Source organism: Bradyrhizobium sp. USDA 3650 (assembly GCF_054057395.1).
The window spans coordinates 2038017-2263115 of record NZ_JBSRZG010000001.1 but is presented as its reverse complement, the minus strand read 5'-3'; the positions used below and the strand labels follow the sequence as shown (position 1 = coordinate 2263115).

The following is a 225099-nucleotide window of genomic DNA, read 5'->3' as shown; positions in this document are numbered from 1 at the left end:
CTGTTCGCGCAGCATCTCGTGGGCGCGAGCCGAGACGCGGTCGGTGTCGGCGACGAACAGGATCATCGGCGCGACGTGGCGGCGCGCCGCCTCTTTCCACAGGCCGATTTCCTCGGTCATCTTGAAGAACTCGTCGAAAGCGTGGAAGCCGAGGTCGATCACCTTGGCAACCCCGTCATCGACGATGACGCGATCCATCAGCTGCATCTTGCCATAGGTGTCGATCACGTCGGCGGTCTCCGTGATCTTCGGCAGATAGTCGAGCAGCGACGGCTCCTTCAAGTTGACGTCGAAGGCCACGACGTTGCCGTTCTTGAGCAGCAAAAATTCGCTCAAAAGCCGCGCCAGCAGGGTCTTGCCGACCTGCGGGCGGGGCGAGCAAATGATGTAGAGGGGCGTCGCGGGCATCGATAGCTATATCAGTCGAACTTGGCGACCAATCCAGCCGTATCCGCCCGGCTTGCGCAACTATTTTTCGCTGTTGCGGCTCCCGGATTTCGTCGAGCCGACGATATCGGTCAGCCGGATCCGGTCGAATTCGCTCCAGACGTTCGCAAGCCAATGCCGGACATAGCCGCGCAGCACGAACGAATAGTTCGCGGCCTCGTCGTTGATGCCCTTGTTGGCGACGAATTTCAGGAACGGGACGGAGGACACCTCGACCTGCTCATAGGCCATTTCGTTGAGCTTGGGGATGGTCAGCTCGGTCGCGTCCTTGATGCGGTTGAAATACGATTGGTAGGTCGCCTGATCCCACTGGAAGAACTGGGTATCGTTGATGAAGTTCTTCACCAGGAAGTATTTGGCACCCCCCATGAAGCCCGCGGTCTCGGCGATTTCGTCCAGAGAAGCGATCGAGGGTCCGAGGATGTGGAACACGGCAAAGGTGATCTGGCCGGCCTTGGCGGCGTCGAGGAAACCGATGTCGCGCAAGGAGGCGAGCGCCGGCGAGAGCAGGCCGGCGCGGACGTCGATCACGGTGACCGACGGGCTCGTCGCGTTGAGCGTGTCGAAGATCTTCATCTGATCCGACGTCGTCGTCATGTCGACGATCTCGGTGATGTCGGGGTGGAAGCGCTTCAGGGTTCCGCGCGGCGACTCGGTGTCGAAGGCGCGCGTCGGCACGTTGTTGGCGGAAAAATAATCGAGCAAGGTGCGCGACACAGTGGTCTTGCCGACCCCGCCCTTGTCTGCGCCCACCACAACCACTGCCGGCTTTGCCATTGCTGTCCCCTAACGCGCGCCCCCGATCGCGAAGTCGCAATCGGCCGGGCCCCAAATCGATGTCGCAAAGATGTCCCAAGTCTGCTGTTGGGCGCGAACATGGCAGAAACAAGGGATAATTCAATTCCGCAGGGCCCAGTTACGGCAATTCCCGAGGTTTTTCGCAATCGCGACGAAACCCGCCGCGCATGGCGTCAAATCACGCTCAATGGCGGCCCCAAGGACCCATAGGATTTCCTGTGGGATTGCCCAAGGAATTACCTATCGGGTTGCTGCTGGCGGTTCCAGCGGAGCTGGGTGCGGGCAACGGCGGCGGACTGGCTGCGCCGCCTGCGTCGTTCCAAGGACCTCGCCTGGGACCCTGGCGCAGCGGCGGTGGAGTGTCCTGCCGGTCGGCTTGCGCGTCTGGCTCCTCGGCCTCGTCGGCGGGAGGCGGCAGCGGGCCAGGATCATGGCCGCCGGCGAACTTGACCAGTGCGTCGACCCGGGACTGCACCGACGGGTGGGTCGCGAACAAATCGGCAAAACCCTCGCGTGGATTGTCCACACAGAGCTCCATCACTGCCGAGGTTGCGCCCGGTAGTTCGCCGCGGTTCTCGATCTTGCGCAGGGCCGAGATCATGGCGTCCGGGTTTTTCGTCAGCTCGACGGAGCCCGCGTCCGCGAGATATTCGCGCGAGCGCGACAGCGCGAGCTTCACCACCTGCGACAACAGCCAGGCCACCACGATCAGCACGACCGCGATGATGATGACGATCACCGCGCCGCCCCCCGAACTCTTGCTGTCGCTCGACGACGAGGACGATCGTGACGACGAGGAGGAGCCCGACGACCACGAGCCGCCGGAGCCCCAGCTGAAATTCGTGAACAGGCGGAAGAACAGTTCGCCGAAGAACCCGACCACACCCGCGATGATGACGGCGACCACCATGAGCTGCACGTCGCCGTTCTTGATGTGGGTCAGCTCATGGCCCAGCACCGCCTCGATCTCCTTGTCATCCAGCGCATCGAGGAGACCGGTGGTGACGGTGACCGAATATTGCCGTGGATTGAGGCCGGTCGCGAACGCGTTCAGCGCCGGGCTCTCCATGATCTTCAGCTTCGGCATCGTGATGCCGCGCGAGATGCAGAGATTTTCGAGCAGATTATAGAGCCGCGGCTCCTCTTGCCGGGTGACGTCGTGGCCGCCGGTCACCGCATCGATCATCGACTGGTGGAAGAAGTAGGCGATCACGACCCAGGCCGCTGCCACGACGGTCGCAACCGGTGCGGCGACTTTCAGATCATAGAAGGCGCGTCTCAGATAATGGACGACGGTCTCGTCGCCATTGATGACGACTTCGGCGATCAGCGCGCCGGCATAGACCAGCACATAGACCAGCGCGAACAGGCCGGCGAGCAGCAGCATCGAACGAAACTTGTTCGAGGCGATGTGCGTGTAGAGACCATACGCGGCCATGACGCGATGCCCTGCCGGCCTATCGGCTCAACTCAGAACTTCACCTGCGGCGTGGCCTCGACCTCGGTGCGGCTGGCACCGAGATCGAAGAAGTCCTTCTTGGTGAAGCCGAACATGCCGGCGAACAGAGCGGCGGGCATCTGCTGGATGCCGGTGTTGTATTCCTGGACCGCGTTGTTGAAGAAGCGGCGGCTGGCTGCGATCTTGTTCTCGAGATCGGACAGCTCGCTGGCGAGCTGCTGGAAATTGGCGTTGGCCTTCAGGTCGGGATAGGCCTCCGACAGCGCGATCAGCCGGCCGAGCGCGCCGGAGAGCTGGGTCTCGGCCGCGGACACTTGTGCCGGTCCCTGCGCCGACATCGCCGAATTGCGCGCCTTGACGACGTCGTCGAGCGTGCCGCGCTCATGCGAGGCATAGCCCTTCACCGTCTCGACCAGGTTCGGGATCAGATCGTGGCGCTGCTTGAGCTGCACGTCGACGTCGGCAAAGGCCTGGCCGACGCGTTGGCCCAGCGCCACCAGCCGGTTGTAGGCGGCGAAGGCAAAGAACACGAGGACGACGATAACGCCGAGGACGATCCAGCCGGTCGACATGGAGAACTCCTGAAGGGGGAAGGGCGGGCGCTAGGGTAGACCAAATTGGTGCGGAGCGAGAGCCCCGCGCAGAGGGGAGGTAGGATTTGGTCGGATGAGGGGCTATCCGAGTTCAAGGTGAAAGAGCCGGAGGAAGTTAACTTTCGGCAATGGCGGCATCGCCCCAGCGCCAGCGCCGAGCGCTGGCATAGGCGGCCTTGTCACGGCGCGGCACCTTCGTGATCGCGAGGCCTTCCCCGGTGCACACCTTGGCCGTGATCTCGGCCTTGCCGACATCCGGCGGCGCCAGCACGCGTGCGGCGCGGGTTGCCGGCGGCGTACGGGTCAGCGCCACGTAGATGAATCGCTCGTCCTCGAACGGCACCTCGGCGCCCTTGATCTGGCGATGAGCCTGCGAGCGCGGCAAGCGCTGGGAGAAATGGCACCAGTCGGGCGCCGCCAGCGGACACGGCTTTTCGTGCGGGCAGGGTGCGGCGACGTAGGCGCCCGCCGCGATCAGTTGCTGGCGCAAAGCGAGGATGCGGGCGTAGCCGGCGGGCGTGCCGGGCTCGATCACGACCAGCGCGTGGCGCGCTTTCGCCCACATCGCTTCCGCGAGCTTGCGTTGATCGCCCTCACTGAGCTCGCCGATGACATAGCTCGCGACGACGAGATCGGCTTGCGAGACCTCGGCGAGGTTCGCGCCGGCATCGCCCGGCAGATAGCGGCAATCCGCCAGACGCGTGCTGTCGCGCGCCAGTTCGAGCGCGAGACGGCTGAGCGTGGCGTTGGCGTCGAGCAGGGTGAAATCCTGCAGCGAGGAGAACGCCTCCGCGGCGGCCCAGCTCGCGGTGCCCGGACCGGCGCCGACGTCGAGCAATGTTTCCGGAGCGAAGTCCGGTGCGATCTCGGTCAGCGCATTCAGGCTCGCCGCCACCGCCGCGTAGGTCGCCGGCATGCGCGCGAGCGCATAGGCGAGCGCATCGGCCTCCGACTTGATCGTGCCGGAGCCGCCGCCTGTGCGATAGGTGGTCGAGATTTTCTGCGATCGTTGCGCAGCGTCGGTGCGGGAAAAGCCCTGCAGCTTGCCGTCGAGGGCCGCTTTCAGTTCGGCGGGGAGCGTCGGAGAGATCATGTTTGATCATCCGCTTTCGCGGATGACGACGTCAATGGGTGCGTGACGGGCGCGGGTTCACGCCACGTTCTGGTCGAGAATGTCCACCGCCTCTTGCAGGTTCACCGATACCAGTTGCGAGACGCCGCGTTCGGCCATGGTGACGCCGAACAGGCGGTTCATCCGCGCCATCGTGATCGGGTTGTGGGTGATGATGATGAAGCGCGTGTCCGTCGAAGCGGTCATCTCGTGCAACAGGTTGCAATAGCGCTCGACGTTGTGGTCGTCGAGCGGCGCGTCGACTTCGTCCAGCACGCAGATCGGCGAGGGATTGGTGAGGAACACCGCGAAGATCAGCGCCATCGCGGTCAACGCCTGCTCACCGCCCGAGAGCAGCGACAGCGTCTGCGGCTTCTTGCCCGGCGGCTTGGCGATGATCTCGAGGCCGGCTTCGAGCGGGTCATCGCTCTCGATCAAATGCAGCGCGGCTTCGCCGCCGCCGAACAGCTCGACGAACAGGCGCTTGAAGTGGTTGTTGACGACCTCGAACGAGGTCAGGAGCCGCTCGCGCGCCTCCTTGTTGAGGCTCTGGATGCCCTGGCGCAACCGCTTGATGGCCTCGACGAGGTCGTCGCGCTCGGTGACCAGACCGTTGTGCTGGGTCTCGACCTCGCGCAGCTCTTCCTCGGCGCGCAAATTGACAGCCCCCAGGCGCTCGCGATCGCGGCGCATTTTTTCGAGGTCTTCCTCGATATCGTGCAGCGGCGGCAGCTCCGTGCCGGATTCGATCTCTGCGAGGCCGGCAACGGCCTGCGGTTCGACCTCCAGCATGTCGCGGATCTCGCGCTCGATGTCCTCGAGCCGGCGCCGCGCGCCTTCCATGCGCTCCTCGGCGCGGGCGGTGGCCTCGCGCGAGCTCGACAGCGCCTCCAGCGTCAGCTTCGCGACGCGATCGGTCTCGGCCATCGCGTTTTCCGCGGTCGCCAGCGCGTCAGCGGCCATGCGGCGGTCGTTCTCGGCGTATTCGATCTCGGTGATCAGCGCGCTGCGCTTCTCCGCGAACACGGCCGGCGCGTTCTCGAGATCGCTGCGCTCGATCGTAAGCTCGGCAATGCGGGCCTGAATGGTGTCGATATGCGAGGCCGCGCTCTCCTTGCGGTTCTGCCACTCGGTGCGTTCGGCGAGGATCGCCTGCAGGCGGCGGTCGGCCAGCTCGGCTTCGCGCGCCAGCGCCTGTGCCTCGGCGCGGACCTGGGCGGCCATGCGGCGATGACCATCGATGTCGCTGCGGACGGCGGCGAGACGGGTTTCGGTGTCCTCGCTCGACGGCAGCTCGGAGATCCCGGCTTCGGCGTATTCATAGGCGGCTTCGGCCTCGGCACGGTCGGCGGCCAGGCGGCTGTGCGCTTCCGAGAGCGTCGCCTTGCGCGCGGCGTGGCGGCTGATTTCGCGCTCGACCGTGGCATGGCGCTCGCGCGCGACGTTGAGCTCGCGCTGCGCGGCGCGCCAGGCTTCGCGGCTCGCACCTTCGGTGCTGGCGGCCATCTGCAGCTCGGCCTCGGCGTTCTCCAGCGCCTGACGCTTGATCTGCGCGTCGATGCGGGCCTGCTCCAGGTCGTTCTCGATGTCGACGAGGCGGGCGCGCTCGGCAAGCCGCCGTGCTGCGCCGGTCGGCGCGTGGGCGGCTGCGACAAAACCGTCCCAGCGCCAGACGTCACCTTCGGGCGACACCAGCCGCTGGCCGGTCTTGAGCTGCGAGACCAGCTCGGCGCCGCGCTCGCGCGGCACCACGCCGATCTGCGCCAGGCGGCGGGTCAGCTCGGCCGGGGCCTGCACGTGGCTGGCGAGCGGCACGACGCCTTCGGGCAGTTCCGGATCGCCGTCGGTGACGCCGGCATTGGTCCAGCGCATCGGTGCGGACGGATCGACCGGCGCGTCGAGATCGTCGCCAAGCGCCGCGCCGATCGCCTTTTCGAATCCCTTGTCGACGGTGATGCCGTCGATGATCGGCGGCCACAGATTCTTGGTTTCGCCGTTGAGGATCTTGGAGATCGTGCGCGCCTCGGTATCGAGCCGCTGCACGCGCTTGTCGGCTTCGACCAGCGGCGAGCGCGAGGATTCCAGCGTCTGCCGGGCGGCGACGTGCGCGGCTTCGCTGGCTTGAGCCGCGGCTTCCGAGGCTGCCAGTGTCTGCTCGGCGTTCTCGACCGTCGCGGTCAGCTCGTCGAGATCGCCGAAGCCGCCGGTCGCCTCGGTGAGCTTCTGCTCTTCCGCCGCGACGTTCGAAATCTCCTGGTCGAGCCGGGCGAGCTTGTCGCGGTGGGTTCGAACGTTGGCTTCGAGCTGATTGCGCTTGGCGGTGAGGTCGGCGAGCGCGGTGGTGAGCTCGGCGAACTGCTGCTCGGTTTCGGTCAGCACCGCCTCGGCTTCGGCGACACGCTCATCGACGCCGGAGCGCTTCTCGACGCGCGACTTGATCTCTTCCTTCAGCTCGGCATCTTCAGCGTCGAGGCGCTGCAGCGCGACGTCGGCGTCCATGGTCTGCTGCTGGGCGCGCGAGATGTCGCCTTCGAACTGGGCGAGGCGCCGCTCGAGTTCCGCGACGCGTTCCTTGGCGCGCTCTTCCTCGCGATCGAGCAACTCGCGGGCGTTGGTCAGGCGCTGCAGCCCAGCCGCGGCGCGGGCTTCGGCGTCGCGCAGCGCCGGCATTTCGGCAGCGCGGATCGCCTGGATACGGGCGGCCTCGGCCTGGTGCTGGGTGCGCTCGGCCATCTCGCGGACGGCGAGATCGTGGGTGTGGCCGGATTCGTTGACGTCGGCATGGGCGCCGATCCAGCGCAGGTGGAACAGGGTGGCTTCCGCCTTGCGGACCTTGGCCGCGACCTCGCGATAGCGCACGGCCTGGCGCGCCTGCTTCTTCAGGCCTTCCATTTGCCCCGCGAGCTGGCCGATCACGTCCTCGACGCGGGTGAGGTTGGTTTCGGCCGCCTTGAGCCGCAGCTCGGCTTCGTGGCGGCGGGCGTGCAGGCCGGCGACGCCGGCGGCGTCTTCCAGCACACGGCGGCGCTGCTCGGGCTTGGCCTGAATGATCTCGCCGATCTTGCCCTGGTGGACGAGGGCCGGCGAGCGCGCGCCGGTGGCGGCGTCGGCGAACAGAATCTGCACGTCGCGGGCGCGCACGTCGCGGCCGTTGATGCGGTAGACCGAGCCGGCCTCGCGCTCGATGCGGCGGGAGATTTCCAGCAGCTGGCTGTCGTTCATCGCCGCCGGCGCGGTGCGATCGGAATTGTCGATCGTCATCGTCACTTCGGCGTGGTTGCGCGCGGGGCGATTGCCGGAGCCGGCGAAGATCACCGCGTCCATGTCGGCGGCGCGCAGCGACTTGTAGGAGGTCTCGCCCATCGCCCAGCGCAGCGCCTCGACGAGATTCGACTTGCCGCAGCCGTTGGGGCCGACCACGCCGGTCAGGCCGGGCTCGATGACGAAGTCGGTGGCCTCAACGAAGGACTTGAAGCCGTGAAGGCGCAGGCGGGTGATTTTCATAAGCACGCATCTCTGTTGGCAGGCGCGAATCCCCCTGCCGGGACAATACCATGGAAGGCAATGTCGCTATCCGGGCGAGTCGCGCGAGGCGCCTCATGCGGTCGGACAATGGCCGCGGTGCGCCGCGAGGGCAACCGGCGAAAGCCGCTTTTCCCAAGGGATTTATGCCGGGAAAGATACGGCTTTCGAGATGCGAATCAGAATCTTGACGAGCGAATCAGCTCTTGAGCAGCGGATTGATCTTCTTGGCGAATTCCTCGAACGAGGTCTCGCCCTTGATCTTCTCGCCGTTGACGAAGAACGTCGGCGTCGAATCGACCTTCAGAACGTCGCTGGCATATTTCTGGTCGGCGGCGATCTTGTCGAGCAGCGCCTGGTCCTTCAGGCAGGCCTCGACCTGCTGCTGGGTCAGACCGGCCTGCTTGCCGATCCGGGTCAGGGTCTCCGTGGTGTTCTTCATCACCCAGTCGTTCTGCTGGCGGAACAGCATGTCGGTGACGGCAAAGTATTTCGGCGCATCGCCATTGGCGATGCAGCGCGACAGCATCGAGCCGGCGGCGGCTTTGATGTCGAGCGGGAACTCGCGGAAGACGTAACGCACCTTGCCGGTGTCGATGTATTCCGACTTGATCTTGGGAAACACCTGCTCGTTGAAGGCCGCGCAATGCGGGCAGGTCATCGAGGCGTATTCGGTGATGGTGACGGCGGCGTCCTTCGGGCCCAGCGCCATGTCGGGCAGCGACACCGGCTTGGCCACGTCGCCGGCCGCCGCCTGCGCCATGGCTTCAGGGATCATGGCATCGGAGATGAACCGCAGCGGCGAGAACCCGGCGAGCGCGGCAAGCCCGGTCAGCGACAGCATCGACGTGAAGGCGCGGCGGGTGATGATCAAGGTCGGCTCCCGGATTGGCGTGGTCTCGCCCGAAATTCCCATTCAGACGGCCTGTCGCTAGCTTGAAACGTCGTTTGAGGCAATGGCGAGCGGCAAGGAGAGGTCCAGTTTGGCCGCAGAATAAGGCTCAATTTCGCTTGATGGCGGCCCCGAGGCGCGCCAGCGCCGACTTCAATTGTTCATCTTCGATGTCGCCCAGGCGCTCAGCCACCTCGGCCACCGATTTGGCGTCCGGCGGGCCGGGTCGGGTTGGCCGCCGGGCGCGCGACAGAGGGGCCTGGCGGAAGGCCAGCTTGCCGACCGCGCTCCAGCCGAAGAAGCGGTTGACCCGCTGCAGGATCACATCGGCGGAGTGCTGGATCTCCAGCGCCATCGGCCCCTCGACTCGCAGCACCAGCGTGGCCGGCTCCTGCGGCTGGCCCTCGACCGGCCGCGGCCATTGCATCTTGAGCGGCTCGGCATGGGCCGCGATCTCCGGCCCGGCAATCTGCGCCCATCGCGTCACCAGTTCGCGCGCGGCAAAACCCTGCTTGGCATAGGCCTCGGCGAAGACGTCGTTGAGCAGGAGCGACAACGGCTTGGCGCTGATAGGACCGGGTTTCATGGGGCGAAGTTTGGACATGGGACCTTATAGCACTCCGGCGCGTCGGCCACAGGCTCTTCGCCGCGAAGAAAAACGTGGATGCCCGCGACAAGCGTGGGCACGACGTGGAGAGATCGGTGCATTGCCGCTACAGTGCGAACATGAGCCCCAAATCCGCCCTCAAGGCGAAATCGGAACCAGTTCCGCCGGAGACCTCGTCGCGCCCGCTCGCGCTGCTCCAATGGTACGACCGCCACCGCCGCCGCTTGCCCTGGCGCGCTGCGCCCGGCGAGGCATCCGACCCTTACCGCGTCTGGCTGTCCGAGATCATGCTGCAGCAGACCACGGTGAAGGCGGTCGGGCCCTATTTCGAAAAATTCGTCGCGCGCTGGCCTGATGTCACCGCGCTCGGGCGGGCCTCGCAAGACGACGTGCTGCGAATGTGGGCCGGGCTCGGCTATTATTCTCGCGCCCGTAATCTCCATGCCTGCGCGGTCGTGGTGACGCGCGAGCATGGCGGCGCCTTTCCCGACACCGAAGTGGGCCTGCGTGCGCTGCCGGGCATCGGGCCCTATACGGCGGCAGCGATCGCGGCGATCGCGTTCGACCGCCGCACCATGCCGGTCGACGGCAATATCGAACGCGTGGTCTCGCGGCTCTTTGCAGTTGAAGAAGAGCTCCCGCAGGCCAAGCCGCTGATTCAGGAGTTGGCTGCGACGCTGCTTGCCGACTCTCGCGCCGGCGATAGCGCGCAGGCGCTGATGGATCTGGGGGCCTCGATCTGCACGCCGAAAAAGCCAGCCTGCTCGCTATGCCCGCTGAACGAGGACTGCACGGCGCGCGCGCTGGGAACGCAAGACACGTTTCCGCGCAAGGCACCGAAGAAGAGCGGCGCGCTACGGCGCGGCGCCGCCTTCGTTGTCACGTGCGGCGACGAGCTTCTCGTCCGCAGCCGTCCCGAAAAGGGTCTGCTCGGCGGCATGACCGAGGTACCGGGGTCGGATTGGCTGGCCGGGCAGGACGATGCCAAGGCAAAACAGCAGGCGCCCGAACTGAAGGGGCTGTCGCGCTGGCAGCGCAAGATCGGCGTGGTTACCCACGTCTTCACGCATTTTCCGCTGGAGCTGGTGGTCTACACGGCGAGGGTCGAAGCGCGGACGCGGGCACCCGCGGGCATGCGCTGGGTGCCCATCGCCACGCTCGCCGACGAAGCGTTGCCCAACGTCATGCGCAAGGTGATTGCGCATGGATTGGACCCCTAGCAGACCATCCTGCTGACAACATGCTGGCAGCAGGCCTGCGTTAGCTGTGGTCGGCAACGGAGGCTCGCATGATCAAGACCGCGCTGGACAACTTTCCCAGGCCGCCCTGTGCCGAGCTATTGGGGTGGCGCCTGCTCGATGCCCGTCCCGGGGAAGGCTGGATCAAGCTCGCCTTCGACGGCAAGCCGGAGTTCTGCAATCCGGCCGGCTTCATCCAGGGCGGCATGCTCTCGGCCATGCTCGACGACACGATGGGCCCCGCCGTGCTGGTGATGAGCGAGGGCCGGCTCTACACCACCACCATCAGCATGACCGTGAACTTCCTGGCGCCCGCGAAGCCCGGACCGATCATCGGCGAGGCCAAGGTGACGCAGCTCGGCAGGACGATTGCGTTCGTCGAGGCAAAGCTGATGGCGGAAGACGGTACGCTGCTGGCGACGGCGACCGCGAGCGAGCGGCTGCTGGAGGCGGCGAGGGTGGTGGGCAAATAGCTGCCGCGCACTCTTTTCTCCTTCTCCCCTTGCGGGAGAAGGTGGCGCGAAGCGCCGGATGAGGGGTTTGTCTCGGCGAGTTCAAATGAGAGTTAGACTCGCGGAGACAGACCCCTCACCCGAGTGAGCTTGCGTCTACCGGCGTCGCTGCCCTCTCCCGCAAGGGGCGAGGGCGCATCAACGTGCGTCTCGCTTCGTGCGAATACTCATTTCGTCGCGCGCGCACTCGCGCTCACGATCGGCGGCTTGGCATTCAGCGCTTCCACCTGGAAGCCGGCGACGCGCTTGTAGTTGGCGGCAACATCCTCCAGCTCCTGTTGCGACAGCACGTCGGTGACGACCTTGTAGCCGTCGGGCGCGCGCTCTTCGACGAGCTGCATCACCTGTTCGGGGCCGTTCTTGCGGTTGAGCAGGACGAGGCTGGTGGTTGCAGGCCGCCGCTCGGCCTCATAGGCGAGCAGGGCCGCTTGCGTCGGGCCGTGCGCCAGGATCTCGCGCGTGATGGTACGGGCATCGAGGATCGCCTGCGAGGCGCCGTTGGAGCCGATCGGATACATCGGGTGTGCGGCGTCGCCCATCAGCGTGACGCGGCCGAAAGTCCATTGTGACACCGGATCGCGGTCGACCAGCGGATATTCATAGGCGTGCGGGCAGTTCTTGATCAGGCCGGGCACGTCGAGCCAGTCGAACTGCCAGCTCTCGAACCAGGGCAAGAACTCCTCCAGCCGCGCGGTGCGGTTATAGTCCTCGCGGCGCCATTGATAGGTTGGCGGCATGTGGCGCTCGGCAACCCAGTTGATCAGATGGTTGCCCGCGGCGTCCGGTTCCTTCGAGATCGGATAGCAGACGAATTTCAGGATCTCGTGGCCGGCCATGATCATGGTGCGGCCGCTGAGGAAGGCTTTTGCAGGCGTGACACCGCGCCAGAGGATGCGGCCGTTCCAGATCGGCGGGCCTTCGTCGGGATAGAGTTTTTCTCGGGCGGCGGAATGGATGCCGTCGGCGGCGATCAGGATCGTGCCGTCGTAAGTCCCCGCGGTCTTGCCGGTGGCCTTGTCGATGAAATCGGCGCGGACGCCGTCTGCGGTTTCGCTCCAGCCGGTCAGATGATGGCTGGTGAGGATGTTGTCGCGACCGAGGCGCTCGACCACGGTGTCGAGCAGGAGCTGCTGGAGCGTGCCGCGATGGATCGAGAATTGCGGCCATTTATAGCCGGCCTCCAGTCCGCGCGGCTCGCTCCAGATCGGCTTGCCGTGCTTGGAGAAATAGGCGAGCTCGCGGGTGCGCACGCCGCTGGCATCGAGCTTGTCCATCAGCCCGAGCTCGATCAGCTCGCGCACCGCGTGCGGCAGCACGTTGATGCCGACACCGAGCGGCCGCAGCTCGGCGACGCTCTCGAACACTTTTACGGGAATGCCGATTCCGTGCAGGCTGAGCGCAAGCGTCAGCCCGCCGATGCCGCCGCCGGCGATGAGTACGGTCATGGGAGCCCCTCCAACTCGGGGCGTCTTGGCACAGCCGGGCGCCGGTGGGCAACTGCGAAGAGAAGTTCGTGCTATGGACCTCGGGGCCCGCAGCCGTTACCTTCCGGCTTTCCCATGAGGTCCGACATGCTCAAGCTCTACTACGCCACCGGCACCTGCGCGCTCGCCACCTACATCACCCTGGAAGAAGCCGGCGCCGACTACGCGGCGGAGCGGCTGAGCTTCAAGACCAACCAGCAGAACAGCGCGGAGTACCTCGCGATCAACCCGAAAGGCCGCGTGCCCGCGCTGGTGACCGATCGTGGCGTCCTGACCGAGACCCCGGCGATGCTCGCCTATCTCGCGCAGACCTTCCCCAAGGCCAAGCTCGCGCCGCTCGACGATCCCTTCGACTTCGCCCAGGTACAGTCGTTCAACTCCTACCTCTGCTCGACCGTGCACATCAACCATGCCCACAAGATGCGCGGCGCACGCTGGGCGAGCGAAGAAAGCTCGTTCGCCGACATGAAGGCGATGATCCCAAAGACCATGGGCGCCTGCTTCGCCCTGATCGAGCAGAAGATGTACAAGGGGCCCTGGGTGATGGGCGAGCAGTTCACGATCTGTGATCCTTATCTCTACACCCTGTCGACCTGGCTCGAAGGCGACAGCGTCGACATCAACGCGACGCCGAAGATCGCCGATCATTTCAAGCGCATGTCCGACCGCCCCGCCGTGCGCAAGGTGATGAACGCGCAGAAGGCGTAGGGCTCTTGCAGGGTGGGCAAAGGCGCGAAGTGCCGTGCCCACCATCTTTGCAAGCCATAAAGAAGTGGTGGGCACGCTTCCGCGTTCGCTCTTCGAGCTATGGCGGGCAAGTCGCTTTGCCCACCCTCGGCTTCTCCAATTCCCGTCCCGTCTCTAGCATCAGCCGCCGCAACCAGATTGAGCCCGGATCCATCTGCGCGCGGGTCGGGTAGAACATGAACTGCTCGTCGATGCCGGGGTCGAGCGGCGGCGTCACCGTGACGAGGCCGAGCTGCTTGGACAGCGCCCCGATCAGCCGGCGCGGCACGAAGGCGACGAGGTCGGTACGGGCGGCGACGTGCAGCGCTTCGAGATAACCCGGGACGACCAATGAAATGTGCCGGTCGATGCCCTTGGTGCGCAGCCAGGTGTCGATTAGGTCCTCCGGCTGGCCGCGGATAATTACGCCGACATGGCGTGCGGCCAGGAACGTCTCGCGCCGTTTCAGCTTCGCAGCCATGGGATGGCCGCGCCGCACTGCCAGCGCGTCGCTGTCGGTGTAGAGCAGCTGGCGGTGAAAGCCCTTGAAAGCGTTGCCGATCGAGATCACGAGGTCGATGGTGCGGGCGAACTCGGCGTGGAAAATCGCCGGTCCCCGCCACGGCACCACGTCGATTCGGACATTGGGGGCGGCCTGCGTCACTTTTTGCATCAGCGGCGGCATCAACAGCTCGACCGCGAGGTCCGGCATCATCAGTCGGAATTGCCGCTCGCTGCGCGCCGCATCGAATTCATCCGATACGAACAGCCCGCGCACTTGGTCGAGCGCCTGCGCCAGCGGCGCGCGCAAGGCTTGCGCCCGCGGCGTCAGCTCCATCCGCGCGCCCGCGCGGACCAGGAGCGGATCGCCAAAGATGTCGCGCAGGCGCTGCAGCGCATGACTCGCCGCCGGCTGCGACAGCCCGATCCGCAAAGCGGCGCGGCTGACGCTGGCCTCGCGCAGCAGCGCGTCGAGCGCGGTCAGGAGATTGAGGTCGAGCGAATTCAAATTCATGAGGTGAATAGATATCATATCCACTATCGATTTGAAGAATTTAGAGCCGGCGGCGATGATTTCAATGTTCTCACCAAGGGAGATGCCGCCATGAGCGCGAGCGCCAACAAGAAGCTGATGCAGGATATCTTTGCAGCCGCCGCCAGCCGCGATCCGGCTGCGCGCGACCGCGGCTTGTTCACCGAAAGTCTTGCCGACGACGCCAAATGGATCGTGACCGGCCAATACTCCTGGTCCCGCACGTTTTCGGGCAAAGAAGCGATCCTCAACGACCTGCACGGCTATGTGCGGACCCGCCTTGTCGACCGGACACGGACGGTCGCCCATCGCTTCATCGCCGACGGCGATGTCGTCGTCGTCGAAGCGAAGGGCGACAACGTCACGCCCGAGGGCGTGCGCTACGACAACGACTATTGTCTCGTGTTTCGTCTCGAGGACGGCAAGATCAAGGAGATCCGCGAATATTGCGACTCGGTACTGACCGAGAAGGCCCTCGGCCCGTTTCCGCAAACGGCCGTGAGGGCCGCGAGCTGAGCGGATCGAGCGGCGTCGCGTCCGCCGACCGGGGCCATCCGCCGCGGTCGGCGATGATCGTGTCGGTGGCGCAGGCGGACAGGCTGCAGCGGCATGCACGGCGCTGCGGACTTCGCGCCAATACCTTGCTCACCTGCCGATAAAATCAGCAGATGTTGTGCCGTCTGATGCATGCGCGCGCGAAAAATTTGAAGGTTCAATTAACGAGTGTCCCCCATTGTGTCGCAGTGCAGCGTGGTTCGCGAACAACGCGACCCGCGGCTGCCGGGGTGGCCTGACAAATCGCCGGAGTTGTTCGTCCGCCCGAATTGACATGCTTCTGAGTGGACAGTGGGAATGCCGAAGTTTCGTTTGCGGATCAGGGGACGCCTGTACGCAGGTTTCATGGCCTTGGTGGCGGTTGGTCTTGTGATGGCGGTGGTTGCCATCTGGAATTTGCGGTCCGTTCAGGATCAGGTCGCAAAACTCTCCGCGTTGTCGGACAGCACGGCGCGTATCCTGGAGATATCGACCCATCTTCAGGCCATCCAGCGGGCCAATCTGCGCTACATTTACGACGCCAACGAGCCTGCGATGCGGGAGGCTGCCGAGCGAGAGACTGCGGCGACCGGGCTGTTGCAGCTCGGAGCAAAGGGCACCCTCTCGGAGGAGCGGCGGAAGCTCTACAACGATCTGATCGCCGACATCGCGAAAATGAAAAGCCTGCGCGACAGTCTCGGCGACGCCGTCAACGAGGCGCGGACCGGCAAGGCGACGCTGTTACCGAGTGGCGAGGAGCTGACGGTCAAGATGGCCAAGCTGGTCGACGTGGCCCGCGCCGCCGCCGACGACGACACGGTGTCGCTCGTCGCGGACCTCGAGTCCCGGGTCCTGCTGGTTCGAATCGCGAACTGGCGCTTCCTCGCTCTGCGCGACACCAACGGGCCCACCGCCTTCAGAACCAATGTCGACAGGGCGGTGCAGCGGCTGGCAGCCGTCGAAAGGAGCCCGCAGGCGGCGGACCTTCGGTCGTCTCTGACGCCTGTGAAGACCGCGCTCGGTATCTATAAATCCGCGTTCGAAACGACCTCCGCCGCGATGCTGCGGTCCGATGAGATCTACCACAAGGATCTCGCACCGCTCATCTCCGCGAGCATCGCCAAGCTCAAGGTCGCGGAAACCACCTTGAAGACCGATTACAAGGATTCGCGCACCGCGGCCGATGCCGTCATCGACGGCACGACCTCGCTCCAGGGGATTGCGGGCGGCCTCGCCGTCCTGTTCGGGCTGATCGTCGCCTTCTTGACCGCCCGCAGCATCGTGGGGCCGCTGACCTCGATGACGCGCGCAATGGGGCTGCTTGCCGGGGGCAATCTCGCCGTCGAGATCCCCTCGCGCGGCAAGGCCGACGAGATCGGCGACATGGCCAAGGCGATCGACGTCTTCAAGACCAACATGATCGAGACCGAAAGGCTGCGCCATGAGCAGACCGCAACCGAGGCCCGGCAGGCCGAGGGCCGCAAGGCCGACATGGCCCGGCTCGCCAGCCAGTTCGAGCAGGCGGTGGGCGAGATCGTCGATACCGTATCCTCGGCATCGCACGAGCTCGAGGGCTCGGCCGGCACCCTGACCGCGACCGCGAGGCGCGCTCAGGATCTCTCCACCGAGGTGCAATCCGCCTCCCAGGAAGCCTCGGCCAATGTGCAGGCGGTCGCCTCCGCGACCGAGGAGCTGTCCTCCTCGGTGACGGAGATCGCGCGCCAGGTGCAGGAATCGGCGCGCATCGCGGGCGAAGCCGTCGGTCAGGTGAGCAAGACCAACGCGCGCGTCAGCGAGCTCTCCAAGGCTGCAGCCCGCATCGGCGACGTGGTCGAACTGATCAGCACCATCGCCGGCCAGACCAACCTCCTGGCGCTGAACGCCACCATCGAGGCGGCGCGCGCGGGTGAAGCCGGCCGCGGCTTTGCCGTGGTCGCCTCGGAGGTCAAGGCGCTTGCCGAGCAGACCGCGAGGGCCACCGGTGAGATCGCCCAGCAGGTCTCGGGCATCCAGGCCGCGACGGAGGAGTCAGTCGGCTCGATCAGGGAAATCAGCGGCACCATCGAGCGGCTGTCGGAGATCTCGTCGACGGTCGCCGCCGCCGTGGAGGAGCAGGGTGCGGCGACGCAGGAGATCTCCCGCAACGTCCAGCAGGCGGCCCAGGGCACGCAGCTCGTGTCGTCCAACATCGGCGACGTGCAGCGCGGGGCGTCCGAGACCGGCTCGGCTTCTTCGCAGGTGCTCTCGGCGGCACGCTCGCTGTCGGCCGACAGCAATCGCTTGAAGCAGGAAGTCGCCAACTTCCTGAACTCGGTCCACGCCGCCTGAGCCTCAAAAGCAAAAGGCCACGCGCATGCGCGTGGCCTCGCATTGTGACCTGACGCGGTCAGGCGACTTTCGTCGTCATGTGCTTGAACATGTTGCTGCGGGCCTCGTCGTCCATCTCCGCCTTGAAGGTGAACTTGTCCTTCAGCGCGATCGCGCGCGCCGCCGCGGGCCGCGCCGAGATCTCGTCCACCAGCCGCTTCACGTTCGGATATCGCGCGAAGGCGTCGTCGCCGAGCTTGAACGGCACCATCCGTGCCCAACCCCACAACGCCATGTCGACGATCGAATAGCCGTCGCCGACCATGTAGCGGCGGCCTTCGAGGTGACCGTCGAGAATCTTGTAGTGACGATCGGTCTCGAACTGGTAGCGGTTATGCGCGTAGTCGTGGTTCTGGTCCTTCGGCGCAAAATGCTTGAAGTGCACGGCCTGACCCGAATACGGCCCGACGCCGGTGGCGATGAACATCAGCCATGACAGCATCTCGCCGCGTACATTGGCGGCGGGCAGGAATTTACCGGACTTCTCGGCGAGATAGAGCAGGATGGCATTGGAATCGAACACGATGGTGCCGTTGTCGTCGATCGCCGGCACCTTGCCGTTCGGATTGATCTTCAGATAGTCCGGCGTGAACTGCTCGCCCTTGCGGGTGTCGATCTTCACCGGCTCGAAGGGCAGGCCGGACTCTTCGAGATAAAGCGCGACCTTGGTTGGGTTCGGCGAACCGTTGAAATAGAATTTGAGCATCGGGCATCTCCCCTGTGTTGTTGGCCGAGAGTGGAAGCAGCAACATGTCCGCAAGCGGCCTTGTCTTGCCTGAACCTTATCGGGGAGGGCAACCGGCGAGTTTGCCGGGCGGTATCTGCGCGCCACGCAGATCAGCCGGCGTAACAAAGGCCGATCGCCGCCGTAATGACCATGGCCGCGCCCACGACCTCCAGGCGCAGCCCGAGCCGGGTCGCGATATGCATGTCGGAGGCCCGCGCCGCGCGCTCCGATCCGCGCGCGTAGCCGTGAACGATGACGTCGTGATTGAAGCTGTCATGGGCCTCGTTGCTGCTGGCGAGCCCGACGCAGACCACGAGCACGCCGAACAAGGCGAGGCCGAAAAATCCCAGCAGCGCGATCAGGAACATCGGAAACATGCCGAGCAGGAAGATCGGCAGCAGCGGCACCAGCAGCAATGTCTCGGACTGTCGTCGCATGGCTCGACCGGTCAAGACGGGGCGTAGGCGGGTAATCTAGTCCCGGCGGCGGCCGTGTTCAACCAGTCTCGTCATTCCGCGCTCGCGCCAGGAGGCGCGCTCCGGGATGACGAAAGGAAGGCTAGCCCGCCGCCATTCCGGCGCGGATTTCGGCGCGGAGCTCGTCGATCAGCTTGAGACCCTTCTTGGTCTCGATGTGCCAGAAAGTCCAGCCGTTGCAGGCTTGCGCGCCTTGCGCCACCGCGCCCATGCGGTGGATGGAGCCGACCTTGTCGCCGAACATGATGGCGCCGTCGGCGCGGACCAGCGCGCCGAGCTTCTTCTTGGCGTCGAACAGCTTGGTACCGGGCATGATCATGCCACGCTCGATCAATTCCGAGAACGCAACCCGCGGCGCTTCGCGCGCCGTCATGAACGGGGCAAGGCTTGCCTCCGGCAGCGGCTCGACCGCGGCGATGCGCGCTTGTGCCGCTTTCGCATAGGTCTTGTCGCGCTCGAAGCCGATATAGGAGCGGCCGAGGCGCTTCGCGACCGCGCCGGTGGTGCCGGTGCCGTTGAAGGGATCGATCACGAGATCGCCGGGCTTGGAGGACGACAGCAGCACGCGTGCGAGCAGGCCTTCCGGCTTCTGCGTCGCGTGCACTTTCTTGCCGTCGGCGCCCTTGAGGCGCTCCTCGCCGGTGCAGAGCGGGATCAGCCAGTCGGACCGTGCCTGCACGTCCTCGTTGGCGGCCTTCAGCGCTTCGTAGTTGAAGGTGTAGCCCTTGGCCTTTTCGTCGCGCGCGGCCCAGATCATGGTCTCGTGCGCGTTGGTGAAACGGCGGCCGCGGAAATTCGGCATCGGATTGGTCTTGCGCCAGACGATGTCGTTCAGGAGCCAGAAGCCGAGGTCCTGCATGATCGCGCCGACGCGGAAGATGTTGTGATAGGAGCCGATCACCCAGATCGTCGCCGACGGCTTCATCGCGCGGCGGGCGGCGAGCAGCCAGGCGCGGGTGAAGTCGTCATAGGCGGAGAACGAATCGAACTTGTCCCAGTCGTCGTCGACCGCGTCGACATGGGATTCGTCGGGGCGCTTGAGATCGCCCTTGAGCTGGAGATTGTAGGGTGGATCGGCGAACACCAGGTCGACCGAACCAGCCTGAAGCTTCGACATCTCGGCGACGCAATCACCGAGAATGATGCGATGCGATGAAGACTCAAAATTTGTGCGGGGCGCCCTTGCAGACGCCCCGCGACGCGACTCTACCATGACTCAAGAACTCTGACTCAGGCGACGCTGTCGGCGACGCGGGACCAAACAACCGACTGACCGTTACATTGAAGCGGCAAAGTAAAAATCGACTTAACCCGGCGCTTTCGTGAATAGCTCTCACATCGCGCCTTGCACGCGGTTCGCTTCGCGCATTCGCCGTGTTTTGCAGTGTATTTCGCGTTTCTTCGCGTTGCGGCTGTGATCGGAGCGCAAAAAGACTCGAAATTCCTCTCGGAAAAAATTGCTCGATGCCCGGAAAAAATTTCTGGCATTGCCATGCTGTCGCACTAGGCAATAATTGCCGAGCGGGATATTGATTAACGCAATGGAAATTTTACGTGCATGGTGCGTTGAGCTTTGCCGCCTTTGCGCCCAATGATGCCAGCCAGGACCGAGGGAAGCCGCCATGCGCTACGATGATTTCCGCCGCAGCGACGACATCGAGGATCGTCGCGACGATGGTGGCGGCGGCGGTGGAGGAGGCGGGTTCGGCCTCCCCATGGGCGGCGGCGGGCTCGGCATCGGCACCATCATCGTGCTCGGCCTGGTCGGCTACGCCTTCGGCATCGATCCGCGCATCCTGATCGGCGGCGCCGAGATCCTCACCGGTGGCGGCCAGGCGCCGTCCTACCAGACCGATCGCCAGTCGTCGTCCAACGCCAAGCGCGGCGCGCCGACCGACGAGATGGGCAGCATGATCTCCGGCATCCTCGGCGAGATCGACGATCGCTGGAGCGAGATCTTCCAGGCCTCGGGCCAGTCCTTTACCGGTCCGAAGGTCGTGCTGTTCCGCAACGTCACCAATGGTGGGCGCTGCGGCCGGGCGGAGTCGGCGATGGGACCGTTCTATTGTCCGCCCGACAGGACCATCTTCCTCGACACCGGTTTCTTCCGCGAGGTCGAGACACGTTTTCGCGGCTGCTCCGGCAAGTCCGCCTGTAACTTCACCACCGCCTACATCATCGCCCATGAGGCCGGCCATCACATCCAGAACCTGCTCGGCATCATTCCGCGCGTGACGCGCCTGCAGCAGCAGGCCGGCAGCAAGGCGGAGTCGAATGCGCTCCAGGTCAAGGTCGAATTGCAGGCCGACTGCTTGTCCGGTGTCTGGGTCAATCGCGAGGCGAAGAAGCGGCCGAACTTCCTGGAGCCGGGCGACATCGACGCCGCACTCACCACGGCGAGCGCGATCGGCGACGACACGCTGCAGCGCCAGTCCACGGGCCGCGTCGTGCCCGATTCCTTCACCCACGGCTCGGCGGCGCAACGCAAACAGTGGTTCATGACCGGCTACCAGCAGGGCACCGTCCAGGCCTGCAACACGTTTGGGGGCGGACAGTAGGGGTTATCCGTCATCCTGAGGTGCTCGGCAATTGGCGAGCCTCGAAGGATGGCGAGCCCGTGGCCCATCCTTCGAGGCGCGCAAGAGCGCGCGCCTCAGGATGACGTCAGTGGTCTGTGAAGAAGGTGCGTTGCAATGACCTCCATCGACGAAACAAAACAGTTCGTCCCGCTCAACATCGCGGTGCTCACCGTGTCCGACACGCGCGCGCTGGCTGACGACAAGTCCGGCCAGACCCTCGCCGACCGTCTCCTTGCGGCCGGCCATCATCTCGCCGCGCGCGAGATCGTCACCGACGACGTCGAGGCGATCCGCGCCGTCATCCGCCGCTGGATTGCGGACGCAGGCGTCGACGTCGTCATCACCACCGGCGGCACCGGCTTCACCGGGCGCGACGTCACGCCGGAGGCGATCGAGCCCTTGTTCGAGAAGCGCATGGACGGTTTCTCGATCGCATTCCACATGCTGAGCCACGCCAAGATCGGCACGTCGACGATCCAGAGCCGCGCCACGGCCGGCGTCGCCGGCGCAACCTACATCTTCTGCCTCCCAGGTTCGCCCGGTGCCTGCCGCGACGGCTGGGACGGCATCCTCAAAGCCCAGCTCGACTACCGCACGCGTCCCTGCAATTTCGTGGAGATCATGCCGCGGCTGGACGAGCACCTGCGCCGGACGAAGGCCCAGGGCGCGACGGTGTGAGTGCTTGCCTCCCTTCCCCCCTTGTGGGGGAAGGTGGCGCGAAGCGCCGGATGAGGGGTTTTCTCCGCAGGCACGAACGCTCGCGGAGACATACCCCTCACCTTACTGAGCGCGCGTCCGCCAGTGCTGCTGCCCTCTCCCGCAAGGGGCGAGGGCACATTTACTTGCATCTCGCTCGTTGCGAGAGTGCTACAGATCCCGCTCCCAGGTCTCGCCGATCAGATCGACACCGAAGCTGTGGTGCTTCTCTTCCTTCACCAGCTTGAAGCCTGCACTTTGATAGATGCCACGCGCGGCGACCAGGATGCTTTGCGTCCACAGCGTCATCTTGCTGTAGCCCCTCTCGCGTGCGCCCTGGATGCATTGCTCGACCAGCGCGCGGCCGACACCGAGTCCCCGCGCTTTCTTCTCCACCTGCAACAGGCGCAGCTTGGCAATCTCATCCGTGGCCTTGACCAGGAAGATCGAGCCGACCGGCTCGCCATCCACTTCCGCAATCCAGCAGTGCTCGCGCGCGGCGTCATAGTTCTTGATGAACTGTGCGCAGATCTCGGCGACCAGGGCCTCGTAGCTCATATCCCAGTTGTAGTCGGCCGCATAGGCGGCGGCCTGCCGGGAGATGACCCACCCTATGTCGCCGACGCGATGGCTGCGCAGCATGAAAGCCGCGGGCTGGCTTCGATGCTCCAGCACAGCCTCGATGGTCGCCATAGCCTGCGTGAGCCGCGTGGCATCGCTGGCCGAAAGCTGAGCCAGCATTGCGGCGACCTCGTTTTGCGAGCCCAGGTTCAGCTTGGCAAAGCTCTGGCGCCCCTTGGCGGTGAGGCTGAGCTGGTATTGCCTGCGATCCGCGGGCAGGGGTCTGCGGGTGATCAGCCCCTTTTCGTCGAAGCTCTGCACGATGCGGCTGAGATAGCCGGGGTCGAGGCCAAGCTCGTTGCCGATCTCCTTTGCGGCAAGGTCGTCCCGTTGTGCGAGCTCGTAGAGCACGCGGGCCTCGCTGAGCGAGAACGGGCTCTTGCCAAGGTGCTGGTCGAGCACGCCAAGCTTGCGGGTATAGAAGCGGTTGAAGGCGCGAACCGCTGCGACGTGGTTCTCGGTACCGTCAAATGACATGGCTCACCTCGATACTTGCCATTGTCAAATAATTATTTGACTTTGGCAAGTATTGAAGTGCTTCAGCCGACCATGACAATCCGGCTGCGCAGCATGATCCGCGACGAGCGGCCGAGCCGCCGGAGCAACCGCGCCTCGGAGCGGCGGGCTTGGGGCGGGTAGCCGCCGATGCGGTCGTAGTGATCACGCGCGATCAAAAGTCCCTGATCGCCGAAGGGACCGACGAGCTTGCGCAGCAGGGCCCAGAGGATATCGCGGAAGCCGGCATCGGCGTAGGGTGAGCGGGCATAGCGGAAGACGGCCGCACGATCTCGGCCGCTGGTCGAGACGGACTGGATAAACTGAGCGGTTTCCTCGATCCAGCCGGTTTCCAGCACGGCGCCCGCGGGGAGGAACATCAGCCAGGACGAACGGGCCTGGAGTGCGCCGGCGGCGAGCGCGGCGCCCTGCGTGGATCCTTCGAAGCCGATGAAACGGCAGCCCGCGACGTCGGCAACGCGCTCGATGACGCCATTGCGGGTGCTATCGACGAGGAGCACTTCCCGGACGATGCCTGCGGCGGCACCGGGTACCAGCGCGGCCAGAGTTGCGACCGCGGTCTGCTCGACGCCTTCGGTCGGAATGATGACGCTCAGCATGATTGAGGCTTCAGTGTCCACACTTCGGGAGAAGCGTAGCTCATTGTCAGGGCGTCATAAAACATGTGGCGCTGCCGAGTGCAACTTTCCGGCCGTGCTTCGGTATACGATGGTAAACCGCTGCAGCCGTCGCATCCAAATTTGTCCCGTACGGGGCGGCGATATTGCCGAATGTGTCGGCGCCGCCCTTGCTTGACCGTATCAGTCCGGAGGTTGCCGCAACATTGCGCGACGCGCAGGCCGTTCGCAATCCTGCATGAAGAGGATGCGATAGCTGACTGACGAGCGCGGGAACGGGAAAAACGTGCAAGCACGCCGCTGACGAGGGCTTCGTATGAACGCTGATCAACTTGCTGTTAACACGCCGGCGACATCTCCCAGGCCGGACAGCGCGCCGATCTTGCGGATTCGGGCGGTGATGCTGGGTGAACGCATCAATCCCTCCGGCCTCGAGCTGGGTGCGACCGTCTCCTCGACCCCGGCCGCCTTCCGCGTCCATGCCGGCCTCGCGGTAATCTTCCGCTACGGCGTCGTGGTGCTGATCGGTCTCCTCCCTTCGGAGGAGAAGGTGCTGATCGACAGCCTGAAGCCCCGCGTGATCGGCGAATTCAGCCCCTACGAGGAGGAAATCGCGCAGGCGCAACTCTGCAAGGATGAAAGCGCCGAGGCGATCCTGCCGGGCGGCCCGATCTGCCTCGCCAAATTCTCCGACGACCGGCTGCTGCTGATCGCGGACGCGCTCGCCAAGAGCACTTCTCTTGCGCGCGACGAGCGGCGTGTCGCCGCGGTCTTCGACGTGATCGAGCCGTTTGCGCGCAAGCTCGCCGAGCAAGGCCGCACACCGCCCCGGCGGAAGGGCATCCTGCAATTGATCGGCAATGCGCTTCTCGTCCAGCAGCGCGTCGCCGGCCGTGTCGCTGTGGCCGAGAAGCCCGACGTGCTCTGGGAGAAACCCGAGCTCGACCGGCTCTATGCCCGCCTTGAAGACGAGTACGAACTGAAGGAGCGCCTCGACACGCTCGAACGCAAGCTCACAGCCGTGTCCGAGACCGCCAACGCGCTCACCGACATCATCGACACCCAGCGCTCGCTCCGCCTCGAGATCGCGGTGGTGGTGCTGATCGTGATCGAGGTCGCGATCGGATGTTTTCAGATCCTTGCCGGCATTCACTGAGCGCCTTGCAACAGCGCCGCGCAATTGCGCGCGATCGTCAGTTCTTCGTTGGTCGGGATGATGAAGACATCGACTGCGCTGTCGCCGCCGCTGATACGCTCGCATCCCTCATCATTCGCAGCCGCATCGATGCGCACACCGAGCCAGTCGAGACGCTCACCGATCGCGCTGCGGATTTCCCCGGCATGCTCGCCGATACCGCCGGTGAAGACCAGGCAGTCCAGCCCGGCAAGCGTTGTCGCCATCGCCGCCACCTCCTGCGCGGCGCGGAAGGTGAAGAGCTCGACCGCCTCCCGTGCCGCAGCTTCGCTGCTCGCAAGCAGCGTGCGCATGTCCGACGCGATGCAGGAGACGCCGAGCAGGCCCGATTCGTGGTAGAGCAGGTGCTGGACATCGTCGACCGACATCTTCTCGTGCTGTTGCAGATAGAGCAGCACGCCCGGGTCGATCCTGCCGCACCGCGTGCCCATCACCAGCCCGTCGAGCGGCGTCAGTCCCATCGTGGTGTCGATGCTGCGGCCGTCGCGCAAGCCGCACAGGCTCGCGCCATTGCCGAGATGCGCGATCACAGTGCGCTTCGCCACGAGCTGCGGCGCGATTCGGGCGAGCCGTCCCGCGACATATTCGAACGAGAGGCCATGAAATCCGTAGCGCCGGATGCCGCGCTCTTCATAACGTCGCGGAATGGCGAAGCGGCTGGCGGGCGGCGCAATGCCGTGGTGGAAAGCGGTGTCGAAGCAGGCGATCTGCGTCAGGTCGGGCCTGATCGCCCTGATGGCGCGGACCGGCGCCAGACACCGCGGCTGGTGCAGCGGCGCCAGCGGCGTCAACGCCTCCAGTTTTGCGGTGACATCGTCCGTCAGCTCGACCGGAGCGGAATAGTCCGGACCGCCATGGACGACGCGATGGCCGACGGCGCGCAAGCGATGGTCGCCGAAACGATCCTCGATGAAGCCGAGCACGTCGACGAACAGATGATCGCTGTCCGCATCCGATGCTTCCCTCCGTCTCTCGAACAGGTCTTCGCCCGCGGGGCTCTTCACGACGAGCCGCGGCTTCGTCTCGTGCTCGTCGAGCAGGCCCTTGCAGAGCAGGGTGGGCTCGGCCGCCGAGATCTCGAACAGGCCGAATTTGATGCTCGACGATCCCGAGTTGAGAACGAGAACGGTGTTCAACATGGCTGCTGTCAGTCGCCTGCCTCCGCCGGCGTGTTGCCGCCGGCGCTGTTCTGCCAGACCCACTCCTGGATTTCCGGCATGTCCTCGCCGTACTCGCGCACATAGCGCGAATGCTCGATCAGCTTGTCGCGGAATTGCTGCTTCACCTGCGCCGCCTTGGTCGCGAGCCCCGGCACGCGCTCGATCGCCTCGATGGCGAGGTGATAGCGGTCGAGCTCGTTGAGCACGACCATGTCGAACGGCGTCGTCGTGGTGCCTTCCTCGGCAAAGCCGCGGACGTGCATGCCGGCGTGGTTGGTGCGGTTATAGGTCAGCCGGTGGATCAGATAGGGATAGCCGTGATAGGCGAAGATCACCGGCTTGTCGCGGGTGAACAGGCCGTCGAAGTCGCGGTCGGACAAGCCGTGCGGGTGCTGCTCCCTGGGTTGCAGCGTCATGAGGTCGACGACGTTGACGACGCGGATCTTCAGCTCGGGCAGCGCCTTGCGCAGCAGGTCGACGGCGGCGAGCGTTTCCAGTGTCGGCACGTCGCCGGCGCAGGCCATCACGACATCGGGCTCGCCATTTGCGTCTTCCGTGCCGGCCCAGCTCCAGATGCCAATGCCGGCATCGCAGTGCGTGGCTGCCTCCTGCATCGACAGCCATTGCGGCGCCGGCTGCTTGCCGGCCACGATGACGTTGATGCGGTCATAGGTGCGCAGGCAGTGATCGGCGATCCACAGCAGCGTGTTGGCGTCCGGTGGGAAGTAAATGCGGACGACGTCGGCTTTCTTGTTGGCGACGAGATCGACGAATCCGGGGTCCTGATGGCTGAAGCCGTTGTGGTCCTGGCGCCAGACATGCGATGTCAGCAGATAGTTGAGCGAGGCGATCGGGCGTCGCCACGGCAGATGCCGGGTCACTTTCAGCCATTTGGCATGCTGGTTGAACATGGAATCCACGATGTGGATGAACGCCTCGTAGCAGGAGAAGAAGCCGTGCCGGCCCGTGAGCAGGTAGCCCTCCAACCAGCCCTGGCACAGATGTTCGCTCAGGACTTCCATCACGCGTCCGTCCTGGGCGAGATGCACGTCGTAAGGTTTTGTCGGCTCCATCCAGACGCGTTCGGTGGCCTCGAACACCGCATCGAGCCGGTTTGAGGCGGTTTCGTCCGGGCCCATGATGCGGAAGTTGCGGGCCTCGGCGTTGAGGCGGATGACGTCGCGCAGGAATTTGCCGAGCTCGCGGGTTGCCTCCGCCACGATGCCGCCCGGCTGAGGGACCTCGACGGCGAAGCTGCGGAAGTCCGGCAGCTTCAGCTCCTTCTTCAGAAGGCCGCCATTGGCGTGCGGATTGGCGCCCATGCGGCGATTGCCTTCGGGCGCGAGCGCCTGGAGCTCGGCAACGAGCGCGCCGTTCGAGTCGAATAGCTTTTCCGGCTCGTAGCTGCGCATCCAGTCTTCGAGAATCTTCAGATGCGCCGGGTTCTCGCGACAGTTTGCTACCGGCACCTGATGTGCACGCCAAAAACCCTCGACCTTCTTGCCGTCGACTTCCTTGGGGCCGGTCCAGCCCTTCGGGCTGCGTAGCACGATCATCGGCCAGCGCGGGCGTTCGACGCTCTCGCGGCCGTCGCGGGCGTGCTGCTGGATCGACCGGATGCTGGCGAACGCGACATCCAGCGCGTCCGCCATGGCCTGATGCATCGGCTTGGGATCGTCGCCCTCGACGAATAGCGGCTCGTGGCCGAGCCCGCGGAAGAGATCGCGGATCTCGTCGTCGCGCATCCGCCCGAGCACGGTTGGGTTGGCAATCTTGTAACCGTTGAGATGCAGGATCGGCAGCACCGCGCCGTCATGCGCAGGATTGAGGAACTTGTTGGAGTGCCAGGACGCCGCGAGCGGGCCGGTCTCGGCCTCGCCGTCTCCGACGACACAGGCGACGATCAGGTCGGGATTGTCGAATGCCGCGCCATAGGCATGCACCAGCGCGTAACCGAGCTCACCGCCTTCGTGGATCGAGCCGGGCGTTTCCGGTGCTGCGTGACTCGGGATGCCGCCGGGGAAGGAGAATTGCCTGAACAGCTTGCGCAACCCGTCGGTATCGCGCGCAATATCGGGATAGATCTCGCTGTAGCTGCCTTCGAGATAGGTGTTGGCGACCATGCCGGGGCCGCCGTGACCGGGACCGCAGACATAGATCACGCTCAGGTCCAGCGCGCCGATGACGCGGTTGAGATGGGCATAAATGAAGTTCAAACCGGGCGTCGTGCCCCAATGGCCGAGCAAACGCGGCTTGATGTGCTCGGGCCGTAACGGCTCGCGCAGCAGCGGATTGTCGAGCAGGTAAATCTGCCCGACGGAGAGATAGTTCGCGGCGCGCCAATAGCGGTCGAGCAGATCGAGGTCGCTGCTCGCTGCGGCCAATTGTTGTTGATTTGTCATGTTCCTGCCGACCTTCACCCGGGATCGTCACCAACCGAGTTCCGGCGAGATCGATCCTTCGGCTGCATCAAACGAGATCGCCGTGACGCCACTGTTGCGTGAGGTCAAAAGCGGGCGCGCGAAGTTTGGGCAGCTCTACTGTGCATGGGGTTGTTTTCACGTTTTTTGGTTTGTGTTCTTGATTTGTTCCATCGACGTGCTATCTTGGCTTCATGAGTCCAGCATCCTCTCATGCTCTCAAGCACCCGCCGGTCACGGCGCCCTCCGAGCCGGCGGGTGCGCCTTCTGACTTCCCTGAGCTGGCGGTCGCCATCGACCGCCAGCGCAGGCGAGGCCGGGGCGCGCAGTCCAACGCCAGCGGCCGCTTTGAGGCCGAGGCGCGCGTCGCATTCGACGATGGCTGGCAGAGCCTTGAAGAGCTGCCTCCGTTCAAGACCACGGTCGGGGTCGACACCTCGCGCAAGGTGATCACCCGCAACGAATCTCCCGACATCGGCTTCGACCGTTCGATCAATCCCTACCGCGGCTGCGAGCACGGCTGCGTCTATTGCTTCGCGCGGCCGACCCATGCCTATCTCGGCCTGTCGCCGGGGCTCGACTTCGAGTCGAAGCTGTTCGTGAAGCCCGAGGCGCCGGCGCTGCTCGAGAAAGAGCTTGCGGCGCCGGGCTACGAGCCGCGGATGATCGCGATCGGCACCAACACCGATCCCTATCAGCCGATCGAACGCGAGCGCAAAATCATGCGCGGCATTCTGGAGGTGCTGGAACGCGCCGGCCATCCCGTCGGGATCGTCACCAAGTCGGCACTGGTGACCCGCGACATCGACATTCTCGCGCGCATGGCCAAGCGCAACCTCGCCAAGGTCGGGATCTCCGTGACCTCGCTCGATCCCAAGCTGGCGCGCACCATGGAGCCGCGGGCGTCCACGCCGTCGAAGCGGCTGGAGGCGCTGAAGCAGCTTTCCGAGGCCGGCATTCCGACCACCGTCATGGTCGCGCCCGTGATCCCCGCGCTGAACGATTCCGAGATCGAGCGCATCCTGGATGCCGCCGCCCATGCCGGCGTCAAGGAGGCCTCCTACGTGCTGCTGCGGTTGCCGCTCGAGGTGCGCGATCTCTTCCGCGAATGGCTGATGGCGAATTATCCGGACCGCTATCGTCATGTCTTCACGCTGATCCGCGACATGCGCGGCGGCCGCGACTACGACGCGAAATGGGGCGAGCGCATGAAGGGCACCGGCCCGATGGCCTGGACCATCGGCCGCCGCTTCGAGATCGCCTGCGACAGGCTCGGGCTGAACAAGCGGCGCTCCAAGCTGACGACGGATCATTTTGCCAAGCCGAAGCGGAACGGCGATCAGCTCAGCCTGTTCTGAGGGACGAAGTGGGAGAGGCGTCGTATGAGCAAGGAACTGCCAGCTCCAATCCCGCGGCTCACCGTCATTACGCTAGGCGTGAATGACATCCGCGCCAGCATTGCCTTTTACGACGCGCTTGGTTTCTCGCGCCGGCTCAAGGCGACCGGCGAGGCCGTTGCGTTCTATGACACCGGCGGTCCGGTGCTCGCGCTGTTTCCCTGGGATCAGCTCGCGGTCGACGCCAAATTGCCGGATCATCCGAGGCCATCGACGTTTCGTGGCATGACGCTCGCGTGGAACTGCCGCGCGCCTGAGGAGGTGGACGCGGTGCTGGCCTTCGCCGTCAGCAAGGGCGCCGCGCTGCTGAAGGCCGCGCATGAGACCGACTATGGCGGTTATTCCGGCTATTTCGCCGATCCTGACGGCCATCCCTGGGAAGTCGTGGCCGCGCCCGGCATCGAAGTCGGCGAGGACCGGCGGGTGCATCTGGCGGAATAGGGCGGCTGACTTGAATAACGGGAATTGTTCGAGGTTCCCGGTTGCGCAGGCCATGCCGCTTGCGCACGATCCCGGCCATGATTCGGGATCAATCCGCCAAGAAGCCGGCCAAAGGCGCGTCCAAGAAGGTTGCGCCTGAGAACAAGAAGGCTGCGCCTAAGAACGAGAAGGTTGCGCCGAAAAAAATTGCCAAGGCGCTGGCCGGCACCAAGAGCGCCATCATCGTCGCCCCAAGCTTCCGCCGCGAGCGCGCGCTGATCAAGCGCGGCGTCTGGCCGGTGGCGGGCTGCGATGAGGCCGGCCGCGGGCCGCTGGCCGGTCCTGTGGTGGCGGCGGCGGTGATTCTCGATCCCGACCGCATCCCACGCGGCATCGACGATTCCAAGCGCCTGACCGCCGAGGAGCGCGAAAGGCTGTTCGACAAGATCTGCGCCACCGCCCAGGTCTCGGTGGCCGTCGCCTCGCGCGCCCGCATCGACCGCGACAACATCCTGCGCGCCTCGCTATGGGCGCTGAAGCGCGCCGTCGTGGCATTGCCCGAGCAGCCCCGGCACGTCTTCGTCGACGGCCGCGACCGGCTCGACACGGCATGCGATTGCGAGGCCGTGATCGGCGGTGACGGCATCGTCCTGTCGATCGCAGCGGCCTCGATCATCGCCAAGGTGACGCGGGACCGCCTGATGTGCGCGCTGGCTCAGGACTGTCCCGGCTACGGTTTCGAGCAGCATAAGGGCTACGCCGTGCCTGAGCACCTCGACGCGCTCAACCGCCTCGGCCCCACCGTCCACCACCGCAGCTTCTTTGCCCCCGTCGCCGCCGCCCGCGCCAAGCACATGCCCTGGACGGTCGAGCCGGCGCAGGATCTATTTGCGGTGACCGAGATCGAGCTGCAGGTGGACACGAGCCTGGAAGTCGACACGGCGGCAAATCTCTAGACGAGACTCGGTTGCCACGACGCGTCGCGCCCTCTATCAAAATAGTCGTGAGCGAATAGGGCCGGCTTCACGGGTTGGCTGCATCTTTCGGACGTTGCATGCGGTTTACCTCCCTGGTCATCGAGCTCATTCGCGCGCGGCCGCGGCTGATCGTCTGGATCGCCGTGCTGCTCCAGGCCGCGATGTGGCTGTTCGTGGCGCTGGTGTTTTATCGCAGCCCGCCCGGCAGCCTCGCGACGCTGCTGGCCTTCGGCCGCGAATACCAGGTCGGCACTGATTTAGGCCCGCCCTTGCCGGTCTGGCTCGCCGACATCGCCTATCGCGCTGCCGGCGGCCACGTGTTCGGCGTCTACATCCTGGCGGAGCTCTGTGGGGTCGCGACCTTCATCGCGCTCTATCATCTGTCCCGCGCGGTGGTCGGCCCCCAGCAGGCTGTGCTGGCCGTGCTGCTGACCATGACGCTGCTGGCCTTCTCCTCGCCCGTACTCGACTTCGGCCCGCTGGTGCTGGCGCGGCCGCTCTGGGCACTGCTGCTGCTGCATTCCTGGCAGATCATCGGACAGCGCCGCGGCAACGCCTGGTTTGCCTGGTCGATCGAGGCGGGCCTCCTGCTGCTGACGACGCCGGCTGCGATCTTCCTGCTGTTGCTGATTGTCGTCTTCGCACTCGCAACCGCGGACGGCCGCCGCACGCTGCGCGCATTCGACCCGCTGTTTGCGCTGGTGGTCGTCGCCGTGCTGGCATTGCCCTATGCCGTCTGGCTGATGCGCGCCGAGGTGCTCGTCCTGCCGGCCTTGCCTGCGGTCAGCGAGCTCAATGCCCGCGCGCTGCACGCGGCCTGGCTGCTCGGGGGGCTCCTGCTCGGCGCGGCGGCGATCCCGGCGCTGACCGTGCTCAACACCGGCCTGTTCGTTCCCAAGAGCGAGGAGGCGCCGATCATCTACCGCCCGCCGGTCGAGCCGCTTGCGCGCAATTTCGTCTATTTCTTCGCGCTGGCGCCGGCGCTCGGCGCGGTGCTGATCTCCGGCCTGCTGGGCCTCGACGCGGTCGTCGGCGGCGCCGGCGTCGTGCTAGTGTTGTCGGGGCTTGCCGTGGTCGTGGGGGCCGGCGATCTCATCGCGATGCGCCGCGCGAGGATGCTGCGGATGGTCTGGGCGGCCGCCGTCATCGCGCCCGCAATCGGCGTCGTGCTCGCCGTCCTGCTCCTGCCGTGGACCGGTGCCAACGAGATCGCGACCTCGATGCCGGCGCGCGCGATTTCGGACTTCTTCGACGAGAGCTTTGCTCGCCGCACCAATCATCGTCTGCGCGCGGTCGCCGGCGAGACCCAGCTTGCCAGCCTGATCACGCTGCATTCCGGCCGGCCCCATCTCTTCATCGATGCCCAGCCTTCACGCACGCCGTGGATCAATCAGGCCAAATTCAGCGAGACCGGCGGCGTCGTGGTCTGGCGCGCCTCCGATACCGCCGGCACCCCGCCGCCGGACATCCTCGCGCGCTTTCCCGGCATCGTCCCGGAAGTCCCGCGCGCCTTCGAATGGCTGGTGACCGGACGCCAGCAACTGCTGCGCATCGGCTGGGCCATCGTGCGGCCGAAGGGGACGTAGTCGCTCGCTCTTCGTCGTCATTGCGAGGAGCCCTTGCGACCAAGCAATCCAGTATCCCTCTGCGGAAAGATTCTGGATTTGCTTCGCTGCGCTCGCAATGACGGGGAGAGGTCGTACGCCTCCTCACGCGCCCGCCAGCACCTTCGCGATCGCGCGGAGATCCTGCCAGGCGAGCCGCTTGTACGACGGCGAGCGCAACAGATAGGCGGGATGGAAGGTCGGCAGCGCGCGGATGGTGCGCGCGCCCGTCTCGTAGTCGAACCAGCGGCCGCGGGTGCGCATGATGCCTTCGCGGGTCGACAGCAGCGTCTGCGTCGAGGGATTGCCGAGCGTCACCAGCACATCCGGATTCACCAGCTCGATCTGGCGCTGGATGAACGGCAGGCAGATTTGCGTCTCCTGCGGCGTCGGCGTGCGGTTGCCGGGCGGCCGCCAGGGAATCACGTTGGCGATGTAGGCCGTGGTGCGGTTGAGGCCTATGGCTCCGATCATCAAATCGAGCAGCTTGCCGCTGCGCCCGACGAAGGGCAGCCCCTCGATGTCCTCGTCGCGGCCCGGTGCCTCGCCGACGAACATGATGCGCGCCTGCGGATTACCGTCGGCGAAAACCAGCCGTGTCGCGGTGTGCTTCAGCGCGCAGCCGTCGAAGCTCTGCATCAACTCGCGCAGCGCCTCCAAGGTCGGCGCGGTGCGTGCGGCCTCGCGCGCCGACGCGATCGCGATGTCGGGCGCGGGGGCCGCCTCGCCGCGCAACACTGCCGGTGCGGCGGCCGGCCGTGGGGCTTCGACCGGAGGTGGCGCGCGCGGGGCCGGAGGTGGAACATCCAATTCCGCCAGGCGGTCGATCGGTTCCTCCGCGAGCGTGCAATCGACTCCGGCCTCCAAATAGAAGGCGAGAAGCTCTCGGACCGTGGGTGCGGGTTCTGGGATCATTGGAAAGTCTGACTATTAGTCCAGTTTGGGGCGCCTTGCACCCCGGCGAAACGCATTTCCGAGGTTGTCCTACCCGGAAAAATCGGAAACAAGAGGGCGCAATCGACCAAGGACCGTCTCAAGGGCTGAGATCAGATGAGCACCGAAGAACTTCCCCCGCGCGAATCCATGGAATTCGACGTCGTCATCGTCGGCGCCGGCCCCTCGGGTCTGGCTGCAGCGATCCGGCTGAAGCAGATCAATGCCGATCTCAACGTCGTCGTGGTGGAGAAGGGCTCCGAGGTCGGTGCGCATATTCTCTCCGGCGCCGTGATCGATCCGGCCGGGCTCGACAAGCTGATCCCGGACTGGCGCGAGGATTCCGATTGCCCTCTGAAGACCCAGGTGAAGGACGACCGCTTCTACTGGATGACGGGCGGTGGCGCGATCAGGCTGCCTAACTTCATCATGCCGCCGCTGATGGACAACCATCACTGCTATATCGGCTCGCTGGGGAATGTCTGCCGCTGGCTGGCGCGCAAGGCAGAGGCCCTCGGCGTCGAGATCTATCCGGGCTTTGCCGCCGCCGAAGTGCTCTATGACGAGCAGGGCGCGGTGAAGGGCATCGCCACCGGCGACATGGGCATCGGCCGGGACGGTAAGCCGAAGGACTCCTTTACCCGTGGCATGGAATTGCTCGGCAAGTACACGCTGTTCGCGGAAGGCGCGCGCGGCAGCCTGACTAAACAGCTCATCGCGAAGTTCGCGCTGGATACCAAGAGCGAGCCGGCGAAGTTCGGCATCGGGCTCAAGGAAGTCTGGCAGATCGATCCCGCCAAGCACCAGAAGGGCATGATCCAGCATTCGTTCGGCTGGCCGCTCGATCTGAAGACCGGCGGTGGCTCGTTCCTCTATCACTACGACGACAACCTCGTTGCCGTCGGCTTCGTCGTGCATCTCAACTACGATGACCCGTATCTGTCACCGTTCGACGAGTTCCAGCGTTTCAAGACGCATCCCTCGATTCGCAGCACCTTCGAAGGCGCCAAGCGGCTCGCCTATGGCGCGCGCGCCATCACCGAGGGCGGCTATCAGTCGGTCCCGAAACTCAGCTTCCCCGGCGGCGCCCTGATCGGCTGCGCGGCCGGCTTCGTCAACGTTCCCCGCATCAAGGGCGTGCACAACGCGATGGGCACGGGCATGCTCGCCGCCGAGCACGTTGCGTCCGCCATTGCCGCCGATCGCGCCAATGACGAGATCGTCGACTACGAGAACGCCTGGCGCTCCTCCTCGGTCGGCAAGGATTTGTTCCTGGTCCGCAACGTCAAGCCGTTGTGGTCGAAGTTCGGCACGGTGCTCGGCGTTGCGCTCGGCGGCTTCGACATGTGGTGCAACACGCTGTTCGGCGGTTCGCTGTTCGGCACCCAGTCGCACGCGAAGCCCGATCGTGCGACGCTCGATCCGGCCAAGACCCACGCGCCGAGAACCTACCCGAAGCCGGACGGCAAGATTTCCTTCGACAAGCTCTCGTCGGTGTTCCTGTCCAATACCAATCATGAGGAAGACCAGCCGGTCCATCTCAAGGTTACGGACATGAACCTCCAGAAGACCTCCGAGCATGACGTGTTTGCAGGTCCGTCGAATCGCTATTGCCCGGCCGGCGTCTATGAGTGGATAGAGGAAGGTTCGGGTCCGCGCTTCCAGATCAACGCTCAGAACTGCGTCCACTGCAAAACCTGCGACGTGAAAGACCCCAACGGCAACATCACCTGGGTTCCCCCGGAGGGCGGCGGCGGTCCGAACTACGAGGCGATGTAGGCGGGGTCAGCAAGCCACGATCCAGGTGACCAAGGCCCAAGGGCGACCAATATTGCGTGACCTTGGCCCTGCGACGCACGTTCGCGTGAGAACCCGGCCGCGGTCGCGGTCCGTGGTCACGATAAGGCCATACTGGCGGCGTCTTGGGGCGCTCTTGACCGGTCACTTGGTCGATTTGGGGCGTGCGGAGGGGATCGTCCGGCCCGAATCCTTGCGGTGAAGCGCCAAAAGCGGCATTGTCGGCCCGACGGTTCCGGGTCCCCATGCCACCGGCCGCGTTCGCATGCGATACGGCCTTCTTCAGACCCAGGCACTACCAACTCAAGGCGAGCCCTGATGTTTTCAAATCGTTTCAACCGCTGGACTGTTGCCGCCATCGCCCTCATGGGCACAGCGATCGCGACGGTCCCCGGCAGGGTCCTGGCGCAGACGCCGGATCATCCGTCCGACACGGCGGCGCAGTTTCCGACCCGAAACGATCTGAAGGCGCTGACCACTTCCGGCAGCTATCTCGCCGCCCGCCACGCCAGCGTCGAGCGCGATGCGGCCTCCGCCGCCGCGTTCTATCGCTCGGCCCTGCGCACCGATCCCAAGAACAACGAGCTGCTCGACCGCGCCTTCATCTCCTCGGTTGCCGACGGCGACATCGATGAGGCCGTCAAGCTCGCCGAGCGCATCCTGACCATCGACAAGACCAACCGCGTTGCGCGCCTCGTCGTCGGCGTGCACGATCTCAAGTTCAAGAAGTACGCGACCGCGCAGACCAACATCAACCAGTCGATCCGCGGTCCGATCACCGATCTCGTCGCCACTCTGCTGTCGGGCTGGGCCGCCTATGGTGCGGGCGATGCCAAGGGCGGTGTCGCCACGATCGACAAGCTGGCTGGTCCGGAATGGTATCCGCTGTTCAAGGATCTCCATGCCGGCATGATCCTCGAGCTCGCTGGCAAGGAGAAAGACGCCGGCGCCCGGTTCGAGCGCGCCTACAAGCTCGACGATTCCATGCTGCGCGTCACCGAGGCCTATGCGCGCTGGCTGTCGCGCAACAAGGACTCGGCCGCCGCGACCACGGTCTACCAGGCTTTCGACAAGAAGCTCGCCCGCCATCCGCTGATCGTGGAAGGGTTGCGCGACACCAAGGCCGGCAAGAAGATGCCGCCGCTGGTCGATAGCGCGCAAGCCGGCGCCGCAGAAGCGCTCTACGGCATCGGCGCCACACTGACCCGCCGCGGCGGCGAGGATCTGGCGCTGGTCTATCTCCAGCTCTCGCTCTACCTTCAGCCCACCCATCCCCTGGCGCTGCTCTCGCTCGCCGATCTCTATGAATCGGTGAAGCGGCCGCAGATGGCGATCAAGGTCTATGAGCGGGTGCCGGCGTCCTCGCCGCTCAAGCGCAACGCCCAGATCCAGCTCGCCATCGATCTGGATTCCGCCGACCGCACCGACGAGGCGATCAAGATCCTCAAGGGCGTCACCACTGAGGATTCCAAGGATCTCGAAGCCATCATGGCGCTCGGCAACATCGAGCGCGGCCGCAAGAAGTTCGGCGAATGCGGCGCGACCTATTCGCAAGGGGTCGACGTGCTGCCGGCCGGCAACGACAAGGCCAACAGCGTCTGGTATTATTATCGCGGCATCTGCGAGGAGCGCTCCAAGCAGTGGGGCAAGGCGGAAGCCGACATGAAGAAGGCGCTCGAGCTGCAGCCCGACCAGCCGCACGTCCTCAACTATCTCGGCTATTCCTGGATCGACCAGGGCATCAATCTCGACGAAGGCATGAAGATGATCAAGCGGGCGGTCGAGCAGCGCCCGGATGACGGCTACATCGTCGATTCCCTCGGCTGGGCCTATTACCGCATTGGCAATTACGAGGACGCGGTGAAGAACCTCGAGCGCGCCATTGACCTCAAGCCCGAGGATCCCACCATCAACGATCACCTTGGCGACGCCTATTGGCGCGTCGGCCGTACGCTGGAAGCCAAGTTCCAGTGGGCGCACGCCCGCGATCTCAAGCCCGAAGCGGATGAACTTCCGAAGATCGAGGCCAAGATTGCAAACGGTATGACCGACGACAATTCGAACTCCTCGGCTGCGCAGGCGGAGAAGGAGAAGAAGAAGGACGACGGCAAGGGCGGCTGAGTGAGTTGAAGTTGGGGGCGTGTCGTCTATGCCGGCGTTGATTGAAGAAGGGCGCGCGAAGGTCAATCTGAGCCTTCGCGTGGTCGGTCGTCGTGCAGACGGCTATCATGATCTCGAAAGCGTGGTCGCCTTTGCCGACTGCGCCGACCGGCTCACGCTGGAGGCCGGCGGCGAACTGAAGCTCACCACGACGGGGCCGCTCGCGGCGGCCTGCGGCGATATGGCCGACAACCTCGTGTTCAAGGCGGCCAAGCTCCTGGCCGAAGCCGTCCCGAACCTGAAGCTGGGCGCCTTCGCGCTCGACAAGGTGCTCCCGGTCGCCGCCGGCATCGGCGGCGGCTCGGCCGACGCCGCTGCGGCGCTGCGGTTGCTGGCGCGGCTCAACGATCTGTCGCTCGACGACGCCCGCCTCCAGAAGGTTGCGCTTGCGACCGGTGCCGACGTGCCGGTGTGTCTGTTCTCGCGTGCCTGTGACATGACCGGTGTCGGCGAGCAGCTGCTGCCGCTCGCGTTGCCGAGCATGCCCTGCGTGATGGTCAATCCGCGCGTGCCGGTCGCGACCAAGGATGTGTTTCAGGCGCTGGGCCTGCGCAACGGCGAACTCCTGGTCGGCGCCACGTCCGTCTTCGACGGACCGGCCTGGCCGGGCGAGGGCGCCTCCATTGCCGATTGGGTCGATACGCTCGAGACCGTCGCCAACGATCTCGAAGCGCCTGCGATGCGCATCGAGCCTGTCATCGGCGACGTGCTGGAAGCCTTGCGTGGCTCCGCCGGCGTCAAGCTCGCCCGCATGTCCGGCTCGGGTGCGACGTGCTTTGCGATCTATGGCGCATTTGCCGAGGCGCATGCCGCCGCCGAGAAGATCCGCAGGGATCATTCCGGTTGGTGGGTGCACGCGGGGACGCTGAGCTAGGTATTTCGCCGACGACGGTGCCGGTAGCCCCGGATGGAGCGAAGCGCAATCCGGGATGGTTCGGCTGCGGCGGTCCCGGATTGCGCTACGCTCCATCCGGGCTACGGCAGTTGAGCTAGCCGCCGCTTTCCTCCGCCAGTCCGAGAAACCGCCGGATTTCGCCCAACACCTCCTGCGGCTTGTCATGTTGCAGCCAGTGTCCGGCGCCGGCGATGGTCTCGACGCGCGCCTGCGGAAAGTAGCGCTCCAGGCCCGCGGCCCTCGCGCCAGCCAGAAAGCTTTCGCCGGCATTCAGGAGCAGCGTCGGACAGGTGATGCGCGACCACAGCGCGATGTGATCGTCCGGCCAGAGCCGGTGCGGCGCAGAGGCGCGCTGGTAGGGATCGAACTTCCAGCTATAGGTGCCGTCCTCGTTCTGCCGCGCGCCGTAGGTGGCGAGATGCAGCGCGAGGTCGCGGGACAGCCGCTTGTTGTGAAGGACCATCTGCGCCGCAGCGTCTTCGAGGGTCGAATAGCGGCGCGGTGCGCGGTCGTGCAGCTTGTCGAGCTGACCGACCCATTTGCCGATGCGCTCATGCACCGGCGGTTTTGGTGTATCCGGCAGCATCGTCACGCCGTCGAGCACGACCAGCTTCGCGACCTGTTCGGGGAATGCCCCCGTAAAGATCAGGCTGACCATGCCGCCCATGGAATGGCCGACGAGAGTGACTTGAGGCGCTGCGACGGCACGGACGAGCTGGGCGAGGTCGTACACATACTCCGTCAGTGCGTAGCTGCCGCCTTTGGTCCAATCGGAATCGCCGTGACCGCGCAGGTCGGGTGCGACCACGTGAAAATGTGGCTGTAGCGACCGGGCGATGACGTCCCAGCTCCGACAGTGATCGCGGCCGCCGTGAACCAGGACCGCTACGGGCGCGGCGTCGTTGCCCCAGTCGGCATAGTGCAGCCGCAGGCCGTGAGACTCGTAGATGCGGCTTTGCGGGGCGAGCATGGTGGCGCTATCCATTCGCGGGCCGCCGCGCCAGTGCGAGCGACAGGCCGAGCCCTGCGATGAAGACGCCGGAGCCCTGGGTGAGACGTCGCATCAAATGCGGCCTTCCGATCAACTGCGTGCGTGTCGCGGAGGCCATCAGCACCACAACGATATCGGCGAGCGTGTTCAGCGTCACCGAAATTGCACCCAGCATGATGAATTGCAGCGTCGGGTTCGATCCCGCCGGGTCGAGGAACTGCGGAATGAAGGCGAGGAAGAATGCGGCGGTCTTCGGGTTCAGCGCCTCGACCAGCACGCCGTCGCGAAAGGCTTGCTTGTCGCCGACTGGCTCGCTGTCGAATGACAGCGCACCGGCGTTGCGAAAAGTCCTGATGCCGAGCCAGACCAGATAGAGTGCGCCGACAAATTTCACGGCGGCAAACAGCTCGGCGCTGGCAAGGATGATCGCAGAGATGCCGAGGCTGCCTGCGACCACATGAACCAGCCCGCCGAGCGCGGTGCCCGCGGTGGATGCAAAACCGCTGCCGCGCCCTTCCGATAGGGTCCGTGCCGCGACGTAGAAAATGCCGGGGCCGGGAACGGCGGCGATGAGACAAGCGGCGGCCAGGAACAGCCAGAAATTCGTGTTGATCATCCTGTTTTGGTAGCGCAGCTTGCCGCGATTGCAAGCCCTCTTGCCTAGCCCATCCGGCGGAAGATCACGCTGGCATTCACCCCGCCGAAGCCGAACCCGTTCGAGATCGCGTGCTGCATCGGTAGCGGGCGCGCCGCACCGGCGACGATGTCGATGCCGTCAGCGGCGGGATCGGGGTTTTCGAGATTGAGCGTCGGCGGTGCGATCTGGTCGCGCAGGGCGAGCACGGTGAAGATTGCTTCCAGGCCGCCGGCGGCACCGAGCAGATGGCCGGTAGCCGATTTGGTTGCGCTCACGGCGATGCCGCGGTGACGGCCGAACAGCGCGGCAATCGCGCCAAGCTCGCTCTCGTCGCCGGCCGGCGTCGACGTCGCATGCGCGTTCAGGTGCTGCAAATCCGCAGGCGCAAGCTTGGCCTGCCGGAGCGCGATCTCCATGGCGCGCCGGGCGCCGTCGCCGTCAGGCGGCCCCGATGTCATGTGATAGGCGTCGGCGGTCGTGCCGTATCCGACGATCTCCGCGATCGGCGTCGCGCCGCGCGCCAACGCATGCTCCAGCTCCTCGATCACCAGGATGCCGGCGCCTTCGCCCATGACAAAACCGTCGCGATCGCGATCGAACGGGCGCGAGGCGCGCGCGTCATTGAACCCGCTCGACAGTGCGCGGGCCGCGGCGAAGCCGCCGAGGCTGACGATGTCGATGCAAGCTTCCGCGCCACCGCAGATCGCCACATCAGCCTCGCCCGCGCGGATCATGCGCGCGGCATCGCCGATCGCCTGAACGCCGGCGGCGCACGCCGTGACCGGTGTGCCCAGCGCTCCCTTGTAGCCGTATTTGATCGAGACGTGGCCGGCCGCGAGGTTGGCGAGGAAGGAGGGGATCGTGAACGGCGACAGCCGGCGCGGGCCGCGCTGTTCGGTGATGCGCACCGCCTCCGCCATCGCCGGAAAACCGCCGACGCCGGAGGCGATGATCGTCGCGGTTCGTTCCTGCGCTGCCGCGTCCTGCGGCTTCCAGCCGGCCTGCGCAACCGCTTCTGCGGTGGCGAGCAGCGCGAACAGGATGAAGCGGTCCATCTTGCGCTGGTCTTTCGGCGCGGCGGCCTGCGCGGGATCGAAGCCGCCGTCTGCGTCATCGGCCTTGTCGGGCACGAGGCCGGCAATGCGTGCGGGCAGCGCCTGCGACCATTCCGGCAGCGGGCGCAGCCCGCTTTGGCCGGCCAGCAGCCGGCGCCAGGACAGCTCGACACCGCAGCCAAGCGGCGATACCACGCCCATTCCCGTCACGACGATACGACGCATGTCAGTCTCCAGCCGGCGCGACGGCCGGGTTCATGGCTTTGAGCGAGGTCAGCCGTTTACGCATGAGGCGGCTCGCGCGGGGACCGGCGATGATGACCGCGTTGGTGAGCGTGATCGGCTGCATGTCGGCGGCATCGACCACGACCGGATTGAATGGACGACGATCGGAGCGGTTCGCGAGCAGGATGGCTTCGCCCTTCGGTGCGAGATGCTTGTTGCCCCAGGCGAGCAGGGTTGCGACCACGGGGAAGAAGTCCCGGGCCTTGTCCGTCAGCACATATTCGTAGCGCGGCGGCCGTTCGTGATAGCGGCGGCGGACGAACATGCCGCTTTCGGTGAGATGGGCCAACCGCCGCGACAGGATGTTCGGCGCGATCCCGAGGCTTTGCGAAAATTCGTCGAACTTCGTTGCGCCCTGGAACGCATCCCGCAGGATCAAGATGCTCCACCATTCGCCGACCGTCTCCACGGCGCGGCCGACCGGACATTCCTGGATGGAGGGGGATTTGGGCTGCATGGTTCGAAAGTAGGGAGGTAACTTTCAAAATGCAAGTGACAAGGGGCAACTTCCCCGCACGGGAGGACGAGGTGCGGGACTGCAAAACTGTCTCCGTGATCCGGATGCGAGTTGGCGAGCGAGCCTGCGCTCCTTGCTCCGTCATTGCGAGCGGAGCGAAGCAATCCAGAATCTTTCCAAGGGGGGACTCTGGATTGCTTCGCTTCGCTCGCAATGACGATGGCTATGCCGCAGCGGCAATACGATTTCAGTGGACGCCGTAGCGGCCGTCACCGAGACGGGTGCGGGTAGAACACCGAAGACGCGCGCCCTAATGCGACCGTGCCAGACAGAACGCCACGACCTGCTCCAGCGCGCTCTTCATCGGTGAGGACGGGAACAGCGCCAGCGCGTCCACCGCCATGGCGCCGTAGTGCTGGGCGCGGCTGCGCGTGTCTTCGAGCGCACGATGCTTGTTCATCAGCCCGATGGCGTGGTCGAGGTCAGTGTCGCCGATCTCGCCGCGCTCGAGCGCGCGGATCCAGAAGGCGCGCTCGGTGTCGTTGCCGCGGCGGAAGGCGAGCACGACGGGCAGCGTGATCTTGCCCTCGCGGAAATCGTCGCCGGTGTTCTTGCCGAGCTTGGCGCTCTTGCCGCCATAGTCGAGCACGTCGTCGACGAGCTGGAAGGCGATGCCGAGATTCATGCCGACCGAGCGGCAGGCGGTCTGCTCTGCTTTCGGGCGGTTGGCGATCACGGGGCCGACCTCGCAGGCGGCCGCGAACAACTCGGCGGTCTTGCCGCGGATCACGGCGAGATATTCGTCTTCGGTGGTCGCGGTGTTCTTGGCGGCGGCAAGCTGCATCACCTCGCCCTCGGCGATGGTGGCGGCGGCCGCTGAGAGAATGTCGAGCGCGCGGAGCGAGCCGACCTCGACCATCATGCGGAAGGCCTGGCCGAGCAGGAAGTCGCCGACCAGCACGCTCGCCTCATTGCCCCAGAGCATGCGCGCCGACAGCTTGCCGCGGCGCATCTCGCTCTCGTCGACGACGTCGTCATGGAGCAGGGTGGCGGTATGCATGAACTCAACGCTGGCAGCGAGCTTGATATGGCCGTCGCCGGTGTAGCCGGCGAGGTTGGCCATGGCCAGCGTCAGCATCGGCCGCAGGCGCTTGCCCCCGGAGGAGATCAAATGGTTGGCGACCTCCGGGATCATGGTCACGTCCGAACCGGTCCGCGACAGGATCGTGGCGTTGACGCGCTCCATGTCACCGGCGACAAGGGCAACCAGCTCTTCGATCGACGCGCCGGGAGTTTCGAAAGGTACGATGACGGCCACGCCGGTCTCCAATATTTGCCCCGGAAGGGCTATTCTGATGGAAAGACCATAGAAACTGGACGGGGATGCGGCAAGGGCCGTGGAACCATTGACATTTGGCGCTTAATCCCCGTCAGGCAGGAGGCCTGTGTTTTGCGAGAACTGGTTCGGACCAACGATATGGTGCTGGTGTCGGCGATCGGCGCGCTGCTCGACGGCGCCAACATCCATCATCTGGTGCTGGACCAGAACATGAGCATCATCGAGGGCTCGCTCGGCATTTTGCCGCGGCGGATCCTGGTCCACGAGGACGACGCCATCGAGGCCCGGCAGCTTCTGACCGAGGCCGGCCTCAGCCACGAACTGCGCGGCGATGAGTGAAGCCCCGGCAGACCTCACCGAGGACGCCTTTCTTGGCGGGCAATTGCGGCTGAAGCAGAAGCGGTCCGGCCATCGCGCCGGGCACGATGCCATTCTGCTCGCGGCGGCGACGGAGGCGAGGGCGGGCGACCGTGTCGTCGATCTCGGCGCCGGCATCGGCACGGCGGGTCTTGCATTGGCTCGGCGCGTTGCCGGGATCAGGCTCGGCCTGGTCGAGATCGATCCCGAGCTGGCGGAGCTTGCGCGCGCCAATGCGGCAGCGAATGCGATTGCCGCCGAGACGATCGTGCTCGACGTCACCGCGGACGCGCAGGCCTTTGCGGCGAGCGGGCTCGCGCCGGACAGCGTCGACGTGGTGCTGATGAACCCGCCCTTCAACGATCCCGCTCGCCATCGCGGTTCGCCCGATCAGGCGCGCCAGATCGCGCATGTGGCGACGGATGAGACGCTGAATGCCTGGGTGCATGCGGCGCGGCGCATCCTCCGATCGCACGGCGCGCTGACATTGATTTGGCGCGCAGATGGCATCGCGGAGGTTCTGGCGGCGCTGTCTCGCGGCTTCGGCAGTCTCGCGATTTTGCCGGTTCACGCTGAAGCCGGGCGGCTCGCGATCCGGGTGCTGGTGCGCGCAATCAAGGGCGGAAGGGCTCCGGCACGATTGTTGCCGGGCCTCGTCCTCAACGAGGAGTCACGCGTGCCCAAAAAAGAGGTGATGGATATTCTGGAGGGAAGGGCGGTTCTACCCCTGGTGGAACCGTGCTGAGCTATTGCGGAAGCGATTCCGACTGCTGCTCTTGCGGAGTCGTCAGGCGGATCGCCATGAACAGCGCACCGATCAGCAGCATCAGCAGATAGATTTTCATGGTGTTCTCCGCTGGCCCATTGCAGCCTCTCAACGGGGTTTCTGCAAAACACGTTCCGGGCCCTTCCAATGACAGTCGCGTGATAAGAAATAGTTAATCAGAGGTAACGGCATGGCCGAACAATTGAACGATCGTGAGAGTTCCGGCCTGGCCGACAAGCTCATGCAATATCTGCCGGCGCGCTTCCGTCCCGGCACGGCCGTGGTGCCGGTGGTGCGGCTGTCCGGTGTGATCGGGGCAGTGACGCCGCTGCGCCCGGGCATGACGCTCGCGACCGTTTCGCGGGTGCTGGAGCGGGCGTTTTCGACGCGTAACGCCAAGGCGGTGGCGCTGGTGATCAATTCGCCCGGCGGGTCGCCGGTGCAGTCGCGCCAGATCTACCTGCGCATCAAGCAACTCGCGGCGGAGAAGAAGCTGCCGGTGCTGGTGTTCGTCGAGGACGTCGCGGCCTCCGGCGGCTACATGATCGCCTGCGCCGGCGACGAGATCATCTGCGATCCGTCCTCGATCCTTGGTTCGATCGGCGTGGTCGGCGGCAGCTTTGGTTTCCAGGAGGCGATCAAGCGGCTCGGCATCGAGCGGCGTCTCTACACCGCCGGCGCGCACAAGGCGATGCTCGACCCATTTCTTCCTGAAAATCCTGACGACGTCGCCAAGCTGAAGGCGCTCCAGCGCGAGATCCACCAGATCTTCATCGCGCTGGTGAAGGAGAGCCGCGGCGCGCGGTTGAAGGGCTCCGACGACACGCTGTTCACGGGCGAATACTGGGCCGGCGGGAGTTCGATCGCGCTCGGGCTCGCCGACAGCATCGGCGATCTCCGCTCAACTCTTCGTGCCCGCTTTGGCGAGAAGGTTCTCACCCCCGTGATTGCCCAGCCGACCGGTCTGCTCTCCGGCCTTTTGGGCCGGAAATCGCCCGGCGCGGGGCAGCTTTCGGCCTTGGAATCAATGGCCGGCCTGCCGGACGACCTGATCTCGGCGGTGGAGACGCGCGCGATCTGGGCGAAATTCGGGTTCTAGGCGGAGCCCTGCCGCGCCATTTGGCCCCAAGGAGACTTGAAGCCGTGCCAATTGCGGCGCGGCCCGGTCTGCGCAAGAATGCGCGTGGGGGCTGAGCATTGTGAACAAGGAACGACCGATGCCGCCGTTCGTCGCATTCGCGGGCGTCCTGGGCGGGCTTGCCGTGGTCCGCTGGGCCTACAAGACCGCTGTCAGGATCAACCAGGAGCTGGAGGAGATGCGCCTCTCACGCGTCGCCGAGGCCGCCCATAGGGGGGCCGTCCAGACCCTGAAACAGGATCCGGTGACCGGAGCCTATCGGCCGGGTTAGCCGGCGTCTTTCTTCCGGGTTCGATGCTTCGCATCGCCCCGGAATGACGCCATTCAACCCCTTCACCTTGATTCCGACCCCTGCCGTCGATACGGTCCCGCGCGATTCAACCCCCCGCGAGAGCCCGATCTGACGATGGACGCCTCCTTGCCCGCCCATATGCGCCCGGAACGCTCGTTCCAGGGTTTCATCCTCGCGCTCCAGCGGTTCTGGGCCGAGCAGGGCTGCGTGATCCTGCAGCCCTACGACATGGAGATGGGTGCGGGTACCTTCCATCCGGCGACTACGCTGCGCGCGCTCGGGCCAAAGCCCTGGAACGCGGCCTATGTGCAGCCCTCGCGGCGGCCCAAGGACGGCCGCTACGGCGAGAATCCGAACCGGATGCAGCACTACTACCAGTTCCAGGTGATCATGAAGCCATCGCCGCCGAACCTTCAGGAGCTGTACCTGAAGTCGCTCGCCGCGATCGGCATTGATTCCGCCGTGCACGACATTCGCTTCGTCGAGGACGATTGGGAGAGCCCGACTCTGGGCGCCTGGGGCCTCGGTTGGGAGTGCTGGTGCGACGGCATGGAAGTCAGCCAGTTCACCTATTTCCAGCAGGTCGCGGGTGTCGAATGCGCGCCGGTCGCGGGCGAGCTCACCTACGGGCTCGAGCGCCTCGCGATGTACGTGCAGGGCGTCGATCGCGTCTACGACCTCAACTTCAACGGCCGCGACGGTGACGCCAAGGTCACCTATGGCGATGTCTTCCTGCAGGCCGAGCGGGAATATTCGAAGCACAATTTCGAAGTCGCCGACACCGCGATGCTGTTCGAGCAATTCAAGATGGCGGAATCTGCCTGCCGGAAATATCTCGAGGCCGGCTGGAAAGATGGCAAGCGCGAGGCCCATCTGATGTCGCTGCCGGCCTATGACCAGTGCATCAAGGCGAGCCACGTGTTCAACCTGCTCGACGCGCGCGGCGTGATCTCGGTGACGGAGCGGCAGAGCTACATTCTTCGCGTGCGCGAATTGGCAAAGGCTTGCGGCGAGGCCTGGATACATACTGAAGCGGGCGGAGCGGCCTGATGCCCGATCTTTTGCTTGAACTGTTCTCCGAAGAAATCCCCGCGCGCATGCAGGCCAAGGCGGCCGACGATCTGCGCCGCATGGTCACCGACAAGCTCGTCGCCGAAGGCCTCGTCTACGAGGGCGCGAAGGCTTTCGCGACCCCGCGCCGCCTTGCGCTGACCGTGCACGGCATCCCTGCGCGCCAGCCTGACCTGAAGACCGAACGCCGCGGACCGAAGATCGGCGCGGCCGACGCGGCCGTGCAGGGTTTTCTGAAAGCGACGGGTTTGACGTCGCTGGACGAGGCCAAGATCCAGCGCGACCCGAAGGGCGACTTCTACATCGCGCTGATCGAGAAGCCCGGCCGCGACGCGATCGACGTGCTCGCGGAAATCCTTCCCGTGATCATCCGCACCTTCCCCTGGCCGAAATCGATGCGCTGGGGCGCGCGCTCCGGCAAGCCGGGCTCGCTGAGCTGGGTGCGTCCGCTGCACGCGATCACCGCGACGTTCGGGCCCGAGACCGAAGAGCCCGATGTCGTCAAATTCTCGGTGGACGGCATCGAGGCCGGCCAGACCACCTACGGCCATCGTTTCATGGCGCCGGCTGCGATTTCCGTGCGCCGCTTCGAGGACTACGAAGCGAAGCTGAAGGCCGCAAAAGTCATCCTCGATCCGCAGGCGCGCAAGGACATCATCTTCGCCGACGCCAAGGAGCTGACCTTCGCGCAAGGGTTCGAACTGGTCGAGGACCAGGCGCTGCTGGACGAGGTGTCCGGCCTGGTCGAATGGCCCGTCGTCATGATGGGATCGTTCGAGCAAGAATATCTCGCGATCCCCGAAGAGGTGATCCGCGCCACCATCCGCAACAACCAGAAGTGCTTCGTCGTCAGGGATGCCAAGACGGGCAAGCTGACCAACAAGTTCGTTCTCACCGCCAACATCGAGGCGCCCGACGGCGGCAAGACCATCGTCGCCGGCAACGAACGCGTGATCCGTCCGCGCCTGTCGGACGCGAAGTTCTTCTATGAGACGGACTTGAAGACGAAGCTGGAAGATCGGCTGCCGAAGTTCGAGCAGATCGTGTTCCACGAGAAGCTCGGCACCCAGGCCGCGCGTATCAAGCGCATCGAACGCCTCGCCGCCGAGATCGCGCCGCTGGTCGGCGCCGATGTCGCCAAGGCGACGCGGGCCGCGCATCTGGCGAAGGCGGATTTGTTGACCGAGGTCGTCGGCGAATTCCCCGAGGTGCAGGGCCTGATGGGCAAGTACTACGCGCTGGCCCAGGGCGAGGACGCCTCTGTCGCCGCGGCTTGCGAGGAGCACTACAAGCCTCAAGGCCCTTCTGATCGTGTGCCGACTGATCCGGTCAGTATTGCTGTGGCGCTCGCGGACAAGCTCGACACGCTCGTCGGCTTTTGGGCGATTGACGAGAAGCCGACGGGCAGCAAGGACCCGTATGCGCTGCGTCGCGCGGCGCTGGGTGTGATCAGGCTGATTGTCGAAAATGAGCTCCGACTGCCTCTCTATCAGCTTGCCATATTCCACTCACTCTTTTTCGCAGAGCGCACGCTTTCCACATTCGAGCACATGGTCGCAAAGAAGGCGGCGTCGCTGGACTTTGTTGTTCCAGGACTGTCTGAAAAATTGGCACAGCGCGCACGCGAGATCGCTCGTTCGGATAGCGTGTTGGAGAGCGGCCTGGAGCATTTCCAGGCGGTGGTCCAAGATGTAATCACCTTCTTCGCCGACCGCCTGAAAGTCCAGCTCCGCGAGCAGGGCGCGCGGCACGATCTCGTCGATGCCGTGTTCGCGCTCGGCGGCCAGGATGACCTCCTGATGATCGTCCGCCGCGTCGAGGCGCTCGGCAAATTCCTCGAGACCGACGACGGCAAGAATTTGCTCGCCGGCATCAAGCGCGCGAGCAATATCCTCGGCATCGAGGAGAAAAAGGACAAGCGCAGCTTCGACGGGGCGCCCGATGCTGCACTCTACAGTCTCGGCGAGGAGAAGGCGCTGGCCAAGGCGATCGGCGAAGTGAAGGCGGAGGCAAGCGCTGCTGTCGCGAAGGAAGACTTCGCTGCTGCAATGAGTGCGATGGCCAAGCTGCGCCCGCCGGTCGATGCGTTCTTCGAGAAAGTTCGCGTCAACGACGAGGATGCGAAGGTGCGCGAGAACCGGTTGAAGCTGCTCAACGAGATCCGCAGCGCCACGCGTGCGGTGGCGGATTTCTCGAAGATCCAGGATTGATCGCGGTTTTGGCGCAACTGAACACCGTCATGCCCGGGCTTGTCCCGGGCATCCACGTCCTTCTTCGCTCGTGGAGACGCGTGGATGGCCGGGACAAGCCCGGCCATGAGGTCGGAGTTGGTGGCCGCAATCCCTATGCGCGAAGAGTGCCCACACAAAAAGCCCCGCCCGGCGGGGGGAGGACCGGGCGGGGCCTGATGTCCGACTCTACTGCTCGCGTCAGCCTGATTGATGTGACGCGCCGGACACCTAGTCGATCCCTGAAAGCGCTAGTCCATCACCTCGACGATGCGCCGCGAGCGCGGCTCGACCAATACGGTCTCGCCGTTCACGACGGTATAGCGATAGGTGGTGGCGCCGAAACGCTGCGGCACGTCATAATAGGTGACGCCGCTTTCAGGTAAGGTGGCACCGACCACCACGCGATCCGGGATGCGGAAAGCCGGCACACGTTGTTCGACGACATAGTCGCGGAAAGCCGGCCGCTGCTCGACTGCGATGGTCGGGCCGCTGTCGACGACGACGGGCGCGCGTCCCACGGTGACGCTGCTTTGCGCCTGCGCCGCAAGGGGCGAACCGATCGCGGCCGCGAGCGCTGCAAGAGCAAGAATCCTGTTCCGCATGGGCAACTCCTTCGAGAAGGTTTTCGGGAAGCGCCGATGGCGCGACCGGTTGCCAATGCATGCGTCTCCGCGATGTTCCGGAAAACGCCCGCCGCATTCGCGGCATTTTCGGGCTGTTTTCGCGGAGCCGGGAACTCGTGCGCGCCCAGTGCGTCTCTACCCGCGGAACTCAGTCCGCTATGATCCCGCCGCGATTCGCCCCCACCCCACGGAAAGAAAATTCATGCACATCACCGTCGCCCACATCTCGCCGATCTTGTCGCTGCTTGCGGGTGTGCTCATCCTGATCATGCCGCGCCTGCTGAACCTGATCGTCGCGATTTTTCTCATCATAAATGGTGCGATCGGGCTCGGATTGTTGAAGTGGCTCCATCTCTAGGCCTTCATTCTACGGAACTCTTCGACTTGCGCGGACCTGCCCAAAGTGGTGTAAGGCCCGCAATTACCCATTCCTCTCGCAGGTTGTGTGCAAGCTATGGCCAAAGCCGCCTCGAAAACTTCAGCGAAAATGCCAGCGAAATCAAAGTCCTCCGCCAAGGCGAAAGCCGCGCCGGCGGCCCGCAAGGCACTTGCCAAACGCGCCCCGAAGCCAGTGGCCAAGGCCGCTGTTAAGCCGGTTGCCAAGGCTGCTGCCAAGCCGGCTGTGAAGCCTGCCGCCAAGTCGGTTTCCAAGTCGATTTCCAAGGCTGTTGCTAAGGCACCGACGAAACCGGTTGCGCCGAAGGTTGCCGTGAAGCCGGCACCGAGCAAGGCTGCTTCAAGCAAGGCCGTGCCTGTTGCGGCCAAGGCCGGCAAGTGGGTGTTCACGTTCGGCGACGGCAAGGCCGAGGGCAAAGCGGAGATGCGCGACCTGCTCGGCGGCAAGGGCGCCAACCTGGCCGAGATGGCCAATCTCGGGCTGCCGGTGCCTCCTGGCTTCACCATCCCGACCTCGGTCTGCACCTACTTCTACGCGCACGACAAATCCTATCCGAAAGAATTGAAGTCGCAGGTTGAGAAGGCGCTCGACCATGTCGGCAAGTTGACCGGCAAGGTCTTCGGCGATTCCAGGAACCCGCTGCTCGTCTCCGTGCGTTCCGGCGGCCGCGCCTCGATGCCGGGCATGATGGACACGGTGCTCAATCTCGGCCTCAACGACGAGACCGTGGAAGCGCTGTCGGAACTGTCGGGCGATCGCCGCTTCGCCTATGACAGCTATCGCCGCTTCATCACCATGTATTCGGACGTGGTGCTCGGCTTCGAGCATCATCATTTCGAGGAAATCCTCGACACCTTCAAGGACAGCCAGGGCTACACGCTCGACACGGATCTCACCGCCGACGACTGGGTCGATCTGGTCGGCAAGTACAAGGACGCGGTCGCGCGCGAAACCGGCAAGGATTTTCCGCAGGATCCGCACGACCAGCTCTGGGGCGCGATTGGCGCGGTGTTTTCATCCTGGATGAACGCCCGCGCGGTGACCTATCGCAGGCTGCACGACATTCCGGAATCCTGGGGCACCGCGGTCAACGTGCAGGCCATGGTGTTCGGCAACATGGGCGAGACCTCGGCGACCGGCGTTGCCTTCACGCGCAATCCCTCGACCGGCGAGAGCAAGCTCTACGGCGAGTTCCTGATCAACGCGCAAGGCGAGGACGTGGTCGCGGGCATCCGCACGCCGCAGGACATCACCGAGGAAGCGCGCAAGGACTCGGGCTCCGACAAGGCGTCGATGGAATCGGCGATGCCGGAGGCCTTCAAGGAGCTGACGCGGATCTACACGCTGCTCGAGAAGCACTACCGCGACATGCAGGACATGGAGTTCACGGTCGAGCAGGGCAAGCTCTGGATGCTCCAGACCCGCGGCGGCAAGCGTACTGCCAAGGCGGCGCTGCGCATCGCGGTCGAGCTCGCCAATGAAGGCCTGATCACCAAGAAGGAAGCGGTGACGCGGATCGACCCGGCATCGCTCGACCAGCTGCTGCATCCGACCATCGACCCCAACGCCAAGCGCGACGTGATCGCGACCGGCCTGCCGGCTTCGCCGGGTGCGGCGTCCGGCGAGATCGTGTTCTCCTCGGACGAAGCGGCAAAGCTTCAGGCCGACGGTCGCAAGGTGATTCTGGTCCGGATCGAGACCAGCCCCGAAGACATCCACGGCATGCACGCCGCCGAAGGCATCTTGACCACCCGTGGCGGCATGACCTCGCATGCCGCGGTGGTCGCGCGTGGCATGGGCAAGCCCTGCGTCTCCGGCTGCGGCACCATCCGCGTCGATTACGGCCGCGGCACCATGAGCATCGGCTCGCGCACCTTCAAGACCGGCGACGTCATCACCATCGACGGCTCGCTCGGCCAGGTGCTCGCCGGCCGCATGCCGATGATCGAGCCCGAGCTGTCCGGCGAGTTCGGCACGCTGATGAAATGGGCCGACCAGGTCCGCAAGATCGGCGTGCGCGTCAACGCGGACACGCCGGAGGACGCGCACACCGCGATCAAGTTCGGTGCGGAAGGCATCGGCCTCTGCCGTACCGAGCACATGTTCTTCGAGGAGACGCGTATCCGCACGGTGCGCGAGATGATCCTCTCCGAGGACGAGCAGTCGCGCCGCGCTGCGCTGGCAAAGCTGCTCCCGATGCAGCGCGCCGACTTCGTCGAGCTGTTCGAGATCATGAAGGGCCTTCCCGTCACGATCCGTTTGCTTGATCCGCCGCTGCACGAGTTCCTGCCGCACACCCATGCCGAGGTCGAGGAAGTGGCCCGCGCCATGAACACCGACCCACGGCGCCTGGCCGATCGCGCGCGCGAGCTGTCGGAGTTCAATCCGATGCTCGGCTTCCGCGGCTGCCGCATCGCGATCGCCTATCCCGAGATCGCCGAGATGCAGGCGCGCGCGATCTTCGAAGCGGCGGTCGAGGCCGAGAAGCGCACCGGCAAGGCCGTTGGCCTCGAGGTGATGGTGCCGCTGATCGCCACCAAGATGGAGCTCGACCTCGTCAAGGCGCGCATCGATTCCACCGCGAAGGCGGTGATGCGCGACACCAACACCAAGCTGACCTATCAGGTCGGCACCATGATCGAGCTGCCGCGCGCTTGCCTGCTCGCGGCCGAGATCGCGGAGAGCGCCGAGTTCTTCTCGTTCGGCACCAACGACCTCACGCAGACCACCTACGGCATCAGCCGTGACGACGCTGCGAGCTTCCTCGGGACTTACGTGTCCAAGGGTATCCTGCCGATCGATCCCTTCGTCGCACTCGACCAGGAAGGCGTCGGCGAGCTCGTCAAGATCGGCGTCGCACGCGGCCGCAAGACGCGCGCCTCGCTCAAGGTCGGCATCTGCGGCGAGCACGGCGGCGATCCTGCCTCCGTCGCCTTCTGCCACGCGATCGGCCTCGACTACGTCTCCTGCTCGCCCTACCGCGTTCCGATCGCCCGCCTCGCCGCCGCGCAAGCTGCGCTCGGCAAGGCGGTGGCGAGCCAGGCGTAAGCTAAGCGGCGAGTTGAAATGTTGAGAGCGAAAGAGGCGGGGCAAACCCCGCCTCTTTCATTTTGCGCACCGCTCTTTCCACGCCGTCATTGCGAGCGCAGCGAAGCAACCCAGAATCTTACCCCGGCGGCAGTCTGGATTGCTTCGCTGCGCTCGCAATGACGCGTTTGCAACACCGGGAACTCATCGCGCGTCTCGTAATGACACGTGCGCGCAAGAGTTCCTTCACCATTCGCGTTGACCGATTGTTTACCTCGTCGCGTGAGAGCGCGTTTACCAACGTGCATCATCACCCCGTGAAAACACCTGCGATTGCTTGCGTGTGCCGCCTGCGCAACGCCGATTAACGCCCCGGCAACCTAAATTAGATACTCACGATAAAGATCGAATTGCACGGATGTACTGCGGCTCGATTTTTCTAGCGTAAGCGTAGCGTGAGCGTATCGATGTTTTTGTTGCGTACCCATCCGAAGGGCGCGCGGTTCGCGTCCTTCGGCATCGGTCTCTGCATCTTCGCATTGATGCCGAGAGAGACCGGCTATCAGGACATTGCCTCGCTGCTGGCGCGCCAACCCGGCGTCGCGGAGCGTTGGCAGAAGCAGGTGTTCTCTGCTGCGTCCTCCATACAGCTCGCCACTTACAGTTTTTCCCGGCCGATCGGCACTTCGGCTCCGCAGAGCGCGATGGTTCGCCTCGCGAGCCTCGACGGCCGCGACGTCACCGGCGCGATCAGCCGCAACCCGGCGCTTCAGGCGCCGCCGCGCTACCAGGCCGCCGATTTTCCCAAAGTCGATCGCTCCATGAAGGGTGATCGGCTCGCAACGGTCACACCGACGCAGGCTCCCGAAGCGGGCGCGCCAACGGCAGCGCCGACGCAGGAAGATCCCGCGACGTCGAACAGCTCGGTGTTCGGCGCCAAGACGGTCGCGCTGCCACCGGCGATGTCGCCGGAGTCCGCGGCCGCGCTCGATCCCGAACTCGCGGAAGCGCTGCGCGCACCGCCGCTGCCGCAATACACCAATGCGCCACAAGCCAGCGACGCTGCGCGTTCGCTCGCGCTCCAACCGCTCGAAGCCCTGAAGCAGGCCACCATTCCGGCCGCACCGCCGCGCGATCCGTTCCGCGTCAAGACCTCGAACCTGTTCTTCGGCAGTTCCTCACTCGGTGGCAATGTCGAGAGCATCGAGAGCTGGCAACCCGGCGCGGAGCCGCTGATTGTGATGCCCGACCCCGACATGAAGGTGACGGCCTCGCTGTCGCCGCCGTCGGAGGATATTGCGAAGGATATCGAAAGCGGCGAGAGCGTCGCGCCGAAGGGTGAGGTCAACGTCGACAACCAGCGCGCCAGATCGCCGGCGGAACGGCTCGCGCTCGACGACAAGTCGCGCGCGAAGTCCGAAAAATGCCTCGCGGAAGCCGTCTATTTCGAGTCCCGCGGCGAAGCCGTGCGCGGTCAGATGGCGGTTGCGCAGGTGGTGATGAACCGCGTGTTCTCCGGCAAATATCCGGACACGGTGTGCGGCGCCGTCTATCAGAACAAGCACCGCCATCTCGCCTGCCAGTTCACCTTCGCCTGCGACAACAATGCCGACGTGATCCGCGAGCCCGAGATGTGGGAGCGTGCGAAAAAGATCTCGAAGGCCATGCTCGACGGCCAGATCTGGCTACCCGAGGTCGGCAAGTCCACGCACTACCACGCCTATTGGGTACGCCCGTCCTGGGTCGCCGAGATGAAGAAGATGTACAAGACCGGCGTCCACACCTTCTATCGCCCGCGCGCCTGGGGCGACGGCAGCGAGGAACCGAGCTGGGGGACGCCAGCGCAGACCGCAGCGCTCTCCGCCGAGCTCACCCAGGAAGCCAAGAGCTCCGCCGAGATGGGCGCGACCGAGCGAAGGTAGGCGTTCTTCACCTCGCCCCGCTTGCGGGGAGAGGTCAGATTGCATCGAAGATGCAATCTGGGTGAGGGGGACTCTCCACGAGTCCAACTCTCACCTTCCCTGTGGAGGCTCCCCCTCACCCCAACCCTCTCCCCGCAAGCGGGGCGAGGGAGAAGACCGGCCTCACATCTCGATATCCAGCGCGCAGTCGAAATTCGGCGCCGAATGCGTCAGCGCGCCGGCTGAAGCGTAGTCGACGCCGGTCGCCGCGATGGCCGCGATCGAATCCAGGGTGACGCCGCCGGATGCCTCCAGCTTGAGACGTCCCTCGTTAAGCCTGACGGCTTCGCGCAGCGTCGCAATGTCCATGTTGTCGAGCAGCACGGCGTCGGCAAGGTCGGTGTCGAGCACCTCGCGCAACTGCGCCAGCGTGTCGACCTCGATCTCGATCTTGACGAGATGGCCGGCATGGGCGCGGGCGCGCTCCAGCACGGGCCGGATGCCGCCGGCGACCGCGATGTGGTTGTCCTTGATCAGAATCGCGTCATCGAGCCCGAAGCGGTGATTGAAGCCCCCGCCGCAACGTACCGCGTATTTCTCCAACGCCCGTAATCCCGGCGTGGTTTTTCGCGTGCAGCAGATCCGCATCCGGGTGCCCTCGGTGCGCGCAACATAGTCCGCCGTGAGCGTCGCAACGCCTGACAGGCGGCCGACGAAATTCAGCGCGGTCCGCTCCGCCGTGAGGATGGCGCGTGCCGGCCCCGAGATCGTCAGCACCTGCTGCCCGCGGGCGGCGCGCGCGGCGTCGCGAACATGTGCGCGTACCTCGATGTCGGGCGAAAGCCTTTGCAAGGTGGCGAGCGCCAGCGGCAAACCGGCGATCACGCCCGATTGTCGTGCGACCAGGATCGCTTGCGCCTTCGTTGCCTCGGGGATCGTCGCAAGCGAGGTGATGTCGCCGGCGCGGCCGAGATCCTCATCGAGCGCGCGCAGCACGGCCTCGTCGATCGCGAGCGGGGAGAGGAAGGCGTCGGGATAGAGCAGAGAAGTCGGGGTGATCATGGCAGACTCCATCAGGCGGTCATGGGTTGCGCGGTGCGCGGTGTCGGGCGTTCGGTCAGGCCATCTGCGATCTCGCGCACTGCTGCGAGAGTCGTCATCGTGCGTTGCGCGAGTGCGGGAAAGTCCGCGGAATGGTCGGAGCGGAAATGCGCGCCGCGGCTCTCGCACCGGTTCCAGGCCGACGCCGCCACGAGCAGGGCTGCCGTTGCCATGTTGCGGACGGCGATGCTCGCGGCTTCGCGTTCGAGCGCGGCGAAGCCGCGAACCGCGTCTGCAAGCCCGTCACCGTCGCGGATCACGCCGACATGCGCGCTCATCAGCGTTCGCAGCCGCTTCACGGCCGCAGCATCCGGCGCGCCGTTCCGCGGTGTCGTCAACTCCGCCAGTCGTGTGGGCGAGGGAATGGTGCGGCCGGCGATGTCGTCGGCGATGCGCGCGGCGTAGACCACGGCCTCCAGCAGCGAATTCGACGCAAGCCGGTTCGCGCCGTGCGCGCCGGTGGACGACACTTCGCCGCCGGCCCAGAGCCCTTCGATCGAGCTGCGGCCGCGATGGTCGACCGCGATGCCGCCCATGTGATAGTGCGCCGCCGGTGCGATCGGGATGACCTGCGCGGCGGGGTCGATCCCAGCGGCGATGCAGCTTGCATGGACGGTCGGGAATCTGTCGGCAAAACGTCCACCCAGCGCCTGCCGCGCATCGAGGAAGGCGCCGCGCCCGGCGGAGATCTCCGCGAACACGCCGCGGGCCACGATGTCGCGCGGTGCGAGCTCGGCGAGCGGATGGCGCGCCGCCATGAAGCGCTCGCCACGGCCGTTGATCAGCGCCGCGCCTTCGCCGCGCAAGGCTTCCGTGGCGAGCGGCGCGGGATCGCGGCCGACCATGATGGCGGTCGGGTGAAATTGCACGAACTCGGGATCTGCGATGAGCGCGCCCGCGCGTGCGGCAATCGCGAGGCCGGATCCGCTGGCCTCGCGCGGATTGGTGGTGACGGCATAGAGATGGCCGATGCCACCCGTGGCCAGCACCACCGTCCGCGCGGCGAGCAGGATCGGCCGTGCGGCGAAATTGTCGGCTTCGCGCAACTGAAGACCGGTGACAGCGCCGTCCTCGGTCAACAGCGCCTCGGCGACGAATCCTTCGATCAGTCGGATCGAAGGCGTGCGCCGCACGGCATCGCTCAGGGCCGCGATGATGGCGGCGCCCGCGCCGTCGCCACGCACATGCACGATACGCCGCGCCGAGTGTGCGGCTTCGCGCCCGACTGCGAGCCTGCCTTCGAGATCGCGGTCGAACGGCACGCCATAGGCGAGAAGGTCGTGAATCCGCGGTGCTGCCTCGCGCGCGATCCCGAGTGCGACCGCCTGATCGACGATGCCGCCGCCGACAGCGATCGTATCCGCGGCGTGCGCTTCCGGCGTATCGCCTTCAGCCATGGCCGCGGCAATGCCGCCTTGCGCCCATGCGGACGACGCGCCCTGTCCGAGCGGCGCGGCCGAGATCAATGTCACGGGCCGCGGCGCGAGCTTGAGCGCGCAGAACAATCCGGCAAGGCCGCCGCCGACGATGACGACGTCGTCGGAGCGGGTGAGCGTGTTGATGTTGTTTGTCATGGCTTTATCTCAATTCTTTAAATTGATCATCCGTTCGACCGAGCGCCTTGCGCGGTCCGCAAGTGCGGGATCGATCGTCACTTCCTCGCGAAGCTTCAGCAGGCTCTCCAGAATGTTGGCGAGTGTGATGCGCTTCATGTGCGGGCAGATATTGCAGGGACGCAGCATCTCGACATCGGGCAGCTCGGCGCGGACATTGTCGGCCATCGAGCATTCCGTGATCATCACCAGCCGACGCGGCCGCCGCTCGCGCACCCAGTTAATCATGTGCGCGGTCGAGCCGGTGAAGTCGGCCTCGGCCAGCACGTCCGGCGGGCATTCGGGATGGGCGATGATCTGTACGGAGGGATCGGCCTCGCGATAGCTGCGCAGCTCGGCACCAGTGAAGCGCTCGTGCACCTCGCAGGCGCCCTTCCAGGCAATGATCTTCACGTCGGTCTTCGAGGCCACGTAAGTGGCGAGATAGCGGTCGGGCAGGAAGATCACGCTGGGCGCTCTGAGGCTCTCGACCACCTGCACCGCGTTCGACGAGGTGCAGCAGATGTCGACCTCCGCCTTCACCTCCGCGGAGGTGTTGACATAGGCAACGACAGGCACGCCGGGAAATCTGTCGCGGAGCAGGCGGACGTCGGCGCCGGTGATGCTGGCAGCGAGCGAGCAGCCGGCGCGCGTATCAGGAATCAGCACCGTCTTGTCTGGATTGAGCAGTTTCGACGTTTCCGCCATGAAGTGCACGCCGCACTGGACGATGATGCCGGCCTTCACCCTGGTGGCTTCGACCGCGAGCTGGAGCGAATCACCGCCGATGTCGGCGACGCAGTGGAAGATCTCCGGCGCCTGGTAATTGTGCGCGAGGATCACCGCGCCCCGGGCCTGCTTCAGCTCGTTGATCGCCTTGATCGTCGGGGCCATCAGCGGCCATTCGATCGGCGGGATGACGTGTTTCACGCGCTCGTAAAGCGGTGCGGTGGCTCGCTCGACCTCCGGCGTCCATTCCAGCGAAGGCATCGGCAGCGCAGGTCCGGTTCGCGCCTGCTCGGTCCGTACCGGGATGATGAGCTGGCTTTGGGGCCGGCTGGCAAAGTCGTCGGGGCCGTAAATTCCAGTTAGCGGCATCGAAGCCTCCCGTGCATGTCATTTATACTCAGTTTGAGCATATAAAGGGCCTGAGAAATCCGGCCGACAGGCCGGGGATCCATCAGATATGCTCGATATGAGCAAATAAGAAATAGCACGTCCTGTTTGAAGCCGCCAGATCTCGCCGCACACATTTCCGTCAAGTCGGGCACTCGGCGCGTCGACCGAGGCCGCGAGGAAATGCAATGCTCTCGCGCCAGCTCTTCGCGAAACGCAATCGTTTTTGACTTGGGGTTTTCATGCAGATGCATTAAACGAGCTCGCTCGCGGCTGCCATTTGCGAATCCGCGACGACGCACGAGGAACAGCATGTCGACACAGATGGGCGAGCTCGGTTCGGTCTCCCGTTCCTCCTCCTGGCGCACGCCGGCGATCATCATTCTGTGCGGCTGCGCGATCGGGATGCTCGGCTTCGGCCCGCGCTCGGCGCTGGGCTTCTTCGTGCAGCCGATGAGTCGTGAATATGCCTGGGGCCGCGACGTGTTCGGCCTCGCGATCGCGTTTCAGAATTTGCTGTGGGGACTGGGCCAGCCGGTCGCCGGCGCGGTCGCCGATCGCTTCGGCCTGTTCCGGGTGATGTGCGTCGGCGCTCTGCTCTATGCCGGCGGCTTGCTCCTGATGCGCTATTCCTCGACGCCGTTGTCACTCAACATCGGCGCTGGCGTCATGGTCGGCTTCGGTCTCGCCGGCTGCTCGTTCAATCTGGTGCTGTCGGCCTTTACCAAGCTCTTGCCGGCCGAGAAGCGCGGCCTTGCGCTCGGCGCCGGCACTGCGGCGGGATCGTTCGGGCAGTTCCTGTTCGCACCCATCGGTGTGGCCCTGATCGACAATTTCGGCTGGCAACAGGCGCTCACCGTGTTCGGCTTCCTGATGCTGCTGATCGTGCCGCTGGCGCTGGCGCTCTCGACGCCGCCGGTCGCGAGCACGGCAAACGCGGCGCCTGCGGACCAGCAGACCTTCACTAAAGCGCTCGCGGAAGCCTTCGGCCATCGCTCCTACGTGCTGCTTGTCCTCGGCTTCTTCACCTGCGGCTTCCAGCTTGCCTTCATCACGGTGCATCTGCCGGCCTTCCTGGTCGACAGCGGCATCTCCACGCAAATCGGTGGCTGGGTGATCGCGGCGATCGGCCTGTTCAACATCATGGGATCGCTCAGCGTCGGTTATCTCCAGAACTCACTGCCCAAGCGCTACATACTCTCGACCATCTATTTCACCCGCGCGCTTGCGACGCTTGCCTTCATCTCGTTCCCGATCACGCCGTTCTCGGCGATTGCGTTCGGCGCGGTCTCCGGCCTGACCTGGCTGTCGACCGTGCCGCCGACCTCGGCGTTGGTCGCGATCATGTTCGGCACGCGCTGGTTCGCCACCCTCTATGGCTTCGCCTTCGTCAGCCATCAGGTCGGCGGCTTCCTCGGCGTCTGGCTCGGCGGCATCGTGTTCGAGCGGTTCGGTTCCTACACGCCGATCTGGTGGCTTTCGATCCTGTTCGGCGTGCTGTCGGCGCTGATCAATCTTCCGATCGTGGAGAAACCAGTCCAGCGGGCGGTTGCGCAGCCTGCCTGATCGGCTAAACATCCCCTGAAACAAGTCAGGGAGTTTTGCTGTGGCGACGTTCAAGGCGATCCGGATCGATAAGGCCGACAAGGGCACCACCGCGCAGCTCACGCAGTTCGACGAAGCCGAGCTGATGGAGGGCGACGTCACCGTCCGCGTGGAATGGTCGACCTTGAACTACAAGGACGGCCTCGCGCTCACCGGCAAGGCGCCGGTGGTGCGCCGTTTCCCGATGATTGCCGGCATCGATTTCGCCGGCACGGTCGAGCAGTCCTCGCATCCGCAATGGAAGGCGGGCGACAAGGTCGTCTGCACCGGCTGGGGCATGGGCGAGACCCATCTCGGCGCCTATGCCGAGAAGGCACGGGTGAAAGGCGACTGGCTGGTCGCTCTTCCGCAGGGCCTGTCGGCGCGCGACGCCATGGCGATCGGCACCGCCGGCTTCACCGCGATGCTGTCCGTGCTGGCGCTGGAGAAGCACGGAGTGTCGCCGAACAGCGGTCCGGTCGTGGTGACGGGCGCGGCGGGCGGTGTCGGCTCGGTTGCGACCGCCGTGCTCTCGAAGCTCGGCTATCACGTCATCGCCTCCACCGGCCGTGCGTCCGAAGCCGACTATCTGAAGGAGATCGGCGCGACCGAGGTGATTGACCGCAACGAATTGTCGGCGGCCGCCAAGCCGATTGCGAGGGAGCGCTGGGCGGGGGGCGTCGATAGTGTCGGCTCGACCACGCTCGCAAACCTGCTGTCGATGACGAAGTACGGCGGCGCGATCGCGGCGTGCGGCTTGGCCGCCGGCATGGACCTGCCGTCTTCCGTCGCACCCTTCATTTTGCGCGGGGTGTGCCTTCTCGGCATCGATTCCGTGATGTGTCCGATCGAGCCGCGGAAAGCCGCCTGGCAGCGCCTGGCGTCCGATCTGGATCGGACAAAACTAGCTGAAATCACTCACGAAATTTCGCTTTCCGAAGTTCCGGAGTGGGGCGCGAAAATCCTGGCCGGCCAGGTCCGCGGTCGCACCGTTGTAAAAATTGTCTAACGGCGTTCAGACTTTACCAACCATGCTGCTTCAATGTCGCCATGGTTAGTATGGTAAGCAGCGGGTAAAGAGATAAGGCATAGCCCGCTGCGGGGTTGGTTCGGAGTTGAGCATGCTTGCGCGTATTGTGTTGGGGGCGGTCACGGCGGTAGCGACGTTTGCGCCGGCCATTGCTGGAAGCATGAACGCCGATGAGGCGCGCCGCTTCGTCGCCGGGAAGGTGTTTGCTTTCACCTGCTTTGACGGCACCCGCGGGGCTGGCCGCATCATGGACGACCTCGGCGCCGCCGGCGCCGTGCAGTTCTCGGGTGCAGGTCCGGTGAAACATCTCCGCCTGCCCGGCAACACGCTTCAGATCCGCGGCCAGAACGTCTGCGCCTCCATCAAGGGCATTCCGTTCGAGCCCTGTTTCAACCTTGAAAAGACCGACGATCGCAGTTTCCGCGGCTCGGTATCGGGGATGGGCTTCGCCTATTGCGACTTCCATCACCAGGGCGGCAACCAGATGCTGATGGCGCGCGCCGTAGCGCGGCCGCGCTCGCTGCGCACCTCGGAACACACGGGTTCGGTCGGCACGCCCAACACCGAAGTCGCCGCGCGTGTCGAGAGCCCGCGCGTCGAGAGTAGCCGGCTCGAGCCGGTGAAGCCGCAAGTCAAATCGGAGCCCGCCAGGGACGACGCCCCGCTGGAGCTGCGCCGCTCCACCCAGTAATTGGTGCGCGGGACAGTCTGCGCACTTTGTCGTTGAGAGCTGCCATCAGACACGAAGCCGCCGCGCCGTAGTCATACGGACGGCGGCTTTCATGCGTTGGTAGCTGTTCGCACCCCAGTTTGCGTACGGCCGGGGGGCGCGGCCCGATAAAAGGGTTCAACGATGTCGCTGTACTTCTTCCGTATCAGCACGGGCCGCTATTCCGGTGCTGCCGACCAGCCATATGAGTTCGAGGACCGCGCCGCGGCCTGGACCGAGATGACCGAAGTCTGTGCCAATTTGCTCGGCGGCATCTCGCGCGGCCTGAAACAGAACGCCGAATGGCGCATGGAGCTGCTCGACGAGAACAAGGAGCCGGTGTTCCGGATCAGCTTGATCGGCGAGAGCCAGAAGGCCCTTGGTCGCACTGGTTAGAAATCGGGCATCCTACCGCCGCGTGTGGTTAACCTGTTAAGCGCGCGGACCGTGCCGTTTTTAAAGGGATTTTTGGCGAGTCCGGTAGTTGTCCGGGGGCTGTCGTTAACCGGATAACCACACCTGAAGCTCAGTTTTTAGGCAAGGGCGATCAACGCCGAGGGCGGCCGACAATGACTTGGCCGCGCAATCCCGGGAAACGCCCTCATGTCGAGACTCATCCAGAATCTGCAAATCGGTACCAAGCTCGCGCTCGCTTCGGTGTTCGGCGTTGTTCTCGTCGGCGCCATGATCGCGAGCCAGGTCATCGGCAACAACACCGTGCGTCATTCCAACCAAGGCGCGCTTGCGCAGCAGGAATTGGTGCGCGAGGCCACCGAAGCCAAGCTTGGGATACGCGGCATGCAGCTCGCCGTACGGGACATGCGTCTCGCCAACAATCAGGGTGACTTGCAAAAGGCGAGCGAGACTCTGCTGGAGCGGTCGAAAGCGCTGAACGGCGTCGTCGATTCCATGCTCAGATTGGCGCACTCACCGGAAAATCGCGCGCGGATGGAGAAGCTCAAGTCTACGTCCGCCGATTACCTGAAGGGCGCGCAGCAGAACGCCTCTGTTCGCAGCGAGGCCATTGCCGTTGCGGCCACGGACCCGGTCCGCGCCGCCAAGATTTCCGAGGAAGGCGCGCGCCACATCCGTGAGGTGACGCTGCCGCTCGCTACGCAGCTGGATAATTTGACCAGCGAGATTGCCGATTTCGCCAAGCACAAAGGCGACGAAGAAATCGCGGCCGCGGCACAGGAGATGGCCGCGAGCGAGCGTCTCGGCATGGTGGTCGGCGCGTGCGCCGTGCTCGTTCTCATTGGTTCGTGGCTGATGTCCTTCCTGACCATCGCGCGGCCGATCCGCGCGCTCACGGTTGCCATGGACAAGCTCGCTGGTGGTGACTTCTCTGTTGTCCTGCCGGGTCTCGGCCGCAAGGACGAGGTCGGCGGCGTCGCTGCGGCTGTCGAGAAATTCAAGGTCGTATCGGAGCAGAAGGCGCGCGGGGAAGCGGAAGCCAAGATGCGGCAGGACCAGGTGGCGGCCGAGCAGCGCAAGGCCGATATGCGCAGGCTTGCCGATAGTTTCGAAGGCGCCGTCGGCGAGATCGTCGATACCGTCTCCTCGGCCGCGACGGAGCTCGAGGCTTCGGCCTCGACGTTGACTTCGACGGCGGAGCGGGCACAGGAACTGACGATAGTTGTGGCTGCGGCCTCCGAGGAGGCGTCGACGAACGTGCAGTCGGTTGCCTCCGCGACCGAAGAGCTGTCGTCCTCGATCACCGAGATCAGCCGCCAGGTGCAGGAATCGGCGCGGGTCGCGAGCGAGGCGGTGACCCAGGCCCGAACCACGACCGACCGTGTCGGCGAATTGTCCAAGGCGGCGGCTCGCATTGGCGACGTGGTCGAGCTGATCAACACCATCGCCGGCCAGACCAACCTGCTGGCGCTCAATGCCACCATCGAGGCCGCGCGCGCCGGCGAGGCCGGCCGCGGCTTTGCCGTCGTCGCCTCCGAAGTCAAGGCGCTTGCCGAGCAGACTGCGAAGGCGACCGGCGAGATCGGCCAGCAGATTTCCGGCATTCAGGCCGCGACGCAGGACTCGGTCAGCGCGATCAGCGCCATCAGCAACACCATCGAAAAGCTGTCCGAGATATCATCCACGATCGCTGCGGCCGTCGAAGAGCAGGGCGCGGCGACGCAGGAGATCTCGCGCAACGTGCAGCAGGCGGCGGAAGGTACCCATCAAGTGTCGTCCAACATCACCGACGTGCAGCGCGGTGCGGGCGAAACTGGATCGGCATCCTCGCAAGTGCTGGCAGCCGCGCAGTCGCTGTCCGGCGACAGCAACCGCCTCAAGCTCGAGGTCGGCAAGTTCCTCGATTCCGTGCGCGCCGCCTAAGAACCTCGTTCCAGACAGTTCGGAAGACGCCCTGCCTCCTTAGGCGGGGCGTTTTTGCATCCGATCGTCGCCGCGAACGTCTCGCGCATGCCTTCGGCGAACGTCGGCTGCAAAAGTAAACAGTGGCGACCTCAAGCTGAAATTTACAACTTGCTCGCGAAATTATCTCTTCCATTTCAATTATTTGGGCTGAAATCCCAGTATTTCTCCGGGCCCTCCCGTTAACCAGAATGCGAAGCTCGAGGACTAGATTCTCCGGCAAGGGCGATCAACGTCCATGCAGCCGGCAAGGACTTGGCTGCGTGTTTCCTTTGGGGGAAACGTAGCATGTTGAGCCCTGCTCATTATCAGCAGGTCCGAACTCAGGCCGCCAGCGCGTGGAGTCGGCTTGGACATGTTCGGATCGGCACGATCTTGCCAATCATCATCTCTGTCTTGGTCTTGCTGGGGTTGGCCTCGGCTGGATTCATCGCCTATGAGGCCATCCTCAAGCGGCGAGAGTCCGAGGCATTCCTGAAGGTCAATGCAGTTGCCCATCTGCTGCTGCGCAGCGCAGGACATTGGGCGATCGAACGCGGGCTGACCAACGCCGTGCTGAAGTCTCCTGATGTCGTCAGCGCCGAGCGCCGCGCCGAAATCGCAAAGGCGCGCGCGACGGCCGACGAGGCCTATCGCCAAGCCATCCTCGATATCAGCGCGATTCCCGAAATGACAGCGGGGCAAAGACAAATTGCGGACGCCGCGGCGAAATTCGAGGCGCTGCGTCTCTTGCGTGAGAAGGCCGATGCGGGAATGTCGCGCCCGCGCGTCCAACGCGAGCCTGACCTCGTCGATGGCTTCGTTCCAACGATTACGGAGGTGATCGACGTCGCGAGCAACCGCTTGCGGCTGACGCTCGAAACGCTCACCAGCCCGCCCGTGGCAAGGCTGGCGCAGCTCATCGGCTTGCGACATCTGACAGCTCAGATGGCCGAGAATGCCGGAAGGGAGCGGGCCCTGCTGGCCGGGGTCGTCGGTGCGCGCGCGAAGCTCGGGATGGAGGGGTATGAGCGCCTTTCGGCGCTGCGAGCCAAGGTCGAACTCGCATGGGACACGGTATTGCCGGTGCGGCTGCGCTCCGACCTCGCCGCGCAGATCGGCGAGGCGATGACGGAGGTCGAAAAGTCCTATTTTGGAGCCTACGGCGAAACGCGGGCGCTTGTGCTCGCCGGTGGCGAAGGCGGGGACTACAAGATCACGGGACCTGAGTACTTCGCGCGGGCCACTGCCGGCATCAATGCGGTGCTGAAGCTCGGTGAAGCCATTGGCGCGGCCGCTGACCGCGAAGCCACGATGCAGGCAGAAGGCAGCACTCGTAATTTCGCTTTCACGGTCGTGTTGCTCTGCGCCTCGGTGATGCTCGCTGGCCTCAGTTTCTGGATCACCTTTGGCCGGATCCTCAAGCCGCTTTCAGCCATTTCGGTTGCGATGGGTGGGCTCGCCAATGGCGACTTCACGACGGTCGTGCCAGGCACCCGCCGAGGTGACGAGGTCGGCGAGATGGCGCGGACCGTTGAAGTCTTCAAGCAAAACGGCCTCGAAGTCGAACGCATGCGCGGCGATCACGCTGCGGCCGAGCGGCGGGCAGCCGAGCAGCGCAAGGCGGAGATGCGGAAGCTGGCCGACGGCTTCGAAGCCGCGATCGGGGAGATCGTCGATACCGTGTCCTCGGCAGCGACCGAGCTCGAAGCCTCGGCGTCGACGCTCACATCGACCGCCGAGCGCGGACAGCAGCTCACGACCATGGTTGCTGCGGCCTCCGAGGAGGCGTCCACCAACGTGCAGGCGGTGGCGTCGGCGACCGAGGAGCTGTCGTCTTCTATCACCGAGATCAGCAGGCAGGTGCAGGAATCGGCCCGCGTGGCCAACGAAGCTGTCGGCCAGGCGCGTGTCACCACCGAGCGTGTCAGCGAATTGTCCAGGGCGGCGACGCGGATCGGCGACGTGGTCGAGCTGATCAACACCATCGCAGGTCAGACCAATCTCCTGGCGCTCAACGCGACCATCGAGGCCGCGCGCGCCGGCGAAGCCGGTCGCGGCTTTGCGGTCGTCGCCTCCGAGGTCAAGGCACTCGCCGAACAGACCGCGAAGGCCACCGGCGAGATCGGGCAGCAGATCGCCAGCATCCAGACCGCGACCGAGCATTCGGTCGGCGCAATCAAGGACATCAGCGGCACTATCGAGAAGCTCTCGGAGATTTCCTCCACCATCGCGGCTGCCGTGGAAGAGCAGGGCGCGGCGACACAGGAAATCTCCCGCAACGTGCAGCAGGCGGCGGAAGGCACCCATCAGGTCTCGGCCAACATCACCGACGTGCAGCGCGGCGCGAGCGAGACCGGCTCGGCGTCGTCGCAGGTGCTGGCGGCGGCCCAGTCGCTCTCCGGAGACAGCAACCGCCTCAAGCTCGAGGTCGGCAACTTCCTCGATACCGTGCGCGCAGCGTGACGCGGCCGCCGTCATCAACGACTGCAACCGCCGCGCGAAGACGCGCGGTGGCTCGCATGCGTTCGCAGCTGGATGCCGCGGTGCGAAGAGCCGCACGGTTAACCTTCCGGAAAACCGATTCAGTCATGATCTCCGCAATATTCCGGGTGCCGAGTCGCCCTCCTTGCATTGCGTATCCATCGTATTGGAGCACATCCCATGAGTGGCCCTTCCATTCGCCTCACCCATAAGGTCATGGCGATCGGACTGTTCGGATTGTTGGGTCTCGTCGCCTTCGGCGCGATCTATGAGATCGGCAGTCTCTCCCAGGACGCCTCGCGCGACGTTGCCAACCGGGCTCGCGCGATTGCGGATCTCGACAAGCAGCTCTCGATCGAGATGCTGGAGGCGCGCCGCAACGAGAAGAATTTTCAGCAGCGCCGCAACGAGAGCTACGCCAAGGCCCACGCGGAGTTGATCGGGCCGATCAACCGCGATTTCGAAGAAATCGAGCGTCTGATGGCGGCCGGCGGCATGAGCGCGCTGTCCGACCGGATGAAGCAGGCCCAGGACGACTTCAAGCGATACGCCTCGGACTTCGGCAAATTGGTGGCCGCGGAGACCCGGCTCGGCCTGAACGAGACGCTGGGCCTATCCGGCTCGCTCCGCGCCGCGGTGCACGACATCGAAGCCAAGCTCAAGGAGATCGACGATCCCAGGTCCACGAGCTGGATGCTGATGATGCGCCGGCATGAGAAGGACTTCATGCTGCGGCGCGATCCAAAATACATCGCCGAGATGAAGAAGGCCGCAGCCGAATTCTCCAAGGCGATAGAGGTCGTCGCAGTCCCCACGGCCGTGATGAACGACATCACAGCCAAGCTGCAGAAATACCAGTCCGAGTTCGCGTCCTGGGTTGAGACCGCGCAGCAAACTGCGGCCCTCGACGCCAGCATGATGAAAACCTTCCGTGGGTTGGAACCGGGCATGATCGAGGTGCGCAACACAGTCGAAGACCTCTACAGGAAAGCCGAAGCTGCAGAGGCTGCGACCCGCGATTCCGTGCGGCTGTGGATGGCCGTCGCCTTCGGCGTCACCGTCCTCGTGCTCGCCGCGGTCGGATTCCTTCTGGGACGTTCGATTTCGAAAGCGCTTGCAGGCATGGTCGGCGCGATGACGCGGCTAGCGCGCGGCGAGCTTTCGATTTCCGTTCCCGGCGTCGGGCGCAGAGACGAGATCGGCGAGATGGCCGGCGCCGTCGAGGTGTTCAGGACCAATATGGCGGAAGCCGAGCGGCTGCGCACCGAGCAGATCGAAGCCGATGCGCGCGGGCGCCAGCAGCGCAAGGCCGACATGCACCGGCTCGCCGATAATTTCGAAGGCGCGGTCGGCGAGATCATCGATACTGTTTCGTCGGCTGCAACCGAGCTCGAGGCGTCCTCGAACACGCTGACGCAGGCGGCCGAGCGCGGCAACGGGCTTGCCACCGTCGTGGCGGCCGCCTCCGAAGAGGCCTCCGCGAACGTGCAGTCGGTGTCTTCAGCGAGCGAGGAAATGACCTCCTCGATCTCCGAGATCAGCCGTCAGGTGCAGGAATCGGCGCGTGTTGCCGATGTCGCCGTCGAGCAGGCCCAGCGCACCAATGCGCGCGTCGCCGAGCTGACCAAGGCCGCCTCCCGCATTGGCGACGTGGTCGAGCTGATCAACACCATCGCCAGCCAGACCAATTTGCTGGCGCTCAACGCGACGATCGAGGCGGCGCGGGCGGGCGAAGCCGGCAAGGGCTTTGCCGTGGTCGCGACCGAAGTGAAGGCGCTCGCCGAGCAGACTGCGAAAGCGACCGGCGAGATCAGCCAGCACATCGGTGCGATCCAGAACGCAACGCAAGACTCAGCCGGGGCGATCAAGGAGATCGGCGACACCATCGCGCGGATGTCGGAGATCTCGTCGACCATCGCGGCCGCGGTCGAGGAGCAGGGCGCCGCCACCCAGGAGATCTCCCGCAACATCCAGCACGCCGCGAATGGCACCTCCGAAGTCTCAGCGAATATCGGCCACGTCCAGCGCGGCGCAGGCGAAACCGGAGCTGCCTCGGCGCAGGTGCATTCGGCTGCGCAATCCCTTTCGCAGGAGAGCAACCGGCTGAAGAGCGAGGTCGCGCGCTTCCTGGAATCGGTCCGGGCGGCGTGACAGCCGCTGCCGCGTTGGTCGCATGTTGCGGCGCAAGCGGACAGGCTGCGCGTGGCAGCATGAGGTGGCTGCGAGCTGCAACAGATGGTTGCAGGAGAAATAGCGACTCTTGGAAGTGTCCCGTAATTTTACGTAGGTCCCTGTTAACGCCTGCTTGCGACTATGTGTGCAATCTCTCGGGATAAGAACCAGCCAGCATTGTTGAACTGACCTCCGTCTCGCCATCTTCGTGGCGATTTGCGGCGCAGGTGGTTTGCGCGTTGCCAGGTAACATCGGGATTTGTCGTGATGTCGAAATTGTCCATCGTCTTCAAGCTTCTGGCAGTGCTGTCGGTCCTCGTTCTTTCGCTCGCCGGAGTCGGCGTGACGGCGATCGGCACCATGCAGAACATCAATTCCCATACGGTCGAGATCGCGGAGAGCTGGCTGCCCAGCGTGCGCGCGCTCGGCTCGCTTCGCGCCGACATCAACGAGCTGCGCGTCGCGCTGCGCCTGCATCTGATGCAGGACACCGTCGAGGGCAAGGACGCCGCCGAGAAGCGCCTCGCCTCGCTCCGGGCGCGCATCGACCAGACGCGTAAGGTCTATGAGCCGCTGATCACCTCCGCCGAAGAGCGCTCGCTCTATGGGCAATGGAGCACGGCGTGGGCCGAGTATCTGAACGGCGTGCAGGACGTGATGGCCCTGTCGCGCAAGGGCGTGGGACGTTTCCCGGCCGACGCCAACGAGTTGTTGCAGACCAAGGTCGCAAAGATGGCCCAGGCCGCCGATCCCCTGCTCCAGAAGGGCATCGAGATGAACAACCGCGGCGCCGAGCTGGAGACCAAGCAGGCCGCCGACAGCTACGCCATGATCTTCCGCGTGCTGGTCGGCATCATCGTGTTCTCGGTCGTGATCGCGATCGGCGCCGCCTATTATCTCGTGCGCGACGTTTCCCGTGGCATTGCCTCGATCATCCGCCCGATGCAGTCGCTCGGCGAGGGCGACCTTTCGGCCGAGGTGCCGCATCGCGGCGAGAAGACCGAGATCGGCTCGATGGCGGATGCGCTGCAGATCTTCAAGGAGGCGCTGATCGCCAAGAAAGCCGCCGACGAGGCCGCTGCGCGCGATGCCGAAGCCAAGATCGAACGCGGCCGCCGCGTCGACGCCATCACCCGCAAGTTCGAAGCCATGATCGGCGAGGTGGTCGGGACCGTGTCCTCGGCCTCGACGGAGCTCGAGGCCTCCGCCTCGACGCTGACCAACACCGCGCAGCGCGGACAGGAACTCGCGACCGTCGTCGCAGCCGCCTCCGAGGAAGCCTCGACCAACGTCCAGGCGGTGGCATCCGCTTCCGAGGAGCTGTCGTCCTCCATCACCGAGATCAGCCGCCGCGTGCAGGATTCGGCGCGGATGGCGGCGGAGGCCGTCGAGCAGGCGGCGCGGACCAACGACCGCGTCAACGCACTGTCGCAGGCGGCGTCCCGCATCGGCGATGTCGTCGAGCTCATCAACACCATCGCAGGGCAGACCAATCTGCTGGCGCTGAACGCGACCATCGAGGCCGCGCGTGCCGGTGAAGCCGGCCGCGGATTCGCCGTCGTCGCCTCCGAGGTCAAGGCGCTGGCGGAGCAGACCGCGAAGGCGACCGGTGAGATCGGGGCGCAGGTCTCGGGCATCCAGGCAGCGACGCAGGAATCAGTCAGTGCCATCCAGGAGATCGGCGGCACCATCGAGCGGCTGTCCGAGGTGGCTGCGGCCATTGCCGCCGCCGTCGAGGAGCAGGGCGCGGCCACGCAGGAAATTTCGCGTAACGTGCAGCAGGCCTCGGTCGGCACGCAGGAGGTCTCGTCGAACATCACCGACGTGCAGCGCGGTGCGATCGAGACCGGCGAGGCTTCGAACGAGGTGCTGTCGGCGGCGAAATCGCTGGCGACGGACAGCACCCGTCTCAAGGTCGAGGTCGCGCAGTTCCTGGAATCGGTTCGCGCGGCCTGATCCTCACATGCTCGTCTGCGGAGCCGGCGGCGGTGCGACCTGCCGCCGGAACAGGATACGCTGGTAGAGCCAGCCGATCGCGACCAGCACGATGCCGAGGCACATGAAGGACAGCGCGCGGTAGACGCCCGTCAGCGTCGACATGTCGATGACGAAGGCCTTCAGGATCGTCAACGCGATCACGACGGCCGATGCCAGCCGCGCCCGCTCGGAATTGACGAGAATGCCGACGCCGAGCAGCACCACGCCGAAGCCGAGCCAGCCGATCGAATAGGTATATTGCTCGGCGCCCGTGGTCGTCCCGGCGGAGAGGATCGGGCCGTGATAGAAGCGGCGGATCTCCAGCGTGACATAGGTCAGCGCGAACAGCAGTGCGCCGCCCGCAATCGTGTTGGCGTAGGCCTTGCCGCGTTCGCCGGCCACGGCATAGGACAGCAGCAGCATCAGCACGGCCGGCAGCGCGTAGCCGAGCAGCAGCAGGTTGAACACGGCGCCGCCAACGTCGGTGCGCCACAGCAGCGGGTTCTCCAGGATCAGGAGGCCGAACACGCCGACGAGCCCGGCGATTGCCGTGAGCACGACTGCGCCGACATTGTGCACGATGCTGCGGCTGCGCTGCCGCAGACGCTCCAGCCCGATCGCCATGGCGAGCATGACGCAGACCTGCAGCGCGCATTCCAGCAGCGACGGTGCGTCCGTCATGTTGCCGCCGGTCGCAAAATGGCGGATCTCCATGAAAGCGAGGAGCGCGGTGAACAGGATCGCGGCGCTCTCGACCATGCGCAGAGGGGCGTCGTCGGCGCGTCGGCGCAGGAACAGGCTCGCCGCCCAGAACGATGCCGCCGGCAGTCCGTAGCCCCACAACAGCCAGTTGAAGATCGGCGTGGTGCCGACGGCGTCGCCGACGATGCGCGGATCATAGCCGATCCGGGCGGTGACGAGGCCTGCGAAGATCGCGGCCAGCCAGCGCAGGAACGGGATCGGCCGCTGCATCGAGATCCAGGCGGTGCCGAGCGACATCAGCGCCAGTGCGATCGTGAGCCAGCCCTTCTCCAGTGCAAACGTCAGCGCCAGCGCCAACGCACCGAGCGTGCCGGTCGCGAACAAGGCCGTGGAGATCATGGCGCCCGGCCGGGTCTCGCGGCGCGCAAGGGCCTCGGTGGCAGCGCCAAAGGCGGCGGCGAGCAGCACCGCGAGGATGGCGAACGGGATCGAGCGGTCGAGATGCGCGATGCGTGCGTAGAGCGCGACCAGGATCGCGATCGGCGTCGCGACACCGGCGACCGACCACACCACCGGAATGATCGCCGAGTTCGAACGGCCCTGCGCGAGGAAGCCCGCGATGCCGAAGCCGGCGGCGAAGATCGCCGCCATCACCAGATGCAGTGTCACCGCACTGTCGATCGCCGTCGGTGCGATGCCGGCGATGGGGCCGCCCGGCAGCACCAGCATGTCGGGATTGGCGCGCACCGCCCATTCGGCGAACACGACGAAGACGGTTGCGGCCGCCGCGCCGAGTGCGCCGGTGGCCGCCGGCGCGCGCCAGGCGACAAGCAGCGTCGCGCCGACCAGCAGCGCGAAAGCGATCAGCGCCAGGTCCGCATGCGCGCTCGACAGCACGATCAGCATCGCGCCGAACAGATAGGCACCGAGCGAGCCGGACGAGACCGGTTCGATCTCGCCGTCCTCGATCGTCGGGCCGAACATGAAGCCGCAGACCACGAGAAGAGCGGCAAGAACGAAGCCTGCGATCACATGGAAAGCGTGCGGTGCGACCTGCAAGTCGCTGGTATCTAGTCCCGGAAAGATCCAGAGCACGGCGAAGGCGATGGTGGTGACTGCAAGCCAGCGCCACAGCCGGATACGGGCGAGGCCGAAGCTCGCGGCGGTGACGATCGCGAGATAAATGTAGAGCGCCCAATAGTCCGGCTTGTCGCTGGAGACGAGGATCGGCGTCACGAACGCGCCGACCACGCCGAGGCCCGCGAGCGCGGGCCCGTGCAAGAGCGCCGCGGCCAGCGTGCCGAGCGCGACGAGGCCGAGCAGCACGAAGGCGGTCGCTGGCACGAGGAAGCCATAGAGCGCGTAAGCCGCGTAGATGGTCGCAAACGCCACCGCCGTGCCGGCCGCGGTGAGAATCGCGGGAATGTTGGCGATCGGCAACGCGGCGATATTGGAGATGCTCTCCTTGCGGCGTGACCATTCGCCGGCCCCCAGCAGCGCCAGCGCGAATACGCCGCCAAGGAACACGCGCACGCCGGGGCCGACGAGGCCGGCCTCGATCGAATAGCGCACCATGAAGAAGCCGCCGAGCGCGAGCGCAAGGCCGCCGATCCACACCACCCAGCGAGTGCCGAGCCGTTCCTCGAAGCCGGGCGCGGGTGCGGGCAGCGGCGGCGTCGCGTCGGCCCCGGTGTTCGCTGCGAGCGGTGGCGGTGAAACATCCTCGGTGATGAGCGGGGGCGGCGCTTCGGGCACCACTTCGGCTTGGGGCACAAGCGACGGCGGCGCTGCGGAAGTCGTCGCGGACGCTTCAGCCCACACATCTGCCGGGATCCGCGGCGGCTGCACGGGCCGTTGCGCGTGGAACGTCTCTTCGAGCGAGCTCAGCCGTCGTCGCAGCTCAGACGCCTGGCTGGAGGCCTTGATCGCGATGATGAAAGCGATGACCGCAATGATCAGCGCGAAGACGTCGAACGGACCGTCAGACATAAAGCCTCCAGGCAATCGGCGGGCAGGGGCCGATCACACATATATCGGGTTAGCGCCGGGAGCGTACGCGCAAGCCCGGCGCGGGCCGCTCCTGGAGCACCTCGCGACGGAAGCGGTAGAGCGCCGCCGGACGTCCGCCCGTCTGTGTCGACATCACCCCGGTCGGTTCGACCAGGGCTTCCATTTCGACCAGGCGGCGGAAATTTTGTTTGTGCAGGTGTCGGCCGGAGATCGCCTCCACCGTATACTGCAATTCGGTGAGTGTGAACTCGGCGGGCAAAAGTTCAAAGACCACAGGACGATACTTCAGTTTGGCACGCAGTCGCGCGACCGCTGTCGCAAGAATCCGGCGGTGGTCGAAGCGCATGGATGTGCCGAGCGCGGGCAGGGCCTTGCGCGCTAATGCCGCAGGACGGCCGTCGCGCCGCGCTTCCTCGACCAGCCCAGCCTCGTACAGGAGCTCGTAGCGGTCGAGCACGCGCTCCTCGTCCCAGGACGCGCCGTCCAGACCGAAATAGAACCGCACCCGATCCTTGCGGGGCAATGCGCGCGTCGTTTCGGGCGTCTCCTCTTCGGCCCACTCGGTCAATGCCGGGATGATGTCGCGCGCGACGATCGCGGGCGGGCCCTCGCGCCGGTCCTCCCAAGGCAGGAAGCGATACCATGGCGCGAAGCTCGCACTCGTGGCTGCCAGTTCGCCGCCGATGGCGCGCGTCAGTGCGAGATAGCCGATCGACACCATGTGCGCGCCGGTGTCGCCGGCCTCGGCATGCCGGCCGCGATCGCCGAACGTGTAGAGCTGTTCGACATAGCCGAGCCGCAGCCCCGTCTGTTCCTCGACCCAGGCCCGCAGGCCGATCTCGAAAGTGCGATGGCTCGGCGCATCGAACGGGCCGAACGGCAGGCCCGCCAGTCCGTCACTGTCGCGCGCGGTGAGGATCAGCGGCTCGTGATCCTCGATCGCGACGATCGCGGCAGTCAGGCCGATCTCGATCGGCGTCAGCAGCTTTTCGCTCATGCGACGGCGGTCGCGTGAGTGATGAGATAGGTATGCCAATTGATTGAGCCGGTCTCGCCGCGGGCTCGCTGTAATCTCTCCCGCTTGCGGGAGAGGTCGGCGCGCAGCGCCGGCGTGAGAGCTTTCTCCTCTAGGGGACTGTCCCGATGCGGAGATACCCTCTCCCCACCCCTCTCCCGCAAGCGGGAGAGGGAGCGCACCTGTGCTGTGGTGCGCAACTGTCATTCGAGCTCGATCACGAAGGGGCGGCCCTCGACCATCATCGCGCCCGGGCCCATCTCGTCGAGTGCGCGCAGCATGCGGCCGTTGCGCCCCAGCGCACGGTCGGCAAGACCGACGATGCGGCGGTTCGGCGAGGCGATCGGGGAAGCTGCCCGGATCTTCTTCGCGATCTCGGTCTCGTCGCGATCCGGATTGAGTGCGCACACGGCGGCAAAGGCGCTCGCGGTGGAGCGGCTGATGCCGGCATAGCAATGCACCACCAGCGGCGCGTCGCGGTCCCAGCCGCGCACGAAATTCAGCACCTGCTCGATATGCGTTTCCGATGGCGCGACGAAGCCGTCCATCTCCTCGGTGATGTCGTCCATCGACACCTTGAGATGGTTGGCCGGCAGCACCGACACCGGCCGCGCCACCTGCTCGACATTGGCCATCACGGTCAGCACGTGGCTGGCCTTGGTGAGGCGGACGGTTTCGGGAAGGGCGGCGAGGGAACAGACGTGGATCATGGCGGACCTTTTTCCGCACATTATAGCGAGCGTTGGCGGGGTGGGCAAAGCGAAGCGTACCCACCACTTTCGTCTCATTGCGCAAAATCAGTTGGGGGCGGCGCAAGGGCCCCAATGCCCGCCCTGCAGGACCTACGCAAACACGGCGCCAAACCGCTCCAGAAACTGCTTCTCGGCCCGGGCAGCCGTCCAGGGGGTGAGATAGTCGCGCCGGACGCTGTCGGAGAGGCCGGGATCCTTGCCGAACAGGCGCTTGGCCTCGCTCTCGCTGAAGCCGGCCAGCGTCGTCGCCTCCAGATAGGCCGCGCCGCGATCGGCGGCCTTGATCGCCAGCGTGATCTCCTCCGGCAGTACCGGCGGCAGGCCAAAGCGGATGTGGATGGCGCCGAGCAGGCGTTTCTCGACCGCCTTGTAATGACCATCGAGCACCGCCTTGAACGGCGAGATCATGTCGCCGATCACGTATTCGGGTGCGTCATGCAGCATCGCCGCAAGCCGCATGCGCTGATCCACGCGCGGGTTCTCGTGCCGCATCACGGTTTCGACCAGCAGCGTGTGCTGCGCGACCGAGAAGATGTGCGCGCCAATGGTCTGGCCGTTCCAGCGGGCGACACGCGCCAGCCCATGCGCGACGTCGGCGATCTCGATGTCGAGCGGGGAGGGATCGAGCAAATCGAGCCGCCGGCCCGACAGCATACGTTGCCAGGCGCGGGTGTCGGCGCCGCGTTCCGTCTTCTTCGCGCTCATTTGGCCTTGAGGCGCGGCTTGCGCTGCGACTTGCCGCAGCTCGCGTGACAATGGCAGTCGACGAGATGATCGTTGACCATGCCGGTCGCCTCCATGAAGGCATACACGATCGTCGGGCCGACGAATTTGAAGCCGCGCGCGGACAGCTCCTTGGAGATCTGCATGGAGAGCGGCGTCGAGGCCGGTACGCTCGCGGTGGTCTTGAAATGATTGACCTTGGGCCTTCCGTCCATGAAGTCCCACAGGAATTTCGAGAAGCCGGGGCCCTTCTCCATGATGTCGAGATAGGATTTCGCGCTCGATATCGCGCCGTCGATCTTGGCCTTGTTGCGGACGATGCCGGCATCGTTCATCAGCGCGTGAACTTTCTTCTCGCTGTAGCGCGCGATCTTGTCCGGCTGGAAATCGTCGAAGGCTTTGCGGAAATTGTCGCGCTTGCGCAGGATGGTGATCCAGGACAGGCCGGCTTGGAAACCGTCGAGGATCAGCTTCTCATAGAGCGCGCGGTCGTCGTATTCCGGCACGCCCCATTCCGTGTCGTGATAGGCGACGTAGAGCGGATCTTCGCCGGGCCAGGGGCAACGCGTCTTTCCGTCGGGATGCAGGCGGGGAGCACGGCTCATGCGGTGGGTTGCTTCGTTGGAATGCGCACGACGTCTGGTTCCGCAAGCCTCACAGCGAGGCCACCGGCAGTCAGCGCCTGTCCCGCGTCGAGCGCATCGGCGACGCGGTCGATGCGCACCAGCGCGATACCGTTGCCCTGCGCCGACGAGCCCATCGTGCCAACCGGCTTGTCGCCGGCGAGAATGCTGACGCCGGGCTCAGGCGAGGAGTTCTCGAGCAGCACCTTCACGCTGCGGGTGCGGGCGGTGCCGCGATGCTGCATGCGCGAGACGACCTCCTGGCCGACATAGCAGCCCTTGTCGAAATCGACACCGGCCAAACGGTCCATGTTGGTCTCGTGCGGGAACGCATCGCTGTACGTGAAATCGAGCCCGCCGCGCGGCACGCCGAGCGCGATGCGGTGGGCCTCGTATGCGGCGGCGTCGACGAGCTCGGCGCCGATCAGATCGGACAGCTTCTGTTTGAGATCTTCGGGGATCAGGATGCGGGTGCCGAGGTCTTCATTGCGCGGATCGGCGAAGGCGAGGTCGGGCTGGGCCGCGGGCTTGCCGTCCCAGGCCGCGAGCACGCCGAGATCCTCGGACAGGTTTTCCACCGTGACCTTGGCGCGCAGCTTGTAGAATTTCAGCTTGGTGGCGAGGCCATCGGCAAGCGGCTTCGGGCAATCGATCAGGAACCCGCCGCCATGGCCGTCAGGCGCTTCCGTGATCAGGAAATCCACGATGATCTTGCCCTGCGGCGTCAGCAGTGCGCCGAATCGGCCGAGGCCCGGCTTCAGCTTGTCGACATCGGTCGTGACGAGGCCATTGAGGAAGTTGCGCGCATCCTCGCCCGCGACCTTGATCACGCCCCGGTCCGGAAGAAACGCTGATTTCATACGAAAATCTCTTGCGACATGTTGCTCCGGAACGTAAGCCCGCAAGGCAAAAACGACAAGACCTCAAGCCCTGCGCTTGGGGACGAGAGAGGCCTTCAGCCATGACCCAGCGTTTCGACGTGATCCTCAAGGGCGGCACTGTCGTCAACCAGGACGGCGAGGGAGCCCGCGATATCGGCGTCGTCAACGGCCGCATTGCCGAGATTGGCGCGCTCTCGCAGGCTTCCGCCGCCGAAGTGATCGACTGCAAGGGCCTGCACATCCTGCCCGGCGTGATGGACACGCAGGTGCATTTCCGCGAGCCCGGGCTGGAGCAGAAGGAAGACCTCGAGACCGGCTCGCGCAGCGCCGTGATGGGCGGCGTCACCGCCGTGTTCGAGATGCCGAACACCTCGCCATTGACCGTGACCGAGGCCACCTTCACCGACAAGGTGAAGCGTGCCCATCACCGCATGCATTGCGACTTCGCCTTCTTCATCGGCGGCACCCGCGAGAACGTGCAGGACCTGCCGGTGCTGGAGCGAGCGCCCGGTTGCGCCGGCGTCAAGGTGTTCATCGGCTCCTCGACCGGCGCGCTCTTGGTGGAAGACGACGAAAGCCTGCGCCGCATCTTCCAGGTGATTCGCCGCCGCGCAGCCTTCCACGCTGAGGACGAATACCGCCTCAACGAGCGCAAATCGTTGCGCATCGAGGGCGACACGCGCTCGCACCCGGTGTGGCGCGACGAGACCGCGGCGCTGATGGCGACGCAGCGGCTGGTAAAGCTCGCGCACGAGACGGGCAAGCGCATCCATGTGCTGCACATCTCGACCAAGGAAGAGATCGAGTTCCTGCGCGACCACAAGGATGTCGCCTCCTGCGAGGCGACGCCGCATCATCTCACGCTGGTCGCGCCCGAATGCTACGAGCGGCTCGGCACGCTGGCGCAGATGAATCCGCCGGTGCGCGGCGCCGATCACCGCGCCGGCATCTGGCGCGGCATCGAGCAGGGCATCATCGACGTGCTCGGCTCGGACCACGCCCCGCATACGCTTGAAGAAAAACAGAAGACCTATCCGGCCTCGCCCTCCGGTATGACCGGTGTGCAGACGCTGGTGCCGCTCATGCTCGACCATGTCAATGCCGGCCGCCTGTCGCTCGCAAGGTTCGTCGATCTCACCAGCGCCGGCCCCGCGCGCCTCTACAATATGGCCTGCAAGGGCCGCATCGCCGCCGGCTACGACGCCGACTTCACCGTCGTCGATCTCAAGCGCAGCGAGACCATCACCAACAAATGGGTCGCGTCCAAGGCCGGCTGGACCCCCTATGACGGCGTCCGCGTCACCGGCTGGCCCGTCGGCACCTTCATCCGCGGCCGCCGCGTGATGTGGCAGGGCGAACTCGTGACGGCCGCGCAAGGTGAGCCGGTGCGGTTTCTGGAGACGTTGAAGGCGTAAGGATTGCAGGTAAGCGGCACAAACTTCCCACACATCCGGTGTCGTCCTGGCGAAAGCCAGGACCCATTACCCCGACTGCATTTTGTTGCGAAGATGGGTGGCTACGCTTGTGCGCCACAACTTGATCCTGTGGTAATGGGTCCTGGCTTTCGCCAGGACGACGCTGAGGGAGGAATGAATGTCCCAACCGACACCCCTCATCACCACCGAGCAACTCGCGGCCCAGCTCGGCGATCCCAACCTGCGCCTCTACGACTGCACGACCTACAACGAGCCGGTGCCGCCGGGCAGCGACGTGCCCTATCGCGCGGTACCCGGCGACAAGACATTCGAGGCAGGCCACATCCCGGGGGCCGATTTTCTCGACCTGCAAGGCGAGTTCTCCGACGCCTCTGCGCAGCAATTCTTCATGATGCCTGATGTGGCCCAGCTGGAGGCCGCGTTCGGCCGCCACGGCCTCGATGCATCGAAGTCCGTCGTGCTCTACAGCATCGGCACCATGATGTGGTCGACGCGGTTCTGGTGGATGCTGGGCTCGCTCGGCGTCGACGCGCGGGTGCTCGACGGTGGCCTCGACAAATGGAAGGAAGAGGGTCGGCCGGTCGTATCAGGAGGACCGAAGGGTTATCCGGCCACGACCTTCAAGGCCACACCGCGCGCAGATTCCTTCGTCGACAAGAATGCAGTGAAGGCACGGCTCGGCGATCCCGCGACTGTTATCGTCAACGCGCTCGGCCCGCAATTTCATCGCGGCCTCGAGCCGAGCCGCTACGGCCGGCCCGGCCGCGTTCCCGGCAGCGTCAATGTTCCCGCGGCAACCCTCACCAATGCCGACAAGACGCTGACGACGCTCGCCGATGCCGAAGCCAAATTCGTCGCGGCAGGCGTCACCCGCGATAAGAATGTGATCTGCTATTGCGGCGGCGGCATCTCGGCGACGATCGACCTGCTGCTGCTGACGCAGCTCGGCTACGACAAGCTGACGCTGTACGATGCCTCGATGGGCGAGTGGGCGAGGGATCCGGCGCTTCCGGTCGAGACGGATTAGGCCTCCGGGGGAGACCAGAAAGTTGGGAACCTTTCCCTTGGGGCGGCATCCAATGTCCGGACGAAGCCAAACGAGCAGGTGACCGCCATGCCACGGACCGCAGCCGACCTATCCGCCGGCGCCAAAACATCGGAAATCCGGACCTTGGAAGCCGAACTGGTCGAGCGGGCGCGGGGCCGTGACGAGGCCGCGTTGCGCGAGATCATGCAGGCCAATAACCGCAGGCTCTATCGTCTGGCGCGCGGAATCCTGCGCAGCGACAGCGAAGCCGAGGATGTCGTTCAGGAAACCTATGTCCGCGCCTTCACCCATCTCGACAGCTTCCGCGGCGAGTCCGGGCTGTCGACCTGGCTGTCGCGCATCGCCATCAACGAGGCGCTTGGCCGGGCGCGAAGCACCAGGCCGCATGTCGAGCTCGGCTCGGTGCCTGAAGCGATGCTCGAGGCGCAGATCATCAAATTTCCCGCTTCTCCCGCAGGCGATCCGGAAAGGACCATGGCCCAACGTGAAATCCAGCGCGTCGTCGAGCGCGCCATCGATGAATTACCGGATGTCTTCCGCATGGTCTTCGTCGCACGCGTCATGGAAGGCATGAACATCGAGGAGACTGCCGAGCTGCTCGGCGTCAAGCCCGAGACCGTGAAGACGCGGCTGCACCGTGCGCGGACCATGCTGCGCGAGAACGTCGAGAAGGAGATTGGTCCGGTGGTGATGGATGCGTTCCCGTTCGCCGGGTGGCGCTGCGAGCGGCTGACCGTGTCGGTGCTGAAGCGGCTCGGCATCGGCGGCTGAAGTTTTTCGGGAACGTTCGCGCCATAGTCCCATCCAACGCCTGTGAAGCAACGCGCCGGCAAAGCGTCCGGCACCACAGGAGTGTCAAACCATGTTCGTTCGTTGGAGCGCGGCGATTGCCGCTGCAGTCTTGTTGTCGAGCCCCGCGCTGCTGCAAGGCGCCCGTGCAGCCGACAAGCTGACCGATCCGCAGATCGCCCATATCGCCTACACCGCGGGCCTGATCGACATCAACGCAGCCAAGCAGGCGCAGAAGAAGACCAAGAACAAGGACGTGAAGGCGTTTGCCGACGACATGCTGCGCGACCACGAGGCCGTCAACAAGCAGGCGCTCGCGCTGGTCAAGAAGCTGAACGTCACGCCTGAAGACAACGACACCAGCAAGGCGCTGTCGAAGCAGGCGAGCGAGAAGGTCGCCGAACTGGACAAGCTGAGCGGTGCGGCCTTCGACAAGGCCTATGTCGCGAACGAGGTCGCCTATCACAAGACGGTCAACGGCGCGCTGGAAACCCAGCTCATTCCATCCGCCAGCAATGCTGAACTGAAGAGCCTGCTGCAGACCGGCCTGAAAATCTTCCAGGGGCATCAGCAGCATGCCGAGCATGTCGCGGCGGAGCTGAAATAGGGAGGCGATGATGCCGGGACGATTGTCTGCGATCGTGTCAGCGGTCCTGCTCGTGGCGTTGGCCGTCCCGGCGCACGCTGCGACCATCGAGATCACGATGGAGAATCTCGAAGTGTCGCCGAAAGACGCTTCGGCCAAGGTCGGCGACACCATTGAATGGATCAACAAGGACGTGTTCGCCCACACCGCGACTGCTGGGAACGGCGATTTCGACGTCAACCTGCCGGCGAAAAAATCAGGGACGTTGGTTCTCAAGAAGGCAGGCACGGTGGATTATTACTGCCGCTATCATCCCAACATGAAAGCGACGCTCAAGATCGAGCCGTAACGGGCTGGGGAGCGCATTCGCGGCGGCAGCGGAAACTGGCCCCGCCCGCGTGGCGGGGGCATTTTCGGCAAGGCTTACTGCCTGGAGAAAGACTTACTGTCTGGAAATGTCGACCGAGAATTCGCCGTTGCGGATGCGGCCGGGAAAGCCTTCGACGAACTTCGCCACCGCGTCCTCGCCATAGGTGCCGACGAGCTCGGCAAGGGCCGCGAACAGGCTCGCCTGCGCCAGGCAGTCGCCGTCGACGCCATCATGGCGCGCTTCGGCCCAGGCCTCGTTGAGATAGCTCAGTGCGGCCTGCTTCTGCTCGTGATCGGGCAGCGGCGCGCGTGCGGGGGCGTAGGACACTGGATGGCTCATGAAACTCGATCAGGGCTGGGGCGCGATCCACGGCGATGCGCTGTGCGAGAGGTGTAGCACGCGCGTTAACGCCCGCTAGGCCACATCTTTAGGAACGGTTAACGGCTGTGTACAAAGTCGATGACAGGGTTCCCCGCCGCGCGTCCGACAGCCCAATCCTCATGGTGAGGAGCGCGTTCTTCGCGCGCGTCTCGAACCATGCGGGCCCCGCTAAAGCCGGGCCTTTCATCCTTCGAGACGCCCGCTTTGGCGGGCTCCTCAGGATGAGGAATTTGCGTTGCAGGATGAAGCCGACAGGAATTCAGTTCGCGTAACGCGCCGTCAGATCGCGCGAGATCTTCGCGCCTTCCTCGATGTAGCGGCGGATCGCCACCGTCGCGGCTGGCGTGCAGCTCCGGTAGGTCTGCTGAAAACCGTTATAGCCGCGGTTGAAGCCGGCGATCATGCGAGTGCGGCGTTCGCCCGCGGGGGTTTCGGCATCGATCAGCGCCTGCATCTCGCTGCGCCATTTGTTGCCCTCGTTGGACCCGCAGATGCCGCGCAGATAGTGCAGCCCGCCGAGGATCTCCGCCAGCCGCTGCAAATCGCCGTCAAACGGCGCTGCCCCGTCCTGAGCCCTCGTGGGCACCGAGGCACAGGCGAGAATCAGGGCAAAAATGGCCAGAAATCGCGTCGACATCGGCGGGGTGTATGCCTCCTCGGGGCGGTGGACGCAAGGCGGGGGCGGTCAGGGGCCGATCAGCCGGTGGGCCGACTGGATGATCTCTTCCAGCCCGCCGGTCAGCTTGAGCTCGCCAAGGCACGCCAGGGCCTCCGGGGCGATCCAGCGGTAGTCGTCGAGCTCGTCGTTGAGAACCGGCTCCCGGGCCACCCAGCGGGCAGCAAAGGACATGATCAAATAGTGGCCGGCGCCGGCCGCGGCCGGGAGCACCTCGCGCCAGCCCGCGAGGCCGATGATGTCGATATCGAGCCCGGTCTCCTCGTCGATCTCGCGCGCTAGCGCCTGGTGCAGCGATTCGCCGAACTCGACCCGGCCGCCCGGCAGCGAATAGAACCCCTTTGCCGGCGAGCGTGCGCGACGGGTCAGAAGCACCTTGCCGTCACGAAAAATCGCGGCACTGACCGCGATCTGGGGACGGGTGGGCTGAACGATCGCAGCCATGACTTCACCTGCTCGGGCCTAGTTCGCCATGATGTTGTCGACGTCGGCTTCCGCGCCGCCATTGATGATGCCGCCGCAGGCCGCGATCAGCGGCTTGACCCACTGGGCGGCTTGCTCGGCGAGGCGCACGCGGGTCGTGTCCTTCTCGACCTCGCGCATGGCCGAACCGACCGCCGACAGGATCGAGGTCATGGTGTCGGTGAGATGGTCGAACTGGGCGCGCACGTTCGGCTCGGCCTTTTCATAGGCCTCGATCGCCAGATCCCGGGCCTTGAAATTCGAGGCCGTGAAATGCTCGGCATAGGACAGCGGCGACCAGGTCAGAAAATCTTCCGCGCATTCCGGCATGTCCGGCACCATTTCCAGCAGCATCACGGCTTCATTGAAATGGTTGAGATAGTCGGTGGCAAGCCCGGTCCGCGGGTTGATGTTGGCCACGCGCAGCCGCTCGGCCCAGGCCGCGGCCTCGGGCGCCGTCTGTCTATGCATTCGCGCCGGCTGGGAGACCGTTGAGCTCATCTGCCGCAGTGTTAACGTTCGGGGTTAAAAGGACCTGAACGGACCCTATATAGGCCCTCGAGGATGTGTGGACGCTTCGTCATAACTTCGACCCCCGCGGCTTTGCGGCAACTGTTCGGCTACATTGAGCAGCCGAACTTCCCGCCCCGGTTCAATGTGGCCCCGACACAACCGATTCCGGTCGTGCTGGCCGAGAACGGCGCGCGCCATTTTCGCCTGATGCGCTGGGGACTGCTGCCGGGCTGGGTCAAGGATCCCCGCGGGTTTACGCTCCTGATCAATGCGCGTTCCGAGACGGTGCTGGACAAGCCCGCCTTCAAACGCGCGATTCGCCGGCGCCGCGGCCTGATTCCGGCCGACGGCTATTACGAATGGAAGACGGAGGATGGCCGCAAGCAGCCCTTCTTCATCCATCGCGCCGACGGCGCGCCGCTCGGCTTTGCCGCATTGTTCGAGACCTGGGTCGGGCCGAACGGCGAGGAGCTCGACACGGTCGCGATCGTCACGGCGGCGGCGGGCGAGGATCTCGCCACGCTGCATGACCGCGTGCCCGTCACCATCAGCCCGCGCGATTTCGAGCGCTGGCTCGACAGCCGCAGCGATGACGTCGATGCCGTGTTGCCGCTGATGACCGCCCCGCGCATCGGCGAATTCGCCTGGCACCCGGTCTCCACCCGAGTCAACCGCGTCGTCAACGACGACGACCAGTTGCTGCTTCCGATCAGCGCGGAGGAGATGGAGGCGGAGGCGGTGAAGCCGAAGAAGGTGGTGCGGAAAGCGGCGGTTGGCTCGGCCGATGACGGGCAGGGGTCGTTGTTTTAGGCGGCTTCGCCCTTAAACGATCTCCCGCGCCCGCAGCGCCGCAATCTCGGCCGCGTCAAATCCCAGCTCGCCCAGTATCGCGTCCGTATCCGCACCGAGCTCCGGCGCCATGCGGTCGAGCCTGCCGCCGCCATGCGCGAGCTTGAAGCCGCTGCCGGCAAAGCGCAGGCGGCCATAGGGCGTATCGAGCTCCTGGATCGCGCCGCGCGCCTTGATCTGCGGATGGTCGATCACTTCCTCGACCTTCCAGATGCTGGCGCAGGGCGCGCCGGCATCTTCAAGGATGGTCTCCCATTCGCGCGCGGGCCTTGCCGCGAGCGCTTCCTCGATGATGGCGCGTAGCGCCGGCTCGTGCTCGTTGCGCGCGAACCAGTCGGCAAAGCGCGGATCGCTGAGCGTGTCCTCGCGGCCGAGCGCAGACATCAGCGCGCGATATTGCTTCTCGTTGTTGACGGCGAGCAGGATATGACCGTCGCCGCATTTGAACAAATTCGCCGTGGTCCTGCGGCTGACGGCCTGATTGCCCGACAGCTGCTGGCGATGGCCGGCAACCGACCAGTCCGCGATCTGTCCCGACAGGAACGCCATCGTCGCCTCCAGCATGGAGACGTCGATGAGCTGGCCCTTGCCGGTGCGATCGCGCTGGTACAGCGCGCTCGACACGCCAAAGGCAGCGGTCGCGCCCGACAGCACGTCGCACACGGCAAAGCCCGCACGCGTCGGGCCGGTTTCGGTATGACCCGTGATCGCCATGATGCCGGACAGCGCCTGCATCTTGCCGTCATAGCCGGGGCGCAGCCGGTCCGGACCGGTCTGGCCGAAACCGGACACCGCGCAGTAGATCAGCTTCGGATTGATCGCGGACAGCGCCTCGTAGCCGATGCCGAGCTTGTCCATCACGCCGGGGCGGAAATTTTCCATGACCACGTCGACCTGCGCGGCGAGCTTCTTCACGATCGCGATCGCATCGGGTTTTTGCAGATCGAGCGTCAGGCTGCGCTTGTTGCCGTTGATGGCCTGGAACGCTGGCGCCAGACCGCGGTCGGCCCATTCGCGCGAGAGCGGCGTGCGGCGCATGTCCTCGCCCTCGCGCCGCTCGACCTTGATGACGTCGGCGCCCAGGAGCGCGAGCTGGTAGCTCGCATAAGGCCCGGCCAGCACTTGCGTGAAGTCCAGGATCTTCACGCCCTCGAACGGTCGCGTCACGTCGCTCTCCCTTTTTGTTTTGGTTGTCGGAGGACGTCAGGCGGCGCGATTGCCGCGCGCGATCTCCTTCTGCTTGTCGAATTCGGCACGGCGGCGCGCCAGCTCTTCGGCTGAGAGCTGCGCGACGTTGTTGTAGTCGAGCTTCCAGGAGGCGTCCTCGCTCCAGCGCAGCGGCGACTGCATGGTGGTCTGCGGGCCGCTCGCGGTTTCCAGCAGTTTCAGCGCCAGCTCGAGCGTCTGCGCCTGCGAGGCGACGTCGTGCGGCTTGCCGGCGGAATTGCCGAGCGGGAAATCCGAGAACAGGAAGCGCGGCACGGCGGCGTGCTCGATGATGTCCTTGGCGCAACCCATGATCACGGTCGGAATGCCGTTCGCCTCGAGATGCCGCGCCACCAGCGCCGTGGTCTGGTGACAGACCGGGCAGTTCGGCACTAGTACCGCGACGTCGACCTTGTCGGCCAGACAGCGCGCCAGAATCTCCGGCGCGTCGGTGTCGAGAGTGACGCGATGGCTGCGGTTGGTCGGCGCGCCGAAGAAGCGCGGGGCCACCTCGCCGATGCGCTCCGCAGCGCTCGCCTTCAAAAGCTGCGGCAGCGGAAACCAGGTGCCGTTGTCGGTGGCCGTGGTGTGCTTGCGGTCGTAGCCGATATGCGAGATGCGAAGGTCGTGTGGCTTCGCCGTGTCGCCGTCATAGACCTGGTAGAATTTCGCGCCGCCATTATACGCCGCGCCCGGGCCCTGGTCGCCCTTGGTGGGGTCGTATGGTGCGGCCGTCGTGATGATGGTGACGCGCGACTGCGACAGCGGCTTCTTCAGCGGCTGGAACGGCGCCTCGGTGTAGTGCGCCCAGCGATACGCGGTGGTGTAGCCAATCGCGGCGTAATAGTCCCGCGTGCGCTGCATATAGGGCACGGGGGCGTCATAATCGGGCGCAAAACCGAATTCGTCGTCGCGCGAAGCGGACATGGGGCGCGTCTCCTGGTTCTTGTTGGCCACAGACTAGAGATAGTCGGGGGTGAGCTCAAGAGTAAGCAAGTTCACCGAAACACATGCAGCGCCACATGCTGCAGCAGCATGATGGCCTTGGCGTCGATGATGCGCCCGTCCGCGATCATCGCCAGCGCCTCGTCGATGCCGAGCTCCAGCACCTCGATGTCCTCGCCTTCATGTTCGAGGCCGCCGCCGTCGCTGACCCGCATCTCCGGCTCGTATTCGGCGACGAAGAAATGCAGCTTCTCGGTGATGGCGCCGGGGCTCATGAACGCCTCGAACACCTTGTGGACGTGGTGCAGGCGATAGCCGGTTTCCTCCTCGGCCTCGGCGCGGATGCGTATCTCGGGCGAGGCATCGTCCAGCACGCCGGCGGCCGCCTCGATCAGCAAATCGTCGTAGCCGCGAATGAACGCCGGCAGGCGGAATTGCTTCACCAGGATCACCGTACGGCGTGCCAGACTATACGGCAGCACGGCGGCGGCGTTATCGCGCTCATAGGTCTCGCGATGCTGCGTTTGCCATTCGCCATTGGCGCGCCGGTACTCGAACGTGGTGTTCTTCAGCGTGGTCCAGCCGTCCGAGAGCACGCGGACGTCCTTGATGCGGACGCGGTCGGAAATGGTCATGGCTCGATCTCAATTGCTTGGCGTTGTGGTGCGGCCGTCGAGCCACTTCTGGAACATCACCGAGGTCGATTCCTCGAAACCCAGCGACTGGTAGAACGCATTGGCTTGCTCATTACCGCGCCGGACCAGGAGCTGGAGTTTCAAAATTCCGGCTTGACGCAGCCAGTCTTCGGCCGCCGCCATGATGACGCGTCCGTAGCCACGCTTCTGGCTACCCGGATCGACGGCGACGTAATAGACCCAGCCGCGATGGCCGTCATGGCCGACCATCACGGTGGCGACGATGGCGCCGCCGTCGCGGCCGAGCAGGATCGTGGAATTGTCGCGTCGCCGCGCCAGCGCGATGTCGGCATGCGGATCGTTCCACGGCCGCGTCAGCCCGCAGCGCTGCCACAGCGCAACCACGGGCTCGACATCGGCCTCGGTGATCGTGTCGATCGAGAGCGCACTCACAGCACTTTGCCCGGGTTCATGATTCCAAGTGGATCGAGCATCGCCTTGAACTGTCGCATCAGCTCGATTGCAGTCTTGTCCTTCACATCGGGCAGCTCGTCGCGCTTGAGCACGCCGATACCGTGCTCCGCCGAGATCGAGCCGCCCATGCGCAGCACGATGGCGAACACGACCGCGTTCATCTCGTGCCAGCGCGCCAGATAATCCGCGGTGTTGGCGCCGATGGGCTGGCTGACATTGTAGTGCAGATTGCCGTCGCCGAGATGGCCGAACGGCACCGGCCGCGCGCCGGGGATCAGCTTGACCACGGCTTCATTGGCCTCGGCGATGAAGGCGGGCACGGTGGCCACCGGCACGGAAATATCGTGCTTGATCGAGCCGCCCTCCGGCTTCTGCGCCGACGACATCTCGTCGCGCAGCTTCCAGAATCCGGCGCGCTGCGTCAGATTGGCCGCGATCACCGCGTCGTCGACGATCTCGTCCTCCATGGCGCGGCCGAGGATGGTTTCCAGTGGCGTGCGGGCATCGTCGCCGGGTGACGATAATTCCATCAGCACGTACCAGGCATGCTTTTGCGCGAGCGGATCGCGCACATCGATGCCGTGGCGAATCGAGAAATCGACCGCCATCTCCGAGAGCAATTCAAAACTCGTGAGCGCATTGGCGGCCTCGCTTTGCGCGATCGCCAGCAGCTTCAGCGCGGCGTCCGGCGACTTCAACCCGACGAAGGCGGTCTCGATCGACCGCGGCTTCGGAAACAGCTTCAGCGTCGCCGCGGTGATGATGCCGAGCGTGCCTTCCGCGCCAATGAAAAGGTTGTGCAGATTGTAGCCGGTGTTGTCCTTCTTCAGCTTCGACAGCACGTTGAGCACGCGCCCGTCGGCCAGCACCACCTCAAGCCCCAGCGCCATCTCGCGCGCGACGCCATAGGCGAGCGCGGCCGTGCCGCCGGCATTGGTCGAGAGATTGCCGCCGATGGTGCAGCTCCCTTCCGCGCCGAGCGAGAGCGGAAACAGCCGGTCGAATTCCGCGGCCTTCTGCTGCGCGATCTGCAGCACGACGCCGGCCTCACAGGTCATGGTGTTCGACGCAGTATCGACCTCGCGGATCTTGTCCAGCCGCCGCAGCGACACCACCACCTCGCCATGGTGCGGGGTCTGGCCGCCGACGAGCCCGGTATTGCCGCCCTGCGGCACCAGTGCGATTTTGTGCTCGGAGGCGAGCTCGCAGATCGCGGCGACTTCGGCGGTCGAGCCCGGGCGCAGCACCAGCGGCGAGCGGCCGTGGAACAGATTGCGCTCCTCGGTGACATAGGCCTCGATGTCAGCCGCATCGGTGATGGCGTGCCTCTCGCCGACGATCTTGCGGAATTGTTCGATCAGCTCGGGCGCAAGCGGAGCGATGGCGGAATGATTGACGTTCATGGTGGTGTCTCTTCTCAAGCTTCTTACTCTTTGCGCATGATCTTGTCGGAAAACCGCGACACACTTTTCCGGATCATGCGCTATCTCGCGACCGCAGCCCGGCGCAGCCGGTCGTTGATCGCTTCGCCCAGATCTTGTTCAGGGATCGCCATCACCGCGATCGCCCGCGGCCCCCTGGCATCGAGGGCGCGAAGATAGCCGAACAGATTGGCGGCGGCTTCATCGAGATCGCCGCTGGGCGACAAATTCATGACCGCGGTGGCGGCCTCCAGACCAGACAGGCGCGCGGGGCCGAACGCCAGCAGCGCTTCGCCCGGCGCGACGTCCTGCGCATTGAGCCGCACATTGGCGCGCGGCGCATAATGCGAGGCCAGCATGCCCGGGGCCAGCGGCTGGCTGTCGTCGCTGTCGGGCTCCGCCGGCAGTCGCGCCAGCGGTGCGCCGAGCACGGCCTCGATCCGCTCGCGTGACAGCCCGCCGGGCCGCAGCAGCATCGGCGCCGCAAAGCAGCCGACGATGGTCGATTCGACGCCGACCGTAACGGGCCCGCCGTCGACGATCAGGTCGATCCGCCCTGCAAGGTCGCCCTCGACATGGGCTGCCAGCGTCGGCGAGACGTGGCCGGAAAGGTTGGCGGACGGCGCCACCACCGCCCCGCCGAAGGCGCGCAAGATCGCTTGCGCCACCGGATGGGCCGGAATGCGGATCGCGACCGTATCGAGGCCGGCGGTGGCAAGCTCGGCCACCGGGCAGTTTTCCGTCTTCGGCACTACCAGCGTCAGCGGCCCCGGCCAGAACGCCTCCGCGAGGCGCAAGGCGCAGGCGTCGAATCGCCCGATCCTTCGCGCGGCCACGAGGTCGGCGACATGCGCGATCAGCGGATTGAAGGCCGGCCGCCCCTTGGCGGCGTAAAGATGGGCGATCGCGCCGGCATTTCCGGCGTCCGCCCCGAGCCCGTAGACCGTCTCGGTCGGGAACGCGACCAGCCCGCCGGCGACCAATGTCCGGGCGGCAGCTTCCGCGCCGGCTTCGCCGGCCGGTAAAATCAGCGTTTCAAGACCCGTTTTCACAGAGATAAGATTCCTCAGCTCGGCCGCTTGCGGTGCGCCAAACCCGACGCTATAAGCCGGCCTCTTGTCGGAGTGTGGCTCAGCCCGGTAGAGCACTGCGTTCGGGACGCAGGGGTCGCAGGTTCGAATCCTGCCACTCCGACCATTCTTCCAAAAGTCGACGTTCTTCTAGAGGCTCGGCGGACCGGTCGCCGGGGCCTCGGAAGCGCCTTATTGCAACGATTTAGGGCGCGGGTCCACGGCCGATTTGGCCGGACAGAGGCGTGTGCCGCAGCGGCATGGCTTTCTTTTCGCCGGCATCCCTGATCCGGCGTTGCAGGGTAGGTCAGAGAATTACCGTCTCGCCGCGAGCGAGCCAATCAAAAGCATCGCCAGGCACGGCTCCCACGCGGCCCTCCTCTGACCCTTCCGCAATTGCCTCGAAACCGCCGGAGCTCATTAAGCGCTCGCGCTCGGGACGATCGGTTGCCATCCGGTCAGGCCGACGGTTAGATGAACCTGCACTCGATCGCAGCTTTCAAGCAGCGATCGGCCAATAACAAAAAACAGGGCAGGAAATCATGAACAAGAAAATCGTCGCGCTCGTTGCAGCTTTTACCTTCGCTGCTTGCGGATCGGCATGGGCCGCGTGGCCGGAAGACAAGCCAATCGAAGTCGTCGTCGGCTTTGCGCCCGGCGGCGGTACCGATGTGATGGCTCGCAAACTTCTTCCCTTTGTTGAGCGCGCGCTAGGCGGCAAGGCGAAGTTTGTCGTCCTGAACAAGCCTGGCGCTGGTGGAGAGATCGCGTTTGCAGCGATCGCGCGCGCGGCGCCCGACGCCTATTCGATCGGCGTCGTCAACGTGCCGGGCTACAACTTTCTGCCGATGACGCGCAAAACCCAATACACCACGGATGAAATCCGGCTGGTCGCACGGATCGTTGAAGATCCGAACGTGATGGTGGTTCCCGCGGACAGCAGATTCAAGAATCTGCCGGATGTCATTGCCGCACTTCGCAGCAAGCCGGGCTCGGTGACGTTCGGTCACAACGGTGCGGGCACGAACGGTCATTTGGCCATTCGGATGCTGGCAGCAGCCGCGAAGGTCGAGCCCAACGAAATCTCTTACAGAGGAACGGCCGCGCAGCGGACCGATCTATTGGGCGGGCATCTGGAAGTCGGGATGGTCACTCTCAGCGAGATTCCCGAATTGCATGGCACCAACAAGGGGCCACTTCGCGTCATCGCGATCCTGTCGAAGAAGCGCTTTCCGTCGCTGCCCGAAGTTCCGACAGCGGAGGAAGTGGGCTTTCCGATCACGACGACAGCAGAACGCGGCTTCGCGGTCCCGAAGGGCGTTCCGGACGACATCGTCAAGAAGCTGGAAGCCGGGATTGCCGAAGGCCTGCGCAATCCCGAATACCTGACGAATTCGCCCGGCGACGAGCCGGTGATCGCCTTCCTGACTGGCGCTGAGTGGCAGAAACGCCTCGACGGCATGTCTGAGGCGTTGCGTCCTTATGCTGAAGACATGCGCGCGAACGAGCAGAAGTAATCAACCCTGCTGTCGCCGGCGGTTGTCGCGGGCCTACCGCCGCGCCACCAGCACGCCAATCATAAACGCAATCATCAGCGCGGGCAGCGGCGCCTCGCGAACCATGCCGCGAACGACGTGTGTCCAATGTTGCTCCGGGACGAGGTTCGGAGACCTGATCTCCGGCGTTGGCGTGATGCCCCATTCCGACGCTAGCTCTGCGACCTCGCTCGATGCGAGCCGCACGCCATCGCGGACGCGGAAGATCGCTGCGTCGGATCGTTCGCCTGGTGCGAGCGCCATCAGCGTCGCGACGGCTGTGCGCAACGTCATCTCGCCGTAGCCTTGCAGCCTCACGGATTCCTCAGGATCGGACGTCATCGGAGATCCCTCACAGCGCCAAATGCCTTACAACGCGAAGTGGCGCGCGATGGTGAACGCCATCGTCGCGCACAGGACCAGCGTGGATACCGCGCCGGCCACGCCGCGCGCGAGATCGGCCCGCGTCAGGTGCCTGGTCATGATTTTGCTCCATGCTCGGCATGGCAATGGCGGGGAGGCGGCGTTGGTTCCTTGCGCGACGGGCGAACGCCGGCTATTTCCGCAGCAGCTCGCTCAGCGCCGCCGTCGCCTCGGCGCAGCGGATGTCGTCGATCTCGCGCGACAGGCTGAGCGCGCTCGATCTGAGCTCTTCGACTTTCCAGCTCTCCGGGTGCTGGGTCTCGAGTTGACCGAGCCGCTTGTTCAGATCGTCCAATCTGGTTTGCAATTGTTCGACGCTGGCGGCCCCATTCACCACCCAGACTCGTTGCGCACGCATCGTAGTTCCCCTGCTCGTCTCACGGCGTTGTGAGAGGGGTTCGTGGCCGCAATGGGAGTTTCTTTTGTCCGCCTTCAGACGGACGGGAACCGTTGCAGATCAGCAACGGGAGTTCCCTCGCGTCAGCGCGCGTCTGGAGCCCGGCCATCACCACATCAGGCGGCGCGCGGCCACTCGGTCGATTGCTTTTCAAGCCGGCTTTCGAGAATGGCGATGCTCACCCGGATATTGTCGCGCCGGGCCCGCAGGTTCTGCGCGAGCATGGGGTAGGCGACGTTCTGGGGATCGGAGATTCCGGCCTTCCGTTCTTCCTCCAGAATGTCGGCGTCGATCATTCGCATGCGCCAGCGCAGATCAGAGATCAATGCGTGGAGCTGTGTCGGCATGGTCGCTTCGAAACGGGACGTCGGGTGCATGATCGCCTCACGATGAGACAGACCCACTGCGGGTCTGAGGGATTTGACTCCCTCGCAGCAAGCGGAATGCCAGTGCACCGGCTGAGCGAGTTCCTCGCGCGATTGCTACGACGTTGCGCCGGAACGATTGCCACTCTTTCCCGTTGCTGCAGGGGCCTCGATGACGAGGCGATCGAGGGACCCATGCCGCTCATCCGCTATTTCGTATTCACCGGCGGCGCTCTGCTCGCCCTCTTGTACCTTGCTGATTACTACCTGGCCGGTCCCGTGAGCGCCGCCGCCGAAACCGGGCCGGACCTCTCGATCGCCCGAATTCACTCTGCACAGACATGGCCGGAGAAGATCGTCTTCGACACCAACGTCCGACAGATTCCGTTGACCAAAACCGTGGCGTCAACGTCAGATGCGGCGGCGCCAGTCGCGCCGGACGGTACGCGCCAGGCATTTGCCATGGCGGCGCAGCCCGCCGCAGAGCCCAGGCAGGCCAAGGCGGCCGCTCCGAACAAGCGCGTCGCGGAGCGGCATCGTCGCCGCCAGCCGTCGCGCATGGCGGCGCGCAGTCAGTTCTTCAACGAGCCCGTCGCCGCAGAATGGTGAGTGGCGCCCTGTGATGGTGTTTTCGCGCGACGTGGATGCGGTCGATCACCATTCATCCTCGGCGCTCCCCGCGTGACGGTCGAACTGCCTCACGGTTGGGCACCGTGCCGGACAGCGAGGCTGTGCGCGCGACGCATCGCACGATAGTCTCTGCCGCGACCTGACCCGGGAAGCGGACGAGGGAAAGATTCGTGACGAGATTTGTGACGATCGCGGCCGGCCAGCTTGGCCCTATCGCGCGAACCGAGACCAGAACCGCGGTCGTGGCGCGCCTGATGGCCTTGATGCGCCAGGCGCACGCCAACGGCTGCGACCTGATCGTCTATCCCGAGCTCGCACTGACCGCGTTCTTTCCGCGCTGGTATTTCGAGGATCAAGCCGAGATCGACAGCTTTTTCGAGCGCGAGATGCCGGGGCCGGAGACGAGAGGCCTGTTCGATCTCGCGCGCGAGATCGGCATCGGATTTTATCTTGGCTATGCCGAGCTGACGGTCGAGGCCGGAATTGTCAGGCGCTACAACACCTCCATCCTGGTCGAGAAGAGCGGCGCCATCGTCGCGAGATATCGCAAGGTTCATTTGCCCGGGCATGCCGAGCACGAGCCTTGGCGCGAATTCCAGCATCTGGAAAAGCGCTATTTCGAGCCCGGCGATGGTTTTGGCGTGACCGAGGCCTTTGGCGGCGTGATGGGGATGGCGATCTGCAACGATCGCCGCTGGAGCGAGACCTACCGGGTCATGGGGCTGCAGGGCGTCGAGATGGTGATGATCGGCTACAACACGCCGGTGCACAATCCGCCCGCGCCCGAGCATGACGATCTCTCGCTGTTCCACAATCATCTGGTGATGCAGGCCGGCGCCTATCAGAACGGCACCTTCGTGGTCGGCGTCGCCAAGGCCGGTGTCGAGGAGGGCGTCGACCACATCGGCGGAAGCTGCGTCATCGCGCCCTCCGGCGAGATCATCGCGCGATGCACGACCAAGGGCGACGAGATCGCACTGGCCCGCTGCGATCTCGATCTCTGCAACTCCTACAAGCGCACCACCTTCAATTTCGACGTTCACCGTCAGCCGCAGGCCTACCGGATGATCGTCGAACGGAAGGGCGTGACCCTGATGGCGGACGGAACGCCGGTGCGAACGACAGGGTGAGCTCCTGTAGCCCGGGTGAGCGAAGCGATACCCGGGACCGCTGCGAGAGTCCCGGATGTCGCTTCGCTCATCCGGGCTACAAGACCTTGCCGTCGGGCAAAACAGCCGGCGGCTGTCAATCCGTCGCCGCAAAAATATTCCGCTTTACCGAAATTCGGTTTTGGCGTATGTGTCGCCCATCCCGGCTCATCCTTGAGGGGCGATCTTGTGGTCGTCACGTTCGCGAGCCGGGCTTGCGGTGGACGCGGCAGCGTTCGGGTGCGAGGAGTCGGGCAGGGCGGATTGCTCTCCGTGAGCCCAAGGCTTCGTTCCGACGAGCGGCGCTGCTAGGCTTGTCTCGTCTGCAAGTTTCCGGCTCCGTCGACAGGGCTGGAAAAACTGCGGCGAAATGGCGGGCCGTGCGTACGGCAAAACCGTGTGGTCCTGGCCGTCGTTGCTACGGTCAAGCTGTCGCGGAGGTGTGTGCGAGCCCAACCGGGCGGACAGCATCGTTAATTCGCGGGGCGAGGGAGGCCAGAAGGAAAGTTCGGCTCCCGGGAGAGCACGGCATAAGCCGTCCAACCATCGCGCAGGGAAGGCCGAGTGATTGGCTACACCTGTATGCTGCTGTGCGGTTTTCCTGCGTGTGCTTTTCGCGCAGCGGACCGCGGGTGCCAGCCGGCACCCGGCCTTCCCTGCGCCCTCTTGGACAAGAGGGTGGAGTGACGAAGCAAAGCTCGGGCGAAACGCGCCGCGAGGATGTGAAACTGTGTCTTCAAATCAAAATGCGAGCTGGAAGAGTGGCACTGCCGCCCCATACTCCGTCATTGCGAGCGCAGCGAAGCAATCCAGTCTGCCGCCGCGGAGGGATTCTGGATTGCTTCCGCCTTCGCTAAAGCTTCGGCGGACAAGTCGCTACGCTCGCAATGACGATGTGGAGAGAGTGTGGGCCAAACTCCTCCCTGGGTAATGGGTCTTGGCCTTCGCCAGGACGACGCCGGAATTGGTGGTCATCAGTTTGACCCACACCCCATCACAACCAATTGTTTTTCGAGTGTCTTTATTCGGAAACAACCATTCCCTATTATCCCGCAATGCAAAAAGCCGCCCGCAAATCCCAGCCCATTGCCCGTCCGCCCGGCCGTCCCCGGGAGTTCGACATGGATACTGCGCTCGACAGGGCCGTCCGCGTGTTTTCCGAGCGCGGTTATCATGCCACCTCGATCGGCGATCTCACCGCGGCGATGCGGCTGGCGACCGGCAGCGTTTACAAGGCGTTTCGCGACAAGCATGCGGTGTTTCTCGCCGCCTTCGAGCGCTACGTCGCTCTGCGTCAGGAGCAGACCCGTAGCGCCGCGGCGAAAGGCGCCAACGGCCGCGAGCGGCTGCGCAACCTGCTATTGTCGTATGTAGAGCATTCCCAGGGCAGCGAGGGGCGGCGCGGCTGTCTCGTGGTCGGCAGCGCGGTCGAATTGTCCGCGGTCGATCCGGTGGTGGCCGCCCTCGTCAGCGCGCGGCTCGAGACCAACGAAGGCTTCATCGCCGGCCTCATTCGCGAGGGGCAGGCTGACGGCTCTATACCCCGCCATGTCGCCGCCGACGACACCGCGCGGCTGATGATCTGCATCACGCAGGGTCTGCGCGTCGTCGGCAAGGCGCGCCTTTCGCTCGACGGCAAGCGCCTGGTCGCCGTCGCGATGAAGCTGCTCGCCTGAATTTTTTGTCATATTAGGAAACAAGCGTTTCCTATATCTCGAGACTATGTGAATGACGATGAATGCGACGATCGAGACCGCCCCCGAGCCGGATGCGGTGTCGCAGCGACTGACCTTCGTGCTTGCCGCGGCCTGTGGCATGGTCGCCGCCAACATCTATTACGCCCAGCCGCTGATCGCCCCGATCAGCGCCGCGCTCGGCCTGTCGCATGAAGCGGCGGGACTGATCGTCACGATGACGCAGATCGGCTACGGCGTGGGGCTTCTCTTCATCGTGCCGCTCGGCGACCTCGTCGAGAACCGCACCCTGATCTGCTCCGTCATCACGCTCGGCGCGGCAGCCCTGCTTGCCGCGGGGGTCGCGTCCCACGCCCTGCCGTTCCTGATCGCCGCGCTGTTCATCGGGCTCGGCTCGGTCGCGGTGCAGATCATCATTCCCTATGCGGCGCATCTCGCGCCGGCGGCCATTCGCGGCCGCGTCGTCGGCAATGTCTCGACCGGCCTGATGCTCGGCATCATGCTGGCGCGGCCGGTGTCGAGCTTCGTCACGGCGATGCTGTCGTGGCACGCGGTGTTCTTCTGCTCGGCCGCACTGATGATCGTGCTCGCAGCCGTGCTCTGGATGACGCTACCGAAGCGCAAGCCGGTCGCGCGGATGCATTACGGCGAGTTGCTGCTGTCGATGCCGCATCTGGCGCGGACCACGCCACTGCTGCGCCGCCGCGCGCTGTACCAGGCCAGCCTGTTCGGCGCCTTCAGCCTGTTCTGGACCGTGACGCCGCTGCTGCTCGCGAGCGAGTTCGGCTTCACCCAGCGCGGCATCGCGCTGTTCGCGCTCGCCGGTGTCGCCGGCGTGTTCGCGGCGCCGATCGCGGGGCGGCTTGCCGATCGCGGCCACAGCCGCATGGCAACACTGGTCGCGCTGCTGCTCGCGGCCGTGGGCTTCCTGATCACGCATGTCGGCGCGCCCGGATCGGTGCTGAACCTCGCCTGCCTGGTCGTGGCCGCGATCGCGATCGACATCGGCGTGCAGGGCAACGTCGTGCTCGGCTTCCGCGCGATCTTCGCGCTGGGGCATGAGCACCGCAGCCGCCTCAACGGCCTCTACATGGCGACGTTCTTCACCGCGGGCGCGGCGGGCTCGGCGGTCGGCGCCTGGGCGTTCGCGCAAGGCGGCTGGACGCTGGCATCGGCCATTGGCCTCGCGCTGCCCGTCGCAGGCCTGGTCTATGCGGCCACCGAGTAGGGGCCACGGTCGCCTAAATTGTGCGATTCGGCCCGTTTACCAAGGCCGTCCGGCCGGCAATTTCCACCTCGCAGTTTCCCTGCCGCTGTAGTACTTTGGTCGCAAGCGAGCCTGGTTAACGGGCGGCAGGGGGAGGCTGATGAGGCGTGCGGGGCTGGTTGGCGTACCGCGGGTACGACCATGGTCGTGGCAGGCGTTTCTGCTTGGATTCGTCGTTGTCGCGATGTCGGCTGCGCTCCAGGGCGTCTGTGTCGCGCTCGGCGCAAAACTCTATTTCGCGGCGTTCCTGCCGAGCCTGTTCGTGCTCGGCATTGTCGCGGGCGCACCGACGGCGGCGTTGGCAGCGGTGCTCACCATTCCGCTGGTGTGGTGGGCGTTCATGCCGCCCTTCTTCGAGTTCAATTCACTGACCAGCGCGCATGCCGATTCCATCAAACTGTTCTGCCTGCTCGCCGTGCTGGTGATCGGCCTCGCCGATCTCTGCCGCGCGACGATGGCGATCATCAGCCGCGGCGGATTGAAGCCGCGCAGCGAGAGCGCGGCAACGAATTCGCAATAGATCGGCCTTGTACGGCCGCGCACGTTGCGCGCGGGCAACAGTCCGGAAACCATTCGCGCGCTTGCCGCGCGGCGCTAACTTTTCGAAAAAGATTTGGCCGCAATTTCTCCCCCGGGAATGACGAGGGAGTTTTCGGACATGAACGGCCCAATAACCGGTCACGCCATCTTGGAGAACGTGCGCCGCTACCGCGGTATCGCGTCGCTCTATCGCCAGACTGCTGCATTCCGTCCGGGCCAGAGCTGGTCGCTGCTCGAGCAGGCGAAGGATTGGGAAGCACGGGCGCTGCTGGAGCTGGAAGCCTATTTCGCCGCGCGCATGGATTACGCTGCGACCCGTGCGGCCTGATCGTTAACCATCGGCGCGGCCTTGGGCAGGCTCGCCGACGAGTCGGTCGTCGGGTCGTGCACGGAAAACACGGGTCGACTACGGAGTTATCTCGACGCCCGCCTATGCTAGCAACGTCCCGACAGAGACATCCCAATTCGGCCGGGGCAAGCGATGACCACCTTCAACCGCATCTTCACGACCGAGCGCCTGGTCCAGATCATCGTCATTCTCGCGGCCACGGTCGCGATGAAGCTGATGGGCTGAATTCCGGCAGGCTATCTCGCGCCGAATTCGGGCAATTCGGGCAGATAGTTCGACCCCTCCGATCCCAAGAAATCGAACATCGCCTGGGCCGGCGGCAACAGCACCTTGTCGCTGCGGCGGATCACGTACCATTGCCGCACGATCGGCAGGCCCGCGACGTCGAGCACGATCAGCCGGCCCTCGGTGAGCTCGTGCGCCACGGTGTGGGCCGAGATGAAGGCGATGCCGAGCCCGGCGATGACCGCCTGCTTGATGGTCTCGTTGCTGCTCATCTCCATGCCGATGATCGGCTCGAGATCCGACCTCTGGAACATGCCTTCCATCAGCGTCCGCGTGCCCGAGCCGGGCTCGCGGGTGAGGAAGGTCTCATGCACGAGGTCGGTGAGGTTGAGGCCGGAATCCTTCTCCAGCCAGTGCCCCTTGCGCGCGACGATGATGTGCGGATTGCGTCCGAGCTGCCGGACGTCGACGCTGACATCGGCCGGCGGCCGACCCATCACCGCGAAATCGAGATCGTAGCCGTGCATGGCCTCGCGGATCTCCTCGCGATTGCCGACAGTGAGCTTGAGCTCGATCTTCGGATACCGCTTCGAGAATGCCGCGATCGCGTGCGGCACAAAATATTTTGCGGTCGAGACAGCGCCGAGATGGACCGTGCCGCCGGTTCGCCCCGCAAGCAGGTCGAGCGAACCCTGGCAGTCGGTGATTGCGGCTTCGACGCGCTCGGCGAGGGTAAGCACCTCCTTGCCCGCTTCCGTCAGCAGCATGCCGTCGCCGGTCCGCTGCAGCAGCGGCAGGCCGGCGAGATCCTGAAGCTGGCGCAGTTGCTGGGTCACGGCCGGCTGCGTCAGGCCGAGCTGGCTGGAGGCTGCCGTGACGCTGCCCTTGGCCGCGAGCGCAGCGAGCGAGCGAAGCTGCCGGATCGTGAGATGCCGGAGCTGTGCCGCCGAGTGGGCATTATAAGATAATTCTTTGGCGGTCATTATGAATAGAAATTTTCCTTATTAAGCCGGCCCTGTCAATCTCATCGTTGTTGGCACTGACCGCACCGGACCTCCAGCGAGGAGGGAACTGGATACGGCACCAGCAAAGGGGATGGACGCAGATGACCGGGCAACTCAGGTTGGACGACCACCTTCAGCGGTATTCAGAAACGGCACCGCATGCGCTGGCCGTGGCAGCTGCGGTCGACGCCATCGCGGCAGCCGCGATCGAGATCGCCGATCTCATCGCCACGGGAGACCTTGCGGACGCCTCCGGCCTGACCACCGGCCGCAACAGCGACGGTGATGTCCAGCGCGATCTTGACGTGCAGGCGGATGCGATCCTGCGCCGCTGTCTCGCCAAGCTGCCGATCGCGGCACTGGCATCAGAGGAGATGCGCGAACCTCAGATCGGCGACCGCGCGGCCAAGATCTGCGTCGCGGTCGATCCGCTCGACGGCTCCTCCAACATCGACATCAACATGACCGTGGGCACGATCTTCTCGATCCTGCCGGCGCCCGATGATCTCGCGCTCGCCTTCCATCAGCGCGGCTCGGCGCAGCTCGCGGCGGGGTTCGTCACCTACGGCCCGCAGACCTCGCTGGTGCTGACGCTTGGCGAGGGCGTCGATATCTTCACGTTGGACCGCAAGTCCGGTTGCTTCCGTCTCGCGCGCAGCGCCGTGCAGATCTCCGAGACCTGCGAGGAGTTCGCGATCAACGCCTCGAACCGCCGGCATTGGGAACAGCCGGTGCGCGCCTTCGTCGACGAATGCCTCGCCGGTGTGGAAGGGCAGGCCAACCACAATTTCAACATGCGCTGGGTCGGCTCGTTGGTTGCCGAGGCCTATCGCATCCTCACCCGCGGCGGCGTGTTCCTCTATCCCTCCGATGCACGGCCGGGCTACGGCGACGGCCGCCTGCGCCTCGTCTACGAGGCGCACCCGATGGCTTACATCGTCGAGCAGGCCGGCGGCTCGGCGTCGACTGGGCGCGAACGCATCCTCGACCTCTCAGCGCAGAGCCTGCATCAGCGCGTGCCGCTGATCATGGGCTCGAGCAACGAGGTGCAGCGCGTCGAGGAACTCCATTGCGATCCCTTGCTGGTCGCCAGCGTCTCCGCACCGCTGTTCGCGCGGCGCGGCTTCTTCCGGCTGTAAGCGAGGCATCCCATGTCCAGGAAGCATCCGATCATCTCCATCACCGGCTCCTCCGGCGCCGGCACCACGTCGGTCAAGAAGACTTTCGAACAGATATTCTTCCGCGAGAAGGTCAACGCCGCCTACATCGAAGGCGACGCCTTCCATCGTTACGATCGCGTGGAAATGCGCACGCAGATGGCGAAGGAGGCCGATCGCGGCAACAGGCATTTCAGCCATTTCAGCCCCGAGACCAATCTGTTCGAGGAGCTGGAGCGGGCGTTCCGCGACTATGGCGAGACCGGTACGGCGACGACGCGGCACTATGTCCACGATGCCGAGGAATCCGCGCTGCATGGCGCCGCACCCGGCACCTTCACCGAATGGAAACGGCTGCCGGAGAGCTCCGACCTGCTGTTTTACGAGGGCCTGCACGGCGCGGTCGTCACCGACAAGGTCAACGTCGCGCGCTATGCCGACCTCAAGATCGGCGTCGTGCCCGTCATCAATCTCGAATGGATCCAGAAGCTGCACCGCGACCGCAGTGCGCGAGGCTATTCGACTGAGGCCGTCACCGACACCGTGCTGCGGCGGATGCCCGACTACATCCACTACATCTGTCCGCAATTCTCCGAGACCGACATCAACTTCCAGCGGGTGCCGACGGTGGACACCTCCAATCCATTCATCGCGCGCTGGATCCCGACGCCGGACGAATCGATGGTCGTGATCCGCTTCAAGAACCCGCGCGGCATCGACTTCCCCTACCTGCTCTCGATGCTGCCGCAAAGCTGGATGTCGCGTGCCAATTCGATCGTGTGCCCCGGCGCGAAGCTCGATCTTGCCATGCAGCTGATCCTGACGCCGCTGATCATGCAGCTCATCGAGCGCAAGCGAAACCTGAAGTGAACGAGGGGAGGATCCGATGAACATCTCCGTCCACGCCGACGCCGACCTCACGGCGGTCACGCACAACGATCTCGCCAACGCGGTCCGCTTCCTCGCGGTCGACGCCATCGAAGTCTCGCAATCCGGCCATCCTGGCCTGCCCATGGGCATGGCCGATGTCGCAACCGTGCTGTTCTCGCGCTTCCTGAAATTCGACTCGGCTCATCCCCATTGGCCGGACCGGGATCGCTTCGTGCTGTCGGCGGGCCACGGCTCGATGCTGCTCTATGCATTGCTCCATCTCACCGGCGGCGACGTCAGCCTCGACGACATCAAGGCCCTCAGGCAATGGGGCTCGAAGACGCCGGGCCATCCGGAATATGGCCATACGCCGGGCGTCGAGACGACGACTGGTCCGCTGGGGCAGGGGATTGCGACCGCGGTCGGCATGGCCCTCGCCGAGCGCATGGCCAATGCGCGGCATGGCGATGGCCTCGTCGACCACTTTACCTATGTGATCGCCGGCGACGGCTGCCTGATGGAAGGCATCAGCCAGGAAGCGATCTCGCTCGCCGGCCATCTCGGGCTCGGTCGCCTGATCGTGCTGTTCGACGACAATGGCATATCCATTGACGGCCCGACCTCGCTTGCGACCTCCGACGACCAGCTCGCGCGCTTCGCTGCCTCTGGCTGGTCGGTGCGCCGTGTCGACGGGCACGATCCCGAAGCAGTTGCGCAGGCGATCGCCGAGGAGCGTGAGAGCACAAGACCGTCGTTGATCGCTTGCCGCACCATCATCGGCTACGGCGCGCCGGATCGTCAGGGCACCGAGAAGGCGCATGGCGCGCCGCTCGGCACCGAGCAGACGGCCGCCGCGCGGCGAGCGCTCGGCTGGGACTATCAGCCCTTCGTGGTGCCTGTCACGATCCTGAAAGCATGGCGGATGATCGGGCAGCGCGGCCAGGTCGAGCGTCTCGCGTGGCTCGATCGCTATGAATGCGCGACGCCCGAGCAGCGCGACCTGTTTATCGAGGGCAAGGCGGTTGCCCTGCCGAACGCCTATGCCCAGGCCTCGGCGAAATTACGCGAACGCTTTGCCACCGAGCGTCCAAAGCTCGCGACGCGGCAGGCTTCGCAACAGGTGCTCGACGGCATCGCAGGGACGATCCCAGGATTTGTCGGTGGCTCGGCGGACCTGACGCACTCGAACCTGACGCATGCCAAGGCGCAGACCCCCGTCAAGCGCGGCGCGTTCGCCGGCGATTACATCCATTACGGCATCCGCGAGCATGGCATGGCCGCCGCGATAAACGGCCTCGCGCTGCACGGCGGCTTCATCCCCTATGGCGGCACCTTTCTCGCCTTCTCCGACTACAGCCGGCCAGCGATCCGCCTTGCGGCCTTGATGCGGATCCGCGTCATTCATGTGATGACCCACGACTCCATTGGCCTGGGTGAGGACGGCCCCACGCACCAGCCGGTCGAGCATCTCGCAGCGCTTCGCGTCATTCCGAACCTGCTTGTGTTCCGGCCGGCCGACGCGGTTGAGACGCTGGAAGCATGGGACTGCGCGCTCCAATCTGAAAATCGTCCCTCCGTGCTGTGCCTGTCCCGTCAGGCCCTGCCGACCTTCCGCAGCGATGTCCGCGGTAAGAACCGCGTCGCACGGGGCGCCTATCTCATCGTTTCGCCGGACGGCGGCCGCGACGTGACGCTCATCGCAACGGGTTCGGAAGTGTCTATTGCGCTGGAGGCGGCCCGCCTGCTCGCCACCGAGCACGTCCGCGCGGCCGTCGTCTCCGCGCCCTGCTTCGCGTTGTTCGAGGAGCAGCCGGAGGACTACCGCGCTGCCGTGCTCGGCACCGCGCCACGGATCGGCATCGAGGCGGCAGTTGCCGGCGATTGGCATCGCTGGATCGGCACTGACGGCGAATTCGTCGGCATGCGCGGCTTCGGTGCTTCGGCGCCCGCGCCAGTGCTCTACCGCGAATTCGGCATCACGCCGCAAAGCGTTGCGGAAGCCGCCCGGCGGGCGATGGCCCGCACAAGCAAGCAATAACAGGAGGAATTGTCGTGGCCCGTATCACCCTTCGTCAGCTACTCGACCACGCCGCCAGTCACGGTTACGCGGTGCCGGCGTTCAACATCAACAACATGGAGCAGGGCATCGCGATCATGCAGGCGGCGGCCGAGGTCGACGCGCCCGTCATCATCCAGGCTTCGCGCGGCGCACGCAGCTATGCCGGCGACCTCATGCTCTCGCACATGATCGACGCGCTGGAGCGGACCTATCCGGACATCCCGCTCTGCATGCACCAGGACCATGGCAATGACGAAGCGACCTGCGCCTCCGCAATTGCCCATGGCTTCACCTCGGTGATGATGGACGGCTCGCTCAAGGCCGACGCCAAGACCGCGGCTGATTACCACTACAACGTTGCGATCACTCGCCGCGTCGTCGATCTCGGCCATTGGGTCGGTGCCTCCGTCGAAGGCGAGCTCGGCGTGCTCGGCTCGCTCGAACATGGCGGCGGCGAACAGGAGGATGGTCACGGCGTCGAAGGCACGGTCAGCCACGACCAGCTGTTGACCGATCCAGACCAGGCGGTCGACTTCGTCCGCGCCACCAAGGTCGATGCGCTCGCGATCGCGATGGGCACTTCGCACGGCGCCTACAAGTTCAGCCGCAAGCCGGATGGTGACATTCTGGCGATGCGGGTGGTCGAGGAGATCCACCGCCGGCTGCCGAACACGCATCTCGTGATGCACGGCTCTTCCTCGGTGCCGCAGCCGCTCCAGGACATGTTCAACCAGTTCGGCGGCGAGATGCCGCAGACCTGGGGCGTGCCGGTCGAGGAGATCGTTCGCGGCATCAAGAGCGGCGTGCGCAAGGTCAACATCGACACCGACTGCCGATTGGCGATGACCGCGGTGTTCCGCAAAGTCGCGGCGCAAACGCGCTCCGAGTTCGATCCGCGCAAATTCCTCAAGCCCGCGATGGATGCGATGCGCGAGCTCTGCCGCGAGCGTTTCGAGCAGTTCGGGACCGCTGGCCACGCAAGCAAGATCAAGGTCATTCCCTTGAGCGAGATGGCGCGGCGCTACCGCGCCGGAGAACTCGATCCGCGCGTCGACGCTCGCGAGCCCGTCGCGGCCTAATCATTCAGAGAGAGAAGAGCAGGAGAGAGCCATGAATGCACATGCAGGAACCGTCCGCGGCAAGGAAAGATATCGATCGGGCGTCATGGAATACAAGCGCATGGGCTATTGGGAGCCTGACTACGTGCCAAAGGACACCGATGTCATCGCGCTGTTCCGCGTTACGCCGCAAGAGGGGGTCGACCCGATCGAGGCGTCGGCCGCAGTCGCCGGTGAATCCTCGACCGCGACCTGGACGGTGGTGTGGACCGATCGCCTGACCGCCGCCGAGAAGTATCGCGCCAAATGCTACCGCGTCGATCCGGTGCCGGGCACGCCGGGCTCGTATTTCGCCTACATCGCCTATGACCTCGACCTGTTCGAGCCTGGTTCGATCGCCAACCTCTCGGCCTCGATCATCGGCAACGTGTTCGGCTTCAAGCCGCTGAAAGCGCTGCGTCTGGAAGACATGCGCTTCCCGGTCGCTTATGTGAAGACGTTCCAGGGGCCGGCAACCGGCATCGTGGTCGAGCGCGAGCGGCTCGACAAGTTCGGCCGGCCGCTGCTCGGCGCGACCGTGAAGCCGAAGCTCGGCCTCTCGGGCCGCAATTACGGCCGCGTGGTCTACGAGGCGCTGAAGGGCGGGCTCGACTTCACCAAGGACGACGAGAACATCAACTCGCAGCCCTTCATGCACTGGCGCGACCGCTTCCTCTATTGCATGGAAGCGGTGAACCGCGCGCAGGCGGCCTCCGGCGAGGCCAAGGGCACCTACCTGAACATCACCGCGGGGACGATGGAGGACATGTATGAGCGCGCCGAGTTCGCGAAGGAGCTCGGATCGTGCATCGTCATGATCGATCTCGTGATCGGCTACACCGCAATCCAGTCGATGGCGAAATGGGCGCGGCGCAACGACATGATCCTGCATCTGCATCGCGCCGGTCACTCGACCTACACGCGGCAGAAGAGCCACGGCGTGTCGTTCCGCGTCATCGCCAAGTGGATGCGGCTTGCCGGCGTCGATCACATCCATGCCGGCACGGTGGTCGGCAAGCTCGAAGGCGATCCTAACACCACGCGCGGCTACTACGATGTCTGCCGCGAAGACTTCAACCCAACCAAGCTCGAACACGGCCTGTTCTTCGACCAGTCCTGGGCGAGCCTGAACAAGATGATGCCGGTGGCCTCCGGCGGCATCCACGCTGGCCAGATGCACCAGCTGCTCGACCTGCTCGGCGAGGACGTCGTGCTGCAGTTCGGCGGCGGTACCATCGGCCATCCCATGGGCATCGCGGCCGGCGCGATCGCCAACCGCGTGGCGCTGGAAGCGATGATCCTCGCCCGCAACGAGGGCCGCGACTATGTCCACGAAGGTCCGGAGATCCTGGCCAGGGCGGCCGAGACCTGCACGCCGCTGAAAGCTGCGCTCGAGGTCTGGAAGGACGTCTCCTTCAATTATGAATCCACCGACACGCCGGACTTCGTGCCGACCGCACTCGAAACCGTTTGAGGAGATTTGACATGAAGCTGACCCAAGGCTGCTTCTCGTTCCTGCCCGATCTGACCGACGACCAGATCACCAAGCAGGTGCAGTATTGCCTGACCAACGGTTGGGCCGTGAACATCGAGTTCACCGACGATCCGCATCCCCGCAACACCTATTGGGAGATGTGGGGCCTGCCGATGTTCGATCTCCAGGACGCCGCCGGCGTGATGATGGAGCTCGCCGAATGCCGCAGAGTGTATGGTGACCGCTACATCCGTCTCAGCGGCTTCGACTCCAGCCATGGCTGGGAGTCGGTGCGGATCTCGTTCATCGTCAACCGCCCGCCGCAGGAGGCCGAGTTCGAGCTTGTGCGGCAGGAGGTGGGCGGACGCGCGATCCGCTACACCACCGTGCGCCGGCAGCCCGCGCACGCGCCAACCTAACTCATTCTCCTCCGCGCGGAGCACTCCCTGCTCCGTTTCCTTGGCGGACCACTGCTTCGCCGCTCTCCCGCGGCGAAGCCCTTTTCTTCGAGGTGCCGATGCTGGATGTTTCCCATGCAATGACCACTGAGCCCGGCGAGACCAGTTTCGATCTCCGCAAGGAGGCCGAAGAGGCTGGAATCACCGGCACGCTGCAACAGCTCGAGCAGGAGCTGATCGGATTGAAGCCGGTGAAGAACCGCGTGCGCCAGATCGCGTCGCTCTTGCTGATCGAACGTATCCGGCAGCGCGCGGGACTGGCTTCGTCGCCGCCGACGCTGCACATGTCGTTCACCGGCAATCCCGGCACCGGCAAGACGACCGTCGCGCTGCGCATGGCAAAGATCCTGCACGGCCTCGGTTTCGTGCGGCGCGGGCAGGTGATCTCGGTGACGCGTGACGATCTCGTCGGCCAGTATATCGGCCACACCGCGCCCAAGACGAAGGAGATCCTGAAGAAGGCGATGGGCGGCGTGCTGTTCATCGATGAGGCCTATTATCTCCATCGGCCGGACAACGAGCGCGACTACGGCCAGGAGGCGATCGAGATTCTGCTCCAGGTGATGGAGAACCAGCGCGAGGACCTCGTTGTGATCCTTGCCGGCTATGGCGAGCGGATGACGAGCTTCTTCGCCTCCAATCCCGGCTTCCGTTCGCGCATCGCCCACCACATCGACTTTCCGGACTATGCGGAAGCCGAGCTGCTCGTCATCGCCGAGCTGATGCTGAAGGAACGGGGTTATCGCCTGTCGAAGGCGGCGCGTGAGGCGTTCGAGAAATACATCGCGCTGCGCCGGACGCAGCCGTTCTTCTCCAATGCGCGCTCGATCCGCAACGCCGTCGACCGCATCCGGCTGCGGCAGGCCGATCGCCTGGTGTCCGATCTCGACCGCATGCTCGAGATCGCCGACCTCGAAACCATCGATCCCATGGACGTCCTGGCGAGCCGCGTCTTCAGCGGCGGTGCGGACGCGCGGGGGAGTGCGAAGCCATGACCAGAGAAATCCTCATCGCGCCGTCGATCCTGGCTGCGGATTTCGCGCGCCTCGGCGAGGAGATCGTGGCGATCGACGCTGCGGGCGCCGACTGGATTCATTGCGACGTCATGGACGGGCATTTCGTCCCGAACATCAGTTATGGCGCGGACGTCATCAAGGCGATCCGGCCGCTGACGAAGAAAATCTTCGACGTGCATCTCATGATCGCGCCGGCCGATCCCTATCTCGAGGCGTTCGCGAAGGCCGGCGCGGATGTCATCACGGTGCATGCCGAAGCCGGTCCGCACCTCGATCGCTCGCTCCAGGCCATCCGCGCGCTCGGCAAGAAAGCCGGTGTCAGCCTGTGTCCGGCCACTCCCGAAAGCGCGATCGAGTATGTGCTCGATCGTCTCGATCTCGTCCTGGTGATGACGGTCAATCCGGGTTTTGGCGGCCAGTCCTTCCTCGGGTCCCAGCTCGAGAAGATCGCGCGCATTCGAAGCATGATCGGCGACCGGCCGATCCGGCTCGAGGTTGACGGCGGGATCACGCGCGACAATGCCGCGGCCGTGGCCGCTGCGGGCGCCGATACGCTTGTGGCGGGTTCCGCCGTGTTTCGCGGCAGGAGCAGCGCGGACTATGCCGGCAACATTGCGGCCATCCGCGCGGCTGCGGAAGCGGGCAGGGTTCCGAAGCTGCAACAGAGTTCGGTGCAGACGATCCGGGCCGGCGAGCCCGCGCTCATCCGGTAGGCTATGGGATACAGGCGGAGCGAGCCCGTACCCGAATGGCTGGGCCATGGCCTGCCACTTTCCACTGGACATATTGAGTCCGCGCTGATTGGAACTTTCGCCCGAACACGCGTTTGCCTAAAAACAAGCGCGTCTAGCGCGCGGCGGGCGCAGCAAATCTTTTGCACAACCGCCATCGGCCTGACGCAAATAAGGGCAATAAGCTCTGTGAATGCGAGGGAGGGTCTGATGGATAACGTACGTCGCTACCGCGCGCTAGCGTCCCTCTGTCGTCAGCAGGCCGCCTACCGGCCGCTCCAGAGCTGGGAACTGCTCGGCCAGGCCGAACATTTCGAATATCTCGCCGAAGTCGAACTCAAGGCGCATTTCGACGCGTGCAATGCGCCACACGACCAGGATGGCGTCGAGGCCACGGCGTGGGAGAGGCCCGCCGCGGCGTGACGGTCCAACTTGTTCGAACATGACCTGAACCTGCCGACGGCGGCACCGCTCAAGGACGCGGTTGTCAGCCCGAACGACAAGGCTTGTGACCGGCCCGACCTGGATCAGCCCTCGATTAATGCGACATCAGCGTCGGGACGGTCATGGCTTCCAGCATGGCGCGGGTGACGCCGCCGAGGAATCGCTCCTGCAATCGCGAATGGCCGTAGCCGCCCATGACCAGGAGATCGAGGTTCTCATCGGCTGCCAGCGACAGCATGGTCGGCTGAATGTCGGAGCGCGCCGCCGACAGGTTGACGGTACGGGTCGATAGTCCGCGCCGGCCGAGATGCCTTGCCAGATTACGGGTCGAGACTTCGTCGGGAACCATGTCTGTCTCATTGATCGCAATGATCACGATCTCCTCGGCGCGGGCCAGGAACGGTGCGGCGTCGCGCATGGCGCGGGCGGCGAGGCGGCTGCCATCCCAACAGATGCCGATCCGTTTCGCCTTGAACGCTCCACGGAAGGTGTACGGCAGGAAAAGCACCGGGCCGCCCGCCTGGAACAGGATCTCGCGGGGCACATCGTTGTCGAGTGAGCCTTGCGCCGGATCCGGCTGGAGCACGATGCTGAGATCGTGCAGCCGCGCCATCTCGCCGAGCAAGCCGACCGCATCCCCCGGCATCGCCCCGAGCGGTTGGCACGTGTAGGAAATGCCGGCGTTCATCGCTTCGCTCTTGAATACCGCGAGCGCCGCCTCGGCCCGCTCCACTGCGCTTTCGCGCTCCATCTCGAACACCGCCGCCACGGCAGCGCCGCCCTCCATGATATAGGCCGCGCTGGTTGCCACATAACCAACCGCGACTGCATCGAGATGGGCGTTGAGGCCCGCTGCGAGCGAGATCGAGCCGTCGATCACCGGGCGCATCGGCCTCTCGGTGGGGATGTGGACGAGAATGTCTTTGTACATGACGTGCCTCCGATGGACATCATCCGGTGGCCGCAGTCTTTCACGGTGCGCAGGGCCCGCGTTGAGCTGCATCAAACGTGCAGCCTCGAGTTTTGGACGTGTGCCGGCCCCGGCTACTTTGCCAAGATTTAATCGCGTGGACGGGACGCTGTAAGGTGGCGACCACCATGTTGGGTGCAAGGCGACTTACCCAACATGGACATATCGACATGAACGATCGCGTCAATTCCGACACCACAACGTCCCGCAAGGTCCTGAGGCCGCGCCGGCTTGCGCTGCTCGGCACCGTGGCCGCGCTTGGCCTGGCCGTGCTGGCGACTGCTCCCGGCTCTTCGCCGTTCAGCGCGAGCTCCTTCATTGCGCCCGCCCAGGCCGCGGAGAGCGCCGCGACACCGCCGGGCTTCGGCGACCTCGTCAGCAAGGTCAAACCCGCCGTCATCTCGGTGCGGGTCAGGATCGACCAGGACAACGACAAGAGCGCGATGCTGCAACAGAACCGGATGGATTCGGACGAGGCATCGCCGTTCGACCAGTTCTCGCGGCAATTCGGCTTCCGCGGCCCTGGCATGGAAGGGATGCCGCGCCAGCACCGCCAGATGATCACGGGTGAGGGCTCCGGCTTCTTCATCTCCGCCGACGGCTATGCCGTGACCAACAACCACGTCGTCGATCACGCCGAGTCGGTGCAAGTGACGATGGACGACGGCACGATCTACAGCGCGAAAGTGGTCGGCACCGATCCGAAGACGGATCTCGCGCTGATCAAGGTCCAAGGCAAGAAGGATTTTCCGTTCGTCAAATTCTCCGACCAGAAGCCGCGCATCGGCGACTGGGTGGTCGCCGTCGGCAATCCCTTCGGCCTCGGCGGCACCGTGACCGCCGGGATCGTCTCGGCCAGCGGCCGCGACATCGGCAACGGTCCCTATGACGACTTCATCCAGATCGACGCGCCGATCAACAAGGGCAATTCCGGAGGCCCGGCCTTCGACATGAACGGCAACGTGATCGGCGTGAACACTGCGATCTTCTCGCCCTCCGGCGGCTCGGTCGGCATCGGCTTCGACATTCCGGCCTCGACCGCAAAGCTCGTCATCGCACAGTTGAAGGACAAGGGCGCGGTCACACGCGGCTGGCTCGGCGTGCAGGTGCAGCCGGTGACGTCGGATATCGCCGACAGCCTCGGCCTCAAGGAGGCGCGCGGCGCGATCGTCGACAATCCGCAGGACGGCAGCCCGGCGGCGAAGGCGGGCATCGAGGCGGGCGACGTCATCACCGCCGTCAACGGCACCGCGATCAAGGATTCCCGCGATCTCGCCCGCACCATCGCCACCCTGGCGCCGGGCACGTCCGTGAAGCTCGACGTCGTCCACAAGGGCGACAGCAAGACGGTGACATTGGCGCTCGGCGAGTTGCCGAACGAGCGGCAGGCAAGAGCCGACGAGGGCAAGTCGCAGCCAGATGCCGGCATGCCGCCGCGTCTCGGGCTCAGCCTGGCTCCGGCCGGCGACGTGCAGGGCGCCGGCCAGAAGGGCGTCGTCGTCACCGAAGTCGATCCGCAAGGGCCGGCCGCGCAGCGCGGCATCCAGACCGGCGACGTCATCCTCAATGTCGGCGGCAAGGCCGTCGCCAATATCGGCGATGTCCGTTCGGAGCTGGCGCAGGCGAAATCGTCCGGCAAGCGCAGCGTGCTGCTGCAGGTCAGAAGCGCGCAGGCGACCCGGTTCGTGGCGGTGCCGCTCGCATAAGGCGAACGTCGATCGGCGCCAGTCCAAAAGGCGGCCCAAGGGCCGCCTTTCCTGTTCGCTTTCAGGATTCCGGATGCCCGCCGATAACATTCTCGTTAACGGCAGGGAGGATGACCCGGTTCGTCCGAAAAAGCCGTGTTCGCCCATCACAATTGCGGATCTCGTATGGACTCGGCGGCAATGAAGCCGCCGACGATTGCAAGCGTGGAACTTCGAACTTGCCGCCGCTGAGCCGGCCGGCAATTCGTATTTGATCGGTGCCGACATGGATCGATTGAAGCTCTCGCTGAGGACTGCGCTGCTCGTGGCGCCATTCGTGCTGTGGGGTGGAAACGCTCTCGGGCGTGACGACGGCCGTTACGCGGACTCTCCCCTCAAGCCATGGTTCGACGGCCTGCGCAGCCATCTCGGTCCGTGCTGCTCAGATGCGGATGGGTTTGCCGTCGCCGATCCCGATTGGGACTCGCACAATGGACATTATCGCGTGCGGCTCGACGGCGAGTGGGTCGACGTCCCGGACGAAGCCGTGATCACCGAGCCGAACCGGGCCGGCCGCACCATGGTGTGGCCGGTGAAGACCGCGTTCGGGGTTTCGATCCGCTGCTTCATGCCGGGCAGCATGATCTGACGGAAGTCAGCGCGACCGTTTGGAGGATTTGCGCTTCGACGTTTTCTTCGAACGCTTCTTGGTTTTCCTTGAGGTCTTCTTGGACGTTTTCTTTGACGTCTTCTTGGACGTCTTCCGCTTCGCGGCTTTCTTCGGGACCTTCTTGCCCTTCTTGCGCGCCTTCGACAGGCCGATCGCGATCGCCTGCTTTCGGCTCTTCACGCGTCCGCCTCGACCGCCAGGTCCGCTTTTCGCGGTACCCTTCTTGTAGCGCTTCATCTCGCCTTCGACATCGCTGCCGGAGCTGCGCGAGTAGCGGCGCTTCTTTGCCTTGCGTGCCATGCATGTTCTCCCTTGGCTTGGGAAAACAATCCGGGACAGGCATGGTTCCGAAAGCGCGCATGCACGTCCCGGATACGCGGCTTAGTCTAGAACGAATCCGCCAGCTCGATCTCGGCTTCCAGCACCTGAATGCGCCGCGCTGCCTCGCTGGAGGACAGATCCCGCGCATATTGCGCGGGTTGATACGCCTCTTCGCTCAGTCGCTTCAGCCGGAGGCCCTGCGCCCGCGTCATCTGCTCGGTGAGGAAAGTCTTGGCGTCGTATTTACCCTGAACCTGCATGTCGCTTCTCCCTTCTGAAATCGTGACTTGACTATATGTTCTTATTTTGTTCTAACAAGTCATGGACAACAGAATTAATGAAATTCGACGTAAAATCAGCGCCTTGAGGCTGGAAATGGCCGATATCGAGGTGTCCGTCCGCGAACTCGTCGACCGCGAGCACGATTGCACAGAGAAGGCCTTGGCGCAGATGGATCTGCGCCGGAAAATCAATCTGCTGATCGGCGAATGGAAGGCTGCAGGCGGCGGCGATGTCCTGCCGAATGTCCGCGACAGGATGAGCCTTCGTTCCGCGAAGGCATCAGGTCGTCCTCTGCGCGTGGTCGCGCGCCGCTGAAAGCTTTGGGAGCGCACGGTGGAGGAAGACCCGGATGCGTACCGGATTCTAAAACTGCGTGCCGAGATTCTCGAACTGGGCTCTGCGATCCGGCAGCTGCAACGCGAGGGGCTCGACGACGCCGCGGCCCAGCTCTTGATCGCGCGCAAGCGTGCACGACTCGATCATCTGGTGAACGCTGATCGCGCCGGCGTTCATCCTGACATCCTGGGAAGCCATCGTAGCTGAAGCGTGCGCGCAACGCGGCCCGAGAAAGTTCGTTGAAACACCAAAGCAAAAGGCCCCGCGATTGCGGGGCCTTCATGATGTCGGGGAACACCTACTTGGTGTTGCTCATGCCGCCCTTGTTGTTCGTCATGGTGCCGCCCTGGTCCGAGCCGGGGCCGGAGCCGCCCTGACCGGAGGGATCAGCACCCTTGGACGACTTGGTGTTGGCGCCTGTGGTGGTTTGCGACGATGACATCGAGGATCCGTGTTTTGCCTTGTGGGACTTGGCCTGCACGGCGAACGGTGCGGCGGCGAGGCCGGTGGCCAACATCACGGCAAGAGCGAGCTTAGTGGTCTTCATATGCGGGAACTCCCTGAGTTGAATTGACGCAGGCAGCCAACTGCCATTCGTCGCAGGAGTTCCGAACAAAGAAGTTCCGGTAAATCTCGCATCCTTCAAGATTGCTTGTCCTCTGCGAGCATGAATACGACGCCGGTCAGTGTCGCGCCGATCGCGAACGTCGTCACCAATGTGACGGCGCAAACGACAACGGCCTGCCTGCCGCCGTTGTTCAGCAAATTGGCGACGGCTGGATTGGACAGCACGAGCACGAGGCTGAAAGCGAGCCCGAGGGCTGCGCCCATCATGGCGTGCGTCATCAGCTTGACGAGCCCGCTCGGAGAGATCAGGTCCGACGACTTTTTCGCGCGCATGGAACTCTATCCCGATCTCGCAAGCAACGCCTGCGACACGCGCCGGTTCCACCCGCATGAAGGAATCGTTATCGCCCGCTTCATCCGACGTTCATGCCGGGTGGGCGAGAATGACCCTGCAACACGGGAACATTCGATATGGGTAAGGTGGTCTTTCTCTATCGCTCTCTGGCTTATCGTAACGCCGCCGCGGACATCCTCCGCAAAGCGCGCAAGCTGCCCCGCGGCGCGGAGCGAAGTGCTGCGTGCCGCTATGCCAAGGCTCTGCGCGATCTCGCCCAAACGGAAGCCTGGCTCGAAGGACGGGTCGCACGCGAGCCGCAAACGACGCAGCGCAGGAAGAGTGCGGCCTCCGGTTAGCCGGACGCGCGCTGCAATTCGGCGGAGCTGGCGGCTTCGAAGTTGCCGGGCGCCGTCGTCGCGGCAGTCTTGCGGACCAGCGGCACCTCGAGCCGACACAACAGACCCTCGGCGCGCCAATCGAATCGCGCCTGCCCGCCGAGCTGGGACTCGACGCTCGCAAGCAGGCTCCGCGTACCAAAGCCGCGGGATTTCGGCGTCATGACGAGCGGGCCGCCGGATTCCTCCCAGGTCAGCGTGAGCAGCTCATCCTCGACCTGCCAGCCGATCGCGAGCCGTCCCGTCCGCGTCGAGAGCGCGCCATACTTCGCCGAGTTGGTGAAAAGCTCATGCAGCGCCAGCGCCAGCGTCTGGGCGGTTGCCGGCAGCAACTGAACTTCGGACCCCGCCAATTTGATCTGGCCGCCGAGGGAATAGGGCGCGAGCTCCTCGTCGATCAACTTCGAGAGTTCGGCGCCCTGCCAGCTCGATAGCGACAGGATCGTATGCACGCGCGCCAGTGCATTGATGCGTCCCTCGACGGCGCTGACATAGGCTTTGACCTCGTCGGCGCGGGTGAGGCGCACGATCGATTGCGCCAGCGCCAGCGCATTCTTGGCGCGATGATCGACCTCCCGCGCCAGGAGAGTCTGCCGTTCCTCGGCGCGCTTGCGTTCGGTGATGTCCACCGTCACGCCGCTGACGCGCATGACCCGACCGCTATCGTCAACCGTGGCGGCGGCCGTGCCGACACACCAGCGCACATCGCCGTCGGGCCGCACGATGCGGAACTCCGTTTCATAGGAGCGTGTGCCCTTGTTGAATTCGGCGATCGCCTTGCGCAACTGATCGACGTCATCCGGATGCAACAGCGCCTGAACATTGGCCGGGTTCACTTCGAAGCTCTCCGGGCCAACACCAAAGATGCGGTATTGTCCCTCGTCCCACATCCAGTCGCCGGTGATCCAGTCCCAGTCCCACGAACCCATCTTGCCGGCGGCGATCGCCATGCTGCGCCGCTCTTCGCTCTCGCGGAGCTTTGCGGTGGAATTCTCCAGCTCGGCGGTGCGTGCACGCACGCGGTCCTCCAGATCCTGGTTCAGCCGTTCGAGTTCGCGCGTCTTGCGATAGAGCTCTGCAAACACTTTGACCTTGGCGCGCAGCACCTCCGGCACGACCGGGACCGGGACATAGTCGACGGCGCCCATCTCGTAACCGCGCAAGCGGTCGATGTCGCTGACTTGAATGGCCGAGATGAAAATCATCGCGGTCTTCTGGAAGCGCGGGTGCTCGCGGATCATCGCGGCGAGCTCGAAGCCGTCGAGCTCGGGCATGCAGACGTCGACCAGGATCACCGCGATCTCGGTCTTGAGCAGCACCTCCAGAGCCTCGCGACCGGACGAAGCGATCACGAGGTTCTGGCCGAGATCCTTCAGGATCACCTCATAGGCGAGCAGCTTGGCCGGCTGGTCGTCGACGAGGAGGATGTTGACCTTTTCGTGGTCCATACGGGCATCCAACTCAGCGGTGCAGCCACATGCGGATTGCAAGCAGCAATTGATCGGTGTTGACGGGTTTGGCGAGATAGTCGGACGCGCCGGCCTCGAGGCATTTCTCGCGGTCGCCCTTCATGGCCTTGGCCGTCAACGCGATGATCGGAAGACGGGCGAAGGTCGGATTTTCACGAATGACGCCGATGGTCTGGTAGCCATCCATCTGCGGCATCATGATGTCCATCAGCACGATGGCGATCTCCGGATTGGATTCAACCAAGGCCACCGCCTCGTTCCCGGTCGTGGCCGTCAGCACCTTCATGCCGCGCCGCTCCAGCACGCTCGACAGCGCGAAGATGTTGCGGGCGTCGTCGTCGACGAGCAGGGCGGTCTTGCCGATCAGGTCCTCGTCGGAACTGTTCAGCTTCTCGAGCATGCGCTGCTTCTCGACCGGCAATTCCGTGATGACGCGGTGCAGGAACAGCGCGGTCTCGTCAAGCAGTCGCTCCGGCGATTCCACGCCCTTGACCACGATGCTCCGCGCCATGGTGTGGAGCTCCGCATCTTCCTCGGCCGACAGCTCGCGGCCGGTGAAGACGACCACCGGAACGTTCGACAGTGCCTCGTCGTTGCGGATCTGGTCGAGCACCTCGAAGCCGGTCATGTCAGGCAGGCGCAAGTCGAGCACGACGCAATCACAGGGGGTCTCGCGCAGCATCGAGAGCGCGTCGGCACCGGTGCCGGTCGTCACGATCTCGATGTCGTCGTGGTGCAGGAGCTCGCGGATCGAGAGCTGCTCGGCCTCGTTGTCCTCGACGATCAGCAACCGCTTGCGCCGCGGTCGCGCATATTCCTTGATCTGGGTTAGCGCGGCCGAGACACCCTCGGTCGTCGTCGGCTTGTTGACGAAGGAGAAGGCGCCGCGCGCCAGCGCATGCTGGCGGTCCTCGTCGAGCGTGATGATCTGCACGGGGATGTGGCGGGTCAGCGGATTGTGCTTGAGCTGGCTCAGCACGGTCCAGCCGAGCATATCCGGCAGGAATACGTCGAGCGAGACGGCCCTCGGCTGGTACTGCTTTGCAAGTTCCAGCGCCTCCGCGCCGCGGGCGGCGACCAGCACCTTGAATCCCTTGTCGCGCGCGAGATCGACCAGCACGCGCGCGTAGTGCGGGTCGTCCTCGACGATCAGGAGGATGCTGTCGCCGGGTTCGAGGTTGAGCCGGTCGTCGGGAAGCTGCTCGATGACGCGCTGCGGTTCGGCTGTTGCGGGCTGCAGCGCCGGCGGCTGGCTCTGTTGAGGCGTCGCGCGGGGCGCGAGCGTCGGGCCGGAATATTTCAGCGGCAGGTAAAGCGTGAAGCACGACCCCTTGCCCGGCAAGCTGCGCAGGTGGATCTCGCCGCCGAGCAGGCTTGCGAGCTCGCGGCTGATCGCAAGGCCGAGCCCGGTGCCGCCATATTTGCGGCTAGTGCCGGCATCGGCTTGCTGGAACGCCTCGAAGATCAGCTTTTGCTTCTCCAGGGGGATGCCGATGCCGGTGTCGGACACTTCGAATGCGATCACGGCCGGCGCCGAATTCAGCACGGGATGATCCGTGCCCCAGCCGCCGACCGCGGCGGCGACCTTCAGGCGGACCTCGCCCTCGGCGGTAAACTTGAAGGCATTGGAGAGCAGGTTTTTCAAAACCTGCTGCAGGCGCTTGGAGTCGGTGACGAGGCTGCGCGCGAGGTTCGGATCGACGTCGATCTTGAACGACAGATTGCGGTTCTCCGCCTCGTGACGGAACGGCCGCCCGACCGTTTCGAGCAGGTTCGCAGTCAGGATTTCCTCGGCGTCGACCGTCACCGTACCGGACTCGATCTTGGAGAGATCGAGAATGTCGCTGATGAGATTGAGCAGGTCGGTGCCGGCGCCGTGGATGGTGCGGGCAAATTCGACCTGCTTGCCGGTAAGATTGCCGTCCGGATTGTCGGTGAGCTGCTGGCCGAGGATCAGGATCGAGTTCAGCGGCGTGCGCAGCTCGTGGCTCATATTGGCCAGGAATTCGGACTTGTACTTCGACGTCAGCGCGAGCTCGGTCGCCTTTTCCTCCAGTGCGCGGCGGGCCTGCTCGATTTCCTGGTTCTTGCGCTCGACTTCGACGTTGCGCTCGGCGAGCTGCTGCGCCTTCTGTTCGAGCTGGTCGTTGGTCTGCTGCAATTCGCGCTGCTGGGTCTGGAGCTCGCCGGCGAGCTGCTGCGACTGCTTGAGCAGGCCTTCGGTCTGCATCGTCGCCTCGATCGAGTTGAGCACGATGCCGATCGAGTCCGTGAGCTGCTCCAGGAAGGTCATCTGCGAGGTCGTGAAGGAGGTCAGCGAGGCGAGCTCGATGACCGCCTTGACCTGGCCTTCGAACAGCACCGGCAGCACCACGAGGTTCTTCGGCGCGACGCGAAGCAGCGCCGAATTGATCGGCACCACGTCGGGTGGAATGTCCGCAATCACGCGCGGGCGCCGGTCGAGCGCGCATTGGCCGATCAGGCCGTCGCCGAATGGCAGCACGCGCGGATACGGATAGACGCCGTCGCCGGCATAGGAGGCAAGCAGCAGGAGCCGCGGATTGTCTTCGTTCTCGACCTGATAGATCACGCCGGTATGCGCGTTCACCAGCGGCGACAATTCGGTCAGCAGCAGGCGACCGACGGTGGTGAGGTCGCGCTGGCCCTGAAGCATGTTGGTGAATTTCGCCAGATTGGTCTTCAGCCAGTCCTGCTCGGTGTTCACGTCCGTCGTGAGACGGAGATTGGTGATCATCGTGTTGATGTTATCTTTCAGCTCCGCGACTTCGCCGCGGGCGTCGACCTGGATCGACCGCGTCAGGTCGCCCTTAGTCACGGCGGTCGCCACTTCCGCGATCGCGCGCACCTGCGAGGTGAGGTTGGCCGCCAGCAAATTGACGTTGCCGGTGAGGTCCTTCCAGGTGCCCGCGGCGCCGGGCACGTCGGCCTGACCGCCGAGCCGGCCCTCGACGCCGACCTCGCGCGCCACCGACGTCACCTGGTCGGCGAAGGTCGCGAGCGTCTCGGTCATGTTGTTGATGGTGTCGGCGAGCGCCGCGACCTCGCCTTTCGATTTCACGGTGAGGTTCTGCTTGAGGTCGCCGTTGGCGACCGCGGTCACCACTTTGACGATGCCGCGGACCTGCTCGGTCAGGTTCGCCGCCATGAAGTTGACGGTGTCGGTGAGATCCTTCCAGGTGCCGGCGACGCCGGGCACCTGGGCCTGGCCGCCGAGTTCGCCTTCGGTGCCGACCTCGCGGGCAACGCGCGTCACTTCGCCGGCGAACGCGTTGAGCTGGTCCACCATGGTGTTGATGGTGTTTTTGAGCTCGAGGATTTCGCCCTTCACGTCGACGGTGATCTTGCGCGACAGGTCGCCGCGCGCGACGGCGGTGGTGACTTCGGCGATGTTGCGGACCTGGGTGGTGAGGTTCGCGGCCAGCAGGTTGACGTTGTCGGTGAGGTCCTTCCAGGTGCCGCCGACGCCGGGCACGACGGCCTGGCCGCCGAGCCGGCCCTCGGTGCCGACCTCGCGCGCGACGCGCGTCACTTCCGCGGCGAAGGAGCGGAGCTGCTCGACCATGGTGTTCAAGGTATCCTTGAGCAGCAGAATTTCGCCGCGCACGTCCACCGTGATCTTCTTCGACAGGTCGCCGCCGGCGATCGCGGTCGCGACCTCGGCGATGTTGCGGACCTGCGCGGTGAGGTTCGAGGCCATGAAGTTGACGTTGTCGGTGAGATCTTTCCAGGTGCCGGCAACGCCGGGCACCTCGGCCTGGCCGCCGAGCTTGCCTTCGGTGCCGACCTCGCGCGCGACGCGCGTCACTTCACCGGCGAAGCCGTTGAGCTGGTCCACCATGGTGTTGATGGTGTTCTTCAGCTCCAAAATCTCACCACGGACGTCGACGGTGATCTTGCGCGAGAGGTCGCCGCGCGCCACGGCAGTGGTCACTTCGGCGATGTTGCGGACCTGGGCGGTGAGGTTGCCCGCCATCGAGTTGACGCTGTCGGTGAGGTCTTTCCAGGTGCCGGCGACGCCGGGCACGTTGGCCTGACCGCCGAGCCGGCCTTCGGTGCCGACCTCGCGCGCGACGCGCGTCACCTCGCCCGCGAAGCGGTTGAGCTGGTCGACCATCGTGTTCAGCGTGTCCTTGAGCTGAAGGATCTCGCCGCGCACGTCCACGGTGATCTTGCGCGACAAGTCGCCGCCGGCGATCGCGGTCGCGACTTCGGCGATGTTGCGGACCTGGGCGGTGAGGTTGCCCGCCATCGAGTTGACGCTGTCGGTGAGGTCCTTCCAGGTGCCGGCGACGCCGGGGACTTCGGCCTGGCCGCCGAGCTTGCCTTCGGTACCGACTTCGCGCGCGACGCGCGTGACTTCGCCGGCGAAGGCGTTGAGCTGGTCCACCATGGTGTTGAGCGTTTCCTTCAGCTGAAGGATTTCGCCTGACACGTTGACGGTGATCTTCTTGGATAGATCGCCCTTGGCGACCGCGGTCGCGACTTCGGCGATGTTGCGGACCTGACCGGTCAGGTTCGAGGCCATCGAGTTGACGCTGTCGGTGAGATCCTTCCAGGTGCCGGCGACGCCGCGCACCTGGGCCTGGCCGCCGAGCTTGCCTTCGGTGCCGACCTCGCGGGCGACGCGGGTGACTTCGCCGGCAAAGGCGTTGAGCTGGTCCACCATGGTGTTGATGGTGTCTTTCAGCTCCAGGATCTCGCCGCGGACATCGACGGTGATCTTTTTCGACAAATCGCCGCCCGCGACCGCGGTCGTCACCTCGGCGATGTTGCGGACCTGCGCGGTGAGGTTCGAGGCCATCGAGTTGACGCTCTCGGTCAGGTCCTTCCAGGTGCCGGCGACGCCGAGCACGTTGGCCTGACCGCCGAGCCGGCCCTCGGTGCCGACCTCGCGCGCGACGCGCGTGACTTCGCCGGCGAAGGCGTTGAGCTGGTCGACCATGGTGTTGAGCGTTTCCTTCAATTGAAGGATTTCGCCCGAGACGTTCACCGTGATCTTCTTTGAGAGGTCGCCGCTCGCGATGGCGGTGGCAACATCGGCGATGTTGCGGACCTGCGCGGTGAGGTTCGACGCCATGAAGTTGACGTTGTCGGTGAGGTCCTTCCAGGTGCCGGCGACGCCCGGCACCTGGGCCTGGCCGCCGAGCTTGCCTTCGGTGCCGACCTCGCGCGCCACGCGCGTCACTTCCGAGGCGAACGAGTTGAGCTGGTCCACCATGGTGTTGATGGTGTCCTTCAGCTCCAGGATTTCGCCGCGCACGTCGACCGTGATCTTGCGCGACAAGTCGCCGCGCGCCACGGCTGTGGTGACGTTGGCGATGTTGCGCACCTGTGCGGTGAGGTTGCCGCACATCGCGTTGACGCTGTCGGTGAGATCCTTCCAGGTGCCGGCGACGCCTGGCACGATGGCTTGGCCGCCAAGCTTGCCGTCGGTGCCGACCTCGCGCGCCACGCGCGTCACTTCCGAGGCAAAGGAGCGGAGCTGGTCCACCATCGTGTTGATGGCTTCCTTGAGCTGAAGGATCTCGCCGCGGACGTCGACCGTGATCTTCTTCGAGAGGTCGCCGTTCGCCACCGCGATCGTCACCTCGGCGATGTTGCGAACCTGGTTGGTCAGGTTGTTCGCCATCGAGTTGACGCTCTCGGTCAGATCCTTCCAGACGCCGGTCACTTCCGGCACCTGGGCCTGGCCGCCAAGCTTGCCTTCGGTGCCGACCTCGCGCGCCACGCGCGTCACCTCCGAGGTGAACACGCCGAGCTGCTTGATCATGGTGTTGACGATGGTCGCCGACTGCAGGAATTCGCCGCGCAAGGGGCGTCCATCGACGTCGAGCTTGACGGTCTGGAGCAGGTCGCCCTGCGCCACGGCTGCGACCGCGCGCGTCACCTCGCGCGTCGGCCACAACAAATCGTCGATCAGCGTATTGACCGAGCCTTCCATGTCGGCCCACGACCCCGAGGCCAGGCCGAACTTCACGCGCTGGCGCGTCTTGCCCTCGCGGCCTACGACCTGGCCGACCAGCTCGAGCTGCTGCGCCATGCGCTGATTGGCGGCGATGATGTCATTGAAGGTGTCGGCGAGCTTGCCGTCGATGCCGAGATAGTCGCCGCTCATGCGCACGGAGAAATCGCCGTTGCGCATGGCCTGCAGGGCCAACAGCAATTCCGCCCGGGAATCAGGCTCGGACATGCCGTTGGTTTTTGGCTTTGGAACGCGACGACCGGAACGTGATGCAGATCCGGGATCGAGGTCGCTCATAATTTGTCCCCCGCAGGCGTCGGCCGATTCCCAGGCAAGACGCGGATTATCAAAATAGAGCGTCAGCCAAATTCGAAATCAAGCGCCAACGTCACGGCGCCCGGAAGTGGAACCTGCTTTGCTCAGCCCGATTAATCTAAGTGCCATCCCCCGGAATGGTTCCATCCGGTTCCAATATTTCCAGGTCGGCAGATCGGTTCGTTTCAGCGACTTGGTCATCTGCCTTCCGGAACGGAGCGCCGGGCGTGCCGTTAGCCCGCAGATGCAGGGAGAGCGCACATGAAAGCAGGATTTGCCGTCATCGGGACCGTGATGTTGTTGGCCGGATCGGCGTTCGCGCAGGGCGGGGCCCCGAGCGGGCGCGGGGCCGTGACCGGCGATCCCGCCGCAAGCTCCGCCACCCCACGCGCGGACACACCAACCACGGGTACGTCGGCCCGGTCTAATCCCAGCGGTAGCGGCACGTCGAGTTCGGGTGGCAAGGATGACAATGGGGACGCCGGCCGCGACAAGATGCTGGAGGGCAACCGCAGCGCGCAGCCGAAGAGCGGGCCAAAGTAAGGAGTTGCTTGGCAGCCCTACTTGTCCGCCATGGTGCGCTCGGCGTCCTTGACCTGCGAGCGCAACATCGGGAGCTGCTCGCGCGCGAAGGCTGCAAGCGCGGCATTATCAGGCGCCTTCAGATAGCGCTCGAGCAGATCGATCACCGATTCATACTCGGGAATCTGCGCGGCATAGAAGCTTCTGACGAAAGTCGGTCCGTCCGAAGTTTCGGGCTCGACCAGGCTCGCGCTCGCCGGGGTCGTCTTGGTGACGCGCGGTTCGGTGCCGATCGCCTCCTGAATCCCCTTCAGGGCCTTGTCGCGCCGGGCCGCTTCTTCGGCGCGCAGGGCGGCGAGGTTCTTGACCTCGGCATTGCCCTTCAGGTCGGTACTCTCCAGCAGGCCCTGCTGGAAGCGGCTGAAGCTGTAGAGGTCGCTGATGGTCTCCGTTGCAGTCGGCGTGCGGCCGGCCGGCCGCCGCTCTCCTGTGCTGTCGGCAAGCGCTGCCGTGCTGATGAACGCCAAAACTATCGCGAGAAGAATCCGCATGGATGTCCAATGGCGGACGGCAGTCGAAAGTTCCGCAGATGTTACCATCCGGTAAGGGCGGTTGCGACGCGACGGTTCCGTCCCCAATTCATCTTCATGAAACAGTCCGAGATCTTCAGGGATAACGCCGACAACTGCCTCCAGCTCGCTGAGCGCGCCGAAGGACAGCCGTCACACAATCGTTTTCTGCGCATGGCGAATGCGTGGACGGCACTTGCCGACGAGCAGGATTGGCTCGACGGCGAGGTCCCGCCCGTTCCAGCCCGCATCCGTCAAAAGCAGGATGCGTAACGCTCTCGTTTCGTGGATCTACGTGTGAGACTGCTCACGGACGGCAAGCAGGATCATTCGTAACAGTCGATCGCGTTGATTTCCTATTCCAGGAGGTTTTTGCAATGGCTCCACGTCTGGCTCTTCTTTCGCTCATCCTCGCCTTTGGGGTGTCGGTCGCGTTCGCCACGGTGACGACGGTGCGGCAGGTGCATCATGAAAATGCATCGGCCCCGGTGCACTCAGCGCACAGTTAGCGGTCTGATCTCGCGGGTCGGAACCTTCGACGCTCCGGCGCGTAAGCGCTTCGAGACAGCAACGAGGCGAGAGCTATCATGGCCCATTCCGACCAAGGCATCATCAGAGATCAGCGCGGTGAACAGCAGCCGCGGGACAAGCAGCGTGCGCAGACCGTGCACAAGTCGGAGCCAAAGGGCTCGCCCTCTCGCGAGGCCACGCGCGATCCCAAGCTGAATGACAACAGCAAGACGCCCGGCTCCGGCATGGCGCCGGATGATTCCGGCGACGCGCCGAGCGGCTAATTCCATCAGGAACGAATTCGCACGTAAAGAGTCGAGGGATTGCTTCCGGTTGTCATGCCCCCGGTGATCCGGAAGTAATCTCCAAGGACGGCCCCGGCACCCGTGCCGGGGCCGTTTGCTTGAGCATCAGGCTGGACTAATCCTCGGCATCGCCCTGCGGATGGGGTTGCGTGTGGCCGTCCGGGCCGCGGCCGAAAACTCCGAACCGGCTCGATTTGACATTAGGCCCTGCATCGACAGCGGCGGTGGCCAGTCCGAGCTTGAGGAGCTCGCGCACAGCCGCGGCTCGCGTCGGCATGCGATGTTTGAACCGAAAGTCGTCCACCGCGGCCAGTTCTTCCGGTGACAGCATGACCTGGAGCCGCTCGGCGCGAAGGTCGTTCATGATCAATCATCCAAATGAGCAAGTTGAGTAGTTTACTCAACGAACTCATTCCACCGCGGTTCCATAAGATGCTTCTATGACGCCAAGTTAGCCAAAAAATACAGCAAAATCAATAAGTTATATGATGCAAAGGCTCTTGGGCAGGTGTATGCTCCCGGCAAATGGGAGAGACGTCATGACGAACGAAGTCAGATTCCCGCGTAACCATATCGACGAGAGCGAGGCACCCAAGCCGGTGCGCCCGAGCCACCAGAAGGTCATCGAGCAGGTCGAGCGCTGGGCCAACAGTTCGGGCCTTCAACCGCCGAGTTTGCAGCCGTCGACGCATGCCAAAGCGGGCTAGCGCTTCGTAAGGGGAGAGCCCTTTGCTGATAGCGAATGGGCTGATTGGTGCGGTTTGCGGGAGACGATGCGCAGCTTGCGCCTGAGCCACCAGGCCAATACCGAAACGACGGCCCAGGCTATCAACGCGGCAGCGAAAGCGCCCGGAACGCTCGCGGCCACGGTGAAATGAAAGACGGCGGCGAATGCCAGGAGACCGATGCTTCCCCAGGCAGCGCCAGCCGCGTCGAGCGCGGCGGCCTCTTGCCCGCGGCGCGTGCCGCTGAGGCCGGCCTTCTCCTTGGTGCGGCGTTCATGGCTTTCGACCAGCGTTGCGCTGGCGCAGAAGATTGCGGGAAGCGCAAGGAAAAGTCCGCCGACGGACACACCGAAGCGCGCTCCCAGAACCCCCGTGAGCACGGTCGCCAGGCCACCGAGCAGGAAACGAATGCCGTATTCGTACCAGCGTGTCTGCTTCAGCGCGGAGAGCGACAGCTTGACCGGCATCAGGCCGCACCTCCGAAGCCGGCGAGCAGGCCGAAGGCGACTGCAAGCCACACGATAACAGCGAGGACGGTCGCGGGCAGCGCGGACAGACGGTATCTGATCAGCAGATGGCAGACGACGACGCTGTAGCAGCCGAGCGCGACCGCGCCGTAGATCATGGTCCAGCTTTCGGCCGCGGCATATTGCGGGCCGTGCTGGACGACGGCGATGCCGAGCGTGGCCAGCGCAACCGACGGCGCTGCGCCGAGCAACCCCGCAAAGCTCTTGGGTTTGAGCATATCGCCTAAGATCGCAAAAGCGGAGACGATGATGCCACCGGCGATGAAGCGCACGACATATTCGGTCACGGCCGTTTCCGCCAATTGATCTGCTTGCGAAACGATTGCGTCAGTGTCCATGGCCGCAAGAGTCTCTCGACGGCCGCGCCAAGCGCAAAGCCTGCGATCACGTCGCTTGCCCAGTGTGCGAGCACCGCAATCCGTGTCAGCGACAGCGCGATCGCGGCCGTGCGCAGCAATCGGCGCGGCGTCTTCGGCAGCAACCCCGCCGCCGAGGCAAGTGCGCCCATATGGACCGCGTGACCGGACGGGAAGGCGTCGCGCGCCCGTCCTGAAACGGGTACTCCATGCCCGTGCCCGCGTATGGTCAGCCGGTCTGGCCTGGTCTGATTGAACACGGATTTCAGGACATGCGGCAGGACGGCCGTCGCGAGCGACACGGCGAGGACGTGGTTTGCCACGGGCCGCTGTTGCGGCTGCCGAATCTGAGTATAGAGCCAGCCTAGTGCGGCCAGCGCGAGCAGCACGTGCTCGTCGGCGGCCCAGGTTAACGTCTGCGCCGTGTGCTCGACGCCTGAATTGGTGTGATCAGCGATCGTATCCGCGATCGCGGTGTCGATCCGGCTGGGTTTGACCTCTACCAATGCCATCGGTCTGCAAGCGTGATGTCCTTTATGACAGTTTTGTAAAGCCTGGACACAAAGAAGGTTCCTGGCTCTGCCTCGAGACATCAGCCTGCAGCCAAGACCAACTCGCGTGACTACGGCTGTCCCGACCCACCAGCGGACCCATAGACCTGGCCGGTCGCATAGCTCGCGTCGGCCGCGGCAAGCTGCACGTAAATCGAGGCCAGTTCGGCGGGCTGGCCGGGACGGCCGAGCGGCGTCATGCCGCCGAATTTTTCGAGCTTCTCCATGGTGGCGCCGCCGGAGACCTGGAGCGGAGTCCAGATCGGTCCCGGGGCGACGCCGTTGACGCGGATGCCCTTCGAGGCGAGCTGCTTCGCCAGCGACTTGACGTAATTCATCGTCGCCGCCTTGGTCTGCGCATAATCGTAGAGATCGGGGGAGGGATCGTACGCCTGCTCCGACGTCGTGCCGATGATGGACGAGCCGGGCTTCAAATGCGGCAGCGCCGCCTTGATGATCCAGAACGGCGCATAGATGTTGGTCTTCATGGTCGCATCGAAATCTTCCGAGGAGACGTCGAGAATGGACGCACGTGTCTGCTGCCGCGCCGCGTTGCAGACAACGATATCGAGTCCGCCGAGACCTTGGACGGCCTGCTCGACCAGCTTCTTGCAGAAAGCCTCATCCTTGAGGTCGCCAGGAATCGCAAGCCCGGTACGCCCTTCCTTCTTGATCAGCGCGATGACGTCCTGCGCATCGGGCTCTTCCGCCGGCAGATAGTTGATGGCGACGTCGGCGCCTTCGCGCGCGTAGGCTATCGCAGCGGCGCGGCCCATGCCGGAATCGCCACCGGTGATCAACGCCTTGCGTCCGGCGAGCCGGCCGGAGCCCTTGTAGCTGGTCTCGCCGTGATCCGGGGGCGGCTCCATCTTGCCGGCGAGGCCAGGCCAGGGCTGCGACTGCTTCTTGAACGGCGGCTTTGGAAAGCGGCTGACGGGATCGACGAGTTTCTGCTCAGCCATGGACGCGTCTCCTTTCGCTGTCGAAGAGGCCAGCGAAGCAGCAGCAAGCGTTGCGCTCGCCGCTTGGACGACGTGCCGGCGGGAAAGTGAAGTCTTGTCTTGATACGTCATGGGGGGCTCCGCGCTTTTGCGAACGCCAATGCGCGGCGCGAGGCATCGTTGCTAGACGAGAGGACGCCGGAAGGTCCGGCGTCCTCAAACAAAGTTTACTTGAAACAAGTTTACTTGGTCTGGCCGACGCTCGGTGCCTTGCCGAGCTCCTTGGCCATGTCGAGATGGTGTTTGAGCGCGGGCAGCGTCTTGCCGGCCCAATCCTTCAGGTCGGAATTGTCGCCGCCCTTGGCGTAACGCTCGAACAGCGAGACCGCGTCCTCATGGGCGCTGACCTGGTACGAATTGTAATCCGAGCTGAAGTCCTTGCCATTCGCGCTCTTGAGCTTGTCGAGCTTGCTCTGGTGCGAGCTGTCGAGCGCTGTCGGCAGGGTCGCCTGCACCTTGCCGCCGCTGACCAAGCCCTTCAGTTCGCTGCTGGTCTTGGTGTGGTCGGTCACCATCTGTTGCGCAAAAGTCTTTTCCTGCGCGTTGCCCTTCTGCTCGGCGAGCTTGCTCGACTCGATTTCGAACATATCGCTGATGGCGACTTCCTTGACGAAGTCGGCGGTGGCAGGCGCGACGCCGAGCGCCGAGTTGACGCCGGTTTTTTCCCCGAGCGACTGGGCGAGTGCGGGGCCTGCGAGAAGCACGCAGGCAGCTGCGATGATGGTACGTTTCATGGTCCGGTCCCTCCGGCTGTCGCGCGGCAGGGTGCCGCGCGAATGTTGCGCCGACTAACCCCCACCATAGGCCGAGGTTCCAAATGGTCAGTCCGTCGGTTTCCTGCCACTACGGGGATTGATTGGATCGGTCGCCTTGCGCCGCAGCCGTTCGGGCAGGAAGGGCTCGGCGGACGTTGCCGACGCCTCGGCGCGCACGTCGGCATGATGCTGCGCCCGTTCATGCGGCGTACGTTTGTCATCGACCTTCCGCTTCACGTCGAGGCCATCCACGGGATCGTTGACGCCGTGCTGGATATCGCGGAAATCGCTCATGCTTCACCTCATTCATTTCCAGGCAGGATCTTTTCGAGCACCTGTCGCGCCGCCCCCTTGATCATTCCGCTCTCGTTGGGATCGCCCTTCAGCAGCGCAAGAGAGAAGTTCTTCGCCTGCTGCAAGGTGATGTGCGGCGGCAGCGGCGGCACTTCGGGGTCGGTCTTCACCTCCAGCACCACCGGCATCTCGCTCGCCAGCGCCTGGTCCCAAGCCGAGCCTAGTAGCTGCGGGCTGTCCACATAGATGCCGGAGAGGCCGATCAGCTCGGCAAAGCGCGAATAGGACACGTTCGGGATGCGCTGCGATGCCTCGAATTTCGGATCGCCGTTGATGATGCGCTGCTCCCACGTCACCTGGTTGAGGTCTTCGTTGTTGAAGACGCAGACGATGAAGCGTGGATCCTTCCAGTTGCGCCAATATTTCGCGGCGGTGATCAGCTCGGCCATGTTGTTCATCTGCATCGCGCCGTCGCCGACGAGGGCAATCACCGGGCGATCGGAATGGGCGTATTTCGCGGCAAGCGCATAGGGCACCGCGGCACCCATCGAGGCGAGGCCGCCTGAGAGCGAGGCCGTCATGCCGCGGCGTATCTTCAGGTCGCGCGCGAACCAGTTGGCGCAGGAGCCGGAATCGCTGGTGATAATGGCACGGTCGGGCAGGCGGGGAGACAGCTCCCAGGCGACGAGCTGCGGATTGACCGGTGCGGCCGGTTGATGTGCCCGATCATCCAGCGTCTTCCACCATTTCGCGACGTCGTCCTGGATACCCTGGCGCCAGGCGCCGTCGGTCTTAGGTGCGAGCCGCGGCAGCAGGGCGCGCAGCGTCTCGGCGGCATCGCCGACCAGGCCGACCTCCATGGGAAAGCGGATCGACATCATGCTGGCGTCGATGTCGATCTGCACGCCGCGCGCCGCGCCTTCCTTCGGCAAGAACTCGGAATACGGAAACCCGGAGCCGACCATCAGCAGCGTGTCGCATTCCATCATCAGGTTGTAGCTGGGCTCGGTGCCGAGCAGGCCGATCGAGCCGGTGACCCAGGGGAGATCGTCAGGGAGCACCGCCTTGCCGAGCAGCGCCTTGGCGCAGCCGGCGGACAAGCGGTCGGCGACCGCGATCACCTCCTCGGTGGCGTGGAGCGCGCCGGCGCCGACGAGCATCGCGACCTTCTTTCCGGCGTTGAGTACCTCGGCGGCACGGTCGAGGTCAGCGTCACGAGGCTTGATGCTTGGCGCGCTATAGCCGATGCCGGAGTGCAGAGTGCCATGAGCGCGCGGCGGATCCTCGTAGGGCGCCTCCTGGATATCGTTGGGCAGGATGATCACCGTTGGCGTCCGCCGGGCCAGCGCGATCCGGATCGACCGATCGATCAGATGCCGGATCTGCGCCGGCGAGGATGCCTGCATGACATAGGCGCCAGCCACGTCCTTGAACATCGAGACCAGATCGAGTTCCTGCTGATAATGTCCGCCCAGTGCATTGCGTGCCTGCTGACCGACGATCGCGAGCACCGGCTGGTGATCGAGCAGGGCATCGTAGAGCCCGGTGATCAGATGCGAGGCGCCGGGGCCCGAAGTTGCGATGCAGACTCCGACCTGGCCAGAGAACTTCGCATAGGCCGACGCCATGAAAGCGGCCATCTCCTCATGCCGCGCCTGGACAAAGCCGATCTTGCCCTCAGCGCGCTGAAGGGCGCCGAATACGCCGTTGATGCCGTCGCCGGGATAGCCAAAGAGGTGGCGCACGCCCCATTGATGCAGGCGTTGAACGATGAAGTCGGAGACGGTCTGGGACATCGAGGGCGGCCCTTCGCTTTCCGGCATTTGGTTTCCGGGATTTGAAGTTGAGAGAACCGCCCGTTTCCGGCGATGTTCCTCAAGTCTGACGGAACATGCCGGAACGATCGCGCACGTCTTCGGGTTGTCTCCACACTGGCTGAGTGGAGAATTGAGATGTTGAATCAGGGCGAACTGGACCAGGACGAAATGGGTCGGTTGATCGGCAGCGACAAGGTCGAGGGAACATCGGTCTACGGCGCCGATCGCAACAAAATCGGCTCGATCGAACGCGTGATGATCGACAAGATCAGCGGCAAGGTGTCTTACGCCGTGCTCGGCTTCGGCGGATTTCTGGGCCTCGGCAACGACCACTATCCGCTGCCGTGGCAGTCGCTGAAATACGACACGGAGCTCGGCGGTTACGTCACGGGCATCACCACCAAGGAACTGGAAGGCGCGCCGAAATACGGCGAACGGAGTGATTGGAACTGGGGTGATGACGCCGCGGTTCGCGGCATCAACTCCTATTACGGCGTCCCCTTCGCGTAAGCGTTTCCACCGAAAGGAAGCTCGATGAGCGAGGAACCGCCTAACGACGATCCCAGGCAGCAGAGCGACTGGGGTTCGCACAAACAGACGGACAAGCCCTGGAAGGGCACTCCGGAAAAAGAGCAGGGATCGGACGAGGTGAAGCCCGATCTCGAGAAATGGCACGCGACGAAGACGCACTGAGACGAGGTGCCGTTCCCATGAGACGTCGAGGCGAGCGCGGCACCCACTGTGCCGCGCTTCTATTTTGGGCAGGGCGTTCACGAACGCGATGGTGCTCGCAACAAGCGGAACCATGATCAGGAGTTGCAGTTGGGCTCGCGGCGCGTGAGCGGCTTTTGGCGGCTCTGCCGTCAGTTTGATCCCCGAGAAAGGTGTTCACCGTGGATGCTCAGACCCGGGAGCGTGGGCCGTCCGCGGAGCAGCCGCAGAGGGCGAAGGAAGCTCCAAAGACCTCTCCCGATCAGCCCCGTGACGCCGAGGACCAGAAGCCGGCGAAGGCGCCGTCGCTGCGAGAGCGGATTCGCGAGCATTGGTTGCTGGCAACCGTTGCCACGATCGTCTTGCTCGCGGCCCTGATCGGCGGATTGCTCTACTGGCTCCAGGTACGCCACTATGAATCCACCGACGATGCCTTCGTCGCCGCGCGCAGCTTTTCCGTGGCCTCCAAGGTCGGGGGCTACGTGACCGACATCCCGGTCACGGACAACCAGCATGTCAACGCCGGGGACCTTCTCGCCAAGATCGACGAGCGCGACTATCGCATCGCCATCGATCAGGCCAATGCGCAGGTCGCAGTCGCCAGGGCGAACATCGCCAATGTCGAGGCGCAGATCGTTTCGCAGCAGGAGCAGATCAAGCAGGCGGAGGCGCAGCTCGAACAGGCCCAGGCCCAGCTCCAGTTCTCGCAGGAAGAATTCGCGCGCGCCCAGGATCTGGTCGAGAAGGGCGCCGGCACCGTGCAGCGCCAGCAGCAGACCCGCTCCGATCTTCAGGCGCAGCAGGCCAACACCGAGCGCGCGAAGACCGCGGTGACGGCCGCGCAAGTCGGCATCAAGACGCTGCAAGCGCAGCTCGAGGGCGCCCGGGCGCAGCTCGAGCAGTCGCAGGCGCAGCTCGATCAGGCCAAGCTGAACCTGCAATATACCAGCGTCGTTGCGGCGCAGTCCGGTCGCGTCGTCAAGCTCAGCGGCGCCAAGGGCACCTTCGTCAACGCGGGCCAGAGCCTGATGATGTTCGTGCCTGACGAGGTCTGGATCGTCGCCAACTACAAGGAGACGCAACTCAACGACATGCGGCCGGGCCAGCCGGTCGAAATCCGCATCGACGCCTATCCCGGGCGCAAGCTCACCGGCCATGTCGAGTCCGTGCAGCCGGGCTCCGGCACCGCGTTCAGCCTGCTGCCGGCAGAGAACGCCACTGGCAATTACGTCAAGGTAGTGCAGCGCGTGCCGGTGAAGATCGTGGTCGACAGCTGGCCGGCCGATCTGCCCGTCGGTCCCGGCATGTCGGTCGTGCCCTGGACCAGGGTGCGATGACGGACACGACGCAAGGCGGCGCGTCCGCGGGCGGCTGGTCGCCGGAGCGCTCGGCAGCGGGTTGGTCACAATCCCTATCTCATCGCGTTCGTCGTCTCGATCGCGACCTTCATGGAGGTGCTCGACACCACCATTGCCAACGTCGCCTTGCGTCACATCGCCGGTGGGCTTGCCGTCGGCATCGACGAGAGCACCTACGTCATCACCAGCTATCTCGTCGCCAACGCCATCGTGCTGTCGATCTCGGGCTGGCTGTCGACGGTGATCGGCCGCAAGCGCTTCTACATGATCTGCGTTGCGATCTTCACGGTCTCCTCGCTTTTGTGCGGCTTTGCCTGGAATTTGCAGGCGTTGGTGCTGTTCCGCATACTTCAGGGCCTTGGCGGCGGCGGCATGGCGACCAGCGAGCAGGCGATCCTCGCCGACTCCTTCCCGCCGCACAAGCGTGGCCAGGCTTTCGCGATCTATGGCGTTGCCGTCGTGGTCGCGCCCGTGGTCGGTCCGACGCTCGGCGGCTGGATCACCGACACCTATACCTGGCACTGGGTGTTCCTGATCAACGTCCCCATGGGAATGCTGTCGCTGTTCCTGGTCGGCACGCTGGTCAAGGAGCCGTCGGGCGCGGAGGAGGAGAGGGAGAAGCTGCTGAGCAAGGGCCTGCGGGTCGACTATGTCGGCTTCCTGCTGGTCGCGATCGGGCTCGGCTCGCTCGAATACGTGCTCGACGAGGGCCAGCGCAGCGACTGGTTCGGCTCGAACGTGATCGTGTTCTTTGCGGTGCTTTCGGCCGTGTCACTGCTTGCGCTGATCCCGTGGGAGCTGACGCGCGAGGATCCCATCGTCGATCTCCGCCTGCTCGGCCGCCGCCAGTTCGCCGCCTGCTTCCTGGTCATGCTGGCGACCGGCGCGGTGCTGATCTCGACGACGCAGCTTTTGCCGCAGCTGCTCCAGAGCGATTTGAACTACACCGCGATGCTGGCGGGTCTCGCACTGTCACCGGGCGGAATCGCGACCCTGGTGCTGATGCCGGTGGTGGGCCGTCTCGTCAGCAGCGTGCAGCCGAAATACCTCATCATGTTTGGTGCCACCATCGTCGCGTTCTCGATGTGGCATCTCACGGGCCTCACCGGCGACATCACCTACGGTTATGCCGCGATGTCGCGCATCTTCCTCGCGCTCGGTCTGCCTTTCCTGTTCCTGCCGGTCACGACCGCGTCCTATGACGGCGTGCCGCCGGACAAGACCAACCAGGCCTCGGCGCTAATCAACGTCGCCCGCAATATCGGCGGCTCCATGGGTGTCGCACTGGCGCAGACAATTCTGGCGCAGCGCCAGCAATTCCACCAGAGCCGCCTGATCGAGCACGCCGCGCCATCGGATATCGGCTACCAGCAGACCATCGAGACGATGACCCGCTTCTTCCAGGCCCAAGGCTCGAACGCGAGCGATGCGGCCTCGCAGGCGGTCGCCTGGGTCGGCCGCACCTTGCAGCACCAGGTCGATTTGCTCGCCTATATCGACGTGTTCTGGACGCTCGCGATTATCGCGGTGCTGATGATCCCGACTGCCGCGGTGCTGCGCCCGATCAAGCTGGGCGCCCCTGCGCGGGGGCATTGAGCCAACGACCGTTCGGAGAGAAAGGGTGACCGCGGCGCAAAAGTCCGGCTAGACTGGTCCGAACGTCAAGCAAAAGCCCGGGAGGTAATTTAAGTGAAGACCGCGATCACCGAACTGTTCGGCATCGAGCACCCCATCATCCAGGGCGGCATGCATTTCGTCGGCTTTGCCGAGCTGGCGGCTGCCGTCTCCAATGCCGGCGGGCTCGGCATCATCACCGGTCTCACGCAGAAGACGCCGGAGCTGCTGGCAAAAGAGATCGCACGCTGCCGCGATATGACCGACAAGCCGTTCGGCGTGAACCTCACCTTCCTGCCGACCTTCGCCGCGCCGCCTTATCCGGAATACATCGCCGCCATCGTCGAAGGCGGCATCAAGTCCGTGGAGACCGCGGGCCGCAGCCCGGAAGCCTACATGCCCGCGCTGAAGGCCGCCGGGATCAAGGTCATCCACAAATGCACCTCGGTGCGCCATTCCCTGAAAGCCGAGCGCATCGGATGCGACGCCGTCAGCGTCGATGGTTTTGAGTGCGGCGGCCATCCCGGCGAGGACGACATTCCCAACATGATTTTGCTGCCGCGCGCGGCGGAGGAATTGAAGATCCCGTTCGTCGCGTCCGGCGGCATGGCCGACGGCCGCAGCCTCGTCGCGGCGCTGTCGCTGGGGGCGGCCGGCATGAACATGGGCACGCGCTTCATCGCCACCAAGGAAGCCCCGGTGCATCAGAACGTCAAGAATGCGCTGGTCACGGCGACCGAGCTCGACACCCGCCTGATCATGCGGAGCCTGCGCAACACCGAGCGCGTGCTGAAGAACGCCAATGTCGACCGCCTGCTTGAGATCGAACGCGAGAAGGGCGACAAGCTGAAGATCGACGACATCCACGACCAGGTCGCGGGCGTCTATCCCAGGATCATGCTGGATGGGCAGATGGACGCGGGCGCCTGGAGCTGCGGCATGGTCGCAGGCCTCATCCACGACATCCCCACCTGCAAGGAACTTGTCGACAGGATCATGGCTGAGGCGGAAACCATCATCCGTACCCGTCTGATGGGGTTTCTTGAAGGGACGGGTGCACCGCGAAAGGTCGCCTGACACCGCCAAACTTCTTAACCACGGCGGCAGTTGACCGCTGGAATTGCGCGCGACGCCTCCTAGATAGAGGTAAATTACCTCTTAACAATCAATTTCAGGAGGCGTCCGTGATTCCAAAGAGCGCTCCTTTTGCAATTGCCGTTGCCCTCGTGCTCGCATGGGGCGGCGTCGCGCGCGCTGACGACTACAAGCCCGACGAATATCTCGGCCTCGATCTTTCGAAGGCGGTGTTGTCGCCGAAGCGGCTCGGGCCCGAAACTCAGTTCGCGCCGGTCGCGCTGGAGGCGCGCGGCGGCAACGAGGCGCAGGCGCGCGCCGAGCCGGTCGACGTGCCGAAGAAGGTCGCCGCCGAACGCGTGCGCGTGTCGGAGCCGAGGGTTGCGCACGCCAAGCCCACGCAGCCGCGCGGCGCGGCACGCACCAAGCTCGCGCATCGCCACGGCAATCCGCTCGACGCGCAGGCGATGGACACCCGCATCCAGACCTGGCCGTGCCGCAACGGCGGCATCTGCAACTGGAAGCATTAGGTCAGCTCCGAGCCGTCATCCGCACGTCGTAAAACCGTAGGCCCGCGGTCAAGAAACCGTAAGCCGGGGGTCAAACGACGCAGGCACCTTCCGTCGCTAGTCGACGAAGGTTTCCTGAATGGTAGCGCTCCGCGCCTCGCGCGCCTGGACCCGGCGGCAATTCCTGGTCCGTTCCACCTCGAGCCTCGCCGTTGCCGCGCTCGCAACGCCGCATCTCAGCCGCGCCGCGGATCGTCCGCAGATCGCAGGCGGCATCCAGTCCGGCGACATCTCGGATGGCTCCGCCGTGATCTGGGCGCGCGCCGATCGGGCCGCGCGGATGCAGGTGGATTATTCGACCATGGAAAGCTTCAAGACCGTCATCGCGTCGGCTTCGCGCGATGCGTCGCCCGATGCCGATTTCACCTCAAAGCTGCTACTGGACGATCTGCCTCCCGGGCAGGACATCTTCTATCGTGTGCGCTTCGACGACATCGCGACCGGCATCGCCGGCGAAAGCCGCATCGGCCATTTCCGCACTGCGCCGGCTGCCGGCCGGTCGATCTCGTTCCTGTGGTCCGGCGATACCGCCGGGCAGGGCTGGGGCATCGACACATCGCGGGGCGGCTACCGCAGCTATCGCACCATGCTCGACAATCGCCCCGACTTCTTCATCCACTCCGGCGATCACATTTACGCCGACTGCACGATTCCCTCCGAGCAGAAGCTGCCGAACGGCGAGATCTGGCGCAATGTCGTGACCGAGGAGAAATCCGAGGTCGCGCACACGCTGGCGCAGTTCCGCGGCAATTACAAATACAACCATCTCGACGAGCATTTCCGCGCCTTCCACGCCGAGGTGCCGATGTTCGCACAGTGGGACGACCACGAGGTCACCAACGATTGGTCGCCGACCGGCAGCTATGACGGAGCCGGCCATGGGGATGACGGCACCCCCCGCCTGGTCGCGCGCGCCCGCCGCGCCTTCTTCGACTTCATGCCGATCCGCGACATCGGCGCGCGAATGGGACGGGTCTATCGCAAGATCGCCTACGGTCCGCCGCTCGACGTCTTCATGATCGACATGCGCAGCTATCGCGACGATAGCTGGAACAAGGGCGACGATCACCGCGGTTGGATCTTGGGCACCGAACAGCTCGCCTGGCTGAAGCGTGAGCTCGCGGCCTCGCGCGCGACCTGGAAGGTGATTGCGGCCGATCTGCCGATCGGGCTGGTCAGTCTCGATGCGGTCGCGCTCGGCAATGGGCCGCCCGACCGGCGGGAGCACGAGATCGCCGATCTTCTCGCGTCGATCAAGCGCGCCGGAATCCGCAACATCGTCTGGCTCACCGCCGACATGCACTACACCGCCGCGCACCATTACGATCCGAACAGGGCGCAATTCCAGGAGTTCGAACCGTTCTGGGAATTCGTCTCGGGGCCCTTGCACGCCGGGACCTGGGGCCCGGGCGAGCTCGACAATACCTTTGGTCCGGCAGCGATGTACCAGAACGGGTGCAGCGAGGCGCAGGGCGAAAACCTCGCGCCCTGTTTCGGACTGCAGTTCTTCGGCAAGGTCGATATCGATGGCCGGACCGGCGTGATGACAGTGACGCTGAAGGACGTCGACAACCGGGACCTCTGGTCGGTCGATATCGAGCCGCAGCCGCAGGCGCGTCCAGCCGTGGTGGCGCAGCATTCCTAAGGGGGAGCTAACCCGATCTTGATTGGCCGCATTGCGCCCCCCGCGCTATGCTGTCTGCTCCCGCCACCTCTTTTCCATCCCCGAAGGGTCTGCTCACGCAGCATCGCTGCTGGCCTCCGGCGGGCCTAACGATGTCAGGAGCCTTTTCATGGATCACCTCAAGACACAGGGCATCAGCATGCCCAAGCTCGGCCTCGGGACCTTCCGCATGCACGGCGATGCCTGTCGCGCGGCGGTTGAGAGTGCGCTGTCGATCGGCTATCGCCATATCGATACGGCCGAGATGTACGGCAACGAAGAATCAATTGGTGCGGCGCTCGCCGCGGCCCGGCTGCCGCGGGGCGAGCTGCACGTCACGACAAAGGTCTGGCACGAGAACCTCAGCCCCGACGCCATCCGGCGCGCTTTCGACACCAGCTTGACCAAGCTCAGGCTCGACCATGTCGATCTCTATCTCGTGCACTGGCCCTCCAAGGCGGCGAACTGGGGCGCGGTGTTCGAGACCTTGATGAAGCTGAAGGAGGAGGGGCGCACGCGGGCGATCGGCGTCGCCAATTTCACCACGGCGCTGCTCAAAATCGCGGTCGAGGACATCAAGGCGCCGATCGCATGCAATCAGATCGAATACCACGCCATGCTCGATCAATCGAAGGTGCTGGCCTATCTGAACGCCAAGTCGATCCCGCTGGTCGCCTATTGCCCGCTGGCGCAGGGACGCATCGCGTCAGACGAGGTGCTGGCCGAGATCGGCGCCAAGCACAATGCAAGCGCCGCGCAGGTCGCGCTGAAATGGCTGCTCGACCAAGATGGTGTCGCCGCGATCCCGAAGGCCTCGCGGCGAGAGAGTCAGCAGGCCAATCTCGACGCGCTGAAGATCACGCTCGACGATGCCGACCGCAACAAGATCGCCGCGCTGCCGAAGGACAGGCGCTGCGTCAATCCCGGTTTCGCGCCGGCATGGGACTGACCTCGCGGAACGTATCGTACACGCAAAGAAATGGCCCCGTGAGGGGCCATTTCCATATTGCGTTGCGCATTAGTCCCAATGATGACGGTGACCACGCTTGATCACGACGACGCGGTCGCGATGGCGCCAGCCGCGATGCCAGCCGTGATCGCGATGCATGCCGTATTCGGCGCGGGCGCCATACATGCCGTGATGATGACCTCCGCGCTTGATCACCACCGTCTCCGCGCTGGCGAGCGTCGGCATTGCAACAGCGAGCGCGCCGACAGCGGCAAGCACATAACCAATCTTCTTCATGATGTCCTCCTCCAAAGGAATGCAAATCTAAACGGCGCATTCGCGGGAACGTTCCGGAGAAATCGCAGGAGAATTCTGAACGCCTGTTCAGGTCGGTTAATCGCAGCGCTGTTGTGCAGGTGTTGGCGCGCCGGTCGCGACGTATTTGCCGTCCCTGATCGTGTACTCGCCCCGCTCGCTGCGATTGTAGATTGCGCGCAAGCTGCCTTGCTTCGAAAGGAGCAGGCCAAACTCGCGCGTCTGCTGCAGCAAGGGGAAGTACACCATCACATTGAGCAGGCCGTCGGCGTTGACCATCGCCGATACCACTTCGTTTTCGTCCTTGGCCTCGCCGAAATTGCGCCGGTACATCACCCTTCCGTCCTTCCGGATCTCGTAGGTCAACAGCGCGCCCTTGTCGCGGTCGGGCCGGGCCGCGCAATCGACCGCCCATGAGCCGAGCAGGCCCCATTGCTCGACGGTCGCCGCAAGCGACTCGGCACCGGCCGCGGGCGCGAACGTAACCCACAGCACTGCTGCCGCGATCCAGCGGCTCAAACAACGCGTCATGTCCTGAACAGCCCCACCTCCGAAGAATTCCGAAGTGTAACATCCTGCGCGCGATCGTCCACGCTGACGGCCATTCGCGCGCGAATTTGATCCGCGTCAATGAGGCAGCCGGTTTCCCCGGTAGGATGGCGTTCCCGAAGGCGAAATTGGATAGACCGATGCTGAATCAAGTCAGGGATTTCGCAGGCGAGGTGCTGCCGGGGAGCTGTGCCGTGCCGCCTTATTCCGAGACCGCGTTTCTGGCCGAGCTGGGCGACCGCTTGAAGTCCTCACGCATGCGCTGCGTCCTGTCGCGGCGGGAGCTCGCCCGCCGCTCCGGGATTTCCGAGCGCTACATCGCCCAGATCGAGGCCGGCAAGGGCAACGTCTCGATCGTCCTGTTGCTGCGGCTGGCCTCCGCGATCCACGGCAGCCAGCCCCAGATCGTCTGAAGGCTCAGGCTCGTTTCTCCACATTGCCACTGCGGGCCGGCACGCCGAACTCCTTGCGGCAGATCTCGGCCAGCACGGCGACGCCCTCGCGGATCTGCTGATGCGAGGGGCTCGCAAAGCACAGCCTCAGTCGCGATCTGGCATGGGTCTTGTCGGTCGACCATTCCGGCCCCGGATTGATCGATACGCCGGCGGCAAGCGCGGCCTGATACAGCTTCAGCGTATCCACCTGATCGGGCAGCTTCACCCACAGGAAGATGCCGCCCTTCGGCTCCTCGAACTCGGCGGCCGTCCCGAACTGCTCGTTGACGGCCTCCATCAGCGTGTCGAGCTTGGTGCGTAGCGCCTTCGTCAGCGCCGGCACGTGGGTCGAGAAATGCGGCTTGCAATAGGCAGCGAGCACCATCTGCTCTAGCGCGCCGGAGCCGGCGTCCGTCTTCAGCGCCAGCATCCGCGACATCACATCCCAGGGCGCCACGATGAAGCCGACGCGCAGCGCGGGCGCGATCGACTTCGAGAACGAGCCGATATGGATCACGCCGCCGTTCGGGCTCATCGCATGGATCGCCGGCGGCCGCTGTCCTGACCAGACCAGATCGGCATAGCAATCGTCCTCGAATACAGGCACGCCGTAATCTGCCGACAGCCGCAACAGCTCGGTGCGGCGGCCCTCCGGCATGATGCTGCCGGTCGGGTTCTGCACGGTGGGAATGGTGTAGATGTATTTCGGCCGGATGCCGCGGCCCTTGAGGTCGGCCAGCGTCGTGGCCAGCGCGTCCATGCGCATGCCGTCCTTGTCGAGAGGGATGCCAACCACGTTGACTCCGAGCCGTGCCAGGCGGGTCAGCGAGCCCTGATAGCTATCCTGCTCGAAGATCACGGTATCGCCGCGCGTCAGCAGCGTGGCGTTGACGAGGTCGAGCGCCTGCAGCGAGCCGGAGACGATCAGGAGATCGTCGACCGTGCAGGTGACGCCGGCATCGCGCTTCAGTTTCGTCACCAGGAATTCGCGCAAGGGCAGATAGCCCTGGGGACCATGGGCCAGCCCGTAAGTGGCGAGCGAGCGGCCTTCGCGTTGCAGAGCGAGGTTAGCCGCTTCGATCAGATGATCGAGCGGCACCTGCTCGGAGTCGTTGTTGCCGCCGACAAAACTGTATTTAGCGAGGCCCGTCCAGCGCGCAGAGGGGGCCGGCAGCCCTGCGGGAAACAGGGGCGCAAAATCGAAGCTGGACGTCATGGGAGCGTTCCTCGTTCTGTTCTTGTCAGGCTGCCGGCTTTGCGCCGGTCAGTCGTGCTTCTTGCTTATTTCTTGCCGACCGTCCGGGTCGGACGGCCCTGGCTGATGAAAGCGTAATGCGCATTGGCGACGCCGCCAACCATCAAGGCCTCGACAGCAGGCTCGGCGATCTCGCTTGTTGCGGCCCAATCGACGAGGAAATTGGCTCCGGTCCCGCCGCGTACGTCGTCGGTCGGAATGAAGATCGAGATAGTGGCGAGGGGCTTCAACGCGACGGGCGCCTTCAAATAGCTCTCGACCTGCTTGCCCGCGGTATCGAAATAGCCGATGCGTTTGACCACCAGTGCTTGCGTCTCGGAGGCGTTGTGCACGCTCAGGGTCACCGAGAAGTCGACGCGCAGCTTGCCCTGGCTCATCGCGACGCTGGAATAGGCGGGCACGTAGAACCCGCCGGAGACGGCAAGTTCTTCCTTCGGCAGTGCGGTGAGCGAATCGGCAAAACTTTGTTCGATGTTGACCTTGGATTGGGCGGCTGCCGGTACTGAGGAGGCGAGGGGGCATAGCAGCATTGCAATGGCGAGCCCCATCCGCATGTGACGAATTGCTCGCTTGCCGCGCCGCACTCGATCACTAGGGTGCGGCAAAACGGACCAATCTGGCATGCACGAGCTCATTCGCGACATCACTCTCTGTATCCTGTTTGCCTGGATGCTGGGCCTGCTTGCCCACTTCTCCAGGCAACCGTTGATCCTGGCCTATCTTATCGCCGGCTTCTGCATTGGTCCATTTGGCGCCGGCTGGGTCAAGTCGCAGGAATCGATCAGCGTCATTTCCGAGCTCGGCCTGATCTTCATGCTGTTCATGATCGGCCTGGAGATCGACCTGAAGAAGATCGTGCGGGCCGGCAAGGTCATCCTGTTCGCCGCGGGGGGCCAGCTCCTCGGCGGCTGCCTGCTCGGGGTGCTGTTCTTCGCCGGCATCGGCCTGTCGCTCGGGGGCGGGCAGTTCGACGCGGTTTATCTCTGCGTCGCCTGCGCGCTGTCGAGCACCGTCATCATCGTCAAGGTGCTCTACGAGAAGCGCGAGCTCGACACGCTGCCGGGCCGCATCACCCTCGGCGTGCTGGTGCTCCAGGACATCTTCGCCATCCTGTTTCTGGCGGTGCAGCCGAGCCTCGCCAATCTGGAAATCAGCGTCATCCTGCTCTCGATCGGCCGGGTCGCGGTGCTGGTCGCCGCGGCACTGCTGGTGAGCCGCTACGTGCTGCCCCGCCTGTTTCACCAGATCGCCCGCCGCCCCGAGCTGATCCTGCTCGGCGCGCTCGCCTGGTGCTTCCTGGTCGCCGAGACCGCCGAGCGGCTGTCGCTCTCGCGCGAGATGGGCGCCCTGATCGCCGGCGTCTCGCTCTCGACCTTTCCCTACGCGCTCGACGTCACGGCCAAGGTCACCACGCTGCGCGATTTCTTCATCACGCTGTTCTTCGTCGCGCTCGGCATGACCATTCCCGTGCCCGGCCTCTCCGTGATCGGGCTTGCCCTGATGATCGCGGCGTTCACGGTGGTGAGCCGCCTCGTCACCACCTTCGCCCCGCTCTATCTGATGAAGCAGGGCCTGCGCGCCAGCCTGTTGCCGGCCCTGAATCTCGCACAGATCTCCGAGTTCTCGCTGGTGGTGATCCAGACCGGCGTCGCCGACCATCACATCGCGGCGGAGACTGCGAATGCGGCCTCTTTCGCCTTCGTGGTGCTGGCGGTGCTCTCGACCTTCGTAATGACCCGCAGCGACGAGATCACCCGCTGGGCGATCGGCCCCCTGAAGCGGATCGGCCTGCGCGATCTCGACCACGGCAATGGCCAAGGCGAGGAAGGGCACGAGGGTCATGGCGAGGCCCGCCGCATCGTCATCCTCGGCTTTTTCCGTGCGGCGAGCGCGCTGCTGGCCGAGATCGAACGGCAGGCCCCGGTGCTGCTCGAGCAGATCACCGTGATCGACTTCAACCCCAATGTGTACCAGACGCTGCTCTCGCGCGGCCTGCACGTGATCTATGGCGATATCAGCAGCGCCGACACGCTGCTCCATGCCGGCGTCGGCAAGTCCGAGATGATCATCCTCAGCGTCCCGGATGCGCTTCTGAAGGGTGCCAGCAACGAGAAGCTGGTCCGCCACGTCCGCACCCTCAACCCGACCGCCATGATCGTTGCCACGGCCGATCTGTTGTCGGATGTGGACGAACTCTACGCGGCCGGCGCCAGCTATGTCACCGTGACCCGGCTCAGCGACGCCCATGAGTTGTTCACGGTGATCGAGGCCGCCCAAGCCGGCCTGTTGGCCGACAAGCGTGCCGAGCTCGATCAGCGGCTCGGCGAGCGCCGCGAAGTGCTGCCCTGACCGAGCCCGGCTGGCTTCTCACCGGGGCTTTTCCGCGCCCATATGCCTGATCTCCCCGGTGCAAGCCGCCCGTCGGGCAGGGCTGCGGTCCGGCATATGTGGTTGCGCCGGGGACACTAGCGCCCCGGCCCAAGTCCGGCTAAGCCTCCGGGCCATAACCGATAGAGATTGGGAAATGCCGGATAACGTCCAGGAAGTCTTGCAGGCCTTTGCCCGGGGTGAGCTCGTGGTCGTCACCGACGACGATGACCGCGAGGGTGAGGGCGATCTGATCGTCGCCGCCTCGTTCTGCACCGCGGAGAAGATGGCATTCATCATCCGCCACACTTCCGGCATCGTTTGCGCGCCGATCACCACCGAAGACGCGCGCCGCCTGCGGCTCGATCCGATGGTGGCCCACAACGATTCCGCGCACACCACCGCATTCACGGTCTCGATCGATTATAAGCCCGACGGCGGCACCGGCATCTCGGCCGAGGAGCGCGCCTCGTGCTGCCGCGCGCTGTCCAATCCCAACGCCGGCGCCAACGACTTCGCCCGTCCCGGCCACATCTTCCCGCTGATCGCCAAGGACGGCGGCGTGCTGCTGCGCTCCGGCCATACCGAGGCCGCGGTCGATCTGTGCAAGCTCTCCGGCCTGCCGCCGGTCGGCGTCATCAGCGAGTTGATGAACGACGACGGCAGCGTGATGAAGGGCGAGCAGGTCGCCCGCTTCGCCGCCCAGCACAAGCTCAAGCACGTCACTATCGCCGACATGATCGCCTACCGCCAGGTGCGCGAGAAGCTGATCGAGCGGGTCTCGACCTTCGTCACCGAGAGCCCGATCGGGCCGCTGCAGGGCTATGCCTACCGCTCGCCGTTCGATTCCATCGCCCACGTCGCCTTCGTCTACAATGGCGTCGGCGACGGCAAGAACGTCCTGACACGCTTCCACAAGCCGAACATCGTCAAGGACATCTTCACCGGCCACAAGCGCATGGCGGCGGTGCTCGAGCATTTCAAGACATCGGGTCGTGGCGTTCTGGTCTATCTGCGCGACGGTGCTGCCGGTGTCCCCGTGGCGCCGCTGCCCGATGAGAGCGCGACCGAGGCTGACCGCAACCGCCAGTGGCGCGAAGTCGGCGTCGGTGCACAGATCCTGCGCGATCTCGGCGTCACCTCGATCCGGCATCTCACCTCCTCGGTGCACGACTACAAGGGCCTTTCGGGCTTCGGCATCGAGATCGTCGCCAACGAGCTGCTCGAAAGCTAGCGCTGTCATCTCAGGGTGCGCGAAGCGCATCCCTAGGGGCGCGAAGCGCATCCCCCGAGGCGCGCCTCGCAGGTCCCCGGGATTCACGCAGACCCGATCATCTGCAACGCAATTGCACTTGTTGCCGCGGCGCTTTACGTTGTCGGGCAAATTTTGACGGAACCAGACGAAAGGACGTTTCATGACCGCGCGCCCTCAGGCCAAGGACAAGCCGGCTTCGGCTTCTTTCCAATGGGACGATCCGTTCCTGCTCGACGAGCAGCTCACCGAAGACGAGCGCATGGTGCGCGACACCGCGCGCGCCTACGCCCAGGACAAGCTGCTGCCGCGCGTCGCCAAGGCCTATCTCGAAGAGAAGACGGATCGCGAGATCTTTAACGAGATGGGCGAGCTCGGGCTGATCGGCATCACGTTGCCGGAGGAATATGGCTGCGCCAACGCCGGCTATGTCGCCTATGGTCTCGTCGCGCGCGAGATCGAACGGGTCGATTCCGGCTATCGCTCGATGAACTCGGTGCAGTCCTCGCTGGTGATGTATCCGATCTACGCCTATGGCGACGAGAACCAGCGCAAGAAGTACCTGCCGAAGCTCGCCAGCGGCGAGTGGGTCGGCTGCTTCGGGCTGACCGAGCCTGACGCCGGCTCCGATCCGGCCGGCATGAAAACCCGCGCCGAGAAGGTGTCGGACGGCTATCGCCTGACCGGCAGCAAGATGTGGATCTCGAACGCGCCGATCGCCGACGTGTTCGTGGTCTGGGCCAAGTCGGCCGCGCACGACAACCAGATCCGCGGCTTCGTGCTGGAGAAGGGCATGAAGGGCCTGTCGGCACCGAAGATCGGCGGCAAGCTGTCGCTTCGCGCCTCCATCACCGGCGAGGTCGTGATGGACGGCGTCGTGGTTCCGGAAGACGCGCTGCTGCCCAACGTCTCCGGCCTGAAGGGCCCGTTCGGCTGCCTCAACCGCGCCCGCTACGGCATCTCCTGGGGCGTGCTCGGCGCGGCCGAGGACTGCATGCACCGCGCCCGCCAATACACGCTCGACCGCAAGCAGTTCGGCAAGCCGCTCGCTGCGACCCAGCTCGTGCAGAAGAAGCTCGCGGACATGCAGACCGAGATCGCGCTGGGTCTTCAGGGCTCGCTGCGCGTTGGTCGCCTGATGGACGAGGGTAAGTTCGCGCCCGAGATGATCTCGATCATGAAGCGCAACAATTGCGGCAAGGCGCTCGACATCGCCCGCGTCGCGCGCGACATGCATGGCGGCAACGGCATCTCGATCGAGTATCACGTGATGCGCCACGTCCATAACCTCGAGACCGTCAACACCTACGAAGGCACCCACGACGTCCACGCCCTGATCCTGGGCCGCGCGATCACGGGCATTCAGGCGTTTTTCTGAGCAAACCGCCCGAATGGGCGATGCGGCTGAACTCTCGAATTGCGTCATGGCCGGGCAGAAGCGCGAAGCGCGTCTTCGCGCTAGACGTCCCGGCCATCCACGTCTTAGACCACGCGAAGAACGTGGATGCCCGGCACAAGGCCGGGCATGACGAAGTCAGCAAGATATGAGCAAGCCATGTCCGACAATGACGACGTCCCGTTCAACCGCGACTTTCCGCTGAAGCCCGGCATCGTCGAGGAAGTCCGCCCCGGCGTGCGGCGGGTGCTCTGTAACAATCCGAGCCCGTTCACTTTCACCGGCACGGTCAGCTACATCGTGGGCCGGGGCAATGTCGCGATCATCGATCCCGGTCCGGACGACGAGGCGCATGCGGCGGCGCTGCTCGATGCTGTCAGCGGCGAGACGGTGAGCCATATCTTCGTCACCCACACCCACCGCGACCATTCGCCGAACACCGCGCGGATCAAGCGGGTAACAGGCGCGCCAGTTTACGCCGAAGGCCCGCACCGCGCCTCGCGCCCGCGTTTTGAGAGCGAGAAGCACAACCCGGAATCCGGCGCCGACCGCGACTTCGCGCCCGATATCAGGATCGCCCATGGCGACGTGGTCGAAGGCGACGGCTGGCGGCTCGAGGCCGTGGCGACACCCGGTCATACCGCCAATCACCTTGCGTTTGCCTGGCCCGAGCGGAAATTCAACTTCGTCGGCGATCACGTGATGGGGTGGTCGACCTCGATCGTGGCGCCGCCCGACGGCTCGATGATCGACTACATGGAATCGCTGGATCGTCTCGCCGCGCGCAAGGAGGACGTGTATTTCTCTGGCCACGGCCCCGAAATTCCGGACGGTCCGCGCTTCGTGCGTTTCCTGATCCGCCACCGCAAGGCGCGCGAGGCCTCCATCCTGCACCGCCTTGCCAAGGGCGAGACCGACATCCCGACCATGGTCCGGGCGATCTATATCGGCATCGATCCGAGGCTCACCACCGCGGCAGGCTATTCCGTGCTGGCGCATCTGGAAGATCTGGTCGCCCGCGGCGTGGTGGCGACGGATGGCGATCCCGTGATTGGCGGGACCTATCGGATGGCGAACGCCTAGCGTTCCGTTACTTCTTCACAGTTTTCGCCGGCGCCTTCGGCGGCGCCACCGGCGTCTTCTTCACCGGCTTGAGTGCGTCGGCATCGGCGGCGGTGTTGAGATCGTCGATGAATTTCTTCACGCGCGCGGCGTTGCTGCCGAGGTCGCTCTCGAAATAGCGCGAGGCGGAGCGGATATCGACGCGGGAATCCTCGCCGTCGGGCACGACGCGGATCGCGATGTCCTCGCGGAACCCCATGATCGGCGAGCGCGCCACCGCCTCGATGCGGCCGATGCGGCGCGGCGGCTGCGGCGCGCGCTCGTCGATGACAAGCCATTTGCGCTTGTTGACGAGCTGAAGCGCGATCGCATAGGCGCGGTCGACCGAAATCTCGAGCTCGATCGGCTCGATATCAGGGTAGAACTGACGCTGCTGCTCGGCCGAATAGAGGCCGGCATACACCGCGGTATTGGCACCATCGCCGGTGCGCAGGCGGGCCAGCGCGTCGAAGCGCGGCGGGTCGATTGGGTCGGTGGTAATGTCGTGGATCGCCGGCAGCTTGCGGTATTGCAGGCCGAGATAGGCGGGATAGGCGAGGATCGCGCCGTCGATCAGGAAGGCAAGCAGGATGCGCGCCATGCCGCGCGAGCCGTTCTGCCAGATCGCGGCAAAGCCGGCGAGCCCGAACAGGATCGAGAGCGCCGCAATCCCGAGCCCGCCGAAGAATGTCGCGAGTGCCGGCTTCATCTCCAGGAAGCCGAACCGGACGATAATGATCGAGACCACCACCGCCACCACCGCAAACACAGCCAGATTGCGCGCCCAACTCGCGAGACTGGACACGGGCTCCGACTGATAGGGAGCGGAAAACCTGCGGGCCATCGGGTGAGCTCTGCCGGGGTCTTGAGGGCGATGCCGGCCGATCGGGCACGACGATGGGCCGTTGAGACCACGGCCCCGAGGCAAATTCAAGGGTTCCCGGGATGTTACGGCCTGTCATCCCGGTTCGATGCCGTTGGCATCGCCCGGAATGACGGTGTTTGGTTTGGCCGGCTACGCCGCCGCGTTCGGGAAGCGGTATTCTTTGAACCGATCGCGCAGCGCGGTCTTCAGGATCTTGCCCGTCGCGGTGTGGGGTATGCCGTCGACGAAGGCAACGTCGTCGGGCATCCACCATTTGGCGATCTTGCCGTCCATGAACTTCAGGATGTCCTCGCGGCTGGCCTGCTGGCCCTGCTTGAGCTGCACGATCAGCAGCGGACGCTCGTCCCATTTGGGGTGGAACACGCCGATCACGGCGGCTTCCGCCACGGCGGGATGACCGACGGCGAGGTTTTCCAGCTCGATCGAGGAGATCCACTCGCCGCCCGACTTGATCACGTCCTTGGAGCGGTCGGTGATCCGCATATAGCCGGCTTCGTCGATGGTCGCGACGTCGCCGGTGTCGAAGAAGCCGTCCTCGTCGAGAATGTCAGTGTCGACCCGGTAATAGGCCTTGGCGACGGCCGGGCCGGCGACCTTGAGGCGGCCGAAGGTCGTGCCGTCCCACGGCAGCTCCTTGCCGGCATCGTCGGTGATCTTCATCTCGACGGCAAACGGCGCGTAGCCCTGCATCTGGAGCACGTCGAGCCGCGCCTCGCCGATCGCATTCTGGAACGGCGGCTTCAGCGCCGCGACGCTGCCGATTGGGCTCATCTCGGTCATGCCCCAGGCGTGGCGGACGTTCGAGCCCATGTCGAGGAAGGCCTTGATCATCGAGCGCGGCATCGCCGAGCCGCCGCAGATCACCATCTTCAGGTCCGGCAGCTTCAGATTGTTGGCGGTCATGTGCTGGAGCAGCATCAGCCACACCGTGGGCACGCCGGCGGTATGCGTCACCCTCTCGGTCGAGAGCAGCTCATAGACCGAGGCGCCGTCGAGCTTGGCGCCGGGCATGACGAGCTTGGTGCCCTGCGAGGGCGCGGAGAAGGCGATGCCCCAGCTGTTGGCGTGGAAGAGCGGCACAACGGGAAGCATGGTCTCGGAGGCGCTGGTGCCGAGCGCGTCGACATTGTTGGCCATCAGCGCGTGCAGCACGTTGGAGCGATGCGAATACAGCACGCCCTTGGGGTCGCCGGTGGTGCCTGATGTGTAGCACATCGCGGCCGCCGTGTTCTCGTCAAAGTCCTTCCATTTAAACTTGCCGTCGGCCTCCGCAATCCAGTCCTCGTAGGCGACCACGTTCTTCAGCGTCGTCTGCGGCATGTGCGCCTTATCGGTGAGCACGACGTAGCGTTCCACGCTCGTCAGCTTGTCGGCGATCTTCTCCAGGACCGGAATGAACGTGATGTCGGTCATCACGATGCGGTCCTGCGCATGGTTGATGATCCAGGCAATCTGCTCGGGGAAAAGGCGGGGATTGACGGTATGGCAGATGGCGCCGATCCCCATGATGCCGTACCAGACCTCGAGATGGCGCCAGGTGTTCCAGGCGATCGTTGCGACACGGTCGCCGAGCTTGATGCCGTCGCGCTCCAGCATCTGCGAAACCTTGAGCGCCCGCTTGTGGATATCGGCATAGGTGGTGCGATGGATCGGTCCCTCGACCGATCGCGTCACGACCTCCTGCTTGCCATGAATCTTGGCGGCGTGTTCGATGATCCGGTGGCAGAGCAGGGGCCAGTCTTGCATCAAACCAAGCATTCCGTCGTTCCTCCGAGAAGCCGCTGGGCGGATTGTCGCTCTCAGCGTTGGGCCAAAGAATTGTCATGAGTCTTAGCCTGCCCGCCTTTCGCCGCAAATGGTCTTGTCGCGGCTATATGTCCATCGGCGCGGCAATGGTTACCGTCGCGCTCGGGCTCGGAGACCCGGCAGAGGCGCGCAAATATGGGTCCCCGCTGGATATCTTTGGTATTGCCGCACCACGGTCGCGCGCGGCGGTTCATTCCGGCAATATCTCTGGCAAGATCCCGCTCCCGAGGCCTCGCCCCGAGGAGGCGCCCAAGGCCTCAGCAAAGGCATCGGACGAGGCTCCTGCGAAGACCGAGGGCAAGCCTTCTGCGGACAAACCTGGCGCCGCCAAGCCCGCCGAGGCCGCGCCGCCGCCCGAGAAGCAGGCCTCGGCGTGCCGCCTCGCGCTGACCGAGGAGATTGCGATCGCGCCCTCGATCCCGGATATCCGCGGCCCCGGCGCCTGCGGCGGTGAGGATCTGGTGCGGCTCGAAGCCATCGTGCTGCCGGACAAGCGCAGGGTGGCGGTCAAGCCGGCGGCGATCCTCCGCTGCACCATGGCGTCCGCAATCGCCGACTGGGTGCGCAAGGACGTGGTGCCGCTGGCCGCGAGCCTCGGCTCGACCATCAGCGATCTCGACAATTTCGACAGCTTCGAGTGCCGCGGCCGCAACCGCGTTGTCGGCGCCATGCTGTCCGAGCACGGCAAGGCCAATGCGATCGATGTCCGCGCCATCAAGCTCGCTAACGGGCAGTCGATCGGCCTGACCGATCGCACCATGTCGCGCGAGGTGCGCGAGCGCGTGCTGCATTCGGTCTGCTCGCGCTTTTCGACCGTGCTCGGCCCCGGCTCGGACTGGTACCACGAGGACCATATCCATCTCGACCTCGCGCAGCGGCGCAACGACTACCGGATATGTCAGTGGAACGTCTGGGATCCCCTGCCGCAGGTTGCCCCGCTGCTGCCGGCGGAACGGCCCGAGGAGGCGCCGCCACGTGAGGTCGCGGCCAAACCTGAAGCGAAGCCCGAGGCCAAGCAAGGAATGGACGACGAGGCGGCGGAGACATCTCCTGCGCCCGCGAACAAGCCTGCGGCCGACGGCAACAAAACCCAGCCACACAGGCCGGCAACAAAAAAGCGCCGGTGAAACCGGCGCTTTTGAATGTCTGAGATCAGGAACCTGATCAGTAGCTGCCCGCTTGGCCGGTTTGGCTGCTGCCGAGCGCAAGCCGTGAATTGTAGGGCGAGTCGCCGTGCTTGGGCTCGAGCACCACAACGAGGGTGCCGACCTTGACGCGATCATAGAGATCGATCGCGTCCTCGTTGGTCAGGCGGATGCAGCCCGACGAGATCGAGGCACCGATATATTCCGGCTGGTTGGTGCCGTGAATGCGGAACAATGTGTCCTTGCCGCCGGAGTAGAGATACATCGCGCGGGAGCCCATCGGATTGTCCGGACCGGGGGCGACGAAGGTGGGCACGCCCAGGCGCGAAATTTCGCCGGGGGTGGGGTGCCAGGCCGGCCACTCGGTCTTGCTGCCCACCTTGGCGATGCCCGACCAAGCCATCGCTTCTTCACCGACGGTGATGCCGTAGCGGATCGCCTTGCCGCCATCCATGACGTAGTAGAGGTAATGGTTGTCGGAATCGACCACGATCGAGCCCGGCGATTCCTTGCGGTGGTAATCGACGATAGCGCGGCGGAACGGCTCTGCGACCGCAGTTTTCTCATACCTGACCTTGGCGAGGAGTTCCTTGTCTTTCGGCTTGAACGCCTTGGTGTCGGTCGCCTCGTAATGTGTGGCCTGCATGCAGCCCGACAGCATCAGGCCAGCGGCCAAAATACCCAGCGTAACTTTCAGCGACGACATGATTTGGTTCCAATCAACAACAGCAAGCTTTCGCAGGGCTTGAGCAAGCCCAATTCCACGATTCCGTTGGCCCTATTATCGTTGAAATCTGCCACAATTCCAGCCTTACGAAGCTTCTCCCGCGCTGCAAGACCTTACCTGTGGCTTTTCTGCCGCAAGTTTTGCGGGCCAGAGTCGGTTTCTGGGCAAAACGGGCGCATGTGTCGATTCTGTGCCACAGTTGGGCCACGGCGTCGCCACAAATGCAAACGCCCCGTTAATGTGCTTGTCATCATCAACTTGTCAGAATCGCGCTAAGGGCTGTCAGTCTGTCGCAGGCCCCTCCTGGAGTTGTGCATGTTTTCTGTGTTTGTTCCCTCCGAGTCCTCCCTCAAGAAGGCCATCGTCGAGGATCTCGCGGCAGTCCCGGAGCATGCGGTCTGGATCGACCTGGTCAACCCGACTGCGGCCGAGGACAAAGCCGTCGAGAAGCTGTCGGGGATCGCGATCCCGACCCGGGAGGACATGCAGGAGATCGAGATCTCCAGCCGCCTCTATATGGAGAACGGCGCGCGCTACATGACCGCGACGCTGATGTGCCACTCCGATACCGATATGCCCCGGACCACGGCGGTGACCTTCATTCTCGGCGACCACCGCTTGGTAACGGTGCGCTATGACCAGCCCAAGCCCTTTGCGCTGGTCGAGGCCAAGCTGGCCCGTTCCTGCACGCCGGCCATCACCGGCGAGATGGTGCTGATGGAACTGCTCGATGCCGTGATCGACCGCTGCGCCGACATCCTGGAGCGCTGCGGCGCCGAGATCGATCAGGTCTCGCATGACATCTTCGAGCCGGAGAGCGAGCGCCACGGTCACGCCAAGCAATATTCGCAAATCCTGATCTCGATCGGCCGCAAGGGCGACCTGACCTCCAAGGTTCGCGAGAGCCTGGTCTCGATCGGCCGCGTCGTCGCCTTCCTCTCGGCGGTGGTGGAGGGCGTGAAATGGTCGAAGGACATGCGTGAGCAGCTCAAGACCATGCAGCGAGACGTCGTCTCGCTGACCGACCACGCCTCCTACCTCTCCAGCAAGATCACCTTCGTGCTCGACGCCATGCTCGGCGTCGTCAATCTCGAGCAGAACAACATCATCAAGCTGTTTTCGGTCATGGCGGTTGTCCTGATGCCGCCGACGCTGATCGCCTCGATCTACGGCATGAATTTCAAAGCGATGCCGGAACTCGAATGGGCGCACGGCTATCCGTACGCGCTGGTCTTGATGTTGATCGCGGCGATCGTTCCCTATTGGATCTTCAAGTGGAAGAAGTGGCTGTAATAGCTACCGAGACCTTACGCGGGACGCAGAGACACAGTGTCTGGTGTCGCAGAATAGAGCGGGATTGCGGCCGCACGGCGATGTGTGCTCGCCGCCCCAATTCCTCCGGTAAAATTTGAGCGGTGGGCTGAACGTTTGCGCGAAACTTGTCTGCGATAAGGAGCAGGTAAGCCGCGAGGAACAGCCATGGTTGAAAAACACATAACGACGCCCCCCAACGTCATCGATCTGGCGAGCTATCGCCACGTCGCGACGAGCGGCAAGGCGTCGTCGATGTCGGCACGCATGTGCCGGCACTGTGGTGCTCCGCTGCTCGATGGCGAGAACGACGACGACTGCTCGACTGCAATCAGCACGGCCGCTCCGCAGCCACGCGAGAGGTCACGTCGGATTCGACTCGATTGAGGAACGGAAGCCAAGGGCGATCCAGGTCTTGCGGCGGCGTTGTCTGGATCGCCTTGCTTCCGCCCTTCGGCAAATCAGCTAGCGCTTCACGATCTGCGCCGTCGAGACGATGGTCTCGGCCACGACCCCGTTGCGGCTGAAAGCAGCCAGCTGCTCCCTGACGTCGCGTAGGATCGCCTCGACATTGTCGCCCAATGCATCTGGTGATGACGACGAATAGGTCAGCGTGCGCCGCGTCAGGTCCTCCACGCCAACTACGTGGCTGGTCTCGACCGTAACGAGTTCGGTGGGCTGAAAGGCGCTGCCGCGAAAGAACGCTGGCAAATCGCGATGGGTGCGCGTGCCCCTGCCTGCCTCCTCCCAGAGCTTGGCCGGCGACCAGCGGCGGCGTACGTCGTTGTAGCTATCGAGCCACGGGTTTCTGCCGTCGGTGGCCGAGAACGAGGCGCAGATCAGAATTGCGCCACCGCGCGCAACCAGCCGATCGAGCCGAGCAAGCGTCGGCTCACGATCCATCCAATGCAGCGCGCGCCCGATCGTCACGATGTCGAAGCTGATGTCGGGGCTGAGCATCTCGACCTTGCCTTCGATCAGCGTGAGTGCGTGGCCTGCGCTCGCAGCCGCGCGTCGCGCCGCATCGAGCATGGCAGGTTCTGGATCGACGCCGACGATGCGGCCGACATAGGGCGCAAAGCCGAGCGCCAGCAGCCCAGGTCCGGTGCCGAGGTCGATCAAGCTGCTTTGCGTGGAGAGGCCCAGCTTTTCCGCGACGCTGCGAAAGAACTCGCTCGGGTAGGGCGGCCGCAAATGCTCGTAGAGTGCGGCAGTGCTTGCGAACCGGCCCATGCTTGGCGCGCCTTGCCTACACGTGCTGGCCGCCGTTGATGTGGATCTCGGCGCCGTTGACGTAAGAACTGGTGTCCGTGCACAGCACGTAGATGATCTTGGCGACCTCGTCGGGCGTGCCGAGCCGGTGCATCGGGATCTGCTGGTCGACGATCTTCTCGGTGCCCGGCGATAGGATCGAGGTGTCGATCTCGCCCGGCGCGATCGCGTTGACGCGCACGCCGACGCGGCCGAAGTCGGAGGCCATCTCGCGCGTCAGGGACGCAAGCGCGGCCTTCGAGGTGGCGTAGGCCGCGCCCGCGAAGGGATGCACGCGCGAGCCCGCAATTGAGGTGACGTTCACGACAGAGCCCTTGGCCGTCTTCAGTTCCTCGATCAGCCCGCGCGCCATCATGATCGGCGCGAAGAAATTGACATTGAACACGTGCGTCCAGGTGTCGAGGTCGGTGTCGATCGAGCCGAGCCTTGAGCCGCCGGCGCCCTTCGGTGAGATCGCGGCGTTGTTGACCAGCGCATGCAGCATGCCGCCTTCGAGACGGTCGCGGATGTCGGAGATCGCGCGGGTGGTATCAGCGGGGGTGGCGAGGTCGACCTGGATGTGGTCCTCAGGGCCCGCGTCCCACGGACAATCCTCCGGGAACGGATGCCGCGAGCAGGTGATCACGCGCCATCCGGCCGAGGAGAAACGGATCACGGTGGCATGGCCGATGCCGCGGCTAGCCCCGGTCAGGAGCAGCGTGCGGCGCGGCGCATTGGAAGGCTGCGGCATGAAGGTCTTTCAGGTTGGAGCATGATCCGGACCCGGAGGGGCTTTCCGAAAAGATCATGCTCGAACAAAACACTAGGGATACATCCGCGTCTTGGACCATTTCTGGCCGGCCGCGTCACGGCGAAATTCGATGCGGTCGTGCAGGCGGAATGGGCGGTCGTGCCAGAACTCGATACGCGACGGCGTGATACGCCAGCCGCTCCAGCCCGGCGGCCGTGGCACCTCGCCGATGATGTGCTTGGCGGCGACCTTGGCGATCGCCTGCTCGAAGGCGAAGCGGCTCTCCAGCTCCTGCGACTGCTTGCTCGCCCAGGCGCCGATCTGCGCCTGCTTCGGCCGGGTCGCGAAATAGGCGTCGGCCTCGGCCTCGGTCACCGGCGTCACGTTGCCGCGGATGCGGACCTGACGGCGCAGCGACTTCCAGTGAAAAAGTAACGCCGCCTTAGGATTTGCGGCGAGTTCGCGGCCCTTCTGGCTGGCGATGTGGCTGTAGAAGACGAAACCATCAGTATCGAAGCCCTTCATCAGCACCATGCGCACGTCCGGCAGGCCATCGGGATCGACGGTCGCGAGCGCCATGGCGTTCGGATCGTTCGGCTCGCTCTTGATGGCTTCGTTCAGCCAGGCCTCGAACAGCGCAAAGGGCTCCTCGGCGGCGGTGAAATCACCGGATGTTAAGGGTGTCTGGTGTTTCATCGAGCTCGTGTCGGTCATGTCTGGGGTCCGAGTTGCGTCCTGCGGTCCAAAACGCGTCGTTGTCTGCTACCGCCCTATATAGGGTATGGGGACGCGTTGGCCTATTGGCGATCCGGCCGTCCGGCTTCGTCATGACGATCATTCTGATCGGGCTCGGCGCCGGCGGCTGCAGCTTTTCCCGCAATGACAAGAGTGCCTACGCCAAGGCCGACGACAGCGACCTCACCGGCTCGATCGCGATGCCGGCCAAGGCGCCGACCGACACCGATCTGGCCTTCGCCCGCAACGCTGCCTCCGACGTCCTCAGCAAGAACGACAAGGATTCCAGCCAGCATTGGGAGAATCCCGAAACCGGGGCGCGCGGTTCGGTCACGCCGATCGCGCAATCCTATGCCGCTGAAGACGGCCGCAAGTGCCGCGACTTCCTGGCGAGCTACGTCAACGGCAGCACCGAAAGCTGGCTCCAGGGTGCGGGCTGCCAAAGCAGCCGTGGCAGTTGGGAGATTCATACGCTAAAGCCGTGGCGGAGCTAGGAATCGCTTCACCAGGCTAGTTGCAAAAATACCACTCGCCCCCCACATGAGGCTCAAGTGGGGCGGGGAGCCCTTTGAACAATTCGATTTCTTGAAGGAGACGTGACGGATGCGCGACCCCTATGAGGTCTTGGGGGTGCCGCGGAGCGCCAACGCTGCCGCGATCAAGAGCGCCTATCGCAAGCTTGCCAAGAAGCACCATCCCGACAGCAACAAGAACGACCCGAAGGCGGCCGAGCGCTTCGCTGAGCTCAATACGGCCAACGAGATCCTCGGCGACGAGGACAAGCGCAAGCAATTCGACCGCGGCGAGATCGACGCCGACGGCAAGCCGCGCTTCCAGGGTTTTCCGGGCGGCGGCGGTGGACCGCGCGGGCGTGCGGGTCCCGGCGGGTTCGAGAGCTATACTTTCCGCGGCGGCGGCGCGGGCCCTGGTCCGGGCGGCGGCGCGTTCGAGGACATCCTCAACAGCATGTTCGGCGGTGGGCCGCGTCCGCGCCCCGGGGCCGGCGGCGGTGCCCAGTTCGAATTCGACACCGGCGGGATCGGGCTCGATCTCGACGTCAATGTCGCCATGACCGTCTCGCTGGAGGAGGCGGTGAAGGGCGGCGAGAAGCGCGTCCGGCTGCCGAATGGCAAGGAACTCAACGTCAAGATTCCGGCCGGCGTCACCGAGGGCCAGCAGATCCGGTTGCGGGGGCAGGGCGAGAGCGCTCAGGGCCATCCGCCCGGCGATCTCCTGATCACGATCAGCATCGCGCCGCATCCGTTCTTCAAGATCGAGGGCGCCGATCTCAGGATCGACCTGCCGGTCACGCTTTACGAGGCGGTGCTTGGCGGCAAGGTCCGCGTGCCCACCCTCGGCAATGCCGTGGAACTGTCGGTCCCGCAAAACACCTCCAGCGGTCGGACCTTCCGCCTTAAGGGCAAGGGACTGCCAAAAGCTGGTGGAACCGGGGATCTCTTCGTCACCATCAGGATTATGCTACCGGACGGGAACGACGCCGAGCTTGAAGCATTGATGGAGAAGTGGCGGGACCAGCACCCCTACAATCCACGTAGCGGGCTTGGTTAAGCGTGATCCGGAAAATGTGAAGGGGTTCTCCTAAAGACTGAGAGCGTCGTCCGTCGAGATGATGCTCATCATATGCCCGAGGCGTGGTAGCCCTTCTTGGTCCACGTGCTCGACGTGTCGGCTGTCCGGCGGGGTAGCCGATAAAAAGGTGCGGCCTCGAGAGGGGGACCAGCGCGGTACCAAAAACCCCAATCGAGGCCGCCCGCGTCGATCGGCGGATCGAACGCTGCTCATTTTCGCGTGATCATCCGGTGCGATAATGAGACGCGCCGATGTCTTGATTCCAAATTTTCAATGTCGGAATCGAGGCACCGCGTTTGCGTGGTTGTCTAGGTGCCGCTTTTCTCTGCCTGGTCGTAGACCGCCTGCGCCACTTTGGTCAGCCGATCCCGGTCGCCGCCACCGCTGACGACGTAGCCGACGCCGCGCTCCGACCAGAACAGCGCCCCGTCCTTGTCCGTTCTGGCGTAGCGCATCTGCGTCGCGCCATTCTCGGTCTTGGCGGTGTAGATCGTGTACCGCTCGCCCGAGGCGCCCTCATACATCAGGAACGACGCCGGCCCGTTCGGCCCCGGCAAAAGCCGGCCACCGACGAGCTTCAGTCCACTCGCCTCCAGGTTCGGTGCAAACACGGTCCAGCCGCAGCGTCTGGTCAGCCAAGCCTGGAGGTGGTCGCGCTCGTTGCCGCCGACCTCGACGGGATGGCGAACCTCGACGACATAGAGGCGGTGGGCGTCGAGCGCGTCAGTCGTAAAACTCTGGAAGGTCGAGGGCGCGTTGGCGGCGCCATGCCCCAGCCAGCCGGCGGTGCCGCCGGCGACGAAGGCCACCAGCACGGCCGCGGCGGCGCCATAGAGCCAGTGCCGCGGGCGGCGCTCCAGCCGTTCGAGCTCGAGCCGCGCCGGCACCGGCTCCTGGGCGACGGAATCGTAGCGGGCGTGCAGCATCTCGGCCATGGCGCGCCAGGACTGCACGCGCTCGCCATCCTCAGGCTGCGCGGCAAGCCAGGCCTCGACGTCGGCGCGGCGCTCGGCCGGCAGCTCGCCGTCGACATAGGCGTGCAGTTCGTCCTCGGTCACTGGGATCTTGCGGTCGTTCATATCGATCGTCTCTGGCTCTGCGGCCCAAAATGTTCTTCGTGGTTCAACTGCGCCGCTTCCCATGCCATGCAGGAGAAACGACCGGCGCGATGCATCAATCCTGCCATCATTTCACCCGCCTGAGCGCCGGGCGCTCACCCTCCAGCGAGGCTTTGACGTGGGCGCGGGCGCGTGCCAGGCGCGACATCACGGTGCCGATCGGCACGCCCTGGATGTCGGCGACCTCGCGGTAGCTCATGCCCTCCAGCATCACCAGGAGCAGCACCGAGCGTTGCTCCTCGACGAGCGTCGCCAGCGCCCTCTCGATATCGCGCCCTTCGGCTTCGGTCCCGCTGGCATCCGGGTTGTTCTCCGTCAGCTGCGTGAATTGCGGCCGCCGTGCCAGCGAGCGCCGCCGGTTCTTGTTGAGGTTGGTCAGGATCGTATAAAGCCAGCTCCTGACATCGCCCCCGAGGAACAGGCGCTCCGAACGCAGCGCCCGCACCAGCGTATCCTGCACAAGATCGTCGGCCGCATCCGCCTCGCGCGTGAGCGCGCGGGCGTAGCGGCGCAACGCCGGGATCATGGCTTCAACGCTTTGGCGAAACGCACTCATTGCGGTCTTGACGTCCTGATGTTCGGCGCGAGCGCCACAACGATCATAACACCCGAGCGGAACGGCTATTCCGGCGCTTGAAACAGCGTTAACGCCGCGTATTAGGACTGTACCGCAACGGAGGGCTGGTGTACCTCCAAACCTCACCGGGAGCTCGACGGGACGTTAGCAAAATGGCGCAGAATTCAGGTCTGATGCAGGGCAAGCGGGGCGTGGTCCTCGGCGTTGCCAACAACCGCTCGATCGCCTGGGGCATTGCCAAGGCATGCCACGCGGCCGGCGCCGAGCTTGCCTTCACCTATCAGGGCGATGCGCTGAAGAAGCGCGTCGAGCCGCTCGCCGCCGAGATCGGCGGGCTCGTGCTGGGCCATTGCGACGTCACCGATGCCGCGACCATCGATGCAGCGTTCGCGGTGCTGAAGGAGAAGTGGGGCAAGATCGACTTCCTGGTGCATGCGATCGCCTATGGCGAGCAGCTCGACGGCCGCTACGTCGACACCACGCAGGAGAATTTTTCGAAGTCCATGCTGATCTCCTGCTACTCGTTCACGGCGGTGGCGCAGCGCGCCGAGAAGTTGATGACCGACGGTGGCTCCCTCATCACGCTCAGCTATTACGGCGCCGAGAAGTGGATGCCGCATTACAACGTCATGGGCGTCGCGAAAGCGGCGCTCGAAGCGAGCGTGCGTTACCTCGCCGCCGATCTCGGCGAGAAGAACATCCGCGTCAACGCGATCTCGGCGGGGCCGATCAAGACGCTCGCTGCGTCCGGCATCGGCGATTTCAGATATATCCTGAAGTGGAACGAGGCCAACGCACCGCTGCGGCGCAACGTCTCCACGGAAGACGTCGGCGGCAGCGCGCTGTATTTCCTCTCCGACCTTTCGCGCGGCGTCACCGGCGAGGTGCACCACGTCGATTCCGGCTATCACGTACTCGGCATGAAGCGCCCGGACGCGCCGGACATTTCGTTCGGCGGGAAGGACTAACTTTTCACCCAGCAATGCCCGTGCCCACGATCTATTACCTTCGCCACGGCGAGACCGAGTGGAATGCGCTCGGGAGGCTTCAGGGCATCAAGGACATTCCGCTGAACGCGCGCGGTCGCGGTCAGGCCGTGCAGGCCGGCGGTATTCTCGCCGATCTGTTCAAGCGCGAGGGCCGCGACAAGGCTGCATTACCCTACGTGTCGAGTCCGCTTGGCCGCGCGCGAGAGACCATGGAACTGGCGCGGAGCAAGCTCGAACTGCCGACTGCGGACTATGCGCTCGACGATCGCCTGCGCGAGATCGGCTACGGCACCTGGGAGGGACTGACGCTGGCCGAGAGCGAGGCCTCCGATCCCGAGATCTACGCCCGGCGCCTCGCCGACAAATGGACGGTCGGCCCCGCGGGCGGGGAGACCTACGCCGATGTCCAGGTCCGCGTGCGCGCCTGGTACGACCAGCTGCGGACCGACACCGTCGCGGTCGCCCATGGCGGGACCTGCCGGGCCCTGATGGTTTCACTCGGCCTGGAGACGCCGGCGAGCGCCGCCGAACTCTATATCGAGCAGGGCGCCGTCTACGTGTTCCGCGACGGGCGGCTGGAGAAGTTTAGTTAAGCCGGCTCGCCGTCTCCGTGGCGGCTGCGGGTTTGACCACCGGCGCCCCGCGCGTTACCACACGCGGGAACCGAGCCTGCGAGCAGCGATGTCCTTCAACACCTTCGGCCACATGTTCCGCGTCACGACCTTCGGCGAGAGCCATGGGGTGGCGATCGGCTGCGTGGTCGACGGCTGCCCGCCCATGATCCCGCTCGTCGAGGCCGACATCCAGGGTGATCTTGATCGCCGCCGGCCCGGCCAGTCGCGCTTCACGACCCAGCGTCAGGAGCCGGACCAGGTCAAGATCCTCTCGGGCGTGATGGCGCATCCGGAGACCGGCGTGCAGGTGACGACGGGCACGCCGATCGGGCTCCTGATCGAGAACACCGACCAGCGCTCGAAGGACTATTCCGAGATCAAGGACAAGTTTCGCCCTGGTCATGCCGACTTCACCTATGAAGCGAAGTACGGTCTGCGCGACTATCGCGGCGGCGGCCGCTCGTCGGCGCGCGAGACCGCGACGCGCGTTGCCGCCGGCGCGATCGCGCGAAAGGTGCTGCCCGACGTGAAAGTGCGCGGCGCGCTGGTGCAGATGGGGCCGCACAAGATCGACCGCGCGAAGTGGGACTGGGACGAGATTGCGAAAAACCCGTTCTTCTGTCCGGACAAGGACAAGGCCGCGTTCTTCGAGACCTATCTCGACGGCATCCGCAAGAGCGGCTCCTCGATCGGCGCGGTGATCGAGGTCGTCGCCGAAGGTGTGCCGGCCGGCCTTGGCGCGCCGATCTACGCCAAGCTCGATGCCGAGCTCGCCGCCGCAATGATGAGCATCAATGCGGTGAAGGGCGTCGAGATCGGCGCCGGCTTTGCCGCGGCCGAGCTCACCGGCGAAGAGAACGCCGACGAGATGCGCACCGGCAATGACGGCACGCGTTTTCTGTCCAATCACGCCGGCGGCGTGCTGGGCGGCATCTCCACGGGGCAGCCGGTGGTGGTGCGTTTCGCGGTCAAGCCGACCTCGTCGATCCTGCAGCCGCGTCTCACCGTCGATCGCAACGGCGCCGACACCGAGATCATGACCAAGGGCCGCCACGATCCCTGCGTCGGCATCCGCGCCGTCCCCGTCGGCGAAGCCATGATGGCCTGCGTGCTGGCGGATCATTTCCTGCGCGACCGCGGCCAGGTCGGGCGGTAGCGTTGCGCGAGGCGCTTGTACCGCGCCACTAGCCCGCCGCGCAGCTTGACGATCCCACAACTTCGTCCGCAAATGCGCGCATGGAAAGCTCCGAGCTCCAACGTATCACCAGCTGGCTGATCGACGGCACCTGGTCGTCGAAGACCCCGGCCGAGATGACGGCGGAAGCCTGCGAACGGATGGTCGCAGCCGGTCTGCCGCTATGGCGGTTCGGCATCTTCATCCGCACGCTGCATCCCGAAATTTTCGGTCGCAACTTCATCTGGCGGGAGGGCGAGGAGGTCGAGATCGGCACGGTCGATTTCGAGATCCTGCAGACGCCGGAATTCGCCAGAAGTCCGCTGCGGGTCGTGTTCGAGCAGGGACTTGAGGTGCGGGGACGCATGGACGATCCCGGCAGCAAGCATTTCCCTTTTTTCGACGATATGCGTGCCGAAGGCGTCACCGACTACGTCGCGACGCCAATGCAGTTTCTCGACGGCTCGGTCCACGCGACGAGCTGGACCACGCGCCATCCAGGCGGATTCACCGAGAAACACATCGCGGCGATCCACGCCATCATCAAACCGCTCGCGCGCATCACCGAGATCATCAGCCTGCGCCGCACCGCCGAGATGCTGCTCGACACCTATGTCGGCAATCGTGCCGGCGCGCGCATCCTTGGCGGTCAGATCCGCCGCGGCCACAACGACACCATGCAGGCTGCGATCTGGCTCTCCGATCTGCGCGGCTTCACCGCACTGTCGGACCGGCTGCCGGCCGAGACCGTGGTCGAGATCCTCAATCACTATTTCGATTGTCAGGTCGCCGCGATCCGGGGCCATGGCGGCGAGGTGCTGAAATTCATGGGCGACGGCCTGCTCGCGGTGTTCCCGATCGACGAATATGTCGGCGATGCCGCGCATGTCTGCACGCGGGTGCTGGAGGCGGCGCGCGAATCCCGCGCCAGCGTCGAGGCGCTCGCGTATCCTGTCGGCGACGCCGTCGAGCGCTTCCGCTTCGGTGTCGCGCTCCACGTCGGCAATATCCTCTACGGCAATATCGGCGGCGGCAACCGCCTCGACTTCACCTGCATCGGTCCCGCGGTGAACCTCGCCGCCAGGCTCGAGAAGATCACGGGTCGCCTGGGGCGGACCGTCGTGGCCTCGGAAATGTTCGCCAATGTCTGCCGCCACGACTGGCACGAGCTCGGCGAATTCCCGATCGCGGGCTTTTCAAAGGCGCAGCGCGTGTACGGGCTGACGGAGGAGAGGCCGGGGATGATGGCCTGAGGTCGTCCTCGGATGTCCGCCGCCGTCAACCTGGCGAGCAGAATTCAGGCGTTCGACGCCATCACCGACTTCAGCGGTACATCCAGCTGATAGACAAATCCGGATGGTTCGTAGGCCAGCCGCACCTGTCCGTTCAGTTGCTGGCCGAGCGACTCGATCATCCGGGTGCCGTAGCTCCGTCGCGTCGGCGGCGCCACCACGGGGCCGCCGCTTTCGCTCCACTTCAGGCGCAGCCTTTGCTCGATCTCGTCCACCGTCCATGCGATCTCGACATGGCCGGAGGAACTGGACAGCGCGCCGAATTTCGTCGTGTTGGTGCAGAGCTCATTGAACGTCATCGCGAGCGCTATCACGGCACCGGATGTGATCCTGAGGTCCGGGCCGTTGAAATGGAATCGTCGGCCCCCCTGACTGTCAAAGGGATCGGTGGCGCCGCTCAAGGTGTGAGTGAGGCTCGCATTTGACCAGCTGACCTGTATCAACAGGTCGTGGGCACGCCCCAACGCCAGCAAGCGGCCATCCATGGCTTTTTGGCCTTGCTCGAGATTGATCGCGGCCCGGAAACTCTGGGCTGCGATTGCGCTCACCGTCGCAAGCGTATTCTTGATGCGATGATGCAACTCTCCGAGGATGAGCTTTTGCAACTTGTCGGCCGCCTCGCGTTCGTGGGCTTCGATGCCGGCTTGAGCGAGCAGGACCTTGGCGTCGGTGTCGGCCTGTTCCAGCAACAGGCGCAGATTGTCGTTCTCGGCTACGAGAACCGATTCCTGTGGCGATCGAGCAAGGTTGTCCCCAGGATCCGTCGTTGTGGTCGGAAGGATTTTTAGCGCGCCCGCTCCGATCATCGTCTGCAATTGCGAGATCATTTCGTCGACGGCGAGCGGCTTGCGAAAGAAGCGGCTGTCCGCCGGCGTTTCGTTTTCAGACGGCTTTACCTGACCGGAAACCAGCACGATCTTGATGGCAGGCCAGCGATCGTGCACCGCGTGGGCCAGCTTCAAGCCGTCCATGGTCCCGGGCATCTGGATGTCGCTGAACAGAAGCGAGATGTCCGACCGCGACTCGAGGATTGCGATAGCTTCGTCGGCATTGACGGCCTGCACAGGGCAGAAGCCTGCATCCTCCACGATATCGACTGCGCGCATGCGCAAGATCATCTCGTCTTCGACGACGAGAACGTTCGGCAAGGAGGTTGGAGGTGTAGACATCTGTGCACGACACTTTCCTGGATCATCCGACAAGGCCGGTCGGCGCTTTGCGATTGTTGGTCTAGCGGCGCGCCGTCACCAAGCGAGCTTCATGAACCCTGGCATCGGATTCACCTCGGCGCAGACACGATGCTTCGAAGTCCGGCCAGACTTGGCTACCGCAATTCGTGGCCACCGGATGGCTCGCCAGCCGGTCCGCCTTCGCCAAAGCAACTGTCTCGCGCGCTTTCACTTGCGGAGCAAAACCGGGCAACACCATTACGGACACTCCGAGGAGCGCGAATATCGCGAACGCGATAAGAGATTTCATCATTTGGGGCTGCTTTGGCTGTCGACCGCCCCCTTTTGTTTGGGGACGCTGTTACAACAACCAAAATGAAATATAGTTCATTTCATACAACTTATATTTGAGGTGTGATTTGTGGGCGGATGCCGCCCTCGGCCCGGATCGTCACTCGACGTGAACAGGCCGCCGACCAGGTTGGCTACCACTACCTCGGTGTCTTGGAGCCAGGCAGGCTTATCCAATCATGAATGTGCGAGGCCGTTTCGCTCAATCGCGCCGCTTTGAGCAGCGCTTCCCGCTGGACGCCGGGCGGAGCAATCTCTGCGCGACGGCGAGCCTCGGCTGCCAATTGGGCAAGGCGATTGCTCAGCGGGATGGTTCTCTTGGTGGTGTCTTGCATAGGGCGCGCCGCATTGGGCGGGAGCGCAAAGACTCTCTCAGTCACCGATAGATGCCGTGATGGGCCGGTGATGGCTCACCATGCGCCTGTTGGCGGCCAATAGATACATTATTCAGCAGGGCAGATTTGACGCCGAAATCGAAAGACGGCGCACCAAAGGCGGACCGGTGCAACTATTCCTCCGGCTCCGTGGTGAACAGCAGGGGATAGCCCTTGGTGCGGCCGGCGTCGGTGGCGCGGGTGGCCTTGGTCTCGGCGACGTCCTTGGTGAAAACCGCGACCACGCAGGCGCCGAGCTTGTGGGCGGTGATCATCACCTTGTAGGCCTGATCCTCCGTCATGCGGAACTCGGCCTTGAGGATCATCGTGACGAATTCGCGAGGCGTAAAGTCGTCGTTGATCAGGATGACCTTGTGCAGCTTCGGCCGCTCGACCTTGGTCTTCGTTCTGGTCTTCGGTTTTACAACAGTGTCGGCCATCGCTTCCGAAACGCCTTGGTGCAGTTGAGCTTCCAGCCGGCCGATCATATTGCAGGACGCTGCCCTTCTCCTAGATGGTAGGCGCGCTTGTCATATGCGGCTCCGGATGAGCAGGAATGCGCCGCTGCGCTCGCCTATCACGGAAGTGCGCGGACGAGTTGCATTGCGGCGATGAGGGCTGCAACCGACAACACTACCGATCCAATCATGTAGGCGGCCGAGGCCCATGTCTGTCCACGCTCGACCAGAGACCAGGCATCCAGCGAGAACGTCGAGAATGTGGTGTATCCGCCACAAATCCCGACCGTCAGGAATATCCGGACGGCTTGCGGCAGGTTCCACCTCGTCGCGAACATCGCGGTGAAAACCCCGATCAGGAACGATCCCGTCACGTTGATGATCAGGGTGCCCCAGGGGAAATCGGTGCCGAACGCTCGGCCTGAACCGATCGCAACGAGATAGCGCACGACTGCGCCAAGCGCTCCACCAGCGGCGACCGCCAGAATGAATTGGACGTTCAACGTCTCGTTCCCCCGTTTGCCATTTCCATCATGTATCCTCCCTTACCAGCCCCCCGCCGACGGCAAATAGTCCCATCAGCGCGACCAGCGCGAAGCCGAGCCCCGCCAGGAACGTGCCGGCCGGACCATAGGCATCCCACAGCGCACCGGCGATCACGCTTGCGGCCAGCAAGGCAAGGCCGGTGAACAGGTTGAAATAGCCGAACGCAGTGCCGCGCAAGCTTGGTGGCGCTGCGTCTGCGACGAGGGCCGAGAGCAGGCCTTGCGTCAACCCCATATGCAGTCCCCACAGCACGACGCCGAGCGCGAGGCCGCCAAGGTTTGGCAGCAGTGCGAGCGCGAGATCGGCGCCGGCGAGGAAGACGAGGCCGAGCGCGAGCAGGCCGGTGCGGTTGATCCGGTCCGAGAGCACGCCGGCTGGATAGGCCGACAACGCATAGACGATGTTCATCAGCACCAGCACGGCCGGCACCCACATCGCATTGAGCCCGATATTCTGCGCGCGCAGGATCAGAAAGGCCTCGCTGAAACGCGCCAGCGTGAACACGACGCCGACCGCGACGACACGCCAGTACACGGACCCGAGCTGGCGCATCGCGGCCATGTTCAGCGGATTCCTTGACGGCTCCCGGCCTGGGTCCGGCTCCGGCTCGCTCACCGCGAACGCGATCAGTCCGAACGACAGGAACGCCGGCAGCACCGCCACCCAGAACACCGCCGTAAAATTGTCCGCCGTCCACCACATCAGGCCGATCGCGATGAGCGGCCCGATGAACGCACCGATGGTGTCGAGCGACTGCCGCAGGCCGAAGCTCGCGCCGCGCAAACCGATGGGTGCGATATCGGCGATCAGTGCATCGCGCGGCGCGCCGCGAATGCCCTTGCCGACCCGGTCGATGAAGCGCGCGGCAACCAGCCATCCGACGCTGGGGGCAAGCGGGAACAGGGGTTTTGTCAGCGCGGCGAGCCCGTAGCCGAGCGCGGCGAGAAATTTGCGCCGGCCGAGCCAGTCGGACAACGCGCCGGAGAAGATTTTCGTGATCGAGGCGGTCGCCTCGGCAATGCCCTCGATGAAGCCGACGGTAAGCGTGGAGGCGCCGAGCACGGTGACGAGATAGACCGGCAGCAGCGCGTGGATCATCTCGGAAGAGACGTCCATCAGCATGGAGACGAAGCCGAGCACCCAGATCCCCCTGGGCAGCCCCGCACGTGCAGCATTCGGTGTTGTCGTCGTCACGTCCAGGACTTCTCCTCGGCTCTGCTTGACCTCTGCTTGATCTCTGCTTGGCCTCTCCTTGGCCTTCGCATCCAGGCAACAAAAAACCCGCCAGCGGCGGGTTTGTCCATGCTCCCGCCGAAGGCAGAGGCCTGAAAATTGCCCCTCCTCAAGCAGGAGTCATCAGCCCACTACGGTCCAAGATTCGGTTTCAAGGCCGCCGGGCGGTTGTCGGGGGACTCCATCCCCATCTGTCCGGCCAGCCTAACATGGAAATCGCGCCGGACAAGTGGGCGAGGGCGCGCTGTCCAGTGGACCGTTGTCCGGGAGCGCACCACGGCATGCCGGTGCTGGCGATCGCGCAGTCCAGCGGCGCGAGCGCGGCAACATCGCGGCAGCTTTACGTAATGCTTCGCAATTCCCGACCCGCAGATCCCAACGCGCAAATCCCTAACTGGAATGTGAAAAGCGCAAGCGATCTTCGGACTTTGCGGCAAGGCGATTGCATGTCACCATCACGTCATACGACGGGAGGCTGCGATGCGCTTGCTGTTCTCGATCGGGGCTGTGCTGGTGACCGGCATGTTCGCCGGAGGGGACGTCGCGGGCATCGCGGCACCAGGACCCAAATTTGAGTCGCCTAAAATTCAGCCGCAGCGGCAAGCAGCCGACAGGGACGCGCAGACGGTCGATGTCGAGCTGATTCTCGCTGTCGACGTCTCCTACTCCATGGACATGGACGAGCTCGCGATCCAGCGTGAAGGCTATGCGCAGGCGATCCAGTCGAAGGAATTCCTGCAAGCGCTGAAGCTGGGCCCGAACGGCCGGATCGCGGTGACCTATTTCGAGTGGGCCGCCTCGACCGACCAGAAGATCATCATCCCCTGGCGCCTGATCGACGGACCGGAGACCGCCGACGCCGTCGCCGCCGAAATCATGAAGACGCCGATCCGGCGCGCCTCGCGCACCTCGATCTCCGGCGCGATCAGTTTCGCGATGCCGCTGTTCGATGAGGATCCCTATCGGGGGCTGCGCCGCGTGATCGACATTTCCGGTGACGGTCCCAACAACAATGGCACTCCGGTCACGATTGCGCGCGACGCGGCGATCGAGAAGGGCATCGTCATCAACGGCCTGCCGATCATGGTCAAGGAGCCGTCCTATTCGACCATGGATATCGACAATCTCGATTTCTACTATGAGGATTGCGTCATCGGCGGTCCCGGTTCCTTCGTCATCACGATCAAGGACCGCGACAAGTTCAAGGAAGCCATCCGCACCAAGCTCCTGATGGAGGTTGCGGGCCGTATGCCGGAGCGCCCCGTGATGCGGGTTGCGGAGAAGGACAAGGAGCCGCGTGTGAACTGCATGATCGGCGAGAAGATCTGGTCGGACCGCTGGGGTCGCTGAGCGCTGCCACCGGACGAGACCTTTTGCCCTATTTGCCCGCGATGGAATGTTAACCATGCGTTAACTGTTGCGTGGCCCTAATCGGCTGCTTCCAATTGTTTCCGGATACTGTTCTGACGTTCCTGTCGGGGCGCAAACCAAGCGGGCCCGTCAGACAAATCCGCCGAGCAATCCAATGGCCATCGTCTCATCGAGCACCAGCCAGATTTCTCCCGCTCTCGAGCGGGTGTATCACCAGAGCTCCCTGCTCGGTGAGTGGAAAGGCAATTGGGCGGGCAACAACCAGCCCGTCAGCTTCAAGGTCGTGAACATCCGCGGTGCCCGGGCGCAGGTCGAGTACACCCATAACGGACGCACGGAGCGCGGTTTTGGCGAGGTCGCCGGTTCGCTTCTCACCTTCGGAACGGTCACGGTCGGCACCAAGGACGGCAAGAGTCTGGTGCTGTTGTCATCTGCAGGCGCGGGCAAGCAGACCGCGACTCTCGAGAAGCAGGCGCCGCCAGCCTCCGACAGCCGCCTGATGGGAAGCTGGGGCGGCTATTCCAGTGACAATGGCAAGAGCGCGAGCTTCAGGGTGCTCGCTGTCAACGGCAACGAAGCGCAGGTCAGCGTCACCACCGATGGCGTCACGCGTCAAGGCACCGGCACCGTCTACAAGAACGTCATCATGTTCGGGCAGGCGCAGATTGCGACCGACGACGGGCAGAACGGCAAGATCATCTACCAGGTCCGCAACAAGTCCTTCGTGGTGCCCGTGACGAAATATCCGCCGTCGGATACATCGTCCTCGGTGGACAGGACGGCATAACGCCCCGCCGTCGTTTGCCGCGGCTTGAGTCAGCGCCGCCACGGTACTGCAATCGAACGCTTTCGACCTATCTGGCAGCGAGCGGTCGCGGCGGCGGAACGCTTTCGACCTTCTTGTCACCGTGGGAACCGAGCAAGACCTCGGGAACGCATGCGGGAGTTGATTGAAACGACGCTTCCGGTCGGCTCCGCTGGCCTTCGGGGCATCCGTCGCGTATAATTTCCGCACTTCCTTGACGGTCATCTCAATGTCCAGCCTCACAGATTCCCGCGCCTTCGCAATTCTCTTCGCCGCGCTTTGCCTCGGCGGAGCATCGGCTCATGCGCAGGTGGCGCCCGTGAGGTATTGGATACCGGGTGGTCCTTTCGGCTGGGGTGGCAGTGTCGGCCAGAGTGCCGATGCCTACGGCAATTTTCCAAGCTTGAAGGCCGGCGATGCCGACGGAAGCTACAATTTTCGTCCCGGGTTCTTTGTCGGAAGCGAGCGCGGCAATCTCGGTTTGAACGGTTTCAGCCAGAGCGGGCCCGTCGGCAATTTCAGCGCGCTCTCCTACGATGGCACGCAATTTGGTTACAACACCAAGACCGCTGGCGGCATGCCCGTCACGTTCTTTGCCGGTTTCGACACGCTGAAATACGGGGGCGGCATTGGCAGCTCGCTTGCGCCGCTCACCTCCAGCGCCTCGCCCGGCTATGGCGCATTTGCGGGTGTCGAGTTCAAGCCGACCTCCAACCTCAGCCTGTCGTTCGGCGCCGGCTTCACCCAGCAGCAATCCGGGCGCATGGACAGCGACATCAACTCGTCGATATTGCCCGGCGAGTCGCCGGCCCTGGGCGGCCTTAGGCGCTAACTAGCGCGTGAACTTCCCCACCAGCTCGACATGCGGCGTATGCCGGAACTGGTCGACCGGCACCACCGGATCCATCTTGTAGCCGCCGTCGATCAGCAGCCGCGCGTCGCGGGCAAAGGTCGCGACATTGCAGGAGACCGCGACCACCACAGGCACCCTGCTCGCGGCGAGCTTCAAGGCCTGCGCCTGCGCGCCCTGGCGCGGCGGGTCGAACACGACGGCGTCGAAATCGCGCAGCTCCGGACCCACCAGAGGACGGCGAAACAGATCGCGCGGCTCGGCCTTGATCGGCTTGAGCCCCGGCGTCCGCGCGGCTTTTTCGAGCGCTGCAACGGCGCCGGCGTCGTTGTCATGGGCGGTGACGCGGGCCTTCTCGGCGAGCCGCAACGCGAACGGACCGACGCCGCAGAAGAGGTCGAGAACGTTCTTCGCCTTGCCGATGCGCTCGGCGACCAGCGACGCAAGCGTCTCTTCGCCGGCGACGGTCGCCTGCAGGAACGAGCCCGGCGGCAGCGTCACCTCGGCGCGGCCCATCCGCACGGTCGGTGGCAGGCGTTGCAGCACCAGTTCGCCGTGCCGTGTCAGCCGGGCCAGGCGATGTTGCTCGGCGACGCGCGACAGCGCCGTCACGAGCGGCGTTGGCAGCGGGCCGGAGCCGCGCACGTCGATGTCGAGACCGTTGGCGGTCGCGGTGACCTGGATGTCCAGCGGTTTCGTCACCGGCATTTTGGACGTCAGCAGCTCGGCGAGCGCCCAACCGGCATCGAGCGCGCCCTCGAGCCCGGGATCGAGGATCGGGCAACGATCAATCGGGATGACGTCGTGCGAGCTCGCCGCCGAGAAGCCGACCTTGAGGATGTCATGGGTGCCGAACCGGCCATGCAGCGTGATGCGCCTGCGTCCCGCACCGTGGGCATCGACCAGCGACGCCACCTCGCAGTCGATGCCGGCCTGGGCCAGGGTCTCGACCACGATGCCGCGCTTCCAGGCGTGATAAGGTTCAGCCGCCCAGTGCTGGATCGCGCAGCCGCCACAGACGCCGAAATGCGGACAGAACGGCGCGACGCGCTCGGGGCTGGCGACGTCCACCGCCAGCAGCTTGCGGCGGTCAGGATGATTGCCGACGACATGATCGACCTCGACGGTCTCACCGCCGAGCGTGTAGGGCACATAGATGGCATCGCCAGCGTCGAGCGAGACGCCGTCGCCGCGATGGCCGACGTGATCGATCGTCACGCGCTCAACCACGGCGCGCGCCCAGGAAGAATTCGATGTTGCCGTCGCCGCCGGTGATCGCCGACGGGAATACCTCGATATTGGTGCAGCCGAGCGAGGCCGCAAAGCCGGCGATGTCGTCGCAGATCTCGCGGTGCACGGCGGCGTCGCGGACGATGCCCTTCTTGTTGTGCTTCCGGTCCGCCTCGAATTGCGGCTTGATCAGCGCCAGCAGGCTCATCGGAGCGGCCGCCAGCGACAGCGCCACGGGCAGCACCGTCTTGAGCGAGATGAAGCTGACGTCGATCACGACGACATCGGGCCGCGCCGGCAGGCGCTTGCCGTCATAGGCGCGGATGTCGGTCTCTTCCATCGACACGATCTTGGAGTGGCCGCGCAGCGAGGGATGCAGCTGGCTGGTGCCGACGTCGACGGCAAAGACGAGACTCGCGCCGTTCGCCAGCAGCACCTCGGTGAATCCGCCGGTGGAAGCGCCGACGTCGAGGCAGACATGGTCCTCGATCTCGATCGGGTAGCGCTCCAGCGCGCCGGCGAGTTTGACGCCGCCGCGGGAGACGTAGGGGTGCGCGGGCTCGGCCTGGATCACGGCGTCCTCGGCGATAGTCTCCGACGGCTTTGCGACCTGCTTGTCGTCGGCGGTGACGAGCCCGGCCTCGATCGCCGCGCGCGCCCGCGCCCGGCTCTCGAACAGGCCGCGCTCGACCAGCAGAACATCCGCGCGCTTGCGGGCAGGGGACATCATCTCTCCGAAGACACCTGAGGCGCTTATGTAGCGATCAATCGCGCGGCCGCCATCTGGACGCAAGCCTCGAACGCGGCCAGATCGTGCCAGACGTCGATCGGCATCTGCGCCGGCGTCACCAACGGGCAGCCATGCAGCTCCAGCGCATGGATCATCATGAGATTGTCGACGAGGCCAAAATCCTCGACCGTCAGCCCCTGCGCATCGACCAGCCGTCCGTCCTTGGACGTCACGTCCATGAAACGGCCGAGGCGGTCGGCATAGTCGGCGCCGTCGTTGGAATAGGCGAGGCAAACCTTGCGGCGGCCGGCCATGTAGCCGAGCTCGTAGACGGTGCCGGGATCGGAGCCGGCGCCGCGGAACGGCGTGAGGTTGGCGATGATTGCATCGGCCGCGTCCATCATCGCCTCGTTACCGCAAAAGATCTGCCGCGAGGCGTCGGGAGCGGCGAGGTCGATCTCGTTGTCGAGGGGATAGAGGCCGGTGAGGCCGTGCGCAGCACAGATCGCGGCCTTCTGCCGGCCGATCTCGACCGCATCTGGCAGGAACACGTCGGGGCCTGCCAGATAGATTTTCATCGAGCTGCTTTACGGAAGGTCGAAGCTCGCTGTCAGGCGAGCTTGACCGTCTCGGCCTTGACGTCCTTGCCGAGCGCCTCGAACACCTTGGCGACGATGCCCTTGGCGTCGAGACCGGCACGACCGTACATCGCCGCCGGGGTGTCGTGGTCCTGGAACACGTCGGGCAGCACCATGGTGCGGAACCGCACCAGGCCGCTGTCGAGCGCGCCCTGGTCGCTCAGGTACTGCGCGACATGCGAGCCGAAACCGCCGACCGAGCCTTCCTCGATGGTGATGAGGATCTCGTGGTCGCGCGCGAGCTTGAGCACCAGCTCGGTGTCCAGCGGCTTCATGAAGCGCGCATCCGCGATCGTGGTCGAAAGGCCGTGGGCTGCGAGCTCGTCGGCGGCCTTCTCGCATTCGGCAAGGCGCGTGCCGAAGGAGAGCAGGGCGATCTTGCTGCCCTGGCGGACGATGCGGCCCTTGCCGATCTCGAGCGGAATGCCGACTTCGGGCATCTCGATGCCGCGGCCTTCGCCGCGCGGATAGCGCAGCGAGCTCGGACGATCGTTGATCGCGACCTGAGTTGCAACCATGTGCACCAGTTCGGCTTCGTCGGCCGCGGCCATGATCACCATGTTCGGCAGACAGCCGAGATAGGCGTTGTCGAACGAGCCGGCATGGGTGGCGCCGTCGGCGCCGACGAGGCCGGCGCGGTCGATGGCGAAGCGCACGGGCAGGCTCTGGATCGCGACGTCATGCACGATCTGGTCGTAGCCGCGCTGCAGGAAGGTCGAGTAGATCGCGCAGAACGGCTTGTAGCCTTCGGTGGCGAGACCGGCGGCGAACGTCACTGCGTGCTGCTCGGCAATGCCGACGTCGAAGGTGCGGTCCGGGAACGCCTTGTTGAAGATGTCGACGCCGGTGCCGGATGGCATCGCCGCGGTGATGGCGACGATCTTGTCGTCCTTCTCCGCTTCCTTGACGAGGCTCTGGCCGAACACGTTCTGATAGGCCGGTGCATTCGGCTTGGACTTGGCCTGGGTGCCGGTCGCAACGTCGAACTTGACCACGGCGTGGTACTTGTCGGCGGAGGCTTCCGCCGGGCCGTAGCCCTTGCCCTTCTGCGTCACGACGTGAACCAGGATCGGGCCGGTCTCCATGTCGCGCACGTTCTTCAACACGGGCAGGAGATGGTCGAGGTTATGGCCGTCGATCGGGCCGACGTAATAGAAGCCGAGCTCCTCGAACAGCGTGCCGCCGTCCATCATGAAGCCGCGGGAATATTCCTCGACGCGGTTGGCGCGGCTGGCGATGATCTTGGGCAAGCGCTTGTTGATCTGCTTGGCCGCATCGCGCAGCGTGCGGTAGGTCTTGCCCGAGTAGAGCCGCGACAGGTAGGCGCTCATCGCGCCGACCGGCGGTGCGATCGACATGTCGTTGTCGTTGAGGATGACGATCAGGCGCGAGTTCATCGCACCCGCATTGTTCATGGCCTCATAGGCCATGCCCGCCGACATCGCGCCGTCACCGATGACGGCGATAACGTTGTTCTTGCCGCCGGCGAGGTCGCGCGCGACCGCCATGCCGAGGCCGGCGGAGATCGAGGTCGAGGAATGCGCGGCGCCGAACGGATCGTAATCGCTCTCGCTGCGCTTGGTGAAGCCGGACAGCCCGCCGCCGGTGCGCAGCGTGCGGATGCGATCGCGCCGGCCGGTGAGGATCTTGTGCGGATAGGCCTGGTGGCCGACGTCCCAGATCAGCCGGTCGCGCGGGGTATCGAAGACGTAATGGATCGCAGTGGTGAGCTCGACCACGCCGAGGCCTGCGCCGAAGTGACCGCCGGTCACCGAGACGGCATCGATGGTCTCTTGACGCAGCTCGTCGGCGACCTGGCGAACCTGCTCGACCTTGAGCTTGCGCAGGTCGTCCGGCGTCCGGATGGTGTCGAGAAGCGGCGTTTTACTGTATGCGTTCACGGCGATTTCCAATTTGTCAGCGCCGGAAGATCGTTCCGGTGCGCGATGGGTTTGCTCAATATCGGCGCAGCGCGAGTCCTTAAACCGTCGGAGCCACCTGCATGGGGCAAAGCCCCGTCTTCAAGCTTAGGTGAGCTTAAGTGCTCTCCGGTTCAGTCTCTGTGATCCCTGTCACTTAGATCGGCTTCGTCCATCCCAGCCAATTCATCAGCAGTTTGAAGCGCTTGTCGTCGGTAATCAGTGCCTACGCAAGGCTTACAAAAAGCCACACTCCGCGCAGCTTTACACCAAAGCTTGGGCCAAAGCCAACCCGCTGGGCCGATTACGGGCATGCACTTGCAACCCCCGGGCCAGAGTGGTTAATCCCAGCGCCAGCTTAAGAGTTCCAAGCTGGCTCGGTTCCTCGGCAGTTTTTGGGGTGTGAGAAGCTGCTTTAGACGGGATTTTAGGAGAGATGGGCCCTCGTGAGGGAGTTCCATGATCTCCCCGCGACCCGGTTCCCTGAATCAAAGCAGCAGCAGCGGCCCCAAGAGGGCGTGCGATCATGAAAATTGCGGGTGGCCGATGCGTGGGATGGGCGGCTTTGAAGGCGGCCCTTACTGGACGTCGAGCGGCGCGGTGCCGGTGGCCTGGCCGCTGGCATCGGTGGTGATCTTGTCGACGCGCGCCTCAGCCTGGCGCAGCAGCTCCTCGCAGCGGCGCTTCAGGGCCTCGCCGCGCTCGTAGATCGTCACGGATTCCTCGAGCGGCACCTTGCCGTCCTCGAGCCGCTTCACGATTGTTTCGAGCTCCTCGATGGCGCGTTCGAAGGTCAGCCTGGAGACGTCGATTTGGGTATTTTCGGCCATATAAGTTTCCGATTGCCCGATTCGCTTCACGTCGGAGAAAGCAAAGTTTTGCGGGCGCAATGTGGCGGGTGCGTCAGGCGCCCATCAGGGCGCCGACATGCGCCGTAACAGATTCTTTCAGTCCTTGCAGGTCGTAGCCGCCTTCGAGCACAGAAACAACGCGCCCCCCTGCGGTCTTGTCGGCGAGGTCCATCAGCTTGCGCGTGACCCAGGCATAATCCTCCGCGCGCAAATTCAGCGACGCCAGCGGATCGCGATAATGCGCGTCGAAGCCGGCAGAGATGACGAGCAGCTCCGGGCTGAATTTTTCGAGCTGCGGCAGGATCAAATTCTCGAACGCGATGCGGAATTCCGGCCCGCCGTCCTCGGAGGCGAGCGGCGCGTTGACGATGGTGTCGTGGTCGCCGCGCTCGCTCTTGGCACCGGTGCCCGGAAACAGCGGCATCTGGTGCGTCGAGCAGTACATCACGGTCGGGTCCGACCAGAAGATGTCCTGCGTGCCGTTACCGTGATGCACGTCGAAATCGACGATGGCCGCGCGCGTGATGCCGTATTTGCGCTGCGCGTGGCGCGCGGCGATGGCGACGTTGTCGAAGAAGCAGAAGCCCATCGGCTTGCCGATCTCGGCGTGATGGCCGGGCGGGCGCACCGCGACGAAGGCGTTGCGATGCTCGCCCGCCATCACCGCTTCGGTCGCCGCGACCGCGCCACCGACGCCGCGCATCACCGCTTCCCACGTGCCTGGCGACATCGACGTGTCGCCATCGATATAGACCAGTCCGCTGGTCGGCGCGATGTGGCGCAGCTCCGTCACGTAGTGCTCGTTGTGGCAGAGCGTGACGAGATCGAGATCGCCCTCCGGCGCCTGGTCGCGCACCAGGAACTGGAAGCGCTCATGCGACAGCGCCTCCTCCACCGCGCGCAGGCGGTCCGGCCTTTCAGGGTGTCCCGGCGGCGTGACGTGGTCGAGGCAGGCCTTGTGGGAGAGGAGAAGCGTACTCATCAGTCGGCCTCATGGGATGCGGGCTCTCGACGTCGCTTGGCGCATCCGGCGCCAAAACGCAAATGCAAAACCCAATCTATGCGTTCCCCCGGGAATGGCAAAGGGTGGTCCCGGACCGGTCCGTTTGATCCGGATCAATTCATGCGCAGGATGCGGCTGAGCGGTAGCGGCCCGATCGGTCCGTGCGCCCTGAAGAACGCGAACAGCGCGTCGGCGTCGTAGCCGCCATATTGCAGCCCCGTGCCCTGTTTGACGACCGTGAAGCCGTCGCCACCGACTGCGAGGTAATCGTTGAGGGTGACGCGGTAGCCGCTTCCGGCTTCGATCGGTCTGCCGTTGAGCGTGATCTTCTCGTTGATCACGCGCTCGCCGTACGGCTTCGCCGCATCCCAGGCGTAACTGAACCCGTTGGAGACCTGGAGAATCCGCGGCCGCTTCGGATCGAGCCATTGCTGCTCCAGCATGTCCTTGAGCTGGCTGCCCGTGAGCGTCATGGTGACGAGCCGGTTGCGGAAAGGCTGGCTGGCGAAAACGTCGCCGAAGGTGATCGCGCCGTTCTCCTTTGGAACGATGTCGGTGCGGATGCCGCCGGGATTGGTGAGCGCGATAACGGCACCGCCGTCCTTGGCGTCCCGGGTCGCGGCGAGCTGCGCGTCCGCAATGACGTCGCCGAGCGCGCTTTCGCCGGCCTCGTTCGGCACGCGTGACAGCGTCTGCGTCACCGATCCAGCCGGGCGGTTGGCGATCGGCGCCGAAAGTCTGTCGTAGCCCTCGATCAGTGCGGTCTGCTCGGGATCCCTGGGCAGCGAGGCATTGGCGACGAGGACGTTCTCGGCCTTGGCGCTGACGACGTCGCGGGTTGCCGGATCGAGCTTGAGATCGATCGCGGTGACCAGCGTACCGTATTTGTCGCCGCTGGTGACGAGCCGCCCGTCGATTTGGCAAACATAAGCACGATGAGTGTGGCCACTGACCACGACGTCGACGGCGCGATCGAATTTTTTCACGATGTCGACGATCGGCCCGGTGATGGCGGGGCATTCATTGTAGTCACCGGCCGGCTCGCCGCCCTGGTGGATCAGCACCACGATCGCCTCGACCCCGCGCGCCTTCAGCTGCGGCACCAGCGCGTTCACCGTCTCGGCTTCGTCGCGGAATTCGAGCCCCGTGATGCCTGATGGCGAGACGATGCCCGCGGTCTCCTTCAAGGTCAGCCCGATGAAGGCGATGGGAATGCCCTCGAATTCCCTGATCTCGTAAGGCGGCAGCACGCTCCTGCCGGTCGCGGTCTCGATGGTAGATGCCGCGAGGTAGTGGAATTTGGCGCCCGTGAAGGGATGCGGCCCCTGACAGCCGTCGACCGGATGACAGCCCCCGTTCTGCATCCGCAGGAGCTCGGTCTTGCCCTCGTCGAATTCGTGATTGCCGACCGAACTGATCGCGAGCCCCATCATCGAGAGCGACTCGATCGAAGGTTCGTCGTGGAACATCGCCGACAGGAACGGGCTCGCGCCGATCAGGTCGCCGGCGGCGACGAAGATCGTGTTCTTGTGGCCCTCGCGCAGCTGCTTCACCAGCGTCGCCATGTATTCGGCGCCGCCCGCCGCCACCATCACCTTCCTGGACTTGTCCTCGGGATCGCTGATCCGGATGCCGCCCGGCGGCGGGCGTAGATTGCCGTGGAAATCGTTGATCGCGAGGATGCGCAGCTCGACCGGCGCGGCGGTTTGGGCGGACGCGGGCAGGGTGGCGAGCGCGAGAGAGAGGATCGTCAGGCGGAGAACATGTCGCATGGAACCAGACTAGTCGTTCCGCAAGAAGATTTCACGAAAGTTCTCGCCGTCATTCCGCGGCGATGCGCCGGACGGCACCCTATTTTTTCTTCTTCCTGTTCGCAAACGCGTTGAAGGCGGCGGTGGCTTCTTCCGACTTCAGCCGCTCACCGAACAAATGGGCCTCCTGATCGATGCGGCGGGTGAGCTCCTCGGACGCCACGCGCAGCAGTTTGCGCGAGGTCGCGACCGCTTCGGCGGGGAGCCGGCAGATATCGCGCGCCACCTTGCGCGCCTCGACCTCGGTATGCCCCGGCGAGACCACGGTGTTGACGAAGCCGGCGGCATGCGCTTCGGCGGCCGTAAAAGTCCGTCCCATCACCAGCATGGCGAAGGCGCGCTGGTAGCCCATCGTGTTCGGCATCAAGAGACTGGACGCGCCGACCGGCACCAATCCGAGATGGATGTAGGGCGCGGAGAAGGTCGCCGCGTTCGAGGCCAGCACATAGTCGCAATGGAACAGCATCACGGTGCCCATGCCGATCGACGCGCCGTCCACGGCCGCGATCACCGGCTTGGCGTTGAGTGCGAGCGAATAGAGAAACTTCGCGCCGTCGGACAGCGTCTCGGGGCGCGACGTGTCGGCGTGCATGAAATCGTCGATGTCGTCGCCGGCGGTGAACACGCCGGAGCCGCCGGTGATGATCATGCAGCGGATGTCGGGATTGTTCTGCGCGGTGTCGATCGCGCGGCTCATCTCCCGATACATGTCCTGCGTGATCGCGTTCTTCTTGCTCGGGCGACGCAGGGTGATCACGCGCGTTCCGCGCTCTTCGGTGACGATGATGTTGCCATTCGGCATGAAGGGGCCCCTGCGGTCGCCGCGACACTGACATTGGCTAGACTCGCGAAACGTCAGCCTACATCATCTTGCAGGCGTGCCAATGCGCTGGCTCGACCTTTTGGAGACCGAATTCGCGTGAGACGGGCGCATCACGCTCCTCGCCGTGCTGCGCGTTGCAACAATCAGCTACCTTTTTCATTTGAAAAACCCCTGGTTGTGGTGCACGATCGCCTCGCGCCGCTCCATTTGGCCGATTGCCCGATTGATGATTGCCGCCACGCGTGTTGACGAATCTTCGCTGCACTACCGCGGCTGGCGCGTCGTGCTGGCCTGCTTCCTGATGGCTTTCTTCATGTTCGGCTTCGGCCTGTACGGCCAGGGCGTCTATCTCGCCGAACTGCAGCGCGCCCATGGCTGGCCGGGCACGCTGGTCTCCGCGGCCAGCACCTTCTCCTTTCTCCTGACTGCCGTGCTCGTCATCTTCACCGACGATCTGCTCGCCCGCATCGGGCTGCGGTCGTTGATCCTGTGCGGCCTGTCGGCGCTCGGCGCTTCGACGGTGCTGCTGGCGCTGTTGCAGACGCCCTGGCAGCTCTATCTCGCCTATGCCCTGATGTCGGTCGGCTGGACCGGCATGGGCACGGTGGTGATCGCGACCGTGCTGAATTCCTGGTTCGAACGGCGCCGCGGGCTCGCGCTCAGCCTCGCCTACAACGGCGCGACCTGCGGCGGCATCGTGCTCGTGCCGCTGCTGCTGACGCTGAGCGGCAGCATCGGCTTCCGTTCCGCGATGCTGGCGGCCACCCTGGCGATGGTGGTGCTGGTGCTGCCGGTGGTGGTCATCTTCACCGGTTGGCGCACCGAAATGCCGCCGACGCCGGGCGGGGATTCATTCGATGGCGGCACCGCCTTGCCTGCGGTTCACTCGCGCAAGACGCTGCTCGCCAACGCGGCGTTCTGGACCATGGTGCTGCCGATCGCGATCGCGCTGCTGGCGCAGATGGGATTCATCATCCACCAGGTGACGTTCCTCGAACCGCTGATCGGCCGCGCCAGTGCGGGCCTTGCCGTCACCATCATGGCGGCGATGGCGGTGGTCGGGCGCCTGTCGCTCGGCCTGTTCGTGGATCGGCTCGATCCGCGGCTCGCCTGCGCGGCATCGATGACGAGCCAGGCGGCGGCTCTGTTCGTGCTTCTGCAAAGCACGAACCCGACCGTGCTGCTCGTGTGCTGCGCCGTCTACGGTTTCTCGATCGGCAACATGATCACGTTCCCGCCTTTGATCATCCAGCGCGAGATCGGCGCCAGCGCCTTCGCCGCCGCGATGGGACTGGGCACCTCGATCAGCGGCATCGTCAGCGCCTTCGGCCCCGGGATCGTCGGTCTCGTGCGCAGCGTAACCGGCGATTACACGAGCGCGTTTGCGATGTGCGTGGTGCTAGATCTGGTGGCGGCGGCCGTTGTGCTGTGGCGGCCGGGGAGACGTACGAAGCTCGCGGCTTCGTAGCCCGGATGGAGCGCAGCGCAATCCGGGATTCGTGTCACCAGCAATGACGGCTCCGGACTGCGCTGCGCTCCATCCAGGCTACGCGTCCCAGCTACCCCAACAGCACCGCATCCGCCGCCGCGACCGACTCCGCGCTCTCCGTCACGGTGCGCTCGAGCGCGCCGGCCTGCACGGCGATGTTCTCGGCGAAGAAGCGCGCCAGCGAGACGTAGCGCGCGGCGTCCGTGATGCCATCGGATTTCGCGGCGAGCGCTTCGGACGCCAGCATGCAGCCGCCCAGCGTGGCGCCGAACTGCTGCAGATACGGCGTCGCGCCGGCCAGCGCCTCGTTCGGCGCGGACGCAACCCGCTCCAGCAGCCATTTGCTGGTGCGCGTCAGCGCCTCCAGTGCCTCGCGCAATTTCACGCCCGTGGTGCCGAAGGCGGGATCGTTGGAGGCTTCGACCTGCTTCACGATGGCCGAGAGCTCGTCGAGCAGCGCCCACACCGCCGCGCCGCCATTGGCCGCGAGTTTTCGCGTGACGAGGTCGATGGCCTGGATGCCGTTGGTGCCCTCGTAGATCGCGGTGATGCGGGCATCGCGATAGTGCTGCGCCGCGCCGGTCTCCTCGATGAAGCCCATCCCACCATGCACCTGCACGCCGAGATAGGCGACCTCGTTGCCGATATCGGTGGAATAGCCCTTGGCCATCGGCGTCAGCAGCGCCGCGCGCGCGGCAGCGTCGGCGCGGACCTTCGGATCCCTGGCGCGTGTCGAGACGTCGATCGCGACCGCGGTCGCATAGCAGATGGTGCGCGCCGCCGCGGTCTGTGCCCGCATCCGCATCAGCATGCGCTTGACGTCGGGATGCACGAAGATCGGATCGGAGCCGTCACCCTTGTTGCCGAGGGCGCGGCCCTGCTTGCGCTCTTGTGCGTACGATAATGCCTGCTGATAGGCGCGATCGGCGACACCGACGCCTTCGAGGCCGACGCCGAGGCGGGCCTGGTTCATCATCGTGAACATGCAGCGCATGCCCTGGTTCTCTTCGCCGACCAGGAAGCCGATCGCGCCGCCATGATCGCCCATGGTCATGGTGCAGGTGGGGGAGGCATGCATGCCGAGCTTGTGCTCGACGCCAGAGGCAAAAATGTCGTTGCGCGCACCGAGCGAGCCGTCTTCGTTCACCATGAATTTGGGAACGAGGAACAGCGATATCCCCTTGGTGCCGGCGGGCGCGTCCGGCAGGCGCGCCAGCACGAAATGCACGATGTTGTCGGTCATGTCGTGCTCGCCATAGGTGATGAAGATCTTCGTCCCCTTGATGCGATAGGTGCCGTCGGCCTGCTTCTCGGCGCGGGTGCGCAGCGCGCCGACATCGGAGCCGGCCTGCGGCTCGGTCAGCTGCATCGTGCCGGTCCATTCGCCGGAGACGAGCTTCTCGAGATAGATCTTCTTCAATGCGTCGCTGCCGTGCGCGTCCAGCGCCTCCATCGCCGACGCGGTCAGCAGCGGGCAGAGGCCGAAGGCGACGTTGGCGGCACTCCAGATCTCGGTGCAGGCGGCGTTGATCGCGAGCGGTAGGCCCTGGCCGCCGAAATCCTCAGGGCCGGAGACCGCGTTCCAGCCGCCCTCGGTCCAGCGCTTGTAGGCATCCGGCCAGCCCGGCGCGGTCGTGACCTTGCCGTCGCTGAGCTTGATGCCGTGCTCGTCGCCGACCTTGTTCAGCGGCGCCAGCACGTCGGTTGCGAACTTGCCGGCTTCCTCCAGCACGGCGCTCACGATATCGCCGTCGAAATCGCCGTAATGGCCGGCCTCCATGGCAGCCTTCAGGCCGGCGCCGTGGTTGAGCGACAGCAGCATGTCAGAGATCGGCGCGCGGTAGGTCATGGCTCACTCCCGGAGAGACAGGTCTTGGCGTCGTATTCCCATGAAACGGCGGAGGTCTCAACTGTCAGGAGGGGTGGCGGAGCTGCTGTCGGGAGCGGGGGGCGTAGCGCCCATATCAGGCATGGCGCCGCGCCACCGGCGCCTGTGGTATTTTGCCCCTCCGGGCGGTTGAAATGCCGCGCCTCTCCCTATAGACCGGCACCACTCGAGGGAATCCGCGGACGCTCCTGTCGCCGCCGTTCCCCAGGGCCTGATGGGGCGTAGCCAAGTGGTAAGGCAGCGGATTTTGATTCCGCCATTCGGAGGTTCGATCCCTCCCGCCCCAGCCAGCGCTTAGCTCGCGGCGCTTACTCGGTCGCTTCCATGTGGTTTTGGTCCACGACCCGCAGCGTCCGTCGCACCATGCCCTCGACAATGACCGTCGACTCGCTTGGACGCAGATGGATCGCCGTGGACCTGAGCAGCCATGGCAACACCGACTGCTCGAGCCGCTCTTCATAGGCGTGGCGCATCATGTCGAATGCCATCAGGCCTGGACCCGCCAGGATGACATGGTGCGGCCGCAGCACCGATATCGTTGCGGCGACCGCCTCCGCCAGCGCGCGACCCGCCTGCAGGAATAGGTGCTCGAGACGTGGATCGCCGCCCAGCGCGCGCTCGCGCAACAGGGCCATCTGCCCCTCGGACGGCTGCTGCGAGTCCGCCGGCGGCAGATCGAGAAAAGTGCGGGCGTCGCGATAGAGCGCATAATCGGCGAGATAAGCCTCGATACAGCCGCGCTGGCCGCAGCGGCATTGCGGGCCGTCCGGCGCCAGCTTGACATGGCCGATCTCGCTGCCGGCGCCCCAACGTGCTTCACCGTCTGCAACGACGCCCATCCCGATGCCGTGACCGACCATGATCGTGGCCGAGAGGCCTTGCGCCAATGCCGGTTCGGCGGCCGTGAGGGCGAGCGCGACCGCGACAGCGTCGTTCGCCATCACGACATCGACGCCGAACGCCTGACGTATCGGCGTCGCCAGATCGACTTCGGTGATCGACAGCGCGGGGCTCCACAATGTCGTGCCGGTGTCGACGTTCACGATGCCTTGCAGCGCAATCCCGATTCCCAACAGCCGATGGCGCGGCGTCGCCGTCGCATCGAGCAGCGCATTGATCTGCGCGATCACGAGATCGCGCAGCGCGGCTGCATCGAGCGCGCGCGTCGACAGTGCAAGTCGCGACTGCGCCACGCCGGAGCCGCGGAAATCCGCGATCAGCGTCTCGATCAGGTTCATGCGGACCGAGATCGCGACGATGCGCCCGAACTCCGGGTTCAGGGTCAGCAGCACGGCCGGCCGGCCGCGGCGACGGCCATTCGGCCCGTCCGCATCCTCTTCCTCGCCATCCTCGGACCACGGCGTTGCCGCCGTCTCGGTCTCGCACAGCAGCTCTTCCGCGATCAGCCGCGACGTCAGGCCGGAAACGGCCGGGAAGCTCAGGCCTGTACTGCGGGCGAGCGCGACGCGTGGCAGCGGCCCCTGGCGTCGCAAGACGTCGACGAGCCGGCCGCGGTTGGATTCGCGGGCCGTGTTCGACATGCGTCTGGACGGCTCAATTTGGTCAACCATGCTGCCTATTTAATTCATCAGGTAAATTTAATGGAGGGGACGAGATGCCGGTGTAACCGGAAAAGCACAATCGGATTCGGTTTTCAGCAGCCATATTTACTATTATCGTACCATCTGTACTATTTAGACTTGAAGAAGGGGCAAGTACATCCTGATCCGGCTGTTTTGCCCTGCGGCATTTGTTCGCGACGTAAATAAAAGATGGCGCATAAGCGCTGTGAAACCCCCGAACGGGGGTGACCAAGGGAGGTGTACATGAACGGATCGATGAAGAAACTCATGGTGTCGCTGTTTGCGACCGCAGCTGCGCTCGCGGTCGCTACGGGGGCGGCGCAGGCCCAGCAGAAAAAGACCATCGCGCTGGTGACCAATGCCGCGGCCGATTTCTGGACCATCGCCGGCCGCGGGCTCGAGAAGGCTCAGAAGGAGCACCCGGAATACGACATCCAGTTGATCGTCACGAACGAGGCGACCGCGGCGGGCCAGCGGCGCGAGCTGGACGACCTGCTGGTGCGCGGCGTCGCCGGTATCTCGATCTCGGTCGACGATGCGCCGCACGCGACCGAAGAGCTCAACAAGGTTGCGGCCAAGACCGTGCTGATCACGACGGACAGCGACGCGCCGCAGAGCAATCGGCTCGCTTATATCGGCACCGACAACGTCGCGGCCGGACGGCAAGCGGGCGAGGAGATCAAGAAGGCGCTGCCGAACGGCGGCAAGATCGCGCTGTTCGTCGGCACGATGGACGCGGACAATGCCCGCGAGCGGGTGCAGGGCATCAAGGACGCGATCGCCGGCACCAAGGTCGAGCTGGTCGACGTGTTCACCGACCAGGTGGACTTCGCCAAGGCCAAGGCGAACATGGAGAACGTGCTGGTCAAATATCCCGACATCGCACTGTTGTCCGGGCTTTGGAGCTACGAGACACCGCTGATCTATGACGCGGTCAAGGCGGCGGGCAAGGCCGGCAAGGTGAAGATCGTCGGTTTCGACGAGGACCAGCGCACGCTGCGGGGTGTTTCCGACGGCACGATCGAATCGACCGTGGTGCAGCAGCCCTACGAGTTCGGCTATCTCTCCGCCACCAACATCATCAAGACGCTGAACGGCGACAAGTCCTGGATCCCGGCGGGCGGCAAGCTGATCGTGCCGACCAAGGTGATCAGCAAGGCCAACGTCGCGGCGTTCACCGCAGACATGAAGAACCTCCTCAAGAAGTGAGTTTCAGGCGCCCGGCGGCATGTCCGCCGGGCGTCGTGCGGGAGGAAATGAATGGCGGAAATCCTGTTCGAACTCGCCGGGATCAGCAAATCCTATCCCGGGGTCATGGCGCTCGATGACGTCAGTTTGCGCGTGGATCGCGGCGAGGTCGTGGGCCTGATCGGCGAGAACGGCGCCGGCAAGTCGACGCTGATGCGCGTGCTCGGCGGCGTGATCGCGCCGAGCGAGGGCGTGATCCGCATCGGCGGCACCGACCACGCACGTGTGACGGTGACCGAGGCGACGCAGGCCGGCATCGCCTTCGTGCACCAGGAACTGAACCTGTTCGAAAATCTCGACGTCGCAGCCAACGTGTTCATCGGCCGCGAGAAGCTGATGGGCGGGCCGCTGAAGCTGGTGGACAATGCCGAGATGCGTGATCGCGTGACGCCGCTGCTGGAGCGGCTCGGCGCCGATTTCACCCCGGACACGCTGGTCGAAGACCTCTCCATCGCCGAGCGTCAAATGGTGGAGATCGCCAAGGCACTCTCGATCGACGCCCGCGTGATTATCATGGACGAGCCGACCTCCAGCCTGACGATTTCGGAGACGGAACGGCTGCTGGAAGTGATTGTCGATCTGAAGGCGCACGGCATTTCGGTGATCTACATCTCTCACCGGCTCGGCGAGATCATGACCTGCGCTGACCGCGTCGTCGTGCTGCGCGACGGGCGCACTGTTGGCGAGTTGGCGCGGGACCAGCTGAGCCACGCCGCAATGATCCGGCTGATGATCGGCCGCGACCTGAAAGCGCTGCATACCCCGCCGAAACACGCGCCGCAGCCGGGCGGTTGCGATATCGTCGGCGTCGTGACATCAGCCTTCCCCGACCGGCAGGTTGATCTTTCCGTACGGCATGGCGAGATCCTGGGCCTGGCGGGGCTCGTGGGCGCCGGCCGCACTTCTCTCGCCCGCGCAGCGTTTGGCATTGACCCGCTGCTGGGCGGCGAGATCAGGATCGACAACGCACCGGTCGCTGTCGCATCGCCGCGCGACGCGATCAGCCAAGGCATCTATCTGGTGCCGGAGGACCGCAAGAAATCCGGGCTCGTGCTGGAATTGCCGATCCGCGAGAACATGACGCTGGCGAGCCTGTTGGATCATGCGCGGATGTGGCTGGTCAGCGGCGCAGCCGAGCGCAAGGTCGCGAAAGAGCAGGTCAGGCGTCTCTCCATCAAGGCGCCGAGCATCGACATGGAGGTGGTGACGCTCTCCGGCGGCAACCAGCAGAAGGTCGTGCTCGGCAAATGGCTGTCCATGCAGCCGCGCGTGATGTTCTTCGACGAGCCGACCCGCGGCATCGACGTCGGCGCCAAGGGCGAGATCTACGCGTTGATGCGCGAGCTTGCCGACCAGGGCGTCGCGATCGTGATGATCTCCTCGGACATGGAGGAAGTCATCGGCGTCTCCGACCGCGTGGCGGTCATGCATGAAGGCGGCGTCAGCGGCGTGCTCGAGCGGGAGCAGTTCAGCGAATACAACGTATTGCGACTGGCCATGGGCCAGGCGCTCGAAACCGCGGAAGCGGCCGCGCCATGATCAGGAAAGAGCTCGGTCTGGGATTGCTGCTGGTGGTGATCGCCGCCATCACGGGCGCGATCAATCCCGCCTTCCTGTCGCTGGTGAACCTCTTGAACATGGCCAATCTGATCGGCCTGTTCGGTGTGTTCGCGCTCGGCGAGGGGCTCGTGATCATCACCGGCGGCATCGACCTGTCGCTCGGCTCGATGTTTGCGCTGCTCGGCGTCGTGTTCGTCGACCTTCTGACGACCTACGAGGTGCCGTGGCCCCTGGCGCTCGCGGCCGTGCTGCTGGGCGGGCTGGTGCTTGGCGGCATCCAGGGGTTCCTGATCACCCGGCTGAAGATGCAGCCCTTCATCGTGACGCTGTGTGGCTTGCTGATCTATCGCGGCGCCGCCCGCTACTACACGAGCGATTCGACCCGCGGCTTCGGTTACGGCGACGAGGCGGCGACACTGAGCAACATCGCTTCGGGCAATGTGGCGGGAATCCCGAACACCTTCATCCTCCTGATCATGCTTGCGCTGATCCTCGGCGTGCTGCTGCACCGCTCGGTCTACGGGCGCTGGCTTTATGCCGTCGGCAAAAACGAGGAAGCCGCGCGCTTCTCGGGCATCAACACAAACTTCGTGATCGCAACCGCCTATATCATCAGCGGCGGGCTCGCCGGAGTTTCGACGGTCTTGTTCGTGTTCTACACGAACTCGGTCTCGCCGAGCTCCTTCGGCAATTTCTACGAGCTCTACGCGATCGCGGCCGCCGTCCTGGGCGGGTGCAGCCTGCGCGGCGGCGAGGGATCCATTCTCGGTATCGTGCTGGGCACGGCGCTGCTGCAGGTGTTGCAGAACCTGGTGAACATCCTGGGCATTCCCAACTCGCTGAACTTCGCGGTGATGGGCACGGTCATTCTGATCGGCGTGTTGGCGGATCAGCAATTGCAGGCGCGACGGCGGCGCAAGCTGGCGCTGGCCGGCGTCGCTCGCGCCACGCCGAAATCGACATTGGCGGAGCAAGTCCAAGGCGCGTCACCGCGCGCCACGGATGCATTGCCGGCGAGAGCGGGTGATCGGCCATGACGGATCCAGGCTCCAGTTAACACAAGGCTGCCTAGTCGGCGGCCGCTGGGGAGGGAGTGCGTTCCAGGCTCGAGGGCTTTGGGCAGGGACGTGAGGCGAAACAAGCAAAGCCTGAGACGGCGGGAGGACGAGTAAAATGTTGCGCAGGTTTATAAACACCGCAGGGGTGTGCGGTGTGGGGATTGCTTTCTCATCGCTGTTTTGCGGTGGAGTATATGCGGCCGATTTTTCGACGAAAGCTGCACCTGTTCCGTATGGTACGGCTGACGATTTCTGGACGCGGCCGTATCTGTTCGGCGATCTCGGCAGGACCAGGCTGAAGGAACAGGGCATCGAGCTGGGCCTGACGCTCGGCAACGAATCCGTCGGCAACCTCTCGGGTGGAAGCAGGAACACCGCAGCCAACGCCGGTCAATTGTGGTTCGGCGCGAAGCTGGATATGGGAAAACTCGCCGGCATCCCCGGCGGCACCGTCGGTCTCACGCTGGTCGACCGCTTCGGCAAGAACCTGAATACCGAAGCGGACATTCCCGCCCTGCAGCTGACCAACGAAGTGTTCGGCCGCGGCAATATTCTGCGCCTGACGCAGCTCTATTATTCGCAGAAGCTTTTCGATGACCGCCTTGAACTCAAGGGCGGCCGTCTTCCGGTCGGCTCCGATTTCTTCTTCGGTCTCTGCGAGTTCATCAACCTGACCTTCTGCGGCGGTCAGCCCGGCAACATCCAGGGTGGCTACATCTACAACTGGCCGGTGAGCCAGTGGGCCGGTGTCGTGCATTACAAGATCGCGCCGGAATTCACGGTGTCGGTCGGTGTCTACGATGCCAATCCGGGTTACCTGACGACGTCGGACCCGGGCGTCTACTTCCTGCCCGGCATTCCCGCCTCGAATCGCGCCAGCGGCGTGATGGTGCCGGTGGAGCTGGTCTGGGCGCCGAAGGGGCCCTTGACCGGGACCTGGAGACTTGGCGGCTGGTACGACAGCGCCTCCTCCATTGATGGCGGTCTTCCCGGTGTCATCAGCACCATCCCGGGCGTCGGTGGCGTCCCGGATCAAAATATCAGCGATCAACGCGGCCGCTTCGGTGTTTACGAGTCGATCCTGCAGCGGTTGACCGTCGAGGGTCCGGGCGCGCAGGGTTGGTATACCTTCCTCAACACCACCGTCGCCGATCACCGGACGTCGTATCAGGATTACCAGATCGCCCTCGGCTTCAGGCATACTGGAACGTTCTCCTGGCGCCCCCAGGACGAAGTCGGCTTCGCGGTCGGCACGACCCACGTGAACACGGCTGCCCTCAGTCCCAACGCCGGCGGCAACGAAGTGCCGCTCGAAGTCTGGTACGGATGGCAGGCGACCGGCTGGCTGAACCTCAAGTTCGACGCCCAGTATGTCATCAATCCCGGCGGGCGCGGCTATAACGCCGTGGGCGTGAAGACCGACAACGCCGTGGTTCTTGGCATGCGCACCGAGGTCCACTTCTGACGGGACGCTCACCCGTCTGATGCGAAAGGTGGGGCATGCCCGTCCCACCGGAGCGCACGCAACATGTGGCGGCTCCACTCAGCGGAGCCGCCCGGCCGCGACTTCGGTCATTCCGACGTTGCTGCGGCCAGGCCGGGACTTGGTTATCGCCTATCCCTCATACTGGTCCGGCCCCATCGCCCAAAGCGATTGATCGTGGCCGGATGCGTAGTTGCGATTGTTCAGCGCCGGATTGCGATTGACCATCGGCCGCATGAACATCGGATGGGTGGCGCTGCGCACCTCGTGCTCGACCGTGAACAGCGGTTTACCGCTGTCGAGATCGACGATGTCGCAGAAGCGGTACTGATATTGATTGTCCTCGCGCGAGATCAGATCGCGCGCCAGCAGCTTGCGATACGGGCCGGAAAAGTCGGTGATGTACATCTGCACATGGTGGCCGTCATAGTCACCTTGCGGCCGATCGGTCTCGCGAAACAACAGATGCTGGTCGCGGCCCGTCTTCACGGCGGCAACCGCGCCGTCGCCGTTCCGCAACTCGGATGGCATGCCCATGATCTCGGGGTAGAAGGCACAGATGCGCGCGGCGGATCCCACCGGTACGTCGAACTCGACATAGGGGATGCCGAGCGCGACGCGGCCGAAGCGCGCCGCGTCGGGCTCGTAGCAGCGCAAGCGGTTGCCCCACGGACAAATCGCTTCGACATGGTCGTTGTGCTCGGCGAAGGCGAACGCGGTACCCTCGAGCTTTTTGGCGACCGACGCCAATCGCGCCAGCAGCGCCTCGCGGCCCGCGATGACCAGCCCGACATGACCGCGCAGCACCTGCGGCCGGCCGCTCGGCAAATGAAACTGGCTCCGTCCGGCGTTGATCCACATATTGGTGTCGGACACCATCAGAAAGGGATCGCGGGTGAGCCCGAGGCCTGCGACATAGAACAGCGTGGCGAGGCGCTGGTCCGGGACCTGGATATTGACGTGCTCGAAATGGATCGCGTTGCCGAGATCTTCTTTGGATCGATCGAATTGTTGCGGCATGGACGGGGCTCTGATGGGGGAGGGACAGGTCCATACTAGAGCACAATTTCCGCCAGTCGAAATGATTCGCGGATCACATCTCGAGGGTAGCGGCATGGCGTCCGTTGCCACCTTGCCGCCAATGCCAATCCCTGTAAGCTGACAAAAAGCACGAAGGAAAGAGATCGATGGGAGGGGTTCTGGACGGCGTCCGGGTTCTCGATTTCGGGCGCTATATCGCGGGGCCCTATTGCGCGACCTTGCTGGCCGAATACGGCGCCGAGGTCATTCGCGTGGAGAAGCGCGACGGCAGCGAGGACCGCTTCGTGGCGCCGGTGGGCGAAAATGGCGAAGGCGCGCTGTTTCTTCAGGTCAACCGCAACAAGAAGTGCCTCACGCTCGATCCGATGAAGCCGGAAGGGCAGGAGGTGATGCGCCGGCTGATTGCGACCGCGGACGTGGTCGTCGCCAATTTGCCGCCGCAGACCTTGCGCGCGATGAAGCTCGACTACGATTCGCTCAAGGCGATCAAGCCGGACATCATCCTGACGACGGCCACCGCGTTCGGCGGGCCGGGGCCATGGTCCGACCGCGTCGGCTTCGACGGCGTCGGCCAGGTCATGTCAGGCTCGGTGTACATGACCGGCGCCGGCGATCCGCCCTACCGGGCCGCGGTCAACTGGGTCGATTTCGGGACGGCGCTGCATTGCGCGTTCGGCACGCTCGCCGCGCTGATCGAGCGCGGCAAATCCGGGCGTGGGCAGATCGTCGAGGGCGCATTGCTCGCAACCGCCTTGTCCTTCACCAATGCCACGCTGATCGAGCAGGCCGTCATCAACGTCAATCGGGTGCCGACAGGCAATCTCGGCCAGACCGCGGCGCCCGCCGACATCTACCGCACCAGGGACGGCTGGGTGCTGTGCCAGGTCACGGGGCATCCGCTGTTCAAGCGCTGGGCCAGGCTCATGGGCGAAGAGGAGGTCTGGCTGAACGATCCGCGCTTTGCCGACGACATCAGCCGCGGCAACAACGGCCCTGTGATCAGCGAGCGGATGGCGCGCTGGTGCGCCGAGCGCACCACGCAGGAGGCCGTCGACACCCTGGGCAAGGCCATGATTCCGACCGGCCCCGTGCTGAGCCCGCAGCAGGCGCTGGATCATCCGCACATCCGCGCCGCCGGCTTCATGCAGGACGTCGACTATCCCGGCCTGCCGAAGCCCGCACCGGTGGCACGCGCCGCCGTCCGCCTGTCGGAAACGCCCGGCGAAATCGCGACGCGCCCGCCCACGCTCGGCGAGCATACCGATCTTATCCTGACCGAGCTCGGCTACGACAAGGCCGCGATCGCGGCGCTCCGGCAAGGCGGCATCGTCTAGCGAGGAAGGGCACGGTATCTTTGCCGCGAAACACGACCTCATCCTGAGGGCCCGCCGCAGGCGGGCGTCTCGAAGGATGGCCGCAGGCGAGATTGCCGCATCGTGCACGCCATAGGCAATGTCCTGCGCTTGTGGGCGCTACAGCAATTGCTTCAACGCCTGTGCATCGGCCGGCGCCGCGCTCTTCTGGTCGTTGTCGAAATAGACGTAGACGTCGCAGCCCTGCCGCTTCCAGGACTTGATGCGCCGCGCCCATTGCGCCAGCGTGGGTTTCGTATAGTGCCCGTGATAGCGCCCGCTTGGTCCGTGTCCGCGCACATAGACGAAATCCGCCGTGCGCTTCCACGGCGCCGGCGCGTCGTGATGGTCGGACAGGCACAGCGAAATGTTCTCGTCGGCCAGCATCCGCAAGATGCGCGGCTGATACCAGCTCGGATGGCGGAATTCGAAACTGTAACGCCGCTTCCGCGACAGCAGCTTGAAGAAGCCGGCGAGACGGTCCGCGTCGGCCTCGAATTGCGGCGGCAGCTGGAACAGGATCGGGCCGGCCTTGCCGCCGAGCCGTGAGATGCGATCCTCGAGCAGCTCGAGGCTGTTCACCGAGCGGTCGGACAGGCGCTTCCAATGCGTGATGAATTTCGACGCTTTCCACGCGAAGACGAAATCGCGGCCGGTCTGCTCTCGCCACCCCTTGACGGCCTCCGGCGTCGGGGTGCGGTAGAACACTCCGTTCAGCTCGGTGGTGTCGAACTGTCCGGCGTAATAGCTCAGCTGCTGCTTCAGCGTCACGCCCTCGGGAAAGAACGGGCCTCGCCAGGAGGCGTAGTGCCAGCCGGAAGTTCCGATCAGAACGCGCGCCATGTTTGAGGTGTCCATCCGTTGCGATTTGCCGGATGGGAACGTCCGTGCGGCCGATACGTTGCTCGTGAGCTTGATCAACGCAGGACCGGAACCGATGTACGCGCTGTTCGAAGGCAACAAGCAGATCGGCGATCCCTTTCCCTCCGAGAAGGAGGTGTGGGAAGCCGCCTTGATCGAGGGGCTGGTGACCGACGTGCCGGTCGCGGACGAGGAGGGCGGCCGCCTTCTGCCCGCCGGCTATCACGTCGCGCAGGTCGAGGAAACGTTCGAGCCGAAGCCCGGCTGGAAGCTGCCGCGCGAGATCTCTTGAGCGGGGCCTAGTTCGAGGCCAGCGCCGCCTTGGCGACTTCCGCCATCCAGCTCGATGCCACCGGCAGGATCGCGTCGTTGAAATCATAGCGCGGGCCGTGCAGCTCGGCGCCGTCCCGCAATTCGCCGTTGCCGATCCAGACGAAGGCGCCGGGGCGCCGCGAGAGAAAATGGGCGAAATCCTCACCGGCCATGCTGGGCGCGAGGTCGCGCCGCAGCTCGGCCCGCACCTTGTCTGCGGCGAGGCGCGCGAGATCCGCCTCGGCCGGCGTGTTGATGACGACGCCGACGCCAATGACGATCTCCGGCGTCACCTTGACGCCGAAGCTCGTGGCAATCCCGGCGCAGATCTGTTCGATCCGCGCCACGACGGTGTCCTTCACCGCATCGCGATGGTAGCGCAGCGTGCCGCCGATCGAGACGCGTCCGGCGATTTGGTTGCGTGCCGTGCCGCCTTCGAGCGTGCAGAGCGAGAGCACGGCGGTGTCGAGCGGATCGACACTGCGCGACACGATCGATTGCAGCGCCACGATCAAATGGCCGGCCGCCATCACGGGATCGCGCGTCAGATGCGGCATGCCGGCGTGACCGGCATGGCCGTCGATGGTGATGGTGATGCGCCCGCCGGAGGCCATGACGACGCCGTCATGGACCGCGATGGTGCCGGCGGCGAGTCCCGGCCAGTTGTGAAAGCCGAACACCCGATCCATCGGAAAGCGCTCGAACAGCCCGGCCGCGACCATCGCGCGCGAGCCGCCAAAACCTTCCTCGGCCGGCTGGAAGATGAAAACGACCGTCCCGCTCCAGTCGGTGTCGGCGGCGAGCAGCGCGGCGGCGCCGAGCAGCGAAGCGGTATGCCCGTCATGGCCGCAGGCATGCATCACACCGGGATTTTGCGAAGCGTAGGCTAGCCCCGTATCTTCGGTGATCGGCAGCGCATCCATGTCGGCGCGCAGGCCGACGCGGCCCTGGGCGTGCCCGCGCGTCAAGGTCGCGACGATGCCGTGGCCGCCAACGCCTGACTCGAAGGAAATGCCGAGCTCGGTGAGCTTGTCCTGCACAAAGGCGGCGGTGGCTTTCTCCTGGAGGGACAGTTCGGGATGCGCATGCAAATGCCGGCGCCACGCGGTCAGTTTCTGGTGCAGCTCGGGGGTCAAGGCGGGAATCTCTCGGATTGTGTGTCGGCATCGACACCATAGCCGAATAACCGCAGCTTGCATCAAGCGCCAGCGAATGCCTCGGGTGCAGCAACGCGTTGATGCTTGCTGGTGCAAACCGACCGCGCCGCGCGCTCCACTTCACCTCTCCGGCTTGCGGGAGAGGGCTCGATCGTCATTGGGGATCTCACTGCGGAGACACCCTCTCCCCAACCCTCTCCCGCAAGCGGGAGAGGGGGCGCACCGGCGGCTGCGGATCCGCGCTACCCCGACAGCTTCGCCAGCCCGTCCCAGTCGAAGCTGATGCCGTGGCCGATACGGTCCGGCGCGAGCGCAAGCCCGTCCTGCAGCACCAGCGGATGCTCGATATATTTGTCGAGCCCAAAACCGTGCGCCTCCAGATACGACCGGTTCGGGCAGGCCGCGAGCAGATGCACGGTGATGTCGTGCGCGCCGTGGCTGGTGACGGGCAGGTTGAACGCTTCCGCCAGCCGCGCGACCTTTATGAAGGCGGAGACGCCGCCGCAATTGGTGACGTCAGGCTCGGGATAGGACACCGCGCCCGCGACGATGTAGTTCTTGAACTCCCACAGCGAGCGCAAATTCTCGCCCGCTGCGATCGGCACGCCGCCGGCCTGCATGATGCGGACATGGCCCGCGACGTCGTCGGGAATGATCGGCTCCTCGAGCCAGGTGAGGTCGTAGGGTTGGAACGCCCGGGCGGCGCGGATCGCCTCCTCGACCGTCCATTTCATGTTGGCATCCACCATCAGCGGAAAGCCGTCGCCGAGATGCTGTCGCATCGCGGAGACCTTCGCTACGTCGGTTTTGAGATCGGGCCGGCCGACCTTCATCTTGATGGCGCGAAAGCCCTTGGCGAGATTGCCGTCGGTCTGCTCCAGCAGCGCCTCGACCGAGAGATCGAGGTCGATGCCGCCGGCATAGCAGGGCACGCGCGCATCGAACCCGCCGAGCAATCGATACAACGGCAGGTTCGCCCGCCGCGCCTTCAAATCCCACAGCGCGATGTCGAGCGCCGAGAGCGCCAGCACCGCCGGCCCGCCGCGGCCGCCATAATGCAGGCCCCACCAGACGTGATGCCAGATCGCTTCGGTATCATCGGCCTCGCGGCCCTCGACCAGCGGCGGGATTTCGCGCTTGAGGATGTCGGCGACGGCGCCGCCATTGCGCCCGACCGTGTAGGTGTAGCCGACGCCTTCGGCGCCATCGGCATCGCGGATGCGGCAGGTGATCAGCTCGAACGCTGCGATGTCGCCGTGGGTCGAGTCGGAGAGCATGACGGGGAGGGGGATCCGGTAGAATCCGGTCTCGATGTTTGCAATGCGCGGCATGATTTTCTTCCTGCGTTTTCTTTGCAGGCTAGCCCGACGTTCGCGCCACGGCAATGCGGTCGTTGCGACATCGCGGCGCATCCTGGGCAAGATCGCGTTGAGCTATTGCGCCGGCGCGCCGGCGGCCGGTCGCCGTGAAACGTCCTCGGCAAGCTGCTGACCTTGAGCGAGCCTACGCTCGATCATGCCCATCACGGTGGTCACGTCTTCGAAGGCCCGCGAATGCGCTTGTCCCTGTAAGCGGGTGATGTCGAACACCAGAATATTGGCCCGCGCCAGCTCGTCCTTGTAAGGCTCTTCCTCCGCGTTGACATCGCCCAGCCGGGTGAGGCCGCCCGCGATCGACTTCGACAGCTTCAGCGCACCGTCATCCTGCGACAGGAACAGCGCGAAGCGCGGCCGCGACGATCCCATTTCCTGCATCTGTTCGCGAAACGCCGCGAAGTCGACATCGGGGGCCACCATGGCCACGTTCCTGATCTTGCCGCCGATCTTCCCAGTCCGGCGTGCCCTGGCCTGAAGGGCATTCAGCGTGATCAGGCAGCCCATGGAATGGCAGAGCACGGTGACCTCGCGGATTGCGGGGTTGATCGCCACCTGCTCGATCAGCCCGTCGAGCGATCCGACGGATTCACGGGCGACCTCGCCGTCGCGCTCATAGGCGCGCAATCCGACCAGGCCTTGCGAGGGCCAGGAGAACAGGATCGGAATCACCGGGGCTCTCGAGTCCTGGACGATTTGCGCGAAGCGATAGACCGCATCGTCGAAGCGGTTGTTGAAGCCGTGGACGAAGATCATCGCCTTGCTGCGGCGGGTCTTCTTGGCGACACTGTTGATGGCAGTATTGAAGGCGGATCTGTCGAGGTAGTCGGCCGACACGGTGACGAACTCGCGGCGCGGATCGCCGGGCGGCACCACCGGCCACTGGATCGCACCGACGACGCGGGCCTCGTCAGGCGGAATTGAGACAGAGACCATCGCATAGGACATCGCGGCGGCACGTTCGCGGCTGAACATGTCGCCAGTGTCGACGGCGGCGCGCTCGCGGGTCGTCGCAACAAGCACCGGAACACGCGACGTGCTCTCCGCGGCCTCGACCGGAACGAGCACGCCCTGCAAGGGGCGTCCTGCGCAGGATGCGCAAGCAAGAGACAGGATCAAGACGCCCGTCACGCGCCAGCAACTGCGGGAGGTGGCCTGGGAGCTCATGCTGCTAGGAGGAATGGCAATGGGTCCGTGCCCCGATCTTTCGCGACCTCCGGCCACTGCTGGACCTTCCACCTCTGTGTCACTTGATTTAGATCAAGCGCAGCGGGCCGGGGCCGCCTCGATTTTGCCGGCGCGCCTCACCGCATCGTTGCGAGCTGCACGGCCAGCGCGCAGGCGCGATCGTATTCGTCCAGATTGATCCACTCGTCGACGGTGTGCACCTCGTTCTGGCCGGCGCCGAAGGTCACGGTCGGAACGCCGTGGCGGACCATCCAGTTGGCATCGAGGCCGCCATTGGCGGTGCGCACGTTCGGGGTTCCGCCGACCGCGGACACCGCCTCCACCGCGCGTTTGACGACGGGAAGGTTGTCCTTCATGCGGAACGGGAAATAATCGGTCTCGGCCTTGAACTTGACCTTGCCGGACTTGCCTTGCGCGTTGGTGACTTTCCTGGCCGCCTTCTCGAACGCGGCCTTGTAGGCCTTGGTGATCTCCTTGAAGAACTTTCCGTCGTGGCTGCGGCTTTCGCCGCGCACATGCACGTAGTCGGTGACGACATTGGTGGCGTCGCCCGCAGGCCGTCCCTCGCCGCCGGTGACGGGGCCGACATTGCTGGTGCCCTGCCGCGCGCTTGCGCCCTTGCCCTTCACCACCTTGCCGAACCAGCCGCCGGCCTTCACGTCGGCAAGCGCCAGCGACATGATCATGGTCGAGGAGATGCCGCGCTCGGGCGCGACGCCGGCATGCGAGGCGCGGCCGAAGATCTCGACGGTCCAGCGGTCGGCACCGACGGCGCCGATGACGACGTTGGAGGCCGAGCCGCCGTCATAGTTGAACGCCATCACCGGCGCGCCGAGCTCGTCGAGCTTGACGTGGCGCGCGCCGTAGAGCCCGCTCTCCTCGCGCACGCAGAATAAAAGCGTGATCGGCGGATGATCGAGCTGCTGCTTTTCGAGCTCGGCCGCCAGCGTCACCAGCACGCCGCAGCCGCAGCGATTGTCGCCGCCGAGCGCGGTCTTCGCATCATTGACGATCTTGCGACCCGACTTCTTCGGCTTGGCGCCGGCGCATAGCGGCACGGTGTCCATGTGGGTCATGAACATGATGCGCGGCTGGTTGTGCAGCGCGCCGCGGCCGGGCAAGTCGACGATGAGATTGCCGGTCTCGGTCGGCACCGGAATGCGGGTATTGGCATCGTCAAGCCGGATCGCCTTCGCCGGCACGCCGCTCTCCTTCAGCGCAGCCGTGAGCTCACGCCCGATCGCAGCCTCCTGTCCCGTGACGCCCTCGACGGCGAGAAAGCGCATGAGGCGGTCGGTGGCGGCTTTGGTGTCGACAGGCATGGACTATTCCTTACGTCATCGCCAGCGATGCTGGGGGCTAGTGCTTCGCTGGCGGATCAAGCTTGGCGACCGCCGCTTCGATTGTCTTCGTGCACCGAACCAGGTCGGCGAGAAGCTTTTCGTCGATCTCCATCCGGCCCTGATATTCGGCAAGATTTCGTTCGTTGTGGGCCTTGAGGAAGACCTGTATCTCCGGTGCACTCGTTCCGATCGTATGCACCAGCGTCTGAAATACCGTGATACGGTCTTCCGAACGATAGCCCTCGCGCCGGAGTGCAGCCAGCGCAAGCCGGTGTGCTGCGCCATAGGCCAGGTCAAAACGGCTATCGGGATCCAGGTCTTCATTCTGAGCATCTTTCAACCGGCTGCCCGCGGCCGCAACCACCAAGATACTCGCTGCGTGTGGGCGGCTCGATCTTGAGCCGCTTGATCCTCACGAGATTGTCGAGCTCGGTCTTGCTCATGCGCGCAAATCGCGTTGAGTGCCAAGAATGAACGTCTTCGGGCCGAGAGCTAGCTTCCTGGCGAAGGAGCCGGCCCGCGAAGACCGCTGCCGCCATTCTTCCGATGTGAGAAAAGCCGGGCTGATCTTGCGAAGCAGGCGATCCTCGGCGTGTTGAAAGGCGGTGTAGAGGTCCGAGTAGTCCAAGTCGTCTCCGATCACCATGACGTCGATATCGCTTTGCGCGGTGTCCGTTCCCTTGGCGACCGAGCCAAAGATGAAAGCAGTCTTTATCTTACTCGCGAAGGGTTCAAGAGCTTTCTTCAAGAACTCGCTCAGCGCCACGGTCTTGAGGACGAGGCCCTGCAGCTCTTCGAAAATCGGCGAATGCCGGTTGGCGCGATAGTGCTTTTGATTGCCGATGTGCTCGACCGAGACAAGGCCACTACGCCGCAGGCGCGATAGCTCGCGTTCGACCGCCCCCGTGCCGGAGGCAACGGTCCGGATGATCTCCGACGTGTAGAAGCTGCGGTCGGGATGCGCGAAAATGAGACCAAGCACGCGCTGCTGCACCTTGGAGAATAGTGCATTTGACAGGTTTATGGTTTCTGCATTCGTACCCATATTGGGGATTATACTACCCAAATTGGGAATATCAAGCGACACTGCTGATAGTGGTGGAGCTCGTTCGAAGAGTTTCCCGACGCGGCGGTCCCCTCTACGAACGCGACGAGGTATAAGTCAAAAAGATCAGCGCGCCGATGCCAAGCATGGCAGCCATGAAAAGCAGCACCGCCGGCAGCCCCGCGAACGCCGCCACCGCGCCGGTGATCGACTGCATCAGCGCCGCGCCGAGGAAGAAGGCGAGGTTGATCGCCGCGAGCGCCTTGCCCGCGACCTGGGCGTCGACCAGCTGCCGCGACATGCCGAACAGCAGCGGCTGCGCCGAGGTCGCCAAGCCAATGAGCACGAACAGCACCAGGTCGTATTGCGGCGGCATCACGGGAAAGCCGAGCAGCATGGAGACAGCATAGTGCGGCGCCCCTAACGCCATCAGCGCCAGCAGCAATGCGCCGGCCAGGTGCGTTCCCGCCACCAGCGCGCGGCGGCGTCCGATCCTGCGGTCGATCATGCCGACGAGAAGCGGACCTGCGATCATCGCCAGCGTGAACGCGCCGAGCTGATTGCCGGCCTCGACCCGCGACAATCCCTTGACCTGCATCAGCCACGGCCCGCCCCACAGGCCGCGCAGCACCAGCGAGGTCGCAAGCGACACCAGCGCCAGCGCGATCAGGCCGCGCAAGGGCCGCGAAAGTCCGAGCCTGAGCACTTCGATCATCTGCGACAGCGGCGAGGACTCGTCCTTGTGCTCGGCGGGCTGGCTCGGCACCAGCAGGAACACCGCGAGCGCCACGGCAACGCCGCCGAGCGCCGAGATCCAGAACCCGGCGCGCCAGCCGTAAGTGTCGACCACGAAGGCGAGCGGGCTCGACGATAGCAGCATGCCGATATTGCCAATCGAGAGGATCGCGCCCGACCACAGCCCGAAGCGCGCGGCCGACAATTGCTTGGCCGCCAGTGTCATCGGGCACATCAGCATGCCGGAGGTGGCGACGCCCAGCAGCACCTGACCGACGGCGAAGCTTTCGGGTCCCGTCGCGAACCCCGACGCGATGGCGCCGACCACGGTTCCCGCGAGCAGGCTCAGCGACACCGGCCGAACGCCAAAGCGGTCCATCGCCGCACCGACCGGGATCTGCGCGGCCGCAAACGCGAACGGATAGACCGAGGTGAGGCTCGCCAGCGCCTGGGGTTCGATGCCGAAATCCGCCGCCATCAGGTCGAGGCTGACCGCCGGAATGGTGCGCAGCAAGGTCGAGAGCATGTGCCCGCAGGCCAGTGCGAGCAACGCAAGGATCAGCGCGCGGGTGGCTCCCGCGTCGTGGGTGGCGGCGGTGGTCATGGGCGTTGCGTCCCGGCAAGGTTTCGGGTGGGGTTACATGATTGACGGGTGCATGCCAACATCGGGACCGCCATGGCCGCAATGTCGTGGATGCACAAGGCAGTCGCATCATGTATCTCGGCATCGATCTCGGCACCTCTGCCGTCAAAACCGTTCTGGTCGACGACGCGCAGCGCGTGGTGGCAAGCCGCAGCCGGTCGCTGACGGTCTTCTCGCCGCGTCCCGGCCATTGCGAGCAGGACCCGGCACAGTGGATCGAAGCGACGTTCGCGACGCTGGATGCGCTGAAGGCGGACCACGCGCGCGAGCTGGCCGAGGTCGAGGGCATCGGCCTGTCCGGCCAGATGCACGGCGCGACGCTGCTCGACGCCGGTCTCGTGCCGTTGCGGCCCTGCATTCTCTGGAATGACGGGCGGTCCTTTGCGGAATGCGCCGAGCTGGAGCTGCGCTGGCCCGCCTTGCGGACGACGACAGGCAACAAGGCGATGCCGGGATTCACCGCGCCCAAACTGCTGTGGGTCGCCAGGCACGAGCCGGAGATCTTCGCGGCGACAAAACTCGTGCTGCAACCAAAGGCCTATCTGCGCCTGGTGCTGACGGGCGAGGCGATCGAGGATGTCTCGGACGCCTCGGGTTCGCTGTGGCTCGATGTTGTCAGCCGCGATTGGTCGGATGAGGGGCTCGCTGCGACCACTCTGTCGCGCCGGCAGATGCCGCGCCTGGTCGAGGGCTGCGCGCCGGCGGCACGGCTGCGGAGCGAGTTGGCGCAGCGCTGGGGCATGACCGGGCGGCCGATGCTAGCCGGCGGGGCCGGCGACAATCCGGCGGGAGCCGTCGGCATCGGCGCCGTCAATCCCGGCGCAGCCTTCATCTCGCTCGGAACCTCCGGTGCATTGCTGGTGCCGACCGAGACGATCGCGGCCAACCCGGAGCGGGTCGTGCACATTTTCTGTCACGCCGTCCCGGATAGATGGATTCAAGCCGGCGCGATCCTCTCGGCGGCCTCGTGCCTGTCGTGGATCGCGCGGCTGTTGGGGAGCTCCGAGGCCGACCTGCTGGCGCCGCTCAGGTTGCGCCCGAAGGCGCCGTCGCCGGTCAGCTTCCTGCCGTATCTCTCCGGCGAACGCACGCCGCACGACGATCCCGATGTACGCGGCATGCTCGATGGCCTCAGTCACGCCACCGATCGTGACGCGATCGTGCAAGCCGTGCTCGAAGGCGTGGCCTTCGCGCTTGCGGATTGCCGGGACGTGCTTGCCGAGACCGGGCTGGCGATCGCGGAGGCCGATGTCATCGGCGGCGGTTCGCGGTCGCGGTTCTGGCTTGCGGTGCTGGCCAATGTCCTGAACGTGCCGGTGCATCGCTTTGCCGACGGCGAGACCGGCGCGGCGTTTGGTGCGGCGCGGCTCGGCCGCCTCGCCGTGACGGGTGAGGCGATCGACGCCGTCTGCACCGCGCCACGGCGCGTCGAGACCTTCGAGCCCGAGCGCGCGCTTGCGCAGGCCTATGCCGAGCGGCTTCCGCAATGGCGCCGCCTGTACCGGCCGCCGCGCTGATCGCGATACGCGATGATGTGGCGAAGAAAAGGCATCACGCGCGAGATCGGTTCCGTCTGCAAAAGATAAAAGCAGCGCCGGACCGTTGGTCGGCATGCCGGAGGTATTGCCCTGCGCCACAACCTTTTGTTTAATGCTTGCACCCGCGCCAGGGACCAACGAGACGCGGGTGAGATTGCGATGCCGCCGTCGGCGCATCGGGGAGGTGTGATGAGCGAGCCCATCCTCGAGATGCGCCGGGTCTCTAAATCGTTCTTCAGCATCAAGGCGCTGCGCGACGTCGACCTCACCGTCTACGCGGGCGAGATCCACGCCTTGATGGGCGAGAACGGCGCCGGCAAATCCACCCTGATGAAGATCCTGTCGGGCGCCTACCGGCCGGATCCGGGCAGCGAAATCCGCATCGACGGCCAGCCCGTGCAGATCAGCGGCCCGCTCGGCGGCCGTGCTGCCGGCATCGCGATCATCTATCAGGAACTCTCGCTCGCCCCCAATCTGAGCGTTGCGGAGAACATTTATCTCGGTCGCGAGGTCTCCCGCGGCGGCTTGCTGGCGCGCGAGGCGATGCAGGCCGGCGTCGGTCCGATCCTGGCGCGGCTCGGCGCGGATTTCACGCCGCAGACGCAGGTCGCCAATCTCTCGATGGGCCAGCGCCAATTGGTCGAGATCGCGCGCGCGCTGCACGCCCGCTCCAGAATCCTGATCATGGACGAGCCGACCACCGCGCTGTCGGCCGGTGAGAGCGAAAGGCTGTTCGCGCTGATCCGCCAGCTGCGTGCCGAAGGTCTCGCCATCATCTATATCTCGCATCGCATGGACGAGGTCTATGCGCTCGGCGATCGCGTCACGGTGCTCCGCGACGGCACGCTGGTAGGTTCGCTCGACAAGGGCGACATCCGCGCCGACAACATCGTCCGGATGATGGTGGGACGCGACGTCTCGTCCTTCTACAAGAAGGAGCATGATCCCAGGAATGAGGCGCGGTCGGGCGCTCCCGTGCTTGCGGCCGTCGACATCGCCGACGGCAGGCGCGTCAAGGGATGTTCGCTGACGGTGCATGCGGGCGAGGTCGTCGGCCTTGCCGGCCTGGTCGGCGCCGGCCGCACCGAACTTGCGCACCTCATCATCGGCGCCGCGCCCATGGTCTCCGGCCATGTCGAGATCGAGGGGCGCGCGGTCTCGATCCGCACGCCGGGCGAGGCGCTGGATGCTGGCATTGCCTATCTCACCGAGGACAGGAAGGCGCTCGGCCTGTTCCTCGACATGTCCTGCCTCGACAACATCAATCTCGCGGTGCTCGGCCGCGATGCGAAATTCGGCGGCATCCTCGACCGCGACAAGGCCCGCGACCGCGCCAAGCGCGCGTTCGCGGGGCTCGGCATCCGCGCTGCGAATGTCGGTGTTCCCGCCGGCGGGCTCTCCGGCGGCAACCAGCAGAAAGTACTGCTGTCGCGGCTGCTCGCGATCGGCCCGAAAATCCTGATCCTCGACGAGCCGACCCGCGGCGTCGACGTCGGCGCCAAGTCCGAGATTTATTCGATCATCGACAATCTCGCGAAATCGGGCACCGCGGTTCTCGTCATCTCGTCCGACCTGCCCGAGATCATCGGCATCTGCGACCGGGTCATCGTGATGCGCGCGGGACATATCGCCGGGCAGATCCGGCGCAACGCGACATCGCCGCTCAGTCAGGAGGAGATCATGGCCCTCGCCACCGGAACGGAGCAGCTCGATGCCTGAGAACGGCGCTCCCGCGAAAGCGGCCCCCGTGGCGCCCGGTCTTGCCGCCGCGCAGGAGACCAAGCGGCAGCGGACGCGGATGATCATTCGCGCGGTTGGCATGCTGCCGGTGCTGCTGCTCTTGTGCATCGGCTTTCACGTGCTGTCGGACGGCCGCTTCTTCACCGGCCAGAACATCGGCATCGTGGTGCAGCAATCCGCAGTCAATACCGTGCTGGCCGCGGGCATGACCTTCGTCATCCTCACCGGCGGCATCGACCTGTCGGTCGGCTCCATCCTGGCGGCGTCGGCGATGGCCGGGCTGATCATCTCCAAATTCCCAGATCTCGGGGTGCTGTGGTTGCCGGCCGCGGTGCTCACCGGCGCCGTCTTCGGCATTCTCAATGGCGGCTTGATCGCGCTCTTGCGCCTGCCGCCCTTCATCGTCACGCTGGGATCGTTGACCGCCGTGCGCGGCGCCGCGCGCCTGCTCGGCGCCGACACCACGGTGTTCAATCCGTCGATCCCCTATGCCTTCATCGGCAACGGCGCCTTGACCCTCATCCCCGGCGTATTGTCGATTCCCTGGCTCTGGGTGATCGCGTTGCTGGTCATCCTGGTGTCGTGGCTGGTGCTCAAGCGCACCGTGCTCGGGGTGCACATCTACGCGGTCGGCGGCAACGAAAGCGCGGCGCGGCTCGCCGGCATCAAGGTCTGGGCCGTGCTGATCTTCGTCTACGGCGTGTCCGGCCTGCTCGCGGGCCTCGGCGGCGCAATGCAGGCGGCGCGGCTCTATGCCGCCAATGGCCTGCAGCTTGGCCAGTCTTACGAGCTCGACGCCATCACCGCCGTGATCCTGGGGGGCACCTCCTTTGTCGGCGGCATCGGCTCGATCTGGGGGACGCTGGTCGGCGCGCTGATCATTGCCGTGTTGTCGAACGGCCTGATCCTGATCGGCGTGTCCGACGTCTGGCAATATGTGATCAAGGGTCTGGTGATCATCGGCGCCGTGGCGCTGGACCGCTATCGGCTGCAGGGCTCGGCGCGGACTTGAGAGCATGATCCGAAAAAGTGCGAAGCGGTTTTTCGAAAAGATCATGCTCAAACAAGGAGCAAGAAATGCAGCGGGTGCTGCGCCGTCATGTTCATTCCGTCACGGCAACTGGTCGCCGTGCCGGAGCTTCAAACAGACCAGGGAGGAAGCCAATGTTGAAGTCGATCTCGTTTGCCGGCGCCGCGATGGCGCTCGTCCTGAGCTCCGCGCCGTCCTGCGCCAAGGAGCTCAAGTCGATCGGCGTTTCGCTGGGCTCGCTCGGCAATCCGTTCTTCGTCGCGTTGTCGAAGGGCGCCGAGTTCGAGGCCAAGAAGACCAACCCCAACGTCAAGATCACCACCGTCGGCTTCGAATATGATCTGGGCAAGCAGGTCACCCAGATCGACAATTTCATCGCGGCCGGCGTCGACCTGATCCTGCTCAATCCCGGCGATCCCAAGGCGGTCGGCCCGGCGATCAAGAAGGCGCAGGCCGCCGGCATCGTCGTCGTTGCCGTCGACACCGCGGCCGAAGGCGCCGACGCCACGGTGACCACCAACAACGTCCAGGCCGGCGAGATCTCCTGCCAGTACATCGTCGACAAGCTGGGAGGCAAAGGCGACGTCATCATCGAGAATGGCCCGCAGGTCTCCGCGGTGATCGATCGCGTCGTCGGCTGCAAGAACGTGCTCGGCAAGAACCCCGGCATCAAAGTCCTGTCCAACGACCAGGACGGCAAGGGCTCGCGCGAAGGCGGCCTCACGGTGGCGCAAGGCTATCTGACCCGCTTCGCCAAGATCGACGCCATCTTCGCCATCAACGATCCGCAGGCGATCGGCACCGACCTCGCGGCGCGCCAGCAGCAGCGCACCGGCATTATCATTACCGCGGTCGACGGCGCGCCCGACATCGAAGCCGCCCTCAAGGATCCGCAGGCGGCGCAGATCCAGGCCTCCGCCTCGCAGGACCCGTTCTTCATGGCCCGCCGCGCCGTGCAGGTCGGCGTCAACATTCTCAACGGCCAGAAGCCGGCGTCCACCGTCGAGTTGCTGCCGTCGAAACTCGTGACGCGCGACAATGTCAAAGACTACAAGGGCTGGACCTCGGACCGCTCGCAGTAGCGGCTTGCGTGGCGGTGTTAGCTGGGCACGCAGCGGTCGACCGCCACTAGGTCGGCCGCGCTCTCGTTAGGCTCATGATCTTGAGGTCGTAGGTTCAAATCCTGTCCCTAATCATACCCGCAGACTCGACCACCCGACGTCCGCTTTTCGACATGAAGCGGGCCCCTGGCTTTCAATGCACCAGTTCAGCTTGTGACCCGAAGCGGACATTTCCCTAGCCCTAAAGCAACCCTCTATGCTTTGATCTTCGCGGTCAGTTCGATGACGTTAGGGGTCGTTCGTTGACAGGCGAGAGGGTGGAACGGAAGCTGGCGGCTGTATTGGCGGCTGACGTCGCTGGGTACAGCCGTCTCATGGGTCTCGATGAGGAAAGAACGCTGACCAACCTTAAGGCGGTCAGGAAGACCGTCATTGACCCTACCATCGCCACTCACCGCGGTCGCATCGTTAAGGCCACCGGCGACGGCATGCTGGTCGAGTTTGCAAGCGCGGTAGACGCGGCCGGCAACGCGTTCGATATCCGGAAAGGCACAGCAGCGTTGAATGCTGACGTCGCGCCGGACGTCCGGATCGAATTTCGGATCGGTATCCACGTCGGAGACATCATAGTGGATGGCGCCGGCATCTTCGGCGACGGAGTTAACTTAGCTGCAAGACTGGAGGGTCTTGCCGAGCCCGGCGCAGTTTGCATGTCTGATGAACGCTTATCGGCAGGTCCGAGGCGAGGTCGACATTGCTTTCGACGACCTTGGGCTACAGGTGCTAAAAAATATTGCTGAGCTGATGCGTGTCTGGCGTTTCGCAGGCCAAAATGCTGCCAAGGAGGGGCCGGCCGCGGTCGGGACGCAGGCGCTGACCCTGCCAGACAAGCCTTCGATGGCAGCGCTGCCGTTCCAGAATATGAGTGCGTGGAGGGTGATTTTCTGGCCTAGGACGGACAAAGAATATGAATGATCGCGACAACTTACGATCTAAGGGTTTTCCTTCTTTTGGCCCGTTCAATCTGTTTGTGTCCGAAAGACGAATTGAGAAAGCTGGCAAAGCGATACCGCTTGGCGGCCGAGCGTTCGACATCCTGATCCAACTCGTGGAGCGGGCTGGGCAAGTGGTTACTCATCAGGAGCTACTAGCGAGCGTTTGGCCTGGTATCAATGTGGAGGCAGCCAATCTCCGCGTTCACGTCTCTGCTCTTCGCAAGGCGCTCGGCGACGGGCGAAACGGCGCGCGTTACATATCCAATGTCTCCGGCCGCGGCTATTGTTTAGTGGTGCCGGTCACACGCTCGATGGGGGCACCGATTTCGGTTGCCGGCAGTGCCAACACGGGACGCCGTCAAAAGCTGCCGCCGCGACTGATGGGAATGGTCGGCCGCGAAGACACCGTTCGAGTGTTGATGCGGCAACTTCAGATATCGCGTTTTGTCAGCATCGTCGGCCCTGGCGGGGTGGGAAAAACCACTGTGGCAATCTCTGTTGCCCATACGCTGACTGATGAATTTGATGACGGGGTCTTCTTCATCGACCTGGCCATGCTGACCGATCCCCAACTCGTATCGACAGCGGTCGCCTCCGCGTTCGGACTCTCGGTGGAGACCAATGACCCGCTTCCGAGTCTGCTGGCATTTATTGGCGACAGAAGGATACTACTCGTGCTCGACAATTGCGAGCACGTGGTCGACGTGACTGCAATGCTGGCCGAGCACATTATCAGCCGGGCACCGCAGGCGCACGTCCTAGCGACCAGCCGCGAAGCGCTCAATGTGGAAGGCGAGCATATCCACTTGTTGTACTCACTTGATTGTCCCCCAGAGGATGCCGTTCTGACCGCTGTGGAAGCGCTCCGGTATCCTGCCGCCCGGCTTTTCATGGATCGCGCGGCCGCGAGCGGTCTTGACGCGGAACTGAGCGATATCGATGCGCCGATCCTTTCTTGGATGTGCCATCGGCTCGACGGAATCGCACTTGCCATCGTGCTCGCGGCCAGCCGCGTCGGCACGCATGGCATTCGAGGAACTGCGGAATTGCTCGACCATCGCTTCAGCTCGCTCCGGCACGGCCGTCGCGCCGCGCAGCCTCGTCATGAAACGTTGAACGCGATGCTCGATTGGAGTTACCGCCTGCTTTCGGAGCGCGAGAAATTGGTCCTGTGCCGGCTAGCTGTCTTCGTCGGACACTTCACGCTTCAGGCCGCCGGCTCGGTTGCGTCAGCGATTGAGATAAACAAGGAGGGAGACGTTATCGACGCAGTGGCGAGCCTCGTTGCAAAATCCCTGATATTCACGACCGTCATCAACGAATCGACCTACTACCGCTTGCTCGACACTACGCGCGCCTACGCCTCGGCTAAACTTGCAGAGCGTAACGAAACCGAGCGCATCGCCCGATGCCATGCGATCTATTATTCCAAATTCCTCGAAAACGGTGAGATCATCCCATTGTCCGGCGAGCGTGATCTTTCGGGATACGCTCCGCATATTGGCAACGTGCGGGTGGCGCTCCGATGGGCGCTGTCGGGTCGTGGCGATGCCATGGTCGGGATTGACCTCGCTGCTTGGGCGGCGCCCCTGTTCATCGGACTGTCGTTACTCGCGGAATGCAGGGATTGGTGTGAACGGGCGCTGGCTGCGCCCGCCTCCGCCCCTGGTACGCGCCAGGAAATGATCCTTCAGGAAGCCTTAGCGCTGTCCTCGTTATACACCCGCGGACAAAGCGATCAGGTTCGTATCGCAATGGATCGGGGACTTTCGCTTGCCGAGACTTTCGAGGACAGTGCACGCCAATTACGCCTTCTCGCCGGTTTGCATCTCTTTCTCCTTCGACTTGGTGACATCCCAAGCGCATTGGCGGTCGCGGAACAGGGCGGCGTTATTGCGCTCGCTGCCAAACACTCGGTTGGTATCGTCTGGGCGGAGTGTTCGGCGGGCAACGCTCACCACTTTCTGGGTAACCTAGCCGCGGCACAACTCCATCTTGAGCGGGGCTTAGCACTCGCTGTCGAACTTGATACACTCAGCGTCAACTCCTTCGGTGGTCTTGCCCAGCGAATTACTGCGCTCGGCGCCCTTGCTCGCACTTTTTGGCTGCGAGGCTTCCCCGATCAAGCGCTTAGTACGGTCCAAAGAGCTATCATTGAAGCAGCAAGTCGGGATCACCCCGTTCCGATCTGTATCTCGCTGATTTTTGCCTCGACGCTGTTCCTGTTAACCGGTGACTCCGGAAGAGCCGGAGAACTGATCGAGCAACTGGTCGTACACGCCGAACGATACTCGCTTGCACCGTATCGCGCCCATGGGATCGCCCTGAAAGGCGAATTTGCCATCGCTTCCGAAGCCGGCCTCGACTCCCTACGTAGCGCACTGGAGACTCTACGCGCTCAGCAGTACAATATCCTGCTGCCGAACTTCATGGGAGCTTTGGCCGAAGGCCTGCACAAGGTCGGGCAATTCGATGAGGCGCTTCCCACGATCAACGAAGCAATCGCTGTCGCGAAGAATCGTGGAGTGAGCGGAATGCTACCTGATCTGCTCCGGATCAAATCGCAGGTTCTTCTGGCACGACAAGACCGTGAATCAGCTTTTGACTGCCTCGCCGAAGCGCTCACCGTTGCACGGGCGCAATCTGCGCTCGCTTGGGAGCTGAGGTCGACGATGGTTTTAGCCCGCATGCTCTCCGAAGATGGACAGCGCGACCGGGCCAGGCATACCCTGGCCCTCGTCTACGACCGCTTCATGGAAGGATTCGAAACCGCAGATCTCAAGCTAGCGCGCGCGCTGCTTGAAGAACTGCGATAGCCATTTAGCGTTCGCGCCGATCACGAGATGATGTCGGCCGGTCGGATGAAGTAATTTACAGTTTTTTGTGATTGTCGACAAAAATCGTAGGTCTCCTGTTTCTTCCTAAGAGGAAGACACCGTGTGATTGCGGCGCTCTGGGTCCGGCGTGTAGGATTCAGATTAGTTTTTCCAAGCGCGTAAGTCGCGTCGGCCCTGCGGGATTGGCTTGAGCGACTTGGGGCTCCGATAGCCCCCGAAGGAAAGGTTGCTGCCGCGAAACGTGACTTTGCCGCCCTCGGCGACGAAGGTGTCGCCGCTGCCAAGCCAACCGCACTATTGCGACCGGTAATCAATGCAATCTTGCTCTTGATTGAGCCTTACCCGCCGCTCGATGATGGTCAAGGTCTGGCTTTACGTTGCGCATCACGTATATTCAACGCGAGGGCTTTCACCGTGAAGCCTTCAGGCAAATGGTCGATCAGGATTAGATCCGATATCACGTTCATCGTACGTAGCGGACGGATTGCCTGATATTCGGCGGAGTTGTACCAAGCAGTCACCGCTGCCCGGTCGGGAAACACCATCAGCACGACGGAACCCGGCCAAGCGCCTTCCACGATCTTGTCCGGGGGGCCTTGTGCAAGCCACTTCCCTCCGTAGGGGGCGACCGTCGCCTCGACCCGCTCCAAGTATGTCAGACCTTCGTCGTTCGGGATATCGCCGGGAATGCGCAGATGATTGATCAGATAGGTCTTCATGAATGACGCCCTTTGTCTAGTGGTGTCCTGAGCAAGTGAGAGCCTACAAAAGCTCGATCTTCACGGATCATCCGCTGCGATCGGCGGCCGCCAGATCGTCGAGGATCATCATCAAGCATTGTCTTACGGGTAATGGTCGCTCGTTAACCAGTCTTTCTCGGTCTGCATTCGTATTGCTTAAACGCACGCCGTGCTATGCCGAGCTGAAAAGCGACGACAAGGGCCTCAGAGCATCAAAACAATCAAGGGCTGAGGATCTGGACTTGGACACTGTAATTAAATGTCCGCTCGTGGCCCATAGCTGACCTGCCCCGCGCAGCGATCCATGACTGCTTGCGACCCTTAGCGGACCTCGCGCCGCTTTGGCTCAGGTGCGGACATCAAGTTGCACCAGAATTGCGGTCGGACAATTCCACCGGATTGCGCAGCGGCATCGTGTGTTGGTGGGTTGCGCCGCCGCGTCAATGCGTTACCACGATGAAATCCGTGTCTTTTCCCGTCTCCTGGCTAATTCCGTTGTCGGAAACAATCAACGAAGAAGCCGGCGTCAGGAGTTCAGAGATCTTCTCAACCGTATCCTGGGGCATTTCGATACGGTCGAGCGCAGCGTTGGCGTTGTCGGGTAACGGTCCCGGCGCGGTTTGCTTCGCGGGCGCTTCTCGCCGTTTCGTGGCAGCTTCGGACATACGGGGCAATTCCTCTGGAATCGACACGACGCTCCAGCGAATAGCCGTTCCCTCGTTCTGGAATTCCATTGCGGTAAACACGTGCGTTCCCAGCGGCTCCTCCGGATTTTCGATCTTGACCGGGACATCAAACAACGGCGTGAAGCCCTGACGCACGAACAGCTTGCTCAACTTGCGACTGACGAAGATGGAGATCGGGATGATCTTTTTAGGCCCGCTTGCAGCGGGAGCCGAGCCCGGCTCCTGGAGACTGGCGGCTTCTGGAGGTTCGGCGTTTGACACCAGTGATCGCTGCGTTGCCGCGGCTGCCCCGATGCTCTTGGTTGCGACGGTGGCACTCTGGAATTCGGACGAACCGGACGCGGCTTTCGGTTGAAAAAGATGCGGATTGGTTATCTCGACCGGCTGGACATCACCATGCGCAATGATCACGCGCGTGCCGCGCTTCGTGAGATGCCAGAGTCGAACGGCAAAATCATTTTTTAAACGGATGCAGCCGTGTGACGCTGGATGCTCGGGCACGACACCGGCGTGCAACGCGATCCCTGACCAGGTGATGCGTTGCATGTAGGGCATGGGGGCGGCGCTATAAATATTTGAACGGTGCCATCGTTGTTTGCTGATGACGCTGAACACGCCGAGGGGCGTCGGATGCCCCGCCATTCCTGTGGACACCGAAGAGCGTGCAATCAGGGCCCCGTTGTCAAAAAGCGAGACCCGTTGGTCTGCTATCGAGATGATGATCTGGAGCGGGCCCTTCGGAACGGGCTCGGGCCGAACGCTCTTCGCCCTTTCAGAGCTTGTCTGCCGGTGGTGGTGCTTGTCTTTGTACGGAGCATATTGGCTTCGCCAGAACGTGTGTTGGGGTCCAAGCAGAAATTGAGCGTGTGCGATCCCCGCAGGGAGCATGAAAATGGCGAATACAGCGGTTGTTATCGCGCGCTGCATTGCTGGCAATTCCTTAAGAACATCGCCCGGTCCCATAGGCGCGGTTCCATCGTTTCGAGACGATGCGCGAAGCCGAAGCCTGATGCGTCATCCTGACAGCGCACCAAGCCTCTCCTCCAAATCTGGTCGCAGTGGGTCGAAAATTGGACCGTACTGACAATTAGCATGGGAGTTGCCGCTGGAGACGGGCGCGATGCTTGTGATCGACGCGTTGCAATGGGGCAACACGTTTAGAAAAATTGACGAGCGGCCGTTCGCGCCATTGCGCGGCCCACATTGATTCCAAGAATGAGCCTCTTCGCATGCTTGGCTTTTCTACACGGCTCCGGTGGAGCCTATGGGGGCGACGGCATCATGAACCCGCGGCGACTTACGATAGTGGCCCCGACGTTTTGCGGAACGGTCGTTCTCGCGGGGTGGATTGTTGGCTGGCTGGCCGGCTTGGGTCCGGCCGGCACCGAGAACGCCCGCGCAGTGACCATCCAGGACCGCGCAGCATCTCTCGCCGCCACCGCGAGGCTCCCGGATGAACCGCAGGCAATCGCAATGGGCAACACCGGACCCGCGAACGCCGCTGTCGCTAGCGCCGAAGTGGCGACGGCCGCTGAGCCCGCGGCGGTGACAGCCACCGACACGACGGCGGCCTCGGATAAATCGGAATCGATCGTCGTGGCCGCGTTGCCCGATCCGTCGCAAACGCTATCGGCCGATTTACCGCCTGTGAGGACTTACCGCCTGTGCAAGGCTCGGTGGACTTGGGCCACCATGATGCCGCCCAGCCGGCGCCGACCACGTGCGGTGCATCCGGCGGTGCCTCCAGCACGGGGCCGCAGGATTTCCGGTACCTCATTTGTTATGTCTGGTCCGAACTGCCGCCTGCCGAGAAGCCGGCGGCGATCGTCTTGCGTTCGTTCAAGGACATCCCGGTCGGAACGCCGGTGGAAGAGATCCAGCGCGCGTCCGACGCTTTCGGTCTGGATTCCACTTTCATGAAGGCCGTGGCCAAGGTCGAGTCCGGTTTCGACCCCAAGCAGCGCACCGGGTCGTATATCGGGCTGTTCCAGCTGAGCAAATACGAATTCAGAAAATTCGGCTCCGGAGACATTCTTAATCCCCGCGATAATGCCGTTGCGGCAGCCTACAAGGTCATCACGGAAGGCATTCTATTCCAGTGGGTGACGCGCAGGAAGCCGGACTTGAACGATCTTTACCTGATCCATCAGCAGGGCTGGGAAGGCGCCGCGGAGCACCTCAGCCAACCCAATCGCATCGCCTGGAAATCGATGTGCGCCACCGGCGAAGGCAGGGAGAAGGGCGAAAAATGGTGCAGGCGCGCGATCTGGGGCAATACGCTTCCGGCCGTCAAAGAGGCGTGGAAATCCGTGGAGAAGCTGACGTCGGAGGCGTTCGTCGGCATGTGGCGCGAGCGGGTTGCTCATTTCCAATCGAAATACATGGGCACCGCGACCGCCGACGCCGAGCGGGCGCCGGCACCAGTGAATGTCCGTTGAGTGGTTAGCAGGAGTTGCCGCACTCGCGGGCGAGCGGGGTTTCCGTCGCTGGTCGCGCGGATGCACTTTACATCGTCAACGACGCGCTCGGGTCGTTCCTGCTGCTAGCGAGGCGATCGATCAGGTGCCGATGTCTGCTTGTGGCCTGAAGGCGAAGTGTCCGGCACGCCGCCAGCTAGGGCCATAGCGGACATCGAGAATACGCGGCAAATCGACGCGAATGATCCGAAGCCGAGCACATTGAAAGTGAAGTCAAGTCATGATGCCAGGCATGAAGCATCGGACGCGCGGATGGCCGTCTATGTAATGCCTCCAGACCATTGTACGGCCGAAGAGGTTTGGTTCTGTGACAACCGCAGCGTCAGGTACGAGCACCCATTCGCCGTCGATGAGGACGCGGTAACGGCCCCGACTGGACTCCCAATCGGCATCGGACACGATGTATCCGTCGGCATCGGTACAGCACTTTCCAAATTCGCTCTGCAAGCTTTCAAACCACGACTTCAGCGGAGAGTGGTCGTATCGGCCATCGTCGCGTGCAAGGACCGGCGTCAGTAGCAACGCTGAACCCAGCAACGATGCCGCAAGTTTCGCTGGAAACATCTGTTTGCCTCCGCGATATTCGCCGGCCGATCCGCTGGCTTGGTGCGGCTTAGGCTGGCAACCCGGAAACCGAGTCCGTTGCAACTGCCGCTGACGAGTGACGATAGCTACAATCGCTCGAGGCTGTGATGGGGCAGTTCATTCCCATCGCCCACTGACGTGAGTCCGGCAATTCGAGCGAAGGTTCAAACACGACAACGCTTCAACTAAAGGTCAGTGCAGCTGCTTCTTTGCCTAGCTTGCCCCTTGGCCGACCTCCAGGCTGGCGCCGAGCTTGTCCGACCAAGGCGGCGCAGCCGACCAAAGCCATCACAGACTTATGGAAATGACCCGCGATGCAAGTCTGCAGAGCATCTGTTGCGGGTCTCAGCAACAGTATCGTCAACAACAATTGCGATCTACGCTGGTCGCCGCAACGTCTATTCGGCAACTCGCGACAGCTCCGCAAGGAGCTTCAACGCATCATCCAGCACGGCCTGGTCCTGCGTTCGTTCAGCGACCGCATCACGCGTGAAAGCGCCATGCGTTCGCGCATTCTGATTTCCTTTCGGCGCGCCCGATCTCCGTGCGCCGCCGTGCATGCGGCAGCGCGTCTTGCCGTGCAGCGCCGGCGCGCGGCAGGTCGTGCCGCTTCGCGTCTCGGCGCCACAGCGCGGGGTCGTCCACATCGCATGCGTGTTGCGGATGTGATCGCCGCTCATGCGCTGGCGCCTTGCCTCGATTCGGCCTGTTCGCATTCGCCGGTCTCGCGCGGCGGGACCGTTCCAGCGGCTGTCGCAACGTTCGGCTCCGACACGATCAAGCTTGCGTGTTGCGTGACGTTGCCCACGATTGCCCTGCCGCCATCCTGCACCGACAAATTCCGGACCGTGATCGCACGCTCCCCGTTGTTGCGGTGGCGGCTCAGTGCCTCGATCTGGCTTGCGAAGGTGCGGGCCAGCCGGGTCAGCGCGCGTGTGAGGCTCTCCTGCTGCGGAATGTCATCGGTGAGGGCGAGGCGGCAGGCAGCGCGCATCGCCGCCGCTTGAACGGACACCATCTGCACCGCGAGCATGGCCTCGATCGAATCCTTCGGCGCGATGCTCTTCACCAGCGAGATCATGAAGGCGAGATTGGCTTCATCGGGCTTGCGTCCGGTCATGCTGGCCTTCACCAATTGCTTGAGAAGACCATGCAGCGCGTCGCGGTCAGCGGCGCCGAGCGCCTCAGCCAGCAACCGTTCGCCGGCTTGCGGGTCGGCATGGAGGATCGCAATCCCCCGCTTGTAGAGCTTGATCCGCGGGCTCGCGGCGGGGCCGCTGCGATCGTTTGCCGCAACCGGCAGCGTGTTGTGGCGTTTGGCCGATGTTGTCATGTGCTGTGTCCTTTGCCCGCGCGGGCTCATTGCGCGCGAAATCAATCGCTCGGCTCGCGCGCCTGTGGGATTTTTGAGATGTCGATGAAGGGCTTACGCGCAATCACCGCGAGCCCCCCGTGGTCGGGTGGCGTGGACGCTGGCGATTGTTGCGATGATGGCATTCTGCCAGTGTTTTGCCCGACGAGTCAAACGGCATTACGAAGCGCGCAATCCTCGTTCGTGCCAATCCGCGTTCGTGCAAGTGCTTGATCTCGCAAGCGCCGGCTACTGTGCATGGGGTTGTTTTCGCATTTTTGTTTCGGAGCGGCCCTGACCTGCCGCGCGACGGAATGCCGGCGCGCAAACGCGATTGCGAAATCCGGCGCGCCCGCTCATCATGATCTGCGAATGGGCCGCGTCATGACAAAGCGGCGCGATTCGTCTGGGGAGAAAACGAATGCAACGAACGCTTCGCTTGCTGGCGATCCTCGCCGGATTGTGCGTGACGACGGAGGCCTTCGCGCAAAAATATCCGGTGCGGCCGGTCAAGATCATGGTCGGCTTCAGCGCGGGCGGCCCGGTCGACGTCGTCGCGCGCATCGTCGCCGATCGGCTGAGCAACAAGCTCGGACAAGCCTTCGTGGTCGAGAACCGCGCCGGCGCCAACGGCATGATCGCCGCCGAAGGCGTCGCGCATGCGGAAGGCGACGGCTACACGATGCTGGCCTGCAACTCCTCCACCATCACGCTCAACAAGACGCTGTTCAAAGATATCCGCTACGACCCGGAAAAAGACTTCGCGCCGCTCACCACCGTCGTGTCGGCGCCGCTCGTGCTCGTGGTCAACCCGGAGAATCCCAAGACGGCGAACATCAACACCGTCGCCGATCTCGTCGCCGCCGCAAAGGCTGCGCCCGGCGCGCTTGCCTACGGCTCGGGCGGCAACGGCAACCTCGCCCATCTCGCCATGGAGCTGCTCAGCCAGAAGGCCGGCGTCAAGATGATCCACGTGCCCTATCGCGGTGGTGCTGCGTCCGAGGTCGGCATCCTCGCGCAGGAGGTGCTGGCGGTGTTCGATCCGTTGTCCGCCGTGCCGCTCGTGAAGGCCGGCAAGCTGCGCGCGCTCGCGGTGTCCTCGGCCGAGCGGCTGCCAGCGCTGCCTGATGTGCCGACCGTCGCGGAAGCCGGCTATCCCGGCTTCGACATCTCGTTCTGGGTCGGCTTCTTCATGCCGAAGGCAACGCCCGCGCCGACGCTCGAGATGCTGCACCGGGAGATCATCGCGGCGGCGGCTGATCCGATGTTGAAAGAGCGGCTGGAGACGCAGGGCGTCGTCAGCGTGCTCAGTCCGGCCGAGTATGCTGCAAAGATCGCCAAGGAGACCAAGGAGCTCGCCGAAGTCGTGGCGGCCGCGAACATCAAGGCGGAGTAGGGCGTCTGCTTGCCGTGCTGCCGACCACCTGAGCCAGCCGCTCGAGCAGAGGGCGCTGTCCCGCGTTGATCTTCTCGTGCGCTTCTGCGAGCGTGAACCATTCCGCACGATCGACCTCCGGGAAGGTCTGGCGCTTGCCGCTGCGCGGCGGCCATTCCATCTCAAAAGTGTTGCTGCGAATGCTGCGTAGGTCGAGGTCGAACTCGGCCGCGAAGGCGGTGACGACCTTGCCCCCGCGCTGCTTGACCTGACCAAGCGAAGTCAGCGGCACGGACAGCTCAAATCCAAGCTCCTCGGCAAACTCCCGTCGCGCGGCGATGTCTGCGTCTTCTCCGTCCGCGTACTCGCCCTTCGGGATCGACCAGGCGCCGAGGTCCTTGTTGCGCCAGAACGGCCCTCCGGGATGAACGAGCAGGACCTCGATCTCCCCGCGCCTCCGATAGGCAATGATCCCGGCGCTTTTCGATGGCATCGCAGGTTCCGTGCAGGGGCGCATTCGCTCGGGAAAAAGTGGAACAGACGGTTTTAGCGCAGGTTAATAGCCAACGCTTTAACCGAACAAGGGAGTGACCCATGATCCGCCTGTTGGCAACGACCGCCTTGGGGCTGGTGCTGGCGAACGCCGCCTTTGCGCAATCGCCAAACACCAACACCAAGTCCGAGCAGACGCCGCAATCCCAGTCGAATTCCACAGCTCCGTCCAACACGTCGCCGTCTGGCGCGGCACAAACGCAGCAGTCGCCATCGCAGCCGCAGCAATCATCAACGCCGGGAGCATCGACACAGAATACCCAGACGACCACCCCGTCTTCCGGGTCCGCCAATTCCGGCTCCGGGACCAACGCCACCAACAGCGCGGACACGTCCTCCCGGCCGCCGAGCGGTACGGCCAACTCCAACACGGCCGGCAACCAGCCCGCCTCGCAGCAGAGCGCCAATCCGCCGGCGGCAAACTCGAACCAGGCGCAGGATCGCACCAATCCTACGTCGAACAACACCAATCAAGCGCAGCAGGCGCCTGGTGCGTCTGGCACCAACCAGGCCCAGCAATCGCCGAACGCGCCGAGCAGCAATCAGGCGCAGGACCAACGGACCGGCGCCAATTCACAGGCCGCGGCCCGCACGGACGTCAACCTCAACAAGCAGCAGGAGACCAGGATCAGCGCGTCCATCTCCCATCTCAACGTGCGGCCGCTGACCAGCGTCAATTTCTCGCTCAACGTCGGCACGGTGGTGCCGCGCGACGTCCAGCTGTCGACGCTGCCCCCCGATGTGGTCGAGATCGTGCCGCAATATCGCGGCTACAGCTTTGCGCTGGTGAAGGATGAGATCGTCGTGGTCGATCCGGCGACATACAAGATCGTAACCGTGCTGCCGTACTCGGGACAATCCACCGCGACAACGACCACGCGTGAGCGCAGCGCCAGCAAGTTTTCAGATCGCGATCGCGAAGTGATCCGCAAGCATGCGAAGACCCGCACGGAGGGACGGAGCGAACGACAGACCACCGGCAGCACCGCGCGGTCCGAGATTCACGTTGGTGACCGCGTTCCCGAGAGTGTCGAGGTGGAGGAATTCCCGAGCACCGTCTACCGGGACGCGCCCGACCTGCGCGAGTACCGCTACATTCACCGCGATACGCGGACCTATGTCGTCGAGCCCCGCGAACGCCGCATCATCGAGGAGATCGACTAGTCCACGGACCGTCGGAAGCCGCTCCATCGAGCGGCTTCCGGATTTGCGCATCAGCCTGAAGATCGTTCGCGCGCCGCAAAACGGATGGCGCGGGCCTTCGCGCTCTTTCCCGCCGCGCGCGCGGCGATCATGCTGCGTGCCTTGCCGTGGGTGCTGTTCCGAATCAGGGACGCGAGCCGCTTGCGTGCGCGGCTGGCGGTCAATCGCGCCGCCAGTTGTTCTGCCTTGCGAATGATGGTCGTGACCGAGGGCGTCAGGTTCACCGGAACCCAGGCGACATCTCTCGTCTTGGACAGGCTGCCGATGCCCTCGCATGGCGCCTCGCGCGGCAGGTCTATCCGGATCGCGAGGGCTTCCGCACGTTCGGTCCAGTCCTCGGCCTTGGTGCCGGTGATGATGCGGACATAGTCGCGTGTCTCACGCGGCAGCTCGCTCTCTTTGGCAAGCCATTTCTGGATCCGGCCGGGGCCTGCGTTGTAGGCGGCTGCAGCAAGTCCGAGATTGCCGAAATCGTCACGCAGCTTGCGCAGGAATTTGGCCGATGCCGGCAGCGCCTTCATCGCATCGAACGGATCATCCAGCCCGACCTCGGCTGCCGTTTCCGGCATGAACTGTGCGACGCCTTGCGCGCCGGCCTGGCTGACCTCGTTGGACTTGAAGCGGCTCTCCTGCCAGATCAAACGCGCGAAGAACGGCACGGGAATGCCGCTGGCTTCGGCAGCGCCACGAAGCGCGTGGCAGAAGCGCTCCGTCGGCGAAACCGGCGCCTGCGCGACGGCTTCGACCGCATCCGGCGGCTCGGGTGTCCCCTCATAGGCCGCACGCGCATTGGCAAGCTCGAGGGCCTGCACGCTTGCAAGGAACAGCTCCACCACCGGAACAAGTGGTGAGGCCTGGGTGTTTTGAAGAACGGTGTGATCGAAAGCTGATGTTTGGCGTGACGCCGACGGATCGAAGTCGCACATCAGAATCATGAACGCGGCGCAAGCCGCGACGACAAATCGCATTTGCTGGAGCAACCTCGAACTGTGGGTGAACGGCCAGCGGTGCGCCGGCGATAAGGAGTTATTAACCGAACGATTGCGGCAAAGCTGCGGTCTCGTCGGTTCCGCCGGTGTTACTACGGTGTTCCCGCCGGGAAACTCTCTTCTCCGCGATTTTGCGGGCATGGCGAATTGGGACGAGCGAGATGATGCGGTGGATGCTTGGTGCGATGATTTCGCTGTCGATGATCTCTCCGGCGCTTGCCGGCAATCTCGATGCAGCAGCGGTAAACGACGCTGCGCGTCCCGCAAAGAAAATTGCTGCCGATAAGCTCAACGCATCGATCGTGAAGCTTCAGATCTTGCTCGAGCGTGCGCGGTTCTCGCCCGGGGAGATCGACGGCAAGCTCGGCGAGAACGCGCAGAAGGCGCTGAAGGCATTCGCGGAGCAGAACGGCGTTGCATCCGACAAAGCGATCGCACCGGAGCTTTGGGATAAGTTGAATGCAGCGAACGAGGGCCCTGTCCTCGTCGAATACAAGATCACGGACGCGGATGTGAAGGGCCCGTTTCTGAAGGAGCTGCCCGGCAAGCTTGATGACATGAAGCAGCTGAAGGCGCTGAGCTACACCAGTCCGCTCGAAGGGCTTGCCGAGAAGTTCCACATGAGCGGAGACCTGCTTCGGACGCTCAATCCCGGCAAGTCCTTCGACAAGGCTGGAGAGACGATTATTGTTGCGAATGTCTCTGCACGAAGCGAGCTGCCAGCCGTTGCGCGGCTCGAGATCGACAAGAAGAACGGCACGCTGAAAGCATTCGACGGGGGCGGCACCCTGATCGCATTCTATCCCGCGTCAATCGGAAGTCCGGATCGTCCGACCCCGAGCGGTACGCTCAAGGTCACCAGCACCCGCGAGAATCCGGTCTATCACTACAACCCCGACTACAAGTTCAGAAGCGTCAAATCGAAAAAGCCGTTCGATGTTCAGCCGGGCCCGAACAATCCGGTCGGAGCATACTGGATCGGCTTGTCCGCCCAGGGTTACGGCATCCACGGAACGGCGGAGCCTGACAGGGTCAGCAAGTCGGCGTCGCATGGCTGCGTCAGGCTGACCAATTGGGACGTGCGCGCGCTCGGCGAGCACGTCAAGCGCGGCACACCGGTGGTCTTCCTGGATGCGCCGACGGACTCCTCGTCCTCGCAGCAGGTGAAGTCCGGCGGCAGGCGCGCCTCGAACTAATCTTTGGGAAAGTCCTTGCGCATCGCGATCTCGGCGGCATCGCCGGGCGATAGCACGGTCTGGTCGAACGCTGCTTGCGGCCTCGTCATGATATCGTAAAGCGAGATGCCTTTGATCGGCTTGCCCATGAGCTCGCGGACGCAGTCGGCGAGCGTGCCGTTGTAGACGAGATAGGGCGGACCGCGATCCTTCTGCCTCTCGCCTTTCAGCGACGGCCACTTTTTCAGTTCGGCCGGCGCGTCATAGGCGATCGGCGATTTCTCTTTGAACATGCGCTTGGCCCCTGAAGGCGCGGGTAGCCCAGAAGCCTAGGGCGGCCCGGTAAAACGCTTGTTAAAGAATTAGCTCAAATCAGCCGGCAACAAAGGCGAGCAGGGTGCCGTTGGCCTTGCCCGGCGGCACGCAGATCGCAGGCCCGCTGCGCACCGCTGCCGAACCAAGCGCCTTCTCGGTGGCCGCGAGATCGCCGCTCACGAGCACCAGGGCAGCGCCACCGCGTTCGGACAGGCCCGCGAGCGGCACGCCGGGATAGCGTTTGCCAAGCTGCTCCAGCGTCAAGTAAACGAAATCGGCACGATCGCCACCGGAGGCCACGGTCACCGCGCCATCGGTTTCACTCTTCGGCTCGCGGTCGATCAGCCGCCCCAGATGCGCGGCGTCCTTCGCGGGCTCGGGCGTCGCGATCAATGTCTGCTTGATCCGCCTGGCCGCATTAGCATGCTTCATCAGCTCGGGAATCCACACGGTGTCGCGCGTCTTGTGCTGGCAGGCGAAAATGCGCACGCCGCCGGGCGCTTCCGCGGTCGGCCACATGAAGGTGCGGAATTTCGCCGCCGAGATCGTGCCATCAGGCAGCGTCACGGGCCTTTCGAAATCGGTCGGGCCGATCGGCTCCAGGCCGCGTGCGCGGATTTCCTCCGCGCCGGCGGTGGAATCGACCGCGGTGAAGGCGATGCGCTCGATGCCTTCGCCGCGCTTGTCGAGGAACGCACGCGCCGGCGCGTTGTGCTCGGTCGCGGCGAGCACGCCGAGGAGCTCCATATAATCCGGGTCGAACATGATGGTGTAGTTGCCGGTGCCCATATGCGCGCTGTGCGTGCCGCGCGGCGAGATGGTGAAGCCGAGCTGCCGGTAATTATCGGCGGCTTTGTCGAGGTCCTGAACCATGACCACGGCGTGGTCGATACCGATAACGTTCTTGAGTGCCACTGTTCTTTCCCCGCATGCAAACTGACTGGACCGCCGCTGGCGGCCGCAAGTCCTGTCTACGCCGGATAGGCGGTCAAGTCATTTTCAAATCGGCAGGACATGCGGAAAATTCATTCCGCGAAACGCAATACCGACCCGCGATGGCGTCAGCGTGCCTGCTCGATATAGGCGGCGAGGATGGCGCGCTCCTCGCTGGTCATTTCGGTGATGTTGCCCGGCGGCATCGCATTGGACCAGGCGGCGACGCGGCCGATCAGGCGGATGTTGCGATGGATGTGCTCGGGCGCGTCGAGCAAGATGCCCTTCGGCGCGGTCACGATGCCGGCCCAGACCGGCTCGGCCGCATGGCACATGCTGCAACGGGACATCACGATCTCCTCGACATTGGCAAGCGTCGGCTGCGCCGACAGCGCGCTTGTCTTGACCTCGCGCGGACCGGCCGCCGAGAGGAACAGGATTGCGATCACGCCGACCGCTGCGACGCCCCACACCCACCACGGCGATTTGCGTCCGGCATGACCCTCGTTGAAGAAGTGCCGGATCACGGGGCCGAGCGCCAGGATGATGGCGACAATGATCCAGTTGAAGCGCGTGGCGTAGAGCAGGGGATAATGGTTGCTGATCATCAGCACGACGACAGGCAGCGTCAGATAGTTGTTGTGGACCGAGCGCTCCTTGCTGGCCTTGCCGAGCTTTGGATCGGGCGCCTGTCCGGCGATCAGGCTAGCTGCGATCTTCTTCTGGTTCGGGATGATCAGCGTGAAGACGTTGGCGACCATGATGGTGCCGATGATCGCCCCGATCTGGTTGAAGGCGCCGCGCCCGCTCAGCACGTGGGTGAAAGCGTAGGTGAGGGCGACCAGGAAAAGATAGCCGCCGATGGCGAAGGGCAGCTCGCGCTGCGCGAGCCCGCTGCGGCAGGCGGCTTCATAGAGCAGCCAGGCGAGTGCGAGGCTGCAGAGGCTGAACAGGCCGGCCTGGAATGGCGTGAGGTCGAGGATCGACTTGTCGACCAGGAACAGATCGGCCTCGAGATAATACACCACCACCATCAGCGCGAAGCCGGACAACCAGGTGGTGTAGGCCTCCCATTTGAACCAGGTCAGTTCGTCCGGCATCTGGGCGGGCGCGACCAGATATTTCATGATCCGGTAGAAGCCGCCGCCATGGACCTGCCAGGCCTCGCCCTGCACGCCGTCCGGCAGCTTGCTGTCAGGCCTGAGGCTGAGGTCGAGGGCGATGAAATAGAAGGAACTGCCGATCCATGCGATCGCGGCGACCACGTGCAGCCAGCGGAGCAGCAGGCTGGCCCATTCCGATATGATGGATCCCCACATGATCACCCCAACAGATGCAGCCCCAATGCCGCAGCCTTGATGACCGCGACCGGCGGTCCTGCCCTTACAATGTGTCGCACCGATCAGCCGCGTTTTCCAGTACGATGGGCTGCGGCTGATGCACATCGTGCGGGCATGAGCTGACGTGGGATTCGGCAGGCATTTGACCTTTAGCAGAACGTTTGCGCGTCGATCGGCGTTGATGCGCCAGACGTAACGGCCGGGAGGAAACGACGTGAGGAACAGGATTTCGTTCGTGGCGATATCCGCGGGGTGGCTGGTCGCGGTCGCGAGCTGCGCCCAGGCGGAGCCGGTGCTGCAAGGCAAGGATGCCTACGGCGATTGGCAAGCCGACAAGCCCGGCACAGTCAGGTTGATCCGGCCGCAGGATCTGGTCAGGCCCGGCGCCACCCGGTCGGTTGCGAGTTCGTCGCGCGTGGTGCCGCGCCCGCCGGAGGGGGCGCTTCAGGTCCCGGCCGGCTTCAAGATCGAGCTGTTCGCAGAGGGCCTGCGCGCCCCGCGCATCGTGCGCGTGGCGCCGAACGGCGATGTCTTCGTCGCGGAGACGCGCGCGGGCACCATCCGCGTGTTGCGCGCCGGCGACGGCGGCAAGGCCGCGACCAACGAGGTGTTCGCCAGCGGACTGCGGCAGCCGTTCGGCATCGCCTTCTTCCCGAACGGCGACAATCCGCAATGGGTCTATGTCGCCAACACCGACAGCGTCGTCCGCTTTCCCTATCAGGCCGGCGATCTCAAGGCGCGTGGCAAGGCGGAGACGATTGTCGCGAGCCTGCCGCATGACGGCGGTCATTCCACCCGCGACGTCGTCTTCACGCCCGACAACAGGCGCATGCTGGTGTCGGTCGGCTCGCTCAGCAACGTCGCCGAGGGCATGGGCACGCCGCCGGGTGGCGTGGAAGCCTGGTCGAAGGCGCAACCGCTCGGCGCAGCCTGGGCGAGCGAGACCGAGCGCGCCACGGTGCTCGCCTTTACCCCCGAGGGTAAGGAGCGGAAGATCTACGCCACCGGCATCCGCAACTGCGTCGGTCTTGCGATTCAGCCGCAGACCGGGCTGCCCTGGTGCTCGACCAACGAGCGCGACGGGCTCGGCGACGATCTCGTGCCTGACTATGTGACCAGCGTGAAGGATGGCGCGTTCTATGGCTGGCCATGGTTCTATATCGGCGGCAAC

215 protein-coding genes, 2 tRNA genes, 1 pseudogene and 1 riboswitch (2 of these 219 running past the window's edge) are annotated in these 225099 nt (G+C 64.6%); of the genes and pseudogenes, 109 read left to right on the top strand and 109 right to left on the bottom strand.

The window, feature by feature from the left end; all coding sequences use genetic code 11:
* The 8 genes from ACVIN2_RS10735 to ACVIN2_RS10700 all read right to left on the bottom strand — a co-directional run.
* Positions 1-408 carry the 5' portion of a hypothetical protein gene (locus tag ACVIN2_RS10735; RefSeq protein ID WP_456765597.1) on the bottom strand. It extends 261 nt beyond the left edge of the window, so the window shows 408 of its 669 coding nt (coding positions 1-408); its start codon is at positions 406-408; the stop codon falls past the left edge of the window.
* A gap of 60 nt (positions 409-468) precedes the next feature.
* Complete coding sequence (locus ACVIN2_RS10730) at positions 469-1224, bottom strand: P-loop NTPase family protein (protein WP_027516412.1); 756 nt, start codon at positions 1222-1224, stop codon at positions 469-471.
* A gap of 205 nt (positions 1225-1429) precedes the next feature.
* Positions 1430-2683: a M48 family metallopeptidase gene (locus ACVIN2_RS10725; RefSeq protein WP_456765596.1), complete on the bottom strand. Its 1254-nt coding sequence runs from the start codon at positions 2681-2683 to the stop codon at positions 1430-1432.
* A gap of 32 nt (positions 2684-2715) precedes the next feature.
* On the bottom strand, positions 2716-3276 hold the full coding sequence (locus tag ACVIN2_RS10720) for a LemA family protein (protein WP_456765595.1): 561 nt from the start codon (positions 3274-3276) through the stop codon (positions 2716-2718).
* A 136-nt stretch (positions 3277-3412) separates the two neighbouring features.
* Positions 3413-4390, bottom strand: coding sequence for a small ribosomal subunit Rsm22 family protein (locus ACVIN2_RS10715; protein WP_456765594.1), 978 nt, complete (start codon positions 4388-4390; stop codon positions 3413-3415).
* Positions 4391-4447: 57 nt separating this feature from the next.
* Complete coding sequence (smc, locus tag ACVIN2_RS10710; protein WP_456765593.1) at positions 4448-7912, bottom strand: chromosome segregation protein SMC; 3465 nt, start codon at positions 7910-7912, stop codon at positions 4448-4450.
* 217 nt (positions 7913-8129) lie between these two features.
* Entirely contained in the window at positions 8130-8804 is a 675-nt protein-coding gene (locus ACVIN2_RS10705; protein ID WP_456769691.1) for a DsbA family protein, read from the bottom strand.
* Between the two features lie 127 nt (positions 8805-8931).
* A complete protein-coding gene (locus ACVIN2_RS10700) occupies positions 8932-9426 on the bottom strand; it encodes a DUF721 domain-containing protein (RefSeq protein WP_106945134.1) in 495 nt (164 codons plus the stop codon).
* A gap of 122 nt (positions 9427-9548) precedes the next feature.
* Between ACVIN2_RS10700 and mutY the strand changes: the two genes are divergently transcribed.
* Together mutY and ACVIN2_RS10690 are read left to right on the top strand one after the other, a co-directional pair.
* Positions 9549-10649 carry an A/G-specific adenine glycosylase gene (gene mutY, locus ACVIN2_RS10695; protein WP_456765592.1) on the top strand — a complete coding sequence of 367 codons (1101 nt, stop codon included), beginning with the start codon at positions 9549-9551 and terminating at the stop codon, positions 10647-10649.
* Between the two features lie 68 nt (positions 10650-10717).
* Complete coding sequence (locus tag ACVIN2_RS10690) at positions 10718-11140, top strand: PaaI family thioesterase (RefSeq protein ID WP_456765591.1); 423 nt, start codon at positions 10718-10720, stop codon at positions 11138-11140.
* A 206-nt stretch (positions 11141-11346) separates the two neighbouring features.
* On the opposite strand, the gene ACVIN2_RS10685 is transcribed toward ACVIN2_RS10690, so the two are convergent.
* Complete coding sequence (locus ACVIN2_RS10685) at positions 11347-12624, bottom strand: flavin-dependent oxidoreductase (RefSeq protein ID WP_456765590.1); 1278 nt, start codon at positions 12622-12624, stop codon at positions 11347-11349.
* Positions 12625-12750: 126 nt separating this feature from the next.
* Between ACVIN2_RS10685 and ACVIN2_RS10680 the strand changes: the two genes are divergently transcribed.
* Positions 12751-13371, top strand: coding sequence for a glutathione S-transferase family protein (locus ACVIN2_RS10680; RefSeq protein ID WP_456765589.1), 621 nt, complete (start codon positions 12751-12753; stop codon positions 13369-13371).
* 97 nt (positions 13372-13468) lie between these two features.
* Here the strand turns inward: ACVIN2_RS10680 and ACVIN2_RS10675 are convergent, their stop codons facing one another.
* The gene (locus ACVIN2_RS10675) at positions 13469-14404 is read right to left on the bottom strand and encodes a LysR family transcriptional regulator (RefSeq protein ID WP_456765588.1); all 936 of its coding nucleotides are present in this window, start codon (positions 14402-14404) and stop codon (positions 13469-13471) included.
* 90 nt (positions 14405-14494) lie between these two features.
* Between ACVIN2_RS10675 and ACVIN2_RS10670 the strand changes: the two genes are divergently transcribed.
* Both ACVIN2_RS10670 and ACVIN2_RS10665 read left to right on the top strand, forming a co-directional pair.
* The gene (locus ACVIN2_RS10670) at positions 14495-14938 is read left to right on the top strand and encodes a nuclear transport factor 2 family protein (RefSeq protein ID WP_456765587.1); all 444 of its coding nucleotides are present in this window, start codon (positions 14495-14497) and stop codon (positions 14936-14938) included.
* Positions 14939-15274: 336 nt separating this feature from the next.
* On the top strand, positions 15275-17284 hold the full coding sequence (locus ACVIN2_RS10665; protein ID WP_456765586.1) for a HAMP domain-containing methyl-accepting chemotaxis protein: 2010 nt from the start codon (positions 15275-15277) through the stop codon (positions 17282-17284).
* 58 nt (positions 17285-17342) lie between these two features.
* Here the strand turns inward: ACVIN2_RS10665 and ACVIN2_RS10660 are convergent, their stop codons facing one another.
* The 3 genes from ACVIN2_RS10660 to ACVIN2_RS10650 form a co-directional block, all read right to left on the bottom strand.
* Positions 17343-18029 carry a glutathione S-transferase family protein gene (locus ACVIN2_RS10660; protein ID WP_456765585.1) on the bottom strand — a complete coding sequence of 229 codons (687 nt, stop codon included), beginning with the start codon at positions 18027-18029 and terminating at the stop codon, positions 17343-17345.
* Between the two features lie 131 nt (positions 18030-18160).
* Positions 18161-18487, bottom strand: a complete 327-nt coding sequence (locus ACVIN2_RS10655) for a hypothetical protein (RefSeq protein WP_456765584.1) — start codon at positions 18485-18487, stop codon at positions 18161-18163.
* A 121-nt stretch (positions 18488-18608) separates the two neighbouring features.
* Positions 18609-19739: a DNA methyltransferase gene (locus tag ACVIN2_RS10650; protein ID WP_456765583.1), complete on the bottom strand. Its 1131-nt coding sequence runs from the start codon at positions 19737-19739 to the stop codon at positions 18609-18611.
* Positions 19740-20148: 409 nt separating this feature from the next.
* Between ACVIN2_RS10650 and ypfJ the strand changes: the two genes are divergently transcribed.
* Together ypfJ and moaB are read left to right on the top strand one after the other, a co-directional pair.
* Positions 20149-21084: a KPN_02809 family neutral zinc metallopeptidase gene (gene ypfJ / locus ACVIN2_RS10645; protein ID WP_027516429.1), complete on the top strand. Its 936-nt coding sequence runs from the start codon at positions 20149-20151 to the stop codon at positions 21082-21084.
* A gap of 135 nt (positions 21085-21219) precedes the next feature.
* Positions 21220-21783, top strand: a complete 564-nt coding sequence (moaB, locus tag ACVIN2_RS10640; protein ID WP_456765582.1) for a molybdenum cofactor biosynthesis protein B — start codon at positions 21220-21222, stop codon at positions 21781-21783.
* 189 nt (positions 21784-21972) lie between these two features.
* Here the strand turns inward: moaB and ACVIN2_RS10635 are convergent, their stop codons facing one another.
* Positions 21973-22899 carry a bifunctional helix-turn-helix transcriptional regulator/GNAT family N-acetyltransferase gene (locus ACVIN2_RS10635; RefSeq protein WP_456765581.1) on the bottom strand — a complete coding sequence of 309 codons (927 nt, stop codon included), beginning with the start codon at positions 22897-22899 and terminating at the stop codon, positions 21973-21975.
* Positions 22900-22961: 62 nt separating this feature from the next.
* Positions 22962-23537: a glycosyl transferase gene (locus ACVIN2_RS10630; protein ID WP_456765580.1), complete on the bottom strand. Its 576-nt coding sequence runs from the start codon at positions 23535-23537 to the stop codon at positions 22962-22964.
* A gap of 334 nt (positions 23538-23871) precedes the next feature.
* On the opposite strand from ACVIN2_RS10630, the gene ACVIN2_RS10625 reads away from it, so the two are divergent.
* Positions 23872-24711 carry an RMD1 family protein gene (locus ACVIN2_RS10625; RefSeq protein WP_456765579.1) on the top strand — a complete coding sequence of 280 codons (840 nt, stop codon included), beginning with the start codon at positions 23872-23874 and terminating at the stop codon, positions 24709-24711.
* On the opposite strand, the gene ACVIN2_RS10620 is transcribed toward ACVIN2_RS10625, so the two are convergent.
* Both ACVIN2_RS10620 and ACVIN2_RS10615 read right to left on the bottom strand, forming a co-directional pair.
* The gene (locus ACVIN2_RS10620) at positions 24705-25889 is read right to left on the bottom strand and encodes an acetate/propionate family kinase (RefSeq protein WP_456765578.1); all 1185 of its coding nucleotides are present in this window, start codon (positions 25887-25889) and stop codon (positions 24705-24707) included. The two genes, ACVIN2_RS10625 and ACVIN2_RS10620, sit on opposite strands and share 7 nt — an antisense overlap.
* Positions 25890-25897: 8 nt before the next feature.
* Positions 25898-28312, bottom strand: a complete 2415-nt coding sequence (locus ACVIN2_RS10615; protein WP_456765577.1) for a phosphoketolase family protein — start codon at positions 28310-28312, stop codon at positions 25898-25900.
* A gap of 212 nt (positions 28313-28524) precedes the next feature.
* On the opposite strand from ACVIN2_RS10615, the gene ACVIN2_RS10610 reads away from it, so the two are divergent.
* From ACVIN2_RS10610 to ACVIN2_RS10595, 4 genes are all read left to right on the top strand, one after another.
* A complete protein-coding gene (locus ACVIN2_RS10610) occupies positions 28525-29688 on the top strand; it encodes a PA0069 family radical SAM protein (RefSeq protein ID WP_456765576.1) in 1164 nt (387 codons plus the stop codon).
* A gap of 24 nt (positions 29689-29712) precedes the next feature.
* A complete protein-coding gene (locus tag ACVIN2_RS10605) occupies positions 29713-30168 on the top strand; it encodes a VOC family protein (protein ID WP_456765575.1) in 456 nt (151 codons plus the stop codon).
* 77 nt (positions 30169-30245) lie between these two features.
* Positions 30246-31103: a ribonuclease HII gene (locus ACVIN2_RS10600; protein ID WP_456765574.1), complete on the top strand. Its 858-nt coding sequence runs from the start codon at positions 30246-30248 to the stop codon at positions 31101-31103.
* Between the two features lie 98 nt (positions 31104-31201).
* Positions 31202-32710 (top strand): glycosyltransferase family 39 protein, encoded by a 1509-nt coding sequence (locus ACVIN2_RS10595; RefSeq protein ID WP_456765573.1) that lies wholly within the window; start codon positions 31202-31204, stop codon positions 32708-32710.
* A gap of 123 nt (positions 32711-32833) precedes the next feature.
* Here ACVIN2_RS10595 and ACVIN2_RS10590 read toward each other — a convergent pair whose 3' ends face one another.
* The gene (locus ACVIN2_RS10590; protein WP_456765572.1) at positions 32834-33643 is read right to left on the bottom strand and encodes a uracil-DNA glycosylase; all 810 of its coding nucleotides are present in this window, start codon (positions 33641-33643) and stop codon (positions 32834-32836) included.
* Positions 33644-33778: 135 nt separating this feature from the next.
* Here ACVIN2_RS10590 and ACVIN2_RS10585 point away from each other — a divergent pair, with 135 nt between their 5' ends.
* The 3 genes from ACVIN2_RS10585 (at position 33779) to ACVIN2_RS10575 (ending at position 38492) form a co-directional block, all read left to right on the top strand.
* A complete protein-coding gene (locus ACVIN2_RS10585; RefSeq protein ID WP_456765571.1) occupies positions 33779-35440 on the top strand; it encodes an electron transfer flavoprotein-ubiquinone oxidoreductase in 1662 nt (553 codons plus the stop codon).
* Positions 35441-35776: 336 nt separating this feature from the next.
* Entirely contained in the window at positions 35777-37579 is a 1803-nt protein-coding gene (locus ACVIN2_RS10580) for a tetratricopeptide repeat protein (RefSeq protein WP_007594974.1), read from the top strand.
* A gap of 28 nt (positions 37580-37607) precedes the next feature.
* On the top strand, positions 37608-38492 hold the full coding sequence (locus tag ACVIN2_RS10575; protein WP_456765570.1) for a 4-(cytidine 5'-diphospho)-2-C-methyl-D-erythritol kinase: 885 nt from the start codon (positions 37608-37610) through the stop codon (positions 38490-38492).
* A gap of 115 nt (positions 38493-38607) precedes the next feature.
* Here ACVIN2_RS10575 and ACVIN2_RS10570 read toward each other — a convergent pair whose 3' ends face one another.
* The 5 genes from ACVIN2_RS10570 to ACVIN2_RS10550 form a co-directional block, all read right to left on the bottom strand.
* Positions 38608-39483: an alpha/beta fold hydrolase gene (locus ACVIN2_RS10570; protein WP_456769690.1), complete on the bottom strand. Its 876-nt coding sequence runs from the start codon at positions 39481-39483 to the stop codon at positions 38608-38610.
* Positions 39484-39490: 7 nt separating this feature from the next.
* Positions 39491-40120, bottom strand: a complete 630-nt coding sequence (locus tag ACVIN2_RS10565; protein ID WP_456765569.1) for a LysE family translocator — start codon at positions 40118-40120, stop codon at positions 39491-39493.
* A gap of 44 nt (positions 40121-40164) precedes the next feature.
* Positions 40165-41421: a beta-ketoacyl-ACP synthase II gene (gene fabF / locus ACVIN2_RS10560; RefSeq protein WP_456765568.1), complete on the bottom strand. Its 1257-nt coding sequence runs from the start codon at positions 41419-41421 to the stop codon at positions 40165-40167.
* Position 41422: 1 nt separating this feature from the next.
* A complete protein-coding gene (locus tag ACVIN2_RS10555; protein WP_456765567.1) occupies positions 41423-41938 on the bottom strand; it encodes a winged helix-turn-helix transcriptional regulator in 516 nt (171 codons plus the stop codon).
* A gap of 310 nt (positions 41939-42248) precedes the next feature.
* On the bottom strand, positions 42249-43256 hold the full coding sequence (locus ACVIN2_RS10550; protein WP_007594965.1) for a polyprenyl synthetase family protein: 1008 nt from the start codon (positions 43254-43256) through the stop codon (positions 42249-42251).
* 132 nt (positions 43257-43388) lie between these two features.
* On the opposite strand from ACVIN2_RS10550, the gene ACVIN2_RS10545 reads away from it, so the two are divergent.
* The 6 genes from ACVIN2_RS10545 to glyS all read left to right on the top strand — a co-directional run bounded on the left by ACVIN2_RS10545 (position 43389) and on the right by glyS (position 49111).
* On the top strand, positions 43389-43616 hold the full coding sequence (locus tag ACVIN2_RS10545) for a putative signal transducing protein (RefSeq protein WP_007607161.1): 228 nt from the start codon (positions 43389-43391) through the stop codon (positions 43614-43616).
* Positions 43609-44379: a tRNA1(Val) (adenine(37)-N6)-methyltransferase gene (locus ACVIN2_RS10540; protein WP_456765566.1), complete on the top strand. Its 771-nt coding sequence runs from the start codon at positions 43609-43611 to the stop codon at positions 44377-44379. The genes ACVIN2_RS10545 and ACVIN2_RS10540 overlap by 8 nt, the downstream gene beginning before the upstream one ends.
* 211 nt (positions 44380-44590) lie before the next feature.
* The gene (locus ACVIN2_RS10535; RefSeq protein WP_456765565.1) at positions 44591-45499 is read left to right on the top strand and encodes a S49 family peptidase; all 909 of its coding nucleotides are present in this window, start codon (positions 44591-44593) and stop codon (positions 45497-45499) included.
* A gap of 118 nt (positions 45500-45617) precedes the next feature.
* The gene (locus ACVIN2_RS10530; RefSeq protein WP_007607173.1) at positions 45618-45809 is read left to right on the top strand and encodes a hypothetical protein; all 192 of its coding nucleotides are present in this window, start codon (positions 45618-45620) and stop codon (positions 45807-45809) included.
* 135 nt (positions 45810-45944) lie between these two features.
* The gene (locus tag ACVIN2_RS10525) at positions 45945-46880 is read left to right on the top strand and encodes a glycine--tRNA ligase subunit alpha (RefSeq protein WP_456765564.1); all 936 of its coding nucleotides are present in this window, start codon (positions 45945-45947) and stop codon (positions 46878-46880) included.
* Complete coding sequence (glyS, locus tag ACVIN2_RS10520) at positions 46880-49111, top strand: glycine--tRNA ligase subunit beta (RefSeq protein ID WP_456765563.1); 2232 nt, start codon at positions 46880-46882, stop codon at positions 49109-49111. Before ACVIN2_RS10525 ends, glyS begins: the two co-directional genes overlap by 1 nt.
* A 269-nt stretch (positions 49112-49380) precedes the next feature.
* On the opposite strand, the gene ACVIN2_RS10515 is transcribed toward glyS, so the two are convergent.
* Entirely contained in the window at positions 49381-49734 is a 354-nt protein-coding gene (locus ACVIN2_RS10515; protein WP_007594952.1) for a DUF1236 domain-containing protein, read from the bottom strand.
* 223 nt (positions 49735-49957) lie between these two features.
* On the opposite strand from ACVIN2_RS10515, the gene ACVIN2_RS10510 reads away from it, so the two are divergent.
* The 3 genes from ACVIN2_RS10510 to ACVIN2_RS10500 all read left to right on the top strand — a co-directional run bounded on the left by ACVIN2_RS10510 (position 49958) and on the right by ACVIN2_RS10500 (position 55101).
* On the top strand, positions 49958-50113 hold the full coding sequence (locus ACVIN2_RS10510; protein WP_007594951.1) for a DUF3096 domain-containing protein: 156 nt from the start codon (positions 49958-49960) through the stop codon (positions 50111-50113).
* A gap of 96 nt (positions 50114-50209) precedes the next feature.
* Positions 50210-53200, top strand: coding sequence for a pyruvate, phosphate dikinase (gene ppdK, locus ACVIN2_RS10505; RefSeq protein ID WP_456765562.1), 2991 nt, complete (start codon positions 50210-50212; stop codon positions 53198-53200).
* 446 nt (positions 53201-53646) lie between these two features.
* Positions 53647-55101, top strand: a complete 1455-nt coding sequence (locus ACVIN2_RS10500; protein WP_456765561.1) for a cell wall hydrolase — start codon at positions 53647-53649, stop codon at positions 55099-55101.
* A gap of 162 nt (positions 55102-55263) precedes the next feature.
* Here the strand turns inward: ACVIN2_RS10500 and nadC are convergent, their stop codons facing one another.
* The 3 genes from nadC to nadA are packed head-to-tail and all read right to left on the bottom strand — an operon-like array spanning position 55264 to position 58871.
* Entirely contained in the window at positions 55264-56142 is an 879-nt protein-coding gene (gene nadC, locus ACVIN2_RS10495; protein ID WP_456765560.1) for a carboxylating nicotinate-nucleotide diphosphorylase, read from the bottom strand.
* An 11-nt stretch (positions 56143-56153) separates the two neighbouring features.
* The gene (locus ACVIN2_RS10490) at positions 56154-57755 is read right to left on the bottom strand and encodes an L-aspartate oxidase (protein WP_456765559.1); all 1602 of its coding nucleotides are present in this window, start codon (positions 57753-57755) and stop codon (positions 56154-56156) included.
* Positions 57756-57764: 9 nt separating this feature from the next.
* Entirely contained in the window at positions 57765-58871 is a 1107-nt protein-coding gene (nadA, locus tag ACVIN2_RS10485) for a quinolinate synthase NadA (protein WP_456765558.1), read from the bottom strand.
* Between the two features lie 330 nt (positions 58872-59201).
* Between nadA and ACVIN2_RS10480 the strand changes: the two genes are divergently transcribed.
* The 8 genes from ACVIN2_RS10480 (at position 59202) to ACVIN2_RS10445 (ending at position 71179) form a co-directional block, all read left to right on the top strand.
* Positions 59202-60455 (top strand): MFS transporter, encoded by a 1254-nt coding sequence (locus tag ACVIN2_RS10480; RefSeq protein WP_456765557.1) that lies wholly within the window; start codon positions 59202-59204, stop codon positions 60453-60455.
* Positions 60456-60495: 40 nt separating this feature from the next.
* Positions 60496-61482: an acrylyl-CoA reductase (NADPH) gene (acuI, locus tag ACVIN2_RS10475; RefSeq protein WP_456765556.1), complete on the top strand. Its 987-nt coding sequence runs from the start codon at positions 60496-60498 to the stop codon at positions 61480-61482.
* A 112-nt stretch (positions 61483-61594) separates the two neighbouring features.
* Positions 61595-62194: a hypothetical protein gene (locus ACVIN2_RS10470; RefSeq protein WP_456765555.1), complete on the top strand. Its 600-nt coding sequence runs from the start codon at positions 61595-61597 to the stop codon at positions 62192-62194.
* A gap of 162 nt (positions 62195-62356) precedes the next feature.
* Positions 62357-62608, top strand: a complete 252-nt coding sequence (locus ACVIN2_RS10465; RefSeq protein ID WP_247298960.1) for a DUF6894 family protein — start codon at positions 62357-62359, stop codon at positions 62606-62608.
* A gap of 207 nt (positions 62609-62815) precedes the next feature.
* A complete protein-coding gene (locus ACVIN2_RS10460; protein WP_456765554.1) occupies positions 62816-64549 on the top strand; it encodes a methyl-accepting chemotaxis protein in 1734 nt (577 codons plus the stop codon).
* Between the two features lie 327 nt (positions 64550-64876).
* Positions 64877-67033: a methyl-accepting chemotaxis protein gene (locus ACVIN2_RS10455; protein ID WP_456765553.1), complete on the top strand. Its 2157-nt coding sequence runs from the start codon at positions 64877-64879 to the stop codon at positions 67031-67033.
* A 198-nt stretch (positions 67034-67231) separates the two neighbouring features.
* Positions 67232-69202, top strand: coding sequence for a methyl-accepting chemotaxis protein (locus ACVIN2_RS10450; RefSeq protein ID WP_456765552.1), 1971 nt, complete (start codon positions 67232-67234; stop codon positions 69200-69202).
* A gap of 288 nt (positions 69203-69490) precedes the next feature.
* Positions 69491-71179: a methyl-accepting chemotaxis protein gene (locus ACVIN2_RS10445; protein ID WP_456765551.1), complete on the top strand. Its 1689-nt coding sequence runs from the start codon at positions 69491-69493 to the stop codon at positions 71177-71179.
* A 3-nt stretch (positions 71180-71182) separates the two neighbouring features.
* Here ACVIN2_RS10445 and ACVIN2_RS10440 read toward each other — a convergent pair whose 3' ends face one another.
* The 6 genes from ACVIN2_RS10440 to ygfZ form a co-directional block, all read right to left on the bottom strand.
* Positions 71183-73891 carry a DUF2339 domain-containing protein gene (locus tag ACVIN2_RS10440; protein ID WP_456765550.1) on the bottom strand — a complete coding sequence of 903 codons (2709 nt, stop codon included), beginning with the start codon at positions 73889-73891 and terminating at the stop codon, positions 71183-71185.
* A 49-nt stretch (positions 73892-73940) separates the two neighbouring features.
* Positions 73941-74909, bottom strand: coding sequence for an NUDIX hydrolase (locus ACVIN2_RS10435; RefSeq protein ID WP_456765549.1), 969 nt, complete (start codon positions 74907-74909; stop codon positions 73941-73943).
* A 221-nt stretch (positions 74910-75130) separates the two neighbouring features.
* Complete coding sequence (locus tag ACVIN2_RS10430; protein ID WP_027568633.1) at positions 75131-75637, bottom strand: tyrosine phosphatase family protein; 507 nt, start codon at positions 75635-75637, stop codon at positions 75131-75133.
* A gap of 132 nt (positions 75638-75769) precedes the next feature.
* The gene (locus ACVIN2_RS10425; RefSeq protein WP_456765548.1) at positions 75770-76384 is read right to left on the bottom strand and encodes a YfbR-like 5'-deoxynucleotidase; all 615 of its coding nucleotides are present in this window, start codon (positions 76382-76384) and stop codon (positions 75770-75772) included.
* Entirely contained in the window at positions 76381-77007 is a 627-nt protein-coding gene (locus ACVIN2_RS10420) for a DNA-3-methyladenine glycosylase I (protein WP_456765547.1), read from the bottom strand. The genes ACVIN2_RS10425 and ACVIN2_RS10420 overlap by 4 nt, the downstream gene beginning before the upstream one ends.
* Positions 77004-77885 (bottom strand): CAF17-like 4Fe-4S cluster assembly/insertion protein YgfZ, encoded by an 882-nt coding sequence (gene ygfZ, locus ACVIN2_RS10415; protein ID WP_456765546.1) that lies wholly within the window; start codon positions 77883-77885, stop codon positions 77004-77006. The genes ACVIN2_RS10420 and ygfZ overlap by 4 nt, the downstream gene beginning before the upstream one ends.
* 101 nt (positions 77886-77986) lie before the next feature.
* On the opposite strand from ygfZ, the gene ACVIN2_RS10410 reads away from it, so the two are divergent.
* The 5 genes from ACVIN2_RS10410 to ACVIN2_RS10390 all read left to right on the top strand — a co-directional run bounded on the left by ACVIN2_RS10410 (position 77987) and on the right by ACVIN2_RS10390 (position 82114).
* A complete protein-coding gene (locus ACVIN2_RS10410) occupies positions 77987-79321 on the top strand; it encodes a dihydroorotase (protein WP_456765545.1) in 1335 nt (444 codons plus the stop codon).
* 178 nt (positions 79322-79499) lie between these two features.
* Positions 79500-80369: a sulfurtransferase gene (locus tag ACVIN2_RS10405; RefSeq protein ID WP_456765544.1), complete on the top strand. Its 870-nt coding sequence runs from the start codon at positions 79500-79502 to the stop codon at positions 80367-80369.
* An 87-nt stretch (positions 80370-80456) separates the two neighbouring features.
* Positions 80457-81161: an RNA polymerase sigma factor gene (locus tag ACVIN2_RS10400; protein ID WP_456765543.1), complete on the top strand. Its 705-nt coding sequence runs from the start codon at positions 80457-80459 to the stop codon at positions 81159-81161.
* Positions 81162-81252: 91 nt separating this feature from the next.
* Positions 81253-81786, top strand: coding sequence for a DUF4142 domain-containing protein (locus ACVIN2_RS10395; protein WP_456765542.1), 534 nt, complete (start codon positions 81253-81255; stop codon positions 81784-81786).
* 10 nt (positions 81787-81796) lie between these two features.
* Positions 81797-82114 carry a cupredoxin domain-containing protein gene (locus tag ACVIN2_RS10390; RefSeq protein ID WP_027568641.1) on the top strand — a complete coding sequence of 106 codons (318 nt, stop codon included), beginning with the start codon at positions 81797-81799 and terminating at the stop codon, positions 82112-82114.
* 93 nt (positions 82115-82207) lie between these two features.
* On the opposite strand, the gene ACVIN2_RS10385 is transcribed toward ACVIN2_RS10390, so the two are convergent.
* From ACVIN2_RS10385 to ACVIN2_RS10370, 4 genes are all read right to left on the bottom strand, one after another.
* Complete coding sequence (locus ACVIN2_RS10385; RefSeq protein WP_007594892.1) at positions 82208-82474, bottom strand: hypothetical protein; 267 nt, start codon at positions 82472-82474, stop codon at positions 82208-82210.
* A gap of 301 nt (positions 82475-82775) precedes the next feature.
* Positions 82776-83153 (bottom strand): TIGR02301 family protein, encoded by a 378-nt coding sequence (locus ACVIN2_RS10380; RefSeq protein ID WP_007607220.1) that lies wholly within the window; start codon positions 83151-83153, stop codon positions 82776-82778.
* A gap of 48 nt (positions 83154-83201) precedes the next feature.
* Positions 83202-83636, bottom strand: coding sequence for an NUDIX hydrolase (locus ACVIN2_RS10375; RefSeq protein WP_456765541.1), 435 nt, complete (start codon positions 83634-83636; stop codon positions 83202-83204).
* Positions 83637-83654: 18 nt separating this feature from the next.
* Complete coding sequence (locus ACVIN2_RS10370) at positions 83655-84155, bottom strand: hypothetical protein (RefSeq protein WP_456765540.1); 501 nt, start codon at positions 84153-84155, stop codon at positions 83655-83657.
* A gap of 63 nt (positions 84156-84218) precedes the next feature.
* Here ACVIN2_RS10370 and ACVIN2_RS10365 point away from each other — a divergent pair, with 63 nt between their 5' ends.
* Positions 84219-84977: an SOS response-associated peptidase gene (locus ACVIN2_RS10365; protein WP_456765539.1), complete on the top strand. Its 759-nt coding sequence runs from the start codon at positions 84219-84221 to the stop codon at positions 84975-84977.
* Between the two features lie 12 nt (positions 84978-84989).
* Here the strand turns inward: ACVIN2_RS10365 and ACVIN2_RS10360 are convergent, their stop codons facing one another.
* The 6 genes from ACVIN2_RS10360 to ACVIN2_RS10335 all read right to left on the bottom strand — a co-directional run bounded on the left by ACVIN2_RS10360 (position 84990) and on the right by ACVIN2_RS10335 (position 90749).
* Entirely contained in the window at positions 84990-86183 is a 1194-nt protein-coding gene (locus ACVIN2_RS10360; protein WP_456765538.1) for a CaiB/BaiF CoA transferase family protein, read from the bottom strand.
* A 36-nt stretch (positions 86184-86219) separates the two neighbouring features.
* Entirely contained in the window at positions 86220-87149 is a 930-nt protein-coding gene (locus ACVIN2_RS10355; protein ID WP_456765537.1) for a glycine reductase, read from the bottom strand.
* A gap of 71 nt (positions 87150-87220) precedes the next feature.
* The gene (locus ACVIN2_RS10350) at positions 87221-87802 is read right to left on the bottom strand and encodes a GDP-mannose pyrophosphatase (RefSeq protein WP_456765536.1); all 582 of its coding nucleotides are present in this window, start codon (positions 87800-87802) and stop codon (positions 87221-87223) included.
* 9 nt (positions 87803-87811) lie between these two features.
* Positions 87812-88255 carry a GNAT family acetyltransferase gene (locus tag ACVIN2_RS10345; protein ID WP_456765535.1) on the bottom strand — a complete coding sequence of 148 codons (444 nt, stop codon included), beginning with the start codon at positions 88253-88255 and terminating at the stop codon, positions 87812-87814.
* Positions 88252-89679 carry an FAD-binding oxidoreductase gene (locus ACVIN2_RS10340; RefSeq protein ID WP_456765534.1) on the bottom strand — a complete coding sequence of 476 codons (1428 nt, stop codon included), beginning with the start codon at positions 89677-89679 and terminating at the stop codon, positions 88252-88254. The genes ACVIN2_RS10345 and ACVIN2_RS10340 overlap by 4 nt, the downstream gene beginning before the upstream one ends.
* A gap of 80 nt (positions 89680-89759) precedes the next feature.
* Entirely contained in the window at positions 89760-90749 is a 990-nt protein-coding gene (locus tag ACVIN2_RS10335; RefSeq protein WP_456765533.1) for an L-threonylcarbamoyladenylate synthase, read from the bottom strand.
* Between the two features lie 68 nt (positions 90750-90817).
* Here ACVIN2_RS10335 and ACVIN2_RS10330 point away from each other — a divergent pair.
* Positions 90818-90894, top strand: a tRNA-Pro gene (locus tag ACVIN2_RS10330).
* A 415-nt stretch (positions 90895-91309) separates the two neighbouring features.
* Complete coding sequence (locus ACVIN2_RS10325; RefSeq protein ID WP_247816830.1) at positions 91310-92284, top strand: tripartite tricarboxylate transporter substrate binding protein; 975 nt, start codon at positions 91310-91312, stop codon at positions 92282-92284.
* Between the two features lie 33 nt (positions 92285-92317).
* Here the strand turns inward: ACVIN2_RS10325 and ACVIN2_RS10320 are convergent, their stop codons facing one another.
* The 3 genes from ACVIN2_RS10320 to ACVIN2_RS10310 all read right to left on the bottom strand — a co-directional run bounded on the left by ACVIN2_RS10320 (position 92318) and on the right by ACVIN2_RS10310 (position 93499).
* Positions 92318-92644 carry a hypothetical protein gene (locus tag ACVIN2_RS10320; protein WP_456765532.1) on the bottom strand — a complete coding sequence of 109 codons (327 nt, stop codon included), beginning with the start codon at positions 92642-92644 and terminating at the stop codon, positions 92318-92320.
* A gap of 214 nt (positions 92645-92858) precedes the next feature.
* Entirely contained in the window at positions 92859-93083 is a 225-nt protein-coding gene (locus ACVIN2_RS10315) for a hypothetical protein (protein WP_007594875.1), read from the bottom strand.
* A 155-nt stretch (positions 93084-93238) separates the two neighbouring features.
* On the bottom strand, positions 93239-93499 hold the full coding sequence (locus ACVIN2_RS10310) for a hypothetical protein (RefSeq protein ID WP_027516488.1): 261 nt from the start codon (positions 93497-93499) through the stop codon (positions 93239-93241).
* 183 nt (positions 93500-93682) lie between these two features.
* Between ACVIN2_RS10310 and ACVIN2_RS10305 the strand changes: the two genes are divergently transcribed.
* The 6 genes from ACVIN2_RS10305 to ACVIN2_RS10280 all read left to right on the top strand — a co-directional run bounded on the left by ACVIN2_RS10305 (position 93683) and on the right by ACVIN2_RS10280 (position 99094).
* Entirely contained in the window at positions 93683-94096 is a 414-nt protein-coding gene (locus ACVIN2_RS10305) for a hypothetical protein (protein ID WP_456765531.1), read from the top strand.
* Between the two features lie 191 nt (positions 94097-94287).
* Positions 94288-95247 (top strand): N-carbamoyl-D-amino-acid hydrolase, encoded by a 960-nt coding sequence (locus tag ACVIN2_RS10300; protein ID WP_456765530.1) that lies wholly within the window; start codon positions 94288-94290, stop codon positions 95245-95247.
* Between the two features lie 1073 nt (positions 95248-96320).
* Entirely contained in the window at positions 96321-96941 is a 621-nt protein-coding gene (locus ACVIN2_RS10295; RefSeq protein WP_456765529.1) for a TetR/AcrR family transcriptional regulator, read from the top strand.
* 52 nt (positions 96942-96993) lie between these two features.
* Positions 96994-98187, top strand: a complete 1194-nt coding sequence (locus tag ACVIN2_RS10290; RefSeq protein ID WP_456765528.1) for an MFS transporter — start codon at positions 96994-96996, stop codon at positions 98185-98187.
* 139 nt (positions 98188-98326) lie between these two features.
* Positions 98327-98746 (top strand): DUF4118 domain-containing protein, encoded by a 420-nt coding sequence (locus tag ACVIN2_RS10285; protein ID WP_456765527.1) that lies wholly within the window; start codon positions 98327-98329, stop codon positions 98744-98746.
* A 138-nt stretch (positions 98747-98884) separates the two neighbouring features.
* Entirely contained in the window at positions 98885-99094 is a 210-nt protein-coding gene (locus ACVIN2_RS10280; protein WP_456765526.1) for a hypothetical protein, read from the top strand.
* 257 nt (positions 99095-99351) lie between these two features.
* Here ACVIN2_RS10280 and ACVIN2_RS10275 read toward each other — a convergent pair whose 3' ends face one another.
* Positions 99352-100323, bottom strand: a complete 972-nt coding sequence (locus tag ACVIN2_RS10275) for a LysR family transcriptional regulator (RefSeq protein ID WP_456765525.1) — start codon at positions 100321-100323, stop codon at positions 99352-99354.
* Positions 100324-100445: 122 nt separating this feature from the next.
* On the opposite strand from ACVIN2_RS10275, the gene ACVIN2_RS10270 reads away from it, so the two are divergent.
* The 9 genes from ACVIN2_RS10270 to ACVIN2_RS10230 all read left to right on the top strand — a co-directional run bounded on the left by ACVIN2_RS10270 (position 100446) and on the right by ACVIN2_RS10230 (position 109629).
* Positions 100446-101483 (top strand): class 1 fructose-bisphosphatase, encoded by a 1038-nt coding sequence (locus ACVIN2_RS10270; RefSeq protein ID WP_456765524.1) that lies wholly within the window; start codon positions 100446-100448, stop codon positions 101481-101483.
* A 12-nt stretch (positions 101484-101495) separates the two neighbouring features.
* Positions 101496-102371, top strand: coding sequence for a phosphoribulokinase (locus ACVIN2_RS10265; RefSeq protein ID WP_027516497.1), 876 nt, complete (start codon positions 101496-101498; stop codon positions 102369-102371).
* A gap of 16 nt (positions 102372-102387) precedes the next feature.
* A complete protein-coding gene (tkt, locus tag ACVIN2_RS10260; RefSeq protein ID WP_456765523.1) occupies positions 102388-104409 on the top strand; it encodes a transketolase in 2022 nt (673 codons plus the stop codon).
* Between the two features lie 14 nt (positions 104410-104423).
* Complete coding sequence (gene fba / locus ACVIN2_RS10255; RefSeq protein WP_456765522.1) at positions 104424-105509, top strand: class II fructose-bisphosphate aldolase; 1086 nt, start codon at positions 104424-104426, stop codon at positions 105507-105509.
* Positions 105510-105540: 31 nt separating this feature from the next.
* The gene (locus ACVIN2_RS10250) at positions 105541-107001 is read left to right on the top strand and encodes a form I ribulose bisphosphate carboxylase large subunit (protein ID WP_027516500.1); all 1461 of its coding nucleotides are present in this window, start codon (positions 105541-105543) and stop codon (positions 106999-107001) included.
* Positions 107002-107012: 11 nt separating this feature from the next.
* Complete coding sequence (locus ACVIN2_RS10245; protein ID WP_007594833.1) at positions 107013-107420, top strand: ribulose bisphosphate carboxylase small subunit; 408 nt, start codon at positions 107013-107015, stop codon at positions 107418-107420.
* A 98-nt stretch (positions 107421-107518) separates the two neighbouring features.
* Entirely contained in the window at positions 107519-108454 is a 936-nt protein-coding gene (cbbX, locus tag ACVIN2_RS10240) for a CbbX protein (RefSeq protein WP_456765521.1), read from the top strand.
* Complete coding sequence (rpe, locus tag ACVIN2_RS10235; protein ID WP_456765520.1) at positions 108451-109188, top strand: ribulose-phosphate 3-epimerase; 738 nt, start codon at positions 108451-108453, stop codon at positions 109186-109188. The genes cbbX and rpe overlap by 4 nt, the downstream gene beginning before the upstream one ends.
* A gap of 228 nt (positions 109189-109416) precedes the next feature.
* Positions 109417-109629 (top strand): hypothetical protein, encoded by a 213-nt coding sequence (locus ACVIN2_RS10230; protein ID WP_456765519.1) that lies wholly within the window; start codon positions 109417-109419, stop codon positions 109627-109629.
* Between the two features lie 115 nt (positions 109630-109744).
* On the opposite strand, the gene ACVIN2_RS10225 is transcribed toward ACVIN2_RS10230, so the two are convergent.
* Entirely contained in the window at positions 109745-110581 is an 837-nt protein-coding gene (locus tag ACVIN2_RS10225; protein WP_456765518.1) for a universal stress protein, read from the bottom strand.
* A 209-nt stretch (positions 110582-110790) separates the two neighbouring features.
* Between ACVIN2_RS10225 and ACVIN2_RS10220 the strand changes: the two genes are divergently transcribed.
* On the top strand, positions 110791-112326 hold the full coding sequence (locus ACVIN2_RS10220) for a Do family serine endopeptidase (RefSeq protein ID WP_456765517.1): 1536 nt from the start codon (positions 110791-110793) through the stop codon (positions 112324-112326).
* 265 nt (positions 112327-112591) lie between these two features.
* The gene (locus tag ACVIN2_RS10215; protein WP_456765516.1) at positions 112592-112954 is read left to right on the top strand and encodes a hypothetical protein; all 363 of its coding nucleotides are present in this window, start codon (positions 112592-112594) and stop codon (positions 112952-112954) included.
* 6 nt (positions 112955-112960) lie between these two features.
* Here ACVIN2_RS10215 and ACVIN2_RS10210 read toward each other — a convergent pair whose 3' ends face one another.
* A complete protein-coding gene (locus ACVIN2_RS10210) occupies positions 112961-113275 on the bottom strand; it encodes a DUF6496 domain-containing protein (protein ID WP_456765515.1) in 315 nt (104 codons plus the stop codon).
* 86 nt (positions 113276-113361) lie between these two features.
* Positions 113362-113556, bottom strand: a complete 195-nt coding sequence (locus ACVIN2_RS10205) for a DUF3072 domain-containing protein (RefSeq protein ID WP_456765514.1) — start codon at positions 113554-113556, stop codon at positions 113362-113364.
* 115 nt (positions 113557-113671) lie between these two features.
* On the opposite strand from ACVIN2_RS10205, the gene ACVIN2_RS10200 reads away from it, so the two are divergent.
* Together ACVIN2_RS10200 and ACVIN2_RS10195 are read left to right on the top strand one after the other, a co-directional pair.
* Entirely contained in the window at positions 113672-113893 is a 222-nt protein-coding gene (locus ACVIN2_RS10200; RefSeq protein WP_456765513.1) for a hypothetical protein, read from the top strand.
* Between the two features lie 18 nt (positions 113894-113911).
* Entirely contained in the window at positions 113912-114121 is a 210-nt protein-coding gene (locus tag ACVIN2_RS10195; RefSeq protein WP_456765512.1) for a hypothetical protein, read from the top strand.
* A gap of 91 nt (positions 114122-114212) precedes the next feature.
* Here ACVIN2_RS10195 and ACVIN2_RS10190 read toward each other — a convergent pair whose 3' ends face one another.
* Together ACVIN2_RS10190 and ACVIN2_RS10185 are read right to left on the bottom strand one after the other, a co-directional pair.
* Positions 114213-114461 (bottom strand): hypothetical protein, encoded by a 249-nt coding sequence (locus tag ACVIN2_RS10190; protein WP_007594791.1) that lies wholly within the window; start codon positions 114459-114461, stop codon positions 114213-114215.
* A 95-nt stretch (positions 114462-114556) separates the two neighbouring features.
* Positions 114557-114814 (bottom strand): hypothetical protein, encoded by a 258-nt coding sequence (locus ACVIN2_RS10185; RefSeq protein ID WP_456765511.1) that lies wholly within the window; start codon positions 114812-114814, stop codon positions 114557-114559.
* Positions 114815-114952: 138 nt separating this feature from the next.
* Between ACVIN2_RS10185 and ACVIN2_RS10180 the strand changes: the two genes are divergently transcribed.
* Positions 114953-115174 carry a hypothetical protein gene (locus ACVIN2_RS10180; protein ID WP_018456200.1) on the top strand — a complete coding sequence of 74 codons (222 nt, stop codon included), beginning with the start codon at positions 114953-114955 and terminating at the stop codon, positions 115172-115174.
* Here ACVIN2_RS10180 and ACVIN2_RS10175 read toward each other — a convergent pair.
* Together ACVIN2_RS10175 and ACVIN2_RS10170 are read right to left on the bottom strand one after the other, a co-directional pair.
* On the bottom strand, positions 115171-116661 hold the full coding sequence (locus tag ACVIN2_RS10175; protein WP_085352570.1) for an HWE histidine kinase domain-containing protein: 1491 nt from the start codon (positions 116659-116661) through the stop codon (positions 115171-115173). The genes ACVIN2_RS10180 and ACVIN2_RS10175 overlap by 4 nt on opposite strands.
* 13 nt (positions 116662-116674) lie before the next feature.
* On the bottom strand, positions 116675-122962 hold the full coding sequence (locus tag ACVIN2_RS10170) for a HAMP domain-containing protein (protein ID WP_456765510.1): 6288 nt from the start codon (positions 122960-122962) through the stop codon (positions 116675-116677).
* A 279-nt stretch (positions 122963-123241) separates the two neighbouring features.
* Between ACVIN2_RS10170 and ACVIN2_RS10165 the strand changes: the two genes are divergently transcribed.
* Complete coding sequence (locus ACVIN2_RS10165) at positions 123242-123523, top strand: hypothetical protein (RefSeq protein ID WP_456765509.1); 282 nt, start codon at positions 123242-123244, stop codon at positions 123521-123523.
* 17 nt (positions 123524-123540) lie between these two features.
* Here ACVIN2_RS10165 and ACVIN2_RS10160 read toward each other — a convergent pair whose 3' ends face one another.
* A complete protein-coding gene (locus ACVIN2_RS10160; protein ID WP_456765508.1) occupies positions 123541-124053 on the bottom strand; it encodes a DUF4142 domain-containing protein in 513 nt (170 codons plus the stop codon).
* Positions 124054-124149: 96 nt separating this feature from the next.
* Here ACVIN2_RS10160 and ACVIN2_RS10155 point away from each other — a divergent pair, with 96 nt between their 5' ends.
* Positions 124150-124344 carry a hypothetical protein gene (locus tag ACVIN2_RS10155; RefSeq protein ID WP_456765507.1) on the top strand — a complete coding sequence of 65 codons (195 nt, stop codon included), beginning with the start codon at positions 124150-124152 and terminating at the stop codon, positions 124342-124344.
* Positions 124345-124658: 314 nt separating this feature from the next.
* Positions 124659-124865 carry a hypothetical protein gene (locus ACVIN2_RS10150; RefSeq protein WP_007594775.1) on the top strand — a complete coding sequence of 69 codons (207 nt, stop codon included), beginning with the start codon at positions 124659-124661 and terminating at the stop codon, positions 124863-124865.
* A 136-nt stretch (positions 124866-125001) separates the two neighbouring features.
* Here ACVIN2_RS10150 and ACVIN2_RS10145 read toward each other — a convergent pair whose 3' ends face one another.
* Positions 125002-125250 (bottom strand): hypothetical protein, encoded by a 249-nt coding sequence (locus ACVIN2_RS10145; RefSeq protein ID WP_456765506.1) that lies wholly within the window; start codon positions 125248-125250, stop codon positions 125002-125004.
* 175 nt (positions 125251-125425) lie between these two features.
* On the opposite strand from ACVIN2_RS10145, the gene ACVIN2_RS10140 reads away from it, so the two are divergent.
* Positions 125426-125593, top strand: coding sequence for a hypothetical protein (locus tag ACVIN2_RS10140; RefSeq protein WP_456765505.1), 168 nt, complete (start codon positions 125426-125428; stop codon positions 125591-125593).
* Here the strand turns inward: ACVIN2_RS10140 and ACVIN2_RS10135 are convergent.
* The 7 genes from ACVIN2_RS10135 to ACVIN2_RS10105 form a co-directional block, all read right to left on the bottom strand.
* On the bottom strand, positions 125590-126078 hold the full coding sequence (locus ACVIN2_RS10135) for a DUF3147 family protein (protein WP_456765504.1): 489 nt from the start codon (positions 126076-126078) through the stop codon (positions 125590-125592). The genes ACVIN2_RS10140 and ACVIN2_RS10135 overlap by 4 nt on opposite strands.
* Positions 126078-126425 (bottom strand): DUF3147 family protein, encoded by a 348-nt coding sequence (locus ACVIN2_RS10130; RefSeq protein WP_456765503.1) that lies wholly within the window; start codon positions 126423-126425, stop codon positions 126078-126080. The genes ACVIN2_RS10135 and ACVIN2_RS10130 overlap by 1 nt, the downstream gene beginning before the upstream one ends.
* Positions 126422-127006 carry a phosphatase PAP2 family protein gene (locus ACVIN2_RS10125; protein ID WP_456765502.1) on the bottom strand — a complete coding sequence of 195 codons (585 nt, stop codon included), beginning with the start codon at positions 127004-127006 and terminating at the stop codon, positions 126422-126424. The genes ACVIN2_RS10130 and ACVIN2_RS10125 overlap by 4 nt, the downstream gene beginning before the upstream one ends.
* A 110-nt stretch (positions 127007-127116) precedes the next feature.
* Positions 127117-128007 (bottom strand): SDR family oxidoreductase, encoded by an 891-nt coding sequence (locus ACVIN2_RS10120; RefSeq protein ID WP_456765501.1) that lies wholly within the window; start codon positions 128005-128007, stop codon positions 127117-127119.
* A gap of 221 nt (positions 128008-128228) precedes the next feature.
* Complete coding sequence (locus ACVIN2_RS10115; RefSeq protein WP_027516522.1) at positions 128229-128780, bottom strand: DUF4142 domain-containing protein; 552 nt, start codon at positions 128778-128780, stop codon at positions 128229-128231.
* Positions 128781-128867: 87 nt separating this feature from the next.
* A complete protein-coding gene (locus tag ACVIN2_RS10110; RefSeq protein ID WP_456765500.1) occupies positions 128868-129095 on the bottom strand; it encodes a hypothetical protein in 228 nt (75 codons plus the stop codon).
* Between the two features lie 8 nt (positions 129096-129103).
* Positions 129104-130891 (bottom strand): thiamine pyrophosphate-requiring protein, encoded by a 1788-nt coding sequence (locus ACVIN2_RS10105; RefSeq protein WP_456769689.1) that lies wholly within the window; start codon positions 130889-130891, stop codon positions 129104-129106.
* A gap of 156 nt (positions 130892-131047) precedes the next feature.
* Between ACVIN2_RS10105 and ACVIN2_RS10100 the strand changes: the two genes are divergently transcribed.
* From ACVIN2_RS10100 to ACVIN2_RS10065, 8 genes and pseudogenes are all read left to right on the top strand, one after another.
* On the top strand, positions 131048-131422 hold the full coding sequence (locus ACVIN2_RS10100) for a PRC-barrel domain-containing protein (protein WP_456765499.1): 375 nt from the start codon (positions 131048-131050) through the stop codon (positions 131420-131422).
* Between the two features lie 24 nt (positions 131423-131446).
* Positions 131447-131605, top strand: a complete 159-nt coding sequence (locus ACVIN2_RS10095; RefSeq protein ID WP_456765498.1) for a hypothetical protein — start codon at positions 131447-131449, stop codon at positions 131603-131605.
* 200 nt (positions 131606-131805) lie between these two features.
* On the top strand, positions 131806-132960 hold the full coding sequence (locus tag ACVIN2_RS10090; RefSeq protein WP_456765497.1) for an HlyD family secretion protein: 1155 nt from the start codon (positions 131806-131808) through the stop codon (positions 132958-132960).
* A pseudogene (locus tag ACVIN2_RS10085) lies at positions 132957-134577 on the top strand (DHA2 family efflux MFS transporter permease subunit). Before ACVIN2_RS10090 ends, ACVIN2_RS10085 begins: the two are co-directional and overlap by 4 nt.
* A gap of 93 nt (positions 134578-134670) precedes the next feature.
* On the top strand, positions 134671-135672 hold the full coding sequence (locus ACVIN2_RS10080; RefSeq protein WP_456765496.1) for an NAD(P)H-dependent flavin oxidoreductase: 1002 nt from the start codon (positions 134671-134673) through the stop codon (positions 135670-135672).
* A gap of 107 nt (positions 135673-135779) precedes the next feature.
* The gene (locus ACVIN2_RS10075; RefSeq protein ID WP_456765495.1) at positions 135780-136199 is read left to right on the top strand and encodes a hypothetical protein; all 420 of its coding nucleotides are present in this window, start codon (positions 135780-135782) and stop codon (positions 136197-136199) included.
* Between the two features lie 118 nt (positions 136200-136317).
* A complete protein-coding gene (locus ACVIN2_RS10070) occupies positions 136318-137883 on the top strand; it encodes an alkaline phosphatase D family protein (protein WP_456765494.1) in 1566 nt (521 codons plus the stop codon).
* Positions 137884-138031: 148 nt separating this feature from the next.
* On the top strand, positions 138032-138850 hold the full coding sequence (locus ACVIN2_RS10065; protein WP_456765493.1) for an aldo/keto reductase: 819 nt from the start codon (positions 138032-138034) through the stop codon (positions 138848-138850).
* Positions 138851-138919: 69 nt separating this feature from the next.
* Here ACVIN2_RS10065 and ACVIN2_RS10060 read toward each other — a convergent pair whose 3' ends face one another.
* Both ACVIN2_RS10060 and ACVIN2_RS10055 read right to left on the bottom strand, forming a co-directional pair.
* Positions 138920-139147 (bottom strand): hypothetical protein, encoded by a 228-nt coding sequence (locus ACVIN2_RS10060; RefSeq protein WP_026233110.1) that lies wholly within the window; start codon positions 139145-139147, stop codon positions 138920-138922.
* 96 nt (positions 139148-139243) lie between these two features.
* On the bottom strand, positions 139244-139696 hold the full coding sequence (locus tag ACVIN2_RS10055; protein WP_456765492.1) for a hypothetical protein: 453 nt from the start codon (positions 139694-139696) through the stop codon (positions 139244-139246).
* Positions 139697-139854: 158 nt separating this feature from the next.
* Here ACVIN2_RS10055 and ACVIN2_RS10050 point away from each other — a divergent pair, with 158 nt between their 5' ends.
* The gene (locus ACVIN2_RS10050) at positions 139855-140127 is read left to right on the top strand and encodes a helix-turn-helix domain-containing protein (protein WP_219678604.1); all 273 of its coding nucleotides are present in this window, start codon (positions 139855-139857) and stop codon (positions 140125-140127) included.
* Between the two features lie 4 nt (positions 140128-140131).
* Here ACVIN2_RS10050 and ACVIN2_RS10045 read toward each other — a convergent pair whose 3' ends face one another.
* A complete protein-coding gene (locus tag ACVIN2_RS10045; protein ID WP_456765491.1) occupies positions 140132-141364 on the bottom strand; it encodes an aminotransferase-like domain-containing protein in 1233 nt (410 codons plus the stop codon).
* Between the two features lie 65 nt (positions 141365-141429).
* The gene (locus ACVIN2_RS10040; protein WP_456765490.1) at positions 141430-141957 is read right to left on the bottom strand and encodes a DUF3124 domain-containing protein; all 528 of its coding nucleotides are present in this window, start codon (positions 141955-141957) and stop codon (positions 141430-141432) included.
* Positions 141958-142024: 67 nt separating this feature from the next.
* On the opposite strand from ACVIN2_RS10040, the gene ACVIN2_RS10035 reads away from it, so the two are divergent.
* The 4 genes from ACVIN2_RS10035 to ACVIN2_RS10020 all read left to right on the top strand — a co-directional run bounded on the left by ACVIN2_RS10035 (position 142025) and on the right by ACVIN2_RS10020 (position 147501).
* Complete coding sequence (locus tag ACVIN2_RS10035) at positions 142025-143752, top strand: cation:proton antiporter domain-containing protein (RefSeq protein WP_456765489.1); 1728 nt, start codon at positions 142025-142027, stop codon at positions 143750-143752.
* Between the two features lie 175 nt (positions 143753-143927).
* Complete coding sequence (gene ribB / locus ACVIN2_RS10030; protein ID WP_027568700.1) at positions 143928-145004, top strand: 3,4-dihydroxy-2-butanone-4-phosphate synthase; 1077 nt, start codon at positions 143928-143930, stop codon at positions 145002-145004.
* A gap of 181 nt (positions 145005-145185) precedes the next feature.
* Positions 145186-146400 (top strand): acyl-CoA dehydrogenase, encoded by a 1215-nt coding sequence (locus ACVIN2_RS10025; RefSeq protein ID WP_007594720.1) that lies wholly within the window; start codon positions 145186-145188, stop codon positions 146398-146400.
* A 177-nt stretch (positions 146401-146577) separates the two neighbouring features.
* Positions 146578-147501 (top strand): MBL fold metallo-hydrolase, encoded by a 924-nt coding sequence (locus ACVIN2_RS10020; RefSeq protein WP_456765488.1) that lies wholly within the window; start codon positions 146578-146580, stop codon positions 147499-147501.
* A 7-nt stretch (positions 147502-147508) separates the two neighbouring features.
* Here ACVIN2_RS10020 and ACVIN2_RS10015 read toward each other — a convergent pair whose 3' ends face one another.
* Positions 147509-148363: a DUF1499 domain-containing protein gene (locus ACVIN2_RS10015; RefSeq protein WP_007594716.1), complete on the bottom strand. Its 855-nt coding sequence runs from the start codon at positions 148361-148363 to the stop codon at positions 147509-147511.
* A gap of 171 nt (positions 148364-148534) precedes the next feature.
* Positions 148535-150163, bottom strand: a complete 1629-nt coding sequence (locus ACVIN2_RS10010; RefSeq protein WP_456765487.1) for a fatty-acid--CoA ligase — start codon at positions 150161-150163, stop codon at positions 148535-148537.
* Positions 150164-150228: 65 nt separating this feature from the next.
* On the opposite strand from ACVIN2_RS10010, the gene ACVIN2_RS10005 reads away from it, so the two are divergent.
* Complete coding sequence (locus ACVIN2_RS10005; protein WP_456765486.1) at positions 150229-151338, top strand: extensin family protein; 1110 nt, start codon at positions 150229-150231, stop codon at positions 151336-151338.
* Between the two features lie 37 nt (positions 151339-151375).
* Here the strand turns inward: ACVIN2_RS10005 and ACVIN2_RS10000 are convergent, their stop codons facing one another.
* A complete protein-coding gene (locus ACVIN2_RS10000; protein ID WP_456765485.1) occupies positions 151376-152062 on the bottom strand; it encodes a L,D-transpeptidase in 687 nt (228 codons plus the stop codon).
* A 336-nt stretch (positions 152063-152398) separates the two neighbouring features.
* Between ACVIN2_RS10000 and ACVIN2_RS09995 the strand changes: the two genes are divergently transcribed.
* On the top strand, positions 152399-153376 hold the full coding sequence (locus ACVIN2_RS09995) for a magnesium transporter CorA family protein (RefSeq protein ID WP_275171750.1): 978 nt from the start codon (positions 152399-152401) through the stop codon (positions 153374-153376).
* A 186-nt stretch (positions 153377-153562) separates the two neighbouring features.
* Positions 153563-153781 carry a hypothetical protein gene (locus ACVIN2_RS09990; RefSeq protein ID WP_026233114.1) on the top strand — a complete coding sequence of 73 codons (219 nt, stop codon included), beginning with the start codon at positions 153563-153565 and terminating at the stop codon, positions 153779-153781.
* A gap of 78 nt (positions 153782-153859) precedes the next feature.
* On the opposite strand, the gene ACVIN2_RS09985 is transcribed toward ACVIN2_RS09990, so the two are convergent.
* The 3 genes from ACVIN2_RS09985 to pdxH form a co-directional block, all read right to left on the bottom strand.
* Positions 153860-154627 carry a class I SAM-dependent methyltransferase gene (locus tag ACVIN2_RS09985; RefSeq protein ID WP_456765484.1) on the bottom strand — a complete coding sequence of 256 codons (768 nt, stop codon included), beginning with the start codon at positions 154625-154627 and terminating at the stop codon, positions 153860-153862.
* A 16-nt stretch (positions 154628-154643) separates the two neighbouring features.
* A complete protein-coding gene (locus ACVIN2_RS09980) occupies positions 154644-155396 on the bottom strand; it encodes an SDR family NAD(P)-dependent oxidoreductase (protein ID WP_007607375.1) in 753 nt (250 codons plus the stop codon).
* A gap of 72 nt (positions 155397-155468) precedes the next feature.
* Positions 155469-156110: a pyridoxamine 5'-phosphate oxidase gene (pdxH, locus tag ACVIN2_RS09975; protein ID WP_456765483.1), complete on the bottom strand. Its 642-nt coding sequence runs from the start codon at positions 156108-156110 to the stop codon at positions 155469-155471.
* A gap of 113 nt (positions 156111-156223) precedes the next feature.
* On the opposite strand from pdxH, the gene ACVIN2_RS09970 reads away from it, so the two are divergent.
* Both ACVIN2_RS09970 and ACVIN2_RS09965 read left to right on the top strand, forming a co-directional pair.
* Entirely contained in the window at positions 156224-156625 is a 402-nt protein-coding gene (locus ACVIN2_RS09970) for an RT0821/Lpp0805 family surface protein (protein WP_247290981.1), read from the top strand.
* Between the two features lie 109 nt (positions 156626-156734).
* Positions 156735-157700: a DnaJ C-terminal domain-containing protein gene (locus ACVIN2_RS09965; protein WP_456765482.1), complete on the top strand. Its 966-nt coding sequence runs from the start codon at positions 156735-156737 to the stop codon at positions 157698-157700.
* Between the two features lie 329 nt (positions 157701-158029).
* On the opposite strand, the gene ACVIN2_RS09960 is transcribed toward ACVIN2_RS09965, so the two are convergent.
* Positions 158030-158800, bottom strand: a complete 771-nt coding sequence (locus tag ACVIN2_RS09960) for an anti-sigma factor family protein (protein WP_085361366.1) — start codon at positions 158798-158800, stop codon at positions 158030-158032.
* A 106-nt stretch (positions 158801-158906) separates the two neighbouring features.
* Positions 158907-159395: a sigma-70 family RNA polymerase sigma factor gene (locus ACVIN2_RS09955; protein ID WP_375310428.1), complete on the bottom strand. Its 489-nt coding sequence runs from the start codon at positions 159393-159395 to the stop codon at positions 158907-158909.
* Between the two features lie 173 nt (positions 159396-159568).
* Between ACVIN2_RS09955 and fabI the strand changes: the two genes are divergently transcribed.
* The 4 genes from fabI to ACVIN2_RS09935 all read left to right on the top strand — a co-directional run bounded on the left by fabI (position 159569) and on the right by ACVIN2_RS09935 (position 163446).
* Positions 159569-160384 (top strand): enoyl-ACP reductase FabI, encoded by an 816-nt coding sequence (gene fabI, locus ACVIN2_RS09950; RefSeq protein WP_007594677.1) that lies wholly within the window; start codon positions 159569-159571, stop codon positions 160382-160384.
* A gap of 14 nt (positions 160385-160398) precedes the next feature.
* Positions 160399-160998 carry a histidine phosphatase family protein gene (locus ACVIN2_RS09945; protein ID WP_456765481.1) on the top strand — a complete coding sequence of 200 codons (600 nt, stop codon included), beginning with the start codon at positions 160399-160401 and terminating at the stop codon, positions 160996-160998.
* Between the two features lie 88 nt (positions 160999-161086).
* Positions 161087-162175: a chorismate synthase gene (gene aroC / locus ACVIN2_RS09940; RefSeq protein WP_247290978.1), complete on the top strand. Its 1089-nt coding sequence runs from the start codon at positions 161087-161089 to the stop codon at positions 162173-162175.
* An 80-nt stretch (positions 162176-162255) separates the two neighbouring features.
* Positions 162256-163446 carry an adenylate/guanylate cyclase domain-containing protein gene (locus tag ACVIN2_RS09935; protein WP_456765480.1) on the top strand — a complete coding sequence of 397 codons (1191 nt, stop codon included), beginning with the start codon at positions 162256-162258 and terminating at the stop codon, positions 163444-163446.
* A gap of 44 nt (positions 163447-163490) precedes the next feature.
* On the opposite strand, the gene ACVIN2_RS09930 is transcribed toward ACVIN2_RS09935, so the two are convergent.
* The 5 genes from ACVIN2_RS09930 to ACVIN2_RS09910 all read right to left on the bottom strand — a co-directional run bounded on the left by ACVIN2_RS09930 (position 163491) and on the right by ACVIN2_RS09910 (position 167577).
* On the bottom strand, positions 163491-164654 hold the full coding sequence (locus tag ACVIN2_RS09930; protein WP_456769688.1) for an HWE histidine kinase domain-containing protein: 1164 nt from the start codon (positions 164652-164654) through the stop codon (positions 163491-163493).
* Between the two features lie 61 nt (positions 164655-164715).
* Positions 164716-164967, bottom strand: a complete 252-nt coding sequence (locus tag ACVIN2_RS09925; protein ID WP_084462249.1) for a hypothetical protein — start codon at positions 164965-164967, stop codon at positions 164716-164718.
* Positions 164968-165513: 546 nt separating this feature from the next.
* Positions 165514-165819, bottom strand: a complete 306-nt coding sequence (clpS, locus tag ACVIN2_RS09920) for an ATP-dependent Clp protease adapter ClpS (protein WP_456765479.1) — start codon at positions 165817-165819, stop codon at positions 165514-165516.
* A 137-nt stretch (positions 165820-165956) separates the two neighbouring features.
* Positions 165957-166340 (bottom strand): fluoride efflux transporter CrcB, encoded by a 384-nt coding sequence (gene crcB / locus ACVIN2_RS09915; RefSeq protein ID WP_247439028.1) that lies wholly within the window; start codon positions 166338-166340, stop codon positions 165957-165959.
* 28 nt (positions 166341-166368) lie between these two features.
* Positions 166369-167577, bottom strand: a complete 1209-nt coding sequence (locus ACVIN2_RS09910; RefSeq protein ID WP_456765478.1) for an MFS transporter — start codon at positions 167575-167577, stop codon at positions 166369-166371.
* A 146-nt stretch (positions 167578-167723) separates the two neighbouring features.
* A riboswitch (Fluoride riboswitch) is annotated at positions 167724-167814 on the bottom strand.
* Positions 167815-168096: 282 nt separating this feature from the next.
* On the opposite strand from ACVIN2_RS09910, the gene ACVIN2_RS09905 reads away from it, so the two are divergent.
* The 3 genes from ACVIN2_RS09905 to ACVIN2_RS09895 all read left to right on the top strand — a co-directional run bounded on the left by ACVIN2_RS09905 (position 168097) and on the right by ACVIN2_RS09895 (position 170624).
* The gene (locus tag ACVIN2_RS09905; protein ID WP_456765477.1) at positions 168097-168966 is read left to right on the top strand and encodes a DUF1194 domain-containing protein; all 870 of its coding nucleotides are present in this window, start codon (positions 168097-168099) and stop codon (positions 168964-168966) included.
* Between the two features lie 175 nt (positions 168967-169141).
* On the top strand, positions 169142-169774 hold the full coding sequence (locus ACVIN2_RS09900; protein WP_027568720.1) for a hypothetical protein: 633 nt from the start codon (positions 169142-169144) through the stop codon (positions 169772-169774).
* Between the two features lie 247 nt (positions 169775-170021).
* Complete coding sequence (locus ACVIN2_RS09895; protein WP_456765476.1) at positions 170022-170624, top strand: hypothetical protein; 603 nt, start codon at positions 170022-170024, stop codon at positions 170622-170624.
* On the opposite strand, the gene ACVIN2_RS09890 is transcribed toward ACVIN2_RS09895, so the two are convergent.
* The 8 genes from ACVIN2_RS09890 to ACVIN2_RS09855 form a co-directional block, all read right to left on the bottom strand.
* Positions 170625-171872: a class I SAM-dependent RNA methyltransferase gene (locus ACVIN2_RS09890; RefSeq protein WP_456765475.1), complete on the bottom strand. Its 1248-nt coding sequence runs from the start codon at positions 171870-171872 to the stop codon at positions 170625-170627.
* Positions 171865-172599: a TlyA family RNA methyltransferase gene (locus ACVIN2_RS09885; RefSeq protein WP_456769687.1), complete on the bottom strand. Its 735-nt coding sequence runs from the start codon at positions 172597-172599 to the stop codon at positions 171865-171867. The genes ACVIN2_RS09890 and ACVIN2_RS09885 overlap by 8 nt, the downstream gene beginning before the upstream one ends.
* A gap of 26 nt (positions 172600-172625) precedes the next feature.
* The gene (locus ACVIN2_RS09880) at positions 172626-173180 is read right to left on the bottom strand and encodes a nucleoside 2-deoxyribosyltransferase (RefSeq protein WP_456765474.1); all 555 of its coding nucleotides are present in this window, start codon (positions 173178-173180) and stop codon (positions 172626-172628) included.
* Positions 173181-173212: 32 nt separating this feature from the next.
* A complete protein-coding gene (dxs, locus tag ACVIN2_RS09875; protein WP_027568725.1) occupies positions 173213-175141 on the bottom strand; it encodes a 1-deoxy-D-xylulose-5-phosphate synthase in 1929 nt (642 codons plus the stop codon).
* Between the two features lie 596 nt (positions 175142-175737).
* Positions 175738-175989, bottom strand: coding sequence for an exodeoxyribonuclease VII small subunit (locus ACVIN2_RS09870; protein ID WP_027516568.1), 252 nt, complete (start codon positions 175987-175989; stop codon positions 175738-175740).
* A gap of 73 nt (positions 175990-176062) precedes the next feature.
* Positions 176063-176992, bottom strand: a complete 930-nt coding sequence (locus tag ACVIN2_RS09865) for a histone deacetylase family protein (RefSeq protein ID WP_456765473.1) — start codon at positions 176990-176992, stop codon at positions 176063-176065.
* A gap of 134 nt (positions 176993-177126) precedes the next feature.
* Positions 177127-178785: a bifunctional metallophosphatase/5'-nucleotidase gene (locus ACVIN2_RS09860; RefSeq protein WP_456765472.1), complete on the bottom strand. Its 1659-nt coding sequence runs from the start codon at positions 178783-178785 to the stop codon at positions 177127-177129.
* Positions 178786-178864: 79 nt separating this feature from the next.
* A complete protein-coding gene (locus ACVIN2_RS09855) occupies positions 178865-179626 on the bottom strand; it encodes an enoyl-CoA hydratase-related protein (RefSeq protein ID WP_027516571.1) in 762 nt (253 codons plus the stop codon).
* 247 nt (positions 179627-179873) lie between these two features.
* On the opposite strand from ACVIN2_RS09855, the gene ACVIN2_RS09850 reads away from it, so the two are divergent.
* On the top strand, positions 179874-181115 hold the full coding sequence (locus ACVIN2_RS09850) for an MFS transporter (protein WP_456765471.1): 1242 nt from the start codon (positions 179874-179876) through the stop codon (positions 181113-181115).
* A 91-nt stretch (positions 181116-181206) separates the two neighbouring features.
* Here the strand turns inward: ACVIN2_RS09850 and ACVIN2_RS09845 are convergent, their stop codons facing one another.
* Positions 181207-182985: an acyl-CoA dehydrogenase gene (locus ACVIN2_RS09845; protein ID WP_456765470.1), complete on the bottom strand. Its 1779-nt coding sequence runs from the start codon at positions 182983-182985 to the stop codon at positions 181207-181209.
* A gap of 254 nt (positions 182986-183239) precedes the next feature.
* Here ACVIN2_RS09845 and ACVIN2_RS09840 point away from each other — a divergent pair.
* A tRNA-Gln gene (locus tag ACVIN2_RS09840) sits at positions 183240-183314 on the top strand.
* A gap of 18 nt (positions 183315-183332) precedes the next feature.
* Here the strand turns inward: ACVIN2_RS09840 and ACVIN2_RS09835 are convergent.
* Positions 183333-184595 carry an ROK family protein gene (locus ACVIN2_RS09835; protein WP_456765469.1) on the bottom strand — a complete coding sequence of 421 codons (1263 nt, stop codon included), beginning with the start codon at positions 184593-184595 and terminating at the stop codon, positions 183333-183335.
* A gap of 255 nt (positions 184596-184850) precedes the next feature.
* Here ACVIN2_RS09835 and ACVIN2_RS09830 point away from each other — a divergent pair, with 255 nt between their 5' ends.
* The 4 genes from ACVIN2_RS09830 (at position 184851) to ACVIN2_RS09815 (ending at position 189938) form a co-directional block, all read left to right on the top strand.
* Positions 184851-185816 (top strand): sugar-binding protein, encoded by a 966-nt coding sequence (locus ACVIN2_RS09830; protein ID WP_247430774.1) that lies wholly within the window; start codon positions 184851-184853, stop codon positions 185814-185816.
* 51 nt (positions 185817-185867) lie between these two features.
* Positions 185868-187394, top strand: a complete 1527-nt coding sequence (locus ACVIN2_RS09825) for a sugar ABC transporter ATP-binding protein (protein WP_456765468.1) — start codon at positions 185868-185870, stop codon at positions 187392-187394.
* Entirely contained in the window at positions 187391-188452 is a 1062-nt protein-coding gene (locus ACVIN2_RS09820) for an ABC transporter permease (protein WP_456765467.1), read from the top strand. The genes ACVIN2_RS09825 and ACVIN2_RS09820 overlap by 4 nt, the downstream gene beginning before the upstream one ends.
* 136 nt (positions 188453-188588) lie before the next feature.
* Positions 188589-189938: a carbohydrate porin gene (locus tag ACVIN2_RS09815; protein WP_456765466.1), complete on the top strand. Its 1350-nt coding sequence runs from the start codon at positions 188589-188591 to the stop codon at positions 189936-189938.
* Positions 189939-190088: 150 nt separating this feature from the next.
* Here the strand turns inward: ACVIN2_RS09815 and ACVIN2_RS09810 are convergent, their stop codons facing one another.
* Positions 190089-190976 carry a VOC family protein gene (locus ACVIN2_RS09810; RefSeq protein ID WP_456765465.1) on the bottom strand — a complete coding sequence of 296 codons (888 nt, stop codon included), beginning with the start codon at positions 190974-190976 and terminating at the stop codon, positions 190089-190091.
* Between the two features lie 167 nt (positions 190977-191143).
* Here ACVIN2_RS09810 and ACVIN2_RS09805 point away from each other — a divergent pair, with 167 nt between their 5' ends.
* A complete protein-coding gene (locus ACVIN2_RS09805; RefSeq protein WP_456765464.1) occupies positions 191144-192331 on the top strand; it encodes a CaiB/BaiF CoA transferase family protein in 1188 nt (395 codons plus the stop codon).
* Positions 192332-192469: 138 nt separating this feature from the next.
* On the opposite strand, the gene ACVIN2_RS09800 is transcribed toward ACVIN2_RS09805, so the two are convergent.
* A complete protein-coding gene (locus tag ACVIN2_RS09800) occupies positions 192470-193192 on the bottom strand; it encodes a DUF72 domain-containing protein (protein WP_456765463.1) in 723 nt (240 codons plus the stop codon).
* A gap of 94 nt (positions 193193-193286) precedes the next feature.
* On the opposite strand from ACVIN2_RS09800, the gene ACVIN2_RS09795 reads away from it, so the two are divergent.
* Complete coding sequence (locus ACVIN2_RS09795; RefSeq protein WP_007607539.1) at positions 193287-193502, top strand: hypothetical protein; 216 nt, start codon at positions 193287-193289, stop codon at positions 193500-193502.
* A 7-nt stretch (positions 193503-193509) separates the two neighbouring features.
* Here ACVIN2_RS09795 and ACVIN2_RS09790 read toward each other — a convergent pair whose 3' ends face one another.
* From ACVIN2_RS09790 to ACVIN2_RS09760, 7 genes are all read right to left on the bottom strand, one after another.
* Positions 193510-194658, bottom strand: a complete 1149-nt coding sequence (locus ACVIN2_RS09790) for an amidohydrolase (RefSeq protein WP_456765462.1) — start codon at positions 194656-194658, stop codon at positions 193510-193512.
* 263 nt (positions 194659-194921) lie between these two features.
* On the bottom strand, positions 194922-196010 hold the full coding sequence (locus ACVIN2_RS09785; protein WP_456765461.1) for a mandelate racemase/muconate lactonizing enzyme family protein: 1089 nt from the start codon (positions 196008-196010) through the stop codon (positions 194922-194924).
* Between the two features lie 102 nt (positions 196011-196112).
* Positions 196113-197120 (bottom strand): alpha/beta hydrolase, encoded by a 1008-nt coding sequence (locus ACVIN2_RS09780; protein WP_456769686.1) that lies wholly within the window; start codon positions 197118-197120, stop codon positions 196113-196115.
* 236 nt (positions 197121-197356) lie between these two features.
* A complete protein-coding gene (locus ACVIN2_RS09775; protein WP_456765460.1) occupies positions 197357-198562 on the bottom strand; it encodes a M20/M25/M40 family metallo-hydrolase in 1206 nt (401 codons plus the stop codon).
* Positions 198563-198599: 37 nt separating this feature from the next.
* Entirely contained in the window at positions 198600-198947 is a 348-nt protein-coding gene (locus tag ACVIN2_RS09770; protein WP_456765459.1) for a hypothetical protein, read from the bottom strand.
* A gap of 75 nt (positions 198948-199022) precedes the next feature.
* Positions 199023-199628: a nucleotidyltransferase domain-containing protein gene (locus ACVIN2_RS09765; protein WP_456650873.1), complete on the bottom strand. Its 606-nt coding sequence runs from the start codon at positions 199626-199628 to the stop codon at positions 199023-199025.
* A 94-nt stretch (positions 199629-199722) separates the two neighbouring features.
* On the bottom strand, positions 199723-200967 hold the full coding sequence (locus ACVIN2_RS09760) for an MFS transporter (RefSeq protein WP_456765458.1): 1245 nt from the start codon (positions 200965-200967) through the stop codon (positions 199723-199725).
* A 110-nt stretch (positions 200968-201077) separates the two neighbouring features.
* On the opposite strand from ACVIN2_RS09760, the gene xylB reads away from it, so the two are divergent.
* The 7 genes from xylB to ACVIN2_RS09725 all read left to right on the top strand — a co-directional run bounded on the left by xylB (position 201078) and on the right by ACVIN2_RS09725 (position 210186).
* Positions 201078-202523, top strand: a complete 1446-nt coding sequence (gene xylB / locus ACVIN2_RS09755; protein WP_456765457.1) for a xylulokinase — start codon at positions 201078-201080, stop codon at positions 202521-202523.
* 210 nt (positions 202524-202733) lie between these two features.
* Positions 202734-204263, top strand: a complete 1530-nt coding sequence (locus ACVIN2_RS09750) for a sugar ABC transporter ATP-binding protein (RefSeq protein ID WP_456765456.1) — start codon at positions 202734-202736, stop codon at positions 204261-204263.
* The gene (locus ACVIN2_RS09745) at positions 204256-205296 is read left to right on the top strand and encodes an ABC transporter permease subunit (RefSeq protein WP_456765455.1); all 1041 of its coding nucleotides are present in this window, start codon (positions 204256-204258) and stop codon (positions 205294-205296) included. The genes ACVIN2_RS09750 and ACVIN2_RS09745 overlap by 8 nt, the downstream gene beginning before the upstream one ends.
* Positions 205297-205448: 152 nt before the next feature.
* Positions 205449-206396, top strand: a complete 948-nt coding sequence (locus ACVIN2_RS09740; protein WP_456765454.1) for an ABC transporter substrate-binding protein — start codon at positions 205449-205451, stop codon at positions 206394-206396.
* A 353-nt stretch (positions 206397-206749) separates the two neighbouring features.
* Positions 206750-207175, top strand: coding sequence for an adenylate/guanylate cyclase domain-containing protein (locus tag ACVIN2_RS09735; protein WP_456769685.1), 426 nt, complete (start codon positions 206750-206752; stop codon positions 207173-207175).
* Positions 207093-207350 carry a hypothetical protein gene (locus ACVIN2_RS09730; RefSeq protein ID WP_456769884.1) on the top strand — a complete coding sequence of 86 codons (258 nt, stop codon included), beginning with the start codon at positions 207093-207095 and terminating at the stop codon, positions 207348-207350. The genes ACVIN2_RS09735 and ACVIN2_RS09730 overlap by 83 nt, the downstream gene beginning before the upstream one ends.
* Entirely contained in the window at positions 207343-210186 is a 2844-nt protein-coding gene (locus ACVIN2_RS09725; protein WP_456765453.1) for an ATP-binding protein, read from the top strand. The genes ACVIN2_RS09730 and ACVIN2_RS09725 overlap by 8 nt, the downstream gene beginning before the upstream one ends.
* A 380-nt stretch (positions 210187-210566) precedes the next feature.
* Here the strand turns inward: ACVIN2_RS09725 and ACVIN2_RS09720 are convergent, their stop codons facing one another.
* A complete protein-coding gene (locus ACVIN2_RS09720) occupies positions 210567-210926 on the bottom strand; it encodes a DUF1330 domain-containing protein (protein WP_456765452.1) in 360 nt (119 codons plus the stop codon).
* A 461-nt stretch (positions 210927-211387) separates the two neighbouring features.
* Entirely contained in the window at positions 211388-212560 is a 1173-nt protein-coding gene (locus ACVIN2_RS09715; protein WP_456765451.1) for a L,D-transpeptidase, read from the bottom strand.
* Positions 212561-213549: 989 nt separating this feature from the next.
* Here ACVIN2_RS09715 and ACVIN2_RS09710 point away from each other — a divergent pair.
* A complete protein-coding gene (locus ACVIN2_RS09710; protein WP_456765450.1) occupies positions 213550-214071 on the top strand; it encodes a transglycosylase in 522 nt (173 codons plus the stop codon).
* Between the two features lie 252 nt (positions 214072-214323).
* Here ACVIN2_RS09710 and ACVIN2_RS09705 read toward each other — a convergent pair whose 3' ends face one another.
* From ACVIN2_RS09705 to ACVIN2_RS09695, 3 genes are all read right to left on the bottom strand, one after another.
* Entirely contained in the window at positions 214324-214674 is a 351-nt protein-coding gene (locus tag ACVIN2_RS09705; protein WP_456765449.1) for a hypothetical protein, read from the bottom strand.
* Between the two features lie 419 nt (positions 214675-215093).
* Entirely contained in the window at positions 215094-215375 is a 282-nt protein-coding gene (locus ACVIN2_RS09700; protein ID WP_456765448.1) for an HGGxSTG domain-containing protein, read from the bottom strand.
* Positions 215372-216028 (bottom strand): hypothetical protein, encoded by a 657-nt coding sequence (locus ACVIN2_RS09695; protein ID WP_456765447.1) that lies wholly within the window; start codon positions 216026-216028, stop codon positions 215372-215374. The genes ACVIN2_RS09700 and ACVIN2_RS09695 overlap by 4 nt, the downstream gene beginning before the upstream one ends.
* Before the next feature lie 439 nt (positions 216029-216467).
* On the opposite strand from ACVIN2_RS09695, the gene ACVIN2_RS09690 reads away from it, so the two are divergent.
* The gene (locus ACVIN2_RS09690; protein WP_456765446.1) at positions 216468-217442 is read left to right on the top strand and encodes a Bug family tripartite tricarboxylate transporter substrate binding protein; all 975 of its coding nucleotides are present in this window, start codon (positions 216468-216470) and stop codon (positions 217440-217442) included.
* Here ACVIN2_RS09690 and ACVIN2_RS09685 read toward each other — a convergent pair.
* Positions 217429-217914: an NUDIX domain-containing protein gene (locus tag ACVIN2_RS09685; RefSeq protein ID WP_456765445.1), complete on the bottom strand. Its 486-nt coding sequence runs from the start codon at positions 217912-217914 to the stop codon at positions 217429-217431. The genes ACVIN2_RS09690 and ACVIN2_RS09685 overlap by 14 nt on opposite strands.
* Before the next feature lie 101 nt (positions 217915-218015).
* Here ACVIN2_RS09685 and ACVIN2_RS09680 point away from each other — a divergent pair, with 101 nt between their 5' ends.
* Positions 218016-219137, top strand: coding sequence for a DUF1236 domain-containing protein (locus ACVIN2_RS09680; protein ID WP_456765444.1), 1122 nt, complete (start codon positions 218016-218018; stop codon positions 219135-219137).
* Positions 219138-219187: 50 nt separating this feature from the next.
* Here ACVIN2_RS09680 and ACVIN2_RS09675 read toward each other — a convergent pair whose 3' ends face one another.
* The gene (locus ACVIN2_RS09675; RefSeq protein ID WP_456765443.1) at positions 219188-220144 is read right to left on the bottom strand and encodes a lytic transglycosylase domain-containing protein; all 957 of its coding nucleotides are present in this window, start codon (positions 220142-220144) and stop codon (positions 219188-219190) included.
* Between the two features lie 182 nt (positions 220145-220326).
* Between ACVIN2_RS09675 and ACVIN2_RS09670 the strand changes: the two genes are divergently transcribed.
* Complete coding sequence (locus tag ACVIN2_RS09670; RefSeq protein WP_456765442.1) at positions 220327-221361, top strand: L,D-transpeptidase family protein; 1035 nt, start codon at positions 220327-220329, stop codon at positions 221359-221361.
* On the opposite strand, the gene ACVIN2_RS09665 is transcribed toward ACVIN2_RS09670, so the two are convergent.
* The 3 genes from ACVIN2_RS09665 to ACVIN2_RS09655 all read right to left on the bottom strand — a co-directional run bounded on the left by ACVIN2_RS09665 (position 221358) and on the right by ACVIN2_RS09655 (position 223907).
* Positions 221358-221633 carry a hypothetical protein gene (locus ACVIN2_RS09665; RefSeq protein ID WP_027516602.1) on the bottom strand — a complete coding sequence of 92 codons (276 nt, stop codon included), beginning with the start codon at positions 221631-221633 and terminating at the stop codon, positions 221358-221360. The genes ACVIN2_RS09670 and ACVIN2_RS09665 overlap by 4 nt on opposite strands.
* 79 nt (positions 221634-221712) lie before the next feature.
* Positions 221713-222570: a VOC family protein gene (locus ACVIN2_RS09660; RefSeq protein WP_456765441.1), complete on the bottom strand. Its 858-nt coding sequence runs from the start codon at positions 222568-222570 to the stop codon at positions 221713-221715.
* Between the two features lie 146 nt (positions 222571-222716).
* Positions 222717-223907: a urate hydroxylase PuuD gene (locus tag ACVIN2_RS09655; protein ID WP_456765440.1), complete on the bottom strand. Its 1191-nt coding sequence runs from the start codon at positions 223905-223907 to the stop codon at positions 222717-222719.
* A 235-nt stretch (positions 223908-224142) separates the two neighbouring features.
* Between ACVIN2_RS09655 and ACVIN2_RS09650 the strand changes: the two genes are divergently transcribed.
* On the top strand, positions 224143-225099 hold the 5' portion of the coding sequence (locus tag ACVIN2_RS09650; RefSeq protein WP_456765439.1) for a PQQ-dependent sugar dehydrogenase. The gene runs 375 nt beyond the window's last position; 957 of the gene's 1332 nt are visible here — the first part of the coding sequence; its start codon is at positions 224143-224145; the stop codon falls past the right edge of the window.

Coding starts and splice junctions, on each gene's coding strand:
- ACVIN2_RS10730 (WP_027516412.1), bottom strand. CDS start 1,224: ATGGCAAAGCCGGCAGTGGTTGTGGTGGGCGCAGACAAGGGCGGGGTC.
- ACVIN2_RS10725 (WP_456765596.1), bottom strand. CDS start 2,683: ATGGCCGCGTATGGTCTCTACACGCACATCGCCTCGAACAAGTTTCGT.
- ACVIN2_RS10720 (WP_456765595.1), bottom strand. CDS start 3,276: ATGTCGACCGGCTGGATCGTCCTCGGCGTTATCGTCGTCCTCGTGTTC.
- ACVIN2_RS10715 (WP_456765594.1), bottom strand. CDS start 4,390: ATGATCTCTCCGACGCTCCCCGCCGAACTGAAAGCGGCCCTCGACGGC.
- smc (WP_456765593.1), bottom strand. CDS start 7,912: ATGAAAATCACCCGCCTGCGCCTTCACGGCTTCAAGTCCTTCGTTGAG.
- ACVIN2_RS10700 (WP_106945134.1), bottom strand. CDS start 9,426: ATGTCCAAACTTCGCCCCATGAAACCCGGTCCTATCAGCGCCAAGCCG.
- mutY (WP_456765592.1), top strand. CDS start 9,549: ATGAGCCCCAAATCCGCCCTCAAGGCGAAATCGGAACCAGTTCCGCCG.
- ACVIN2_RS10690 (WP_456765591.1), top strand. CDS start 10,718: ATGATCAAGACCGCGCTGGACAACTTTCCCAGGCCGCCCTGTGCCGAG.
- ACVIN2_RS10685 (WP_456765590.1), bottom strand. CDS start 12,624: ATGACCGTACTCATCGCCGGCGGCGGCATCGGCGGGCTGACGCTTGCG.
- ACVIN2_RS10680 (WP_456765589.1), top strand. CDS start 12,751: ATGCTCAAGCTCTACTACGCCACCGGCACCTGCGCGCTCGCCACCTAC.
- ACVIN2_RS10675 (WP_456765588.1), bottom strand. CDS start 14,404: ATGAATTTGAATTCGCTCGACCTCAATCTCCTGACCGCGCTCGACGCG.
- ACVIN2_RS10670 (WP_456765587.1), top strand. CDS start 14,495: ATGAGCGCGAGCGCCAACAAGAAGCTGATGCAGGATATCTTTGCAGCC.
- ACVIN2_RS10665 (WP_456765586.1), top strand. CDS start 15,275: ATGCCGAAGTTTCGTTTGCGGATCAGGGGACGCCTGTACGCAGGTTTC.
- ACVIN2_RS10660 (WP_456765585.1), bottom strand. CDS start 18,029: ATGCTCAAATTCTATTTCAACGGTTCGCCGAACCCAACCAAGGTCGCG.
- ACVIN2_RS10655 (WP_456765584.1), bottom strand. CDS start 18,487: ATGCGACGACAGTCCGAGACATTGCTGCTGGTGCCGCTGCTGCCGATC.
- ACVIN2_RS10650 (WP_456765583.1), bottom strand. CDS start 19,739: ATGGTAGAGTCGCGTCGCGGGGCGTCTGCAAGGGCGCCCCGCACAAAT.
- ypfJ (WP_027516429.1), top strand. CDS start 20,149: ATGCGCTACGATGATTTCCGCCGCAGCGACGACATCGAGGATCGTCGC.
- moaB (WP_456765582.1), top strand. CDS start 21,220: ATGACCTCCATCGACGAAACAAAACAGTTCGTCCCGCTCAACATCGCG.
- ACVIN2_RS10635 (WP_456765581.1), bottom strand. CDS start 22,899: ATGTCATTTGACGGTACCGAGAACCACGTCGCAGCGGTTCGCGCCTTC.
- ACVIN2_RS10630 (WP_456765580.1), bottom strand. CDS start 23,537: ATGCTGAGCGTCATCATTCCGACCGAAGGCGTCGAGCAGACCGCGGTC.
- ACVIN2_RS10625 (WP_456765579.1), top strand. CDS start 23,872: ATGAACGCTGATCAACTTGCTGTTAACACGCCGGCGACATCTCCCAGG.
- ACVIN2_RS10620 (WP_456765578.1), bottom strand. CDS start 25,889: ATGTTGAACACCGTTCTCGTTCTCAACTCGGGATCGTCGAGCATCAAA.
- ACVIN2_RS10615 (WP_456765577.1), bottom strand. CDS start 28,312: ATGACAAATCAACAACAATTGGCCGCAGCGAGCAGCGACCTCGATCTG.
- ACVIN2_RS10610 (WP_456765576.1), top strand. CDS start 28,525: ATGAGTCCAGCATCCTCTCATGCTCTCAAGCACCCGCCGGTCACGGCG.
- ACVIN2_RS10605 (WP_456765575.1), top strand. CDS start 29,713: ATGAGCAAGGAACTGCCAGCTCCAATCCCGCGGCTCACCGTCATTACG.
- ACVIN2_RS10600 (WP_456765574.1), top strand. CDS start 30,246: ATGATTCGGGATCAATCCGCCAAGAAGCCGGCCAAAGGCGCGTCCAAG.
- ACVIN2_RS10595 (WP_456765573.1), top strand. CDS start 31,202: ATGCGGTTTACCTCCCTGGTCATCGAGCTCATTCGCGCGCGGCCGCGG.
- ACVIN2_RS10590 (WP_456765572.1), bottom strand. CDS start 33,643: ATGATCCCAGAACCCGCACCCACGGTCCGAGAGCTTCTCGCCTTCTAT.
- ACVIN2_RS10585 (WP_456765571.1), top strand. CDS start 33,779: ATGAGCACCGAAGAACTTCCCCCGCGCGAATCCATGGAATTCGACGTC.
- ACVIN2_RS10580 (WP_007594974.1), top strand. CDS start 35,777: ATGTTTTCAAATCGTTTCAACCGCTGGACTGTTGCCGCCATCGCCCTC.
- ACVIN2_RS10575 (WP_456765570.1), top strand. CDS start 37,608: ATGCCGGCGTTGATTGAAGAAGGGCGCGCGAAGGTCAATCTGAGCCTT.
- ACVIN2_RS10570 (WP_456769690.1), bottom strand. CDS start 39,483: ATGCTCGCCCCGCAAAGCCGCATCTACGAGTCTCACGGCCTGCGGCTG.
- ACVIN2_RS10565 (WP_456765569.1), bottom strand. CDS start 40,120: ATGATCAACACGAATTTCTGGCTGTTCCTGGCCGCCGCTTGTCTCATC.
- fabF (WP_456765568.1), bottom strand. CDS start 41,421: ATGCGTCGTATCGTCGTGACGGGAATGGGCGTGGTATCGCCGCTTGGC.
- ACVIN2_RS10555 (WP_456765567.1), bottom strand. CDS start 41,938: ATGCAGCCCAAATCCCCCTCCATCCAGGAATGTCCGGTCGGCCGCGCC.
- ACVIN2_RS10540 (WP_456765566.1), top strand. CDS start 43,609: ATGAGTGAAGCCCCGGCAGACCTCACCGAGGACGCCTTTCTTGGCGGG.
- ACVIN2_RS10535 (WP_456765565.1), top strand. CDS start 44,591: ATGGCCGAACAATTGAACGATCGTGAGAGTTCCGGCCTGGCCGACAAG.
- ACVIN2_RS10530 (WP_007607173.1), top strand. CDS start 45,618: ATGCCGCCGTTCGTCGCATTCGCGGGCGTCCTGGGCGGGCTTGCCGTG.
- ACVIN2_RS10525 (WP_456765564.1), top strand. CDS start 45,945: ATGGACGCCTCCTTGCCCGCCCATATGCGCCCGGAACGCTCGTTCCAG.
- glyS (WP_456765563.1), top strand. CDS start 46,880: ATGCCCGATCTTTTGCTTGAACTGTTCTCCGAAGAAATCCCCGCGCGC.
- ACVIN2_RS10515 (WP_007594952.1), bottom strand. CDS start 49,734: ATGCGGAACAGGATTCTTGCTCTTGCAGCGCTCGCGGCCGCGATCGGT.
- ACVIN2_RS10510 (WP_007594951.1), top strand. CDS start 49,958: ATGCACATCACCGTCGCCCACATCTCGCCGATCTTGTCGCTGCTTGCG.
- ppdK (WP_456765562.1), top strand. CDS start 50,210: ATGGCCAAAGCCGCCTCGAAAACTTCAGCGAAAATGCCAGCGAAATCA.
- ACVIN2_RS10500 (WP_456765561.1), top strand. CDS start 53,647: ATGTTTTTGTTGCGTACCCATCCGAAGGGCGCGCGGTTCGCGTCCTTC.
- nadC (WP_456765560.1), bottom strand. CDS start 56,142: ATGATCACCCCGACTTCTCTGCTCTATCCCGACGCCTTCCTCTCCCCG.
- ACVIN2_RS10490 (WP_456765559.1), bottom strand. CDS start 57,755: ATGACAAACAACATCAACACGCTCACCCGCTCCGACGACGTCGTCATC.
- nadA (WP_456765558.1), bottom strand. CDS start 58,871: ATGCCGCTAACTGGAATTTACGGCCCCGACGACTTTGCCAGCCGGCCC.
- ACVIN2_RS10480 (WP_456765557.1), top strand. CDS start 59,202: ATGTCGACACAGATGGGCGAGCTCGGTTCGGTCTCCCGTTCCTCCTCC.
- ACVIN2_RS10470 (WP_456765555.1), top strand. CDS start 61,595: ATGCTTGCGCGTATTGTGTTGGGGGCGGTCACGGCGGTAGCGACGTTT.
- ACVIN2_RS10465 (WP_247298960.1), top strand. CDS start 62,357: ATGTCGCTGTACTTCTTCCGTATCAGCACGGGCCGCTATTCCGGTGCT.
- ACVIN2_RS10460 (WP_456765554.1), top strand. CDS start 62,816: ATGTCGAGACTCATCCAGAATCTGCAAATCGGTACCAAGCTCGCGCTC.
- ACVIN2_RS10455 (WP_456765553.1), top strand. CDS start 64,877: ATGTTGAGCCCTGCTCATTATCAGCAGGTCCGAACTCAGGCCGCCAGC.
- ACVIN2_RS10450 (WP_456765552.1), top strand. CDS start 67,232: ATGAGTGGCCCTTCCATTCGCCTCACCCATAAGGTCATGGCGATCGGA.
- ACVIN2_RS10445 (WP_456765551.1), top strand. CDS start 69,491: ATGTCGAAATTGTCCATCGTCTTCAAGCTTCTGGCAGTGCTGTCGGTC.
- ACVIN2_RS10440 (WP_456765550.1), bottom strand. CDS start 73,891: ATGTCTGACGGTCCGTTCGACGTCTTCGCGCTGATCATTGCGGTCATC.
- ACVIN2_RS10435 (WP_456765549.1), bottom strand. CDS start 74,909: ATGAGCGAAAAGCTGCTGACGCCGATCGAGATCGGCCTGACTGCCGCG.
- ACVIN2_RS10430 (WP_027568633.1), bottom strand. CDS start 75,637: ATGATCCACGTCTGTTCCCTCGCCGCCCTTCCCGAAACCGTCCGCCTC.
- ACVIN2_RS10425 (WP_456765548.1), bottom strand. CDS start 76,384: ATGAGCGCGAAGAAGACGGAACGCGGCGCCGACACCCGCGCCTGGCAA.
- ACVIN2_RS10420 (WP_456765547.1), bottom strand. CDS start 77,007: ATGAGCCGTGCTCCCCGCCTGCATCCCGACGGAAAGACGCGTTGCCCC.
- ygfZ (WP_456765546.1), bottom strand. CDS start 77,885: ATGAAATCAGCGTTTCTTCCGGACCGGGGCGTGATCAAGGTCGCGGGC.
- ACVIN2_RS10410 (WP_456765545.1), top strand. CDS start 77,987: ATGACCCAGCGTTTCGACGTGATCCTCAAGGGCGGCACTGTCGTCAAC.
- ACVIN2_RS10405 (WP_456765544.1), top strand. CDS start 79,500: ATGTCCCAACCGACACCCCTCATCACCACCGAGCAACTCGCGGCCCAG.
- ACVIN2_RS10400 (WP_456765543.1), top strand. CDS start 80,457: ATGCCACGGACCGCAGCCGACCTATCCGCCGGCGCCAAAACATCGGAA.
- ACVIN2_RS10395 (WP_456765542.1), top strand. CDS start 81,253: ATGTTCGTTCGTTGGAGCGCGGCGATTGCCGCTGCAGTCTTGTTGTCG.
- ACVIN2_RS10390 (WP_027568641.1), top strand. CDS start 81,797: ATGCCGGGACGATTGTCTGCGATCGTGTCAGCGGTCCTGCTCGTGGCG.
- ACVIN2_RS10385 (WP_007594892.1), bottom strand. CDS start 82,474: ATGAGCCATCCAGTGTCCTACGCCCCCGCACGCGCGCCGCTGCCCGAT.
- ACVIN2_RS10380 (WP_007607220.1), bottom strand. CDS start 83,153: ATGTCGACGCGATTTCTGGCCATTTTTGCCCTGATTCTCGCCTGTGCC.
- ACVIN2_RS10375 (WP_456765541.1), bottom strand. CDS start 83,636: ATGGCTGCGATCGTTCAGCCCACCCGTCCCCAGATCGCGGTCAGTGCC.
- ACVIN2_RS10370 (WP_456765540.1), bottom strand. CDS start 84,155: ATGAGCTCAACGGTCTCCCAGCCGGCGCGAATGCATAGACAGACGGCG.
- ACVIN2_RS10365 (WP_456765539.1), top strand. CDS start 84,219: ATGTGTGGACGCTTCGTCATAACTTCGACCCCCGCGGCTTTGCGGCAA.
- ACVIN2_RS10355 (WP_456765537.1), bottom strand. CDS start 87,149: ATGTCCGCTTCGCGCGACGACGAATTCGGTTTTGCGCCCGATTATGAC.
- ACVIN2_RS10350 (WP_456765536.1), bottom strand. CDS start 87,802: ATGACCATTTCCGACCGCGTCCGCATCAAGGACGTCCGCGTGCTCTCG.
- ACVIN2_RS10340 (WP_456765534.1), bottom strand. CDS start 89,679: ATGAACGTCAATCATTCCGCCATCGCTCCGCTTGCGCCCGAGCTGATC.
- ACVIN2_RS10325 (WP_247816830.1), top strand. CDS start 91,310: ATGAACAAGAAAATCGTCGCGCTCGTTGCAGCTTTTACCTTCGCTGCT.
- ACVIN2_RS10320 (WP_456765532.1), bottom strand. CDS start 92,644: ATGACGTCCGATCCTGAGGAATCCGTGAGGCTGCAAGGCTACGGCGAG.
- ACVIN2_RS10315 (WP_007594875.1), bottom strand. CDS start 93,083: ATGCGTGCGCAACGAGTCTGGGTGGTGAATGGGGCCGCCAGCGTCGAA.
- ACVIN2_RS10310 (WP_027516488.1), bottom strand. CDS start 93,499: ATGCACCCGACGTCCCGTTTCGAAGCGACCATGCCGACACAGCTCCAC.
- ACVIN2_RS10305 (WP_456765531.1), top strand. CDS start 93,683: ATGCCGCTCATCCGCTATTTCGTATTCACCGGCGGCGCTCTGCTCGCC.
- ACVIN2_RS10295 (WP_456765529.1), top strand. CDS start 96,321: ATGCAAAAAGCCGCCCGCAAATCCCAGCCCATTGCCCGTCCGCCCGGC.
- ACVIN2_RS10290 (WP_456765528.1), top strand. CDS start 96,994: ATGACGATGAATGCGACGATCGAGACCGCCCCCGAGCCGGATGCGGTG.
- ACVIN2_RS10285 (WP_456765527.1), top strand. CDS start 98,327: ATGAGGCGTGCGGGGCTGGTTGGCGTACCGCGGGTACGACCATGGTCG.
- ACVIN2_RS10280 (WP_456765526.1), top strand. CDS start 98,885: ATGAACGGCCCAATAACCGGTCACGCCATCTTGGAGAACGTGCGCCGC.
- ACVIN2_RS10275 (WP_456765525.1), bottom strand. CDS start 100,323: ATGACCGCCAAAGAATTATCTTATAATGCCCACTCGGCGGCACAGCTC.
- ACVIN2_RS10270 (WP_456765524.1), top strand. CDS start 100,446: ATGACCGGGCAACTCAGGTTGGACGACCACCTTCAGCGGTATTCAGAA.
- ACVIN2_RS10265 (WP_027516497.1), top strand. CDS start 101,496: ATGTCCAGGAAGCATCCGATCATCTCCATCACCGGCTCCTCCGGCGCC.
- tkt (WP_456765523.1), top strand. CDS start 102,388: ATGAACATCTCCGTCCACGCCGACGCCGACCTCACGGCGGTCACGCAC.
- ACVIN2_RS10250 (WP_027516500.1), top strand. CDS start 105,541: ATGAATGCACATGCAGGAACCGTCCGCGGCAAGGAAAGATATCGATCG.
- ACVIN2_RS10245 (WP_007594833.1), top strand. CDS start 107,013: ATGAAGCTGACCCAAGGCTGCTTCTCGTTCCTGCCCGATCTGACCGAC.
- cbbX (WP_456765521.1), top strand. CDS start 107,519: ATGCTGGATGTTTCCCATGCAATGACCACTGAGCCCGGCGAGACCAGT.
- rpe (WP_456765520.1), top strand. CDS start 108,451: ATGACCAGAGAAATCCTCATCGCGCCGTCGATCCTGGCTGCGGATTTC.
- ACVIN2_RS10230 (WP_456765519.1), top strand. CDS start 109,417: ATGGATAACGTACGTCGCTACCGCGCGCTAGCGTCCCTCTGTCGTCAG.
- ACVIN2_RS10225 (WP_456765518.1), bottom strand. CDS start 110,581: ATGTACAAAGACATTCTCGTCCACATCCCCACCGAGAGGCCGATGCGC.
- ACVIN2_RS10220 (WP_456765517.1), top strand. CDS start 110,791: ATGAACGATCGCGTCAATTCCGACACCACAACGTCCCGCAAGGTCCTG.
- ACVIN2_RS10215 (WP_456765516.1), top strand. CDS start 112,592: ATGGATCGATTGAAGCTCTCGCTGAGGACTGCGCTGCTCGTGGCGCCA.
- ACVIN2_RS10210 (WP_456765515.1), bottom strand. CDS start 113,275: ATGGCACGCAAGGCAAAGAAGCGCCGCTACTCGCGCAGCTCCGGCAGC.
- ACVIN2_RS10205 (WP_456765514.1), bottom strand. CDS start 113,556: ATGCAGGTTCAGGGTAAATACGACGCCAAGACTTTCCTCACCGAGCAG.
- ACVIN2_RS10200 (WP_456765513.1), top strand. CDS start 113,672: ATGGCCGATATCGAGGTGTCCGTCCGCGAACTCGTCGACCGCGAGCAC.
- ACVIN2_RS10190 (WP_007594791.1), bottom strand. CDS start 114,461: ATGAAGACCACTAAGCTCGCTCTTGCCGTGATGTTGGCCACCGGCCTC.
- ACVIN2_RS10185 (WP_456765511.1), bottom strand. CDS start 114,814: ATGCGCGCGAAAAAGTCGTCGGACCTGATCTCTCCGAGCGGGCTCGTC.
- ACVIN2_RS10180 (WP_018456200.1), top strand. CDS start 114,953: ATGGGTAAGGTGGTCTTTCTCTATCGCTCTCTGGCTTATCGTAACGCC.
- ACVIN2_RS10175 (WP_085352570.1), bottom strand. CDS start 116,661: ATGGACCACGAAAAGGTCAACATCCTCCTCGTCGACGACCAGCCGGCC.
- ACVIN2_RS10170 (WP_456765510.1), bottom strand. CDS start 122,962: ATGAGCGACCTCGATCCCGGATCTGCATCACGTTCCGGTCGTCGCGTT.
- ACVIN2_RS10165 (WP_456765509.1), top strand. CDS start 123,242: ATGAAAGCAGGATTTGCCGTCATCGGGACCGTGATGTTGTTGGCCGGA.
- ACVIN2_RS10160 (WP_456765508.1), bottom strand. CDS start 124,053: ATGCGGATTCTTCTCGCGATAGTTTTGGCGTTCATCAGCACGGCAGCG.
- ACVIN2_RS10155 (WP_456765507.1), top strand. CDS start 124,150: ATGAAACAGTCCGAGATCTTCAGGGATAACGCCGACAACTGCCTCCAG.
- ACVIN2_RS10150 (WP_007594775.1), top strand. CDS start 124,659: ATGGCCCATTCCGACCAAGGCATCATCAGAGATCAGCGCGGTGAACAG.
- ACVIN2_RS10145 (WP_456765506.1), bottom strand. CDS start 125,250: ATGAACGACCTTCGCGCCGAGCGGCTCCAGGTCATGCTGTCACCGGAA.
- ACVIN2_RS10140 (WP_456765505.1), top strand. CDS start 125,426: ATGACGAACGAAGTCAGATTCCCGCGTAACCATATCGACGAGAGCGAG.
- ACVIN2_RS10135 (WP_456765504.1), bottom strand. CDS start 126,078: ATGCCGGTCAAGCTGTCGCTCTCCGCGCTGAAGCAGACACGCTGGTAC.
- ACVIN2_RS10125 (WP_456765502.1), bottom strand. CDS start 127,006: ATGGCATTGGTAGAGGTCAAACCCAGCCGGATCGACACCGCGATCGCG.
- ACVIN2_RS10120 (WP_456765501.1), bottom strand. CDS start 128,007: ATGGCTGAGCAGAAACTCGTCGATCCCGTCAGCCGCTTTCCAAAGCCG.
- ACVIN2_RS10115 (WP_027516522.1), bottom strand. CDS start 128,780: ATGAAACGTACCATCATCGCAGCTGCCTGCGTGCTTCTCGCAGGCCCC.
- ACVIN2_RS10110 (WP_456765500.1), bottom strand. CDS start 129,095: ATGAGCGATTTCCGCGATATCCAGCACGGCGTCAACGATCCCGTGGAT.
- ACVIN2_RS10105 (WP_456769689.1), bottom strand. CDS start 130,891: ATGTCCCAGACCGTCTCCGACTTCATCGTTCAACGCCTGCATCAATGG.
- ACVIN2_RS10100 (WP_456765499.1), top strand. CDS start 131,048: ATGTTGAATCAGGGCGAACTGGACCAGGACGAAATGGGTCGGTTGATC.
- ACVIN2_RS10095 (WP_456765498.1), top strand. CDS start 131,447: ATGAGCGAGGAACCGCCTAACGACGATCCCAGGCAGCAGAGCGACTGG.
- ACVIN2_RS10070 (WP_456765494.1), top strand. CDS start 136,318: ATGGTAGCGCTCCGCGCCTCGCGCGCCTGGACCCGGCGGCAATTCCTG.
- ACVIN2_RS10065 (WP_456765493.1), top strand. CDS start 138,032: ATGGATCACCTCAAGACACAGGGCATCAGCATGCCCAAGCTCGGCCTC.
- ACVIN2_RS10060 (WP_026233110.1), bottom strand. CDS start 139,147: ATGAAGAAGATTGGTTATGTGCTTGCCGCTGTCGGCGCGCTCGCTGTT.
- ACVIN2_RS10055 (WP_456765492.1), bottom strand. CDS start 139,696: ATGACGCGTTGTTTGAGCCGCTGGATCGCGGCAGCAGTGCTGTGGGTT.
- ACVIN2_RS10050 (WP_219678604.1), top strand. CDS start 139,855: ATGCTGAATCAAGTCAGGGATTTCGCAGGCGAGGTGCTGCCGGGGAGC.
- ACVIN2_RS10045 (WP_456765491.1), bottom strand. CDS start 141,364: ATGACGTCCAGCTTCGATTTTGCGCCCCTGTTTCCCGCAGGGCTGCCG.
- ACVIN2_RS10040 (WP_456765490.1), bottom strand. CDS start 141,957: ATGCGGATGGGGCTCGCCATTGCAATGCTGCTATGCCCCCTCGCCTCC.
- ACVIN2_RS10035 (WP_456765489.1), top strand. CDS start 142,025: ATGCACGAGCTCATTCGCGACATCACTCTCTGTATCCTGTTTGCCTGG.
- ribB (WP_027568700.1), top strand. CDS start 143,928: ATGCCGGATAACGTCCAGGAAGTCTTGCAGGCCTTTGCCCGGGGTGAG.
- ACVIN2_RS10025 (WP_007594720.1), top strand. CDS start 145,186: ATGACCGCGCGCCCTCAGGCCAAGGACAAGCCGGCTTCGGCTTCTTTC.
- ACVIN2_RS10020 (WP_456765488.1), top strand. CDS start 146,578: ATGTCCGACAATGACGACGTCCCGTTCAACCGCGACTTTCCGCTGAAG.
- ACVIN2_RS10015 (WP_007594716.1), bottom strand. CDS start 148,363: ATGGCCCGCAGGTTTTCCGCTCCCTATCAGTCGGAGCCCGTGTCCAGT.
- ACVIN2_RS10010 (WP_456765487.1), bottom strand. CDS start 150,163: ATGCTTGGTTTGATGCAAGACTGGCCCCTGCTCTGCCACCGGATCATC.
- ACVIN2_RS10005 (WP_456765486.1), top strand. CDS start 150,229: ATGAGTCTTAGCCTGCCCGCCTTTCGCCGCAAATGGTCTTGTCGCGGC.
- ACVIN2_RS10000 (WP_456765485.1), bottom strand. CDS start 152,062: ATGTCGTCGCTGAAAGTTACGCTGGGTATTTTGGCCGCTGGCCTGATG.
- ACVIN2_RS09995 (WP_275171750.1), top strand. CDS start 152,399: ATGTTTTCTGTGTTTGTTCCCTCCGAGTCCTCCCTCAAGAAGGCCATC.
- ACVIN2_RS09990 (WP_026233114.1), top strand. CDS start 153,563: ATGGTTGAAAAACACATAACGACGCCCCCCAACGTCATCGATCTGGCG.
- ACVIN2_RS09985 (WP_456765484.1), bottom strand. CDS start 154,627: ATGGGCCGGTTCGCAAGCACTGCCGCACTCTACGAGCATTTGCGGCCG.
- ACVIN2_RS09980 (WP_007607375.1), bottom strand. CDS start 155,396: ATGCCGCAGCCTTCCAATGCGCCGCGCCGCACGCTGCTCCTGACCGGG.
- pdxH (WP_456765483.1), bottom strand. CDS start 156,110: ATGACCGACACGAGCTCGATGAAACACCAGACACCCTTAACATCCGGT.
- ACVIN2_RS09970 (WP_247290981.1), top strand. CDS start 156,224: ATGACGATCATTCTGATCGGGCTCGGCGCCGGCGGCTGCAGCTTTTCC.
- ACVIN2_RS09965 (WP_456765482.1), top strand. CDS start 156,735: ATGCGCGACCCCTATGAGGTCTTGGGGGTGCCGCGGAGCGCCAACGCT.
- ACVIN2_RS09960 (WP_085361366.1), bottom strand. CDS start 158,800: ATGAACGACCGCAAGATCCCAGTGACCGAGGACGAACTGCACGCCTAT.
- ACVIN2_RS09955 (WP_375310428.1), bottom strand. CDS start 159,395: ATGAGTGCGTTTCGCCAAAGCGTTGAAGCCATGATCCCGGCGTTGCGC.
- fabI (WP_007594677.1), top strand. CDS start 159,569: ATGGCGCAGAATTCAGGTCTGATGCAGGGCAAGCGGGGCGTGGTCCTC.
- ACVIN2_RS09945 (WP_456765481.1), top strand. CDS start 160,399: ATGCCCGTGCCCACGATCTATTACCTTCGCCACGGCGAGACCGAGTGG.
- aroC (WP_247290978.1), top strand. CDS start 161,087: ATGTCCTTCAACACCTTCGGCCACATGTTCCGCGTCACGACCTTCGGC.
- ACVIN2_RS09935 (WP_456765480.1), top strand. CDS start 162,256: ATGGAAAGCTCCGAGCTCCAACGTATCACCAGCTGGCTGATCGACGGC.
- ACVIN2_RS09930 (WP_456769688.1), bottom strand. CDS start 164,654: ATGTCTACACCTCCAACCTCCTTGCCGAACGTTCTCGTCGTCGAAGAC.
- ACVIN2_RS09925 (WP_084462249.1), bottom strand. CDS start 164,967: ATGATGAAATCTCTTATCGCGTTCGCGATATTCGCGCTCCTCGGAGTG.
- clpS (WP_456765479.1), bottom strand. CDS start 165,819: ATGGCCGACACTGTTGTAAAACCGAAGACCAGAACGAAGACCAAGGTC.
- ACVIN2_RS09905 (WP_456765477.1), top strand. CDS start 168,097: ATGCGCTTGCTGTTCTCGATCGGGGCTGTGCTGGTGACCGGCATGTTC.
- ACVIN2_RS09900 (WP_027568720.1), top strand. CDS start 169,142: ATGGCCATCGTCTCATCGAGCACCAGCCAGATTTCTCCCGCTCTCGAG.
- ACVIN2_RS09895 (WP_456765476.1), top strand. CDS start 170,022: ATGTCCAGCCTCACAGATTCCCGCGCCTTCGCAATTCTCTTCGCCGCG.
- ACVIN2_RS09885 (WP_456769687.1), bottom strand. CDS start 172,599: ATGTCCCCTGCCCGCAAGCGCGCGGATGTTCTGCTGGTCGAGCGCGGC.
- ACVIN2_RS09880 (WP_456765474.1), bottom strand. CDS start 173,180: ATGAAAATCTATCTGGCAGGCCCCGACGTGTTCCTGCCAGATGCGGTC.
- ACVIN2_RS09870 (WP_027516568.1), bottom strand. CDS start 175,989: ATGGCCGAAAATACCCAAATCGACGTCTCCAGGCTGACCTTCGAACGC.
- ACVIN2_RS09865 (WP_456765473.1), bottom strand. CDS start 176,992: ATGAGTACGCTTCTCCTCTCCCACAAGGCCTGCCTCGACCACGTCACG.
- ACVIN2_RS09860 (WP_456765472.1), bottom strand. CDS start 178,785: ATGCGACATGTTCTCCGCCTGACGATCCTCTCTCTCGCGCTCGCCACC.
- ACVIN2_RS09855 (WP_027516571.1), bottom strand. CDS start 179,626: ATGCCGAATGGCAACATCATCGTCACCGAAGAGCGCGGAACGCGCGTG.
- ACVIN2_RS09850 (WP_456765471.1), top strand. CDS start 179,874: ATGATTGCCGCCACGCGTGTTGACGAATCTTCGCTGCACTACCGCGGC.
- ACVIN2_RS09845 (WP_456765470.1), bottom strand. CDS start 182,985: ATGACCTACCGCGCGCCGATCTCTGACATGCTGCTGTCGCTCAACCAC.
- ACVIN2_RS09835 (WP_456765469.1), bottom strand. CDS start 184,595: ATGGTTGACCAAATTGAGCCGTCCAGACGCATGTCGAACACGGCCCGC.
- ACVIN2_RS09830 (WP_247430774.1), top strand. CDS start 184,851: ATGAACGGATCGATGAAGAAACTCATGGTGTCGCTGTTTGCGACCGCA.
- ACVIN2_RS09825 (WP_456765468.1), top strand. CDS start 185,868: ATGGCGGAAATCCTGTTCGAACTCGCCGGGATCAGCAAATCCTATCCC.
- ACVIN2_RS09820 (WP_456765467.1), top strand. CDS start 187,391: ATGATCAGGAAAGAGCTCGGTCTGGGATTGCTGCTGGTGGTGATCGCC.
- ACVIN2_RS09815 (WP_456765466.1), top strand. CDS start 188,589: ATGTTGCGCAGGTTTATAAACACCGCAGGGGTGTGCGGTGTGGGGATT.
- ACVIN2_RS09810 (WP_456765465.1), bottom strand. CDS start 190,976: ATGCCGCAACAATTCGATCGATCCAAAGAAGATCTCGGCAACGCGATC.
- ACVIN2_RS09805 (WP_456765464.1), top strand. CDS start 191,144: ATGGGAGGGGTTCTGGACGGCGTCCGGGTTCTCGATTTCGGGCGCTAT.
- ACVIN2_RS09800 (WP_456765463.1), bottom strand. CDS start 193,192: ATGGCGCGCGTTCTGATCGGAACTTCCGGCTGGCACTACGCCTCCTGG.
- ACVIN2_RS09795 (WP_007607539.1), top strand. CDS start 193,287: ATGTACGCGCTGTTCGAAGGCAACAAGCAGATCGGCGATCCCTTTCCC.
- ACVIN2_RS09785 (WP_456765461.1), bottom strand. CDS start 196,010: ATGCCGCGCATTGCAAACATCGAGACCGGATTCTACCGGATCCCCCTC.
- ACVIN2_RS09775 (WP_456765460.1), bottom strand. CDS start 198,562: ATGCCTGTCGACACCAAAGCCGCCACCGACCGCCTCATGCGCTTTCTC.
- ACVIN2_RS09765 (WP_456650873.1), bottom strand. CDS start 199,628: ATGGGTACGAATGCAGAAACCATAAACCTGTCAAATGCACTATTCTCC.
- ACVIN2_RS09760 (WP_456765458.1), bottom strand. CDS start 200,967: ATGACCACCGCCGCCACCCACGACGCGGGAGCCACCCGCGCGCTGATC.
- xylB (WP_456765457.1), top strand. CDS start 201,078: ATGTATCTCGGCATCGATCTCGGCACCTCTGCCGTCAAAACCGTTCTG.
- ACVIN2_RS09750 (WP_456765456.1), top strand. CDS start 202,734: ATGAGCGAGCCCATCCTCGAGATGCGCCGGGTCTCTAAATCGTTCTTC.
- ACVIN2_RS09745 (WP_456765455.1), top strand. CDS start 204,256: ATGCCTGAGAACGGCGCTCCCGCGAAAGCGGCCCCCGTGGCGCCCGGT.
- ACVIN2_RS09740 (WP_456765454.1), top strand. CDS start 205,449: ATGTTGAAGTCGATCTCGTTTGCCGGCGCCGCGATGGCGCTCGTCCTG.
- ACVIN2_RS09735 (WP_456769685.1), top strand. CDS start 206,750: ATGGGTCTCGATGAGGAAAGAACGCTGACCAACCTTAAGGCGGTCAGG.
- ACVIN2_RS09730 (WP_456769884.1), top strand. CDS start 207,093: ATGAACGCTTATCGGCAGGTCCGAGGCGAGGTCGACATTGCTTTCGAC.
- ACVIN2_RS09725 (WP_456765453.1), top strand. CDS start 207,343: ATGAATGATCGCGACAACTTACGATCTAAGGGTTTTCCTTCTTTTGGC.
- ACVIN2_RS09720 (WP_456765452.1), bottom strand. CDS start 210,926: ATGAAGACCTATCTGATCAATCATCTGCGCATTCCCGGCGATATCCCG.
- ACVIN2_RS09715 (WP_456765451.1), bottom strand. CDS start 212,560: ATGCAGCGCGCGATAACAACCGCTGTATTCGCCATTTTCATGCTCCCT.
- ACVIN2_RS09710 (WP_456765450.1), top strand. CDS start 213,550: ATGAAGGCCGTGGCCAAGGTCGAGTCCGGTTTCGACCCCAAGCAGCGC.
- ACVIN2_RS09705 (WP_456765449.1), bottom strand. CDS start 214,674: ATGTTTCCAGCGAAACTTGCGGCATCGTTGCTGGGTTCAGCGTTGCTA.
- ACVIN2_RS09700 (WP_456765448.1), bottom strand. CDS start 215,375: ATGAGCGGCGATCACATCCGCAACACGCATGCGATGTGGACGACCCCG.
- ACVIN2_RS09695 (WP_456765447.1), bottom strand. CDS start 216,028: ATGACAACATCGGCCAAACGCCACAACACGCTGCCGGTTGCGGCAAAC.
- ACVIN2_RS09690 (WP_456765446.1), top strand. CDS start 216,468: ATGCAACGAACGCTTCGCTTGCTGGCGATCCTCGCCGGATTGTGCGTG.
- ACVIN2_RS09685 (WP_456765445.1), bottom strand. CDS start 217,914: ATGCCATCGAAAAGCGCCGGGATCATTGCCTATCGGAGGCGCGGGGAG.
- ACVIN2_RS09680 (WP_456765444.1), top strand. CDS start 218,016: ATGATCCGCCTGTTGGCAACGACCGCCTTGGGGCTGGTGCTGGCGAAC.
- ACVIN2_RS09675 (WP_456765443.1), bottom strand. CDS start 220,144: ATGCGATTTGTCGTCGCGGCTTGCGCCGCGTTCATGATTCTGATGTGC.
- ACVIN2_RS09670 (WP_456765442.1), top strand. CDS start 220,327: ATGATGCGGTGGATGCTTGGTGCGATGATTTCGCTGTCGATGATCTCT.
- ACVIN2_RS09665 (WP_027516602.1), bottom strand. CDS start 221,633: ATGTTCAAAGAGAAATCGCCGATCGCCTATGACGCGCCGGCCGAACTG.
- ACVIN2_RS09655 (WP_456765440.1), bottom strand. CDS start 223,907: ATGTGGGGATCCATCATATCGGAATGGGCCAGCCTGCTGCTCCGCTGG.